Origin of the sequence: Photobacterium ganghwense (assembly GCF_003025595.1) — a bacterium.
GTDB classification, from domain to species: Bacteria; Pseudomonadota; Gammaproteobacteria; order Enterobacterales; family Vibrionaceae; genus Photobacterium; species Photobacterium ganghwense.
Map to the genome: position 1 here is coordinate 287,388 of NZ_PYMI01000001.1, position 230,686 is coordinate 518,073.

The window sequence follows — 230,686 nt, forward strand, 5'->3', positions numbered from 1 at the left end:
TGCTGGTTGCCGACAATCGCGAAGTTCTTCTGTTAACTGTTCGGTCATTGCCAAACCCGTTTCAAGCAGGCGTCGGGACTCCTGAGATTGCCTGTGAAGCCAGCGGTAGAGAATCACAAAAGCGGCACTAAGGCTCATCAGATAGATCACCAGCAGAGGCAGTGCTTTGCTGAAGGCGCTAAACCACATTACCGCAATACAGTAGTCAACCTGATACACCATCGACTTTTGAGGCGGGTCCCCCAGGCTCCCCGTAATATTGAGGGTCCACAATGGATACCCTTTCACCGAAGGGCAACACACAGAAGAGCAAAGCTGTGATTCACCAAGCTCTGATGCTTCAAGTTCTGTTGCTTCAAGTGCTGATACAGCAATCTCTGATGTACAAAGCCCTGAAGAACAAATTGCCTCCTCGCTTTGCCGGTGCGCCAGACGCGTACCGATAACCTCTACGCTGTTAACCTTATTATCCCCGGATAGAGTGACAACCAACCGGGTAATGTTGTCGTCATGCTTAAACAATTGCTCAACCAAGGCCTCAGCGTGCTTCAGGGTGAACGCCTCTTCCTTCAATCGGTCATCCGTCATGTACGGCATACCGGTTTTTGAGGGTGTTTCTGTTTTAGCAAACACGTCGGTGTCGACAGGCATAACCGGATGATCAACCCCACCCGCTTTGCCCGGCGCCTTCGCTCTGACATAGGCAGACCGCTCAGCACCGAGCGGCTGAGCCATACTCATCGCCAGTTGAACTGACTGTTCCGCTCTCAGCACCGTCAGCTTCGTGACGTAGAGCACCACCATCAGCAGGCTCATTACCATCACAAAGCTATAAATCATCACGATCACTCGTCCCAGCCTATGCTGTAGCCCAAATTGAGTTCGCCATGGGCGGCAAGTCGGCCTAAACCGGGAATGATCTGAACCAGAATGCACCATTGAGCTTCCTCATCACACATTCGGTGTTCCGCAGGCTGAGTTCTAAGTCGCAGGCACTGAGCCATCACAACCCAGTCACCAATACCCAACCATCAGGATTCCGAATGATACAGTTGCCACCTAACGCCTATCGCCTGTTGCTTGTGCTTGTGCTTGCTAGGCACATGCAACAACCACTAGACTTGCGAAGGGACGACTGTTTGAACGTTAAAAATGAAGGAGCAAAAAATCTGCCAACTTTGGGTAGGAAATAACCAATTGATTTTTAATGAGGTCTTTAAGGAAAAATCAGAGGGACAGCCTTAAAGCGGCGTATTACCGGATTCTGGATGCAAATTGAAAAGAATTTACTCAAAAAGCGGTGATATTTCATTCGCTAATTATCTGCTAAAAAAAAGTGCTCGGTAAGTTAAATGTGTTACATAGACGTTCACTCAAAGTTTGCGCACCATCACCTTTTATCACCGTTTTAGATCACATTTATAAATCATTAATTTTACTAGGATAAAAACGACGCAAACGTTACACTTCCCGCCATCAAAAATCATAACAATAACATCACAAGCCGAAAATAACGGTTTTACCTCTATCTTCCCTAAGTGAAAGGTCCAAACGAAAGATGAGTCCAGAAAAATACCTGCTAGACTGGCAAACCAGCCAAACCGACGCCGAAACCATCGCTCCACTGCTAGGTCAGCTATATCGCCAAAAAGGTGTAGAAGTGCTGCTATTTGGTCGTCAGGTAGTTAACACTTCAGTGATTGATCTAATCAAATCACACCGTCTGGCCCGCCGTTACACCGGCTGCGAAGTTTCACCGACTCAAACCCTGCCTTTAATCCAAGCGCTGACTGAACTGGATCTCTCTCCTTGTCGTATCGATGTCGGCCAACTTGCCGCGACATACTGGAAAACTAACAACGACGAAAGCAATATTCAGGACTTCCTGCAAACTGCACTGATTGAATCCATCAACAGCACGCAGTCTGTCGAAGCTCGTGACGTTGTTCTGTACGGCTTTGGTCGTATCGGCCGTCTGCTTGCTCGCCTGCTTATCGAGAAAAGCGGCCAGGGTTACCCTCTGCGCCTGAAAGCTATCGTTGTTCGTGGCGGTAAAGGTGGTGACCTGGAAAAACGTGCCAGCCTGCTGCGTCGTGACTCAGTACACGGCCAATTCAATGGCAGCATCACTGTTGACGAAGAGCGCAAAGCCATCATCGTTAACGGTAACTACATCCAGGTTATTTACGCGAACAGCCCTGCTGATGTTGATTACACCACTTACGGCATCAACAACGCACTGGTTGTTGATAACACCGGTATCTGGCGTGACAGCGAAGGTCTGAGCCAGCACCTGGCTTCCCCTGGCGCAGCGAAAGTTCTGCTGACCGCTCCAGGTAAAGGCGATATTAAGAACGTTGTATTTGGTGTGAACGAATCTGTGATTCTGGAAAATGACACCATCATCTCAGCCGCTAGCTGTACAACTAACGCCATTACGCCAGTACTGAAAGCGATTAACGACAAGTACGGCATTGACTCTGGTCACATCGAGACTGTTCACTCATACACTAACGACCAGAACCTGATCGATAACTTCCACAGCGGCGAGCGTCGTGGTCGTTCTGCATCACTGAACATGGTTCTGACTTCAACAGGTGCTGCGAAAGCTGTAGCTAAAGCGCTACCTGAACTGAGTGGTAAGCTGACTGGTAACGCAATCCGCGTACCGACACCAAACGTGTCTATGGCCGTTGCTAACCTGAACCTAAACTCAGAAGCTGAGAAAGACGAGCTGAACACATACCTGCGTGAGATGGCGCTGAACTCACCGCTTTCTGGTCAGATTGATTACACGCAATCAACTGAAATCGTATCCAGCGACATCGTAGGCTCACGCCACGCGGGTGTTGTTGACGGTGCAGCAACTATCGCTCAAGGAAAACGTTGCGTACTGTACATCTGGTACGATAACGAATTCGGCTACAGCTGCCAGGTTGTTCACTGTATGGAACAAATGATGGGTGTTCGTTACAAAACTTACCCAGAATTTGCTAAGAAATAAGCCCTACACATAATAATAACACTGTTGTACTTTTGAATTTGCCGCCATGTTTCCTGGCGGCTTTTCTTTATCTGCAACTTTTCTGCTTACAAACATTCACCTCCCCCTCTCTCACAGAGTCTTTCCGCAAACCACCACAACATCCCCTGCAACTGCCCTCTTTAAACAAATCTCAAAAACACAGCTTAAAACAGGTATTATCCGGTCTCAGGATCGAAAGATGTTTAACAAGAAGGATATTATGGCCATTTTAGACATACTCACCGCACCAGACCCAAGACTCAAGGTACAAGCCGAAAAAGTTGATGATGTTAAAGCGGTGCAACAACTTATTGATGACATGCTGGAAACACTTTACGCCACCAGCAATGGTATAGGTTTAGCCGCTACTCAGGTCGGCAGGAAAGAAGCCGTTGTTGTTATCGATCTTTCCGAGCAACGTAATGAACCTTTGATACTGATTAACCCTGACGTGGTCAGTGGGGCACATAAAACAATGGGACAGGAAGGGTGCTTATCGGTTCCTGACTATTACGCCGATGTCGAGCGCTACAGTTCGGTCGTTGTCTCGGCGCTTGACCGCAATGGAACTCCAATCACCATTGAAAGTGACGATTTTCTTGCCATTGTGATGCAACATGAAATTGACCACCTAGCCGGCCATTTATTCATTGATTACCTTTCGCCGTTAAAGCGCCAATTGGCATTAAAAAAGGTGAAAAAACACCTGAAAGCCAAATCCTTACCAGCAAAGTAAGCGTGTCGTCAGACATTCCTCAGCGTTTGATACCGCCGGATTTGCTTGATACTTAGAATTTCGCTTCATATAGCCTGCTAGAGCCTCTGAGGCTTAATATCCGGGTGCTATTAACATTCGACTTCATCGAGGCTCTTATGGTCTGCTACAGCGCTTTAGGGCGGTTTTGAAACTCAGGTCATTAACTAAGGTCAATAGTTGCTGTGATTTGGATGACGTTGCTTATGGATGAGCTATAAATGCCTTGGCTGTGAATACCGCGATTCTGAAAGCTGTACTTCTGAGAGCTATGCTTCTAAATATGTGCTTCTAAAGGCTGGGAGTCTGCATTTTGAGCTTCGCAAAACAAAAAGCCTGCAACTTTCATTGCAGGCTTTTTCATTCAGCGTTTCGCAGTGATCAGATCATTGCGAGGTAAGCTGGTATGGAATTATTGTTTTGAACCCAGGTGTAGCCAGGTTTCAACAACTGTATCCGGGTTCAGAGAAACAGAATCGATGCCCTGCTCCATCAGCCACTGTGCCAGATCATCGTGATCCGACGGGCCCTGACCACAAATACCAACGTATTTACCCGCTTTGTTCGCCGCTTTAATGGCCATGCTCAGCATCGCTTTCACCGCTTCGTTACGCTCATCGAACATGTGCGCAATTTCACCGGAGTCACGGTCCAGACCCAGCGTCAGCTGTGTCATGTCATTTGAACCGATTGAGAAGCCGTCGAAGTACTTCAGGAAGTCTTCCGCCAGAATCGCGTTAGAAGGCAGCTCACACATCATGATGACTTTCAGGCCATCTTCACCACGGCGCAGGTCGAATTTCGCCAGTAGGTCGATGACAGACGCTGCTTCGCTGACTGTACGCACGAATGGGATCATGATTTCTACGTTCTTCAGACCCATGCGGTTACGAACACGTTTAATCGCTTCACACTCCAGTGCAAAACAATCCTGGAACTTAGGTGAAATGTAGCGAGACGCACCACGGAAACCGATCATCGGGTTTTCTTCCGTTGGTTCGAAGTTCACACCACCTACCAGGTTACGGTATTCGTTTGACTTGAAGTCAGACATACGAACAATCACACGCTTCGGCCAGAAGGCTGATGCCAGTGTTGAGATCCCTTCAGTCAGTTTCTCAATGTAGAACTCAACCGGATCGCTGTAGCCTACAATGCGTTTGTCGATTTCAGCTTTCAGCTCATCAGACTGCTCGCTGTAGTTCAGCAATGCTTTCGGGTGAATACCGATCATCTTGTTGATGATGAATTCCAGACGGGCCAGACCAACACCTTCGTTTGGAATACAAGCGAAGTCGAAAGCACGATCCGGGTTACCCACGTTCATCATGACTTTCAGAGGCAGGGTTGGCAGGTCATCTACCGCTGAGCGACGAACTTCAAAGTCCAGCTCACCTTCGTAGATGTAACCAGTTTCACCCTGAGCACAAGAAACCGTTACTTGCTGACCAGTCTTCAGCAGTTCAGTCGCATCGCCACAACCCACTACTGCCGGAATTCCCAGCTCACGGGCAATGATAGCTGCGTGACATGTACGGCCACCGCGGTTAGTCACGATAGCTGCCGCTTTTTTCATCACTGGTTCCCAGTCAGGGTCAGTCATGTCAGCAACCAGTACGTCACCTTTCTGAACCTGATCCATCTGAGACAGGTCAGATACCACACGAACCACACCACTACCGATACGCTGACCGATTGCACGGCCTTCAATCAGAGCTTTACCTGTGCCGTTCAGGTGGAAGCGTTCCATCACACTCGCATCATCACGAGAACGAACGGTTTCCGGACGAGCCTGAACGATGAACAGCTCACCAGTGATTCCGTCTTTTGCCCACTCGATATCCATTGGACGACCGTAGTGTTTCTCGATGATCAGCGCCTGTTTCGCCAATTCTTCGATTTCCTGGTCGTTCAAAGAGAACTGGTTGCGCTCTTGAGCAGACGTTTCCAGTGTCTCAACCTGAGTACCCAGTGCTTTACCGTCAGCGTAAACCATCTTAATCAGCTTAGAACCGATTGTACGGCGTACTACTGCCGGGTTACCGGCTTCCAGAGTTGGTTTGTGAACGTAGAACTCGTCCGGGTTCACCGCACCCTGTACAACCATTTCACCCAGACCCCATGAAGAGGTCACGAACACGACCTGGTCAAAACCAGACTCGGTGTCCAGGGTAAACATTACGCCTGAAGACGCTTTGTCTGAACGCACCATGCGCTGAATACCAGCAGACAATGCAACACCTTTGTGGTCGAAACCCTGGTGCACACGGTAAGAAATCGCACGGTCGTTGAACAGAGAAGCAAATACATGCTTAACCGCTTCAATAACAGAGTCGATACCGCGAATATTCAGGAACGTCTCCTGCTGGCCTGCGAACGAGGCATCCGGCAGGTCTTCTGCAGTTGCAGAAGAACGTACCGCGACAGACAGCATGTCGTCACCTTCGCCCAGCTCGGCGTAACATTTGCGGATATCATCTTCCAGGTCTGAAGGCAGCGGTGCATCCAGAACCCAATTACGAATAGTTTCCCCAGCCTGTTGCAGTGCGTTGACATCGTCAACATCCAACGAGTCCAGCAACTGGTAAATTCGCTCGTTCAGCGAATTCGCCTCCAGAAACTGGTTAAACGCATATGAGGTTGTCGCATAGCCATTTGGCACTTTAACGCCAGCGTTTGCCAGGTTAGCTACCATTTCACCTAATGAAGCGTTCTTTCCACCCACTTTATCAACATCGTTCATTGACAAAGCATCGTACCAGACAACATTCTGTTGCACGGTCATTCTCCTTTATTGGATTCAACAGGTTATATTGGGGCAGTTTCAGGCTAAACGATTGCGCCATCGTTTAAAAAAAACGCGGTCGCAACCGGTATTACCTTCCTATGCAAACGTCACACTCAAAAATGTAAACGAGGCATAGCCACCCTGTGTGGTTATTGTTATAAGTAATATTGAGCTTTAAGCTACAGAAATTTTTTAAGGATTCAACTTTTTATGCAGCCCAAAACTAATTTTCGTGACGTGTTTTACGTTTCTGATGGTACAGCGATTACTTCTGAGACACTTGGCCATGCTGTTCTGGGACAATTTGACATTGAAACCCGCCAAACGACCCTTCCCTTCGTCGAAACCATCGAACGAGCGGAATCTGTACGACGAAAAATTGAAGCGGCCTACGAAGAAACCGGTATCCGACCGCTTGTCTTCTATTCCATTGTAATCCCTGAAATAAAAGCGGTTATTGAGCAAGGCCCAGCGCATTTTTATGACATTCTGAACTCGCTGGTTGTCCCCCTGAAAGACGACCTTCAATTAGAGCCGAGACCAATGCTGCAGCGGTCTCACAGCATCAATAAAGATGCTGCCAGCTACCAGGATCGTATTGCCGCTATTGAATATACCCTTGCCCACGATGATGGTATTTCTCTCAACAATCTTGATCAGGCCGACATCATTTTGTTAGGTGTGTCACGTTGTGGAAAGACCCCTACCAGCCTCTATTTAGCCATGCAATTTGGAATTCGCGCCGTGAATTATCCTTTCATTGCGGAAGATATGAAGAGCCTGGTTCTGCCGAAAGCGATTGAACCCTATCGTTACAAAACCTATGGCCTGACTATCGATCCAGAACGTCTGGTTACCATTCGTCAGGAACGTTATGCCAACAGCCAGTACGCCAGTGCGATGCAGTGCGAGCAGGAACTGGACAAAGTGGAGGCCATGTTTCGCCGTGAAGCAATCCCTTATCTCAACACCAGCTCTCTGTCGGTAGAAGAAATTTCAACCCGTCTGCTGGACATGAGCGGGTTAAAGCGAAAGATGTGCTAAGCCGCTAAGAAGACTGACCGTTCAGCCTCGGCTATATGCCACTGTGGGCAGGTTCAAACCTGCCCCATTTATCTCAACTCAAGGTCTTATTCTTGTCTCAGCGCAAAATCTCATTCCTGAGAGCAAAAAAATCACACGCTTTCAGTCACTTATTATTTTCTTAATTTTCTCCCCGTTATTCGTCAAAAAATTATCAGTTCTTGCAATATGCTTATCCTGAGCTTCAGAAATTATTATAACGAGGTTCCTAGCATGATTAGGCCAGCGCTAACAATTCTCACGACCGTTCTTTTATTTGGCTGCGGCGGAGGTGGCTCAGACGGAGACCCCACCCCTTCTGTCAGTTCAATGGATGATATCAGTGTCAGAAAAGCCGGGATTGATTTAATTAATATTGTTAATGAATCAATCGACTTTTATGTCAAACAGACATCCGACAGTTCTCAGTTATTCGACGGCAATAATAAAGTTGCGACAGTGTTGGATAACGATGGACAATATCATTCAATTAGCTGGACCACATCAACACCAACAAAAGTCAATATTGGTGTGACCGATACCAATAGCCAGACTTTTGTTAATCAGGTGGATGATGTTTTGCTGAATAACTCAGAGAAGCTCTGGGCAGTATCCTGGGCTGACAGTGGTGACCTGATGCTGTCCACGGATCTGCATACACCATCACCGGTTGCAGAAAAATACCGAATCAGGATATTTACAACGAAAGATACTCAGGTATTAACTCTGTCATCGGCGATGTCGACAATAGAAGTAAAAAAAGGCACCTTTTCACCCCACATGACATTAGACAATTGTAACGGTGAACTTTATTTAGGTGCGAACTCTGCCGATGTTTGTAATTTAGATATTGGGAAGTCATATCTTTTGGTGACTGATGGGGAACATCTGTTGTTAGCAGCAGAGGAATAATAACAATAAAAAAGAAATATAAAATAAATAAAAAACAAACTGGGAAATATAATAACGATAAAACTTGCGCTTTAAATTAATTATACGCAGGGAAAGTCTACTTATAACTAGTGCGTCAATCAGAGCTTGCTGTACATTGTACAGCATTGGGGGAGCGTCACTCTGAAACCTAAATAAGGTGACCACGACACAAAATCGTAGGCAGCGGTGGCAACAGCCCCGGCAATTTATGCCGGGGCTTTTTTTAGGATTTCAGAAACGAAACCTGATTATTTTGCTGTACCACTTACTTTGCCTGCGCCGCGACCAACAATTCTTCATCCGATTTCTTCAGGAAAGCGTACGTCACACCGGTAACGATAGTACCGGCAGCAATCGCGACCAGATACATGAACACGGGTGTGATTGCATTCGGAATCAGCAGAACAAACAACCCACCGTGCGGAGCCATCAGTTTTGCGCCGAACAACATCGACAATGCCCCAGTCAACGCGCCACCCATCATACAACTAGGGATCACTCGCATTGGGTCACGGGCTGCGAAAGGTATCGCCCCTTCTGAGATAAAGCACAGTCCCAGAACAAAGGAGGCTTTACCGGCTTCTGCTTCGTTAGCATTAAACTTGCGTTTAGCCAGAAACGTCGCCAATCCCATCCCCAGCGCCGGTACCATACCAGCCGCCATAATGGCCGCCATCGGAGCATAAGTTTGTGAAGCCAGCAGTCCTACACCGAAGGTGTACGCTGCTTTGTTCACCGGACCACCCAGGTCGAAACACATCATGGAACCCAGAATAATCCCCAGCAGAACAGCATTTGCTGACCCCATGTTATTTAGGAAATCAGTCAGTGCTGTCATTGCCGTCGAAACCGGGCCACCCACCACATAAATCATGATAAGACCGGTGACCAGGCTGGCAACCAGAGGAATAATTAGGATAGGCTTCAACGCTTCCATCGACTGTGGCAGTCTGACTTTATCTGCGACAAATTTCGCGGTATAACCGGCAAGGAAACCGGCTACGATCCCCCCCAGGAAACCGGCACCCGTTGAGCTAGCCAGCATACCACCAATCAGACCCGGCGCCAGTCCAGGACGATCCGCAATCGAAAATGCGATATAGCCTGCCAGCACCGGAACCATCAGCGCAAACGCCGAACCCCCGCCGATGCTCATCAGGGCCGCTGCCAGTGTGCCTTCTTCTTTAAATGCCTCAATACCGAATACGAACGACAGCGCAATAGCCAGACCACCAGCCACCACCAGCGGCAGCATGTGTGACACCCCGGTCATCAGGTGTTTATAGGCACCGGCTTTCTCTTGCTTTTGTTCACCGTCAGACGCCTGACCACCCTGATGGCGATAAACCGAGGCCGTTGAGAAAGCTTTATCCAGTTCGGAGGCTGTTTTCTTCAGTGCCAGACCCGTACTGGTTTTATACAGTTTCTTACCGTCAAAGCGCGATAAATCCACTTCGATATCCGCTGCGATAATAACTAGATCCGCCGCCGCGATTTCTTCAGCCGTCAGCTGGTTTTTTGCGCCCACCGAACCACGGGTTTCAACCTTGATCTGATGCCCCTGACGCTTGCCTTCATCTTCCAGCGCTTCAGCTGCCATAAAGGTGTGCGCCACCCCGGTCGGACAGGCCGTAATCGCCACAATCCGCTTGGTGCCAGAAACGAGTAACGCTTCACTCGATGCACTTTGCCCAGAACTTAGCCCTGAGCTTGGTATAGAGCTTGGCTCGACGCTATCAGCAGTCTGCAATGCAGCGGCATTGGTTACGGCAGTTTCAAGGAAAGCTTTTGGATCGGCCAGACAGTCAGCAATACAGGCCTGATAAACTTTCTTACCCACAAAACGACGAGTATCGACCGCCGTGTCAGCAACGATAACAATACAGTCTGCATCATCAATTTGTGCCTGAGTCAGTGTCTTACCCGCGACGACTGAAGACTGGCACTCAATACTCGTTGTCCATTTCAGATCGGCGGACGCTTTTTCCATCAATCCCGCCGCAATCACACTGTTTGCAATACCGCTAGGGCACGCTGTTAGAATCGCTAATTTCATATCAAAACCCTCTGATCCGCGTTAGCACGTCACGTTATCAATCCGGACACTTTCTTTTACTTTCAGCACTTGCTCGATGTCTTCCACACCGACGCCGACCTGACTCACGGCCAGCGCAGACAATGCCGTTGCAAAACTCAGTGTCTCTTCTTTGTTCCAATTATTCAGGTGTCCCCAGCACAGCCCGGCGACTAATGTGTCACCGGCCCCGACAGTACTTACCACTTGCATTTTCGGAGGCTGAGAACGCAGCCAGCCGTCTTTGTCCAGCCACATCACTCCTTCAGCCCCTAGTGATACCACCACATTGGCGATCGCTTTGGTTGCCAGCTGCTCTGCGGCCGATTTAAGCTCTGCTTGATGAGCCAGCGGCTTGCCCGCCCAGTCAGACAATTCTTCATCATTGGGTTTCACCAGCCATGGTGCGGCTTCGAGACCCGCCGTCAGCGCGGCTTTGCTGCTGTCAAACAGCACTTGCTTGCCTTGCTCATGCAGTGTTGCGATCCATTGTGCGCATTGTTCAGGCGACAAACCGCGCGGCAGACTGCCTGAGATAACAAACACATCGTGGGTTTCCGCCAGCGTAAACAAGGTGCGTTCGAACGCAGCAATGTCATCCGCCCCGACTTCAACACCCGGGAAATTAATGTCGCTGACACGGCCGTCCTGTTCCACCAGCTTTACGTTTATACGGCTGGCACCTTTCACCCGGACAAAGGCATCTTCTGCACCCAGCTCGGCAAACAGTTGACAGAAAGGCTCCTGATTATCCGCTCCCAGCAAACCGGTCACGGTCACTTTCGCCCCGAGTTCGGCCAGTACTTTGGCAACATTGACGCCTTTTCCAGCCGGATGCAGACTGCCGCTTTCCACCAGATTCACCGCGCCCGGCGTCAGGGATGCCAGATTACCGGTCAGATCCAGCGCCGGATTCAGGGTAACAGTGACAACACGTGGTGCATTTTGATTGACCTGACTCATCATCTGCCCTCACCCAGACCATCGGCAATGGCCTGACCAATAGCGGCCAGCGCCTCATCAGCGTCATCACCTTGCGCTGTAAAGGCCAGCTCATGACCTTGTTTAACCCCAAGGGCGATCACTTTCATCAGACTCTTGGCATTCACGGCTTTACCATCCCCATTCAGGTTGGCAACCAGAATGTTGGCATCAAATTTCTTCGCAACACTGACCAGCATCGCTCCCGGACGGGCATGCAGACCATGCGGGTTACGAATTTTGAACGTCTGGCTGTTGCCTTCAATCACTTCTTCGGTCAGCAGCGCAACGATCTTGTCAGCAGCAGAGGTGAACAGTTTATCAGCCTGCTGCTTGTACAGCAGTTGCGCCAGGTAAGTGAGATTTTTTACATGTGCGCCATTACACGCAGCCACAAACAGCAAGCCTTTTACCGGCTGCCCCTCTTCCTTAAAGGCTGTAGCAGGAGTGACCAATGACAGCGTGGTACGAGTAACACCGGCTCGGCTTTTTGCCAGCCATAATCCCTGCCCCAGATACGTCGCGCCTGTTGCGATGGCTGCTGCCACGGTTTCGTTCGTGGCAGACTGACGGTTTTTCACCAAGCCGGCCGCCACGGCCGTCAGCTGAATCAGATCGGTCGCCGGGAACTCGAGCTGAATCAGTGAGTCATCAAAATCGGCTTCCAACTGTGTTTCACCGTTCAGAATCGCGATCAACCCTTCTGCGTTTGCTGCGGTACGCAGTTTTTCCTCCACGCCGTCAGCGGACAGCACTTTGGTCAGTTGCTTGAGAATGCCAAGGTGTTCATCCGATTTGGCAGCAATACCAATTGCCAGATACACGGTTTTGTCATCCCCCCAGCTGACGCCCTGCGGAAAATGATGAATACGCACGCCAGTCTGCTTAACCAGACCGCGGGTATCTGTTGTACCGTGCGGAATCGCAATGCCGTTGCCAAGAAAAGTGGAATTCTGTGCTTCCCGATCCAGCATCCCCTTCACGTAACCCGTTTCAACCAGCCCCTGCTGCTCCAGACCGGCCGCAATGGCTTTGATGGCTTCCTGCTTGTCTGCCGCAGCTTGCTGTAGCTGAATATCTTTTGTCGATAACGTCAGCATGTATTCACTCCCATTCTGTTCAACCCGGTGAGGATGTCCTGCCTCTTCCCGTCTAAGTCTAGTCTACCCCTTGCTTGCTGAATCGTTTCAGCAAAAGGGGGAAATAAAAAGTTTCAGCACAATAAATGGAATAACTCGCTCTCTGCTGAAACCTTTCAGCTTGAATGCTGAATGGTTTCAGCTAATAATGCAAATGTGTTCGACGGTTCATGATTCAATCTATGATCCGCCGCACAAAACAGGATCGGGAAGCCGTTACCCTAGCCATTCAGGATCCATGATCCTGAATGGCTCACCGGGGCGAATGCCTTTTCGGAACGAGACAGCCTTTGCGTATGCCGACCAAGCCAGTAGAATGCAACGGTCTGCCTACCTCGTTAAGAAAAAGAAATCACATGAAGCTAGACGAAATTGCCAAACTTGCCGGAGTCTCCCGCACGACAGCCAGCTACGTCATTAACGGCAAAGCGGAGAAATACCGCATCAGTGACAAAACCCAGCAAAAAGTCATGGCGGTGGTTAACGAACATAACTTTCGTCCGGATCATGCGGCCACGTCACTGCGGGCAGGCAGCAGCCGTTCGTTTGGCCTGATCATTCCCGATCTGGAAAACAGCAGCTATGCCAAACTGGCAAAATTGCTGGAGAGCAATGTTCGTCAGGCGGGTTATCAGCTGATCATCTCCTGCTCTGATGATGATCCGGAGACCGAAATGAAAGTGGCTGACACCTTGTTAAGCCGCCGCATTGATGCCCTGCTTGTGGCCAGTTCGCTGCCCAGTGACAATGCGTTTTACAAACGGATTCAGGCCAGCGGTGTGCCGGTGGTTGCCATCGACCGTGCACTTGATGATGAAGTGTTTGCCAGTGTGATCAGTGAGGATCTGGACGGAGCCTATGCCCTGACGCTTAGCCTGTTGCAGGAAGAGGTATCCAGTATTGGCCTGATCGGCGCAGTACCTGAGCTGGGTGTGTCCCGTGAACGTGAACAGGGTTTCCTGTCGGCAGTTCGAACTTACAGTCAGCAGAAAGATCAGCCTGAAGTGAAAACCCTGATTGCCAATGGCGATCATTTCAGCCAGAAGCAAGGGCAATACCTGGTGGAACAATGGATTCAGCAGAACATCATGCCAGATGCGATTCTGGCCACGTCTTACACCCTGTTTGAAGGGGTTCTCGATGCCCTGCTTGCGAATCCTTCCCTGATGCAGCGCACGCGACTGGCAACATTTGGTGATAACCGGTTACTGGATTTTCTGCCGATGAAAATACAGTCGCTGCCTCAGCAATTTGAACTGATTGCGGACAGTGCGCTGGAGCTGACACTCAATGCGATTGCGGGACGTTACCGGGCGGGCGTTGAGGTGATCCCGCGCAAAATCGTTAATCGTTAATCAGAAAAACAGTTCAGAACAATAATTCAGAAGAACAGTTACCGCCGACTGTTCCGTGGAAGCGGCGATAACTGCTTACTCATGGCGTTTAAGTTTTGCATTTATGACACGTGCACCTATCTAAAATGCACCGCTCACAAATACAGTAATCAGGTAAACCACTGACTCAGTGCGACTTTACTCAGTCGATACAGCCGTTTCGCCTGATCGCCTAACGCGCCACGCGCATGCTCAATCCGACGCCGGTTGAGCTGTGTATTAACGCCATCCTCAAACGCTGCCAGCAGGCTTTCCCCCACTTTCTCCAGCTGATAGGCCGGTTGCTGATCTGGCATGGCAATCACCACTGCATCATCCGGCTGCAACTGAGCGATGTTGTATGCCAGTGCCGCCTGAATATTCTCAGCTTTCCGGTTGGTCGGCTGGTCCAAACAATACGGAGGATCCCATTCGGTAACCGGCGACAGACGATCCACTTGATTCAGCAGCATGATGATCTTAGGCCGCTTGCGGCTGCGATGTTCCGGTTGCTGATAAAAAGCATCAATCACCTGTTTGAAGGCGACATCAAGCTGTCTGGCTGGTTGATTGGCTTTTACGACCCAGAGCACCACATCGCTGTTCGTCACCTGTTTCAGCAGTAATTTCTGATTGGCTTCGGTTCCGTCTATACCGGGCAGATCCACCAGATGAATACAATCAATGCCTTCCACCTCGCATTTATGGATCACTACACTGTCAGTTGTCGGAATAGCATTCACCTCGGCGACCAGGTTTCCGATAAAGGCATTAATCAGCGACGATTTACCGGCACTGATCTGCCCCAGCAGAGCGACCCGCAACGGCTCGATTTCGGCCGCAAGGTGACTCTGATCGGTTTCGTGACCATGACTTTCCCCCAGTTCATCGTCAGCCAGAGCAAACCGGCCGCTGTACAGGTCAATGGCAACTGAGATCACCTCTTGCATCAGCACCTTCTTCAGTTTGTATTGCACATCCACGTTCACTTCATCAAACAGGTAACCCAGCACTTGTCCCCGGGCTTCAGCAATCCATCCGGCAGGCGTGACCAGTCGAAACAACCGGTAAACATCATAGACCTGTTTGGCCGTATCCAGCTTCTCTTTGTACAGGTAACCCTGTTTAAGGGTTGACAGTTTCAGCTGCTCAGCAAAAGGCACATGGTTGAGCAGAAACCGGCGGTATCGCTGACTGACGTTTTCCAGCATCAGCAAAAACTCCGGCGCAGTAAAAGCCAGCGCCTTCCCCTGCCGTTCTGGATGGTATTGCCCGGCCACTTCCATCGCCAAATCTGTGCCCAGTTCACGCAGTGAAGGCCAGGTCGTGGTTTTATCAAGCCTTGCATCCAGCTCTCGGTTCAACGCTTGCCAGACCTCGCGTTCGAATCTGCCCCATTCACCAGAAGGCGCAACCTGATAGTCCCCTTCCAGCTCGAAATCGGTCATAGCTTCCACGTTAGCCCGGCGTCGCTGTAAGCTGAGATAACCGATTAGCACCAGCAAAGCCGATCCGGCCAGCACCAAAGACAGCAGTAACCAATAGTCATTCTGAAACACACTGACCAGCCCGAGCCCGGCCAGCACCAGTAACGGCAGCGTCAGGGCTGCCATGAGCAACGGCACGACACCGGCGGACAGACGAGATAACACCCCGAGGCTATTTTTTGTTCTTTTCATTATGATCTCCGGCCTTGTCGCGCAATCCGTTAACGCCACTGGCTTTTACCTGTTTCAATGCCTCTTCAAACACGCTTTTCACGTCCTGCGCAGTCACCGATTCCCCTTTACTTAGGTGGTAGAGGTACTTACAGGCGGCACGTCCGATGGCATAGGTCATGGCAAAGCTGACCGCAACAGCCACCGCGCTGCCGACGGTCTGGCCATACACTGGCACCAGCTTGACGATTTGTCTGACCCCGAGTTTGGTCAGGTACTTAAGGGCAAATGTTCCTCCCAGCAGACCGACAAACTCGACAAAACGCTGCCGTGTCCATGTCACGCCGTAGTGACCGCCCAGACTGTGCAGCATTTTGCCCTGAATAGCCGGGACCGAAACCAGCCCTACCGCGGGCAACGCATCGGATGCCCCCGCTGTACCGGCATACCACAATACTTCCCGCTGCAAGGTCGCAAAATTCCTATGTTCCGCGTCTTTATGCTGCTGCTCCTGACGCAGCAAATACAACACCGGCATCAACTCGGCCATCTGCGCCGTCAGGGCTGACCAGCCATGCGGTACCTGCGAACCAGTACTATCCGAAGACTCAAAAACAGCAAAATCCACCTCGACCGAAGTGAACGACTTTCCCCAGACTGCCGTGACCTGCGCCTGGTTATGGGCTATCGCCTGCTGGCGCTGATCACGTTGCGGAATGGATAAACAACCGGTATGCACCAGCAGCAACGACTGGATTCGGGCATCTTTACGGATTTTTTCCAACGCGTGCAGCACGTCACCCTGCTCAGGCTCTTCAGCTTTCATGACGACGATCAGTGCATGGCTCTGACTCAGGCAGGCGGCAATGTCTTCTGCCGGATCATAACTGGCTTCCGCCAGTCCCCGAGTATCAAGAAATCGAATGATCGGATTATCCTGCGGAAATGCATAAGCCACTGAGGTTTGCGTGCAGGGTTGAAAACCATTGCCGATTTCAATTGCGCTGTTTCCGGTCACGGATTCAATCAGAGAAGACTTGCCCGCACCGGTTTTTCCCAGTAACCAGAGCGTGGGCAACTGGGCTTCCCATTGCTCACTGGCGGCAGAAAGATCAGGATTTTTGGATGGATTCAGGTATTGATAAATTTGTTCAAAGAACTGCTGCATGACAACCCCGTTGCTTGCGATACTGCGACCACGATAACAGACTCAAAAGGTTTCATATAGCAACTGTATAGTGCTGCTGGTAGCAGAATAACGCCCTCGGTAGCCAGATAGCGCCTTTTCCTCCGGGCGTGACCGAACGAACAATACCAGGCGGTGGGATAAACTCAGCCCCGTCGTCAGGTGTCAGACGGGGCTGATAACGTCAGTCCTCGGTATTTAGGGCCGTCTCGTCAGCCTTTTCAGGCTGGCCGACCGGCGTTCTCACCCAATGGGTGAACAGTTCGTACCAGATAGCCAGTACTACGGCTCCCACAAACAAACCGATGATTCCTGAGACCAGCATCCCGCCGATGGCACCAATCAGGATAACCGGCATAGGTATTTCGACACCCCGTCCCATTAGCATGGGTTTCAGGATATTGTCCGACAAGCCAGCTAGCAGAACCCAGACCGTAAAGATGGTCGCCGGCGTCGTATCCATGTACGAAAAGACATAAATGATCACCGGCAGCACAATTATCAGTGCCGGTAACTGGGCAATCGCCAAAATAAAGACCAGCAGTGTCAGACCGCCTGCCGCCGGAATACCGAAGACGAAAAACGCCGCGCCAATCAGAATGGCCTGAATAAAAGCCACCCCAACCACACCCAGCAACACACTGCGAATCGTTGCGGCAATCAGGCTTGCCCACTGTTCCCCTTTCGGGCCGGCTATCCGTATCGACACGGTTTTGACCGCTTTCGACATGGACTCCGCATTAGCCATAAAGGCGGCGGCAATCAGCAGGGAAATGACGGACATCACCACCGTGATCACCCCGCTTCCAAGGATGCCCGCAAACGCCCCGACGGCGGTTTTAATCTGCGGCAGATAATTGGTGATGGCTTGCTCCAGGTTGGTAGAGAATAATGACCAAATACTGTAGAGCTTGTCCCCTATCACCGGAATGGCCGCTATCCGGTCGGTCGGGCCGGGAATACGAATCTCTCCGGCCTGAAACACCTCCGTGAGCCTGATAATGCCATCATAAATTGACCCCATGACCAGAATCAGCGGCACAATCAGCACCAGCACACCGAGCAATGCCAGCAGCGTGGCGGCCAGACTTTCCTTGCCGTTGAGCCAGTTAGCCAGCTTTTTGGTCACCGGCATCAGCGCCACCGCAATAATGGCCCCCCACAGCACCGGGATAAGAAAGGGTTTAATGATGTCATAGGTCCACACGACCAGCACAAACAGCAAACCAATTCGAATGGCTGACTCGACCATGTTGTTGATAAAGGCACTGCTCGATTCTGAGTGTTGCGGATTTTGATTATTCATCATGCTTTTCCTGATTACTCTGACTGGCACCAACAAGGCTGGCTACCACAATAGCCATATAGAACACACCGGCAATCGCTTCCAGATACACGACAACCTGAGCAAACGGCGTCACCGGGCTGATATCACCGTAGCCCAGCGTTGTAAGGGTCACGAAGCTGAAGTAAGCAACATTGGTAAAGTTCAGCCCCCAATCCTGATATTCCAGCCCGTCAAAAGAACTAGGCGAAAATTCCAGAATTAACAAATAAAGAATCGCCCATATCAGCCCCAGCAACAGAAAGAGCGCGAGCGAGCCAACCACTTTGTTGTTATCAATCGATCCTGTGAACAGGATCTGCCGAACAATGGCTTTAAAGGTGCCGATAAAAAACATGAGCATCAACAACATCATGGCAATGTCGACCTGCGTAATGCCGAAGACATTTTTGCTGATTGCCAATACGACCCAGATAATCATGATAGTCATCAAAAAACGATACCATCCGACGGCAAAGCGGAGGCTGATCAGGCAGACGAGAAAAGTAAAAATCGTGATGGCCTGAAAAATTGTGTCCAACCAGTTCTGTTTAATGACCATGCCGAGTGACGTGGAAATCAACAAAATGATCAGGGCCAGCGTCATGTAGTAGAAATTGTTCTGCTCGGTGATTTTTCGCCCCATCCTACCGCCTCCTCATTGGTTCTGTTGCTTGTCTGATTGGTCGAGGACCATGACCGACGCTGTCATACCGAATCGCAGGTGAACTCCTTCCGGCAGATCGCCAACCATAATGCGCACCGGAATACGCTGTGCCAGCCGGATCCACTGGAAAACCGGGTTAACGTTAGGTAGCAGGTTATAGCCGACACTGCCGTCCTGCGGGGCAATCCCCCAACCCAGTGAGTCGACCACCGCATCAATTGGCTGCTCCGGATACGCCATCAGCGTCACTTTGGCATCATCCCCAATGTGAATACGAGACAGCTCATTTTCACGGAAGTACGCAAACACCCAGAAGCTGTTAACATCCACCAGTGCCAGCAACGGCTGATTCGCGACGGCCTGCGTTCCCTCCCGGATATCCAGGTTGGAGACATAGCCATCGACCGAAGCCACAATCCGGGTAAACTCAAGATTCAGTTTAGCCGCATGTACTTTCTGCTCCGCAATACGAATTTGCACCAGCGATTCCTGATAGCTGATTTCCCTACGGGTTAAGTCTTTCAGCGACACCGCGCCACGATCTTTGGCCTGAATATCCAACAACCGGTCGTATTCGATTTTTTTGCCCTTGGCGCTGATACGGGAACGCTCCAGTGCCGATTCAGCCTGAGACAGCGCAACATCAAAGGTGGTCGGGTCAATTTCAAACAGCAAATCCCCTTTGCGCACAAACTGGTTGTCTTTCACCGCCACCGTTACCACCGGGCCGGAAACCCGCGGTGCCACTTTCACAATATTGGCCCTGACCTGTCCGTTTCGGGTCCAGGGATTGGCAAAATACTCCTCGTATTTCTGGTAGCCGAAATACACCGCCCCGCCAATGATCAGGACATTAATCAGCACCACGATGAGCTTTTTAATTTTTTTCATAGCTGCACCTAAAAACGGATAAAGTAGGCATCCACTGCCACGATGTAGAACACGACAAACGCCAGAAAAGTGACCGACGGAAAGGCAATCAGTCGGGACAACCGCGTGGCATTCAGCAACATCACGGTCACCCAGGCAGCCACAATGGCAATGACCACCACCAGTAAAAACGGGGAAAAATACACATCTCCCCACGATAATTCATATGGCATCAGGGTCCTCCCGGATAACGTTGCTTGGCCGGGTCAATCGGATCCCCGAACGGGGATTTGGCCGGCGTGACCGGTTCCGGCGCCCACGGCGGCAGTGTTGTCTCTTCCAGCATGTCACCCCAGTCGGTGCGCTCTGCCATTTTTTCGCGAGTTGCCTCACTGACGAATGCCTTGCCGGTATTGGCTTCCCAGCCGCCGCCCAGCGATTTGTACAGCGCCACAACCTGCGTCGCGACACTGCCTTTCACAATGGCGTAGTTATCTTCACTGCGAGTCATCTTCTCGACAGAATCCAGTAATCGCTCAAAGCTAATCTGACCGTTCTGGTACTGGGTCAGTGAGATGTTAAAGGCCCGAACCGAGGCATCCACAGAGTTAAACGCCAGCAGTTTCTGCTCACGGTTAAGCTGATAAGACTCCAGGGCATTCGTGACTTCCTGCACCGCCAGCAACACCTGCCGGTTGTAGTTGGTCAGGGTTTCCTCGAAACGGGCATCTTCCAGCCGGATATTATTTTTCACCCTGCCGTACTGAAAAATGTTCCAGGAAAAAGAAGGCCCCATTTGCAGGTTCAAGGCTTTACTGGAAGAAAAGTCACCACCGGCCGGTACTGTGCTATCAAAACCAATGGCACCAAAGAGCGTAAACTGCGGATACAGGTCTGCCTGAGCGATCCCTATCCGGCTGCTTTGCGCATGAGCCTGTAACTCCGCCAACTGCAAGTCCGGGCGCCGCAGCACTAGAGATGCTTCAATGCGTGGCTGAACCCGCGGCGGAACCGGTATCAGGGATAGTTGATCATAGTTTTCAGACAGTCGGCTGTTGAGGTGGGTCTCATACTTGTTATCAAAGGCAGCGACTTTTGCCCTGACGGCGGGGCTCTTCAGCAAGATCTCCACGTCGTCCGGCAGCATTCCCAGCAACACAGCCAGCGCATTACGGGACTGTATCAAACCGATTTTCAGGCTGGGCAAGGCAGACTGAGTGTTATACAGCTGGGTGTTCGCCTGCTGTACATCGAGCTCCGTCACATCGCCCGATTCATACTGCACCTGGGTGATTTTGGCGACCCGCTTCTGGATATCGATGTTACGCAGCGACAGCAGAATACGCTCTTCGAAGGTGCGGTAGTTGATGTAATTGCGGACCACTTCCGCCGTAATGGTCACCAGCACATCATGATAAGAGGCAATAGAGGCATACATTGCCGCTTCTGCCGATTCTATGCCCCGCACGTAACGCCCCCAGACATCAAGCTCCCAGGCCGCATCAAACGTCAGGTTGGTATTATCGAAAGTTTGTTCCGACTGATAGACCTTTGCCAGTCGCCCGGATACCGTCTGCCGTTGTGGATACCGCAATCCGTCAGCCACCCCTAATGCCGCTCTGGCCTGCAGAATCCGCAAACCGGCCGCGGTCAGATCCAAATTCTGCTGCGCCGCCAAATCAACCAGATGATTGAGGTTGGGGTCGTTAAACTGCTGCCACCAGCGTGCGGTCTGCGTCTGGCTGAGCTGATAATCCCTCTGATCCCAACTGGCAGGCAACGGCACCGGATCAACTCCGGTAAAATTCGGCCCCAGTACGGTACAACCGGGCATGGAGGCCAAGACACCCACGAGAAACCAGACATTCAGTTTGCCTGTCACGCCTTTCCCCTTAAAAACGTGTCATGCGAAGTGCCGACCAGGGAACCTGATCATGGGCACGCTTACATAACATCAATGATTCAAATAAGTTTTTCTTCAAGTTTAGGAAAAAATAAAATCCGGCAATGTCTTTACTGCTGTGCTTTTCCAGCACGATATGCTCAAAATACTGATCCAACCGATGTTCCAGTTCATGATAATCCTGCCGGAGATCTTCCGATTCATGTGGTGGTGGATCCCTCTTCTCCGGTGCGGCCATCAGAGATTTAGCGACCGCCGGTAAAATTTGGTCCCGGTGTTTTTTCTGTGCATTAAGCACAATTTCGTTGTCGCTCAGCTTTGACTTGCCCCGATCCAGCATTAATAAATGATGCTGAAATACCTCACACGCAGCGATAAACGCTGCCATGTCCTGCTGATCGATATCGGGAAACGACTTTGTCGGTACTTTCTGGCTCCAGACCTTCATTTTACCCAGTGTGGCCTGCATGGTGACCCGATGCCACCGACGCAGAATACGATCCCGAATTGTCAGCTTTGGCTTTTGCATCAGCCGGAATAAGCGATAGCAGTGGCGGAAAAAACGTTCGCGGAAAATCAGCATCAGCGCTTCGGGGCGGCTGGTAAACGGCAGGTAATGCGACAAAATTACCGTGAACGTAATGAGATAAAACATCGTCACTATGGTGATGGTGATATTGAAGTTGTACACCATGGTGTTGTTGATACCGATCGTGAACATCCCAAGCAGGAAGAAGATCGTGACCGGCCCTTTCAGCAGGTAGAAACCAATAAATGTATACAGAAAAATGAATACGGCCAGTTCTGAGCCTATGGTCAGCTGTGGCAGGATAAAAACATAGGAAGGCACAGAAAACGCAAACCCGAGGGTAAACAGAATCAGCAGCAGCACCGGGTGTATCGGCATATAAGACAGCAGCGAAACCAGCAAGGCGCTGTATATCACCACATTGTATCCACCTGGTGGATTGAAATTGATCCAGAATGCGGCGGCCAGCCAGTAGGTCAGCAGTACCTTTATCGAAGTTTTGGCATTTTCAGCATCCCACCAGCGGAAGTCAGGTGTGGCGGCAGGCGTTGGCAGATCCAACCCTAATCCGCCCGTCACCGAATCAATACTGCTGATGCAGGTGCGCAACTGACACAGTTTTTCCTGAAGCTGACCAAGCAGATAATTCAGCGTGATCGCTTCGCCACGATAGAGATGGCTCGCCTGTTTCAGTACATCACCATCACACTCTATCGGTTCAAGTGCCACAAGTGGATACACTTCTTTGCTCTCCCACGCCTCCGGCAAGCTGGCAAACAGCGCCGTAATCTCTTCACAGCGGGCAGAAAAATCGCGGATATAATGCTCCGGGTGCCCCCCGGCGCGGGGATGCTGTCTGGCAGCCATCGCGAGCAAATCTGTGATTTGGCTGAATAACGCCTGAGCACCGTCCCATTCCGTTTTATAGGCAGAAATTTCACTGCAATCGGCATTCAGGGTCTGATACCGGGTATCAAAGGCTTTCTGAGCGGCAAACATCGCTTGTGTTAATGCCATTAAATCTGTGTGAGAAGCGTTTTTATCTGCTTCCGGCGAGATATGAGTCTGAGTCTGCGGAGCACTCCCTGAACCTGCATCGGAAACAATTCGCTCGGTATCCGTGCTGCGACTCTTATCGGTCTGAAATTCCGCCGCTTGGCTTTTGTCCGCCATGTGGCTAACCGTTTCTGATGACAGGGATTCCGGCGGTTGGCAGATAGCATCAAATAACCCTTTCTGCACCGCGGCCAGTGCGTCAGCCATCTGATGCAAGTTTTGCTCTACCCGGGGTGGAAACAAAAAGATCCCAATCAGGGTGTACACCACCACACCAAACACAGTCATATAAATACGTTCGATGCCGTAAAGAAACGCGCCCTGTGCATCACCACCGTGATACATCATCAGCGTGGTGACCCCGGTGAGCATGAACAAGGTGGGATCATTGAGATAGGCAGAGCGGATATAGAAAACCACTGTCACGACCAGCGACACCACCAGCAGATACAGCATGCGGTCTTGCGCGAACATGCCCACCAGCACCAGTCCGATAAAGCCACCGAGCAGAGTGCCTAGAACCCGCAATGTCCCCTTCGCCAGCGATTCACGCCGACTGCCAGTTGATGCAATCAACATGACTGTCGTGGCTGCTGTTGACGGGTTACTCCAGCCCATCGCCATGGGGAACAAGTAGGCAAATGTCAGGCTGACCGCCACACGGAAGGCAAATTTGAACTTATCGCTCAGACAAAAAGGGATCAGCCACGTAGATGGCCGGGTCATCACAATTTCTGATTCGGCTGAGTTGCTGCCTTCTGTACTGGACAAGTGCGGCTCCCTCATGTGAACGACAACGCGCTGGGCTTAGGCTTAGGCCTGTGAAATTAAAGTCTGTGAAACTCAAATCTATAAAACTCAGGCACTCTGGATACTGCGGATCGAAATACATACATAGTTCTGCGCTGACAAAGCTTCCTGGCGGTTCCCCGTCGGCGCATGACGATGAAAGTTAGTTTTCTTTAACCATAGAAATAATATGCGCTTTTTGAAAAATTTTTGTGCTGAACCTTAAACAAATTCGTTTCAGTATAAAAAAGACCCCGAAACTTTCGCTTCGGGGTCTGTCGGAAGTGTCCTTACAATGAGCAAGGCTATCGCTGAGGTCTGTATACCGGTTTGTCTCTAACCTTAGTAGAACTAACCCTGTGGAACATTTGTGCCAGACATTAGGTCGAAAAATGGTTGGCTTAATTCGTTGCCACTCAGGCTGTGCTCCCGTGCTATGTTATTGAGCTGTGATCTTGTATCTATGCCCGTAGCTATGCTTGAATCTATGCTCGATTCTATGCTCGTAGCTAGCTTAAATACATGCTGATAACTATGGCTCTTAAGCTACTTTATTGAGCTATTTCACTGGGACGCGTCATTCAACTGCGATTCCCGTTGCAAGCTACTGATCGCATTCAGGAACAAGCGCACAGCAGGCAACATACGGCTTTCATCAATATCAAAATCGCCGTTGTGGTGGCCAGCTGTCAGGTCTGAACCAATCAGGCAGTACACCGCCTTACCACCGTTCGCCTGCACCCGATCAACCAGATAACCGGCGTCTTCACTGGCACCGAAATCTTTCTCACGCATCACATCGGCAAAGCCGCTCGGTTTCCCCAGGCGTTCAAGCAGATTCACCATCTCGACATCGTTTTCCAGCCCAATCGCTTCGCCTTGTGGCCGGATCTCCACCTGCACGTTGTGCATCTGCCCTGCGGCCTTGGCGATCGTTTCAACCTGCTGGAACATATACGCGTTCAGCTCGCGATTTTCACCGCGGGTTTCCCCCATCAGCACCGCATTTGCCGGAATCACATTGCGCCCGTCACCGGCATGCATCTGTCCAACGTTCACCCGTGTCATCCCGTCACGGTGACGGGGAATCGCCAGCATCTGAGTCACAGCCGTACAGGCCGCCGCGAGGGCGTTGTGACCGGCGTTAGGTTCAATACCGGCGTGAGCCGGTTTACCGGTAAAGTGCAGGTCAAACTTGGAACTGCACAGGAAATGCTGAGGGTCACACACCAGCGTCCCGCTCGGCACATTCATTCCGATATGGGCGGCAAAAAGGTAATCCACATCGTCCAGCCAGCCACTTTCAGCAATGGCTTTACCGGCGCGACAGCCTTCTTCTGCCGGTTGGAACAGCAGCTTGATGGTACCTGTCATCTGAGATGTGTTGGCTGCCAGAATTTCTGCGATCCCAAGACCAATCGAGCTATGGGCATCATGGCCACAGGCATGGGTCACGCCCGGCTCCAGCGACGCAAAGCCCAGAAAACGGGGACGATGTGAGTCATTCTGGCTTTCCATCACTTCAACAGCATCAATGTCAAAACGCATGGCAATGACCGGCCCCGGTTTACCGGTATCAAGAATGGCACCGACACCGGTAATGCCGTTCATTCTGGTCATGTAGCGCTCATCCGCACCCCAGACCATTGCACGCTGCTGCGCTTGCGCCACCAGCGTTTCATCCCGCCCCATGATGGCATCCCGATGAATGATTTCATCGCTGAAACACAGGGTATATCCCAGCGCTTCCAAGTGACCGGCAATCCGGCTGGTCGTGAAAAATTCCCGCCAGGCAGCTTCCGGGTAACGGTGAAATTCCCGGCGAAAATTCATTAAGCGTTGGGTCAGCGACGATTCATCGAATTGTAAGTTAGTTAACACGTGTGTCTTCCTATTCGTTTCCTACGGCGTGCCGGCATTAATAGCCGGTCAGTTCCATATATCCTTGTCCTGAATGGCTGCCCGTTACTTTCACAGGTCCTTCCCAATATGAAAAGATAAACGGCAACCATTGTTCCTTGCGGACAGTATCCACTTTCAGTTGTATTTGATAAGCAGGTAACTCAATGTACCAGGCGTGAGGGTAACTATGTCCCTCATCGTTAGTCGTAAAAGACACGGGCGACAGCTTAATATCTTCCGGCTTCAGCCCCTGAGTACGCCCATCCGGCCAACTGAGGGAGCCAAAATAATACGGACGGTGATCTTTTTCCCTGATCTGGTACAGCATCAGGGCACGACCGTCATCAAGATGAATCGCAAACCAGTCCCAGCCCAGCTGGCTGTCTGACAGTCCGACACTGCTCCATTCCCGATCCAGCCAACCCTTACCTTCGACGCGGTAAAGTTTGCCGTCCAGCTCCAGTTCACCCTTCAGTGTCAGAAATGGCGCGCTGTAATAGTAAGAAGCGATCGGCTGAGTAGCATGTTTGCGGCTATAACCTTGAACGCCCTGCAGCACCAACGGGCCAGTTTGCGTGATCTCCAGCTTACCCGCCATGTCCGACTTGGGTGACTCCCCGTCAGCAAAGGTCAGTGTCGAGGGAAACGGTGAGTCGCTGTGAGACAACCATAACCAGTTATCCAGCCAGGCACGAAACGGCCGTCCGGTGACTCCGGCCTGACCAATCCCGCCACGGGCAAAGCGTTCTGCCGCCCAGAGCTTCTTCTCACCGGTGACCACCAGATGTGCCATATAACGTTGCGGATCCTGCCAGCCATTACCCGGTTGAGTCGATACGGCGTTGCGGAACAACGTCCACTGCAAGCCAAACTCTTCCCCGGTTTCACTTTTCAGGTTCGCAGTGAGATACCACCATTCATTGCGAAATTCCGGATGTGGCAGGTGATCCTGCGGAAATGTCAGCCTAACTCCCGGTTCGACTCGCGCAAACTGCTCACCACTTTCCTGACTGAGCATCACAATTGCCTGATCTTCGGGGTCGGACTCTGTCTCACACCCCTGCAGCGTCAGCAGACAGGCGGCCATCAACAAAAATACCGGCAGCCGGCTGAGGGTTGATAGTGTGCGCATCAGAATGACTCCCGCAAAGACAGAATGGCTGACCGCTTCACCAACCGCCAGACCGGCCAGGCCCCGGCCAGCAACAGGACAAACAAGGCGGAGCCCAATGACATCAAGTAGTCAACCGGGAAATATTCAACCGGCATCGTCCAGCCAAACGAGTATTTGAGCACCACATCAATCAGCAACTGCGCCAGAATCAGCCCCAACGGCAGTGCAATCAGAGCGGTCATCACCCCGATCAGCAGCAGCTGGCCGCCGCCCAGCAAGGCTAACTCGCGCCCGGTCATGCCCATGCAACGTAACAGAGCAAACTGGCGCTGACGCGATAACTCACCGGCAACCGTCGCAAAAAACAGGCCACAGACTGCGACAAACAGGGTCAGCTTACCCAAAGTGGCCGTGACCACAAAAGTACGGTCGAACACCCGCATGGCCTGTACCATCAGCTCGGCATTGTTGCGCACCCGCTCAGGTGGCAGACGGAATGTCTCCCCCAACTTTTTCATCATGCTCATGGTGTCAGCCCCTGGCTGCAGATGAATAGCCAGCCCAACCTGACCACGGTGCGGCCACAACTGCTGCCAGCGTTTGTGCGGAATAATCACCTGACCGTGCGGGTTGCCGTAGTCGTAATACACGCCCGCGATCAGCCATTTCTGGTTCAGCGGTGCCGGCATATCAATCACCTGACCCGGTTCCCAGTTATGTTTAATGGCCAGCGACTCACTGACCAGCATTGCCCGGCCATAATGCAGCCGCTGCCAGTATTCCGGCATGGCGACTTTAATGGCCAGCGCGGCTTTTTCTTCTTGGGTGCCGCCTACGCTGACCACCTGCAGTTTGCCGTAATCAGAAGGAATGGTATGACGCCATTGCCACCAGACCTGATCCACTTCTTCCTGCTTTTCCAGCCAGCTGGCAATGCGTGGTGCTACATTCGCCGATGGACGCACATAAATGTCCGCCGCCAGTCGCTGATCCAGCCACACCTTGGTCGTATGACGGAAACTGCCGGTCATGGTTTCCATCCCGATATTGGAAGCCAGAGCCAGCATGAAAGCCATTGCTGCTACCCCCCGATAGCTGAGGCTGGCCGCGGCATCGGAGAAAAACCAACGCAACCGTGCCGAACGGACGACAACGCCCAGCAACCGGAACAGTTGCCACAACAGATAAGGCATGCCTAATGCCGATGCAATCAGAATGCAGGCAATCAAAACAAACCCGGCCTGCTGTCCATGTGGCAGCTGATAAATACCGTAGGCCGCTACCACAAACAGACAGGAAACCAGCGCCTGAATCGCAAACTCACGCCCGCTGAAACGCACCAACGACATATGTGTGGCCAGTCGTGCCGGCGGCGTTCGAATCAACCGTATCAGCGGCCAGCCACAGGCCAGCAGGCAACCCAGCAAGGCAATCAGCACCGAGGCAACGCCCCACTCCCAGTGCCAGCTGACTGACAGGCTGACGTTTGCACCATACAAATTGTTCAATGTCTCGGCGACCGATGGCAGCAGTTGTTCGGCCAACATCAGGCCCAGCAGATTTCCGCCCACCAGCCCGAGTACAATCCAGACCAGCAATTCCACAATCAGGGCTTTGGCCAGTTGCAGAGAAGATACCCCAGCCTGACGCATCAGCCCTACCAGCGGCTGGCGCTGCGTCAGCGATAACGACATCGCCTGATAAAAAATGAACAGTCCGACCACAAAGGCCAGCATTCCCATCGCAAACAGGTTCAGGTGAAACGCATTGGTCAGCGGTTCCAATCCGGCCGCTTCTTCTTTTTCCAACTTAAGGGCAATTGGCAACTGACTTTCCAGACGGCGTAGTGCCTGTGGTGTCATCTTGCCGCACAGGATAGCGGTCAGGCCAGAGCCCGGCTGAATACTGCGCAGTAGGCTCATGTCCGCCAGCATACGGGGGCCGTTGATCCGCTCTTCATCCACCACATGAACCGGCCCGAGCTGACGCCCGTTTTCCAGCGTCAGGGGCTGGCCGTCTTCGATGCCCATGTAATTAGCCAGATGAGCCCCCACCATGATGGGATACGGCGGCTGCATCAGCTGCATGATCTGGTTCTGATTACGTGACGATAATAAAGAGGCACCGTTAAACAAGGCGACCGGATCGATCCCGACGATTTCCACATCGCGTCCGTCTTGAGTGACGACCCGGATCTGATCCATAGGTACACACTGTTTGAACCCGTCACGGCGAAGCTGGATATAAAACCCTTGCGGGACTTTCAGGGACGGCTGAGCATGGCGAATACGGTAGGGATAAGGATTGGAAAACAGTTGCTCACCGTCGCGGTAGCTTTCTCTGGCCTGCTGGTTGACACCCATAACGCCCACCAGCAGTGCGATACCCAGTGTCAGGCCAAACCAGACCAGTACTATTTGCAGGGGGTGGCGTTTGTAGTGCCCCCATAGCGCCTTAGCTACGGGGTTTGACATGCAACTGCCCTCCCTGAAGGCGAATACAGCCGTTCATGTGATCGGCCACTTTGTGGCTGTGGGTCACCAGCAGCAACGTGCAATCCAGCTGTTTGGTCAGACGCACCAGCAGGCGGATCACTGCGTCGGCATTTCGCTCATCCAGACTGCCGGTCGGTTCATCGGCCAGCAGGATCTGCGGTTCCATGTATAACGCGCGGGCAATCGCGGTACGCTGTTGCTGACCGCCGGACATCTCCTCAGGATAACGGCCCAGCAGCGGCATCAAATCTAGTGCAGAAATAATCTGACGCCAGAGCACAGGATCTTCATTCAGCCCTTTCAGCTGTCGACAAAAACGGATATTGTCGGCCGTGGTTAAGGTAGGCAGCAGATTAAACTGCTGGAAAACGAGGCCGATATTGTTCCTGCGAAACGCCGTTCGGGCCCGCTCAGGGATAGCATGAATAGGCTGGTCACCGAGCCAGATTTCTCCGGCATCAGCGGTATCCAGCCCGGCGATCAGATTCAGCAACGTACTTTTACCGGAACCACTTTCACCCATGAGTGCGAGTTGTTCACCTTGGTCTAATTCCAACTCAGCCCCTTGCAAAACAGAATGGTATTCATCACCATCCAGATAGCCTTTGCAAAGATTGACCAGTCGTAGCATGTGTATCCCCAAATTCAGGAAAGCAATTTGACGGAGGAATGTACTGTAATCCCTGTGTGGGTAAAAGAGAATCGGGAAAAATCAACGGTTCTTGTTATTTATTCAACAAATTCACCGCAATTTATCCAAATCTCATACACTTCCCGTCAAAAATTCATAAAAACAAGCCACTTAGCTATTTGGTTGCCCTAAGTGTTCTTTCTCAATTGTACCCTATTGGGCCCAAATAACTAACCCTTGTCACATTTTTCCACTACAGTGAATAGAGTCAGACACAAGGAGTAAGTGGCTTATGGGACAAACAATTTTGGTTGTTGGCGCTTCTGGATACGTTGGCAGCCACCTTGTTCCTGAACTGGCAAATGCCGGTTACCGCGTTAAAGCCACCGCAAGAAATATCAAACTGTTAGAACAACGAGGCTGGCAGGAAATCGACAACATTGAGATCCACCAACTGGATCTGGATACCCCCGACAACCTTGACACACTCCTTTCTGATACTGACATCGTTTTCTTTCTGGTACATGGCATGAATCACGGCCATGACTTTATTGATTTCGAAGCGCATGTTGCCCGAAATTTCAGTCAGGCGCTCAAACAAAGTACCGTAAAACGGGTGATCTATCTGGGCGCATTGCAGCCGAAAGAAGGTCACTCATCCCACCTTGCCGCACGCAAAGCGACTGGCGAAATTCTCAGAGAAAGCGGCATTCCTGTTACCGAACTGCGAGCCGGCATTATCGTTGGCCCGGGATCTGCCGCATTCGAAGTGATGCGGGACTTTGTCTATCATTTCCCGGTCCTGATCACGCCGAACTGGGTGCACACCCATAACTCGCCGATTGCGCTGCGCAACCTGCTCTATTATCTGATGGCATTACTGAAGTTTAACCCCTGCCGCCATCAGATCATGGACATTGCCGGTCCGGAACCTCTGACTTATGCCACACAGTTGAGAAAAATCGGTCAGCGTGCCGGTAAAACAGTGCGGATTCTGCCCCTGCCCTTTTTGTCGCCGAAGTTTGCCGCGCTCTGGCTGCGTTTTGTCACGTCAGTTCCGACCAACATCGCCAGAGCCTTAATTGGCGGGATCAGTCTGGATCTTAAAGCAGACGGTTCAGCCATACAGTCGCTGATCCCACAACGTCTGCTCAGTTACGACGAAGCTGTTGATGAATCACTCAGTCATGAAACCGAAGTCGTACGCAGCGAAATTTGGGGGTTCGATCCCGATGCCCTCGCCCGCTGGCAACCCGGTTACGGCTATTACGCCAAGCAGGCGGGCTACACCTTAAAAACCGATGCGACAGCCGAGCAGCTATGGCGTCAAGTACAACTTGTCGGAGGCAAAGAAGGGTATTTTTTTGCCAACATATTGTGGCGGATTCGAGAATGGATGGACTGGTGTATCGGTGGTGATGCGCTGAAACGCTATCGGCGGGATCCGGAAAACTTGAAACTGGGAGACAAGGTCGATTCCTGGAAAGTCATCAACATAGAACCAGGCCGCTTCCTGTCCCTGCTGTTTGGCATGAAAGCACCAGGGCTGGGACGGCTCGAATTTACCATTGATGATCATGGCGATCACCGCACGTTGGATATTCGCGCCTGGTGGCACCCGGCAGGGTTTTCCGGGTTACTGTACTGGTTTGCCATGATGCCGGCCCACCTGTTCATTTTCCGCGGCATGACGCACGCTGTGGTTAAACGCTGTAAGGCCACAGCGCAGGAAGGCAAAACGGAAACCATCTGAACTTATCACCTTCTGGTTAAGCTCGAAGGCATACAAAAAAATTCCATAGCGGCGATGCCCACTCACTGATTCCCTGAAAAAAGCGATATACCAAGCAAAGATGCAAGACAAAAAAGCCTGCGCTAAAACAAAAAACGAGCCTCTCAGAGGCTCGTTTTCATCGGGTTACTGGTGCTGAACCGGAATCTCAGGAATGGACGGCCCGGCATTGCGCGGATACAAAATGTACTCACCGTGATATTTCACGATGGATTTATAATCGGTCACTTTAAACAGCAACAGGCCGTGCTGATACGCCACTTCAACCAGCTCACGCACATCGCCACGAACAAACAGCGACAGGGGTTTTACCATCAAGCTGTCGGCTGTGTCACCGTCAAATGCCAGTTTCGACTGAGTCGCACACACTACCAGCGATGCCTGACCGTCGGTATGATGCGTCACCTTGCGGTTGACCTCATATTCCGTCGTGACCAGCCAGTCTTTTTCGGTCAGAGACGCATACAGCCCTGTCAGTTGTGAACGTGTAATGTCAGCGGCCTTCTCTTCAACCGCCTGTTCTGCCTCGCCACCCTTTTGGCGCGGCACACCGGCATAAGTGGCCTGAATCTGCTGAAACTGCTGCTTCATCTGGGCCTTTGTGCCCTGACTGCGTGCCTGTTTCTGCCAGCTCACCAGTGTTGTGGCAACACTGTGATCATAGCGCTGCTGTTTGATCGCCTTGGTCACCCAAGCACTGAGAAAATGCGTTTCACTCACCGGGTTATTCGGCGTTTTACCGCTGCGGATGGCTTCCGCCAGTTCGTTTAACCCGTCGGAGACCAGCTTGCTGAGCTCCTCAATATATACAGCCATGTGTTTCCTTATGCGTTTCGGGAAAATAACCAATAAAAGCCCGCAGATAATACTGCACATAACGCCATGGTCAATGCCATTGGCCACGCTGTCGCATCCGGCATGGCTGCAACCAGACTACCAATAACCGAACCAGTACCAAATCGCATTGTGCCCGCCAGTGAAGACGCTGTTCCCGCCATGTGCGGATACTTCGCCAGCAAGCACGCCATGGTGTTACTCCCGATGATCGAAATAGTACCAACATACAGCATCACCGGCACAACAACGCCCCACAGCCCCAGATCAAACACCTGACCGATAACCAGCCCTGCTCCGGCGATCAATTGAACCCCCAGACCAAAACGCAGCATCCAGTGCGACCCTTTTTTGCGTACCAGACGGCCATTCAGGCTGGTCATCAGAATCAGGCAGACAATGTTAAGGCCAAACAGCAAACCAAAGTTTTCAGTGCTGACCTGATACAAATCGATATAAACGAATGAGCCGACCGTCAGGAAAGTAAACATCCCGGCAAACGAGAAACCGCTGCTGAAGATCAGACCGACGGCTTCTGGTGTCACCAGCATCCGGGCATAGTTCCGCAAGCTGGCGCCGAGATGAAACGGCAGGCGTTTCTCTACCGGCAGGGTTTCGGGTACTTTTCCCAGCACCGCCAGAATGATGATGATGGCAAACAGTGCCAGCACCCAGAAAATAGAACGCCAGCCCAGCCATATCGACAGATAGCCACCGATCATCGGGGCGGCAAGCGGCGCAATCGTCATGACCAGGGTGATAAACGACATGGTGCGGGCAAACTCTTCCCGCTCAAACATATCCCGCACCAGCGCCTGAATAATGACCGCAGCAGCCGCTCCGGCAAAACCCTGAGCAGCACGTACCCATGTCAGCTGAGTAATATCCTGACTGAGCGCACTGACCACTGCCGCCGCAGCGAACAGCAACACCCCGATCATCAGTACCGGACGTCGCCCGTAGCTGTCTGCCAAAGGTCCGTGTAATAACTGACCAATCGCAAAGCCAGCAGTATAGGCCGTCAGAGTTACCTGCACAGCACCGGGTACAACCCCGAGATCTCTGGCAATGCTCGGCATCGCCGGCAGATACATATCAATCGCCAGCGGCGTCAGCGCTGCTATCGCCCCCAGGATCAGAATCATTTGAAAACTCAGCCTAGGGCTGTCGGATGTGGTCATAAAATCTCAATGCAGAAGATGAGGAAAAAGAGAGCTATTGTACGATGAATTTCATCATTTCACTCTTTCCTAATAGGAAATGATAAGTTTCTGATGAATTGATCTTGATCACAGGTATAAAAATAAGCAAGCCCCGGTTCGGGGCTTGCTTATTACATTAGAACAGTTTTTCCGTGACGAGCGGTTAATCAGCCGAGGAATCTCGATAATGGTGCAACACGTGAGATAACCAGCCAGTCCAGCACCAGAACCGTCACAATCGCCAGGCCTGCAAGCGGAAAACAAACACCAAGTACGGCGATCACTACCATTGCGCCTTTCCAGAGTGCCGGATCATTAGGTGCTGGCGGAGGTGACAGACTCAGCTTGCCTTTCGGGCGACGTAACCACCACATCACAATGCCGCTCAGGCTGATCAGAACAAAGGACAGACACAATACCGTGTTCACCGCTTTATTTGCATACCCCATATCGCCCTCATGCAGGGCAATTCCCCATGCCATTGTTTTCGCCATCGCGGTGTAGTCAGCATATTTCACATCAGCCAGCACCTTGCCGCTGTATTGATCAATATGCATGGTGCGATCCTGCGTGGCGTCGGTAATGTCTTTCCCCATGGTACTGGCCATGATGGTGTAAATACCGGTTGCGCTCTGCGGCAGATTCAGACGGTAGTTCGTGAACCCTTCCTGACGGGCAAAAGCCGTCACGCTGTCAATGTTGACGTTGCCGACGATACCCTGTTGCAGCGAACGAGCCGGTACTGATGTCTTCATATGATGACCTGCATGATGGCTGGTCGTATTCGCCGTGTCGGCTGCCGTCCCGGTCATCTCTTCCTCAGTGATAACGGACATGGGCATAGGCGTTTGCTCAAGGTTCCACGGCACCTCTTCCGCTTCACCGTGATTCATTGCCGCATGGGTAACATCCGACAACGGCGCATCACCAAAGACCTCGGCAGGAAAACTGTTCCATGCCTGAACCATTTTACTGCCCCATACACCCGACCAGGAAAGGCCGGAGAGTAAAAACAACAACAGGAACACTCCCGTTACTACTCCGACATTGGCGTGAGCGTCTCGCCAGAAGGTTCGCTTGCCCTGCCCCAAACGTAGCCGGAACATCCCTGCGCGGCTGGCATTGTCGCGTGGCCACCACAGGTACAACCCGCTGACCAGCAAGATCACCCCGAAGCTGGCGGCCAGTTCAATCAGACGATCTCCGGTTTCACCAATGAGGAGTGTGCCGTGAATATCATTCGCCAACTGATACATTGTGTTATCACGCGGGATACTGCCGAGCACCTGCGCCTGATAAGGGTTTACCGTGACAAACAGCCCTTCGCCCTGTTGGGTAACAACGGCAAAACGGCTGACATCCTCAGGGGTTTTCGGCGGGAGGTATTGCTTTATGGTTGCCTCAGGAAACTGCTGGCGAACCACCTCCAGCTGCTGGCGAACCGATATTATCGGCCCGGCAGGTTCTACATGTAACAGGTTCTGATAGCGGTAATTTTCAAGGGTGCCGGCATACATCATCATCAAACCGGTAATCGCCAGCATGATAAGAAACGGCGCGACATACAATCCGGCGTAAAAATGCCAGCGCCATGCCGTCCGATAAAATGCCCGGCGTTGAGACAGGGGCGATTGAATGTCAGATGCAGAGACCTGACACTGAGAAGTGTTCATGGTATTTCCTTTACAAAGCTGCTTTTTTAAACACACAACAAAAAACGGCTCCGCCTACTGCGCGATAAGAAGTCGCATCAGCAACGAAGTCGATGATGAATGTGTCTGATTTTTTATTTTATTGAGAGAAGTTCAGGCTTAGCTGAAAGATGATGTGATGACGACCGGCGGGGCTCGGGTGATAAAAAAGGCATACTCCCAGCCTTGGGGAGTAAAGTGATACCGGTACGGGGCCAGTTCCTGATGCTTAACACCAGGGTCAAGCCATCGGTCATCAGCATGAGCCAAACTGAATAAACCAATGGGACATTGCCCGTGGGTGTCATGCTGGAACTGCTGGGTTTGCCCGTCAGCCAGTTTCACCAACTTGAAGCCACTTAAGGTACAGAGAGAAGCCCACACACCAACAGGTTGGTTATGGGCGTTGACAACCGGCATAGCAACGAGCACAAACCAGCTCAGCAGGCTGGCCAGAAACATCGTTCTGATATAAGGCGTTCTCGGTTGCATCGTTCCCTGTTGCATAAGTATTCGTAACGAAGATAGGGACGAGATAGTAAAAAGATTGGATACTGTTTACAACCAAATGTAAGAAATTAGTGACATTGTTAACAGGAAATCAGGCGTCCCATAAGCATGTAGCCAGGACACGACTTTTCTTGTCTGATTGTTCGGTGAAAATGCGAAGAAGTTGAAGAAGTTGAAGAAGTGAAGAAGTGAAGAAGTGAAGAAGTGAAGAAGTGAGAGAGTAAAAATAAAAACTGAATGATGTGGCACCCTGACCGGGCCAAGTAGAAAAAACAGGCTCTCAGCCTCTACTTACGCAGATTTAATGCTAAGAGCCATATATTCATCATATTTAACCCACGCTCGTAAACGCAAATTAAAAGAAATCAGAGGACATCAAAGAAAAGCAGCGATCTCTTCGTCGGTCAGCGGACGGTACTCACCCGGTTCCAGATCGTCATCCAGCTCAACAGCGCCGATTTTTTCACGGTGCAAGGCTTCAACCTTGTTTCCTACCGCAGCAAACATACGCTTCACCTGGTGGTATTTACCTTCAGAGATGGTAATCACCGCTTCACGCTCACCCAGAATTTCCAATTTCGCCGGGCGGGTCAGTTCTTTTTCGCCACGCAGCTGAACGCCTTGTGCAAACTGTTCAATTACCTCTTCGGCAATCGGATCAGCCAGTTCAACGTAGTACACTTTCTCACACACATGGCGTGGGGATGTAATACGGTGAGACCACTGACCATCATCAGTCAACAGCACCAGACCGGTGGTATCACCGTCAAGACGGCCTGCAACATGCAGTTTCTCCGGGCTGACTTCATCCAGCAACACAAAAACGGTCGGGTTGTAGTCATCGACATGTGAACAGACAAAACCGGATGGCTTGTTCAGCATAAAATAACGCGGCCCTTCAAAACGGAGTGAACGCCCGTTGAATTCGACATCGCAATCATCCGTCACTTTCAGCGCGCCGTTCTTCACGACTTCGCCATTGACTTCAACCTGTTTATCTTTTAGCAGCTTACCCGCTTCTTTTCGGGTAATGCCCAGTGTGGTGCACAGAAATTTATCAAGCCTCATGAGGGGCTCCAGATGGTACAAAAACGCGTATTCTACCAACATCCGTCAGCGCATAACATCCTGGTCATGGAAAATGGGCTAAAATGGAATCACATCATTAAATGAGCACTGTTCATTGCTTACAGGTATCCCTTTTGGGCAAAGTAGATTTTCAGTGCTAACCTGAAACCCGTTACAAATGCATTTTCCAACTAAGCTCATAAACTAGAACATTTTTGGGTTTTTGTGGTCTGAATCAGTGGACGTGTCGGAAGATGGTTACGTATAACAGGATGTAATACCGATTCATCAAACATGATGGAGCTCAACTGCAAAGGTCAAACTATGAAGATTTCACTTGTTGCGCCAAGTCTGTCCTCAATGGATATGCTGCTTAAGCTTGTTGGCGAATTGTTTGAATATGAAGTGCTGCCTCAGAAAAAAGAGCAAACCCAGCACGCTATTCAACAGTTGCTGAACAACCCTGAGCTTGGCCAGGCTTGGTTTATTGAAGTGGACGTTGACGGTGAAAAATTCATCGCCGGACATATTATTATCAGCTTCAGCTTTAGCCTGGAACATGGCGGCCGTATAGGCCTGATTGACCAGTTCTACCTTAAACCGGAATGGCGCCAACAAGGGATTGGTACCGAGCTAATCCCACAGGTTGAACAGCATGTTGCTTCTGCCGGGGTCAACGCCCTGTCGCTAGAGGTTAACATTGGTAACAGCGGTGCCCGTAAGTTCTATGAAAAACACGGTTTTGTACCGCGTCGTCAGTTCTGCATGATGACCAAGGTTATTAAGCCAGCTGAAATACCGCTAAATCTTGCTTCTTAAAACGTTTCAGGCCCTGTATGTACACAGGGCCTGCTTCACTTGTGGTGATTTCCCCTGCTCCTCCTCTGTACCATTTTTCACGCTAATATCGGTTTACGAATCTCAGCTCTCTAATCCCTGCTGCTCCCTCATCTCTTCTCCGGCTCGCTAATTGGTGCCACAGTCTGTACACTGTCGCTTCACCAGATTTACTCTCATTGATTGTCCCGCTCTGCCGGACTGACCCTTGTTTTCAACTATGTACACTCTTCGCCCATACCAACAAGACAGCGTTAACGCGACCATCCATTATTTCCGAAAGAACAGCACCCCAGCAGTGCTGGCTCTGCCAACCGGTGCAGGTAAAAGCCTGGTTGTTGCCGAGCTGGCTCGTATTGCGCGCGGCCGGGTATTGGTTCTGACCCACGTCAAAGAACTTGTAGAGCAAAACCATGCCAAATATGAAAGCTATGGCCTGAAAGCCTCCATTTTCTCTGCCGGCCTGGGCCGCAAAGAAACGGATCAGAAGGTGGTGTTTGCGTCTGTACAATCGATGGTTAACAGTCTGGATCAGTTTGCGAACGAGTTTTCGCTGCTGGTTATTGACGAGTGCCACCGGGTTCCGGATGACGAAAACAGTGCGTATCGCCGGGTAATCAAGCATGTGCAGGATATTAACCCCGGCATCAAAATTCTCGGATTAACCGCCACCCCATACCGGCTTGGGATGGGCTGGATTTACAAATACCATACCCGGGGTCAGGTTCGAACCGAGCAGGACAGATGCTTCCGAGATTGCATTTTTGAGCTGCCAATCCGCTACCTGTTGGATGAAGGCTTTCTCACCGAACCCAAAGTCATGGACATGGCCGTTATCGGCTACGACTTCTCGAGCCTGAAACCGGCCAATAACGGCCGGTTCCGGGAAGCAGATCTGGACAGCATTATCGAACAGTCGGGCCGTGCCACTCCGATGATCATTGATCAAGTCATCGACTATGCGAAAGATAGGCGGGGGGTGATGATTTTTGCTTCTACCGTCAACCACGCCAAGGAAATCATGGGCTATCTGGCAAATGAAAAGGCCGCTCTGGTGGTAGGTGACACTCCGCAAGATGAGCGGGATCGCATCATCGATGACTTCAAGCAACAGAAACTGAAATATCTGGTGAATGTCTCGGTGCTCACCACCGGATTCGACGCGCCGCACGTGGATTTGATTGCGATTCTGCGTCCGACAGAGTCCATCAGCCTGTACCAGCAAATTGTCGGACGCGGCCTTCGCTTGTTCGAAGGTAAAAAAGACTGCCTGGTGCTGGAATACGCCGGTAACTGTTATGACCTTTATCAGCCGGAAGTCGGTGATCCCAAACCGGACAGTGACAGCGAAGTGATTATGGTGCCCTGCCCCGCCTGCGGCTTCAATAATAGCTTCTGGGGTAAATTAGACGCGGCAGGTTTCCTCATTGAGCATTATGGTCGTCGCTGCCAGGGGTATTTTGAAGATGATGACACCGGCGAACGAGAAGAATGTGGTTACCGTTTCCGGGCTAAATACTGCGAAGAGTGCGGTGCCGACAACGACATAGCCGCCCGACGCTGCCATGTCTGTGATGCCGTAATGGTCGATCCGGATAAAAAACTGCGGGATGCCCTGAAACTCAAAGACGCGATGATCATGAAATGCACCGATTTGCGCCTTGAACCCGGCAAGAACAAGTTTGGCAAACCACAACTGAAAGTGATTTATGTCAGTGATGAAGGGGCGGAAATCAGCGAAGTCTGGACCTTATCGACCAAAGGGCAAAAAGACGAATTCCTGCGCAAATTTATTAACCCGCATCTGGTCGACCGCCACCGTCCGTTTACCGATACGGCTCCCACCAAAGTGGCCAATAATGAGCACCGCCTGAGGCCGCCCGAAGTGGTGATTGCCCGCAAAAATGGTCGCTTCTGGGCGATCAGAGACAAGCTGTTCGATCTGGATCAGTACCAGAAAGCCTGATGCTGAAACTAAAAAATACAAAACTAAAACGAAAAGGCCGCATATTAATGCGGCCTTCTGTTTATGGCTTTGGACTGATAACTTTCGTCTTATCGCTTTCGACGATTTACCTTTTGTGCCAGTTAAAACGCGTAGTCCACAGTAACCCCCCAGTTACGGCCAGCTTCCGCCTGACGGTCCAGTTTGCCCTGTTCGGTTGCCGTAGAGTCACCCGCAAGATTCTGGTACTGCCAGTATTTCTTATCAAAGGCATTAAAGAGGCCCGCACGTAGCGTCAGATCATTGGTGGGACGATAGTAAGTGGTCAGGTCAACCACCGCATAGCCCGGAGCATCCACATTCGGCTTTTGACCCGCATCAGGACCTTCCCATTCGTCTTTACGATCCGCCGCGGTAACCGTCAGTGCCCCGCCCCACATTTCGCTTGGCGCATCGTAACCTAGACCAACGACTGCAATAAACGGCGCCACGGTGTCCAGGGTATCGCCGGTTTCTTTATTTTCCCCATCCATGTAAGTCATCGCCAGACGGGCATAGGTTCCCATCGGCGCACCAAAGGCTTCATCCAGCCACAGGCTGCCCTTCAGTTCTGAGCCATAAATACGGGCTTTATCGATGTTTTCATTTTTCGTGATATCAATGCCTCCCACATCATTGGTTTGACTCTTAATGAAGTTCTTATAGTCGTTATAGAAGAACGACATTTCGACTGCACCATAGCGGTTGTTCCCGCGCAGACCAATTTCGTAAGACTGGCTCTCTTCTGGTTTCAGGTCAGGGTTGGCTTCCAGTTTGTAGCCGTGTGCCGCATTGTCTTTGGCGTAGTACAGTTCGTAAATTGTCGGAGAGCGGAAACCTTCGCTATATTGCGCATAGGTGCTGAAATTATCTGTCCAGTGATAAACCGCCCCAAGGCGGGACGTCAGTTTGTCACTATTGTGTTCCTTCAGGCCAGAATCACCTTGCGGCTTGGCTTTAAAATCGTCATAACGCAGCCCCGCAGTAACCACCATCTGGTCATCCATCAGGAAAATCTGGTCCTGAACAAAAACTGCGCGCTTCTCGGAATCAGACTTAGGGACTTCAGATGAACCCGGCGATGATGTGCCGCGATCCAGGAAGTAGTCAGTATAATCAAGGTCAAAACTGGCGTCAGAAGCTGCGATGCCGTAAGTCAGTTCGTGACGGCTACGGCTTAGCTGCAGTTCTTTCTGCATCTGAAGATCAAACTGCAGGCTGTCATCTTTGCCTTTTCGCAAACGATCGCGGTTGCCGTAACGACCAGTGTGGTCGAAGTTATGGTGTTCGGTTTCGCTTTCCGACCAACTCAACTGCCATTTCAACGTATCAAAGACAACGTTGTTTGCCAGCCACTCGTGCTCCAGACCTACGCGATAGCGGTCATCTTTATCATCAAAATGCACGTTGGTGTAAACGAAGCCCGGCATCATACCCATGCCGCCATCATAGCCTTCCTGTGACAGATTCCGACCATCCTGGCTCTTGGTATTAAATTCCCCTGTCAGGCCGACACGGTGATTTTCGTTGAGCTGATAAAACAGTTTACCCAGCACATTGTGAGAATCGTAGCCAAACGGGTTCGCCGCCCCACGCTGCTCGCCAATCACATCAGCACCATCGCCGTGTACTTCTGTCTCATGACCATTGCGGTAAGTATAAATAACCATTGATTCCAGATCGCCGGTACGGTTTGCCAGCTCCACTGTGGCTTTATACTCATCGTTAGCACTGGCATAGCCAGTTTTAACGCCCACATGCGTATCGTCACCCGCTTGCAGCATATCCTCCGGTTTCTTCGTACGCATATACACGGTACCACCCAGCGCATCGCTTCCGTAAAGGGTTGAAGACGGCCCTTTATTGATTTCAATTGCTGTCAGGGTATCAACATCAAACCCGTTCGAGTTTTTACGCATTGCGTCAGCACCCGGGTTATAAGAGGAAGGCTGCTCTACGCCATCCAGCAACACTTTGACACGGTTGCCGCTCATGCCGCGGATGGTGAAATCCTGCATGCCAAAGCGACCTCTGCCATTCACCTGCACCCCCGGCTCATACTTCACCGCTTGGGTAATGTCTGTGGCCAGATTCTGCTCCATCTCCTCCGCTGTAACTTTTGACACGCTGCTCGGTACATTCTTAATGCTTTGTTCAGAACGAGTACCCGATACAACGACTTCATCAAACACAGACACATTTTCTTTTGCCTGCAGTGAAGGAGAGATTGCCAGAATGACTGAGCTGGCGATCAAAGTGAGCTTGTTTGTCATAGTTTCCTGCTTATTGAAATCATTATCAAAAACAACATTTGATAAATTATCACAAATAAAAACGATAATTACTATCATTTGCATTGTGATCAAGATCAATTTTCAGAATTTATTGCACACAAGGTCTCACTTTTAGCTATACCGACTTTTCATAAAAACGATGGCTAGTCTAGGGGTAGTACGGTTATCATTCTTGTCTTGCTGAGCTCTGCCGGATAATAGCAACACAATAAAGCAGCAACCCGCTTAACATCTCAGTAGTTAGTGAAAACAAATGACATTTCCCCTTGCCGCCTGTACCGAACACTGCTAATATCCGCGCTCAATTTATGACATCGCGTAAGGTCGCATTATGCGATGTCCTTATTAGACAACTTAAAGAGACTTTAAGATGAAATTTGAAGCAGAAGTACGTACTGACCTAGGTAAAGGTGCGAGCCGCCGCCTGCGTCACGCTAAAAAATTCCCAGCTATCGTTTACGGTGGTGAAGAAGCGCCAGTAGCAATCGTTCTGGAGCACGACTCAGTGATCAACCAAATGGATAAGCCTGAGTTCTACGAAGCAATTACTCTGGTTATCGACGGTAAAGAAGTTCAGGTTAAGCCTCAGGACATCCAGCGTCACCCGTACAAGCCAAAAGTTGAGCACATGGACTTCAAACGCATCTAATTGCGGTTGTCTATTGCGAAAAAAAGCGCCCATTGGGCGCTTTTTTTATACCTGATCGAAACGCAAACTCATCGATGAAAAATTGATGAAGAAAGCGTTCAGTGCTGGCTTCCTCACTCGCCCCTGCCGATTAGCCGTGTGGCTATTTTCAAAACAGATCTTGTTGAGGGGAGTCATGATCCTGAACGGACTGACCTGCATCTTGCTGTTGTCTGGCTTTCAAGACTCGTTGATAACGTTGCCGACATAACCGAATCACATTGCGTTTCTGCTCATTCGTCAGATTTTGCCAGTGAAACCGCTCATCACGAGAACGGAAACACCCTTTGCAATAACCCCGATTATTTGCCTGGCAAACACCGACACACGGGCTGGGAACGGTAAAGAAGTCTAATTGTTCCATCTCCCCCTCCTTCGGCGGCCATGATTTCATCAGTCTTTCTGATAATAATCGCTATTGGCTTTTTCTCCAACCGGTTAACACTTCATTAACTAACATACCGTCCACTTTACATTCTTCCGCTTGGATTAGGATCAATTGCCAGAGAAAAGCGGGGAAAAGACCCAACTTGCAAGACTAACAATAATTCTGCTACTGTTTACGAGGTTATCTGGAAGGAGCCAATCACTACTCATCCCACAAAAGACCGATGAATGGTTCATTGATCTTAGTGAGAACGCTGATTTTAAGGAGGGAGCCATGGATTTTTTTGTACCATCTGCATCTGACCCACAGCAAGCCGAAGCGGTATTCACCTCGATTGCCAAACACATTCAGGCGCCAGCACAACAACAACGCGTCTACAAACTCGAATGGCGACATGAAGGAAAAGTCTGCCAATGCGAAATCGGTAAGCCGTTACCGGCAATTTTCCGAAACGACGAAACAGTTCTCGCAATTTATGACTGCGGCGAGGTTTACAAAATTTGTACCCCTAACCGTGGTGCCATCAAATTTGACCCGATTCTGGCGTCTAAATCGGCCGTGCAACATGTAGAGTTTTTCAGCCACTAGTCACTGACTCGTTACTGGTTACTAAAAACGCGCCATCTGGCGCGTTTTTCAAAACAGCCCTAATTGCGGCGCTGTGATCTCTTCAAAATACTTACCGATAAATGGCAAAATACCATCAGCGACCGGCTTAAGTTGCTTATCAACATAGTGCTCGTAGTCAATCGGGCTCTGCTGGGCTTCTATCGGTTCGGGACCGTTCAGCGTAATCACATACTCAATCCAGCCACCATTCTGGTACTGTAATGACCGCCCTGCTTTCTGGTTCACTTCATCTGCCATACGGGCGGCCCTGACATGAGGTGGCACATTTTTCTGATATTCAGATAAGTTACGTCGTAACCTTTTGCGATAAACCAGCAACGCATCGTGCTTGCCGCTACGGGTATCCTCCACATATTGTCTGACGTAGTCTTCCACATCCTGGGCGTGAAACACCTTATGGTACAGGGCCTGCTGGAAATTCTGAGCCAGTGCCGTCCAGTCTGTCCTGACGGTTTCCAGCCCTTTAAATACGATCTCTTCCTGATCCCCTTTCACCACCAGCCCGGCATAACGTTTCTTACTGCCAGTCTCCTGCCCCCGAATGGTCGGCATAAGAAACTGGTGATAATGAGTCTCGTATTCCAGCTCCAGTGCGGATTCCAGGTTATAGGTTTCACGCAAATGATCCCGCCACCATTGGTTGATATAGGCAACCAACTCTTTCCCGATGGTGTCGGCTTGCTTAGCACTGTGCGCTGTTTTCAGTGAGACGAAGGTCGAGTCCGTGTCCCCGTAAATCACTTCATAGCCCTTAGCCTCAATCAGCTCACGAGTTGTCTTCATGATTTCATGCCCACGCATGGTGATGGAAGATGCCAGGCGATGATCAAAGAATCGGCAACCGGACGAGCCCAGCACGCCATAAAAGGAGTTCATAATGATTTTCAGGGCCTGAGAAAACGCCTTCTCACCTTCCCGCTTGGCCTGATCACGGGCAGCCCATAACTCTTCAATCATTTGCGGCAGGAAGTGGCGCTTACGGTGAAAACGGCCGCCCCGGAATCCGGCAATGGCCTGATCATCTTCCTTGCCTTCTTTCAGCAAGAGTCCCTCCACCAGCCCGAGAGGGTCAATCCGAAAAGAACGGATAATGGACGGGTACAGCGACTTAAAATCGAGTACCAGTACCGACTGGTACAACCCCGGTTTGGAGTCCATAACGTAGCCACCGGGGCTGGCAATCCAGTTCTCGCTTTCCAGATTGGGGGCGACATACCCGGCACGGTGCAACTGCGGCAAATACAAATTGGTAAACGCGGCTACCGAGCCACCGACCCGGTCCAGTTCTACCCCGGTCAACCGACTGCGTTCAATGGCAAAATCCAGCAGGTGGGTATGCTCGAAAATACGTGAAACCAGCTTACAGTCCTGCAAGTTGTATCGCGCCAGCGACAGCTTGTCATGACGATACATGTGGTTAATTTCCGCCATACGGTCATGGGCGTTATGGATCGCCTTGCCCTCGCCCAGCAGTTCACGGGAGACCGACTCCAGCGACCAGGAACGAAAGTTGTAAGTGGCCGTTTTGAGGGTATCAATACCGTCGAGCACAACCCGACCGGGAAGCGTCAGAAACCCTTGTTGCGGATTTTGGGTAGACTGCCGCCAGTGCGGCGTTTGTCTGCCTCGTCCGATCCGCAAGCTCAACCCATTCCATTCAGCACGACGCAACAGCAGGCGGAAGTCGAAATCAATCACGTTCCAACCGATAACAATATCCGGGTCAAACTGTTCAAACCAAGTTTCCAGCGCCAGTAACAAAGCCTTTTCTGACTCAACCCATTCAATCCACGGCGCAGCCTCTTTCACCTCTTCCGGATTACCGACCATGATGACCCGGCTGTCAGTGTTACTATGCAACCCGACGGAGTACAGCACGCCTTTTTCTGAACATTCGATATCCAGTGACACCACAGATAAAACCGGCTTGTAGTCAGCGCTCTTTGCTTTTACCTGGGTGAAATCCTGATAACCATTCCGCTGCTGTTTAACGCCGCTGAACGCGATGCCGCCGCGAATAAAACGCTCCATCAAAAAGCGGTCTGCGAGACGGATATCTGCCTCATACGCTTCAATGCCTTCCGGAGTCAGATACTGACTGACCTGTAAGCTGTCTTTGACAGAGGTGCAATAACACGCGGTCATCGGTTCATGCCGAAAATTTTTCATCGGCAACGATTTCCAGTCAGCGGCAATCCCAGCCTGACGTAACAGCTGTTCTGCCTGAGCCTGATCCTGCTGGCGAATGAAGCACACCGGCTTATCCCCCTGCACTACCAGCTTTGCCGGACCGTCATCGGTACTGACCCATAAGGTGATTTCTGTCGTACCGCGAACATCGCGACTCTGACGTGTCAGCACAAAGCCTTTTGATTGAATAAGCAATGAAACCTCAGCAGCCATGACGGCTTAACCTATCTTTCTATCAATCTTATCAAACTCAGCCACAATCCAGCCGCCAAAGTCAGTAATCATGAAAAGAGTTGCTTTTTTTGGCACCTGAGTGCCGGAAATCAGAACAAATAGACGTTCAATCTCGGTCTTTTTTTCCGGGTAGTAACCCAAAAACATCTCGGCGGCCTGCTCAACAGACAATGCCAAGCGTCGTTCTCGATGAAACACCAATGAAAAACAGCTCCAGACCATTTTTTTGGCAACAGAACGGCAGTCATCAAGATACTGGGCTACCACCCGGGTCGCCATAATGCGGCGTCGGTAATTTTCTAGTTGCTCGCGCAAATCACCGTTTTGCATTTTGGCGATGTCCCAACTGGCCTCAAATTGGCCGAATCGGGATGACAGATCATCGCCCGACAGACACCGGCACCCGTGCTTCAACCAGAACCCCCAACGGAATATCCCATCCAGACCCAGAACGTCGTCCAGCGTCACCCACTGGATATCCAGCCCTCGAATCACCGAGCCGTATAAGTAGGCGGTGCGTCGTTCAATGACATCCAGCGTACTCAATTGGGCTGCGGTAAGGGGCCGGTGCAGCACCAGCGTCAGATTCAGATCAGATTGTCCGGGGTGTCCATCTCCTCTGGCAATACTGCCTGCGAGATACACGCTGTGCAGATGCACAGCCAGCCCCGCTTTAAGTTGATGGAGAATCCCGCTGACAACAGGCTGAAATTCCGGTTGAAGTGCAAAACGATTATCGAGAACAGGTAAAACACGTGTCACAGCTGGCCCTTATAGCGATCAGTCAACCTGCAAATTATAACGGTTTCATCCGTGTCTGTTTAACGTAAATCCCCGCTTAGTCGCAGTTACCGGAGACAAAATTTTTGGTTTCCCCATCATACCCATCATGAAAATGTTGGTGTTGCTGCCTTTCCGTGGTAATTTCCGTTTTTTATCTCACAGAAAGATCAAATCCATGCCAAAAGCGAGTGATATTAAGAAAGGGGCCGCTGTACAGTACAACGGTAAATTGTTGCTTGTTAAAGATATTGATGTTCAGAGTCCGAGTGCTCGAGGCGCAGCTACCCTTTACAAAATGCGCTTTCGTGACGTGGCTACCGGCCTGAAAGTTGAAGAGCGTTTCAAAGGCGATGATGTTCTGGACACTGTCGACCTGTCCCGTCACCAAGTGACGTTCTCTTACGTTGACGGTAGCGAATACATCTTTATGGATGTAGAAGATTTCAGTCAGTACAGCTTCAACGAAGAAGACATTGAAGACGAACTGCTGTTTATCACTGAAGAAATTCAGGGACTGAGCGTACTGGTTGCTGATGGTAAACCAGTTGGCCTGGAACTGCCTGCAACCGTTGAGATGGTGATCAACGAAACTGATCCGTCAATCAAAGGCGCATCTGCGTCTGCTCGTACCAAGCCAGCCCGTTTTACAACAGGTCTGACTGTTCAGGTACCTGAGTACATCTCAACCGGCGAAAAAGTTAAAATCAACGTTCAGGAACGCCGCTTCATGAGCCGAGCAGACTAATTGTCTTGCTCCTGCTGACCTTTGAAAGGACAAGCTTCGGCTTGTCCTTTTTGTTTGGCCAAACCTCAGGGATTCAATCTTTACCCTCTCGCCAAAGCCGCCTGGTTTATACCAAACAGGCTTGCCAGGAAAACATACCCTGATTGTTGATGGCCTGGATTAAATCCCCCCTGCCCGCCCGCAAACGCTGGTATTCAGAGATGGTATCGTTATACTGTCGCTTTACTCCTTCATTAGACTGATACCGCTCATGGACAATCAAGACCTGATTTCATACGACGACGTGATCGACACCGCCTACGACATTTTCCTGGAAATGGCTTCAGACAATCTGGAACCTGCTGACGTGATGCTTTTCACCCTGCAGTTTGACGATCGCGGCGCTGCCGAACTGGTAGAAACACAAGACGACTGGGCAGAACACGTAGGTTTTGACGTCGATAAAGACGTATACGCAGAAGTACGTATCGGCCTGGTTAATGAGGAAACCGACGAGCTGGACGATGTTTTCGCCCGTCTTCTGATCTGCCGCGATCCAGACAACAAATTCTGCCACATTCTGTGGAAACGTGACTGATTCAAGGCAGCTGGTTCTTAAGTGATAGATTAAAAAGTAACAGATTCTAAAGTAACGAATCTAATGTGGCTGATGCATTGTCTGGCTGAAGACCGATTCGCGTCAGAAGATACATCACAAATAAATAACTCACTTAGACATCATATTTCAGTGCCACGAAAAAGCAGAAGGCGAGGTAAATACCTCGCCTTTCTTATTACCGGCTCCGCTAACTGAGCAGTTATGACGCCAGAACTGACTTATCTTCATTCTGACTGCGACGAACCCAGATCAGACTCAGCATCACCAGCACAGCCATCACAGACATAACCGCTCCCAGGTTGTACTGATTTTCAGCCCCCATTAACGAAGCCGCCAATGTTGCCAGACCTGCACCCAGGTTCTGCAAACCACCCAGAATTGCGCCAGCCGTCCCAGCATGATGTGGGAATGGTTCAACCGCTGCCGTTGTCGCAGCCGGAAATAGCACCCCAGCTCCGATAAAGTAAAGAAACGCACCACCAATCAATGAATTAACGGTTACCAGCCCGGATAACCCCGGCAGCAGGATAGTCAGTGAGCCAGCAATGATAGCGATCATACCCAATGTCATTACCCGGCGGTTACCCAGTTGTTTCACCAGCACGGCTGACATCCATGAGCCCGCCAAATATCCCGGTAATGGCAGGACAAACAACCAGCTGACCGTTTCCGGATCTAATTTCAGTACACTGCCAAGCAGCACACCCGCGGCAGCCTCAAACACCGCAATACCTGCAAATGTCGCGACCAGACACATTACATAGCCCTGGAACCGACGATGCCCTAGCACATAGCGGTAGCTGACCATTACACGTTCATGACGGCGTTTCTCTGCCGGCAAGGTCTCTGAAAACTGAGACATCATTGCCAGCGTTACCACCGCACCAAAGATCAACAGGAACAGATAGCTGGCCTGCCATTCAAAGTAAGAGGACAGATATCCCCCCAATACTGGTGCAATCAGTGGCGAGAATATAATTCCCATACTCACCAAGCTGTTAGCTCGGTGTAATTCCGCCCCTTCATACGCGTCACGGGTTACCGTACGGCACATAGCTCCGCCACAACCGGTACCCATGCCCTGGATAAAGCTGGCCAGCAGGAACAATTCAAATGACGGCACAAACAGTGCGCCGATAGTACCCAGCAAAAAGATCCCCATACCGAGCAGAATAACCGGACGGCGTCCGACGCGATCTGACAATGGCCCATACACAAACTGGGACAATCCATAAGGGATCAGGTACGCAGCCATGACGGCCTGCAGGTATGACGACTGTACTGAAAAATATTCCGACATCGCAGGAATAGAAGGCACATACATGGTTTGTGTCATTTGACCAACCGCGGCCAGAATGATTATCAGAAATAACAGTTTTACCATGTTGGTAGAAGACGATTGCATTTCCACAACCAGAATCCTTATCACAGAATAATGTTTCGATACATGCGGTAGATTTGAACGAAATCCGCCAACTTAAAGAACAATTCTCTTTTAAATTTCAGGTTTGCAATTTATAAGGCCAAAAGAATTAGCCTTGATGGCAAGATTAACTGGAGAATTCGAGCAGATAGTAATCCTGAAGCCCTGACTAAGCAAGGACTTAGCCCACTCAACAGCACGATACTTTATTATGAATCGGATTAGTTAAGCTAATATTACTAACGCATTTTCCACATCATGAGAAAAACCCGCCTACATGCATTTTTACGCAACCATTTTGAATAGAGTGAATATTCATTTTCAGTATGTTTTCATACTCCAGATGCAAATGCATCTGGAGTAATATCCTTGCCTGATCACTATCGGAACCATAAAGTTTCAAGGAAGCCAGAATACAAAAACAGGCGGACAATCAGATGGCGAAGCGGTGTATGCCACGACGAGAACTTACTCAGTATGTCAACCCACCCAAAGCGGGCAAATAAAAAGCCCTGCCAGAAGGCAGGGCTTTATATACTTGACTGACATCAGTTTGAATCAATCAAAGTGGAAACGGTGCTTACCGTGGCTCGCTTTGGTACGCAGGTAATTTTCATTACCGTCTTTAACATACGCTTTCGTGCCCACAACTTCCGCAATCTCAATACCCAGAGATTCCAAATCACTGATTTTTTTCGGGTTATTGGTGATTAGACGGATTGCATTAATCCCCAGAGCTTTCAGCATCATCGCCGCTTCAGTAAAGTCACGCAGATCATCCCCGAAACCCAGGTGGTTATTGGCTTCGTATGTGTTCATGCCCTGACTTTGCAACTCATAGGCATCAATCTTGTTATACAAGCCAATCCCACGGCCTTCCTGACGCAGGTACAGAAGAACGCCGCCTTCCTGACCCATTCTTTCGATCGTTTCGTCCAACTGCTCACCACAGTCACAACGTGAAGAATGAAACACATCGCCCGTCAGACATTCAGAGTGCATACGAACCAGAGGCGGTACATCGCCCTTGTCCGCACCACGGAAAATCAGTGCTACGTGTTCTTTACCTGATGCTAACTCATTAAATGAAAGCAGCTCGGCCGGTATATGACTTTTCTGGCCGACTTTGAATGGCACTCGGGCCCTTACAGTTACCATGTTGTTCCTAATTACGTTTGCTGCCGGGATTGCAATACCCAGTCAATGAGACAGTTATCAGCAGAAACAGCCTATCGTACTCGCGACAATGCTAATAACTCAAAAAAACTAATCAGCCCAACGGGAGTCAAACGGCTCTACCCGGACTATCACTTATGCAGTGATGATATCTAAAATTATTACACTTAAACAGCGCTAAGGCACTGTGATAACAAATTAGCCTGTTGAGGCATACCGCTAAGATCGCCCCGCTCATGTTTCTCAAATGATCCTTCACCACTCAAGATATGTTATAACATAACATATCTTAATCTTGCAATGAAACACTTCGTGGCGTCATCTTGCAATCCGCGCTAACTGGTGGCTTTTATCGAGGAGTAATAAGCCCTGACTTTATCGCTCTGGAACACAACCGCTGACAGTAGCGTAAAACAGATCACCCCTCCCATGATAAACAGCAATCTCCCCCAACTTTCTCCCATCACAAGACGGACAGAAAGCATGTCATAGGTCACCAAGCACCAGATAGCGGCATTGAGCAGCAATCCCGCTCCCATCACGACAGGTATCCAGGCGGAGCGCATCTTGAGCAAGAGCGGTAAGCACACCAGCAATAACGCCACATCAAACACCGAATGGCGAAAAAAATGTGCTGCTAACAACCAGTAACTTATCACAACCGGCAACAGACGCCACATTCTTGACTCTCCTTCTCACGCATTCAAACATCGCATCAATATTGTTAGTCATCAACATGATGGTCCCAAAAACACAGATTCATTAACACAGCCCATTAACAGTCATTATATATACATGTTATAAGCGGTATTTGCCTTAGATTAAGATCAATAAAGCATAGATCCTCTGCAAACAATTATGCTGAGTTATTAGTCAGTAATGTACAATGAAAATAACATCCAATTACGTACCTGATGGTCTGTAATATCCGCACGAATTATGGTTGAATGTTTTTCCTTCGTTAATTCTGACGCATGTACCGCACTATGGATCTGACATTCTGGCGACGCTGGCGCTTGCCCGCTCTGGTATTTATTCTGGGTACATTAGTCATTATGGTAAGCTCACCGTTTCTTGGGGAGAGATTATTTGCGTCTGAAGCCAAGGAAAGGATGGACAATCTGTTCGACTTCTACCAGAAGCGCTACATGGATATCGGCAAGGAAGCAAGGCGACTCGCCACGCAGTTATCCTTCACTTGTGATGAACACGATATCGGTATTCTACGCGACGCCAGTGAAAACCCGACGGTCATTCAGTTTCTGGAACTCCAGACCCCTCATGAGCATTGTTCCGTCTACGGGAAAGATGTCAGCCTGATTAAAGACTTCCGGAACAAAGAGTTCTTTTTCCTGCATGACAGCCAGTACAATGCGTTTATGGTTGAGCCATATTTCAATCAGCGTCTGAAAATCACCTTCTATCTGGCCAAAGGTGAAATGATCCTCATCACAGAGCCTTTCCAGAATGTCTTCACGGACAGCGAAGCCTGTATCAACTGTTTTGCGATGTCACTGCTGTATCGAAATCGTGAATTGCCCATAAAACGTAAAACAGCCGACCAGTCTTATCGCCTCATTGCCAGTAAAGCATTCACAAAAGAGTTTGATGTCCAGCTTTACGCCACTGAGCAGGGTCTGAGGGAAGTTGTCGATCATGATGTCGAAATTACCCAAATGCTGCTGATGTCTCTGCTGCTGTCCTTCAGTCTGATTCTGGGTTTGCGCAAGCCTCCTGAGAAACGGCTCAGCGATCTGATCGTTCACGGATTGAAAAACAATGAATTTGTTCCTTATTACCAGCCTATCATCAATACGGAAACACATAGGGTGGAATGCTGTGAGGTACTGATTCGCTGGCACAGGGCGAACGGAGAGGTCATTGCCCCAAATCAGTTTATTCCCATCGCGGAGCACAACGGGCAAATCCTAGAGCTGACCGAAAACTTACTCGACAAAGTCGTCCATCAGTTCTCAGAGACGTTTCCGACAGGGCCGACCTTCTCCCTGAGTGTCAATGTCACTCCGCAGCAACTGGAAAACCATCGCTTTGTTGACTGCGTACTGAATATTCTCAGCAAAGGTAAGCTCCCAGCAGAGAAAATTGCGTTTGAAGTAACCGAACGCACGCCTTTTACTGATGTGTTACGGGCGAAAGAAGTCCTGGACCGCTTCAAGCATCACGGAATCAGTATCAAGCTGGATGATGCAGGCACGGGCTATGGCGGCTTCAGCTACCTGCAATCACTGCCGATTGACACCCTGAAAATCGATAAAATGTTTATCGATACGATTGGCACCAATGATGTGAAATCCTCCCTGCTGGATGCAATTATCCTGTTTGCTCATCACGCCGGGGTTGAGCTGATCGCAGAAGGGGTCGAATCGCAAACACAAGTTGATTACCTGCAAAGCAAAGGGGTCTTGTTACTGCAAGGGTACTATTTCGCCAAACCAATGCCGTTTGATGAACTGTGTCAGTACCTGAGTCGCCATCACGGTCTGGAGATTCCTACAGCTACCGCGAACGAAAACAAACAAGAAGTTCCAATGGCCTGATGCTTGCGAGTTTGTTTCATATCAATCGTTTTGCAATAACACCCCATTACACTATGCCCCTTTCAGGCAGGGGCAATATTAATCGTCAAGAGGCGCACAGGCTGCGACTTTTATTGACCGTAACGTCCCTTCCCTTCCTCTTCTAAAAATACAGGAAACAACATGATTGAAGTCGTAGGTCACAAAAACCCTGACAGTGATAGCATCTGTTCTGCATTAGTGGCGGCTGAACTACTTAAAGCTCGCGGGCTGGATGCAAAAGCGGTACGTCAGGGAGACATCAACCGTGAAACCCAGCATATCCTCGAAACCGCAGGTGTTGAAGCGCCGGAAAGGTGTACCACCGTGGCTGGTAAATCTGTATGGTTGGTCGACTTTTCCGATCTGGCACAAGGCCCTGACGACCTTCAAGCCGCCGAGATCGCAGGCATTGTTGACCACCATCGTCTGGGCGATGTGACCACCGTTAACCCGCTGGAAGCCTGGATCTGGCCAGTGGGCTGCACCTGTACCATCCTGTTTAATCTGTTCCAGATGGAAAATGCCACTATCACGCGTCCATTGGCGATTTTGATGATGTCGGCCATTCTGAGCGACACCGTAGGCTTTGCTTCACCAACCTGCACGGATAAAGATAAGGCCGCCGTCACTGCTCTGGCCGAAATTGCCGATGTACAGGATCTAGATGCTTTTACTGAAGCATTGCTGATTGCCAAAACCGATATTGTCGGACTTTCCGCCGATGAGCTGGTCAACAAAGACCTGAAAGCGTATGCCTTTAATCAGCGCGATGTGGTTGTTGGTCAAATTGAGCTGGCAACACTGGCTCAGGTTGAAGAGATGATTGACCAACTGGAAGCAGATCTGCAGCGTCGTTGTGACGAGGAAGGTCTGGCACTGGCCGCGCTGATGCTGACAGATATTACCACCAGCACTACACGACTCCTGTTCCGCGGCGAATGGTCAGAAAAGCTGGCACCATTTGCAGACGCTGCCGGTCACCTGATGATGGAAAATACTCTGAGTCGCAAAAAGCAAGGCTGGCCTTGGCTGCAAAACGTGCTCGCCTGAGAGAAGTGACAAGGCAAATATTTTTCCAAGACCTTAAGCATGCTTAAGAAATGAAGTAAAAGGAACCAGACGGTTCCTTTTTGCTTTCTGATGAGCGGTTGATAATTCTCTTCAGCCCAGAAGTGCTTCAAGACAACAGAAGAAACACTTGCGACACCGTATGCACCAGAGAGGCACCAGAATCAACGCTATCGCCGCTTGGGCAAGCTGGTCGTGTCGTTTAGGATATCTGCGAAATGCGCGATAAACTCTCTGCCGACAACTTTCCCCTCCCGGTAGTCCACTTCCAGATCATCTTTATCACTCAGCAAAGCGCGACTACGCAGGCTTTTTTCCGGTGCAATCTGGATCACCTGCAACCCTTCAGGTGGTGCATACATAAAATCATGTGCCGCCTGGTAGGTCGTGTAATAGCGATTGAGCATCTCAATCACCTCGGTACTTTTACTCTTACCGGCAATTTTGAGAAAACGTTCTACATTATCGACCGACAATAAGCTCCATTTTTTTCCTTTGCTGGCTTGAGCTTCAATTAACTCACCGGCACTTTCTTCAATGGCACTGTCGACCGGATGGCGCTCATTCCTCGCTTGTTTCCAGCTATCAAACTTTGATGTCCATTCACTGTGCAGTACCTTCACTTTATCAATCGACTCATTCAGGCTGAGACGATCAATATACTCAGGCACCAGTGTTTCTATTTTTTCCCGCCAGTCTTTTAACAGCCGGTTGTCGTCTTGCTGCGGCCTGAGTAACAAGGGTTCAGTGCGAACGACAATGACTAAATCCGCCCCCCGGTTCCAGGCTTCTTTTACCGGTACCGCAGCACTGACACCACCATCAACCCACTCCAGTTCATCGATATTCACCGGCAAGTTATAAATCACCGGTATTGCACAGGATGCCCGTAATACATCAGTCCAGTTGCCCTGATACATGGGCATATATATATCCTGCAAGGTATCTTTTCGGGTCATGCAAGCCAGAGCGGTACGGTAACGCAGAACCTGCTGCGCCGTCACGACATCCAGTGGCGTAGAGCCTTGCTCTCCTACTTCGCGCAATGCCCAGTCCAGATCCATTGACTGTTGCTGACTCAGATATTTGTAAAGATTGAAGAATTTACTGTCGGTGGTGTAATTGACAATAAAATTGTAGCCAAATTTAGGCTGACGACTAATGAAAGAAGAGAGATTCAGAGCGCCGGCAGACGTTCCGATATATAACTCGAAGGGATCAAAACCAGCTTCAAGAAAAGCGTCAAAAACCCCGGCAGTAAAAATACCCCGCTGGCCTCCCCCTTGCACGACAAGAGCGATACGACGCTTTTTTGCAGTTTTCAGTTTAGAGGAGAAATTGTTAACCAGTTGTATATCAATATCTTTTAAACTGAATGGCAAATGATTAGTCATACACCTGCCTCTTTCATAACGAACACGTTGGCAGACAGTATATCGCACTCCCCATTCAGTTTTTCAATAGTGATCACAATTTGCTTTATTATTAATAAATTACGTAGTAATCGCGATAATGCCGAATGAAAACAGTACCGTCATCACAACAGCAACGGTGACAAGTGCTAACTTGAGATCAAAGTCCATCATAAAAACCTCACTACTTATCATGACTTAACATATTTTTAACCCTATTTTAGGGAGACTTCAAGATTATGACTATTGGAAAAGCACTAATTTCGGAAAGCTGTCACACTAAATTTCTGTTTAGAAAACTGGACAAGGAAATGAAAATACCCAAGTTGCTTTTTGCAGCCGTCGGCCTGTGCACCTCAATGCATGCGCTGGCAGAAAACACAATTTATGTCACTCCTTATATCGGCTACACCTTTTCCAATAATATCCGGGATGAAAATCAGCTGAACATTGATATCGATAACGATGTTCACTACGCCCTGGGTCTGGAAACAGATTTTGAAAATGGTCGGGTCGGCCTGTTTATCAGCCACCAAAAAAATGAAGCCAGCCCGTTCAGTGATGACGGCACCCTGACCTACGTACATATGCAAAGCGCCCTTCACTATCAATTGCAGCACCGACTGAACAGTTTTATTGGTGCCAGTATAGGCACCACGATCCTGGATGTTGACTGGAGTGACAGCGATTTAGTGTTTTCTGCTGGTATCCACGGTGGAATGACCTACCAGCTGGCTGACAATTTTGCGGTGGTATTTGAAGCTCGATGGCTGGCCAACCTGATTGATAGCGACACCAGCACCATTTGCACACTGCCCACGGGGAATGAAACCTGCAACGTTTCAATCGATTCAGAGTGGCTGACGCAGTTTCAGACCAATCTCGGCCTCACATATTCGTTTTAAAAGAGCCAAATGACAGCAGAGAAGACCAAATGCTCTGGTCTTTCTCTGTTTTTTACAGTGAATAACTCCTTTTTGGCTATTTTATGGTCATTGATTGCAAATATGTAAAATAAAATTTATCACTAGCGTGAAACTTAACAATAGTGAATTAAACCAGCCTTTTCCCAAGCCCCACTCCGTTGTTTCATCCTACCTACTGCTACCAATGAATATCACCACTGGACATAAGCAGGTCCTCTACTATGCTCTATTGCGTAAGACATTTTCTCTAGCTACTCTCGAAACATCTGCCTGGTCTAACCTTTCAAAGATCATGCAAGTCACGGTTTATTAATGGAATATTTCTCTACTAATTCCTCGTTATATAGGGATTTGCAGTACATAAGGAGATGCATATGAAACGAGAACAATGGGGCTCACGAGCCGGGTTTATCCTGGCAGCAGTGGGATCAGCAATTGGCCTGGGGAATATTTGGCGATTCCCATATATGGCTTATGAGAATGGTGGCGGCGCATTTTTTATCCCTTACCTTTTTGCCATGCTCACCGCAGGTATCCCTTTTATGATCATGGAATTCAGCCTCGGTCATAAATTACGTGGTGCCGCTCCCCGCGCTTTTTCTAAGCTGGGTGTGAAGTATGAATGGCTGGGCTGGTTCCAGGTGTTTATTGCTGCTGTTATCGCCGTTTATTATGTCGCGGTTATCGGCTGGGCAATTTCCTACCTTGGTTTTTCTTTCTCTCAAAGCTGGGGATCGGATACCAACGCCTACTTCTTCAGCGAATACCTGAAGTTAGGTGAAAACTCACCGTCTAAACTCGGTGACCTGCAATTCCACATTGCCATTCCAATGGCCATTGCCTGGGCAGTCACCTTTGCAGCTATCTTTACCGGCGTAAAAGGCGGGATTGAACGCGCCAACAAAATCATGATGCCTTTGCTGTTTGTCATGGTTATCGCGCTGATTGCTCGTGTAATCTTTCTGCCGGGTGCGGTGGATGGTATTAACTATCTGTTCCAACCTGATTTCAGCAAGATCATGGACGCAAAAGTATGGTCTGCAGCTTATGGTCAGATTTTCTTCACCCTGAGTGTGGGCTTTGCCATCATGGTGGCTTACTCCAGCTACCTGCCAGAAAAATCTGACATCAACAACAACGCCTTTATGACCGTGTTAATCAACTGTGGTTTCTCAATCACGGCGGGTGTGTTGATCTTCGGCGTACTGGGCTACATGGCTCAGGAGCAAGCGAAGCCACTGACAGAAGTCGTTTCTGCTGGTGTGGGGCTGGCCTTCGTGACCATCCCTGCAGCTATCAACTTGCTGCCAGCACCTTATATTCTGGGTCCGCTGTTCTTCCTGGCTCTTGTGGTCGCCGGTTTGAGCTCACACATCTCGATTCTGGAAGCTGTCACCAGTGCCATTATCGACAAACTGCACTGGTCACGTAAGAAAGCCGCTTCAGTCGTATGTGGTGTCGGTTTTGTGGTGTCAATGGCATTTGCAACCAACGGCGGTCTGCTACTGCTGGATTTGGTCGACTACTTCATCAACAACATTGCCCTGCTGAGCAGCTGTCTGGTTGAACTGGTTATCATCGCTTGGCTACTGAGAGTCTCTGACATTCGTGACTATGTTAACGAGCGTTCAGAAATCACTATCGGCAAATGGTTTGAAGTCTGTATCCGTTACCTGAGCCCACTGATGCTGGCTGTAATCCTGGGCACCAACCTGCTGAATACAGCAAGTGAAGGCTACGGCGGTTATGAAACATCCGACCTGCTGATGCTGGGTTGGGGATTGGTTGCGGCCATGTTTGTTTTGGCTGTCATCATTAACCTGTCATCTAAACCACAGACTCATCAGGAGGCATAATTATGACTACAGGTGCAATTATCATGATGCTGTTCGGGCTGGGCATTACCTGGGGTGGAGCTGCCTTCTGTATCTCCGTCGCCATGAAAGAGCGCGGACACTGAACACTTCAGATCTCGTTCTGATTCCAAAAGTAAAAAGAGGCTCACATGGGCCTCTTTTTTTATTTGGGCCAGCTACTGTGTTAAGCATTTTTAAACACAACGGTTTAAATACCACTAAGGCCACGACTCTCCCGTTCAATTGTGTTAACAGTGATCCATTCCCACAAAGAATCCTTTTCCTTTGCTCAATCATCCCGTTACAATCAGCGAACCATCAGGACATAAGATGGCTTAGCAAAAATAAAAGCGAACTCAAGCGCTATCGCGACAACTTGGGCCCAATAGATATTACATTCAAGGAAAGGCAATGAAGTTAGCTGCAATTTTACTTTCAGCCGCCATGCTACCAGCCACTGCTCTGGCTGCCAATGACAGCTGTGAAAGCCAAAAATATCACCAATATATCGATGCCTCACTGACCTGGTACCAGCAACTGGTTGATATCACTGTCGAGAAAGATGCCAGCCTGAAAGACGTCGGCGACTGGTTTTTAGAAGGACGTAAGCACCACTTTGAGCTTAACCGTGAAGTGTTCGACTGGTATCTTGCCAACGACAAAGAAAAACTGGATTTGTCGCAGCCGGTTGAATCCTGGCTGAAACTGACCCAGCAGGATGTAAAGGCATTGGCTGAGCAACATTCAGAACTGGGTAAAACCGCCAAGCAGGCTTTTGATGACCGCCAGAGCAAGCCTCACCCTCAGAACTATGCACTGCGTAGCGCCTTCGCCGAACTCCTGACCCATCCGGGTAAAATTGAAAAGCCTCTCAACGATTACAACAAAGCGATGACAGCCATTGCTGACATCTCATGTGATTAAGGCTGCACCTGTTGGCTGGCAGGGAAAGTGCGATGTGATCACACTTTCCCTGCCAGCCAATTTTGCCCTCACAAAATGGTCACCTTCGTATTCACTTTGTCTTTGTCTCAATATCCGCCTGTAATACACCTACCGTAATCCATTACAGCAAAGCTCACTGAAAAAAATGGATTATGTTCACGGCCAACTTCTATCGTCATTTGTATAAATAAAAAGCGCGGAAACTATGTGGAATCGTTTGCGAAAAATAAACGAAGTTCACAATATACCCTCTGCTTATGCATCAACGCCGTAAAGCAAATTACTGCCTGCTTTTATTTAATAACTAACTCTGTAAAAATCTCCCACATAACACCTACAAAAATAACAAACAATCCACATCAGCTTAAATCAGGAGTCTTCATGAGTTCGCATTCTCTGGGTAGAATTGCTCACATTTCCGCACTGCTTATTGCCTCATTCCCCGGCTATGCCGCAACAGCTAAAGACTGGCAACCAGGTCTGAGCGGCGATATCGCTGTAATGGCCGGTTATTCACACACACGCTCTCAATTTGATACCGATAACAATGTTACCGACAGCTTGGACAGCCAGGGACAAGGACGTGACAGCGGCATTATTTTCCCTCTCGGTACCCTGAAATACACCAACCAGGCCGGTGACAAACAAGTCTACATGGGGAGTAACCAAAGTGACTTGATCTACGGTCGATTCAACCTGGAGCTGGGTTATAAGCAGCGATTACAAGATAACAGTGTTATCACTATTGCGTATGCGCCGGGCCTTATTGCCTCAGAAACCTGGAAAGATCCCTTCGTAACCAACGTGAACCGTGAAGAGACCGACGTAAATACCAAGGCTCTGCGTCTGATCTATGACCGCATCCTGGGCACAAATTTCTCGTTTGAATTTGCACTGCGTGAGCGCGAAATTGACAATGAAGAAAGCGGTCTGGCTAATTTCACGCCTGATGAACAAGCACTGCTTCGCCGTGACAGCGATATCTATTACAGCCAACTGAGCTACCTGCATCGGATTAATCAGGATCTGGCCCTGCGTGGCGCAACCAGTTACACCAGAACTGACGCCGATGGTGATGCGATGTCCAATGACAGATATGGTGCGGATATTACCGTTATCAAAAACTTTGAACGCTCTAATCTGGCCGTCACACTGCATTACGACTACTCCGAATATGATAAAGCTAACCCCGTTTTCGGCAAAAAACAGGAAGACAGCTTGCTGGCAGCTTATCTCGCATACCGATATGCCGAACCTTTTGGCTGGAAACAGTGGAGCTTCCTGGGCATTGCAGGGTACGGCTACAGCGATTCGAAGATCAATTTCTATGAAAACGAAGGAACAGTGATCACTGCCGGTTTAAGTTATCACTTTTAATTTTTTTCGACAGCGGCGGCAATTTGCATTAAATTAGCAACAATTTGCCGAACAAAATTACAAGATATCAAGTGATATGGCAGTGATGGATTCTAAAAAAGCCGATGCGACCCAAGCGTCATTACATCGCATTTTTACGGTGCCGGAAGCACCAGACTCAACCCTGGGCCGGATCGAGAAAGAGATTTCGGAAAACCTGAACGCTTTTCTTCAGACGCACATTGCGGCCAGAGAAAAGCCACTGGCCGAGATCGAAAAAGACTTTTCTTGCGCAGACATTCCTGAGTCTCCCAGCTTTGTCTCAGACCATACGCATTTCTTGCTGGATAAACTGGTGGCTCAGTCTGTCCATACCTCGGCGCCGACCTTTATTGGTCACATGACCTCAGCACTGCCCTATTTTTTGATGCCGCTGTCAAAAATCATGATCGGGCTGAACCAAAACCTGGTCAAGATCGAGACCTCGAAAGCATTCACCCCTCTGGAACGTCAGGTACTTGGCATGCTGCACAACCTCATCTACGACGAAGATGAGCGTTTTTATGCTCAGTGGATGCACAGTGCTAACCATTCGCTCGGGGCATTCTGCTCCGGGGGCACCATTGCCAACATTACCGCCCTGTGGGTGGCACGCAATAACGCCCTGAGGCCAGATGGTTCATTCCGTGGTGTGGCGCAGGAAGGCTTGTTCCGGGCAATGAAGCACTACGGCTATGAAGACTTAGCTGTGCTGGTCTCAGAGCGGGGCCATTACTCGCTGAAAAAAGCCGCAGATGTTCTCGGTTTAGGCCGGGATTGCCTGATTCCGATCCAGACAGACAGTGATAACCGGGTTTGTGTTGATCAAATGCGTGCCAAGCTGGAATCACTGAAACAGCAGAATGTGCGAGTTTTTGCCATTGTTGGTGTTGCCGGTACAACGGAAACCGGTAACATTGATCCCCTTGATGCACTGGCTGATTTGGCTGCCGAATACGACTGCCATTTCCATGTGGATGCAGCCTGGGGCGGCGCAACACTGATGTCCAATAAGTACCGTCCATTGCTTAAGGGCATTGAACGTGCAGACTCCGTCACCATTGATGCTCATAAACAGCTGTATGTGCCAATGGGCGCGGGTATGGTCATTTTCAAAAACCCGGCCTCAATGAGTGCGATTGAACACCACGCGGAATACATACTGCGTAAAGGTTCAAAAGACTTAGGGAGCCACACACTGGAAGGTTCACGCAGCGGAATGGCAATGCTGCTTTATGCCAGCCTGAACATTATCAGTCGTCCCGGCTACGAAATGCTGATCAACAACAGTATCGAGAAAGCCCGCTATTTCTCTGAACTGATCAAGGCGCACCCTGACTTTGAGTTGGTCACGGAACCGGAACTTTGCCTACTGACCTACCGCTACCTGCCGGCTCGAACTCAGCAAGCACTGGCAATCTCCAACACGGCGCAGAAAGAGCTTCTGCTGGATGCTCTGGACGATCTGACCAAGTTCATCCAAAAACGTCAGCGTGAATCAGGGAAGTCTTTTGTCTCACGGACTCGGATTACCCCTGAAAAGTGGGATCGTAAACTGACTACCGTTTTCCGCGTGGTGCTGGCTAACCCTTTAACCACAGAAGCCATCCTACAGGATGTGCTTGAAGAGCAGACTCAGATTGCTCAGGAAAGTGAGAAAAGTTATCCGCTGATCATGAACATGACAGAGTCCATTCTGGCAAATGCCTAAGGCTACCACCGTTGACCGCTCAGGATGCGCTGTGCTCATCTTGGGCTATTCATCGTAAGCGGCTATCAGCAAGAGGCTATCTGTTTTCAGGGCGATTCGTTTACAAGATGATTCGTTTACAAAGCTAAGTGTTTACAAGGCTACCCAATCTGACTATTCAGCTGGGTAGCTTTTTTCTTCTCCTTTATCATTTCCTCATTTCCTCAATATTTCCATTCCTCATTGATACTGAGCGGCTTAAGATGCTGCCTTTACGAACCATGTAAAAATTGACAGGGTAAGCTGAACTTCACTTAGTACTCACGCTCAGTTAATGAATGATTTTTCACCATCAACGGTGTTAATTGGACGCATTCTTTTCGAGTAATCTGGAAATTTCATTCGGGAAAAGTATCGAACCGCTTTGTTGAATGGCTATTATTTAATCAGCCACTCTGCGATTATCCGTTATGAAAAATTTGTCTTCAGCAAAAAATTTAAATATTCCGGTTACTTTGAATTTATAAAATGTATAACCGCCAATTTTTCATTTACATTTAAGAAAAGATTTAGGCCCATTTTTGTTACCGGGATAAACCATGGATAAAAACAATAACCATTAAAAAATACATATTTAAAGTTAATGATAAATTAATGGTCAAAATTGATATTCCAGGCATATTAATATCCAGTAATAAAAATTGATCAATATCAATGAAAGGTCGGATTTATCGCTATGGAAAAGGTCGACACACCTTGTGAGTCGACCTAAATATGACAAGTTATGACAAAACAGAATTGAAATTGTATGGGATATTAGTCACCCGCAAACATGTAACCTTCACCATGAACGGTCACAAAGATCTGGGGATTTTTAGGGTCAGTTTCCATTTTAGAACGCATACGACGAATCAGAACATCGATGGTGCGATCGTTCGGTGCTTCTACCCGATGGCTGAGCATATTCAGAATGCGCTCGCGGCTCAGTACCACATTGGGATGGGACGAAAACGCGACCAACAGTTCGTATTCAGCCTTTGTCAGTTTCACCGGCACACCATTGTGGGTCAGCGCACGTTTGTTGATATCAAATACCCAGTCGCCAAATCGGATGATGCTGTCTTCCTGCATTTCAGTCACTGTCTCGCAACGGGCCTTTTCCACCAGCGAGATACGCCACAGCAGGTTTTTCACACGTACCAGTAACTCCCTCAACTCAAACGGTTTAGTAACGTAATCATCGGCCCCCATTTCCAGCCCGACAATACGATCAATACTGTCTGTACGACCTGTGACGAGAATGATGCCGACTTCCGAACGGCTACGCAGTTCACGGGTTAGCATCAGACCGTCTTCACCTGGCAGATTAATATCCAGCATCACCAGGTCAATCTTTTCCTGAGCCATAATCTCGCGCATTTGCATGCCGCTTTCCGCCTGGCTGACTTTATACCCTTCATTTTCAAAATAACCGACCAACTTGGTACGGGTAACAATCTCATCCTCAACTACAAGTACGTGATGACTCATTTCATTCTCTTTATGTCTATTTAACTGTTCTTTTTAACGGTAGTACAAAAGGCGGCTATTCACAATTTGTCACAACACAGACATTTCTGTTAATCGCCACCGTTAACCTTATTCACATCGTGGAATTAAGATTACCCCATAAAAATTTAAACGTCACCGTTGTTTACGGCAGGCAATTCATCCATACACGGAATCATACTATGAAAAAACTTTGGCAAAAGTTAATAAAGCCAAGCAGCAAGTATCCTATTATTGCGCTGGTTTTAGTGGGCATTGGTATTACATTGGCGGGCACCTTTGTAGTTCATAAAGGATTTGAACTGACATCCTCAATTGAATTCTGTACGTCTTGCCACACCATGGAACAGAACTACGAAGAATATAAACAAACCGTTCACTTCAAAAATGCTTCCGGTGTGCAGGCTATTTGTACTGACTGCCACCAGCCTAAAGATTTTCCGGGCAAAGTATTCCGTAAACTGGAGGCGGCAAAAGATCTGTATCACCACTTTATTACCGGCAAAATCGATACACCGGAAAAATTTGAAGATCACCGTTTGGAGATGGCTCAGAAAGTCTGGGAACGCATGAGCAGCCAGAACTCGAAAACCTGTAAGAGCTGTCACTCCTACGACAACATGGATCACAGCAAGCAATCAGCGAAAGCAGCTTTCGAAATGAAGAAAGCGGCGGCCGAAGATCTGAACTGTATCGAGTGCCACAAGGGTATTGCGCACGAACTACCAAACATGGCAGGTGGCTTCCAGAAAGACTTCCAGGCGCTGCAGGCAACAGCAAACAGCCAGGGTGCCAATGCCGAAGTCCTGTACTCGCTGGGTGAAAAAGACCTGTATGCCGTGGCTGACCCTAACAGCAAAGCTGACGGTAAACTGCTGCCGGCTTCTCAGGTCAAAGTGCTGGAACGCAAAGACAACATGCTGAAAGTACAAATCGACGGTTGGCTGGAAAAAGCAGGTAAAGGCCGTGTGATGACCGAATACCTGGGTAAACGTGTCTTTAAAGCGACCATTCGCGGTGATGTGAAAGCGACTGAGAAACTGATTGAAGAGAAAACCGACAGCGCAACAGACATCGTATGGCAGCACGTTTCTGTCGAAGCCTGGATTACTGCGGAAGACATGATTGACGATATCCAGCCAATCTGGAACTACGCAAAGACCATGTACGGCTCAACCTGTAACGCCTGCCACGCGGCACCAGACCCAGCGCACTTCACTGCGAACGGCTGGATCTCTGGCCTGAATGCAATGAGCGCATATTACCGCCTGAGCAAGACAGAAGAACGTACTCTGCTGAAATACCTGCAGAACCACGGCAAAGACACAGGCGGCGCAGGCGCGCACTAATTCCTGAACGGTGGCGGGAGCACAGCTCCCCCCACTTTTCCACAAAGAATTTAAAATTAAGGATTGTTCAATGGCGACTCAAATTCTCAATAAAGGCGTTTCACGCCGTCGCTTTCTGTCTGGTCTGGTAGCGGCCAGTGCAGCATCCGTTGTGGGCACCAGTCTGCTGGCTCCTCGCAGCGCACTGGCAGCCACAGACACCAAAGCAACCTTAACCGGCGAAGTACTGTCTGGTTCACACTGGGGCGCATTCCGTGCCAAAGTCGTGAATGGCGTATGGGTAGATACCGTTCCGTTTGAGAAAGACAAACACCCGACCACGATGATCAACGGTGTACGTGAAGTGGTATACAACCCGGCTCGAGTGAAGTACCCGATGGTTCGTCTTGACTGGCTGAAGCACGGCTTTAAGTCTGACACCAGCCAGCGTGGTGATAACCGCTTTGTGCGTGTGCCTTGGTCGCAGGCGCTGGACTTCTTCTATCATGAACTGGAGCGCATTCAGACCACGTACGGCCCAAGTGCCCTGTATGCCGGTCACACTGGCTGGCAGTCTGTGGGTAAACTGCACTCTGCAAGTACCATGATGATGCGTGCTATCAGTCTGCACGGTACTTTCCTGTCAAAAGCCGGAGACTACTCAACCGGTGCTGCACAGGTTGTACTGCCGTATGTTGCTGGTGCGATGGAAGTGTACGAGCAACAAACCTCATGGCCGCTGGTGCTTGAGCATTCTGACACCATCGTGATCTGGGGTTCTGACCCAATCAAGAACCTGCAGGTTGGCTGGCTGGTGCCTGACCACAGCCCGTACGCGTACTACGAGCAACTGGCTGAGAAAGTGAAAAATAACGAGATCAAAGTGATCTACGTTGACCCTGTGGTTTCCGATACCCAGAAATTTGTCGGTGGCGAGCAGGTACGTGTGAACCCGCAAACTGACGTGCCACTGATGCTGGCGATCGCTCATACCCTGTACAGCGAAAATCTGTACAACAAAGAGTTTATTGCTGACTACACCACAGGTTTTGATAAGTTCCTGCCTTACCTGCTGGGCGAGAAAGACGGCGTAGCGAAAACACCGGAATGGGCGGAAAAGATCTGTGGCGTTAAAGCTGACAAGATCCGTGAAATTGCGCGTCAGATGGCGTCAGGCCGTACCCAGATCATCGGTGGTTGGTGTCTGCAACGCATGCAGCACGGCGAGCAGTACGCGTGGATGCTGGTTGTGGTGGCCGCCATGCTGGGACAAATCGGTCTGCCGGGCGGTGGTTTCGGTTTCGGCTGGCACTACAACGACGCCGGTTCCATTACCTCAAATGGCCCACTGATGTCAGGCTTCAGCGGTGTAACGGGTGTTGACCCGATTCACAACGGCTCTTACAAAGGCTACTCGACCTACATTCCTGTGGCCCGCTTTGTCGACTGTATTGAAAACCCGGGTAAAACCATCAAGTGGAACGGCCATGATGTGACCTTCCCTGAAATGAAGATGGCGGTATTCTGTGGTAACAACCCGTTCCATCACCACCAGGATCGTAACAAGATGATCAAAGCGTGGCGTAAGCTGGAAACCGTGATTTCAATTGATCACCAGTGGACAGCGACCTGCCGTTTCGCGGATATCGTCCTGCCGGCAACAACCACGCACGAGCGCAATGACATTGAGCAATACGGTAACCACTCCAACGCCGGTATCATCGCCCTGCCGAAAGTGGTTGAACCTATGTACGAAGCCAAAGATGACTTCGACATTTTCAAAGATCTGTGCCGCCGATTCGACCGTGAAGAAGCCTTTACTGAAGGCAAAACACAAATGGAATGGATTGAGCAGATCTATAACGGCGCTCGCCTGCAAGGTCGTGGTCTGGGTGTTCGTATGCCTAACTTCAAGAAATTCTGGGAAGGTGAAGGCTTTATCGAATTTCCTGCGGGTCAGGAATGGGTACGTCACGAGTCATTCCGTAAAGAACCGGATCTGGAACCACTGGGTACGGCTTCCGGCCTGATTGAAATCTACTGTAAGACCATTGCCGACATGGGCTACGACGACTGTCAGGGTCACCCGATGTGGTTCGAGAAAAATGAGCGCAGCCATGGCGGTCCACGCTCTGACAAGTTCCCGATCAATTTGCAGAGTACGCACCCGAAACACCGTCTGCACTCGCAGCTGTGTTCGTCAACTGAGCACCGTGCGACCTACTCTGTGGCCGATCGTGAACCGATCTACATCAACACAGAAGATGCCAAAGCACGCGGCATTAAGTCTGGTGACATTGTGCGCGTATTCAACGACCGTGGACAGGTGCTGGCGGGTGCTGTCGTGACTGACGACTACATGCCTGGCGTGTGTCGTATTCACGAAGGTGCATGGTACAGCCCGCTGGAAGGCGGTAAACCAGGTACGCTGTGTACGTACGGCGATCCAAACGTACTGACTCAGGATGTTGGCTCTTCCAAACTGGCACAGGCAACATCGGCCGCATCGGCACTGGTTCAGATAGAGAAATACACTGGCCCGGTGCCGGCTGTTACCGGCTTCAACGGCCCGACAGAAGTAACTGAGATCAACCCGTTGTTCCCGGCGATGGATATTTAATATAAACCCGGAACTACGCTAATAATCTGTACCTCAGACAGCCAGGGGTTTCCCCCTGGCTGATTTCTCTTCGCTGAGCCGGGTATCTCAGGTACACCGACCCGTATCGACAAGAGCCTATTCACATATACTAAGGTCAGCACCTTAGCTATCTGAATATGCTTTTCAAACGGCGCATATTAAGACGCCGACAGCCTGATTTGGAGTGATCATGAAAGAACTCATTGCTTTCAACGAACAACGAGCCGAGTTTTACTGGTGGATGTCTTCCCTGTTTGCCCGTGAGCTGACGGCAGAAGACATTGCCCAATACCAGGACGGCGAAATGCTGACCTACCTGTCCGGCCTTGGCATGACCGAAGAACTGAAGCAACCGGTTGACGCATTTCGTGATGCTATCCATCGTCTGGGACAACGCGCAGACGCTCAATTAGAACTGGCTGCCGATTTTTGCGGTCTGTTCCTAAGCACCCCCAAATCCGGTGCTTTGCCATATGCATCCATGTACGTCGGCGAAAGCGGACTGATGAATGACAAACCGGCGCAGGATATGAATCAGTTGCTGGATGAATACGGAATTGCCCAACGTAAGGATTTTAACGAACCGGCCGATCACCTGGCGATCGAGTTGGATTTTCTGGGCAACCTGATTATCATGGCCAATCAGCAAAAGACAGAAGCTGATGCCGAACCGCAGATGCAGGCGCAACTTCACTTTCTGGAAAACATGCTGCTGAACTGGCTGCCGGCGTTTACCAGTGCCGCCAAAGCGCGAGACCCGTTTGGGTTCTATGCGGCCGCAGCCAGCCTGCTGCTGGCCTTCTGCCGACTGGATACCAACTTCCTGAAAGGCGAAGAATAATATCCCCGCTGGTCGTAGCAGCCAGCGGTTTTCCATCACTATCGTGACGTTGCCGGCAGAAGGATTGCCGGCTTTTTTCTGTTATGCTGTTCAGTTTTCGTGCAGTATTCATGACACAATACTGACATATCGATAAACAAGCTTCGATACATTGATTTCAACCGGAAATCGACGTTTCATTCTGGGTTTAGCCCTGAACGAGAAAGTCACAACTAGCAAAGGTTATTCTATGCAAAACAGCTTAACGCGTACTGCCACATTCCCAGCACTTACCCGCAAAGCCATGAAGCTGTCACTACCTGTGATGCTGGCCGCGTTGTTTACGCTGACTCAGCCAGTACAGGCAAGCGAAACGACCGATAACGTTGCCAGTCAAGCCGCGGCCACGAAAGCGACCACACAGCGAATCAATGCGATTCAGCGTGATTTGACCAGCATTCGTCAGCAAGCACTGAAAGCAAACCCGGAACTGGTTGAACAAGCCAAAGCGTTCGAAAGTGCTTACAAAGAGAAAGCACAGGAAATCGGCTATAACCCTGAAGAATTTATTGCTCAGGCCCAAGAGTTGCAGGTAAAGATCCGTGACGAAGGTTTGTCTGAACAAGAGCGTAGCGACCTGCTGCATGAATTTGCGAAAGCAAAGCAAACGCTGGCCAAACAACGCCAGACACTGCTTGAAGATGAATCGCTGATGGCACTGCAAAACGAACTGCAAAACAATACCCTTACAGCGATGAAAAACCACAACCCGAAAACCGAAGAGCTGGTTTCAGAACTCAACCAATTGATTGAGTCTCTTCAGTAACCCCATCCCCCTGGCATTGCCGTGGCTCCCTGTATTCCACGCCGCGGCAATGCATTTTCTCCTGTAGATTGCGCTTCCTCTGCTGATGTGTTGCTTGTGGCATTCTGGCTTGTGGCAGTCTGGCTTCTGGTAGTTTAGCTTCGAGTGCTCCGCCCCTGATGCGTCAAAGCTCGTCATCCGCATACGGACTTAAATCAATCCCCATTTCTTCCGCCATGTCTGCCCAGTAAGGCTCCGCCTCACAAACACAGCAGTCATACCACAATGCAATTCCATCATGCATATTCGTTTTCTGGTGGCTCCCTTCATGTCCGCGTGCAGATTGCGATTGTGATGCCGAAGCCACTTTGCCATGCGCTGTTACTTTTCCCATCTGTCTCCCCTCTCCTTCATCTATACCGCCAACGCTAAATCCGCCCGTTGCCGCGACTTTGCCGGTACAAAGCAATCGGATTAACAATGCTGATTCCGGTTCCAGTTCTCTACAAAGTATAGAAACGACCCAAGAATAGAATCGACCTGAAGTGACAAATAGGAGCGGTAATTGCGTCGTGCCACTACAGCAACAGCGACAGCGACAATGATGGCAGCGCATGCATCTATGACAGAATAAGCGGAGCCGATAAGTAGATGAAAAAAGCCGGTTGGTAAAACCGGCTTATTAGAAGTGACGTTCTACAACAAGGAACGATGGAGACCAGAGACTCATCACCCGCCAGGGCGAATATCACAGCTCAATCGCCTTGTGCTCATTCAATAAGCGGATGCCTTTGAGGTGCTGAGCAAACCACTTCACAATCGCCAGCCCGGCAATCGCTAAGCCAACCACTGGAATGGCTTTAAGCAAGACATCCAGCCAGCTGCTGTGCACCCAGTACGTTGCCCCTGCGACCATGCCGCTCATTGTCGCAGCAGTTACGCTTAGTACCACGAAAAACGTAAAGAAGAGAAAAAACGTACGGATGAGAGTGTAATAATGGCTGTAACTGAATTCATCCGTCCCTTTGTTGAGCTTATACCCGGCGTAAATCACCGCGACAATCCCGGAAATCATCAGTGTCAGTGGGGTCAACAAGCTGGCGATATAGGCAAACCGCAAGCCTTTCATATCCTGATTTTCATTCACCATAATCAAACCTGAAAAAAGGGAAGAATAGGGTTAATTATCACACGGTTTCAGAACTCAGCAAGCCAAGACAGGACAGAGGATGATCATGATCATCGGAATCCGGCAGAGTCCGTTAAAATCCCCTAAACGCACACAGCCCGGCAGTTACACCGGGCTGTGAATGGTTCAATACGGAATCAACCCGTTGATGCTATTACAGTTCTTCAGACGCTTCCGTCACTTCACTGCCGTCTTTGATCCGCTTGTGTCCTTCCTGCAGATGGACAAAGTCCACCAGATCATCACCAGATACCTGGAACGCCTGACCAAAGCCTTTAACAAACAGTCCCTGCGTAGGTGACAAACGGAACAAGGTAAAGTCTTCCAGTCCGCTCAGCCCGTCAACGATATCACCGAAACGTGCCTTCAACGCCGCAATCGCGTCCTGCCACTTGTCAGTTGTACGTTCCACCACCGTCACATCAGCTTCAAACGTCAGTCGTTTACGCGCATAAAGCGTCTTTGACAGGCTTTCATCTTCAATCATCATCAGCGAAACCTGCGGGTTTTCCAGCAGGTTTCGGGCGTGCTTGGCAATCTGGCTGATCAATACATAATAACCGTCATCCAGCATAGCAAACGGTGCATAGCTGACATTGGGTTTACCGGCAGCATCGACGGTTGCCAGTTGCAAGGTCTGGCAGGCTTCACGAAATTCTTTAATTTCCGGGCCAAGGCGATTTTGCAGGCGCTCTTGCTTTACTTCACTCATTCTGACTTTTCTCCGTGGAACGCGAATTTTAATTGTTGGAATTTTTCAATTTGTTCTGGGAACAATTGTCGCTGCTTGTCGCGACCAAGATACACCTTGAAGACACATTCACCGCCAGTCGTAAAGAAGCCGATAAAGTAGCTTTCCTGCCCCATGAACGGTTTACTGACCAAGGCGATATCCGAAATACGGTCCAGACGCAGGTGGCCATGCAATTCACCCGGTTTCCCCATTAAATTGTAGTAGCCGCGTGCTTCCTTTCCTTTTGGAAACGGCGCTTTGACTTCAAAGATGGAGCCCATTGAATGCACGATCGTCGTCACTGGCCCCCAGCCGGACAAATCTTCCAGAATTGCTTTGGCGTGCTCACCCGGCAAGCTGACCACCAGCTCTTCAGGCATCGCCATGATGATCTCTCCTTCAGTCACGTCCAGCATCTCAGCCATAGAAACAGCATGTAACTTCGGGTCTTCGGCCAACATCTCAGCAACGTTGGCTTTCAGTGAGGCTAGTGAGATTTTCTCAAACACAATATTTCTCCAGATACTGGCTCCATGACGACGGCTGCCGACGACCGGAACAGATTGATTTCAGTTTTTCACAATTTCTTCATCAGAAAGAGGCGGTTTCTGAGTGATTATGCGGTCAGACGTTCGTTGCCAGTCAAGGCCTGCTCCATCACCTGAATCAGCCCCTGCGCCAACGTGACAGACCAGAACGCTCCCGCCAGGGTCAGCGTGAGGTAACTATCTTGCACGTTAACCAGCCCGTTGCGCTGCCACACCTCAAACAGCGGGTGACACCAGCGGAAAACGTCCCATCCCGCAGCGCGATCCAGCGCTTTTGCTGACAAAGCACCACGATCAAAACCGGCTTTAATGGCGGCATGCACTGCCGCATTGGGCGACATTGTCATCATCATAGCAACCGGGTGTTGACCCTGCCTGACCGCATCGAAATATGACGGTAACTGACGGCATTGCATCAGGCTGATCCCACCTACGTGACCACCGGCACCGGCGCCAAGCGGAAGCACTTCAGCCGACGTTTTCGCCAGGCTGTTATACAGGCTGCGTTCCCGGTTATCCCGCGCCCAATGATTAACACTCAAACGGTGCAGGTGGTGTTTGTCCATCATCTGTACGCCGAGTTCAAACATCCCGGCTTTGCTCGCGGTATCCGCAGGAGGCGGCAAACGCTGGTTAGCCACCAGATCCATCATGGGCGTGCTACCCATAGGGATCAGCTGATACAAATCAACACCATGAGCACCACAATCCAGAAAATCCGTCAGATCCTGCGCCCACACATTCATTGTCTGATATGGCAGACCGTACAGCAGATCAATCACAATAGGGGCATCATTTCTTGCACTAAGCGACTGTATTCGCGCCAGCACCACCTCGCGATCGTCCAGCCGTTTGGCCTTACGTCGCACTTGCGTATTAAAGCTTTGTACCCCGAATGAAAAGCGGTTAAAGCCCCCTTCCAGCGCGGCATCAAACAAAACATCATCAAATCTATTAATTCGCCCTTCCAGGGTGATTTCACAGTCATTCGTCAGTGGAAAATACTGTCGGATTAACTGCCCCAACCGGGCAATATGCCTTGCGGTCAGATCCGTGGGTGTCCCTCCTCCCACATACACAGCCTGAAACGGTGCGGCCTGTGTCCACGGCTGGGCAGCTTTCATTTTCAGTTCCAGCACCAACGCATCGAAATACTCTTCAATGAGCGATGCACTCGCCGCATGCTGGAAAAAATTACAATAGGTGCAACGTACCCGACAAAATGGGATATGCACGTACAAACAACGATTCGCGGGCTTTTCTGCCGCCAGCAACACATTCTCAAACTGAGACTGAAAAAGGTCAGGCGATATAGGCTGCTGGCTGCCACCCGCATGCGCCGAAGCTTTAGTGTCAAACGCAAACCGCAGCGGGTCAGGCGTATGCCGACCTGTTACCGATTCAGGCAACGCTGTCACCTTCAGCTCAAAGCCAGGCGCATGATCTTCGAATGCAATGCCCTGTTGCTGGGGCAACCCATCCTGTGATGTATTATGCTCGGCCGCTGTACACTGGGAAACGTTAACCTTTGATACTTTATGTACTTCTTTCTGATGCATCTCTTTTGTATGCATTTCTTTTTTGTACATTTCTTCTTTGTACACTTTTTCTTTGTACATAGACACTTAAGCCAAAATGGCTTCTCCTCAACGGGCATTGTCTGACGAGCCAGACGACCTTGAGCACCGCAATACCAGCTGTCAGAAAAGAAACTGTTTCAGCATTACCAGTGCTGCGCCTTGTTGAGCGAATAGTGACGACTTTCTCCGGGAAGCGTTGACAAGAGCAAGATTAATACCCACAGCTAGCTCGTCGTTTACACGGCCTGTCTTAACCGGCCACTTCCCATGTAATCTTTTTATCTCACCAACGGAGACGTCCTGTCTGCGTGCATTAATGAGAACATATCTTATTTGCGTGCACTATAATTATCCGCAAACAATATTGCAAATGATAATTGATATTATTACCATTCCATGGATAATGAGAACCGTTATCGAATAGAGTTGTTCAAACAACTCCCCGATTGAAAACCTTTTCCTGTTAAAGCAATAAGATAAAGTAACATTTAGCTTTGGGTGATTCTGTGAACACAAAACGATATGTCATCGCTGGTGCAATTTCTGTCGCGTTCCACGGAATGCTTTTATATACCGTGCCAAATACACAAGTGATGGCGATGCCCATTGGGACAGAATCGACCAGTGTTTCGCTGAATTTGATGTCAGCACCAACCCCATCCGCTTCAGCGCCAACACCGCCGCCGGTCACCCAAAAGTCCAGCGTGACTCAGCCTGTTGAGCAGAAAACTGACATTAAAAAGCTGGTCAAAAAAACGCAATCTGAAGCGAAACCAACCAGCAAACCAGTGCATCACCCTGAACCAAAAGCGAAGCCAAAAACTGAACCAAAAACACAACCCGAGTTTAAAACCTCACGCAAGGTGACAGCGCCACAGCCAGACATACGCCAGTCAGAAGCCGCGCCAAATACGGCTGCCACCAATTCGCAGGATACCCATATAACGGAAACCAAGGCGTCACCCTCAGCGAGCGCAGCCGGGGTCAATAGCCCTGCCCTCGTCAACCAGCCAACCTTTGCCACCAAACCTTCGCCGGTCAGCTATCCGCGTATCGCACGTCGACGTGGACTGGAAGGTCAGGTCACGGTTGAAGTCTGGATTGATGAGAAAGGCAAACAGGTCAAGCAAATGTTAGTGCAGTCCTCCGGTGCGCAGGTACTGGATGAGGCCGCGCTGGACGCGATTAAACGCTGGCGTTTTTCCTCACACATTGTCGATGGGCACGCCATTGCCCATCGGGTTCATATTCCTGTTCGATTCAAGTTGGATTAATTCATGGACACGTTTCAAAGTCTTCAAAACCAGTTCGGCATTATGACTGGCCCTCTGCTGCTGTGTTCAGCACTGACCGTCATGATTCTGGTCGAGCGCAGTATTCAGGTTCTGCGCTGCACCGGTGTCGGCCGAGGGAAAATCAATGCCCTGCTCAGTGCACAAGATCGTGCCGACGAAGCCGGGCTGAATAACCTGGCTCATTCCCTTAAACAGCAGCGCCCTCTGTTGTGTCGGGGGGTCTCAATGCTGATTGCCCATCGCCATTTTGATAAGCCGCTACGTGAAGACGCAGCAGGTATCTGGTTGCAACAACAACGCAGCCAGTTGCGTGCCGGCCTTCGCCTGCTGGGGTTAATTGGTGTCATCAGTCCACTGATTGGTTTATTAGGCACCGTTCTTGGCCTGATTGAAATGTTTAAAGGTATTGCGGCCAGTACCGGCTCTGTCACGCCAGGCGATCTGGCTGATGGACTGGGGCTTGCGATGCGTACCACCGCCGCCGGTCTTCTGATTGCGCTACCGGCCATTACCGGGTCGCAACTACTGGGCCTTTGGGCAGATAAAATCACCGCCAAGCTCGAACACAGCCTGAACCATTGCAACTTATGGCTTGAAGGGCTCACCCTTGAGGGTGCAACCCGCCAACGTACGGCCACTCCGGCGGAACAGTCATGATCCGTACTCATCAAGGCATTAATACGGACGACGATCTGAAGCCTGATCTTACCCCGCTGCTCGACATTATTTTTATCGTCATGGTCTTTCTGCTGCTGACGGCCAGTGTGAAATTGCAATCACTGGACGTCGATTTACCGCAAACCGACACCCGGACACTGCAAACCACACAGGCCGATCCGATCACGATCAACCTGATGTCTCAGTCACCTTACTGGGCCTTGCAGGGAGCAGCTGTGGAGGACTGGGAAACCTTTAAAACTAAGCTGGTTGAGGCTGTCAAAGCCGAACCGGAAAAGCCAGTAGTCATAGGAGCCGATAAAACAGGATCGGTCGAAAACATGCTCAAACTGCTAGCCTTTTTACAGCAAAACAACATCAAAGCCACGCAGCTATTGATGGAAGAAGAAAAGTAATATCAGACGAAGTAATGGAAGAGGAAGAATTATGAAACATCTAGTCATCGCCAGCGCATTACTCATGACGACGGCCACAAGCTTTGCCGCTGAACGTATTATCAGTGCCGGCTCTGCCATTACTGAACTGGTCTACGCATTGGGCGCGCAGAACCAGTTGGTTGGCGTAGATCAAACCAGTAAGTTCATCGTTGCCAGACAAGCTCTTGAAAACTCGGATGCCATAGAGCAAAACGACAAAAGCCAATATGTCAATAACCAATATGTCAAAAACCAAGACGTAAACAATACCGCCATTCCCGTGCTCGGTTATCACCGTCAGCTCGCGGCGGAGAGCCTGCTTTCTCTCAACCCGACCCGTATTCTGGGTTCAAGTGAAATGGGACCGCAAACCACGCTGACCCTGCTGCGTCAAGCCGGTGTGGCAGTAGATGTTCTCAACTCAGGTGAAACCGTCGAAGATCTGCTTGTGCGTATTGAGCAGGTGGGTCGCCTTACTCAGCACAAATCTACCGCACAAGCCCTGCAAAAAGAGGTAAAAGACAAGGTAGCAGCCATTAAAGCCAACCAGGCCAAGACAGAAACGCCGAAAAAAGTTGTATTTCTGATGATTCACGAGGGACGACCAACCAATGTCGCCGGTCGCCATACCCCAGCAGACAGTGTCATCCAACTGGCTGGCGCCATTAACCCGGCAGCCGACAGCATTGAGTCATATAAACCTATTTCACAGGAATCGATTGTCGAGATGCAGCCGGACATTATTCTGATCAGCGAACGTACCTTCAGCCAGCTTGGCAGTGTGGAAGCCTTGCTGCAAAAAATGCCTATGCTGGCAGCCACGCCGGCAGGACAGAATCAAGCCGTTGTGACCATTGATGGTACAGCATTGATTGGCGGACTCGGGATACAAAGCCTGAATGAAGCAGAACGCCTCAACCGCGAATTTTATCCTCAGTCATTATGAGTCACCCTCAACCTACCCTGAGTCATTTTCCCGAGTAGTACACAACATGCAGTTACAACGACTCCCAACCCGCGTGGTCTTTCCGGCTGGTCTGGCTTTGCTGACAATGACGCTGATCGTCTCAATGACGGTCGGCCCGATGGCAATCAGCGTCAAGGACAGCCTCCATGCGCTTCTGCCGTGGCAGACCGAGCTGCCGACTCATATCAGTATGGTCATTCAGCAAATTCGTCTGCCCCGAACCCTGCTGGGTATTGCCGTTGGTGCCATTCTGGCGCTGTGTGGCGCTGTGATGCAGGGGTTGTTCCGCAACCCGCTGGCTGACCCGGGCATCATTGGGGTATCCGGCGGAGCAAGCCTGGGGGCCGCAGTCGGAATCGTGCTTTTTGCCCCGCTTGCCGCCCTTTCCCCCTACCTGCTCACACTGGGCACAGTGCCCGTGCTCGCTTTTCTGGGCGGCACTGCCACAACGTACCTGGTATACACCTTGGGAACCGATAAAAATGGCACATCCGTTACCGTCATGTTACTGGCAGGGGTTGCTATTGGCGCGCTGTCCGGCGCAGCACTGGGCCTGATGAACTACTATGCCGATGATCAGGCACTGCGAGATCTGTCATTGTGGACATTAGGCTCACTGGCTGGCGCAACCTGGCCCGGCATCGCTCTGGCCTATATGACGCTGGCGCTGCTGATTGTTCTTTTTGATCGCCATGCCAACGCCCTGAATGCCTTTTTGCTGGGAGAAGCAGAAGCTCGTCACCTGGGTGTTAACGTCCAGCACCTGAAACGCAGCCTGATTCTGCTTTGTGCCGCTGGCGTCGGAGTGGCCGTTTCCCTGACCGGGGTGATCGGTTTTGTTGGCCTGATTGTTCCCCATATTTGTCGAATGCTGATCGGGCCGAACCACAAAACCCTGCTTCCGCTGTCCGCTTTGCTTGGCGCTTTACTGCTCCTGATTGCTGACATGCTGGCGCGCGTTGTCGCGGCACCGTCAGAGCTTCCTGTTGGCATCATCACCGCGTTAATTGGCGCGCCATTTTTCATCACACTGTTAGTTAAGCAAAAGGGCAAACTGTCATGAGTGACAACCCAACAACCGTGAACGCTTCGTCCTTTGCACGCCAGCCAGCAAATTCGGCCAACTGCTCGTCTTTGGTAACAAAGCCAATTGTGGTAACAGAGTCAATTATGGTAACAGAGCCCGTAGCAGTCAGCGCCACGGGTTTGAACCTCAGTCTGGGCGACAAAGTGATTCTGGACGACTTCTCGATCGACCTTCGCTCAGGCGAGCTGACTGCACTGTTAGGCCCCAACGGCGCAGGGAAAAGTACCCTGCTGAAAGTTCTGTGTGGTGAACGGAGCGTGTCAGGGGAAATCTGCTATTTCGGCCGCAACCGACAAAACTGGCCACCCCATCAGCTGGCTCAGCATCTCGGCATCCTGCCGCAGCACAGCAGTCTGACATTTGCCTTCACGGCTGAAGAAGTGGTGGCTCTGGGGGCTTTGCCTCTCAATATCTCGCAGGCCCGTACCCGAAAAATTGCCAGTGAAAAAATGGCGCAGGTAGACGTGACTGCCCTGTCTTCACGTCTGTACCCGACCTTATCCGGCGGAGAAAAACAGCGGGTTCATTTTGCCCGCGTGCTGACACAATTAAGTCAGGCGGGCGAACAGTGCGTTCTGATGCTTGATGAACCGACCTCAGCGTTAGATCTGGCGCATCAGCACAACACGTTACGCGTCGCCAGAGACATGGCTCGGGCCGGCGCGGCGGTCATCGTCGTCATCCATGATCTGAACCTTGCTGCTCAGTACGCTGACCGGTTAGTTATCATGAACAACGGCAAAATCCAGGCAGATGGTAGCCCGCAGCATGCGTTAAGCGAATCGCTCATTGAAACCGTATATGGCTGGCCGGTATGCATCAGCCACCACCCGGTCGACGGCTACCCTGTCGTGTTACCGGCAGGTGAAAACGCAAACCGAAAAAAGGCAGAAAACAGAGCCGCTATTACTATCAATCAAACCTCGTGAAGCAGAGTGATAACGCCGCTTCAAGTGAAAAGACCACGGTTTTATAAGAGCGGAAACATCGTTGATTGAGCGAAATTAGTACCGGTTGTCGCGCAGCAAGCACAACCGGTATTTTTATTCCATGCAAACTGATTTATTGCAGGATATTAAATTTGTTTCAAATCAAGTTATTACCGTAACAATAAATTGCAGCGCAGAGCCTTGTTACAAGCAAAATATTGATAACTGTCAATAAATATCCATGACTTTGGCCAGAAACATTGCACTATTGGCCACACTCAGTAAAATGTGATCGCAAGCGATTAAACAATGCAAATGATCCATGCAACGCGTTTTATTAGCGCGGGTACGATTTTTTGTTATCAGAGATGAAGCCGCCCGTTCGAGATGCGGCCTTTTGGCGTTTCTGGTAATTCCACCTAACAGAATAGTGAATGGCATCCCTGACATCGCAACTCATCACTGTCCTCTTAGGTAATGCATTCAATTTAAAGGTCTGCGGACCCATTCACTAGAAGAATAACTATGGCAACGATTAAAGATGTTGCACGTATGGCTGGTGTTTCAACCACCACCGTTTCACACGTGATCAACAAAACACGCTTCGTGGCTGAAGCAACACAGAAGAAAGTTCTCGCGGCGGTTGAAGAGCTGAACTACGCACCAAGTGCCGTAGCACGAAGCCTGAAGTGCAATACAACCCGTACCATCGGCATGCTGGTAACCAAATCGACCAACCCGTTTTTCGCTGAAGTTGTCCACGGCGTTGAAGAATATTGCTACGGTGAAGGCTATACGCTGATTCTGTGTAACACCGAAGGTAACCTGGAAAAGCAAAGAGATTACCTGCGTATGCTGGCCGAAAAACGTGTAGATGGCCTGCTGGTGATGTGTTCGGATCTTGACGAGCAACTATTGGAACTGCTGGAGCGCCAGAAAGATCTGCCGATGGTGATCATGGACTGGGGTCCGGAAAGCCCGCACACCGATAAAATTCAGGACAATGCTGAACTTGGCGGCTACGTGGCAACCAAATTCTTTATTGAGCACGGCCACAAGGAAATTGGCTGTCTGACTGGCCACGCAGAAAAAGCGGCCTGTCGCGAACGCCTGAAAGGTTTCCGCAAGGCAATGACAGAAGCCGGACTAGACATCAATGAAGACTGGATTCTGGAAGGTGACTTTGAATGTGAATCTGCGGTAAAAGCGGCCAACACATTTATGGCAATGGAAAAGCGTCCAACCGCGATTTTCTGCTTCAATGACATCATGGCGATGGGCATGATCAGTACATTTGAGCAAGCCGGTATCCGTGTACCTGACGATATGTCGATCATTGGCTACGATAACATCGACTTGGCACCGTATTTTTCACCGCCACTGACCACTATCCACCAGCCTAAACGCCGTTTGGGTAAGAGTGCGGTTGAGATTCTGATGGATCGCGTGAAGAACAAAGAACACGAGCATCAGGTTTTTGAAATGATACCAGAACTGGTCGTTCGCAAATCAGTGCGTAACCTGAACAGCTAATATGCATAACTTGATGACAAATGTATGACAAACCGGAGATTTTTATCTCCGGTTTTTTTGTACCACTTTTGACTTAAACAGTAATAAATTCACAACATTAGAAGTATATCACTATAAAAATTGTGAGATATTACTGGGAGCAATATCACACTTTAAAAGTTGGGAGCAAGTTCAAAATAATCTTCTGAGATATGCTTTAGGTGTCACGAACAAGGCAAACCTATCGAAAGGTAGGGACGCAAAGCTTCCGGCCTAAGAGTAGGCAGTTTTATTTTTAAAGCAGTCAACTTATGGTAGCGGGGTTGCCGATGGATATAGCAGATAACATCAGGAAATAATTTCACTTTTCCCTGACAGTTCGTTTTACAACTCTGCTATTCTTGAATCCTCGCTCGTTGTTAGGTGACCTAGTAACAATTCACCGAGAAGACGCATGGACAAACCAGTACTCAAAGATTCATTACGCCTTTTTAATAATTTCGATAACGTCAAATCACGCTCAATGTTTGGCGGCTTTGGCATATTTTCTGGCGAAACAATGTTTGCACTCGTGGTAAATGACAAACTGCATTTACGGGCGAATGCCGACAATGAAAAGGAATATAAATCCGCAGGAATGAAACCTTATGTATATAAGAAACGTGGCTTTCCTGTTGTAACCAAACATTATGCCATTCCTGAAGAGTGGTGGGACGATACTGATAAAATTCTGGCTCAGGCGAAATTGTCTTTATCTGCCGCTAAAGCAGATAAAGAAATAAAAAATAACACCTCTCCCAATCGAATCAAAGATTTACCCAATCTTCGCCTGGCGAATGAGAGGATGTTGAAAAAAGCCGGAATAACCACAGTGGATGAGCTGTATGAAGCCGGTGCCCTGAATGCGTATAAAGCGCTACAGAGCACTCATGAAGGCGAAGTAAGTATCGACTTACTGTGGGCTTTGGAAGGAGCAATCAGTGGCAAGCACTGGTCTGTTATCCCGAAAGAGCGGCGCTCAGAACTTCTTGCGAAATTAAGTTAATCGCAACCTGACACATATAAAAGAGATCTTCGGATCTCTTTTTTATTCCCAACATATTTTTGGCTCTGCAATGACAGAATAATGTCATTCCCTGTCAAACATTGAATTAACTCACAAAGCTGCTTATTAATTCGGCAACACACTTTTATTCAATGAGGGCAATTGTAGAATTAGCCGGATGTAAAACACCGGAGGTTATATGAACTATTCCCAACCTTTCCCAGGACAAAATGAACAGATGTTCAAGGATAAGTTTGGCAAATGGCCACGCCTGATGCGAGCGGTGGTTCTTATTAGCCTGCTTCCGCCTGTGGTTGTCTATTTATTGGTCAGCCAACAAGTGGCTTCACCGGTGGCTATGCATGATGTGTTACTGTCGATTACCGTGTTAAACGTCACTTTATTCGTCTGGGGACTACTCCTAAAAATCCGCGCTAGAAAGTATTGGTATCGTAATTACCATATTGGTAAAACCATGTTGTTGTCTGTCGCCCCGATTATCGCTTGTGGCTATATTCTGATCACCGATGCACCAAGCAGTCGCAATCAGGTGGCTAACCAGCCGCAATCCATTCCTGTACGAATTTCCATCGATCAATCCTGATTTCTACTATTTTGATTAGCGACTGAAATTTTTTACCTCTTTATCAGGTCTTTGTCTGATATTTACCGATAAAATGATCCATGATCTTTATATTGGACTCAGACAGTTACACGACACACCGACGATAAAGAGGTTCCTGTGCGTATTCCGGCTAAAAAGCGTTACTCCGTTCTGATCAGACCCCTGCTCTGGCTCCAACAGCGGCACTTCGGCAAAGTGCTGAATCCTGCTTTACTGTGGGGTAGACGTCCGCCTTTATTCTGGCTGGTCGCCGGCTTTTTTGGTTATCTGGATCGCCGTTCTTCTCCCCTCTCCCCTGTGATTCGCTCGCTGGTGTGTGTCCGGGTCTCCCAACTCAATGATTGTGCCTTCTGTGTCGATGCCAACGGCATGCGACTGGCAGAACGTTGCCAGTCTGTCGAGAAAATCAAAGCGCTGGCACATTGGCAACAAAGTGAACATTTCGATGAATGTGAACGTGCCGTTCTGACCTATGTGGAAGCCGTCACTGTCACCGGGCAACGAGTCACGGATTCCATGCTGGTTAGTCTTAAACAGTGGTTCGACGAAGATGCCTTAGTAGAGCTCACTGCCCTGATTGCCTTCCAGAACTTGTCGGCCAAGTTCAATACTGCGCTGGATGTACCAGAGCAAGGCTTTTGTTCGCTACCCATTCAGCCTTCGGCTTCAGAATCTGACACGACTCAGACCACAAATACCGTTCAGGCCGACAAGGATGCTAACAGGAAGCCGTTATGACGAATAAACCTGTGGTGGACAAAAAGCCCGCCATCAATAAAAAGAAAGTTATCACGATCCTGCTGGTCAGCCTGCTGTTTGTACTGTGGTACGCCCTCGATTTAGGGCAATACCTGACGCTTGAACATGCCAAGGCTCAGCAACAGGTTTTGCGGGATACCATCCTCGCCCAGCCACTGCTGTCCAGTGTGCTGTATTTTGTGGTGTATGTGGCCGTGACCGCACTTTCCCTACCGGGGGCCGTCATTATGACTTTGCTGGGGGCCGCCTTGTTTGGTTTCTGGTGGAGTCTGTTGCTGGTGTCGTTCGCTAGCACTATCGGCGCAACACTGGCATTTCTGTTCAGTCGCTATATTTTGCATGACTGGGTACAGAGCCATTTCAGTAAGCGCCTGAGCGCCATCAATGCCGGAGTCAAAAAAGATGGGGCTTTCTATCTGTTTACACTGCGTTTGATTCCTATTTTTCCGTTTTTCCTGGTTAATCTGCTGATGGGGCTGACCCCTATCACGACCCGAAAATTTTATATTGTGAGCCAATTAGGCATGTTGACGGGAACGGTTGTTTACCTGAATGCAGGTACCCAATTAGGCCAGATTGAGAGCCTGAGCGGGATTATTTCCCTGCCGGTATTGGTGTCTCTGATGTTGCTCGGTGTCTTCCCATTTACTGCCAAAGCAGTCATGCACATCATCAGTCGTCAGCGACTTTACGCCAACTGGACGAAACCCGCACAATTTGATCAGAACATGGTGGTTATCGGTGCAGGTGCTGGCGGACTGGTCAGTGCATATATCGCGGCCGTCGTAAAAGCTAAAGTGACCCTGATTGAGAAAGAGAAAATGGGCGGCGACTGCCTGAATACCGGTTGTGTACCATCAAAAGCCATTATTCGAGCCGCGCATGCCATGTCTGAAATCAACAACGCGGGTCGGTTTGGTATTCAGGCCACCGCTCCTCAGGTTGACTTTGCCGCGGTGATGGCACGGGTACGCCACGTTATCAGCCAGATTGAACCCCATGACAGTGTGGAGCGTTATTCCGCTCTTGGCGTGAACTGTATAACTGGCGAGGCTCGGATCCGCTCTCCGTGGGAAGTTGAGGTAAACGGCCAGCGCATTACAACCCGCAACATAGTGATTGCCACCGGTGCCAGACCTCTGGTGCCGTCCATTCCGGGGCTGGAAAATGTACACTACTTCACCTCTGATACGATCTGGTCATTGACGGAACAACCAAAACGCATGCTGGTACTGGGTGGCGGGCCGATCGGCTGTGAGCTGGCCCAAAGTTTCAGTCGCTTGGGCAGCCAGGTCACACTGGTCGAGATGGCAGATCAGTTGCTGATCCGTGAAGATCAGGATGCCGCCAGACTGATCAAGCAAAGTCTGGTGCAGGATGGCGTGACCGTTTACACCAGCTACAAGGCAGTGAAATTCGAAGTATCCCCTTGTAAACCACCGCAGTCTGAGTCGCAGACACCTGATTTATCTATGGCAGAAACCGATACTCAACGAGTCTGGTTAGAGGCAATGGCAGCCGCTCATACCCATGCCCCTGGTAATCGTGAGACAAATACTCAACCTGAAAACCTACAGGTTGAATTTGACGTCGTACTGCTTGCATTGGGCCGTGTGGCCAATGTCAGCGGATTCGGACTTGAAGAGCTGGGCATTTCCATCAATTCACGCGGTACTGTGGCTGTGAATGACTATCTGCAAACCAAATACCCCAATATTTTTGCCGTCGGGGATGTAGCTGGCCCTTATCAGCTCACTCATGCCGCAGCACATCAGGCATGGTATGCCGCCGTCAATGGCCTGTTTGGTCAGGTTAAGACATTCAAGGCGGATTACTCTGTCCTGCCGGCAGCGACCTATACTTCGCCGGAAGTGGCACGCGTGGGCATCAATGAAAAAGAAGCCAAGCAGCAAGGTATTGATTTTGATATTGTTACATACGGTATTGACGACCTTGACAGGGCCATCACCGATGGCGAGGACCATGGCTTTATTAAAGTCATCACCCCAAAAGGGAAAGATAAAATTCTTGGCGTCACCATTGTCGGCCATCAGGCCAGTGAAATGCTGGCCGAGTTCACGCTGGCGATGCGTCACGGATTAGGTCTAAACAAAATACTGGGAACGGTGCACCCTTATCCTACTATGAGTGAAGCCGTCAAATATACCGCCGGCGCCTGGAAGCAGGCAAATGCGCCACAAGGGCTCCTGACATTGGCCGAAAAATACCACCGTTGGATGCGCCATGAGAAAAACCACGCATCAAACGCGGTAAACAACAGCCAGACATCGCCCCCAGTAACCGATAATCACCCAATCAGCCCGGAATCCGCAGAAACCCGGCCGACAGATGCTGACAGCGATACTCAGGCTTCGGAAAATACGCCGGTTAAGCGCAATGCCGATGGCGCGTTCAGCGATAAATAAAAACAAGGGACCAGAAAAATTCAATAAGGATAAACAATGAAAGCTTTTCTAACAGGTTTAACGTTCGCACTGGCCAGCGCAATGTCGGGGGCCACAATGGCTGCCACGGCGTCTGCCGACAACGCCGCATTGCCATCAGGTTCTGACTGGCCGCAGATTGTCGAGCAAGCCCGGGGACAGGTTGTGTACTTTAACGCCTGGGGCGGTAGCCAGGAGATCAATGACTACCTGCGCTGGGCAGATCGCCAGCTTCGCGCCCGTTATGGTGTCGAGTTACGCCATGTCAAAGTTGCCGATATCGCAGAAACCACACAACGGCTACTGGCTGAAAAAACCGCGGGCAAGAATGCTGGCGGCAGCGTGGATCTGGTTTGGATTAACGGCGAAAACTTCCGCTCGATGAAACAAAGTGGCCTGCTTTACGGTCCTTTTGTTCAGGCCCTCCCTAACTGGCAACTGGTGGATCAAAGCCTGCCAGTCAGCGAGGATTTCACCGAATCCACCGATGGACTGGAAGCACCATGGGGCGTCGGCCAACTGGTGTTTATTCATGACAAGCAGACGCTCAATAATCCCCCACAGAACTTTGCCGAATTGCTAAGTCTGGCGCAGGCGTTTCCAGGCAAAGTCACTTACCCGCAGCCACCGGAATTTCACGGCAGCAGCTTTCTGAAAGCCGCCTTGCTGGAGCTAACCCAGGATCCAGCGGCGCTGTACCAGCCAATTGATGCCGAAAAACAACCGGAACGCTTTCAGCAGGTAACGGCCCCACTCTGGCAATATCTCGATCGCCTCCATCCGGTTGCCTGGCAGCAGGGCAGACAGTTCCCGTCAGGCAGCAGTGAAATGATCCAGCTACTTGATGACAAGCAGTTATATCTGGCAATTACCTTCAATCCCAATGCCGCCAGAGCAGCCATAGAAAACGGCAAGCTCACTGCGTCTGCCGAGACCTATGCCTTTGAGCAAGGAGCCCTGTCAAACATCCACTTTCTGGCCATTCCATGGAACGCGAATGCAAAAGCCGGTGCATTAGTCACTATTAATTTCCTAATGAGCCCGGATGCACAAGCCAGAAAAGCCAATGCGAGTATCTGGGGAGATCCATCTATCCTCAAACAAGAGGCTTTAGCTTCGCAGGGCTCTCAAGGATTCAGCCTGTTCAAGGCTATTCCGGAACCGCATCCGAGCTGGTTAACTGCTATTGAGCTGGAGTGGCAGAAACGCTACGGCAGCTGAACACTGATGTTGCCGGGTCAACCGACCCGGTAACCGGAAACATTATGATTCAATTGATTTTTCTACTGGCGTTGTTGCTCTGCCTGATCCCGTTGATCCCCGGAGTTATTGGGCTGATCCTCCCCGCCTTTTCCTGGCTGCCGCCACTGGGTCATCAGACGCCGGGGCTTTCCGCCTTTACGATAGTGATTCACTGGCCGGGGCTGGGTGAGTCTATTTTGTTGTCGCTGTTTACCGGCCTTGGCAGTTCGATTCTGGCACTGTTGTTCACTTTTACGATCCTTCAGCGTTACTGGGACAGTGAGGGCTGGCGTCGCCTTGAGCGCACACTTTCTCCTATGTTGGCCATGCCGCATGTGGCTTTTGCCATCGGCTTTGCGTTTTTGCTTTCGCCATCTGGCTGGCTCTACCGGCTGCTGGAAACCGTAGGTATTCCTACCGGGCAGGCGTTCAGCCTGATTCAGGATCCGTACGGCGTTGGCATGATGCTGGCGCTGGCCATCAAAGAAACCCCTTTTCTGTTGATGATGAGCATCCCGGTTCTGCAGCAACTGCAAACCGCTCGACTGCTGACAGTGGCGACAAGCCTGGGTTACTCCCACCGGCAAAGCTGGCTGACAGTCATAATGCCGCAATGGTTACCGTTGATTCGTCTGCCACTGTTTGCGGTCGCCGCTTACGGGCTATCCGTGGTGGATGTCGCCCTGATTATCGGCCCGACTCGCCCTACAACACTGGCGGTGCTGATCTGGCAATGGTTTAACGAGCCTGATTTACACCTCTTGCCACGGGCGGCGGCAGGTGCCCTGCTCTTACTGTTGTTAACCGCTCTGACGCTGCTACTGATGCGTCTGTGTGAGCATGCTCTTGTACGAGGCTGGAAAAGTTGGCAGCTAAATGGTGCACGAGCACATCGCCATCGCAGGCTGAACGCATTCCGGCTATTTCGGTGCCCGGCTCCGATAAGTGCATCTAAGAATTATGCACCTTCATCAATGGCATCTTCGTCGACGACAGGGCTTGGTCTGTACTGGCCGTTCGTTGCCATTCCTGTGCTGGTCATTCCGGTGCTGGCCGTTTGGTCTGTTGCACTGCGCTGGCGTTTTCCGGATCTGCTTCCCAGTCGCTACAGCCTGCGTTTCTGGCAACAGGAAATTCTCTCACTCTTTGAACTGGCCGCGAACAGCCTGACCCTGGCTCTCGCCAGCAGCCTGACCGCGCTGATTCTGGCGATTGGCTGTCTCGAATACCGACAACAAACACAGCGTGGCCTGCCCATCTGGCTGATAGCTACACCTCTGGTGGTGCCGCAATTATCCTTGCTGTTCGGCGTTCAGATCGCCACTTACCTGATACCGGGGCAACACTACTGGCTATGGGTTTACTGGAGCCACCTGTTTTTTGTCTTTCCTTACCTTTACCTGACACTGGACGGGGCATGGCGCAGCTATGACATTCGCCTTGATCAATGCAGCCGCAGCCTTGGCATGACAACCTGGCAGACATGGTGGAAAGTCAAACGTCCCCAAGTACAGCCTGCCATGATTATGGGGGTGGCGGTCGGTATCAGTGTCAGTCTGGCTCAGTATCTGCCTACACAAATGCTGGGGGCGGGGCGAATATCCACCATTACAACCGAAGCAGTCGCGCTTGCCAGCGGGCAGGACAGACGCGTCAGTGCCATCTATGGCCTGATTCAGGGCTCGCTTCCGTTTTTCTTTTTCACTCTGGCATTCGTGGCAAACCGGCTAACGTCCCATTATCGCCACGGCAGACCCTACACAAGGAGCACACTCGCAGATGACACTGTCTGTGGAAAACCTCACTATAAATAATGGCCACCAGCCGCTGTTTGCCCCCGTCTCCTTCACGGTGTCCCCCGGTGAAGTCGTTACCCTGATGGGCCCCAGTGGTTGCGGGAAATCCACCCTGTTGAGCGCTATTGCCGGACATCTGGCTCCGGCGTTTCATTGCCAGGGCAATGTCAGTCTTAATGGCCACAATGTCATGGGGCTGGCACCGAACCTGCGAAAAATCGGTGTGCTGTTTCAGGACGATCTTCTGTTTCCGCATCTTTCAGTGGGCGAAAACCTGATGTTTGGCCTGCCCCGCTGCTATCAGGGTAACGAACGGGCTGCAAAAGTCACCGATACTCTGACGACCCTGAATCTGACGGCGATTGCCAACAAAATGCCGGATGAAATTTCCGGCGGACAACGAGCCCGTATCAGCCTGATGAGAATGTTACTGTCTAAACCACAAGCCGTATTGCTGGATGAACCGTTCAGTAAGCTTGATAAAGCACTGCGTGATGAATTTCGCCAGTTTGTCTTCAGTCAGATTCAGCAACGGCAAATCCCAGCGATCATGGTAACCCATGATGACGCGGATATTCCCGCCAATGGACAAGTGCTGAACTGGCCATGGCAAACGAGTTAGGATTCGGCAGAGATGGTCTGCGACCTTTCTCAGACGACAAAAGCCTTTAATACCCAAAGCACCATAAACGCCTTAGCATCATAAACGCCTTAACACCATAAACGTCTTAAGCTCCATAAGCGCCACAAATGGACAGACAAAAATGCAACGACAAGAAATGCAACCACAAGTAATACAACTGGAAGCAATTGTGCAATGAAAGAAGCGGTAACCGACATGACAAATCAGGTAACAACAACGTGTTAGACAAATATTCAATCAAAGTGATCAAATGGCCGCTCAACACCCTCGCGGTATGGCCGGATAAATTGGGTATCACCGCGAATCAGGTGACGATAAGTGGCTTTCTTATCGGATTACTGGCACTACCGGCTCTGGCATGGCAACAATACGAATGGGCGCTCGCGTGTATTCTGTTGAACCGTATTTTTGACGGTCTTGATGGCGCAATTGCCCGTCGGCAGGGCATTACCGATTGCGGCGGATTTCTCGATATCACCCTGGATTTTCTGTTTTACTCTCTGGTGCCCTTTGGATTTGTGCTGGCTAACCCTGAAGCCAATGCGGTCGCCGGTGCTTTTCTGATTTTCTCGTTTATCGGTACCGGCTCAAGTTTCCTCAGCTTTGCCATCATGGCAAGCAAGCGCAACATTGAAAGCCCGGTTTACAAGCAGAAGTCGCTGTATTACCTGGGAGGGTTGACTGAAGGTACCGAAACCATTGCCTGTTTCGTGCTGTGCTGTCTGCTGCCGCAACATTTCGCCTTGATTGCCTGGGTGTTCGGCTCACTGTGCTGGTTTACCACCGGTACCCGTATCTTGGCTGGGTACCAAACCCTGAAACAGGAATAACCCTACGATACAACCTTGCCTGGAAACAATTCGGAAGGGGCCAGCGATAGCAGCCCCTTTGTTAACCCCTCTTCATCTCTATCTACCATTCAAACTTTTCGCTGGGCTTGTTTCCCGGCGTTTTTTCTCAGCATCTTTTCGATACTTTTCTCGCTGCTTTTCCTGAAATACCCGCTTTCATTTATCTCTTGCCATTGCAGACCACTGCTTTACAATCGCTGCTTTTTTACGACGACAGATTGGAGCCTCGAATGAATCGCAGAAAGAAAGTCATCGAGACGCAGAAGAAAAAGCTGAAAAAGCAAAATGCCAGAATACACCGCAGCAATAAGCCGCGTTACATCTCCAAGGCTGAAAGAGCACAGATGGAAGACGAAGCTGCGATGCCAGAAGCTATTCCAGAAACTATGCAAGGAGCATTGCAAGGGACATTACAAGAATCTATGCAGAGCACCGCGTCAGAGGAAGCCGATTCAGCGGCTGATCGTCAGGACGACAAAACGATATCAGGTGACGACACCCACAGCGAAAAGTAATACCGGCAGAGGCCGAAAGCCTTCCCCGATTGACAGCTTGTCACCACGTGGCCACTTTTATGGTGGCCATCTGAAATCTTATCGGCAATATAGACTTGCAAAATCCTTTCTGTATTGGCTGATGCAGCTCCGTTATGAACTTCAATACTGTTCTGAGTATCAACACGGTGCTGAACTCCGATACCACGCATGATCCCATGGTTCCGAAATAGCTCTGTGAGACAACTAACGCATCCACTCACGGTGCAGCTGCTCGCTGTCACCCAAGTATTCCAGCAGCCATTCAATGGCTGGATTGCGTGTTGCTTTGTTCCAGGCCAGGCAACACGGGCTGAATGCTGGTTTTACTGCAAGCTCCTTTTCCACCAGCTCACCATTGGCTATCCGTGGCAGCGCCATATGAGCAGGAACAACCGTAATACCCAAACCGGATTTCAGACAGGACATCGCACTGTGCCAGTTTGGCACCATAATTCGGCGTTGGTTATCCATCAGCCAGGTGACCCGTTTAGGCAGTACCCGTGAGGTATCTTCCAGGCAGATGGCCGGATACTGGCTAAGCTCTTTCTCTTCAAGCGGATGGCTGGTCGCTGCTAACGGATGATCCGGCGAGACAACAAACCGCCACTCCAGCACGCCCATATCGCGATAATCAAAATGCCCGCTGACCGGAATCGCCGCCGTCGCACCGATAGCAATATCGGCCCGGCCATCAGCCAAGGCGTCCCAGACCCCATTGAACACTTCCATGGTAAGGTGCAACTCCATATCCGGAAACTGCCGATAAAAATCACGGACTAAGGTATTAACACGGCTTTCCCGGACCACCGTATCCAGCGCAACGGAAACACTTTGCGACCAGCCGTTTGCTACACGCTGCGTTTGCAACCTGAGCTGTTCCATCTGCTTGAGCAAATTTCTCGCTTCTTCGACAAAATACTGGCCAGCAGGGGTCAATTCGACCTGCCGGTGAAGCCGAACAAATAATTCGACAGCCAGCCGCTCCTCAATGGTTCTCACTGTGTAACTGATTGCACTTGGCACTTTATGAAGCTCTTCTGCGGCAGCGGAAAAGCTGCCTCGCCGAGCTACAACATCAATTACTTGCAGGTCATTGTATGAAAACATAGCAATATTCCACTACGAAAACGTGTGCGTGAATTTCAAATCAATTTATTTGAAAGCAATGTTGAAATTTTACCGTTTCACAGTCTATGAAGCCAGTTATAGACTTGCAGGCAAAGCAATTAATCTAATGCACTAAAACTATGACTAATCAACCATCAAAAATCACCATTCTCTGGTTTGCATGTTTAAGTATGCTGGGTTTCCTGGCAACGGACATGTATCTTCCCGCTTTTGAAGTTATTCGGCAGGATTTTGAAACTTCACAATCACTTATTGGACTGACGCTCAGTATTTTCCTTTTAGGGATGGCACTTGGCCAGCTGGTTTATGGTCCGTTGTCTGACCGTATCGGCCGTATCAAAGTCCTGTTGGGCGGCATGGCATTGTTCTCAGCTGCTTCAGTTGCCTGTGCTTTTGCCCCGAATGTCGAAGTCATGCTGATCGCCCGATTTGCTCAGGCTCTGGGCGCATGTAGCGCAACGGTTATCTGGCAGGCAGTGGTTATTGACCGCTACGAAGGCAAAGTGTCAGAGCGTGTTTTTGCCACCATTATGCCACTGGTTGCCCTGTCTCCGGCGTTAGCACCTCTGGCCGGTGCCGTGCTGGAAAGTCAACTGGGCTGGCGCAGCATTTTTATCGCCCTGGTAGGATTTGGTGCTATTTTATCCATCATGACGCTAAAGGAAACTGAAAGCGCCAATCTGGATAAAAAACAAGAAAAACTCAGTGTTCAGTTGCGCCAGGATTATCGCCAGATCCTGAGTTCAAAAAAATTCGTGGGTAATATGATCATTTTCGCTGCCTGCTCAGCAGCCTTCTTTGCATACCTGACCGGTTCTCCGTTTGTTATGTCTGCAATGGGTTATTCAGGTGCGGATATCGGTCTGAGCTATGCGCCGCAAACTGTCGCCTTTATTCTTGGCGGTTACGGTTGCCGTGCCCTGCTGGGTAAAGTTGACAGTCAGCGCCTACTGCCATGGATTTTGAAACTGTTCGTGGGCAGTGTCCTGGTGATGCTGTTGGTTTCCGTCAACACTGAGCCAACAACTATCTGGCCTATCCTGGTTCCATTCTGTTTCCTTGCGGTAGCAAACGGTGCGATTTACCCGATTGTGATCAGCAAAGCGCTGGAAGACTTCAAGAACTGCAGTGCTACTGCGGCCGGTCTGCTGAACTTCCTGCAAACCATGGTGTGCTTTGCGGCCAGCGGCCTGGTGTCTGCTTTTGCGGGTTACGGTTTGATTACAGTTACCATTGCTATGTTCTCGACCGGTATTCTTGCCCTGATCGGCTTCTCGCTGGTCGTCAAATCTCGTCGAGGCAATCCGGCAGTACAAACTGCCTAAGCAAAACATTCGCTTCGAATAATTATCAAGGCTGCCATTCGGCAGCCTTGTTTTTATCTGCAGTATCCCGCCCCTTCCAAAACTGCGTACTTTTCCAACCCCATTGATAAGTTTATTTATTAGAATTTCACATTTGCACTAAGAATCACCTAAAAACAGGTCATTCCGCCTTAAAGGCCCAGCGTTCGCAGAACAAATATTAAACAAAACCCTAACATCAAAGTTTTTTTATACATTTTTCTTGCATAAGCACTCACCATGGGTAATATAACTTCAATCCACGGTTTAATGCAGTCTGTCAGCATGAGTATTCAAGTAAAGTCTATTAACAAATTCTACGGAAATACCCAGGTTCTCCACGAGGTAGATTTTACCTGTGAGAAAGGTGACACCCTGGTACTTCTGGGCCCAAGTGGCGCAGGAAAAAGCTCTTTACTTCGCGTCCTCAACTTGCTGGAGACCGCCACATCAGGCCAACTGCATATTGCTGATGAGCATTTCGACTTCACTGAGTCTATCAACGAAAAGTCAGGGCTTCAGCTCAGACGTAAAGTCGGCATGGTGTTCCAGCAATATAACCTCTGGCCGCACCTCACAGTGCTGGAAAACCTGATTGAAGCACCGGTGAAAGTCGCGGGCATGAACAAAGCTGCGGCTATTGAAGAAGCGATGACAACGCTTCAGACACTGCAGCTTGCCGATAAAGCCGATGCCTGGCCGTTACAACTTTCCGGCGGTCAGCAACAACGAGTGGCTATTGCCCGTGCTCTGATGATGAAACCTGAAGTTTTGCTGTTTGATGAACCAACTGCCGCGCTGGACCCGGAAATTACCAACCAGGTAGTCAAAATCATCAAAGATCTGAGTGGCACTGGCATCACCCAGGTAGTCGTTACCCACGAAGTCGACTTCGCAAAAAAAATTGCCAGCCATGTGCTGTACCTGGAAAAAGGACGCATGGTGGAGTTTGGCACCCATGAGGCATTCACCCGACCAGCCACCCCGCAGTTTGCTGAATACCTCACGCACTAATTAAATCTCAACCCTTATTGATACACCGGTATCAGGCCGAAAGCCGTGATGCGCGGTTTATAACGCACGGAGTAATGCGATGAAAAAGATTTTACTGGCATCCCTGATCGGTCTGGCTTCCACTCACGCCCTGGCACAGGACGAAATTAAATTTGCAATGGAAGCGACCTACGCGCCATTTGAATATGTTGATGAAAACAATCAGATTCAGGGCTTTGATGTGGATCTGGCCAACGCGCTTTGTGAAGTCATTGATGCAAAATGCAGCTTCCATAACCAACCTTTTGACAGCCTGATCCCTGCATTGAAATTCCGTCGTTATGACGCTGCAATTTCTGGTATCGATATTACGGAACAACGCCAGCAAGTCGTGAACTTTACTGCGCCTTACTACGACAATGCAGCCGTTTTCGTTGCCCTGAAAGACAAGGTCGCTGACCAGTCTGCACTTGCAGGTAAGCGCATCGGTGTTCAGAACGGTTCGACCCACCAAAGCTACCTGACCGATACCATGCCGGGTGTAACTGCGGTGCCTTATGCGAGCTATCAGGATGCATTTCTGGATATGCAAAATGGCCGTATCGATGCGGTATTTGGTGACACCGCCGTTGTCGCTGAATGGTTCAAGAAAGGCGATACCCTGAGCTATGTCGGCCAGCCCGTTACTAACGCGCAATACTTCGGCAACGGTTTTGGTATCGCCGTAAACAAGAACAACGAAAAACTGCTGGAACAACTGAATGGCGCCCTGAAAACCGTCAAAGCTAACGGTACCTACCAGCAGATTTTTGATAAGTACTTTGGTGAGTAATTTATGGCGTTATCGGGATATGCATTAACGTTATTGGAAGCGAGCTGGATCACCATCCAGCTTAGCTTTGCCAGTGTCATCGTCGGATTGTTGCTCGCCGTCGCTTTTGCCGGTGGTGAAATGTCACGCTACAAATTGTTGTCGTGGCCAACAACTGCGTTTGTGACGGTACTCCGCGGATTACCGGAACTGCTGGTTGTACTGTTTATCTTCTTTGGTTCGACCCAGGTGTTGTTTCTCATCACCGGTGATTATGTCGAAATCAGTCCGTTCTGGTCTGGAGTGATAGCCTTGTCGCTCATTTTTGCCGCTTATGCTTCGCAAACCCTGCGGGGCGCGTTGAAAGCGGTACCAAACGGACAACGAGAAGCCGCCAGTGCACTGGGTATCCCGAAAAGCCATGCCTTTATCAAAATTGTGCTGCCACAGGCTATTCGCCATGCCCTGCCAGGGCTAACGAACCAATGGCTGGTGCTACTGAAAGACACCGCACTGGTCTCTCTGATTGGGGTCACGGATCTGCTTAAACAAGCCCAGTTAACAGCAGCAGCTACGCACCAGAGCTTTACCTGGTATGCCTCGGCGGCGGCAGTCTATCTGGTGATCACCATCATCACCCAACGTTTTGTTAAAGTGCTTGATAAGAAATACAGTGTGCAGGATGCCAGCCAGGGCCATTCGGTTTCCGCGGCATCCTCCAAGGAGGCAACGGCATGAACGAACAACATGTCTGGCAGCTCGTTGACGGACTCGCAACCAGCCTTGAACTGACTGCCGTTTCCTTACTGGTGGGCTGTGTTATTGCACTGCTGATGACACTGACACTGATTCTGAAAACACCAGGGTGCCACTGGATCAGTCGGGGGCTGATAACCCTGTTTACCGGTACTCCGTTGCTGGTACAGATTTTCCTGATCTATTACGGGCCAGGTCAGTTCGAGGCCGTTCGTGACAGTATTGCCTGGAACTGGCTTAGCCAACCGTGGTTCTGTGCCATGCTGGCACTGGCACTGAATACCGCGGCCTACAGCACCCAACTCTTTAAAGGGGCGTTTAATGCGATCCCGTCAGGACAGTGGCAGGCATGCCGGGCGCTGGGGATGGATACCAAAGCCACGCTGGGTGTCTTGCTACCCTACGCCATTCGCAGGGCTATTCCGGCTTACTCCAACGAAGTGATTCTGGTATTTAAAGGAACGTCTCTGGCCAGCACTATCACCATCATGGATATCATGGGTTACGCGCAGCGTATCAATGCCCAGACCTACGACACTTTGGTCGTGTTTGGTGTCGCCGGCGCATTTTATCTGGTGATTAATGGTTCTCTGACCTTACTGTTTCGTCAGGTCGAACGCAAAGCCCTGGCCTTTGAAACCGCCCGTTAATGTCAACGTCCGGCCATGTGCAGTGGCCGGACGTTAGGTCATTGTGTTGTATTAAGGCTCATTACGGCACTGGCTCAGCTCATTGCTTTCCGAGCGCCGACATTCCACATCCGCCCATTTGCCCTCAAAGCTGTCGAGTGTCCCATCTGTAGCGGAATAGCCCCACAGACTGCCGCTGCTTACGACACCTTCCAGGCTGATTTCACTATCTTTGCTTTCCTGATCAATCTTCTTGGCTCGGTGTTCACCATTCAACGAACGTCCCTGAATTTCTACCCACATCCCATTGATGGAAGAGAGCGATAATCCATCCACAAACTCAGTATTTGCATCAACGATAAAAGGGATTTGGTTAATCGTTAGCTGATTGCCAGCAAAACTGGCCTCACCTTCCACCTTAAACTCAAAGCTGGTGCTGGTTGGTACAGAAGGACTGGAACCACTGGCTTGAGATTCAAAATCAACCTTTGTTGCGACCAGTTGCCCATTCAACTCGACCAAATCTAATTCCACGATGGCGCCGGGTTTCAAGTCCGCAGGAGAACCATCATCAAAGACAGTACTGCCATCAACCCTGACACGCAGATATCCACCGACTTCAAACTCCGTCCCGTCGTCACTGACCCAAGTAACTATGCCCTCAAATTCACTCCCGCTGACATCACGTCCTTGCTTAACCTCAATACGGGAGGCCACAAAGGTGTCACCTGAGAATTGACCGTGTACTTCCGCCCAGACACCATCCAGCAATGGCCGGCTGTCATCAATCACCGCATTACTGAAATCCACCTTCACCGTCTGCAACAAGAAAGTACTGCCGGCAGTATCTAGCTGGGAAATCCCGCCTTCTAATTCTGCTGACGTGAGAGAAGGCGTTTTGGCCACATGCAGCACCTGCCAGGAATCGTCTGGCTGAAGCATCGCAAAAACCAGCACCCAGTCGCCCACAGCAAACCCTGAGCCACTGGTTGCAACAACAACCCCGTTCACGGTAATACTGTCAGCAGACACCGCCGTCACCGGCCCACTCAATACCGGCTGCAAAGTGATCTGCTGGCTAACCCGCTGTGCCTGTGTCCCTGATACGATGGCTTCGACAACCATCCCCTGAGCCAGATCATTGAAGCTGAACGTGTTATCGTCATACGACACCGTAGCCGCTGAGCCATCCAGCTGATGGCCATTAACACTTAACGTTTCATCATCATATGAAATACTCTCAACCGGGCCGATTATTCGGGCTAACGTTGTCGCATCATTACCGGTACCACTGTCGGAAGAATCACTCCCACACCCCGCAAACAACACCGAAACTCCCACCATCACCAAGCCCGAGAACATCTTCATAAACTTGCTCCAATAACGAATCAGGGCGGATACCCCAACAGGACGGTACAGCACCGAAGCTGGCCACTTATGTTACCTACCCACTTGTAGCCGATAACGTCAAACTGTTCGCTTGTAACGGTTTGCTTTAACTCATAGCTGCAAACAAACAGCTAATTGGCGCTGACGGAATAACACCGGCCCGGGTGCTGATACTCGCAATATGCGCTGAGTATAGGCGGGCAGCAGGAAGCATTAAGACTCATGTGTTAGACAATTCGGGCAGCAAAATGGAGAATGCGCTGAGTTTCAGGCAGTTAACATTTAGCGCGACAGTTTTGACGAAACCTCTGATAACCTGGATTGACCTCACTGCATGCATGGCTAATGGCCTGTGTACATTTGCTTAACGTCAGTGAAAGGTGTTTAATACCGGGCGTTTGCTGGCCGCAGGTTATCATTGTCTGATTGCTCGACTTGCAACATGGATATTAAGAAAAAGAGGACCTTATGAACGATTTAGAAAAACAGCTTGCCTTCATTACAGAAATTGACCGTTTGAAAGCTGTTCGACGTCAAACCATGGTCAAGCCAGACAATAACCGCCGTGAAAACAGTGCCGAGCACAGCTGGCACATCGCCCTGATGGCGCAGGTACTGAAAAGCTATGTCGAAGAGCCGGTAGATATCAATCGTTCTGTCAGCATGTTGCTTATTCACGATATTGTTGAGATCGATGCCGGTGACACGTTCGCTTTTGCCGCGCAACATGAGCTGGATAATCAGGAAGAGCAAGAAATTGCCGCGGCTAATCGCTTGTTCGGATTGCTGCCTGACGAACAATTTGAAGCAATGAGAGCGCTGTGGATTGAGTTCGAGCAAGCAGAAACGGCCGATGCCCGCTTCGCCAAAGCCATGGACCGTATTCTGCCGCTCATTCAAAATATGGCCAATAACGGCGGCACCTGGGTGGAGCACAAAGTCACCAAGCAGCAAGTACTGAAACGTAATCAATACCTGCAAGCAGTGACACCCAAACTGTGGGCCTACGCCTGTCAGCAAATCGACCTTGCTGTTCAAAATGGCTGGTTGATTGATCAGTAATGGTTATGACTTCATGATTGTTTTGAGCCCGTGACATTGGGCATCACTCACATTATGAAGAACAATAATAATGAGTAGCCGGAGCCACGCTGGCGGCTTCGGTATCATGCCCCTTTCCTAACTTATCCCTGTTCGTCTGCCGCAGGTTTTCCCTACTTTTCCCAGTCTGTCCCTACTGGCTTTTTTCCTGTTTTATCCACCTGTATTTAGGCTGGTTGACTCACCTGCTTTTTTAGCTTCATTGTTATTATTTCCGTCACGTAACCACCTTTTATTTATAAAAGTGAAACAAAAGCACCTATACTTAAGTTGCCTATGAAAAAACACATCCATTAATTATTGACAGTAATAACAATCAATTTAAATGCAGCTTTTATTTTCCTGATATTTAATTATTAACCTATCATTAAATAGGCATTCAGCTTATTACCAACTGATAATTTACTGACGCTAATTCGGAAAAAAGTTGTGCTTCAACTCGCAGAAATCATGCTTTTTGAAAGAAAACGCACGAAAACTCACTTTTTATACGACAGCAAGCAATCGGGTCCTATACTTAGTTCTGATGTGGCTTAATCATGGAAGATGTATGAAGGTAGTATTGTTGAGATTTCTGGTTCTGTTGATCCCTCTGCTATCGCTGACAGCCGTTGCTTCCTATTATATCTATCAAGAAGATGCAAAACAGTTAAAGCAGCGTATCCACGAAAGGGAACAAAGCCGGCATATTTCTTCGTTGCACATCACTCGACTGCATTTTTCACCGATCTTGGAAGATTTACATTATTTAAGTGAAAAATCGCGCGAAGAGTTTGTCTTATCCGGCCATTCTTTTGATGAGTCATTAACAATATTAACAGCAACATTTAAACGCCTGGCTAATACACGTCGATATTATGATCAAGTCCGTCTTCTGGATGAAAACGGCCAAGAAGTTATCCGTATTAACAGTGTTGATGGTAATACCACTGTTGTGTCAGATAAACAACTGCAAGATAAAAGCCATCGCCCATACGTCGTCGAAGCCCTGAATATTCCTCCGGGCCAGATCTATACTTCACCCTTTGACCTGAATATGGAAAATGGACGGATAGAACTGCCCTACAAACCCATGATTCGCTTTTTCAGCCATCTGAAAGTGAACGGGAAAAGTTATCTGGTCGGGCTAAATTATCTGGGGATGGATTACCTGAACGAACTTACCCAACAGTATGGCTGGCAGAACAGCCAGAACTGGTTGGTCAACAATGAAGGACAGTGGTTACTCGGGCCGGACAGAACCAGCGCCTGGCAATTTATGCTGCCGTCCAACAATCCCGCAGTGACAGATTTCAATCAGGACTTTCCGACACTGTGGCAGCAGATTCAGCTAAATGCCAAAGGACAGTTTATTTCGGGTGACTACCTCTATACTTTTACCCGTTTTTTTTCCGGGAAAGGCTTCTCCGGCGATAAGCCCTTCACCCTGCCTTTTGACGGTGCCGACTTACCCTGGACTATCATCAGCCGGGTAAATCTCACCAATGCCATTGATGAACTGGCTTTCTCACAGCAACGAATCATCAAGTTTGTGGCTTTTGTCATTCTGATCCTCGCTCTGCTGTCAGGCTGTATTGTCCTGACCTGGCACCTGTCTCAGATGCTCAATGCTCAGCGCAGGCTGACCCGCAACGTTGAAGACGCAGCGCTTAAGTATCAGACCGTGTTAACCAGTGCGCCTGATGGGCTGATTACGCTCGACATGCAAATGAACGTGCTGACGATGAATCCGGCAGCCCACAAAATTTTAATGCTACCGAATAAAAGCCTGAGCGGAAAAAACCTGCTGCGACTGGTAGCGGGCGGAAAAACCCGTAAACAGCTTAAAGAGCTGATTGACGATCTGCATGAGCGAAAAGTCGGTCAAAGCAACGAGGCTTCACCCGTCGTTAAAGCCACCATTCAGCTGAGAGGCATCCGCCCCCGCTATATTGAAATCATCGCAACCGAAACCACCTACAGTGAAAGCGATGAAATTTTGCTGAACATCCGGGATGTCACTGAGTGGTCATTGCGAGAAGATAAGCTGAAAAGCCTCTCGCGCGCACTTGAGCAGAGTAACGACGCTATCATTATCACCGACTATAAAGGGATTGTTGAATACGTAAATCCTTCGTTTGAAAAGCAGAATGGCGTGCGTTCAAAAGAAATTGTCGGCACTCAGTCTACCCGCCTGCTGCGCCAGTCATTGCCAAGTAACCATGAACTGCTCAAAGTGCAGGAGCAGTTGAAACTAGGGATGACGGTACAACGGGTGATTGCGCATGAACAAGATGACAAAGATGTGCTCTACGAAGAAAAAACGATTTCACCTATACGCAACAGCAGGGGCAAAATCAGCCACTATATCTCGACCGGGAAAGACATTACCGAACGGGTTCTGTTCGAGACACGCCTGCAAAAGCTGGCACATTTTGATTTACTGACCGAACTGCCCAACCGCACCCTGCTCCAGCAGAAAATCGACAGTACCATCAATGGTCATCATCGCCCGGAGCTGTGTGTGGCACTTCTGTCGGTGGATCTGGACCATTTCAAACAAGTCAATGACTCGTTCGGCTACGACTTCGGTGACAAGCTCATCCAGACTGTGGCCGGACGAATTCAGCATATATTACGCGAAACAGACTTTCTTGCGCGCTTGGGGGGGGATGAGTTTGCCATCCTCATTTGTGGTGAGATGACAGTCGAACACATCAGTCGCTTGGCGGAACGGATTATTACGCATATCTCAGACCCCATGTGTGTCGATAATAAAGAAGTCTTTCTGACCGCCAGCGTCGGGATAAGCCTCTACCCGATGGATGCCGGTACGGCCGATGAGCTAAGCAAACATGCAGACATCGCGTTGTATCGGGCTAAAGAAGAAGGCCAGAACCGTTACTGTTACTACACACCCGAGATGGGTCGAGAAAGCTTGCTGAAACTCCAGTTGGAGTCAGAGCTTCGTAAAAGCATCGGTTCCGACCAATACGAACTGTACTATCAGCCCAAGGTGAATGCCACAAACCACACTCTGTGCGGTGTTGAAGCACTGCTGAGATGGCACAATGAAGCCGGTGAGATTCAACCGCCTGTTGAAGTAATTCCGATTCTGGAGCGTTCCGGCTTGATCATTCAGGTAGGTCAACAACTTATCCGCACGGCGTGTCAGCAACTCAGGGCCTGGCAGGAAAACGGCGTGTATATCAATTTTGCGCTGAATATATCAGCCCGCCAGCTGCTGAACTCCAACCTGGTCGAAACGGTGCAGCAAGCCATCGAAGATTTTCAGTGTGACCCCAACTTCCTGGAGCTGGAAATTACTGAATCCGTCATTATGTCCGACGTAACGACCGCGCTGGATCGTCTTGTCAAACTGGAAGCGCTGGGAGTAAAAATCGCAGTGGATGATTTTGGCACCGGCTATTCCTCACTGGCTTACCTGAGCCGTTTTCCTATTCACATCCTGAAGGTCGACCGTGAGTTTATAAAAGAGCTGCCATGGAACCAGGATAATGTCACCATTACCCGTTCTATTGTCGAACTGGCACATAACCTGAACATGCGGGTCGTCGCGGAAGGCGTGGAAACCGATCCCCAGCAGCGTTTTCTGGCCAGCATTGGGGTCGAGGAATTTCAGGGCTATTATTTTGGTCACCCTGTCCCTGTTAATACGTTCGAAAATAAGTATATTACGCAGGACAACGAATCTGTCCTCTGAGCGAGCACGGGTTTTAATTGCAAATCTGCCTTTGGCGCTATACCGTTAAGAAAACCCAACGTGATTAGGTGTGTAACATGAGTTTCAGTGAGCATCTTGAAAACTACATCAAACAACGTGACCAACAACAGCAACAGGGTCAGCCATTACGACACAAATACGTAGTTCAGGATCCGACGAACCAAAGCCTGGCACGCGAAGCAATGGCACAAGCACAGGAAGATGCTTCCCGACAGGCGACGGTTGAATCAAAGCAACCGCACTACCGGGTGAATGGCCGCTGCATGACACAAAATGAAGCCAGCGCGATGGAACAGCTAAAACCAACCAGTGCTCCGGCAAATCCTGACCGAATTGCATATATTCAACAACTGCGCAAAAACCTGAAATTGAGAAAACCCAGTTAATCCCTCCCCCACTTTTGTCGCTCTTCTTTATTAACGATTCTCAGAAGAGCGATAAATTTGTGACTTCAATACAATGAAACGCTGATTTATTAATCACAATATCCCCCCTTCAATGCCGTTATCACTCTCGCGATATAATAAAAAGCCAATTAATTTCAAATTTTTTAAGTTAATTTTTGGTAGTTTTACGCAATATAATCCTGCTTTTAGTCAGATGGCTACTATTTAGCCGCAACATATTCATCCTTAACAGTTCGATTACAATTCACCAGAATGATAGTTGCTGATATTCATCGTCTTCGAAACATTCAGAGAATTGACAGGGTCATGATTTTTAAGTGCTACAGCGGGTTTGGTGGTGAACCTTTGAGCGAATATTAAATCTGACATTTAATTTTCGCCTTCAGGTTAATTACGCCAACAATGAACAATATTTTAACAAATACACCAAAAGCATTATCAAGATACATGAAACACATCAAAAAATTAAACAATCACAACAACATAGAAACTGGAGACCTACAACATTTTGTTCGGGATAGCAATATATGCAGGTGCTTATTTAGGAGTTAATATGGCCACCTAAAAAAACAATGCAAAGACATAATCATGAATACAGTCGTACAAGTAAGTGAACTTGAATCGTTTCTGATAGCGATTATTGTGCTTTTTATTGGCTATTTCGTTAATAGCAAAGTAAAGATCTTCAGAAAGTACAATATTCCCGAGCCTATTGTCGGGGGCCTTATAGTTGCCTTGATTATTACCATTTTGCACAAGCAAGGTATCGATATTACTTTTCAGCTAAGCCTGAAAAACACACTGATGCAGATGTTTTTTGCCACCGTTGGTCTGGCGGCCAGTTTTAAATTACTGGCTAAAGGAGGCTCTCGGGTTTTCTTATTCCTGGCCGTGGCAACCATCTTTATTGTCATTCAGAACGCCGTAGGTGTCGGAATGAGCAGCATGCTTGGCCTGGATCCGCTTCTGGGACTGATGGTGGGGTCTATTACCCTGTCTGGTGGTCATGGAACCGGTGCAGCTTGGTCACAAACCTACAGTGAGCTGTTCAATCTGAACACTTTGGAGCTGTCGATGGCAGCCGCGACCTTCGGCCTGGTAATGGGTGGCATCATTGGTGGCCCTGTCGCTCAGCGACTGATTAACAAATTCAATCTTAAATCGGATTTTGGCCCGGGTGAGAAACATCATGTTGAGCATCCTGATCTGGTGACGTATATCGATCATGAAGAAGATCGCATCACCGCCAAGAACACGATTGAAACCCTGTTTATTCTGTTAATCTGTGTCGCGGGTGCCGCTCACTTTAAAGCGTTTGTGGATAGCTTTGGAATCAGCTGGCTTCGTATCCCGGACTTTGTCTACGCCCTCTTTATTGGTGTTTTCATCACCAATGTGTGTGAGACAACCAAGGCTTACAAGGTCAACACGGAAACCGTGGATGCCCTGGGCACTATCTCTCTGTCGCTCTTCCTGGCGATGGCATTGATGAGCCTGCAACTGTGGGAACTGCTGGGTCTGGCTCTGCCGATGCTGATTATTCTGTCGGTACAGACTCTGTGTCTGGCTGCGTTTGCCTACTTTGTGACATTCCGAATGATGGGCAGTAGCTATGATGCAGCGGTCATTGCCGGAGGCCACTGTGGCTTCGGTATGGGGGCGACCCCGACGGCAGTAATGAACATGGGCTCGCTGGTCTCTCGTAACGGGCCATCTCCGCAGGCATTCATGATAGTCCCTATCGTCGGCGCGTTCTTCATTGATATCGCTAACCTAGTGGTACTACAAGCCTATATCAGCTTTATCCAGTAAGTCGCCACTTACTCATGAAAAGGCCAGGTTAATCACCTGGCCTTTTCTGTTTCAGGAATCCACAGCTATTATTATCTTAGCGGTTCGCTGTATGCGGCATTGTTCGCAAGAGCACGATAAAGTAATCAGCGCCATACAAACGTTGTATTACGACAATAATGACTTTCTTCACTCTGGGTGCGCTAGGAACCGAAAGCAACACGGTAGTGCCGTACACGCTTTCTCACGAGGCCGTTGCAAGCGGTGGTCCATAAGCTGAAATTACGGAGTATCACGATGTTAGGTGAAAATCACTCGCTCTTCATTGAGTACCCAGAACTAAGTGACAGAATCAAAGAACTGAAGACATCCGATGAACACTTTAAAAGGATGGCAGATCGTTATCATCATCTTGACCATAAAATTCGAGGTTTAGAAGGCAGCAACATTCCGACAGACGACCACCACTTCACGCAACTCAAACTTGAACGCCTCCAGCTTAAAGACAAAATCTTCAGTATCCTTTCAAACTAACACACGCTCCCGATATAGCGCCCTCCCCGCCATCCTGTATGGCGGGGAAACATTTTCCTGCATTCCCCTGCACACCTGAAGCCGCATGTAACCCATTGAATTACGATGTTATAAATGAAAACAAACCGATGACAGCTGTTATCCGCCCGACAAACATTTGTAACAGGATGTGTCTATCTGTTTTCTGTCAAAAAAATATTGATAGAATCCGCGCTCCCTTGGCAAAAATGTCATTTTTGTTGATTAAAGACAAAAAAATTTTAGTAGAAAGCCCGCTGTCTTCGCGGTAGCGGCTTTGTTCGTGGTGACTGAGAGCAAAATGAAAAAATTTGATAGAGCTAAGCAGATCCTGCTGGCAGGTTTCTGTATTAACTTATGTATGGGCATTCTGTACGCTTGGAGTGTATTTAAGCAAGCGCTAGTCGTTGACCTGGGTTGGTCTAATGCTGATGCCTCAATGCCTTATACTGTCGCGGTCATCGCGTTCTCTGTATCTCTGCTGATTGCAGGCGTGCTGCAAGACCGCATGGGTCCACGCCGTATCCTGATTCTGGGTACCGTAATGGTGGGCCTGGGTATGATCATTTCCAGCTTTGCGACGTCACCACTTCTGCTGATTCTGACTTTTGGCCTGATGACCGGTTGCGGTATCGGTTTTGGTTACGCCTGTCTGGCACCATCAGCCATGAAATGGTTCCACCCGTCGAAGAAAGGCCTGGTAAACGGTCTGATTGCTGCAGGCTTTGGTCTGGCTGCGGTTTACCTGGCTCCTTTGACGTCCAGCCTGATTGGCACCTTCGGTATCAATACCAGCTTCATGATTCTGGGTGTGGCTGTCCTGCTGATTGCAGTGCCATTGGCATGTACCATCAACAACCCACCAGCCGGTTACCAGCCAGAAGCACCTGCCAATGCCGCGAACAAGCCAGCGTCTAAACCGGTTGACATCAACTGGCGTGCAATGGTCAAAACCCCGCAGTTCTATTCACTGTGGCTGATGTTTGCACTGGCTTCATCGGCAGGTCTGATGGTGATCGGTAACATCACCTCTATTGCCGCCCAACAGGCTAACATCACCGAAGCCGCTTACCTGGTTGTGATCCTGTCTATCTTCAACTCTGGTGGCCGTGTCGTTGCAGGTATCCTGTCTGATAAGATTGGCGGCGTGAAAACCCTGATGCTTGCCTTCATCATGCAAGGCATCAACATGGCGCTGTTTGCGAGCTTCAATTCAGACTTTACGCTGATGATTGGCGCAGCACTGGCAGGTGTCGGTTACGGCACCCTGCTGGCAGTGTTCCCATCTATTACTGCTGATTACTACGGTCTGAAAAACTACGGTGCAAACTACGGCGTACTTTACACCGCATGGGGTATCAGTGGCTTTATCGGTCCTGTGGTTGCAGCAGTCGCGGTTGACACAACCGGTACTTACACACTGGCTTACACGATCTGTGCCTGTATGATGGCAGTAGCAGTCTTCCTGTCTTTCATCACCAAGCCTGTCGATGCCGTTGCGCTGGAAAGCAAACTCGCTAAGGCGTAACCCGCACCACGTACGATGAAACCCAATCAAGCGCAGCTCAGGCTGCGCTTTTTTATTTTTAGAACAACTGTCGCATGTCTCATGCGGTCTTGCGAGGTTCTGAAGCCAATCTTAAGATTGGTGCGAAATCTTATGAGACAACGCAGGTTGCATATTTACACCTCCCCGATTGGCTTAAAAAGCTCTCAGAAAAATTGTCCTATTTTGTGGTGAGTTATCGTCAGAATATTCATAGCTGGCATAAAAAAGCCTTAGTCCAGCTTTGGGACATATCCTCACTTTCGCTACCCGCATCGCGGATAAGACTGAATTATTACCCCTAATGCAATTGTCTATATTTCCGGCTTAATTTCTAAATCAATAAAAGTACCGTTATTCACAAAGTTAATAATCAAGACTTCGCGTTTCACCCATCTTTATTTCACGAGTTTCCGCTCGTAATAAAAAACTAACAGTTTGTAAAAATGGAAGTTAGGGGTGAGTGATGAACGAAGTGAAGTTTTCTAAAAAACGTCAACTTCAAGCGATAATAGCGTCATGCATATTAGGCTTAACCGCCAGTATCGCGATCGCTGAAGTGGCCGAACCAACACCGGAGCCTGTCGATCTCTCTGTACTGAAATCGATGAAAGGGATCCAGCCCGCGCCCGTTTACGGGATAGAAAAATATGTCAAAGACAAAAATGCCGCGATTAAATTAGGTAAAGCACTTTTTTGGGAAATGCAGGCAGGTAGCCAGGGGCAAAGTTGTGCCAGTTGTCACTTCCACGCAGGGGCTGATAACAGGATTAAAAACCAGCTTAGCCCCGGTTTAAAACATACCGAAGAAGACAAACGTGAGATTTTTGACCCGACCCGTACTGGTCATGGTGGTCCTAACTACACACTGAAGAAAGAAGATTTCCCATTCCGTGTGTATCAAAACCCAGACGATCGTGAATCTTATGTAATGTTCGACAGTGATGACGTTGTCTCGTCTCAAGGGGTATTTGCCAGTACCTTCGATGATCTGTTTGGTGCCGACTACGACCAACACTTCACCGATGGCCGTGAGGGATGTACCAACATCAATGACATCTTCCATGTCACCAACATTGGTACCCGCCGGGTTGAGCCACGTAACACGCCTACCGTCATTAACGCCATTTTCAACTTCCGTAACTTCTGGGATGGCCGGGCGAATAACGTGTTCAATGGAATTGACCCATTTGGCCGTCGCAACAAAGATGCCAAAGTTATGCACTTTGATCGCTACAGCAACACGATTAACCTGAAGGAAGTGAATCTGGTTAACTCCAGTGCTGCATCTCAGGCGGTAGGGCCTCCAGGAAGTGATTTTGAGATGACCTGTGCATCCAAAGCCTTCCAGTCCATGGCAAAAAAACTGCTGCGTCTGGTTCCTCTGGGGCTGCAGCAAGTCGACAAAACCGATAGCGTACTGGGTTATCTGAGTGCCTACCCTAACAATGGTCTGCGTACGAGCTATCGTCAGATGATTCAGGATGCTTTCCATGAAGATCTCTGGGGCTACAGCCGTAAGATCGATGACTTTGAGCAAATCGAGCACAACTTCAGCCTGTTCTGGGGTTTGGCCATTCAGCTCTATGAAGCGACGCTGATTTCAGATGACTCACGTTATGACCAATATGTAGAAGGTGATAAATACGCATTGACTGACGAAGAAATCAAAGGGATGGAACTGTTTGTCGGGAAAGGTAAGTGTATTAACTGTCATAGTGGGCCTGAGTTCTCGAAAGCCGCAACCCATCTGAACCCTGAGCAACAGGAAGGGGGTCTGGTTGAACGGATGATCATGGGCGATAACAACGCGGCGATCTACGATAACGGCTTCTACAACATCGGTGTACGTCCAACCAAGGAAGACATTGGGTTAGGTGGTGATGATCCTTGGGGCAACCCACTCTCTTTCACTCGTCAGGCGCAGCAAATGGCCGCGGGTAAGAATGTGCCGGATAGCTTCGAAGTCGACCACAATACGTTTGAAGTCGATCCAAATGAACCGGTTAAATCTGACGAGCGGAATGCGGTTGATGGTTCCTTCAAAGTACCAAGTTTGCGCAATGTTGAGCTGACCGGCCCATACATGCACAACGGCAGCATGTCGACCCTGTTCCAGGTAGTGACTTTCTATAACCGTGGTGGTAACCGTGAAGACATGATGGAAGGACACGGCGACTCAACCGGATTTGGTGAAAACGGTTCTAACCTGGATCCAGACATCAATAACCTGGGACTGACTCTGGAAGAGAAATACGCGCTTGTCGCGTTCCTGAAAACGCTGACAGATGAGCGGGTTCGCTGGGAGAAAGCACCGTTTGACCATCCACAGCTGCACGTACCTGTCGGTGCCATCGGTGATGAATACGCGGTCACTGATAACGGCAACGGTATCGCGGAAGAAGAATGGATGGAAGTGCCTATGGTTGGTGCTGGCGGTCGCTATGCCAAAGGGCTGTCTCCAATCGAACCATTCATGAATGACAAGCCGGTTAGTTCGGTATACGCCAAGGATGACTACCCTTCAGTGAAATACCGGTACAAAGTGACATTTGATGTAACAAGCAATGATTACGCTGACGGCGCAACTATCGATATGAACAGCGTCAACGTGATCAATGGCCCGGACCCACTGCTCGGTAAACTGGAAAATCATGGTAACGGCAGCTTTACCTACACCGCGACTCGTGCCAAGGATGCTACTTTTACTTACACCGTGAAAGACAGCTATGGAAACCTATCGAATGTCGCCACAGTGACCATCAAAGTCTCTTACTAACTTACAGAAGCAATATCATAATAAAACGCCCCGTCCTGCGACGGGGCGTTTTTACGTGTTTGATGGTGCCAACAGGCTTGATGATACCAGCAGTTTTGCTGCTGCCAGCGGTATGGCTATGCCGACAAGATTGGGACGGATCATTCAGGCATAAATAAACCGCTGACAATGCAGCGGTTTTTTCGAATGTGGCGGAGAGATAGGGATTTGAACCCTAGATACGCTATTAACGTATGCCGGTTTTCAAGACCGGTGCTTTCAACCACTCAGCCATCTCTCCGTGAGCCAAGAATACTAATCATCCCGCAGCCTGCTGTAAAGCCTTTTATTGGCACTTGTGATTGATTGTTCAAACAACCAACAAGACTGCTATGAAACCACCAAAGCTAAGCAATCAAAACTAGTCATCAAACCCAGCCATAAAAAACCAGCCATAAAATGCTATTCATAAAACCTGGCCATCAAATGAAACTACCGAATCCAACCTTTTCATAATAAGCCACTAGAGGGTACATCGATCAGCCTTGATCCTTTGAGTAAACCACTAGCAGTATTTCAAACTGTTTCTATACTCAATAGTGACAAGAAAAACAGATAGTTAATATTCACTCTTCCGGGTGAGGCCATTCCGTGCCGATTATTCTCATTGCAGAAGGAATGACAGGACGTATTTATGAAGCAATCCATGACCTTTACCTTTCTCACCTCTTCAGCCCTGATCTTTCTGGCAGGCTGTGATGACGGCACAGCCCGGGATCAGGAACTGATTCAGCAACTTCAGAATAAAATTGACGTCCTGGAGCAACAACTCTCCCAGTCATCGCCCGGAGGCATCGCCAACCTCCCTACCGATACCATGGCGCTCCAGCAAAAAGTCATGGAGCTGGAAAAACAGCTGTCCGAACAAAACAACAAAACGCAACCGCTAGTTTCAGAAACACTGGCGCAAATTCGGCAAAAAGGTTATTTGCAATGCGGTGTAAGTACCGGGCTGCCCGGATTCTCATACCCGAATGACAAAGGCGAATGGAACGGGTTAGATGTGGAGTTATGTCAGGCTGTCGCCGCAGCCGCGCTCGGTGACAAATACATGGTCAAATACATTCCCCTCACCGCCAAAGAGCGTTTTACCTCGCTGCAATCGGGCGACATCGACATTCTTTCACGCAACACGACCTGGACCTTAAATCGGGATACGGCACTAGGGCTGAACTTTGCCGGAATCAATTATTACGATGGTCAAGGGTTTATGATTCACAAGTCACTGGAAATCAGCAAAGCAACCGAGCTGGATGGCGCCAGAATTTGTGTTCAGGCCGGAACCACCACCGAGCTGAATCTGGAGGACTATTTCCGCTTTCATGAAATCCGTTATACCTCAGTCCCGTTTGATACCGCATCTGAAACCGTAAAAGGCTTTGAGGCCGGTAAATGTGATGCCCTGACGGCAGATCAGTCTGGTCTTTATTCCCTGCGCCTGCATTTGGCAGAACCGGAAACCGCTGTTGTATTAGCTGACATCATTTCCAAAGAGCCTCTCGGGCCGGTTGTACGCCAGGGCGATGACCTGTGGTTCAATATTGTGAAATGGACGTTATTCACCATGATACAAGCTGAAGAGCTGGGAGTATCCTCACACAATGTGGACGACATGAAGGCATCTAATGACCCCGACATTCTCCGTCTAATCGGTTTGTCAGGGCCTAAAGGCAAAGGACTTGGCCTGAATGACGACTGGAGTTACCAGGTCATCAAACAAGTGGGTAACTACGGCGAGAGCTTTGAACGCACGGTAGGCATGCGTTCCTCACTCAAAATTAAACGCGGCCTCAATGCACTCTGGTCTGATGGTGGACTGCAATACGCCCCGCCGTTACGCTGACGCATCAACAATCTGAAATTTAAGAAAACTGATACTTAAGAAAACTGGCACTTAAAAATAAGCTTGGTGGTTTATGGCATGAGCACAAAACCATCAAGCTTCTTTCATTTGGGATGCTGAACAATCACCTTCGAAGTGATTTGAACCGCCAGGTTGTAACATTCGTTTACAACTTTAGCCACCACGATAAAGAATTGTTAAGTATCATCTTTGTCAAACAGTTACACTGACATACAATGCCTGGGGCAAGCCTCATCCAATAACGAGCGACTTGTAATTGGCGACACTCGCCCCAATCTATGTATTATCAGAATATCTACATAACTAACCCTGAGGGGACTATTTATGAACGATCGTATTGTCAATCGTGACACAGCTTACGAGAGCGTACTATCTACCAACAAGGTTCTACGTAACACTTACTTCCTGCTATCTCTGACGCTGGTCTGGTCAGCCGTTGTTGCCGGTTTTGCAATGACGATGAACCTGCCTCACCCAGGTCTGATTCTGACTCTGGTTGGCTTCTACGGTCTGCTGTTCCTGACAGAAAAGAACCGCAACAGCAGCTTGGGGCTGGTTTTCACATTCGCACTGACAGGCTTCATGGGCTATACATTGGGTCCAATTCTGAACATGTACGTCGGCGCAGGTCTTGGCCATGCCATTATCCCTGCACTGGGTGGTACAGCACTGACGTTCTTTGCGTGTTCAGCCTACGCCCTGACCACCAAGCGTGATCTGTCTTTCCTGGGCGGCATGCTGTTGGCTGGTTTCGTGGCCATTGTTGTTGCCATGATTGCGAACATCTTCCTGCAAATGCCAATGCTGTCTCTGGCTATCAGCGGTATGTTTGTACTGTTCTCATCAGCAGCGATTCTGCTGACGACTCAGAGCATTGTGCGTGGTGGTGAGACTAACTACATTTCAGCGACTGTGTCTCTGTATGTGTCGATCTACAACCTGTTCCTGAGCCTGCTGCAAATCCTGGGCGTAATGGGCAGTGACGACTAATTCGCTAGTGGTTAGTGGTTAGTGGTTAGAAGCTGAACATCAGCGTATAGCCAACGAATAGACAGCTGCCGTTTTCATCTTGGCAATAGTCCAGTTCATTCAAAAAGCGCCTTCGGGCGCTTTTTTCATTCTGTCGCCACCTTTCCTCTTTCTTGTACCAATTTATTTTTCCAGCCGGAATTTCTCTTTCTCGCCGCAAATGGAAACTTGCAGCGTCTCACGATAATCACTATTCTTTCCCCGTTCCAAAAACGAGGCGCAACATGCTTGAATTTGAAGGTAAACAGATCGAAACCGATGCACACGGTTATTTAAAGCACACTGATGACTGGTCAGAAGCCTTGGTTCCTGTCCTGGCACAGGAAGAAGGCATTGAACTGACTGACGCACACTGGGAAGTCGTGCGTTTTGTGCGTGAGTTTTATCAGGAGTTTAACACCTCGCCAGCTATTCGCATGCTGGTGAAGGCGATGGCGAAAAAGTACGGTGAAGAGAAAGGCAACTCACGTTACCTGTATAAACTGTTCCCGAAAGGTCCGGCAAAACAAGCAACAAAGCTGGCTGGCCTGCCTAAGCCGGTGAAGTGCATTTAAGATAACATGCACTTAGCTTTAAGTGCATGGTGGATAACGGATATCCCAGATTTTGTTATTAATAAGAGGCCAAGCCATAACAACAGCTTGGCCTCTTTGCTCATTCTTTCCCTGAATTCTCTTAACGCCTTCATTGGCTTAATAACTTAATTTACATACAGAACAGCGCTTAACCGCCACAAGTGCTATAATTGTTCACACTGTCTTGAAGGCTATCTCCAGTCCCAGACAAATGCAGCATCTAGTGTACATAAGCTACATGATTTCAAAGCCATCGACATGGCGCCATTCGACGGTTTCGCTGGCTATACCATCAACCCGGGACGTGGCCGGACCTCTGTTTAACCATTCCAGGAGCTTCCCTACCTGCACCTCATTGCCACAGGCAAGTACTTCAACACTGCCATCCGGTAAGTTTTTCGCATAACCGCTCAGCCCAAGCCGTAATCCCTCATGCGCAGTGTGGAATCGAAACCCTACCCCTTGCACCATTCCATTCACTACGGCTTTTGCACAAATTTGTGACATGCATCACCTCAAGTATTCTATCCATTAATCGATATTATTTTACAATCAGCACACATTGCTAAGCTTCTGTTTTATAGGAATTAACATGAAAGAAGTTGCATTCAGATGGATCGACAAATACCTTATCCACTTAACAATACAGGAAAAATTCACCCTCCTATTCCTTCTTCCCGTCATCGCTATTGTTAGCGTAGCTTCTATTTTAGTGGACGCGGCAGATGAACAACGTATTGAAATCACGACGCAACACCTGCAAAACACCGCAAGCATTCTTTCCCAGCATCAAATTCCTTCCTCAGAAGCCGCCGGTTTACTGCTGAACAGCGGACTTTCCGTTGGCACCAGCTCAGGCTCAATCACAGCCAATGTACCGGGCATGGCCTACAGCATTAGTGCGACTTACATGCCGGGACTGCTGAGCTACTTGAGCACCGGCCAGATCGCATTAATGGCTACTCTGATCGTTCTGGCAATGGCCGTGGTGTACTACATCATGACATTTATTGGCGGTGCCATGTTTACCACCAATAAAGCGCTGCAGGCTCTGGCAGACGGTGATCTGACTAACCGCATGAACTTCTTTAAAGTCCGTGACGAATTCAGCACCATTGCCATCACGATTGATAAAGTTAGCGAACGTGAACAGCAGTTGGTTCTGGCGACTCAGCAGGCGACTGCCCTGATGCAGCAAATCAGCAGCAGTCTTCGTCAACGCAGCCTGGAAAGCGAGCACTTGTCATCGTCTCAGCAACAACATTTAGACTCACTGGCCAGCGCCACCGAAGAAATGGCGACCTCAATCCGCGAAGTCGCCAGCCATGCCCACGAAACGTCTGAGCAGACCCGAGAAGCTCAACAGGTTTCGGAACAGGGACGCGCCCAGGTGAACCAGACGCGTGATGCCATTTCTCGCCTCAGCACCGAGATTGCGCTGGCTGCGGAAGCCGTTGCAGAGCTCGACAGCAATGCCGCAAGAATTGACGACGTTGTTACCACCATCAACGGTATTTCTGAGCAAACTAACCTGCTGGCGCTGAATGCAGCCATTGAGGCCGCCCGTGCGGGTGAGCAAGGCCGTGGGTTTGCCGTGGTAGCCGACGAAGTTCGTACCCTGGCGGGGCGTACTCAGAGTGCCACCGTTGAAATTCAGCAGATGATTGAATCTTTACAGCAGCACAGCCAGCAGCTGATGGCCGTGATGAAAAATACCGTCGATAACGCCCAGAGCAGTGAGTCCCTGATGCATTCTGTCGACAATGAAATCACTCATATCACGGAACGCAACCAACTGATTTCTGACCGAAGTACAGAAATTGCGGCCGCGGCCGAACAACAAGGTGCCGTAGCTGACAATATCGCCGGAGATGTTGAGCAGGTGCGAACCCAGTCTCATCAAATCTGCGATGTTATCAGCCAGTCTGCGCAGGAAATCGAGCAACTGAACAAACAGGCTGAAGTGCTGGAGTCGCTGATGAACGGGCTTAAAGCCTGATCACTCTGATATATCGCATCACATGGCAAGGGGAATGGCGGACCATTCCCCTTTTTTCTTTGTTCAGAATTTGATTTTCCGCTGTTTCGACAACATAATACGCCCCCATTCTTCCATCCATACAGAGCATGTCATGACAGCTTCTATTTATCTGGTTAAAGGCCGTGAAAAATCACTTCGCCGCCGCCACCCTTGGGTCTTTTCTCGTGGTATCCAACGCGTTGAAGGTAAGCCATCATTAGGTGAAACGGTTGAAATTTTTGACCATAAAGGCGAATGGTTAGCACGTGGTGCTTTCTCACCTCAGTCTCAAATCCGTGTACGTGTATGGACTTTTGATCGTAACGAAGCAATCGACGTTAACTTTTTCATCAAACGTCTGAAAACAGCGCAAGGGCTGCGCGACATCCTGGCGGATCGAGATGGCCTGACGGGTTACCGCCTGATTGCGGCTGAATCTGATGGTCTGCCGGGCATTACCATTGACCGCTACCAGGATTTTCTGGTATGCCAGCTGCTAAGTGCCGGTGCAGAAGCGCAAAAAGAAGCGTTAATTGAAGCTCTGAACACTTGCTACCCGGAATGCAGTATCTACGAGCGTTCTGACGTTGCCGTCCGGAAGAAGGAAGGCCTGAAACAACGTACCGGCGTACTTTCTGGCGAAGAGCCGCCAAAATTTGTCACCATTGAAGAGAATGGCGTCAAAATCAATGTTGATATCGTGGGCGGCCACAAAACCGGTTTCTACCTGGATCAACGTGACAGCCGTCAGGCTGCCGTGAAATATGTGAACGGCAAACGTGTGTTGAACTGTTTCTGTTACACCGGCGGTTTCGGCCTGTATGCCCTGAAAGGCGGTGCAAGCCAGGTGGTGAACGTTGACGTGTCTCAGCCTGCGCTGGACACCGCACGCATGAACGCCGAAATGAATGGCTACCCGCTTGAGAATGCTGAATTTCTCAATGCCGACGTCTTCAAACTGCTGCGCGAATACCGTGATCGTGGTGAGCTGTTTGATGTAGTTATCATGGATCCGCCAAAATTTGCAGAGTCAAAATCTCAGCTGGTTGGCGCATGTCGTGGCTATAAAGATATCAATATGCTGGCGATGCAGATTCTGAAACCAGGCGGCACACTGCTGACTTACTCCTGCTCAGGACTGATGGACAATAACCTGTTCCAGAAAATTATTGCTGATGCCGCATTGGATGCCAACCGTGAGGTACAGTTCATTGAGCGTTTCGCTCAGGCAGCCGACCACCCACTGGACAGCGCGTACCCGGAAGGTTTCTACCTGAAAGGATTTGCCTGCTACGTGAAGTAATAGTCTTTACTGCCGAACTGCTATCACAAAAAGAGCCAGCGCTATGCTGGCTCTTTTGTTTGGCTTTGCCTATTCCGTCGGATTTGACCTGCGTTAAATACGTTTATTTAATACAGGGTTAGGTCAGCATAGCTGCCACACAACCACACAGCGTCATTACAAACAAAAACCACTTCAGGGTTTCCGGCTTAGCACGAATGGCAAACTTCACCGCCAGGTGAGAACCCACCATAGTGCCGACAGCCAGTACCAGACCCGGGATCCACATCACCAGCCCTTCCATGACAAACAACGCCAGGGCAACGACGGTGAACACCAGTGTACACAACATTTTCAGAGCATTCGCCCGAACCAGATCATAGCGGAGCGTCCCGGCCAGTGCCGCCAGCAACACAAACCCGACACCGGCCTGCACAAACCCGCCGTAAAATCCTGCCAGCCCCAACCCCCACCATGAACTCGGAGTGTCTTTCACTTTACGAGGCTCTGTGCCCGGAGGGGGCGCAACGATAGCGGGTTTGAGCAAAATAATCAGCGCCATAGACAGCATGGTGCCGAGCAACAACGGTTTGATAATTCCTGCCGGGGCGTAAGCCGCCGCCGCTGCGCCCAACAAGCCACCAATAATGGTGGGTACCATTATCCCGCCGGTATCAGAGGCATCCAGCTTACCGTGATGCCTGAAGCCAAGGAGTGCGGTCAGGCCCTGCAATACGACCCCGACTCGGTTAGTAGCATTGGCCACTTCAGCCGGCATTCCCATCACCATCAGGGCAGGCAGCGTCAGGTTTGAGCCGCCCCCGGCGAGCGTATTAATAATGCCGGCAAGAAAGCCGGTGCTCACCAGCAGCCCGAGGTGAAACCAAGAAATGTCCATTTACTCTTTCCTTGTTTTGGTTATTTTTTATCCCTTGCGGGCATGCCAGAGTAAACAAAAAGTCACATAAGATCATTACTTTCTAACCATTCAACGTTATTATTCAGGATAGATTCAGCGATACAGAGCCAGACTTCTCAGATCAAAACAAAATCTCAGTAACCTGTTTGGAATTCAGACATTTTTCAAGGACTTTCTATGAAATTGCGTACTGCGTTATTAGCCATTACAGCGTGTGGTCTTAGTTTCTCATCACTGGCGGACGTAAAACTGGCCATGCCTTACCAGGCCGAAACGATTCTGGTCAATGGCGTCAAAAATAATGGTGATAAGTCACTGACACTTCCAAACGGTGTCAATCAGATTGCTTTCAAATTCAAGGATTCCCTGCGTGAAAACGGTGATGACCACCTTTTCACATCTGATGTTATCGTCGTAAAATTTGACGCCTCCGACGCCAATATCAACCTGGAACTGCCAAAAATCCGTTCAGGTCAGGAAGCACGTAAATTCAACCAGGAGCCAACATTCAATCTTGTTGATGCTTCTGGCACCAAAGTGGACTTTACTCAGGACAAACTTCTGAAAAAAGGTCTGCAATTTGGCCGTAACTATGAAGCTGAAATTGTGGCATACAACCAGTCTGGTCAAGCTGCCGCGATTGCACCGATTGCTGCAATTTCAACGGCACAGGCAGTGACAACTTTGCCTGCTAATGCAGCGCCGCAAGGTCAGAATGTTGCAGAAAACATGCTGATGTACTGGTATGCCCAGGCTGACGAGCAGACTCGCGCCCGCTTTAAGGCCGCGATTAGTCAGTAATACTATCTAACAAGCTGTTAAGCCATACATCAATACCTCAGACTGACAATCAGTCTGGGGTATTTTTATCCCTTCGAATACTAATTCATTTTGCCATGCCCAGCCTCAGTGGTTGCGCACGCGCTTGCACGCTGTCGTTCATACAGTCGTGACTCTTCGCTACAAAGCTACCTTCTGACAATATTTCCGCTTAATTTTTTCGTTAAAAACCGGTTATTGCTGCAAATTAACTGATGAATCTTTGCATCTGAATGCAGATATTTTGCGAGTTATTCGATGAATAACGAGAAATTTCAGTGAATATCTGATCCCTCTCCCTATAGTTATTTCACGGCAGAACAAAAGACCACTACAGCCGTCATTCTGAATATCCAACGTTCAATAACTAAGGAATATCAATGAACAAGAAGATCCAAAGGAAGGCAGTCTATCAGGCATTTCGCCTCAGCACCCTTGCCATATCGTGTATTGCCGCCTTTAATGCTCAGGCAGCAATAGACTGTGGGACCATTGAAAGCTGGAGCAACACCACGGCCTATGCTGGCGGTACGCAAGTTCAGCAGAATAACAGTGTCTATGAAGCGAAATGGTGGAGCCAGGGCAGCGATCCGGCAAAGAATTCCAGCTCTTATCAGGAATGGAAACTGGTTGACCAATGCGGCACGGGTGTCAGCAACCAGGCACCTTCTGTTCAAATCACTTCCCCGTCAGGCAGCAACCAATTGGTAGCTGGTGATGTCGTCACCATCAGTGCGGATGCCAACGACGTCGACGGTACTATTGCCAACGTCGAGTTTTACATTGGCACCACCCTGTTGGCCTCTGTGTCTAAAGCACCGTTCACCACTAACTGGACGGCAGTGAGTGGTTCTGCCGAAATAAAAGCCGTTGCCACCGACAACCTGGGCGCAACCAACACTTCTCAGATCACGCTGTCCGTTCAGGGTGAATCTAACGTTCTGCCAAATGTCGGTCTGACGGTTTCAGCCTCTGCGGTAGAAGCCGGCAGCGTCGTAACATTAAACGCCAGTGCTGCCGACAGTGACGGGCAAGTTGAAAAAGTCGACTTCTTCGCAAATGGCAAACTGGTTGGCACGTCAGCCACGGCACCATATACCTTCAGCTACACCGCTCCACAATCAGGCAGTGTTTCCTTGTTTGCGCGCGCGACCGACAACCTTGGCGGTTTCAGCGATTCTTCTGCCGTTTCGATTACAGTTTCCGGCGTTACACCACCGTCAGCACAAAGCTGTCGTCCGGATGGACTCTACCAGACTGAAGGCGTAAACGTACCTTACTGTACTATCTATGACGATCAGGGCCGCGAAATCATGGGCGCCGATCACCCCCGCCGTGTCATCGGCTACTTCACCAGCTGGCGTGCCGGTGACAACCCTGACAGCCGTTATCTGGTCAGCGACATTCCGTGGGAGCAGCTGACACACATCAACTACGCCTTCGTCAGTATCGGTCCAGACGGCAAGGTCAACATAGGTAACGTGAACGATCCTGCCAACCCGGCGGTCGGCCAGGAATGGCAAGGCGTTGACATCGATCCGTCTCTGGGTTTCAAAGGCCACTTTGGTGCGCTGGCTACCGCCAAGGCCAAACATGGTGTGAAAACCCTGATTTCTATTGGCGGCTGGGCTGAAACAGGCGGGCATTTTGGTCCTGACGGCAATCGCGTTGCCGATGGTGGTTTCTATACCATGACGACGAATGCCGACGGCAGCATTAACCATGCCGGTATTCAGACATTCGCCGATTCAGCCGTTGCAATGATGCGTCAGTACAAGTTTGACGGTCTGGATATCGACTACGAATACCCAACCAGCATGTCTGGAGCCGGTAACCCGGATGATAAAGCGTTTGCTGAGCCTCGCCGTCCGCACCTGATGAAGTCTTATCACGAGCTGATGCGTGTACTGCGTGAAAAACTGGACCACGCCAGTGCACAAGACGGCATTCACTACATGCTGACTATCGCAGCGCCTTCATCGGGTTACCTGCTGCGCGGCATGGAAACCATGTCTATTACCAAGTACCTGGATTACGTAAACATCATGTCTTACGACCTTCACGGTGCCTGGAACGATCACGTAGGTCATAATGCTGCCCTGTATGACACAGGTAAAGACTCAGAGCTGGCTCAGTGGAACGTCTACGGCACCGCGGCCTACGGCGGTATTGGTTACCTGAATACTGACTGGGCATACCACTATTTCCGTGGTTCTATGCCTGCTGGCCGAATCAACATCGGTGTGCCGTATTACACCCGTGGCTGGCAGAACGTCACCGGTGGCGAAAACGGCCTGTGGGGCCGTGCTCCGCTGCCGAACCAGTCACAGTGCGCCGCAGGTACTGGCGAAGGTGAGAAAAACAACTGCGGCTACGGTGCAGTCGGTATTGATAACATGTGGCATGACAAAGATGCTGCAGGTAATGAAATGGGCGCGGGCTCCAACCCAATGTGGCATGCGATGAACCTGGCCCGTGGTATTTACGGCAGCTACACCGCAGCCTACGGCTTGGATCCAGTCAATGACCCACAGGACAAACTGGTCGGCGCATACACCCGTCATTATGACAATGTAGCCGTGGCACCTTGGCTGTGGAACGCAGAGAAGAAAGTCTTCCTGTCGACTGAAGACAAAGAGTCGATCGAAACCAAAGCCAACTACGTCATGGACAAGGGTATTGGCGGTATCATGTTCTGGGAACTGGCTGGTGACTATAACTGTTACGTAGTCGATGCTAACGGCAAGCGCACCACTGTCGATCCGACGGAAGCGGCCTGTCAGTCCGGTAACGGTGAATACCACATGGGTAACACCATGACCAAGGCGATTTATGACAAGTTCCAGTCAGCCACGCCTTACGGTAACACAGTTGCAACCGGGGCAATTCCGACAGAAACCGTTGACATTACGGTGTCTATCGATGGTTTCAAAGTCGGCGATCAAAACTACCCTATTAACCCGAAAATTACTTTCACCAACAATACCGGTCAGGCAATTCCTGGCGGAACGGAGTTCCAGTTCGACATTCCGACATCTGCGCCGGATAACGCCAAAGACCAGTCTGGTGGTGGTCTGAAAGTGATTGCATCCGGCCACAACCGCGCCAATAACATCGGCGGCCTGGATGGCGAGATGCATCGCGTTGCCTTCAGCTTACCGAGCTGGAAGGATCTGCCTGCTGGCGACAGCTATATCCTGGACATGGTGTACTACCTGCCAATTTCAGGCCCGGCTAACTACAGTGTTACAGTGAACGGTAAAGAGTACGCCTTCAAGTTTGAGCACCCAGAGTTGCCTGTTGGCGATATCGGGGCTGGCAATGGCGGGGGCGATACCGGGGGCGGTGATAACGGCACCTGCAACACAACCGGTATTAACACTTATCCTAACTGGCCGCAAACCGACTGGTCTGGTAACCCGAGCCACGCCAACCAGGGTGACAAAATCATCCACAACGGCGTTGTTTATCAGGCTAACTGGTGGACAAGTTCAGTTCCGGGAAGCGATGGCAGCTGGAAAACCGTCTGCAACATCTAATCGTTGTTAGACTGATTACATCAAAGCGCAGGGTTGCCCTGCGCTTTTTCCTTCTCGAATGCGTCATCTTTTTTCCTTTATCCATCAGCATGCAAAGTCTGCGTTTTTTGTCTTAATCCTCAATCAGTCTCAATCGGCTCTCAGATTCGCTGTTTTACAACCATCGCCGAAATCTGCCCTGTCTATCAGTCTTCGCTCGGTAGCAGCAAGAGTTAACGGGTGACATCCGGCTCCTTGTTGCCTTCCCCCTTCATCAATGCTCATTTTATAACCACTAAAACGCGACATTACGCTCATTTTTCAACCGAACAGCCAAAAGTTGAATTTTTCTATAGTTACAAAAACATGATCCTGATTTCTATCATTACAAACAGATATTTATGCCATTCTCAATGCTGTGATTTATAAATTTAGCGAAAAGCGAAAGAACTAGGACAAATTTGATGATAAGAAAAACAAACTTATTTAACGCATTGTAATGAGCGTTCTTTTCCATCAGGACAAGAAATAAAACTTGATTTTTTTGCTTTTCATTCGGTCAATCTGAACCTTTACCAAGCCTAAACAAAAGTTTTTTTTATGGTAGAGTCCTTTCCCACTAATGATAAACAACTCACTTTTATACTTTACAGGGAAAATGAAAAAAGTAATTTTTTTGTTTGTTTGGGCTCTGCTCAGCTTACCAGCACTTGTATCGGCGAGTGTGATCAATGCTCAATCGTACACAAAGAGCAATAATTCAGACATCCTTGCCAAGGATGTTTATAAGAAAGCCAAACTAGAGGGCGTAATTAATTATCAAGTATTTGAAGAGGGTTTTAATGCTTATTACAAAACACAACAACGTAAAAAACAATTGCTGACAATCATTGATTTCAGTAAGCCATCAACACAAAAACGTTTTTACGTCATTGATTTAAGAACTAACCGCCTGCTTTATCACACCTACGTGTCACACGGTGTCAACAGCGGGGGTAAAGTGGCCAACCGTTTTTCCAACACGGTAAATTCACGCCAAAGTTCGCTGGGTACCTTTCTGACCGACACGACCTATTATGGTGGTAATGGTTACTCACTCCGCCTGGACGGACTCACAAAGGGCATCAATGACAACGCTCGCCGCCGCTATATCGTGGTTCACGGTGCAGACTACGCGACAGAGTCGTTCATTCGCCGACATGGTTATCTGGGACGAAGCTGGGGATGTCCAGCGTTACCGGAAGAACTATCTAAAGAGATTATTAACACCATTAAAGGCGGTAGTGTGATTTACGCACACGCCTGATGGCTAACTGTTCCTCTTCAAATCAGCTCAGAATAAAAAAGCAGTACATTCATGTACTGCTTTTTTATTCTTACCACTTCCATCAATCGGTTATATATATCATGCACATATAAGCGTTGCCTGACTAGAGATGCCATATATGCCCTCTGAACGATAACTTCTTATAAACAGAGAGCAATTTTTAAAATACCACCGATTCTTCAAAAAATATTTTTATTCTTTTCATCAAGCACTTATTAATCATTTTTCTGTCACCATAAGATCACTTAACTACGTCTTTTTTAGGCCGATAACTCTAAGATAATGAAATAAAATAATTTTCATGCCATGACAGATAAAATCAACCCAAATAAGCGCCATAAAAAACAATTAACACAGTGGCAAATAAAGTCGGTAAATAAAAAATCCCCGTAAACGGGGATTTCATATGATTAATCAAGAATTTGAATTAACCGGCCAGTGCGCTTTCAGGCGTTACATATGGCAGGTTTAACGATTCTGACACTTCGCGACAGGTCACCTGTCCGCGGTAAACATTCAAGCCGTGAAGTAGGTGCTTATCTTCCTGCAGTGCCGCTTTATAACCTTTGTCTGCCAGTTTCAGAATGTACGGTAATGTGGCATTGTTCAGCGCAAAGGTGGATGTTCTTGCCACCGCTCCCGGCATGTTCGCCACGCAGTAGTGCACAACATCGTCCACGATGTAGGTCGGTTCACTGTGGGTTGTCGGGTGCGATGTTTCGACGCAGCCCCCTTGGTCAATCGCAACATCCACAATCGCAGAGCCCGGCTTCATTTTTGACACCATTTCTGCAGTGACCAGTTTCGGCGCAGCCGCACCGGCCACCAGCACTCCACCAATGACTAAGTCAGCGTCAAGCACATGCTTTTCGATAGCGTCTTTTGTTGAGTAAACACACTGCACTTTTCCATCAAACTGGGCATCAAGACTGCGCAACACGTCGATATTACGGTCCAGGATTACCACGTTAGCCCGCATACCTACGGCAACTTGAGCGGCATTGGCACCCACGACCCCGCCACCGATAATCACAACATTAGCTGGTTCTACACCCGGGACACCGCCCAGTAACATGCCACGGCCGCCACGAGATTTCTCAAGTGCAAAAGCCCCGGCCTGTACAGACATACGACCCGCGACTTCAGACATCGGTGCCAGTAACGGCAACCGGCCTTTATCATCGGTCACGGTTTCATAGGCAATACATACCGCTTTGCTGTTGATCAGATCGTGCGTTTGCTCCGGATCAGGCGCAAGGTGGAGGTAAGTAAACAGGATCTGGCCTTCACGCAGTAATGCACGCTCAACAGCCTGAGGTTCCTTGACCTTTACAATCATGTCTGATTCTGCAAAAACAGCGACGGCTGTTGGCAGAATCTGGGCACCTGCATCAATGTAGTCCTGATCACTGAAACCGATCCCAGAACCCGCATTGGTTTCCACATACACAGTGTGTCCATGCGCAACAGCTTCACTCACTGAAGCCGGCACCATACCCACACGGTATTCGTGAACTTTAATTTCCTTAGGTACACCAATAATCATATTTTGTATCCTTGCGGCCTTGTTAAAAGTTATATACACAATAATGTAAATAACTCGGAATGTGCGCCCGTTTTTTAACCACAAATCAACAAATCGAACCGGGATTTTCTACCATTAAAGATGATTAATCGGTTTTTGAGCAACATCACACACCAAAAACCTGACTTATATCAATTAAACAGACCAGTAGACTATATATAAGCATACTTCCAGTCCAAAGCACTAAAAAATTTCTTTTTTAAGGTTAAATCATAAGCAAGGAAGCGGGTTAAAAGCAGTGGTGGCCTGATGGCGCCTAATGAAATTAAACAATTCATCGGATAAAACCAGAAAAACAGGATAAAGCTCATAGATGATAGTCTTATCTTTAGCCTGACTGACAAAAACCAAAGCCAACAAACAATTAAACTACCCGCAACAAAAAGAGTCTGGCCAATGGGGCAATCTGGATTTGAGGACAAAAAAAGAGCCGCATCGTGCGGCTCCTTTTTTATACCTTTTCAGCAGATTCAGAAGAATCAGTCTTCAAATTCCCACGGCATATCCGGTAATGCATCAAGGTTTTCGCTGTAACGTTTCAGATCAAAGCTACCGCCATTTTTCGCCACATCGAATACTTCAACCGATAAAGCGCAGGCGATCATCTCAATTGCTTCATCACGCGGCGTGCCGGTCATTACCAGTCGCATCAGCGTCTCTTTCACCTTGATCGGATTACCATCATCAAGCTGGTTTTTTACCGTTTCAACCAGCATGTCGCCAGTCATAATCTCATCATCTTGCATAAAAATGCCTTACATTTTTGTCATTTAGTGCTGCTGTAAGCAACACATTAAGCAACCAGCCAGCTGGCGCGCTGCTCGTGCGCTTCAACCAGTGTCTGGTAACGATACGGAGTCATCTCTCGCCCGACCGGATGACTGTCATTCACGACAACGAGTCGCAACCCGGCCGAGGTGGCCGACATCGCACCGGTCATACTGTCTTCCACGGCAACAACTTGCGTGGTGCAGTAACCCAGAGTCTGGCAGGCAAGCTGATAGATATCCGGAGCAGGCTTATTGGAAGCCACTTCATTTCCGCAAAAAATATGATCGAAAAACTCCAGCCATCCCAGCTTTGCCAGAATCCCTTCGACGTACTCACGCGGAGCGCCGGTCACCACCGCCAGCGGTAGTTGGCCATGTAGCTGGCGCAGCAATCCTTCCGCACCATGTTTAGGTGGTACGCCACGTTCAATCAGGGCGATGTGTGTCAGGTGCTCCATGTCAGCCACCGTTGTAGACGGGCAATGGGTCAGCTGATATTGCTGGTGAAACGCAGTGGCAACCTTCTCCCACGGTACTCCGGCATAATCACGTAAAAAGTCTGCGGCAGAGATATCGACTCCCCATTTAGCCAGATACTGGCTCCAGTTCTCAGCGTGAAAAATCTCGGAATCTACCAAGGTACCATCAAAATCAAAGCATACAGCCTGCATCTAACTACTCCTGTCATGTTTCGGCTGCTATGTTACTAATCTTGCGCGCATAATGCCAAACGTGTCGTGATACCGATTTATGACGAACACGAATGGCTTTGCTCTTATACCTGAGCTAAATACCTAGTCGCTACTTACCCAGAACCCAATTACCTATTACCCCGAACCTAGCACCTAGCACCTAGCACCTAGCACCTAGCATCTAGCACCGAGTAATTAGATCTCAGATCTCTTCCTGTTGAGCATCGTATAAATCATGGCTTCTGTCATCTTCAAGCCCTTCCTCATACTGATTGTTCAGCATCACCAGGCAATCGGTCAGCGGGCGTGCCGGGCTGTAGTAAAAACCCTGAACGTAATGACAGTTCAGTTCCTGCAGACACTCAAGCTGTGCCCGATTCTCCACCCCTTCCGCCACCACCTGAATACCGAGTTTGTGGCTGAGGTCGATAATCAGAGATACCAGTGTCCGACTATCCTGGCTGTGTTCCATCTCCCGGATAAAACTCCGATCAATCTTGATAATGTCGGGCCTCAGCTCGACCACAGAACTCAGCGAGGAATACCCGGTTCCGAAATCATCCAGCGCCACCTTAATGCCGCGCTGTTTGAACTCTCCCAATAGCGCCTGAATATTCTGGCTCTCACTGGATGCGGTCGTTTCCGTGATTTCAATGATCACCGAATCCGGCGTCAGGCCATACTTCTCAATCACATCCCAGACCATAGGTGTGGCCTGATAATTCATAAACTCTTTTACGGAGCGATTGATATTAAATGCGATATCGGTATAGCCGGCCTGATGGACTTTGCACAAATCACGGCACGCCTGATGCAGAACATATTCGCCAAGGTGAGTAATAAGCCCATATTTTTCTGCAACCGGAATAAACTTTTCGGGAGAAATGAATCCCTCGACGTCATCGAACCAACGCAGCAAGGCTTCAAACCGTTTTATTTTACCGCTGTCGGCATCAATGATCGGCTGGTAGTGCACCGTCAACGCATTTTCGGTAATGGCTTTTTTCAGGCGGTCACGCAGTTTCAGTTTTTCGATGTACTGAGACTGCATGTTGCTGTCGTACTCACAGATCCCATTCCGGCCATTGCCTTTCATGTTGTACATGGCGTAATCGGCATTTTTCAGCAGCTCACTGTGCGTCTCCCCGCTTTCCGGATAAGAAGAAATGCCAACGCTGACCGTCGTATTCACCTCCACGCCATCAATCATAAAGGTCTGAGAGATACGGTTAACCACTTCTTGTCCCCACTGCCGGGCTTCAGCGGCGGTGGTATCAGGCAGTAAGACACAAAATTCATCGCCGCCATAGCGGCAGATGTCATCATGGTTTGCAAAAATACCTTTAAGGCAGTTCGCGATATGTACCAGTACGTTATCGCCAAAATCATGCCCGTAGAGATCGTTGATCGACTTAAAGTCATCGGTATCAATAAACAGCAGAGCGAAGGCCTGGGTATGGCGATTGGACATCTGGTCGATATGTTTGCTGACGCGATGGGCAAAACTGCGACGGTTTACCAGTCCGGTCAACGGATCGTTATAGGCATAAAAGCTCAGTTGCTCTTCCGCTTTTTTCCAATGGCTTATATCCCGAAATACCGCGACGAAGTTAATCACTTCCTGATTATCATCACGAATCACATTGATGGACATTTCTTCTGGATAGATTTCACCGTTCTTGCGTTTATTCCAGACTTCCCCTTTCCAGTGTCCGTATTCACTCAGGTGCTTCCACAGAGATTCATAATACGATTTATCATGAATACCCGACGACAACACATTCGGGCGCAAGCCTAATATTTCATGCTCGCGATAGCCGGTAGTTTCTTCCAGCGCACGGTTAACCGAAATAATACGGTTATGTTTATCTGTGATCAGAATACATTCCGACGTATTATCAAATACAACCTTAGCACGGCTGAGCTGACGCTTGGTTTCGACACTACTGGTAATATCACGCTGTATACCAGCGATTTTAACCGGATTACCCGCTTCATCTTTGGCAATCACACTGCCTTTAATCTTTAGCCAGTGTTCTTTACTGACTGACTCACCAGAAGCAAAATGCTGTTTCCGGCGAAACTCAAATTGAAACACTGAAGTATGACGTTGCTGAAGAAAGCTATTAAAAAAGGTCAGCCCTTCTTCTTTGTCTTCATCAACAATAGAGTCAAGCCAGATATCAAGATCATTACCGCAGGTCGGTTTTTCCCTTCCCAGAATTTGCCAGAACTTCGGGGATGTCGCGAATTCGCGTTTTTCGATGTCGTATTCCCAGATACCTTCTTCGACATAGGTAAATGCTGTGTTCAGCTGGCGCGACGTTTTCGTTAGTTTGGCGGAAATCTGATACACATCGGTGACATCATGCACGGTTCCACGCATTTGTACCGGTGCGCCAAATTCGTTGCGAATCACTTCTGCCCGCTTTCGCAGGTATTTAATTTGTCCATCTTCCAGCAATGTCCGATGAACCAGGTTGTAGCTGTGCGATTCTGAAGCAATGGCGCTGTGCAGGGCATTCAGTACCCAATCTCGGTCTTCCGGGTGAATCAGGGTTTCCAGCAGAGTCAGCGACGGTTCCAGTGTTTCATCTGGCAAACCGTAGATACGGTATACCTCTTTACTCCAGCGGAAAGATTCCTGATTCAAATTCCAAACCCAGCTACCAACCTTGGCAACACGCTGACCTTCTTCCAGCGCCCACAGCAACTGATCCTGGCGCTCCAGCAACGCAGAATATTGCATTTCCACACCAAGGTAATAACTCAGTGACTGGCAGACCGCCACCAGTTCATCCGGCAACTCAAATGGCTTATCAAACAGACAGACAATAATGCCTTCCGGAGTATTTTTTTTCGCATAGACAGGAATACCCACGTAGGCTTCAGCCTGCAGATCCTTCAATGCAGTATCTCGGGGAAATAACGCCTGAATATTGGCGCTGTAACAACAAATCTGATTTAAACAGCGCACATCAGAGCATGGAGTTCCATCCAGCGGGTAGCGAAAATTGTCGCTTATTTCGCCGCGATGACGATAAGACAGCGTCTGAATAGAGGTGTTGCCATCGACAAAATAGCCAATAAAGACATCTGTCGCGCCAAAATGTTTATAGAGTAGTTGTGTGGTGGCTTCGAATAATGCTTCTCCACCCAGCCATTTCAGCTCGTTTATTATTGCTTCCATCACTATTGTGTAACCGCTGAATTCATAGAAAACGCTGTCACCCATTCCTTAGACGTATTGAGAAACGGGGGCGACTTTACAGCATGCAGCTTCGCGTTAAAAGTGCATCTACTTTAATATAAATTAACAGTAAACAGAATATTGATAAACATCACTATTTCATCAATGGTTTTTATCAACAACGTTAACGACGGAAAAAATATGCAAAAAAGAAAAGCCCGGAGCACAACGGTACTCTGGGCTTTGTATCTGAGTGTCGAATAGTTAATCAGTGACTAAGTCGAAAAGCTTAATCCGCTTTATGGGCGGGTAGCCAGACAGAAATCAGCGTTGTCACGGCCAGAAATACAAATGATACCCACAAGCAGGCCGCCAGTCCGAATGCCAGATATATCCATCCCGACAAAATGGTGCCAATTAATCGCCCCATCGCATTGGCCATATAATAAAAACCAACATCCAGAGACACACCGTCTTCTTTTGCATAACTGACAATCAAATAGGAATGCAGTGATGAGTTGATGGCAAACACCGCGCCGAAACTCAGCAAGCCAGCAATAATAGTTAACCCTGGTTGCCAGCCTGATTGCACGCCAATCGCCACCAGTGCCGTCACAGCGGCTAACAGGGCAGCCCAGCCCATTGCCGCTTTACCGTCCGGCACCACACCACGCGATTTGCCGGTGAAATGCGGTGCAACACCCTGCACAACCCCATAAGCAATCACCCAGAGAGCAAGGAAACCGCCTACCCAGAGATGATCCCAGCCAAATACTTCGCTCAGATACAGCGGCAACGCCACCACGAACCACACGTCTCTGGCGCCAAACAGGAACATTCTGGCGGCAGAAAGGATATTCACGCTGACGCTTTTGGAAAATATCTGAGAAAACTTCACTTTCTGCTTGGCTTTGCCCAGATCTTTGTCCAGCCACATCAGGCTCATCACCAGTACCACCAGCAAGACCGACGCCATGGCCACCACCGCGCCCTTGAAGCCAATCAACGTGAGCAGCAAACCACCGATAAAAAAGCCCGCCCCTTTCAGGGCATTCTTAGATCCGGTTAGTACCGCGACCCAGTGATACAGCGCCCCCTGCTGCCCATCAGGCACCAGGGTTTTAATAGCACTTTTGGCGCTCATTTTATTGAGATCTTTTGCGATTCCGGACATTGCCTGCGCCAGCATTACCCAAGGCACTGTCAGATAGCTGACCGGTACAGCCAACATCAGCAACGCCACCACTTGCATGGCCAGGCCGGTGTTCATGGTACGATTCAGCCCCATACGCGCACCCAGCCAGCCGCCAATCAGGTTGGTGACAACCCCGAAAAATTCATAGAACAGGAACAGTGAGGCGATTTCCAGCGCGCTGTAACCCAGTTGATGGAAGTACAGCACCACCAGCATACGCAGTGCTCCGTCAGTGACGGTAAAATTCCAGTAGTTAAAAGTGACCAACATATACTGGCGCACTTCTTTAGACAGACTTGAAATGGCGGCGATCATACTCAGAGATTCCTGTTCTTAGACTTATTCGAGCTTAACCTGCCAGACCCACTTTGCGGATCAGCTCTGAGGTACGGGTCGCATAACCCATCTCATTGTCGTACCAGGCATAGACTTTCACCATCCGGTCATTCACCACCATCGTCGACAGTGCATCTACCACCGTTGAGCGTTGATCGCCTTTGTAATCAATCGATACCAGTGGGCGGTCTTCATAGCCAAGAATACCTGCCAGTTCGCCTTCGGCTGCTTCTTTAAGCAGCGCATTCACTTCATCGGCTGTCGTGTCCCGGCTGACATCAAAAATGATGTCGGTCAGCGAAGCATTTGCCAGTGGTACACGCACCGCATGACCGTTAATTTTACCGGCCAGCTCAGGGAAAATTTCGACAATGGCAGTGGCTGAACCCGTCGTCGTCGGGATCAGGCTCATCCCACAGGCACGTGCACGACGCAGATCTTTATGCGGCGCATCCAGAATGGTTTGAGTGTTTGTCAGATCATGAATTGTGGTAAAGGTTGACTGCTCAATCCCCAGTTTTTCGTGAATAACTTTAACCACAGGAGCAATACAGTTTGTGGTGCAGGAAGCTGCCGTCACAATGCGGTGTTGTGCAGGATCAAACAGATGATCGTTAACCCCAACCACGACATTCAGTACCCCTTCCTCCTTCACCGGAGCGGATACTACAACGCGTTTCACACCCTGCGCTAAATATTGATCCAGAAACTCGCGCTTACGGTGAACACCGGTCGCTTCAAGCACCACATCACAACCTGACCAGTCAACCGCCTGAATATCACGCTCCTGAGTGCAACGGATTGTTTTGTTGTTAATAAGCAGCGTGTTCCCGTCAACGTTCACGTTGTGATGCCAGCGTCCCTGAACTGAATCGAACTCCAGCAAATGGCCCAGTGTTTTAGCATCACCAGCCACATCATTGATTTGCACAAACTCCAGCTCTTCCCAGTCAAACGCAGCACGAAGTGCCAAACGACCGATGCGGCCAAAACCGTTAATGCCTACTTTAATTGCCATGTTCCATTCTCCTCGCACCCGACGCTAATACCCGGGATCTTATGTCCGAAAGATAGTCACCCACGCTGGTGTCTAAAATCTTAGCCACACTCTGGGGTCAATACTTATGCCTAAGCCAGAATATACACAAAATCGTATATATGATTTTTCATATATACTATCAGGACAAAAAATAGTTTCCAGATCTTTTTACCTCCCCCTTCTCGAAGAGAAGCCGCCCCAGAAACCTAACTGACAGAAAAACCACTCTGCTAACCAGCGCTCCCCTGTATTCGGACAGGGAAAACACGGTAGATACACGACGTAACTTGACCAACATGGTGACCAAAAACAAAATAAGATGGAAAGAGTGAGGGAAAACGAGGTGAACAGAGATACCGCGAAACAAGCCGGGACAAAACGAAGCAAGTGGGAACAAAAAGAAGCTGATAGGTTTAGAAAAACTATAAAACGGAGGGAAACACAGCGTGGACCCACAAACAATTAAGCAGCAGCTTAGCATTAAGCCACTGCCAAATGTGACGAGACACTGAGCGCAGAAGCTACACTTTCACGGAACGATTATCAGGCACTTTACGTTGCTGGAGCTGACTGAGTTGGAGCTTTTCCTGATTGATTATTCCCGGATTGCCATTACGAACCGTTGTAAAAACATGACGGACCCAGACAGGCAGGTTTTCCGTGTAACGGTAGAAGATCCATTGTCCTTCCCGACGCGTTTCCAGTACCCCGCTATCGCGCAGCAATGCCAAATGTCTTGAGACTTTAGGCTGACTGACACCCAGACTTTCAACAAGATCGCTGACGGTCACCCACTGCTCATCTTCTATAATCATCAGGATTTTGAGCCTGAGAGGATCACTCATCACTTTAAACAGCTCGACCGGTCCCATCGCGGACGTCGATTCCGTGCCGTTTAACATCAAAAACAAGGAAATCCGGGCGATGAGCGCATCCAGCGTGTCACGAAACGGCTTGAGCCCAGGCAGCGGTTTAGGATCTTTAAAGTCCCAGTGTAACAGCGCATCAGAATCAGCAAACAACGCACACTCATCGCTGGCTTTGTCACACAAGGTGATAACGGTATCAAAGTGCTGATCCGCCAGATCCTGAACCGACAAGCTTTCAAGGCCGGAACTGTCGATCCCTTGCTCTGCGAGTGCTTCATAAACCCGTGGGTCAACCCCTTCAGGCCGCATGCCAGCGCTACACACCTCCACGCCATTGCCCGCCAAATGACGCATTGCCGCTTCAGCCAACTGTGAACGGGCGGAGTTACCGGTACAGAGAAAAAGGATTCGTTTCATGCTACTGGCCTGAAGGTTATTATTCTGCCGCTATTATATGCACAGGCTCAGATATATGAAAGATCATATATGCTGCGCTGTGACTTTCAGTCGAGGAGATTAAAACCGTTCTAAACAGATATACACGCCGTCGGGCATCAGCCACTAGGAGTACAAAATGCTGACAGTGGACAAAGAAAAAAGGGAAGGAAAGCCGGCAGAGAAACTGATAAAGGGAAATGAAAACAAGTTAACCGTTCTAAAAAGAAGAAAAAGCCACCCCATGACGACGTGACTCTTTTTGTGATGGTGTTCTGTAGTGAACGCGCTGATAAGTACCGAGACCGTTCAGCAGGGTATCTCGAAAACTAGCGGGAAATATCCATCCGGTCGCCCGTTACCCCATTGGTTCGGAACCAACCAGCAATGCTAAACCGTTCACGCTGTACCGGTAACACTTCATGAGGAAAATTTTCCGACAAAAAGACCACCAGCCGGCCGGCTTTTGGCTCAAGCGTTTTCAGCAAGTTATCTTCCATGTCATACATTTTAAGCTGGCCGCCATCATCTTCATGCCATTGCTCGTTGAGATAAAACACTGTGGTCAGCTTACGGTTGCTCTGGCCTTTGAAAGCGTCCAGGTGTTTCTCATAAAAATCACCGTGCTCGTATTTGGCAAAATGTGATTCATACTCAAACAAACCGAGAAACAGGTGACGATTGACCATCTGACGGATCGTTTCCATTTCGGCCAGATAAGCCTGAACCGGCTGCCCCATGTTGCCGTCCAGCCACTGTATTTTGTCGCGGCGTCGCGATTTTGCCTGCATGTAGTCCTGATTCCGCCCGATTCCGGCTTGCGTCCATTCCTCCGGAATACAGCTGGCTAATGCCCTTACTTTCTCTGTCGAGAGAAAATCGTCCCAAACATACCAACCACAGGTATGCAGTGCATCAATCAGAGAATCGTGATTCATTGTTTATAAGCGCAATACAGTAAAAAGACGCTTATATTTCATTCTGATGACCGCCACAAATCATCTATTTCATCCTGAGCATCAAAAATAATTATCGAGCTTTCACTGTCATATTATGCGCTTCGTCGATGCTGGGTAACACAGAACCAGCGCCTTAGGCAACACACTGTTTTTTAGCGAAAATACCGATTAAGACAAAATCTTAACTTAGCGCCTGACGGAGCAAGTGCCTAAGTTGCATTAATAAATGCTGACAAGATTTCTTACAACGTCATGTCTTACTAGGTCATTCCCTACAAAGTGTGGGTAAGTACCCATTGGCGAATTTGAGCCATCACTGTCGGGTGGCATATCAGGTCAATATGGTGAATGCCGGCCCCAACCCACTTTCCATGGTCAGCATAATTCAGCGCCGGCATCCCCTGTTCGCTCTCACCGAGAGCACTCGGTACAGGCACAAGGCCGTCGCCCAAACGGCGATTTTTTTCATCATGAAGGTTTTTCCCCAGGCAACTTGCCACCGCAAAGCAATGTACTTGGTCAGGTAAACGCGGACGGGTCTGCATCGCATCATGACTTGGTGACTTGTCAGTGTGCAGCCAGTCTTCATGCACAATCAGGCCTCGGCTTAAATCTTTCGTCCCACTACTGCGTATTTCACCCAGTTTCTGCAAAAAACTCAGACTTGGCGTAGTCGCGGCCTGCTCATCAATCCAGGAAGCCAGACGCGCCAGCGGTGCCCCATTGTGTGGTGTACCCAAAGTGACAAATGTTTGCAGTCGGTGCACCCACTGATAGTTGCAATGCTCAGCATAGTAACAAGCACTGCGGGTCACCAGCCCGCCCATGCTGTGGCCGACAATCACAAGCTCAGTCACCTCACATGGCCAGGCTCGGATCAGCGCTTCCAGTGCGGTCGCCAACTCTTCGCCATTCTGGGAAATATGGTGGCCGGTGTTGTAACGAAGAAAAACAGCAGTATATCCCGCAGCAGCCAGCAACTGATCAGGCTTATGCCCTTTACGCTGCCAGCCGGTATCAGCCATACACCAGCCATGTACATAAAGAACAATCCTTGATGAAGCGCCGGGGAGCTGGGATGCCAATAATGCCGGATGAGTACTCAGGATCTGGCGTTGATCAGTAAACACCATCGATAGCGCTAACGGGCTTTGTTTGTGATACAGCTGATCCCCTACCATGCCATTGACTTTGGCGAGAAACGCCAGTTTCTGATCCGGTGGCAATCCTTCTTCGATAAACTGCAAAGCACGCTGTTTAGCAGCAGCAGACTGTTCCACAAAGCGGCTGGAAAAGTCCTGCTTCAGGAGATGGAGCTTATCTCTGAGATTATCGTTTATCGTCATTGGTCAACCTCAGTAATATTTTTTCACTGTTCGATAATAGAATAATCCCCTCCGGCTTAACAGCCTATTTTTCAATACACGAAAAATAATCAGTGCTAACTAATTTAAAATAAAAACCAATAACTCAAATTTTAAACAAAAAATAAAATTGGTAGATTATAGAAAATTAAATTAGAAAAAACATACCAATTTTAAAAATATGGCTATCGATAAAATATCTATAAAAAATGGCGAAGGTAACAATAAGTCACAACTTCGCCATGAAGATGATAAATCACGCTACCTGATGCGTTGAAATAATAGGTGCAGGTGCAACGTCAGATAAATCGTTTAAAATCATATCAGCGGCTTTTTCTGCAATCATGATGGTCGGTGCATTGGTATTCCCCCCAATGAGCGTTGGCATTATCGACGCGTCAATCACACGCAACCCCGACATCCCCCGAACCCGTAATCGCTCATCAACCACTGCCATGCTGTCCTGCCCCATTTTGCAGGTACCGACCGGGTGATAGATCGATTCCGCTTTACGCCGAATAAAAGCGAGCAACGCTTCATCATCTTGTGCGTCACATCCCGGATACACTTCTTTCCCGCGATAACGGTCAAATGCCTGCTGGCTGAGAATTTCACGGGACAATTTCAAGCCCTGCAGCATTACCCGAATATCTTCAGGATGACTGAGATAATTCGGTGTGATTTTGGGAGGATGTGCAGGATCGTGGTTCACCAGCGTCAAACTGCCGCGGCTTTTGGGCCTCAGGTTGCAAGCATGCAACGAGTAGCCGTGACGGACGGTTTGCCACAAATTAAGCCCATGATTATCAAGGAAACAAGGCGAAAAATGGAACTGAATATCCGGCTTATCCAGAGTCGGGTCGGATTTTACAAACCCGCCAGCTTCCGCAATGTTCGTCGTGAAATTGCCTTTCCTGAACAATAGGTAATCGACGATTCCCTTCACAGAACGCAACAGCGCGACGGGGGAAAATCCAACGGAATAAAACGTTCGTTCACGCGTCACAGCCAGTACATCCAGATGATCCTGCAGGTTTTTACCTACCCCAGGTAAATGGAGAACAGGCTCAATGCCCACCGACGAGAGTTCGCTCTGCTCCCCAATCCCCGACAGCATTAAAAGTTGCGGACTATTGATGGCCCCTCCGCTTAGCAGCACCTCTTTGCTGGCCAGCAGTGTCTCCGTTTTGCCTTTTTTCTGATAACTGATCCCAATAGCCTTACCCTGTTCTGTCAGCACTCGGGTAACGAGCGCATCAGTAATCACCGTGAGATTTGTTCGTTGTTCAGCTGGGCGCAGGTAAGCGACGGCACTGCTACAACGCTGCCCGTTACGCTGGGTTACCTGATAAAAACCGATCCCTTCCTGACTGGCACCATTGAAATCGTGATTGATTGGGTGGCCCGCCTGCTGCGCAGCTTGCAGAAAGGCTTCAGATAGCGGGTTTCGGATACGCAGATCCGACACGTTCAGCGGACCATCTGCACCATGGTAGTCGTCTTCGCCCCGCTGCTGGTTCTCCGAGCGCTTAAAATACGGCAGCACATCTGCGAACCCCCAGCCCGCATTACCTTGCGCCGCCCACTCGTCATAGTCATCGGCATGACCGCGTATATAACACATCGCGTTAGATGACGAGCTACCTCCTAAGGTTTTTCCTCGCGGCCAGAACAGTTGGCGAGACTGTAACGTGGGCTCCTGCTCCGTATAATAGCGCCAGTTCATTTTTTTCGAATGCATCATACCGATGAGCCCCAGCGGTACATGCACTATCGGGCTGTCATCTTTTGGTCCGGCTTCTATCAGGCAGACATGGATAGCCGGGTCGGCACTGAGTCGGTTAGCAAGTACACATCCCGCAGAACCCGCACCGACTATGATAAAGTCATACATAGCATCCCCTTTGATAAATATTGTCCATGCCAGCCAAATGTATAACCCAGTCTATTTTCAGTTTTTTAATTTCTATTAATAATAGAAGATGATTGTGGCATTGTAATAATGCTTACACTCATTATTTCTATAAATTAAAAATAAAAAGTGATCGCTTTAAAATTTATTAAATTTCAACATAGATAACTTGTCAGACCAGTGTAAATATAGAATTGAACGTTAAATGGATGCACAGCCGTATCATTTCTATTTGGGTAAGACGCTGGATCATCGTCCATTCATTACTGACACCCGAATGAATTTTATAACCTGATGAGGGATCGACACATGGCAGATTTACATTCACAATTTGAACAGGCTCAGGCCAACATTAAAACGCTGACACAACGCCCAACCAATGATGAGCTGCTGGCTCTATACGCCCTGTTCAAACAAGCGACCGAAGGGGACGTTTCAGGCAAAAGACCCGGGATGTTTGATTTTAAAGGTGCGGCTAAGTACGACGCCTGGGAGCAACTGAAAGGGACAAACGCTGAAAATGCGATGCAGCAGTACATCGACAAGGTAGCAGAGTTGGCCACACAATACGCATAACCGCTTCACACCCACTCCACCCCATCACTCCTTTCGCAAGAAGTGTAATAAAAACAAGAAGTCGATAAGAAAAGGCCGCTGATGCGGCCTTTGTTATTGGTGACAGATACCAGTCTGCTGCGTCGCTACTTTGCTGCGTTGCGGCTTAGCTTCATAGCCACTTAGCGATTCAGCAATACAGCCAGTCAAACATCAGTATCGATTCCAGGTTTCGTGGTAGCTGGTATAGCTGTGATGACGGCTACGATAGATCAACCCATGATTATCATAGGTGTCTCTTTCAACGGTTATCTCAATCAGAGGTTCACCGTAGTAATCCAGCACCGGCTGGCCATCTTTCTGATAGAAACTGACCTCCCGGCGGCGGTTGACTTCACAGGCCGGTATGCTGTCCGTTTCCGAGACTTTGTCCCACTCAAGCACACGACCGGTAAACACTGTGCTGGTCACTTGCTCGAAGCGATGGCGCTCAGGATGATCACCTAGTAGCAACCCTCGAACATAAGACACTTCCGGCAGGAAGTAAGCGCCAGCCACGGCTGACCACGGTGTCATTTTTTCAACATACTGACCCCACACCACGGTATCTCCAGCATTTTTTGTGCCTTCAAAGCCGACCATCTCACCCGCGGCGTTTTTGTAATACACCTCGTTAAAACTGTAAGTCCCGCTGTCAAAATGCCCTCGAACAACGGATTGACTCAGCCCCTCATGTCCACGCCAGCTGGTATTTTCACCGGCCTGAGGAATCATGGTGTACACCCCTAGGCGCCGACTCAAATCGTGCAAATCAAAACGATCAACTAAGTATGATATTTCCTCATCAGGGCTTACTGTATAGCCACTATCCGGCAACCCGGCTAAACATTGCGCCAGGCTGACCGGCTGATCCAGTGGCGAACCCCTTTCTGTGACAGGGTCACGACCAAACGCATTGTTATCGATAATGGCTCCAACCAGATCTTTGGTGTAATCCGTGTATCCCCATGAGATGCTGCCTTCCGCAGCAGGATCATACTCCAGATAACTCACTTCAACTCGCTGTGCCAGATTATCAGTGTCCAGATACTGTTTACGTTGCTCCACCACTTTAGCCACAGGATGATGATTTTCAGCCTGGGAATCCTGATTGTTCATCAACACCATCTCAGAGGATTGCTGAACCACACAGACCTCACGCAGCCCCATGACCGTTTCGATAATATCTTTGCCCAAATACTCGGTTGACAGCTTGTCATGTCGCACAGGCGTCTCGGGAGCGTGCTTATCCAGCCGATCTACCCACCTTGGTGTCACTTTGCCTAACTCTAATTCGACATACGGACTGCTATCTACGTTGATCGACCACCAGTTACGGAAAGTTTCCCGGTTACCCAGGTATTCTCCGGTATGGGCATCGGTATATTCATGCTCGAACGTCGGATGGTAATCATTGTATTCCTCCCCGGGCGTGTACCCTGCGATTTGGGTCACTTTGATTTGCCGATCCGCCAGCTGACCTGTCGGTAGTCCGGTCCAGACATCAACATCGATTTCACTCTGGGTATAGTTCTGAATCTCGCCAGATGTCGCCATTTTTCGCGAAACCTGGTACAGACGGCTGTTTGGTCGGTCGAGGGCACTTTCCCCCTCTCCACCCAGCGCAGGCAGACCGGCAACACAGGCACTCAGAGTCGCAGGTTTATTCGGCGCTTGTAGCGGCGCATTGTCCCGCTCGTCATCGTAGCCATCGTTGTCATCATCGTTATCGGCGTTGTTACCGATGCCATCTTTATCTGTATCCCATTGCTCTGCTTTATCAAGCGGGAAGGCATCTTCCGTGTCTAGGGTGCCATCATTATCATCATCGGTATCACGATTATCGCCAATACCGTCACCGTCAGCATCAGCCGACTCTGTGGCATCCAGTGGGAAAGCATCCAGCTCATCCGGCACCTTGTCATTGTCATCATCAGCATCATACTTATCGCTGAGGCCATCACCATCCGTGTCTACAACATCCTTAGGCATCATTGGATAAGGGTCTGCGGTATCCGGAGAACCATCGTCATCATCATCTTCATCGGCATTATTCCCGATGCCATCGCCATCGGTGTCAAACCATTCAGCATCATCGTGTGGGAAGGCATCCAGATCATCCAACACTCCGTCTTTATCGCTGTCCAGTGTGCTGAGGGTCAACAGATTACCGGTTGCATCCAACAGGACAATTTCGTCACCTGCTGCACTTTTCAAAGCCGCTGCAATTTTCTCAGCATTACTGAGCAGGATTGACAGTTTAGTGATGAAATCGTCGGCGGTTTCAGCCAGAGCATCAGAATAAACCAAGGAAGCAGCAGCCTGACGAAGCTTCTGTGACCGCCCCTCGTCATCCTTGGTATAACTCGCCAGTAACGCTGCGCCACTGCCTTCTGCCAGACCTAGGCTTAACGCCACCGTTTCTGCCACGCCTTCAATCGAAAGCTCTTTCCCTTCTTTCTGAGCCTGCAGCAGGTGTAGCTCAATCACACTGGTCAGTGGGTTAAGTTCAACCTGATGTGAGGCAGTATCAGCCGCTGATTTACCGGCTTGTTCGGCTACCAGTGAAGCAACCAGCGGGGCGGACATCAGGTAGTTGCCGTGTACAGTATTGCGCCCCTGATGGGACGCTTTTCCGGCAACCACTTCGGCCATCAGTACATAGTTATCCAGATCTTTCACCGGCACGCTGTCAAACGTAACGCTGCCATCCTGACCGGTGACAGCACGCAGTTCATCCGCATCCGGCTGGTTATTGCGTTGAGTTTTCTTTTCCAGCCACACTGTTGCATTTTGCAATGCGGCAGTGTCACTTACCGCCACTTGCAGATTTACCTTTGAAACAGCCGTCGGTGTTGTGACATCCGGAGCGGGCTTTTCCAGCTCTTTCTTATCTGATCCGCCGCCACCACAGCCGGACAGAATGAGTACTGTCGATATCGCCAAAGCAACCTTGCTTTTGTTCATAACCTTTTCCTATGAGTTATTAGTATGGACTTACTTTGCGCAGAAAATTTTACCGATTACTCAAGTCAGAAGGATGGGCATCATATTCAACCTTCGGCGCACTTCAAAAAACTGCTCCTACCAGTTGAACTATCTGTGAAGTCAGACACACCTCTCAGCCAATAAAAAAAGGCTCATTCATACAGCTGATGAATGAGCCTTTGCTGGGTATGGGGGCAGAACGTATTAAGTATTACAAATTGAATCAGTTAGTTATGAGCGTTTTCGTGACGAAATTTCATCCTGATTCTGAGCAGGAAGCGATGGATCAATGTCGATAGTTTTATTCAGCATGTCGGTAAGCTGGGCCAGTTGCGCTTCCAGTGCCTCTACCTTACGTTGCTTTTCAAGATACAGCGCTTTGAAATCTTCATCATCCGGATCCAGACCTCGCTGAGCGGCTTCAACCGCAGTTTCAACAGCCAACACATCCTCATCGTGCCCCTGAAGCTGCTCGGCCACTGCCTCGATTGCCATTTGCATCACATCCTGCTCAATGTCGGCAAATGCCTCGCACATGTAGTCCGCTATGACTTCAAAACCGGGCAACGACTGCTTACAGGCCACCAGCGAGAAATACATCATCCCGGCGTTACTGAAAAACGTGATATTCAGGGTTTGTCCCGGCATCAACAGCGATACCGGATACTGCTCTTTCACTTCAGCACCCATAAAGTACAGGGTGTCATCCGTACCGGGCACATTGGATATCAACAAATTACTGGCAGGCGGAATAAAACTGTTCAGGCCAAATTTACCACTGAACAGGGAAACCCCATTAACCAGCAGCGAGTAGTTCACGTACGCATCCGGTGAGATGTTCAGCGCTTCCCGCTTGAGATCAACAGTGGCGTGCTGAATCGCTTCCAACCGTTCCAACGGCGATAAATCCGGCCTGCCCAACTCAACATGGCCAATGGAGATTTTGTTGCCTTTATCACTGGTATCGCCCTGCGCCCGCAGGTTCATGGGCATCATGGCCACCAGCGGCTTGTTCAGGGGGATAGCCCTGTCGTTGAGGTAACGGTTAAGGGCAATATCGCTGACGGTGAACAAGATATCGTTAACCGACGCGCCAGTGATTCGGCTGATATGTTTTAATTCGGCTATCGAAAAATGCCCGATGCTGACCGAACGGGTTCGTTTCGGACTCAAATTAAACGGTGTTTTAGGAGCCGTAAACGGAAGCTTCAAGTCACATTCAGCCATGTTCACCGCTTTCAATGCCAGCTTGCTGCCTAACCGAAACATGGAGGGTAACAAGGAAATTTGCTTTGTGGCGGCCATTGCCGTTTTCACAACCATGTCGGTTAAGTGAGTCTCTTCCCGGCGCTGACTGGCTGTTTTCCTCAAATCACACTGCCAGAGAGGCTGCGTAAAGGAGTCTTCCCGCGTTGTCGCACAACTTTGGGTAAACAGGGTACTGGCACGAATACCATCTGCCATGGAATGGTGAATTTTCATGATCAGTGCCACGCGGTTATGCTCAAGTCCCCCGACGACCCAGACTTCCCACATCGGGCGACTCCGGTCCAGCACCTGGCTATGTAAACGCCCCACCAGCTGTTGCAGCTGTTGATCGTTACCGGGCGAGGGCAACATCGTAATACGTAAATGGTCTTCAAGATTCACTTCGCTGACCGTCGTCCAGCTCGGCCGACCGGTCAGCGACCAGGTCAGCTTCCAGTTAAATGGCGGTACTGTCTCCGGGTGTTGCAGAAAATGCGAATAGAGCTCCTGCGCATACGTGGTCGCCTGCCCTTCCGGCGGCTCCAGAATGACCAGCCCGGTCACATGCATCGGCGTATTGGCCGTCTCGAAAACAATGAAACTTAAATCCAGTAGAGACAAACTTGGCATAAACCAGTCCTTATGTTGCAAGTTGGCGATATGGCCCGCTGAGAAACAGATTCCTTTTGTCAGACTCAACAGACACCGCAGCCTGGGTGATTTTCAGCAGACGGTTTAACCTTGCCTGCCACCGATACGTTTCCTGATATGCCTGAGGGAGTGAGTGTTACTGAGTTCCGACACGAAAATTCCTCACGACATACAACATCGGCGTGCCTTACTGTCCGCGTTTGTCTGCCAGCTTTTCCACTGCCGCCTGCAAACGATCTACTTTGTCTTCAAATTCGGTCAGTCGACGACGGTCAATGCCGCAGGTACGGTTCAGCACTTGGTTAAACTGTGCCTCAGCCTGATTGCGCACCGCCTGACGTGTATCCTGTACCCGATCACGTAGTTCAGATTCAACCGACTCGCCTTGAGCAACCATCGCACTGAATTGCTGGTTGACCCGTGACTGAACGCCATTCACCTGCTCTAGACCGACCCGGCACACACCCAAACCGGCGTACACCAGTTTACGGGTAAGATCCTCCCCGGCCTGACCTGCCACCCTGACATTAGATACTGCTTTAATATTGGTTACTGCTTTGATAGTTGAAAATAGCTGCATTGGACTCATCTTTTCTCCTCCTCTGACACAGTGGGTACAATCAGAGCCAGAAATACCTTTTGATGCATCCAAAGTAGCAACAATTATTAGATCAATCTTTCTAATTCGACGTGGTATCTGCTAGCCGCCTCACATAACAAAGCGGGCTTCCAGACTCGTAAACTCACCGCCAGCAACAGACCTCAGCGCACAATGAAACTGCGAGCCCTTTCCCGTCACGCCATCGCTAAACATGATGCACTTTTGGGGGAAGGCATTTGCTGTGACTCACTTCACCAATCCATAACAAACTGTGTATCCTGCGCATATTTTCCCAAAAATAGAATGAAAGCTCTAAGTCCTGCCGCAACAATTGATCACATAACAACCATAAGCACAGGGTGAATTGAGCAACGCTATCTTGGTGGCCATAGTGACTGCTATTTACGTATCTAGCACATCAGTCGCTAACATTTTCACGGCTAATCACCTCTGCGACTCACAACCCATGCGAATTACAACGTGAACAAGGAATGCGCCATGTCTGTGATACAACTCTTCGATGCGGAACAGCCCACCCCCGCCCTTGTTGCCTCGGTCGTTCATCCGAAACCGCATGCCCGGGTGATCGATCAGGCTGACACTCTGGTTGATGAAATCATTGCATGCGTAGGGAACAAGATCGTTCTGGGGATCCCCCTTGCCGTGGGTAAGCCTGTAGCCTTTGTGAATGCGCTCTATCAGCGCGCCAAACATGATCCCAGCCTCTCGCTCAGGATCGAAACCGGGATCAGCCTGGAGAAACCCGTTGGTAAAAGTGCACTGGAAAAACACTTCCTTGAACCGTTCGTCGCACGAGAATTCGCCAATGTTCCGGATCTCGATTACATGTTGGATCTCCGTCGCGGCTGCGTCCCTGATAACATAGTGATCAGTGAGTTTTTCTTCAAAGCAGGCAGCTTTCTGAATTCCCCCCAACAACGCAATTACACCAGCACCAACTATACCCACGCCGTCAGGGATTTGCTCGACAAAGGGGTGAATGTGATTGCACAGATTGTTGGCAAACGGACTTGCGGCCAAAACCACGAGCAAGTCACGACCTACAGCCTGGGCAGTAATTCGGATCTGGCGTTGGATCTGATTCCTGAAATGGACAAACTCAAAGCAACCGGACATCGCGTGGCTGTTGTCGGGGAAGTGAATACCAACATGCCGTTTATGCGCAACCATGCTGAGGTAGCCGACAGCGAGTTTGATTTTATCCTGGATCTGAATACACAGCCTGACCATCAGGACTATGCCCTTTTTGCCGCGCCCGCCGCCAGCATTTCGCCGGAAGATCATCTGATCGGTCTGTATGCCAGTACCCTGCTCAAGGACGGGGGGACACTGCAAGTCGGGATCGGGTCACTCAGCAGCGCCCTGACCTACAGCACCTTGCTTCGCCATGAAAATAACCGGGTGTACAATAAAGTACTGTCCGATTTGAATGTCTTTAATAAATTCCCCATCAGCCGCGATATCGGCGAACACGGGGCCTTTGAAGAAGGACTGTATGGCTGCAGCGAGCTGATGGTTGATGGTTTTGTCCATTTGTACAAGGCAGGCGTTCTGAAGCGGGAAGTATTTGAAGACCTCACCATTCAGCACTTACTGAATCAGAAAAAGATAAGTAAAACCGTGACTCTGGCTACTCTCAACACCCTGCTGGAATACGGCGCAATCAACAGTACACTGACTCAGGCGGATATCAGTTACCTGAAACGGTACGGGGTTTTCCGGCCGGAAGTCAGTCTGGTACACGGAAAGTTAGTCACGCCCAATGCGACAGCAGGCACCGACATTAGCCAACCGGACATTCAACACTGGATTGAAACCCATGCACTCGGTCCATCGCTAAAAGGCGGTGTGGTAATGCACGGGGCCTTTTTCATCGGTCCGAGAGCCTTCTACGATGACCTGAATCAGTTCAGCGATGATGAACATCAGCAGTTCTGCATGACCAGCGTAAACTACGTCAACGATTTGTACGACCATATGCTCGGCAATCAGCAGCTGAAACAGGCTCAGCGCAAACACGCCCGCTTCATCAACTCCGGCATGATGGTGACGCTGGATGGCTCTGTTGTCTCTGACGCACTGGAAAACGGCCAGGTTGTCAGTGGTGTGGGTGGTCAGTATAACTTTGTTGCCCAGTCTCACCAGCTACGCGATGCGCGCTCTGTCATCAAGATCCGCAGTTGTGCGTACCGCAAAGGCAAACTGACCTCCAACATTCTGTTTAACTATGGCCACAACACGATTCCCCGCCAGCTGCGCGACATTGTGATCACGGAATACGGCATCGCCGATCTTCGTGGTAAACCGGATGAAGTGGTGTACAGCGAGCTCATCAAAATTGCCGACTCCCGGTTTCAGCAACAGCTACTGGCGCAGGCAAAAGCGGCCGGTAAAATCGCCCCCGACTACCAGTTGCCTCCGGAATACGCCAACAATACGCCCGATATGATCAATGCCTTCTACCGTAAGTATCAGGCTCAAGGACTCTTTGCCCCCTTCCCGTTTGGCTGCAGTTTTACGGCACAGGAGCTGAAGCTGGGTAAAGCGCTGAAAGCCCTCAAGTCCAAAACATCAACTCGCACCGGAAAATTGCTCGCAATACTTGGCTCGCTGCATACCCAGAAACCCGATCATGACACCGAGCAACTGATCAAACGTATGAAACTGGAAGCTCCTTCCTCGTTGGAAGAGCGGATAACGCGCCGATTACTGGTCGCCGAGTTACAGAAACAAAGTTAGACACTCAGCAAGCCCCTCGAAAGGGGGGCCGTACAAATAGCAGCAGTGATGACAAGAATAACTTTCGCAATATCAATGCTAACGCAGGGCATTGTTCATCGGCAAAACCAACCGGTCGCCCTGCCCAATAAGGAGGTATTCAATGGCTCCCAAGACCAAAACCAGAAAGAAAGTACTGGCGTTGTGCCCCTACGCAGCGCTGCTCAGTTGCCGTCAGTGTCCGGTCAAACGCATCTGCCCGGGTAAAACCACCATTGGCGATCAGCCGTTAAAACCCGACAATCGCAAGCAATCGTAAAACTACACACGCGGCACGAACTTCCCGTCCGAATTTAACGGCATCAATTGCTGTCGGTTTGGTGTTGTCGGTTTGGTATTGTCGATTTAGTGCTGTAGGCAGTGCAATACTTCTAGCAACAAGATGCAGCCTGGTTGCACTGCCTGCTTCCTCAATGTTCACCCCGCTTTGACCTCACGCACAGGGCGCTCAAACGCCCACCAGTTTACCTGCCCTGCCTTAGTGCGTGTCTTACTTCCTGTAAACAACTAATAAGACGAATTTTTCTACTGGTGCACCACGAGTGATCATGACTATGCTTTAAATAAAACCATAAAAAGTAGTGCGGTGTTCCTGAGTCGTATGGGGGATAAAATGATGGAAGTCATGAAAGCCGTGTTATTTGGATTGATCCTGTCACTAACGGTCGGTCCGATTGCTATTCTGGTGCTGGGAAACGGTATACACCATGGTTATGTCACCGCAATGCGAAGCGCTATCGGTGCAGCGCTGGCGGATTATTGTTACGCCCTGATCAGCTTCATCACCGGGACACTGCTTATCAGCCAGCTCGATGCCTACCATTACCAGATTATCCTGCTGTCTTCGTGGGTTCTGATTTTCATGGGTTTCTACATGATGTACTCCGCGCTGAAAAATACCCGGCTACTGGCTAACGTTCATCACCCGGGAAAAAAGCTGGGATTTCGCTCAACGTTCTTTCTGACGCTGGCCAATCCGGTCGCACTGATTGCGCTGTCTGCCTTTATTGGTCACTCAATTGATCAACTCAACTTGTTGTTCGCGATGCAACTGGCGGGGGCGGTTTTTGTGGGGAGTTTGATTATCCAGTGTATCCTGGCGATATCCGGGGCGGTATCAAGGTCAACACTGATGGACGATGATGAGGTCATTACCTTCCCCTTCTACCTGCAAGTCTTAGGCGGACTGATCATCTGCTTGTTTGGGGTCAGTAATTTTGTCGATCTGGCGGGCTGAAGACGCTAAACGAAAAAAGCCTGACTAACCAGTCAGGCTTTTAAAATATGGAGGCGCGTCCCGGAGTCGAACCGAGGTACACGGATTTGCAATCCGCTGCATAGCCACTCTGCCAACGCGCCATCAATGTTGTTTGCCAGTATTCTGGCTCCACCTGCTCTGCTGCCGGAACTTTCGATATCAGTGAGAGGATGGAGGCGCGTCCCGGAGTCGAACCGAGGTACACGGATTTGCAATCCGCTGCATAGCCACTCTGCCAACGCGCCATCAATATTGTTTGCCAGTACTCTGGCCTCACCTGCTCTGCTGCCGGATCTTTCAGTATCCGAGAGAAGATGGAGGCGCGTCCCGGAGTCGAACCGAGGTACACGGATTTGCAATCCGCTGCATAGCCACTCTGCCAACGCGCCATACCCTGTTGCTTTGGTACACGACTCTTTTCAGAAGTGACCGCTGCGGTACGGGTGGCTAATTTACTGATTTTAGAAAGTGAGTCAACCAGAAATCCAAAGATTCTTACCGACTGACTACTTTCCGACACATCCAATCAAAAAGCAGCCCTTTATTGGTCAGTAGACCACCAGTACAGGCCTGCTGTTTTAGCCCGGCATTGTGCAATGTCGCGAATCCTCTCACCACTTACATCACCGTTCACCACCCTGAATTTATTTCAGTGACTCAATTTCCTCGTTCAGTCGGTAACTTTTATCCGTCACGATTTTCTCCAGCACTTCGACCCGGGCAGTCAGGGCGCTGACTGACTGGCGTAACTGATCGTTATCTTGCTCTAATTGGGTATGGTTGAGATGCTGCAATTCCAGCTCACGCATCTCTTTGCGGTGGCTGAGCAGGCGTCGTACAACTTCCGCACCAAAAATGATCCCGACAATAATGATGGCAATATCCATATCCGTCCTCATACTCACTGGATTGACTATAAAATCAACTTAATGAAGACTTTATAAATTCGCAACAAGCAAAACACTGCAATGTTCAAATTTGCTGGCGGTGACCTGAAGCCTTGCCAAAAGTGCGACACAGCTAAAATCGGGCGGGAAACAACCAAAAAGAAAGGGAGCTGATTAGCTCCCTTTGACTGGTACTCAAACTGAGAATGTCTGAATAATCAGGATACCGACCACTGTGACAGTGAACGTTTGAAATCGTCGTAGCCAAACTCGTTCAGCTTCTCAATGTCACCGTTAGTGCGCTCACAGTACACTGATGGCATTTTCAAACCGTTGAACCAGTTCAGTTTCACCATGGTGTAACCAGCGCTGTCAATAATGTGCAGCTTCTGGCCAATTTCCAGCGGCTTATCAAAGTTCGCCACACAGAACTGGTCGCCCGCCAGGCACGAGCAAGAGCCAATCACGTACTGATGCTCACCGTTTTCAGAGGCTTCCAGTACCGACGCTGGTTCATTGTAGATCAGTGTATCCAGACGGTGTGCTTCTGTCGCAGAATCAACGATCGCTGTTTTCATGACGTTTTCCACGACATCAACCACAGTCACGACCAGATCAGTGGTCTTCGTGATGATCGCTTCACCCGGCTCCAGGTACATCTGCACGCCGTGTTTTTCTGAGAAGGCTTTCAGCGCCAGACCTAGTTTCTCAACATCGTAGCCAGGCCATGTGAAGAACACACCGCCACCCATGCTAACCCAGTCCAGCTTGTTCAGGTACTCACCGAACTGCTCTGAGATCGCATCCAGTAAGTTAATGAAAGCGTCCACATCTTTGTTCTCACAGTTCATGTGGAACATCACGCCGTTGATGCTATCGAACACTTCCGGATTGAGGTGATCGACTTGTACCCCAAGGCGAGAGAACTTACGTGCTGGGTTAGCCAGATCCTGCCCCGCATAGCTGACGCCTGGGTTCAGACGCAGACCCAGTGAGGCTTTGCCTTCCACCAGGTGACGGTAAGCTGCCAGCTGGCTCTGTGAGTTGAAGATCATCTTGTCGCAGATGTCAGCCACTTCACGCACGTCATCTTCGCTGTAACCCACGCTGTATGCGTGCGTCTCGCCGCCAAACTTCTCGTAGCCCAGTTTCACTTCGAACGGACCTGAGCTGGTTGTGCCGTCAAGGTACGGCTTGATAATGTCAAACACGCCCCAGGTCGAGAAACACTTAAGGGCAAGAACCAGCTTCACCCCAGAAATTTCTTTCAGCTGCTTCGCGATTTCCAGATTACGGATCAACTTTGCTTCATCGATCATGAAGTAAGGTGTTTTTAATTGGTCTTTATTCATTTCTCAATCACTTAAACTAAATAAAGCCGGCGCGATGCACCGGCTCAATTTCATTACTGACGGATAATGTCAATCAATTGCCTGTTACTTCAGGATCTGAATGTCTGGCTGACGTGGTTCCATTTCAACCACACCCCAGTCCAGGCCAAGTTGTGGCATAGTTTCCAGGAATGGATCCGGATTCAGCTGTTCCATGTTGAACACGCCGGCATCCGCCCATTCGCCACGGAAGTACTGCAACGCCGCAGTAATAGCAGGAACACCTGTAGTGTACGCAATCGCCTGGTGTTCTACATCTTTATATGCCACTTCGTGGTCGGCATTGTTGTAGATAAACACGCTGCGTGGTTCACCGCTTTTCTTACCTTGTACCCAGGTACCGATACAGGTTTTACCTGTGTAACCCGGCGCCAGAGACGTTGGGTCAGGCAGCATTGCTTTCAGGACATGCAACGGTTGCACAACAGTGCCGTCATGCAGGGTCAGCGGCTCAGGGCTCAGCAGACCGATGTCGCGCATGCAGTTGAAGTAGTTCAGGTAACGGTCGCCGAAGCCCATCCAGAACTCAATACGTTTGGCAGGAATGAACTCTTTCATAGAGCGAACTTCGTCGTGCGCCATAGAGTAAACTTTGTGTTTACCTACCAGCGGGAAGTCGAACTCAAGCATCCGAGAGTGACATGGTACTTGTTTCCATTCACCTTCTTCCCAGTAGAAAGAATCACCCTGGATTTCCAGCATGTTAGTTTCAGGATCGAAGTTTGTCGCAAACTTCTTACCATGGTCACCGGCGTTCACGTCCATCACGTCGATGGTGTCGATTTCATCGAACAGGTGCTTAACAGCGTAAGCAGCAAATACGCTTACTACGCCCGGATCGAAGCCCGCACCCAGGATACCGGTAATGCCAGCTTCTTTGAATTTCTCGCGGTAGCCCCACTGCCAGTCGTAGGCTTGTGGTACTTGCTGACCTTCAGAACACAGGTCAACCGCAACTGATGTGTCGAGGTAAGACACTTTCGCCTGATAGCAGGCTTCCATGATTGGCATATTTACCCATGGTGGTCCAGCGTTGATCACCAGATCAGGCTGCACTTCTTTGATTAGGGCTACCAGTGCTTCAACGTCATCAGCGTTCACTGCACGGGATTCCAGTTTCTTGGAAGGGTCTTTCAGATTATTTTTACCGTTGATTGACTCGATAATCTTGTCACATTTATCAACGGTGCGCGATGCGATGGTGATATCACCCAGCACATCGTTATTCTGAGCCGCTTTATGCGCGACTACCCAACCAACACCACCAGCACCAATCTGTAGAATTGCCATTTCGTCTTTATTCCATCATTTAATGAGTAAGTGTCCAGGCACAGCCAGCCCGACGACCGACTGTGCCCTACGAGTTGTTAGCTTGCAGTCAGCTCAACCTGAGCTGCTACCTGGCTAATCTCTTTAAGTAACGCTTCAAAATGCGACAGCGTCAGACAAGGGTTCAGAATGGTGAACTTCAGGGCCACGTTACCGTTAACCATGGTTTCACCCAGTACTGCTTTACCTTGTACCAGCGCATCCATACGAAGCTGTTTGTTCAGGCTGTCCAGTACTGCGGCGTCAGTGTGGTTGCCGACATAGCGGAACAACACAGTGGACAGAGCAGGATCAGCCAGTAGTTCAAATTCAGAAGACTGATTCACCATGTCCGCAACCAATTGAGTCTGGTTCAGCAGGTGATCATACATTGCGCCCAGCGCCTTCGGTCCAACGCTTTGCATGGTCATCCATACTTTCAGGGCGTCAAAACGTTTGGTTGTCGCAATAGACTTGTCCACCAGGTTTGGCAGCAGGTCATCTTCACGGTTCAGGTAGTCTGCGTGATGAAGCAGATACTTGAAGTTTTCTTTGTCTTTAACCAGTACCGCACCACAGCTGATTGTTTGATAGAACAGCTTGTGGAAGTCAACGCTCACTGAGTCCGCTTTCTCGATACCGTGCAGGCGTGTCTTGTGACGGCTCAGAATCAGCGCACCGCCGTAAGCACCGTCTACGTGCAGCCACAGGTTGTGTTGCTGCGCGATATCAGCCAGACCAGCCAGATCATCGATCGCACCGTTATCGGTTGTACCTGCCGTACCTACCAGAGCAAATGGCAGCAGATCTTCATTTTTCAGCGCTTCAATCGTTTTCACCAGTGAAGCCAGCTGAATTGTACCGTCCGGGTTAGTATCAACAGTCACTACAGCATTTTCACCCAGCCCCATCAGAGAAGCTGTTTTCTGTACCGTAAAGTGAGACTTCTTCGAACACAGAATACGCATCTTGCCAGCATACTCAGGCAGACCCTGCTTCTGAATGTTGTGGCCGGAAATCGTATCTGCTGCCCAGTCACGCGCCAGTAGCAGACCCATCTGGTTTGACTGCGTACCACCACTGGTGAAGATACCGTCAGCCTGAGTGCCCAGTTCGTACACTTCGCACAGCCAGTCTACCACTTTCTGCTCAACGAAAGTCGCCGAACTTGCCTGATCCCAGGAGTCCATAGACTGGTTAAGCGCCGCGATAAATGCTTCACCGGCAATAGCAGGCAGCAATGGTGGCGTATGCAGGTGCGCAATGCAATGCGGGTGCTGAACCATGATCGAGTTTTTCGCGATCAGATCACCCGTTTCTTCAATTACACGCTCCAGAGGCAGCTGCTGATTGCTCAGATCAACGTTGTTGATCAGCGTTTTCAGGATCTGCGGGTCCATACCAGAGTAAGGCGTGGACGTCTCTTCAAACACTTGCTTCAGAACTTGCGTAGTCTGATTCAGAACCGCTTCAAATCGGTCCGCGCCGCCTTTACCGGTATGGATAAAGTGCTGGCTCCAGTCGTCATTCGACGCAGTGTTGTCTTCAACTTTCTCTTTTGCCGGACCCGCTGTTGCCAGAATCGCCTGACGCAGAGTTTCCAGAGCAAAATCAAGTTGCTCGTAGCTGATGATCAGTGGTGGCAGGAAGCGCAGAACAGAGCCTTGGCGGCCGCCTTTTTCAATGATCAGACCACGTTCCAGCGCAGCACGCTGAATAGCGATAGTCAGCGCTGAATCTGCTTCCGGCTCACCGAATTTGTTCTTCGAACCGTCAGGCTTACAGATTTCAACACCCAGCATCAAACCTTTACCGCGAACTTCAGCAATACAGTCAGTTTCACGGGCCAGACGCTCCAGACCTTCACGCAGGTACTGGCCAGCCAGACGAGCGTGCTCGGTCAGGTTGTCACGACGGATGATTTCCAGTGCTTTCGCACCCGTTGCCATTGCCAGCTGGTTACCACGGAACGTACCGGTGTGTTCACCCGGACGCCAGGTATCGATAGACTTATCGAACACCAGGATAGACATTGGCAGGCCGCCGCCTACAGCTTTAGACAGACACAGAATATCAGGCGTGATGCCAGATTCTTCAAAGGCGAAGTTGCTGCCTGTTTTACCGATACCACACTGGATTTCATCAAAAATCAGCAGGATACCGTGATCTTTAGTAATACGGCGCAGTTCACGCAGCCAGAATGCAGGAGCTGGAATCACACCGCCTTCGCCCTGTACAGGCTCAACGATGATCGCTGCAGGTTTCTGTACGCCGCTTTCGTCGTCGTTCAACATACGCTCAATGTAGCGCAGGGTTTGCTTCGCACCTTCATCACCGTGCATGCCAAACGGGCAGCGCAGGCTGTATGGGAATGGCAGGAAGTGAACATCAGACATCAATCCCTGACGACGGGCCTTCGTATTCAGGTTACCCATCATCGCCATTGTGCCGTTCGTCATACCATGGTACGCGCCGTGGAAGGCCGCCATGGTGTTACGTCCTGTTGTTTGCTTCGCAAGTTTGATCGCAGCTTCCACTGCGTCTGCACCGGAAGGACCACAGAACTGAATACGGGCATTTTTGGCAAACTCATCCGGCAGGAAGTTCATGACTTCCTTGATGAATTTATCTTTCGCTGGTGTTGTCAGATCCAGCGTCTGGTATGGCAAACCAGCTTGCAGATGTTCAATGATTGCCTGGTTGATCTCAGGGTGGTTATAGCCCAGTGCCAGAGTACCGGCACCAGCCAAGCAATCTAGAAACAGTTGGCCACGGCTGTCTTCGACCAGAGCGCCTGAAGCCTTGACGATAGCAAGCGGTAAACGTCGAGGGTAAGAACGCACCTCTGACTCATAATGCTCCTGACTGAGCAGCAACTCATCCGGTGTCAGATCATAGACCCCATGTACCACAGGTACATTTGAAGCAAGTTTTAGCTCATTAAGGTCAAACACATTACTCATGTAGTTTTCCATCTCATCACATAGTACCAATACACATGAAATTTCATTTCTTCAGACTCATCCCTCACCTCGCAGCCATTATAAACAGGGCATTGAGATGATAGAGCGCTGAGAGCAAGGAAATTGTCACGGTACGGTACAGAATGCATCGTGTTTAGATGCATAGACTTATAATTTGCCGAAAACGATTAAACGTTCGACGTGACCAATTAAATTTCTGACTTGCCAGAAAAAATTATCCTTTGCAAAACAAAGGCTAGGCAATACATTCATCAGAATATTAACAACCAGTGACTGTGATCAGAGAGATCAAGGCTCAGTAATAATACTGCAGTTGGGTAAGACAAAGCTGATAAGGATTGATAAATAAAATAATTTCACAGTTGGGTTCCCTCAATATGCCGCTGCGGGTTCTTTGGCCGGCAGTCAGCGCTATTAATGCCCTTCTATTGGCCACTAGCATGACCAATACCTACAATCGCATAAAAAATGCAATCAGCCCGAATACATTTTTATGCCGTGTGTCTCAGTAAAATGTCCCCCTGAGATTGCGCGGAAAAGTAACATATCAAAGATGCCGAGCCAAGCATTATTTGAACGAAATAACTCGCGCATAACATTTCAATGGTTACCACTACCTTAACACCCCCTCAAAGCATGTATTACATATGCAACAAGCATAAAACAGATAAAAAAACCATAAAAATATCATTTTAAAGTCATAAATAAATCATCAATTTATACGGTTTATCTATAAGATCATGAAAACCCAGAATTATTGAGCAACCAAATAATAAACAAATAATAAACGTTCATTTTTCACTCAACCCTTTACTCTGAGCAGTGATGGCTAAGTATCAATAAAAGTGGTTGAAAACCGTAAGTGACAAGCGAGGAAAAGAGAAGAAACAGGGAAAGCCCAAATGCAAAAAGCCCTGACATTACTGTCAGGGCTTCGAATCTGGAGCGACACACGAGGTTCGAACTCGTGACCTCAACCTTGGCAAGGTTGCGCTCTACCAACTGAGCTAGTGTCGCAATATGGAGGCGCGTCCCGGAGTCGAACCGAGGTCCACGGATTTGCAATCCGCTGCATAGCCACTCTGCCAACGCGCCTTTTTGGAGCGACACACGAGGTTCGAACTCGTGACCTCAACCTTGGCAAGGTTGCGCTCTACCAACTGAGCTAGTGTCGCTTCATCTCATCATTCGGGTACAACCCGTGAGAACGAGTTGTACTTTAACGGATTACGCCACAAGGTCAACAATAAATTTCTCCCCCTATCATCAAACGGTCAAAAAGCCGCCTTTGCGGTTTATTTTTTATCCGTGACGCGTAAGTTTCCTGCCAGCCACTGTATGCCCCAAGAATATATGGACCAAGAGTAAGCACTCTTAAGACTGCGCCGCATCCAACATATCCAGCCAGTCTCTATATAGGGCCTTACACTCTCAGTACCTGTCGGTTTCCCCTCTTTTCTTCATTGTGTTGCCTAAACTAAAATTTTCAGACCCGAGACGCGGAGGAAGAATGAAGGTTTATCTCGGTAACCTCTGGGAATACTTACGTACCAGTTTCTGGTTTGTACCAACGTTTATGATGTTGCTTTCCACGCTGCTGGCTGTCGGCACCATCTGGTTTGATCTCAGTTTCCATTTTTCTCGTCGCCAACTGCCTTTCTGGTTAATCTCCGCTAATGCCGAAAACGCAGAAGTACTGATATCCACCATTGCCAGTTCAATGATCACGGTCGCAGGTGTGGTCTTTTCCATGACCATGGTGGTACTGTCGCTGGCCTCCAGTCAGCTTGGCCCCCGGCTGCTGCGTAACTTTATCCGTGACCCCGTGACACAGGTTGGCCTGGGGATTTTCACCTCCACCTTCCTGTATTGTCTGCTGGTACTGGCCTGGCTGCTGGCACTGGCGGATACCGGTGTCCATTTGCGACTATCGCTGACGATGGCCATTATGCTTGCGTTTGCCAGCCTGCTGATGCTCATTCGCTACATTCACCATGTGTCTGTTTTTATCCAGGCGGACACCCTGATACAAGCCGTGTCAGATGAACTCTGCTCAGCCATCGATCGCCTCTATCCGGATACTTACGATAAAGAGACATCGGCCCCTATTGCTCCACACGACAATGAGCACCCCGGCCAAAGTCTGATGATACCAGCCCTGACCAGCGGCTATGTTCAGGCCATCGATTTAGAAGGGTTGTTTCATTTTGCCGATGAGCAGGATGCCAGCCTTCAGTTGTACTGCCAGCCAGGCCAGTTTGTGATTGAAAAAGCCCAACTAGCAACGTACTGGCATCAAAAACCGCCTGAAGAGGAGATAGACACTCAGCTCAACCGCTATTTCATCATCGGAGACAAAGCGACCCCGGAGCAGGATATTGTGTTCAGTATTCGCCAGCTTGAAGAAGTTGCCTTGCGGGCACTGTCGCCCGGCATTAATGACCCCGGCACCGCGATTGCCTGTGTCGATCGACTGACGATTGCCCTGGGAATTTTGCTCCACCGCCACTTTACGTCTTCACACCGCTTTAATGATGACGGGCTATTAAGGCTGACCTCCAAGCCGATCTCATTTGAAAACATAGCAGATGCCGCTTTAAACCAGATTCGGCAGCACAGCCAGGCCAACGTGGCCGTCACCGCGTGTATTTTGCGAAATCTTGCCATGCTGGCCAGACAAGCCGTTCGTTCGACAGACAAACAAGCTATCGAGAAGCATGCCATTCTGGCCACCAATGGGTGCCTCGAGCACATTAATGAACCGGTCGACAGAGAGCGCATTGACCAGTCTCTCAGCGAAGTGAAGTCGGCCTTGCACCAGAGCCACGGGCAGGATTTCCATTCGGGCTGAATACCGGTTTGCTAACGGCAAGTCGCTGATACCTGGGTAGCAGATTCTCGGGGGCAATGTGCGCCGCTCGTGATGACAGGCACTAAAACGAGAGGCAACAAATCGGGGGCTATCCGATACTTATCACAGCGTTCAACGTTTACTGATGATGCCATAACTACAGTAGCCACAGCACGACTGCCCTGTGCTCTGAGACATCTCTGAGACATACGCTACACATCTAAGAAAAGAATTCGACTTACCTATCGAATAAGGAGCCAACAATGGATCGCAAAGCACTCATCGATAAACTGCATGCCAGACTGCTTGACTGGAACAATGAAATTACCCGACTCGAAGCCAAAGCAGAGCAGGCCTCAGGGGAAGCCAAACGTGACTTGCTTGAAACCATCGAACAGATGAAACAGCGCAAAGAAGAAGCCAGAACCAAAATTGCCGAGTTGCAGCATGCGAGTGACAGTGCCTGGGAAGACATCAAAAAAGGAGCAGATGAGGCCCTCGATGCCATCAAGCGCTCATTTGAATCTGCCAAATCCAAATTCTGACCGCTTATCTGGCTGACAGCATCATACATACCAGCCTTAAGCCGGTATTAACATTCGCTGCCGTTTGTGGCTGGCTGTTGTTTCAGCCACAAATAGCCCAGCGTGCCCGCCAGAAAAGAGGCGAGCAGCACCGCTGTTTTCGCCACCAGTAACGCGTCAGGATCTTCTGAAAACCCCAGGCTGCTAATGAATATCGACATTGTGAACCCGACGCCCCCCAGCATGCCGATGCCGACAACGTGGCGTAATGACAATCCGTCCGGCAGCACACCCAGTTTCAACTGCATCGTCAGCCAGCAAAATAAAGGGATGCCGACAGCTTTTCCTATCACCAGGCCGAAAATCACTCCCGCGCCAAGCGGATGCAACCACACACTGGTCAGCGATTCGGTATCAATGGCAACACCGGCATTGGTCAGCGCAAACAAAGGCAGAATAAACAACGCAACCGGAGTTTCCAGCACCTTTTCCCAACGTCGCAATGGCGTAGAGGTTTTCTCTGCTGCTTTCTGCAGGTACTCGACCACTTCGTGCTGTTCCTGATCTTCCAGGATCTGATTGATCTCTTTATTCTGTCGGTGCAGTCGCTCAAACCGGAATAATAGTTTCCTGCCCTTTTCAACCAGCCATTTGGGATCCCGTTTACCGCGAGCAGGGACGGCAGCCGCCACAATAATACCGGCCAACGTGGAATGCAGCCCGGAACCATGCAAGGCCACCCACAGCACAATGCCGGCCAGCAGATAAGCGCTTGGACGCCTGATTCCTGCCAGATTCATCGCGGTCAGCACTAGCGTCATCGCCGCTGCAACGGCCAGGTACGGCAGGCTGATATCGTCAGAGTAAAACAGCGCAATGACCAGAATGGCGCCCAGATCATCAATAATGGCCAAAGCAGTTAAAAACACGAATGCCGCAGAGGGAATTCCTTTGCCCAACAAAGCCAGAATCCCGACCGCCAGCGCAGTGTCTGTGGCAACCGGGATCCCCCAGCCATGGCCGTATCCTGACGAGAGATTAAGCGCGTAATAAATGGATGCGGGAAAAAGAATTCCACCTAAAGCCGCAAAGGCGATTGGGGCTAAACGCTGCAGCGTTCTGATTTCCCCGACCAGCAGTTCCCGCTTCACTTCCAAGCCCAGCAGGAAGAAAAAGTAGGTCATGAAAGCTTCATTGACCCAAAGCTGCAGGCTCATTTCAAACTTGGCCTCGCCCCAGGAAAGGCCAATAGGGATGGCTTTGAAGGCTTCGTAGTGGTCAGCATAAGGTGAATTGGCCACAACCAGTGCCAGAATCACACAGAAAATCAGCAACACGCTGAGAGTGATTTGATTGCTGATAAATGACTGGAAAGGCTGATACAGCTTTTCAAATCCGTATTCAATTTTTTGGGGAGTCAACGGCATGGTTCCATTTCCCTCCAGTCACACACACTGGTTTATCTCAGAGTGTAAAGCGTGGAAGGGAAATAAAAACGGGTCAAGTTTATGCTGGCGCTGAGCGGCAAAAAGCCCGTGCGGCAAAAGCCAAGACAGTAAAAAGCCGGATAAACCGGCTTTTTACTGATTCCGCTATTTTTACAGGTTCAGCTAGCAGCACACTTAGCACTGATTACCATCTTAATCTCATATCTGTCTGCCGACTTATGCACATTTACGCGCAACCTGAAACCCGTTAACGGCACGGCGTTTCCGGCTGATCGCTGACCAGCTCGCTCACCGTATCGGCGACGTTCTGCGCGCCCAGACTAATTTCAGCAATCAGTGCCTGAGTCGCCTGAAGCTGTGCGTTACAGTCGTGCACCATGTTCTGAATGTCCGCCATGGTCTGCTCAGCACTGGCCGTCAAAGAAGCATTGTGCTGTACGATGGCCTCAATTTCCCCGGTTGCTCGCATCGTGTTAGAAGCCAGGTTTCTCACTTCATCTGCGACCACGGCAAAACCCCGCCCATACTCACCGGCTCGGGCCGCTTCGATTGCTGCATTCAGGGCCAGCAGGTTGGTCTGATCGGCAATCTTGGAAATGGTCGTGACGATCTGAGTGATATTCTGTGACTGCACGGCAAGATCGGTCATCAGTTGGTTAGCCTGAGAAACCGACGCAGTGATACTGGCAGCAATTTCAGTGGCGGAATTCAGCGTCGCTGCCCCCTGACCAGCAATCCCCACCGTTTCATCCGATGTTTGCATGGCGACTTCAGACGCTGAGCGAATGGCCTCGGCACGTCGAATTCGCGCCGTCACATCACTGGCAAATTTCACCACCCTGACGACATTCCCCTGCTCATCAAAGACTGGGTTATACGTCGCCTCAAGCCAAATCACGTCCCCGTTTTTCGTTTGTCGTTCAAACAACCCTGACTGATATTGCCCACGGGCCAGAGACTTCCAGAATTCGGAGATATCGGATAAAAAAGCTGGCGTACAGAATATCCGGTGATGCTGTCCAACAATCTCTCGTAGTGAATACCCGACACACCGACAAAAATTGTCATTGGCATGCAACACCGTTCCTTCTGGTGAAAACTCAATGGTTGCTAATGATTTTTGCAACGCCGTAAAAACAGCCCCCTGCGCATCGAGTTGCTGCTTTTGCTGAGTCACATCGGCAGCAATTTTGATGACTTTGGCAACACGACCATTGCCGTCGAGCACCGGAATATAGTTAGCTTCAATCCAGACACTGTTACCATCCCTGCCAACCCGCTCAAACGTGCCATGTTGACTGCGCCCCTGCCCTAGCTGGTGCCAGAACTGGCGGTATTCGTGCTGGGCAACCTGTTGTGGCGGACAAAACTGCCGATGATGCTGCCCCACCACGTCTTCCGGCAAGTATCCAAGTGTTTGCGTAAACAAAGCGTTCGCCGTGATGACTGTGCCATCAGGTGTAAATTCTATGTATGGGACACTACGCTGCACCGCCTGCATAAGCTGAGACTGTTCTTTCAACCTCGCAATGACCTGCTCGTTATCCTGCCGTGATGTTGAGCGTCCCAGAAAAAACATAGAAGTTTCCTTATGATTATTATTCGTTATACGTAATGGCAAACTTGTTGTGGCCGATTATGTCTCCATCGCCCAATAGCAATACAGCACTTCCCTCAAATTAACCATTTTCTCAAATGGAAAAAGGTTTCAGCGCCTGCCCATGAGCAAAAGAGCGCGAAGTGTAGTACATCTGATAACGCGATTTAACAACAATTGGGTCAATAAAAGCTCAAACATTATAAAAACGGATAAAAGAAAGCATAACCATCTGATAAAATTATTTATCTTTCATAATGTTACAAAAAGTAACCAAACTATCAGCTGTTATCCCACCCACAGCCCTTCCGTCTACCAGCAGATGGAAAATCAAACCGTTCAAACACTTTGATGAGTGAAACGTTGCTTGAACAATTTACACTGGCGAACAATCTACTCTGGCGAACACTGGATTCTAGTGAACAATGGATTCAGGTGAACCTAGACTCCGGTGAGCATTAGATCCTGATTAGACGTCTCAAAAAGGAGTGTGGACGTTGAAGAAACTTACGCGATGAGGTGGCACGAAAAGAATGAAAATAGAACACGGTTATCAGCTATATCTGAAGACGCACTGAATAACAGAAAATCGATGACAGGTAAAATGCTTAGTGGGAAATGTAGCTGATGTGAAAGTGCTGATGGGATGAATACACAGAAAAATGGAGGCGCGTCCCGGAGTCGAACCGAGGTCCACGGATTTGCAATCCGCTGCATAGCCACTCTGCCAACGCGCCTTTGAATACTCTCTTTATGAATGCCGATGATGAAACCGACCCTACTCGTGGCATGAGTAAGTAACGAGAGTAAAGATGGTGCCCCGGGCCGGACTTGAACCGGCACGCCGCGAACGGCGAGGGATTTTAAATCCCTTGTGTCTACCAATTTCACCACCAGGGCAACGCTTAAAAGCGATACTGCTAACTGAAGAAAGTTAAACACCATCTGTTCTGAGAGTTTCCCCGTAAGAACGAGGTGTACTTTACTGGATTGAAAAAATCCGTCAATAAGAAGTTTTATCTTTTTTATTCATATGGTTCAAAAGCATTCCACTTGGGATGCCCAACGCGCAATTAGCGTAAATAATTGACACTGCTTCTCAATGCCCGCCTTGTATGGCTACAAAAAATAGTCTTTGTATAAAAAACCTGTAACCGCAATGTGCGCCACCACGGGAAAAGCAATCAACATAAGCCGTAGCGTGTGAACCAGCGACCACTTTGCCTTCTCAAACGTTAATGGATAGTCAAAATACACCAGTAAATAAAGCATTTGCTGAATGGGGAAAAAGCCTGCTTTTAACAGAATATTTCTTCCTGATGCAGTAATGATAAACAAAGCATGGGGAATATAAGACGTTCTGACATCACGAGTAGTTGGCCAATAAGACACGACAATGTTTTGAATTTCGGTCCTCGCGACGGTGAGACACTGCGGACCTTGAGGCTCGGGTTCTCTCGGCTCAGGATGTCGGGGCTGGTGCTCCATAGACTCAGAAACATCCATGATATGGCATGGGGGAAGCTCCACTTTCCCATGGCTGATAAGGCATGACAGGCCTGAGACGTGGTAACAACGTTTAATACATGACTTTCGCAGGAGTAAATAACAAGGCACAGTGGCCCCATAGATGATGAGCGCAAGGACTGGCGGCCAAATCTTTGCGTAGATAAACGGCAATATTGCCAGACTAACCAACGAGATAAAATATAAGCCCTCTAATAAAAAGGGTAATGGATACAGTATTGATACCACTTTCAAGCGAATTACACTGGTTGGTGAAAGCGTCTTTTTCCCTTTAAAATCTGTGGCACCAAACCAGGAGGAGTCATTTATGGTGATCTTATCCATCTTTTCCATAACAGTATTGTGACTTTTCATTCCTTGAAAATGAGTCTGTAATGGCATCAGAAAGTGCCTCCCTAATACACCTTCAGTGCCCGGTTTCAGATCTGCGCGGCACAATATAAAACATGGCACATAATAAGAAAATGTGAATTTTTCGCATTTCAACCGTGCGATATTTCGCTGCCAGTGACCGTTAACCACCTGAAATAACCTTATTTCTTGTCCCCCTTGTTTTCAATACACTTTCAGGTCAGCATAGCGTTACTGTCTTGCCACCAGCCAGGAGATACCCGTTGACAGCAAAAAACAAATTGATTCGTTACCTGAGTATCGAGGCTGAAGATCTTTTCGAAAAAGAAGCCGAGCTGCTGCACATGGTCCAGTCCAATGCCCTTTCTCAGGCACTGCTGCTGTGGCAAGCAAAAAGCCCAACTCTTGTTCTGCCCGCCGGAAAAAAATGGCCGGTCTCTCCGACTCTGATTGCTGAGCTTGACGCATCCGGCTGGAAATTAGTCTCAAGAAAAACCGGCGGCGCTCCTGTACCGCAGCTGCCAGGTGTCATAAACCTCTCCCATATCTATCATTGGCCGGAGGGGCTGCCATACGATATCAAGACGGCGTATTTGCATCTGTGCCAGATTCTCACCCATTTCTTTGACGATCTGGGTGTCTCCGTAAACATCCATGCAACGCCCGGTTCCTATTGTGATGGTGATTACAACCTCAATATCGACAACCGAAAAGTGGTAGGAACGGCTCAGCGAGTATTGCTGAAAAAAGGCGGCGGTCAGGTTGTGCTTTCACAGGCCTGTATCCTGCTCACAGGCAACATGGATGACATTGTAAAGCCTGTACAGCTGTGTAATCGGATCTGTAATAATCCGGTACAAATCCGTGCCGATGTTCATACACCGCTTTTTGAGCACATAGATCATCAGCCGTCGGTGGATACACTGTTTCAGAAATTGACCAGTGCTTTCCTCCGCTCCGGCCCTATCAGCTCAACAGGGTAATCTGTAGGGCAACTGTCAGGCGCACTGTCAGTCATGCCCTCTATACCGTTCCTTGGCTTGGCTTGGCGGTATTCAAAACGTGACTGTTTAAGCAAGCGGTATGTGAATGAGCGCCGAATGCATAAGATACATATCATTAAGGCGTGTTGAATCCCTATTGAAGCGAGCCTGATTACATCCCAGTACATCTGCTAGCCATTCACATCCAGAGAGATATGAGACATACTGCAAACCATAACAACTATATTCTGCTGATTGTATAAGACAATCCATCTTTTCCACCTACACACTGGCTATCTGATCACCATGCAAACCGACATTCAACCCAACCTGACGTCAGGTACAAACCTGCACGAGTTCTCGAAAAAAGAAGTCTGGAACGGCTTTACCCAACTGGTACCACTGTCCTTTTTTGTCGTCGTATTTGGCGCGGCTTTTGGCCTGGCGGCCTCACAAACCGGCCTGGATAACACCTCGTCACTCCTGATGAGTACACTGGTGTTCGCTGGCGCATCTCAGTTTGCCGCCCTGGACTTGTGGGGCACAGAAGTGCCTGTTATTCCACTGATGGTCACGGTGTTTGCTATCAATGCCCGTCACCTGTTGATGGGAGCAACGCTGTATCCCTGGTTGCGTCACCTGCCTCCTGCAAAACGGTATGGCGTCATGCTCCTGGCATCAGATGCAAACTGGGCATTGTCACTCAATGCACTCAGTCGTGGCGAACGCGGGATAGGCTTGCTGCTGGGCGGTGGTCTGGCGCTCTGGTCGTTCTGGATTGTCGGCACCTGGCTGGGACTGACCTTTGGTAACGCTATTCACGACCCGGTTTCGCTGGGGCTGGACATGGTGATGGGCTGCTTCCTGCTTTCGATGGTAGCTATCGGACCGAAAAACATTCGTATTCTGGTGATCTGGGCCGTTGCGGCGGGTTCATCATTACTGGCTTACTGGTACTTACCTGAAAACAGCCATGTCGTAGCGGGCGCACTGTCGGGTGGTTTGCTGGGCGCATTCTGGACGGAGAAAAAACATGACCATTGAGACCAGTTTCAACGGTACCCTGCTAATTATTCTTGTGATGGCGCTGGTAACCCTCATCACCCGCTGGGGTGGAGTTTTTGTAATGTCTTTTATTCCAATCAGCCATCGAGTCCAACAGTTTATCAGTGCGATGTCTGGTTCCGTACTGGTTGCCCTGCTCGCCCCGCTGGCAGTGGAAGGGGATAACGGTGCACGGTTGGCATTACTGGCGACAGCCATTGTGATGATGATTTGGAAAAAGCCTTTACCGGCAATTGCTGCAGGTGTTCTGGCTGCGGCCCTGTTCCGGCATTTGGCATAAAAGAAAAGCCAGAAAGTGATTTCTGGCTTACTTGGCTTACTTGGCTTACTTGGCTTACTTGGCTTACTTGGCTTACTTGGCTTACTGGCTCATCTTACAGCGGAAAAGTATTGGTCATCACTTTATAAAGCTCAGTCCCCTGATTAACACTGGCCGATGCAAAATGGAGAACCGGGATCGCATCGCAATGCAAAGCCAGATCCCGGCGTTCACAAGCCTCACTTGCCAGCGCGTTAAAATGCCACAAAGTAACCAACGGCTCACCAGCCGCCAGCGGTTGATTCACCGCGGCATGGTATTCAACTTGCCCGCCAGCCGGGCTGAAAAACGCTTTGTAATCTTTCAGATAACACGCATGCTGTGTCACTGGCTCACACTCAACAACCTGCGTTGCTGACCACAAGCCCTGATGCTGCAGATACTGACAAATGCCAAGCGCATCTTCTCGTGCGGCCTGCACGTTCAGCTTCTCCTGCGAGCCCAGTTCAATCGTGAAAGCATCCACCATCACAGGTAACGGACGTCCAAACTTGGCAAACGCCTCGCTCAGTTGCCACCAGGGGCTGAAACTCGCTTCATCCATCGCACCACTGAAATCACTCGGAATCAGAATATTCAGCGGGATATTGAAATAACGCGCACGCTCTCTGGCATATTCCGGCACATACAAATGACGCGCGGAAATCGGCCCGGTATGCAGATCCAGCACAATATCAGCCTCAACCGCCATCAGTTGTAAATTGATGGCAAGATGCTGGCCGCAGGTCAGTCCCCATGGGGAATTCAGCCGCTCATGCAAATGCTGTCTCAACTGACCGCGAAACGCCTCACGAATCACGGTTTCCTCAGCATGGCGGTATTCCTCACAGAACGGAGCAATCAGACTGGCATCAAAATGATACTGACGATTCCAGTTTACCCCCGTTACAGGGTCAAAACGGCCAAGGGTGAACTCACCACTTTTCTGATTAATGCCCATCGGATTAGCAAGCGGCACCAGCACCACATCCCCTTCTGGCGGGTGTTGCCGAAAGAACTCAAGCAGCTGATAAATCACCGCGTTACCCTGAACTTCGGCACCGTGCACATTCGCCTGAATATACACCCGAGGGCCATTGCCGCTACCCTGAATACGGATAACGGAAATTTCCATTGGATTACCCGTTGGCTGCTCACCCACTTTCATTTTTTCTGTTGCAATCATTTGCCATTCCGAAGATTTCGCTTCGGCTCTCCGTGATCAGGCGCAGGCCTGTCTCAACAAGCCTGCACAATGAAGTTATCGCGTTGCTGATGTTGTTAGCGTATAAAGTTGTTAGCGTATAAAATTGCCGTAGAACGCTGCCGTATTGGGCTCTGTTTTTAGGTGCGAGATTCGTAAATGGCGCCGGCGCGTACATTGGTACCGGCGTAAATCGGTGCTGATACATCACTGTACTGCCCGAGATAAGTAAGAAACCAGTAATCAGGCAACCAGGAGCGGATCGTCAGCCGATACTGCTGGTTTAGCGCTGGCTTGCAGCCACTGATGCACAGCATCGTTGGCTTGCAGCACCGTGGTCAGTTCATTCAGCTCTTCCAGATATAGCGGTGGACGCAATCCGGCATGAGGAATTCGGCCCTGATGCTGCATCAGCGCTTTCACCGGAATCGGGTTTGCCGCACAGAACAGGCTGTCACCTGCTTGTTGCCATAACGCTTTAAAATCCGGAGCTGTCTCTGTCAGGCTGCGCTGGACATAGCGTGCGGTTGCTTCCGGCCAGGCATTGGCAGCCACGGAGACCAGCCCACACGCGCCAACAGCCACGAAATCCACCAGCAATCCGTCATCCCCACAGAAAAACTGCAGTGATGGCGCTGCATCATAATAACGGGTAAAGGCTTCCACACTGCCGCTGGCTTCTTTGACTGACCAGGCATTCGGGTGGACGGCCAGTGATGTCAGGGTATCAGCATTCAGTGACACGCCTGTTCGCGAAGGCACGTTATAGATCATGCACGGCCACTGGCTGGCATCCAGCACACTGAGGAACCACTTAAGCTGACTAACCGGGCCCGGCTTGGCATACAGCGGTACCGGCACCAGCAAGGCGTCAATCGGGTAATCTTTAAGGAAACTCAGCCATTGCAGTTGCTGCTGCAGCTGGAAACCACCCACCCCGACCATCAGCGGGACTGTCAGATCCAGCGCACAGACATGCTGAACCACGGCCTGTTGCTCTTCCTGGGTCATCGCCAGTGCTTCACCGGTACTCCCGAGCACCAGCACACCATTTCCGGCGGCTTCCTGTTCTTTACACAGTCGAGTCAGGGTTGCAAAGTCGATGGATTCGTCGGCATGAAAAGGCGTAATCAATGCCGTCCACAGAGTTGTTTGTTGTAGTTGTTGTTGAACCGCTGTCGCGGTGGAAGAAGTTTGATTTGGCATCTCTAATCCGAATTTTCCATTATCAGTATTAGAGAGCTTGGTTTTGCGAAAAAGCCAATGACAGACAGCCATTTGAAGGCAAAAAAGCACAAATACCAGAAGCTCTCCACCAAAGGTGACAGCCCTGAGGATTCAGCCCCAGTGACCGACAAGTATTGCATCCAAACGCAAACTCATCTCGGCGTTAAGCCCCCTCACCTGCCTTCCCGGGTATTTGGATACCTCAGACAGACTACCTGGTTAACGCACCTCTTCTGCTCCCATACACTGATGGGATGCCTCGATTCAATCATCAATAGCGAAGGTCTGTCAATCATTAGGTGGATTTTTATGTGCTTTAGAAGGAAATTTTTTCATTGATGATATATCGACGTGAAGATAACCCTATTATCTCCTTACTTTAATCATGGTCAAATGTATCTATGCATTAGCGTGATTAAAGATAAAAAAATGCCGGACTTTTGTCCGGCATTGATATCGTTTATGAAAAAATCAGAAATTTTCTGCTGTTTCTTGGTCGTTTATTGCTTGCTCACAACCAGTTTATCCCAGTCGATACTGAAGCGGACTTCCGCTTCGTTGTAATGGTTTTTAGTACCGTAATCAGACCAAGTACACGCACTGCGGGAGAATCCCTCCTGAACCTGCTTCATCCCGGCACGCACGATCATTTCGGTTGTCGTTACCTCGTTGGTATCCGCGTCGGGGGTAAACACATACTGGAACTTCGGTTTAAAGCCGTAAATCAGGCGTGGGAAATTCTCTTCCGGCAGCAGGTTCTCGTTGTAGCAGTCGGTGTAATGGTAAACACCTGCCCATTTGCCGTAGTACTGATAGTCATTGGTATACAACTGATTCAGTGATGTCGTCCATTTCACGCCTGTTCCGCGATAATTCCCGACCTGTGGTTTTACTGCGGTAACATAGTCTTTACTGGAATACCGAGAAGTATAGGCCACACCCAACTGAGTGTTCAGCGATGCCGAAAAACCAGGCATTTCACCCGGTTTGCCGCTCACAGACAAGCCAATAGACGGCGCAACGGTGGTAGTTGAAACCGACACGTCGCTGGCTTCGTTCTGCGGCGAATAGTCTTCACTGAAGATGGGGGTACCGCCAGCCTGATAAATGCTGTAATCGAACTGAACCGGATAATTCTGAGTGAAACGGGCAAGCAGCGGCGCATCATAGATTTGTTTTACGCCTGAGCCACCCGGCACATAACCGTTGCCCAGCGTCACAACCCGCGCGGCTTTCTTGCCGTTGTGGCTATTGTGGAACAGCTCCACCAGCAGCTTCATCTGCACTCGGCTGCCACGAAATTCGCTCGGTGACAATTGCGCTTCACTCTCAAGAATGACTTCATAACTTTTTTTCTGATAGCCATCGAGTGTCACATCATCAATCAGTACACTTTCCACGACCTCATTGGCAAGCACTGACGTCCCATTCAGTGCAGTGAAAACCAGCGCCGCAATCCATCTCTTTTTCATAGGTATTATCTCTCTGGGAACCTTCCCAACGAAAATACCAATTAGTTCTATTATCAACAACGCATTGAAAGCAAATTTATGAAGGCAAGATCAAATTTGTGATCTGTTAAGAAAAGTAGACAGGCTGCACCAGCAAGAATCGAACATACCTGACACAGAATTGAAACATCAGAACGCAGTGAGTAATCGCTGCTTGTAACCCTCTGAACAGCAAGTAAACACCGCCTGCAGCATATCGCACTCTTATTGCATCCATATCACAGCCTGTCGGTGAATGTTTTTTCACCAATAAGATTAATTAGACATACACTTTATGTGGATAAGCGAAGCAGTAAACATAACGCATAACAACGCAGGGATACACTGCAAGCACGTGAGCGAGGTTACTATGAAAATAAAACTGCTGACTCCAGCCAGATGGTCGCAGCATTTATTCGTCCTTCTTACCGCAATACTTCTTTTTTTACCCGCGACATCCTTTGCTGAACCCAAAGCATTGGTCATGAAACCCTTCAAGCAACTCAGTCAGGAAAGTAAGGAGTGTGCTGCCTGCCACAAGGAGAAAAACCCGTCTATCTACGCACAATGGGGTCGCTCAAAACACTACGGCGCCAATGTGGGCTGCTATGAATGTCATCAGGCATCACCGGATGATCCGGATGCAATAAAACATGAAGGCTTCAATATTGCTGTCATTGTGTCACCGAAAGACTGCAGTGCGTGCCACAGTCAGGAAGTGGCCGAATTTTCCGCGAGTCACCATGCCAAAGCCGGTCAAATTCTTGGTTCTTTAGACAACTTTTTAGCCGAAGTGGTGGAAGGCGCCCTCACCTTCCACGGTAAATCCTCTGCGGCGGTAAACGGTTGCTGGCAGTGTCACGGCTCTGAAGTCAAAGTGCTGGAAAATGGCGACCTTGACCCAACCACCTGGCCCAATACCGGGATCGGACGGATCAATCCGGACGGCTCGGTGGGTGCTTGTACCGCCTGCCACCAGCGCCATGAGTTTTCCATGGTGCAGGCTCGCCGCCCTGAAGCCTGCGGCAAGTGCCACTTAGGCCCAGACCATCCGCAGAAAGAGGTTTATGAAGAGTCCAAGCACGGTATCAACTTCTTTGCCCACGTCGATAAAATGAATATGGATTCGGCCAAATGGGTAGTCGGTGAAGACTATGATGCCGCGCCAACCTGTGCAACCTGCCATATGTCAGCAACCCGCGAACTGCCTGTCACCCATGATGTGGGTAACCGGATCTCCTGGACCTTGCGCCCGGCCATTTCGGAGAAAATTGACGCCAAAGACAAGGCATCCGGTAAAGAAACCAAGTCCTGGCAGGACAGACGGACAGACATGAAAAATGTGTGTCAGTCATGCCATACCAAATCCATGATCGACAATTTCTACCAGCAGTTTGACTCACTGGTTGAACTCTACAACGACAAGTTTGCCCGCCCCGGCAAAGCCATGATGGAAGTCCTGCAAAAAGAAAAACTGCTGACTGACACCGAGTTCGACGAAGAAATTGAATGGACCTGGTTCTATCTCTGGCATCACGAAGGCCGCAGAGCGCGCCATGGTGCGGCTATGCAGGCACCGGATTATGTCCAGTGGCACGGCATGTATGAAGTGGCTGAACGGTTTTATATCGAAATGGTTCCGCAGTTTATGGAGATCCTCGAAAAAGCGGAGCACGACGGAAAAACCGACAGCGCCACCCGGGCTCGCGCAGTACTGGATGAAATCCTCAACCGACCTGAGCATGCCTGGTTCACGGGTAATGAACCGGAAAATGTCAAAAAGGCACGAAAAGAAGCACAGGATGCCTTTAAAGACCGCTACCTCAACGACAGCAAATAGTCCGGGATGCCGGGCATGACAACCTCATGCTCGGCAATACCCTAAGGAGGCATTATGGGAGAACCACGTTCCCGGACAAAAAAGTTTTGGCGCTGGCTGAAAAAGCCACTGCTGCTTGGTATCCCGATTGGCATCGTCCTTGTCGTCATCGGGCTGGTCGGTTTCCAGGGTGTCATGGTGGCTTCAAACATGAACGCATTCTGTTTCAGCTGCCACCTGAAAATGGACACCATCGTGCAAGAGTACAAGGCATCGCCCCATTATGTCAGTGACGATAAAGTTCTGGCCACTTGTGCAGACTGTCATGTACCCCACGAGTTTATCGATAAGATGAAAGTGAAAATCGCGGCGACGGCAGATATCTACCACATGATGAAAGGCACGATCACCAAAGAGAACTTTGAGGAGCACAGGCCAAGGCTGGCCCGGATAGTCTGGGAGGATATGAAAGCCAGTGATTCAGGCACCTGCCGCCATTGTCATTCCGGTGAGAACTTTGATCTGTCCAAACAGCCGCAGCGCGCCCGGCTGAACCATGAAATGATTGAACAAAGGGGGGAAACCTGTATCGACTGCCACGCCGGTATTGCCCACAAGCGCATTACCATCGAGTAACCACCAGAAAGCACAAAGCCGCCAGTCAGGCGGCTTTTGTCATTCAGGCGTTCAGCATCCGGTTGCTGCTTTCAAGATTGATGCTTTCAACATTGGTACTTTTAACATTGGCGCTTTCAACGATACTTTCAACATTAATGTCTTCAAGATTGATGCACCCAAAATGTGTGCCAGCCAGGGTTACATATGCTCGGCATTAAACAGGTCGTCTTTAGCAGCACGCAGATAAATGTACATCGACCAGTAAGTCAAAATCATTGCGACATATAAAGCGACATACCCTACCCAGACTATCCACTCGACCGGATGCCACAGCAGCAGCAACAGGGCCAGCATCTGAGAGGCGGTTTTCACCTTACCGACCCAGGAAACAGCCACGCTGGAGCGTTTACCCAACTCGGCCATCCATTCACGCAAAGCCGAAATAATGATTTCACGACCAATCATAGTGATCGCCGGGATGGTCACCCAAATAGAATGATAGTGTTCGACCACCAACACCATCGCGGTTGCAACCATCACCTTATCCGCCACCGGATCAATAAAGGCGCCAAAGCGGGTAGTCTGATTCAGTTTACGGGCGAGGTAGCCATCAAACCAGTCTGTCACACCGGCGACAAAGAAAATCAACGCGGTTGCAAAAGGAGCCCACTGATACGGCAGGTAAAAAGCAATCACGAAAAAAGGGATAAGCGATAGCCGTATGAAGCTTAAAATATTTGGAATCGTTAAACGCATAATCAATTAGTTCTTATTGTGAATTTTTGTATCGCCACACCGCTAGTGTTGCAGTGCGTCATAGATTTTTTCTGCCAGTGCCCTGCTAATCCCTGGAACCTTGGCGATTTCCTCTCTGCTTGCTTTTTTGAGTTCCTGTAAACCACCCATGTATTTGAGCAACGCCTGACGACGCTTCGGACCTATGCCTTCCACATCCTCCAGCACACTGCGTTTTCTTACCTTCGCCCGCTGTGCACGGTGACCACTGATCGCATGATTGTGGCTTTCATCCCTGATGTGCTGAATAAGGTGCAACGCCGGAGAGTCTGAAGGCATGGTAAATTCTTCGCCTGTTGTGAGCAACAGGGTTTCCAGGCCGGGTTTTCGGGTCGTGCCTTTCGCCACGCCCACCAGAATCGGACGGGTCGGCCATTCGGCCATCAAAGGTGCTACTACATCATACGCTCTTGAGAGCTGACCTCTACCCCCATCGATAAAAATAATATCGGGAATTCTGTCAGGATCGATCTGCGAACCATAACGACGTTCCAGTGCCTGAGCCATCGCGGCGTAATCGTCGCCACCGGTGATACCGGAAATATTGTAACGGCGATATTCCTGTTTCAGCGGCCCTTCTTTGTTGAAGACCACGCAGGACGCAACGGTTTTTTCACCCATGGTGTGGCTGATATCGAAACACTCCATACGCTCAAGCGTATTCAGCCCCAATGCTTCACGCAGCGCCACAAAACGCTGGTGAATGGTCAGCTTGTGGTTCAGCTTGCTGATCAGCGCCGTACGGGCATTGGTCTGAGCCAGTTTCTGAAATTTGGCTTTATGCCCGCGCGTATGGGTCTTAATCGTGATTTTTCGCCCGGCCAGATCCGACAGCGTTTCCGCAATCACCGATTGCTCATCGCCTAACGACTCACCCAGCAAAATTTCAGATGGGATGACCCTGCCTTCTGCCTGATTCAGATAAAACTGACAGACAAAGCTGGACAGCACCTCGGTAATGTCAGCTTCTGCCGGCATTTTCGGGAAATAACTGCGGCTGCCCAGAATCTTGCCCTGACGGATATACAGCGCATGAATACAGGCCATGCCATTTTCGTGCGCAATGCCTACGACATCCAGATCGTCATCACTGTCCTGGCTGACAAACTGCTGCTCCTGTACCCGGCGCAGCGCCTGAATTTGATCCCGGTACATCGCGGCTTTCTCGAACGCCAGCTGCTGGCTCGCCTGCTCCATCTTTTCGACCAGGGATGCAATCACCTGACGGTCTTTCCCTTTAAGGAACAAACGGACAAAATTCACCTGCTCCTGATAATCCTCGTCGCTGACCAGCCCTTTCACACAGGGCCCGAGACAACGGCCAATCTGGTACATCAGGCAGGGACGGCTTCGGTTTGCATACACCGAGTCTTCACACTGACGGATAGGGAACACCTTTTGCAACAGGTGCAGGCTTTCGCGTACTGCGCCGCCATCCGGATACGGACCAAAGTATTCCCCTTTGCGCTTTTTCGCGCCGCGGTGAATAGTCAGACGGGGGTGCTGGTTAGCACTCAGGTAGATGTAAGGGTAGGATTTATCGTCGCGGAGCAGGACATTGTATTTGGGCAAATACAACTTGATGTAGTTGTGTTCCAGAATTAACGCTTCGGTTTCGGTATGCGTTACCGTGACATCAACTTTGGCAATGTTTTTGACCAAAGCCCGGGTCTTTTCACCACTGACATTGGTGCGAAAGTAGCTGGACAGGCGTTTCTTTAAATCCTTCGCCTTACCGACATAAATAACCTCACCAGCCTCGTCATACATTCGGTAGACGCCTGGCTGGTGAGTAACGGTTTTTAGAAAACTTTTTGCGTCAAACTGTTCTGACACTACAACGTCTCTGTGTCTAACATTCCGTGGCGAATCGCAAGGTGGGTGAGTTCGACATCACCATTAATGTCCAGCTTACTGAACAGGCGATAGCGGTAACTGTTAACCGTTTTAGGACTCAGATTCAGTTGCTCCGAAATTTCGGTCACTTTCTGCCCTTTCGTAATCATCATCATGATCTGCAGTTCGCGTTCAGAGAGATCTTTGAATGGGTTTTCTGAGCTTGGCGCAAACTGGCTCAGTGCCATTTGTTGCGCTATTTCCGGTGAAATATAACGTTGTCCGCTATTCACTGCGCGAATCGCATTCACCATTTCATCAGGCCCTGCCCCTTTGGTTAAATAACCTGCGGCACCTGCCTGCATCACTTTCGTCGGGAACGGGTTTTCAGTGTGGATGGTCAGAACGATGATTTTGATATCAGGGCTGAAGCGCAAAATTTTACGCGTGGCTTCCAGACCGCCGATACCCGGCATGTTCATATCCATAAGAATAATGTCCGAATGATTATTTCGGCACCATTTTACGGCTTCTTCACCACTGTCGGCTTCCCCTACCACTTTAATACCACGGACATCTTCAAGAAGACGTCGGATCCCTGTGCGAACCAGTTCGTGATCATCTACAAGGAATACATTAATCAAGCTGTATCTCCAATATGATTTGGCTCTGCACCCTGCCGGAATGGCGGGATAGCTGTTACTGATAGTAACCGATTCTACCTCAACTTCCTAACTGAGCCCATGCGGATTCTGTGTATCAGCGCATGTTTTCGAAGCAAGTTAAAGCTTGACAAGAATCGGAATGTTCAAATTTCACGCGCTTTACATTAAAGCGATATGAAACAGCAGTATTTACTAACTAAGTGAAAAAATAAAGTGGAAAATTCATTATTTCCAGCCGTTTAGATAGTTCTCAGCAATATCGGCGGAAAAGCATAACTTTCGTTATCAGCCTGTGTTCTCGCTATTATTGTGAGCAGAACAGAGAAAACAGTGCGCTTTAGCACTAACTGGGACATCCTTGCTAAAACGATAACTTATCATCCTAGAAACAGCCATTTAACGTGTGGCTAAAACCCAATATCAACACCGTTCAAGCTGCCTTGATTAACTTACAGTATTGCCGATGATTGCATACTTTTAAAGGCAACCTGCGTACTTCTTCTCTCTGTACTTCTAAGTTTAGTCGTCGTCAATGCCCGCCGAATAGGAAGAGTAAAAACGAAATCACTGTGTTTTTTCAGGTTACAAGGTATACGCTGATGACAACAAATCGGGCAAGGAATAGACGTCCGGAAGTAAAGATTTCATTTATTTAGCGGCTTCATGTATCATGCGCCGCTTGTGTCTGCCGACCACCCTGCTCTTGCGAAAAAATGGATTTACCTCTCTTCCCGGATATGACATCTGTCTGGCTATGCCAGCGCCCGCCACTTGCAAAGCAGCGTTTTCAAGGCCGGCAAATCAACAGACTCGCCTACGGGCAACGTCCAGTGAATTAGAAAGGTATGTCATGAATTTATCTGCCAAGACAGTTGTACTTATTGCTATTGGTGCAGCGTTATACGGCATAGGCGGTTTGCCTATGTTCGGTATTCCTGTCTTTGCCAACACCACCCTCAAACCGGCCATGGCTGTACTGGCTTTGTTCGGCGTCCTGTTTGGCCCACTGGTTGGCTTTCTGGTCGGCTTCATTGGACACTGGGTCACCGACTTATTTGCCGGCTGGGGCGTTTGGATTACCTGGGTGCTGGGCTCCGGCATCGTCGGCTTACTGATTGGCCTGTATCCGAAACTCACTCGCGAACGCCTTGAGAAAGGCCATTTCTCCAAGCTCGATTTCTGCCTGTTTGTACTGCTGGCCTTTATTGGCAATGTTGTAGGTTATGGCAGTTCCGCCATGCTTGACGCCATCCTCTACGCCGAACCTTTTACCAAGGTAATGGCACAGCTGACCATCATTGCCGCGGGCAACACGATACTGATTGCGGTGGTCGGCCACTTCATCCTGACCGCAGTCGCAAAACGTAAAAAACTCAGTTACAACCTGAAAGAGGCGTACTAACGCATGTCCATCCAGTTTTCAGATTTTTCTTTTAAATATTGGGCGTTAGAGCAGCCAACCCTGAAGAACATCAACCTGACGATTGAAAAAGGCGAAAAGGTCGTGATCGTCGGACCAAGCGGCAGCGGTAAATCCACCCTTGGCCAGTGCCTGAACGGGTTAATTCCTTTTGCCATCAAAGGTGATATCTCCGGCGCACTGACCATTAATGCTCAGAGCACCCAGCACATGGATTTACACCAACTGACCTGCCAGGTCGGAACGGTGCTGCAGGATACCGACGGCCAGTTTGTCGGCCTGAGCATCGGTGAGGATATTGCCTTTGCACTTGAAAACCAGATGGTTGCACCGGGTGCGATGCACCGTGTGGTCGAAGAGACCGCCAAGATGCTGGAGCTGGATGACATGCTGCATCTGTCGCCGTTTGATCTGAGCGGCGGCCAGAAGCAACGTGTATCACTGGCCGGAGTTATGGTAGATGACGTAGATATCCTGCTATTTGACGAACCACTGGCCAGTCTGGATCCCAAAACTGGCAAGGCGACCATTGAGATCATTGACCAGTTGCACCGTGACACCGGCAAAACTGTCGTGATCATTGAGCACCGGCTGGAAGATGTCCTCCACTGCCCGGTTGACCGGATTGTGATGATGGAACGTGGCCAGATTGTTGCCAACATGACTCCAGATGAGCTGCTGGCCAGTCCGCTACTGGGTGAACACGGTATCCGAGAGCCATTGTACCTGTCTGCTCTGAAAGCAGCGGGCTGTACTGTCCGTGCATCTGATCAGCCAGCCTCATTACAGACGATGCAGCTGGATGCGTTTAAATCTGACGTCCTTAACTGGCTAACCTTACAGACTCCCCAATCGCAAACCAATCAAGCCACACCTCTTCTGGAAGTCAGTCATCTGGGTTACTCCTACGACGGCCAGAAACAGACACTGGACGACATCAGCTTTACCCTTCACCAAGGCGAATTTGTCTCGGTGCTGGGTAAGAACGGTTCCGGGAAATCGACCCTGACCCGGCTGATTATGGGCGTCATCGACCCAGATCAGGGCACAATGCACTTTGAAGGCAAAGACCTGACCCAGCGTTCTATTTCGGAGCGCAGTCAAGATATCGGGGTTGTTCTGCAAAACCCAAATCACATGATTTCCCATCATATGATCTTTGACGAGGTCGCATCTGGTCTGCGCCACCGCGGTCTGCCGGAATCTGAGGTTGAGCAGAAGGTATTGGCTACCCTGGAACTGTGTGGGCTGGGTCGCTACCGTCACTGGCCAGTAGATGCCCTGAGCTATGGTCAGAAAAAGCGGGTGACCATCGCAACAATGCTGGTACTGGAACCCAAACTGCTGATTCTGGACGAACCTACTGCCGGACAGGATTACCGTCACTATACCGCGATGATGGCGTTTATCCGCGAGCTGAACCAGAAACTGGGACTGACTATCCTGATCATCTCACATGATATGCATCTGGTGCTGGAATACACCGACCGGGCGATTGTGATTGCCGACAGCAAGCTGCTGGCAGATGCACCGGTTAACACCATTTTCAGTCAGCCTTCGTTGCTGGAACAGGCCAACCTGACGGTGACCAGTTTGTACACGCTGGCTCAGAAACTTGGCATTGAACGAATCGATCACTTTATTCGTTGCTTCATTCACCATGAGGCAAGCGCACACGTATGAAAACCAATAAAATCAAATTCGGTATCAGTTACATCAATACCGGCTCACCGCTGCACAAACTGAATGGTATTACCAAGTTTGTCCTGTTCATGGCCTGGGTGACCATGGTGCTGATCACATTTGATATCCGCATCATCACGGCCATGATCGCCTTAGGTTTTGCTCTGCTGAAGCTGTCGGGCGTGCCGTTCTCCAACTACAAAACGCTGATGACAGGCACCGTAACCGTCCTGCTGCTCAACGCGCTGTTTATGTACCTGATTGCGCCGCAGCAGGGAACAGAATACATGGGTAGCGAGACGGTACTGCTGGCCCTGACCAGCCACTATACCCTGACTCAGGAAACCCTGTTTTATCTGCTGACGGTCACCCTGAAATATTTCAGCATGTTCCCCATCGCGCTGGTATTTGTTTTCACCACGCACCCGACTGAGTTTTCGGCCAGTCTGAACCGGCTGGGCGTACCATACCGGATCGCCTATGCCGTCAGCCTGACCCTGCGGTATCTCCCGGAAGTGACCAAAGACTTTATCAATATCATGCATGCCCAACAGGCTCGTGGCGTTGATATCTCGAAAAATGCCCCTGTTTTCACTCGCCTGAAAAATGTGGCCAAAATACTCGGCCCGTTGATTTTCTCCAGTCTGGACCGGGCCGATGTGATTTCCAACGCCATGACGCTGCGTGGTTTTGGCCGCCACAACAAACGGACATGGTACAGCCTGAAACCAATGCAGTCTGTGGATTATATGGTGCTGACAACCATTGCGCTGGTTCTCGCTGGCGGTTTCTGGCTGAGACACCAGTCCGCCCAGTTATTCTGGTATCCGTTCTGATCGTGCTGGTAGCAGGCCAGTAATGGAAAAGCCCGTTTCTGTATCGAAAACGAATACTGAAGTGGGCTTTTTAGTTTCAAGGTTCGCTGTACTCTTGGCGACAGTTAGCGGGAAGAGACGCCGTACTGGGTAGCCTGAGCCGGTCGGATGTTTGGCCGACGAATCACCAGGTATACCGCTACCGCCGCCAGGGCAAACCCCATCGCACCATATTTATCAAATGTTTCACCAAATACCAGCCAGGCCTGAAACGCCGTCATTGGCGGTGCCAGATAAAAAGTTGAGGCAACCTTTGACGATTCACCGTGCTTAATCATGTACAGCAGCAGCAGAATTGATACCACCGAGAGCACCAGTACCAGCCAGCTCAGCGCAAAGATAAACGTTGGCGTCCAGTTCACAGCCATGGTTTCCGTCATCAGTGCTACCGGCAAAAACAGAGTGGCAGCCGCCGCATATTGCCAAACCGCTCCGCCAATCATATCGACATTCTGGCAAAACCGTTTCTGATACAAGGTGCCGAAGGTAATCCCCAGCAACGCCAGAATCGTAAACGCATACGCTGCCGTTCGGTTACCATCCTGATGCCAGGACATGTTCCCCTGAAGTACCAGGGCGATCCCGACAAAGCCAAGCACTAATCCAGCCCACTGTGTGGGTCTCATACGTTCACCTGCAGCGGCAAACATCACCAGTGCCGTGACAATCGGCTGCAACCCGACCAGCAGTGAACACAGCCCGGCAGACATGCCAAGGCTAATGCCAATATAGGTTCCCCCCAAGTAGAAGCCATGGATCAGTAACCCGGCGACCAGGCAGTGCCCCAGCGCTTTACCTGTCGGCAGACGGGCACGCAAGATCACAACCAGCAACAGAAACACACCGATATTCGCTAACATGCGTAATAAAAGGAAAGTCATCGGCTCGGCATAAGGCAACCCTAGCCGGGCACCAATGAAACCGGAGCTCCAAAGAACAACAAAAATAAACGGAATAAAGCGTGCCAGCATGACTCTCTCACTTTGCATTTTTTCACAGAGTCTTTACTTTATAGGGGTACAGAAATGTTAACAGGCACAGATAACAGTGATTTTTAGGGTACAGAAGGATGAAAGCAACACCATCACCGGGCATCACCAAATATCAACAGGTACTCAACTGGCTCAATGACCAGATTGATAAACACAGTTATCTTCCGGGTGACAAACTGCCGTCCATTCGTCAGCTAAGTCACGAACTAAACCTGAGCAAGAACACCGTCATCCGTGCCTACCAGCAGTTGGAAGCCGACGGCAAAATAACGGCTTGTCCCCGCTCGGGTTATCGGGTCGCTGCCGGATTACATAGTGTCCCGACAGTCCCGGTGCCTGAACCGGAGTTTGTGGATCTGATGACCCTCAGCAAAACCATCATGCGGTTACCGGCATCGAGAGAGGTGCTGCCGATGGGCTCAGCGCACCCGGACACGAATTTTCCCGCTATTCGTTCTCTGTATGCTGAGATCGGTCGCCACAGTCGTTATCAAAGCCATATTCCCAGCCATTACCAGTTACCCCCCGGTGATGAAAACCTGCTGAAACAACTGGTGGGAATCAACCGCGAGCTGGGCATCACGACCTCAGCCAGTGAACTGTTGATCACACATGGAGCCCAGCAAGCCATCAGCCTGAGTTTGCAAGCGATCACCCGGCCAGGCGATATTGTGCTGCTTGAATCAGCCAGTTACTTTGGCAACCTGTTGTTGCTTGAATCTCTCGGCCTGCAGGCTATCGAAATTCCGTTTGATGCTCAGTACGGCTGGCATTTCGGTGCGCTGGAAGCCGCCCTTCAAAACTGGCCAGTCAAAGCTATCCTGATCAACCCCAGCTTCAACAACCCAACCGGCCATGTAATGTCAATACAGGAGCGACGGGAATTCCTCTCACTGACTGGCGGCATCCCCATTATTGAAGATGATGTATTTGGCGGGCTGGCTTACCACCAGCGGCCGCTGCCGCTCAAAACGCTGGATACCGAAAACCGGGTGATTTACTGTAATTCCCTCTCCAAAACCCTCGATTCCCGATTACGTATTGGCTGGGTGATTGCTGGACAATATCAGCCCGTGATCGAAAAACGCCTGATGACCGACAATATGGGCAGCCCCAATCTGCTGCACTCTGCCGTCGGCGAATTCCTGACGACCGGTAAATACCGCGATCACCTCGGCAAAATACGTCGCAGCTACAGCAAAAAACAAAAACTGTTTTTCCAGGCTCTGTCCTGGGCACTGGATCGTTATCCGCATCTGAAAGAACGCTATCACCTGACTCAACCTGAAGGCGGATATTTATGCTGGCTGATCTTACCGGAGCCAGCAGACAGCAATCGTATTTATCAGGAAGCCCTAGCCAAAGGCATCAGCCTGCTGCCGGGAAATATGTTCAGCGCCAAAGATCAGCACAGGCACTGCATACGGTTCAGTTTTGCGAACTACGAGGACACACCGAAGTGGCAGCAGGGGCTGGCTACCCTGGCTGGCATTATTGCCCGACATCTGGCCGAAACCTGATCTTTCACTGTTGCCTACTCACTCTGTTACAAAATCAGCTTGGCGCTAAATCAGTCCTTTGCCTGATCAGACTGCCGTATGCCAAGTGGCGATTCAGGCAAACCCAGGCAATGATGGTTACACTTGTCATCATCGGATACATGAAAAACAGAACAGGATTGTCTGCATGTTTCAGCAATTAATGAAAGGCATATTGACCGGGGGAATGCTACTAGGATTACCCGGATTGACACTGACTAATGGTGTCTCGGTCGCTCTCTCCTCCGCAAAAAGAGTTTCAGCGGCAATCGGCTTTGTGATAACGGTCTCCTCAGCGTTTGTCTCTTCCGTGTTTGTTTCTTATGTGTTTATTTCTTATGTGTTTATTTCTTACTCGTTTGTTTCTTACGCCTATGCTTCAGCCGCAACGGATTCAGAAACGAGTAGTACTATCCTCTTCACGGGGAGCAGTCAGGGCATGCCCTACCAGGTCGAGCGCATCGCACAACAACAGGGTACGCCCTGGGGCATGGCTTTTGTTGACGATCAACATCTCCTGGTTACGTTCCGTGAAGGCAAAGCCATGTTACTGAATCTCGATTCTGGTGACTGGCAACAGCTCAGCGGGGTGCCTCACGTTGCGGTGTATGGTCAGGGAGGTTTATTGGATGTGGCGAAAGAGCCGAAGCCATCCGGCAAGCCCTGGTACTATTTCACCTACAGCCAGTCTGTGACAGGCAAAAGCGGACAGGCTGCCACCGCCCTTGCCCGAGCCAAACTGGAAGGTAACCGCCTGATCCAATGGCAGGAACTGCTCGTCACTCAATCTGCCAGCGACACCTCCCGCCATTTCGGCAGCCGGATCGCCTTTGATCAAAGTGATCACCTGTTTTTTTCTGTGGGTGACCGCGGCCATCGGCCTAACGGTCAGGATATGACGACCCACGCCGGCAAGATACTTCGTCTTAACCTCGATGGCTCTGTGCCTGAGGATAATCCGTTTGTCCGCACACCAAATGCGCTGCACGAAATCTGGAGTCTGGGCCACCGCAATCCACAGGGCATGGCTTATGACTCAACAACTGGTCGCCTGTGGTCTATCGAGCACGGCCCGCGTGGCGGCGATGAAATCAACCTGATCCGCAAAGGGGTCAATTACGGCTGGCCTGTCACGTCACACGGCAAAGAGTATTGGGGACCCGTCGATGTCGGGGAAGCAACCGAAAAGGCGGGGATTGAGTCACCGAAAAAAGTCTACATCCCGTCCATCGCCCCCGGCAGTCTGATACTTTACACAGGAAGCAGCTTTCCTGCCTGGCGGGGAAGCCTGTTCAGCGGGGCACTCAAACTGCGCCACCTCAACCGGGTTGAACCTCAGGCTGATGGCAGTATTCGCCATGAAGAACGGTTGCTGGAATCGCTCGATGAGCGGATCCGGGCTCTGGCGCAGAGCCCGGAAGGCTGGATCTATTTCTCAACTGACAGTGGCGGCATCTATCGAATTCGACCGTCGGATCAGTAGTGCTTCCCTTATCTGTTAAGTGAAGCGCTCAGGCCTTGCACGGCACATCAGGCCTGAGCGCTAACCTGACAAATCAGTTCTTCGCAGCAGTCTTGCGTATCACACTTTAAACTGCCCCATCAGGGAATCCAGTTCTGTACTCTGCGCAGCCAGTGCATCACACACTTTTTGTGCACTCTCAATGTGGCTGAGCGTGTCATTACATCCCATCACAATGGCATGAATATTTTCAGTCAAACTTCCCGTCACGGCCGTTTGCTGTTCGGCCGCAGCGGCAACCTGCGTATTCATGTCACTGATCATCACAATAGACTGATTCATCACATCCAGCGCAACATTGGTTTCCTGAGAACGAGCCACCGTGTCTGCACCCGCTTTGGCGTTGCTGCGCATGACCTGTACTGATCGCTCGGCTGTCCCTTTGAGGGTTTCGATCATGCCGTGGATTTCATTGGTACAGTTTTGCGTTTTACTGGCCAGTGCGCGCACTTCATCAGCAACCACAGCAAACCCTCTTCCCTGATCGCCCGCGCGGGCCGCTTCGATGGCAGCATTCAGGGCCAGCAGATTAGTTTGATCAGCAATCCCCCGAATAACCTCCAGAATCGATGATATATCCACTACGTTCTTTTCCAGCTCCTGCATCATCAGGCTGGATTCATTGATTTCCGCCGAAAGCTGTTCCATTGCAGCCACTGAATCAGCCAGAGTAAGTTGCATGGTACCGGATTGCTGATTAAAAGCCTGTGTGGCATTGGCTGCCTCAGCAGCATGATCACTGACGGCATGGCTGGTTGCGCTTAATTCACTGACCGCAGATTCAACCGCCAGACACTCATGTTGCTGCACATGGCAGGACGAAACAATGTTTGCTGTCAGTGAGCTCAAATAGGCCGCCTCACGCTGCAGCAGATCTGAAGAGGCAACCACCTTCGCCAGGGTAGCCTGAATTTTTCCGACAAAGGTATTATAAGCCGTCGCCAGTTGCCCGGTTTCATCCTGACCCATCACCGGTACCCGCGCGGTCAGATCACCATCGCCATCAGAAATAGCTTTCAACGAATCTGTCAGTTGATGCAAGGGATTGACCACCAAACGGGTCATCACAAAGGCAATGGCTAACGACACCACTATCGTTATCCCGGAGCCCGTCAGCAGAATCGTTTGGGCAGCTTCGCTATGCTCCGCCACCTCCTGAATTAATTTTTCACGGGCATCAATAATTTCCCCTCGGATCACTTTAATTAACCCGCGAATTTCTTCGAAGTCTTTTTCTGCTATGTCTTCATGATCCCGATAATAATCCAGAGCCTGCTCAGGATGAGTCACAATAAACTCATATCTTTTCTGCCAGACATCATATTTATCCTCTAGCTGAATAATTTGATTTCTACTGGCTTCTGGCAAAAAACCAATATCAACCAACTGGTGAGGAGATGCGATTCTTGGTGCAGCTTTAGGGGCATTGTCATAGAAATTGAATTTATGAAACTCAATCATTTCTTTGTCATCAGGCAGGGTTAATGCCATCCCCATTCCTGCAGTCATAACCTGATAAATGTCCCGGTACGCATCTTCCATCTCATCCAGCACAGGCTGCACCTGTTCGTTGAGTACCTTGTTCACCTTATGCTGTTCACTGAAAACCACAGACACCTGAAAAATCAGAAATGTAAATGACAGGATAATAACGGTAATAGGAATGGTAAGTTTGTATTTGAAACTGACATTATTCAACCAACGCATAAAGCCTCTTAATACCAAAAGAACTGATAGCCAGTATAAATTTAAAAAATGAGAAAACAGAGGTTATATCAAACAGGATGATATCACTCCAACGGTTAATATCTACATTAAACTTATAAAAACAAAATCATTTATTTACTTTGAGTCAGAACTGGCTGAATTTAATTGTTATTAAAGTGAGAATAAAACGCTTTATTTATATTTGTACTCTATATGAATAACCGAGTACTAAATGATTTAACCAATATATTAATTTTAATGTTCTATGAAGACCAAAAATTACCAGTCTCAGACATCCGACACTATACAGTCAAATAAACGCCTAATTACCCGGTTTCACTCAGACTTTAAGATAAAAAAACCAGCAGAGTCACTCTGCTGGTTTTGTAGATTACAGCGCGCCATTCTTAGGCACTCACTTAGGCGCTCAGACGGCCACCAATGTAGACACCCGATATGAGCAGAGACATGGACACCGATATGAACGTAGCTGGGCAGTCGCTAAGAGGTTGTTCTGTTCTCAATCCATAACGATTGCCCATATTGCCGATTACAGGTGTTCACCACGACGAAGCGCGTCAATACGCTTATCCAGTGGTGGGTGCGTCATAAACAGCTCAGACAGAGTCTTTTTACCGTTGATGCCGAATGCCATCATAGAACCTTCCAGCTGGGATTCCTGGCTCATTTTCAGGCGTTCCAGTGCCGCGATCATCTTCTGCTTGCCAACCAGATGGGCTGAACCAGCATCCGCTTTAAATTCACGGTGACGGCTGTACCACATAGTCAGGATGCTCGCCAGGATGCCGAACAGCACTTCCATAATCGACGAAACAATAAAGTAAGTCAGGTAGCTGCCACCTTCACCTTCTTCATCGTTATTGTTCACGCCGCTGATTGCACCGGCAACCAGACGGGATACGAAAATAACAAAGGTGTTCACCACACCCTGCATCAGGGTCATAGTAACCATATCACCATTCGCGATATGGCTGACTTCGTGCGCCAGTACGGCTTCAGCTTCATCACGCGTCATGCTGTGCAGCAGGCCGGTTGAAACCGCAACCAGCGAATCGTCACGCTTGGCACCGGTTGCAAATGCGTTAATGTCCGCAGAATCGTAAATAGCCACTGTTGGCATGCCGATACCAGACTGCTGTGCCTGACGCGCGACAGTTTCCATCAGCCAGTGCTCAGTCTCGTTACGCGGGTGCTCAATCACCATACCGCCAACCGAGCGTAACGCCATTGATTTCGACATGAACAGTGAAATCAACGAGCCACCAAAACCAAACAGTGCTGCCATTACCAGCAAACCAGACAGGCTGCCAGGTTGCATACCGGTTACGGCATAAATAATGTTCAAGACAACACTGAATACCAGCAGTACAGCCAGGTTGGTTGCCAAAAACAATGCAATACGCTTCATGTTATATGTTCTCTCCTGAAAGGATGGTTCCTTCTCACAGCGCGCAGGCATAAATAACAAGAGCCCTGTGAATCAATTTATGTTGGTCTTTATAGTATGGTCGTCGAAACGAAAAACAAGTGAAAGTGATAAATTGTTACCTTTCGTTAGTGTTTTTCTACTCATGGATAACTCTATTTAACTCAATACGTTACTCTGTTTCATTTCGTACCACACTATTTTAGTCCGGCATCCTGTTCTTAACCTGTATCCGGTAAGGGTTAACGACTATACAGCGTACAAAATACGACCTTAGACTTTAGTCTTATTGTATCTGGAGGTCGGTTTGACTATTGTCATCGACAACAAGATTTCATTTTCTTACGTCGTCGAATTATCAAGGAGGACCGATGGCTGATCACGCAAATTACCAGGTCGCAATCGACATTCTGCGTTGTCACCTTGGCATGTCTGTTGAAGAAGCCCATAAAGAACTGGGGCTGGATAACAGCAAAACAGGTCTGAATGACACTCAGGAAGCCCTGCTCGGTTTGACGGGCGAAAACTGATCTTCCCACCTCATTATGATAAAACCTCCTTCGGGAGGTTTTATTTTGCACAAACAAAGCAAAGAAATGTGATCCAGATTCACAATTCAGTCTCTATTCAGTAAAGTGGCCTATAGTGTGTCCGATTTGACATACATATTACAATTGAACACGATACACACACTTTAGGTATTATTAATGCAGTCTATCAACTCTGTAGTTGCTGATGCAGACAAGTCTACGGTTAAAGCTTCCGCAATTTTCTGGCCATTTTGCCTCTCATTTTTATTTGCCAGTTTGCTTGCACTATCAGCCTTCGCTATCCACCTTGATGTACGAATTTTTCAAAACGACATGGGTGAAGCGTCTATTATCGAAGTCGGGCAGGAAGCCTATTTGCTGATTGCCGTGATTCTGTTTGGCCTGGTAGCCATCAAAGACGAATCTCAACGCGGGTTCGCGGTGCTGGTCACCGGCTTCTTTGCGACCATTTTTATTCGTGAAATGGACGGTATCCTGGACGCCATCCGACACGGTATCTGGAAATACCCAGCCTGGCTGGTGTCCGTTTCTGCCATTGGTTACAGTATTTTCCACCTTAAAACAACCACTCAGCCACTGGTACGATTCACTTCGACTCCGGCTTTTGGAATGATAGTTGGTGGTGTTTTTACCCTGCTGGTTTTCTCACGCATTTATGGCATGAACATTCTATGGCAGGCGGCGATGGGGGAACATCTGGACCCTGCTATCAAAGCCTACATTAAAACCATGGCTGAAGAAGGCGTGGAGTTACTGGCATACAGCCTGATTTTATTTGCATCAGCGTGGTACACCCTGCCTTGTCTGTTCAAACGTCGTTGAGATCTTGCCTTCCCATTGAAGAACGGGATATCACCAGAAAGAAAAAAAACCTGCCTCGGCAGGTTTTTTCTTTTCATTATGTTCGGAGGGAATGTCAGACAGAGTGTTATCCGCAACAACCCAAGCCGATTTGTCAGTTCGCGATCAAACCTAAAGGGGCCAAATCGATGTACTGAGAAAGGTCCCGTTTTTTCACTCCCGGCATATACGGTATTTCACCCAGTCGAGGGCAATGCAGGTTCTCATCCAGCATTCGGATAATCTCCGCGTAGTTTTCCGTTCCCGGATTTACACGGTTTGCGACCCATCCCACCAGCTCCAGTCCATCTTGACGAATGGCTTCGGCCGTCAGAATTGCATGGCTCAAACAGCCTAACTTCACCCCGACCACCAGAATGACCGGTAGTTTTTCCTGCTTCACCCACGTGGACAGAAAATCATTGCGCGACACGGGCACACGCCAACCGCCTGCACCTTCAACCAATACCACGTCAGATTTCTGCTTCAGGTGCGCTAGCCCTTGTGACAGAACATCAAACTCAATGACCCGATTTTCCATTTCAGCCGCCAGATGAGGCGAAACGGCCGCTTCAAACGCATAAGGGTTCACTTCGTCGTAGGTCAGTTCAACCACAGAGGCATCCTGCAGATACAGTGCGTCAGAATTCCGCATGCCGTCCTTGGTCGGAGCACTGCCGGAGGCTACCGGCTTATAACCCGCCATCTTGATATTGGCACTCCCCGCCGCATGAAGAATGGCGCGTGAAGCAACAGTTTTACCTACTTCGGTATCTGTTCCCGTGACAAAGAAAGCGTTAGTCATTCAAAATTACTCCAAAACAAACCTGATATGTCGCTGGCAACTGCCCCGTCGGGGTGCGGAACGCTTCATAAGCGCCCTCCAGTGCCTTCAGTCTGGCGCGTCCGGCTAAACCGGCCTGACGGCCTTGCTGTAAATGTGTTGCCCCAATCCCTTTCAGATCTTTCATCAGATCCATCGCGGACGGGTAATACATGGTGACAGGTGAAAATTCTAGGTCAGCCTGTGGCAGCCCCGCTTGCGCCAGCGCAAGTTTTATCTCGTTCGGAGAGAGAAACTGGTTGACGTGTTGATATTGATCAACCTGTTGCCATGCTGCTTTCAGCTCTGCCAGTGACCCATCAGCCAGGGTGGAGAACAAAATCCGTCCTCCGGGCTTCACCACCCGTTTGAGCTCTCGCAGCGGCACTGATAAATCGCGGCACCACTGCAACGCCAGGCTTGAGAAGGCCATATCAAACTGATTCACCTCAAGCGGCAGCTGTTCTGCATCGGCCTGTAGATACTGAACCCGATTGCCGCAGCGGCGCTGAGCCTGTTCGAGCATGCTTACCGACAAATCTGCCGCACAAACCCTGAGCCCTCGCTGCGTCAACTGGTCACTGAAATACCCGGTACCACATCCGAGATCCAGTATCTGACTGCCGGCTACTGAGGCCGCTGGGAGCTGACACAGCAGACGATGACCGACCAGACGCTGAAATTCTGCGGCCTTATCATAATGCTTGGCCGCGCGGCCAAAGGCCGCAGCAATCGCCTGCTTTTCTCCGGCATTCGGGAGAGCCGCATCATCCGACATCATCATTTTCACGTCACTGCGCATGAAAAACCTCGTTGATGGCATTGGCCAGTTGTCTGATATCCGACGGCTCATGATTAGCCGTCAACGTGATTCGCAGGCGGGAGGAATTCACCGGCACCGTCGGTGGACGTATAGCGCTGACCCAAATGCCCCGGTCCCGCAGTTGCTCTGACATTGCAACCGCGCGCTGGCTGTCGCCAACCAGTACCGGCTTAATGGGAGTATCAGTTGCCACCAGCTCTACTGCCGGGTCGAGTGCTTCCGCCAGGATGTGCCCAAGCTCCTGCAATTTTTCACGGCGCCAGTGCTGCTGCTGAATCATACTGCACGCCTGACTGAGTGCATGAGCCTGTGCCGGTGGAATCGCTGTCGAATAGATATAATGCCGTGCAAACTGCACCAGATATTCAGCCAGATCCTCGTTGCAAAGAATCGCAGCCCCCTGCAAACCAAAAGCTTTACCGAACGTCACCACTAAAATATCCGGGCGGATACCAGCCTGATCGCAACTTCCCCGGCCTTCATCGCCAAGCACACCGCAGCCATGAGCATCGTCCACGGCCAGTAAACTCTGATGCGCATGACACAATGTTTGCATGGCAGCCAAAGGCGCACAGTCACCGTCCATACTGAACACCCCTTCGGTCACCACCATTTTCACAGTTTCAGCCGAAGTGACATTTGTCTGCTTAGCCAGTAACTGCGCCAGTGCATCGGTGTCGTTATGCGCAAAACGCCGCATGGTTGCCTCGCTCAGCATGCCCGCCTCCATCAGCGAAGCATGGTTGAGTTTGTCCTGAATCAGCAGATCACCTTTTTGCAACAGTGTAAACAGCAGCGCCTGGTTGGCACCAAAACCGCTACTGAACAGCAGTGCGCGATCATAGCCCAGCCAGTCTGCAAGCTGTTTCTCTAATCGATGATGTGCTGGCTGATACCCCGTTACCAGCGGGGATGCGCCGCTGCCAGCACCATAGCGCGTCAGCCCTTGTTGCCATGCCTCGACCAAGGCCGGAGATTGCGCCAGACCCAAATAGTCATTGCTGGAAAAGTTCAGGCACCGTTTAGCATGGTGGGGAGATGAGGCTTGAGAAAGTGAACCGGTATCCAGCACCTGACAGTCCTGACGCTCAAGGCAGGTGCGTGAGCGATACAACCCTTGCGACTGGCGCGCGGCAAGGGCTGACTGGATGCGTTGATTAAAGGGATGCATCGTAGAACAGATCGTCTTTCCCCGGACGGGCAGCCATCCGCTCTGCCACTTGGTTCAGCAACTCCTGCTCCTGGATTTCATCCGGCTTGGCACTTTGCTCGTCCCGGTTGATACCCAGCTTGGCAAACAACTGCATGTCTTTGTCTTCACCCGGATTTGGGGTAGTCAGCAGTTTACAGCCATAGAAAATGGAATTGGCACCAGCCATGAAACACAGCGCCTGCATCTGCTCGTTCATCTTTTCACGTCCGGCAGACAGTCGTACCGCAGATTGCGGCATAATAATACGGGCAACCGCGATGATACGGATAAAATCAAACGGGTCGGTATCATCCACCGTTTCCAGTGGCGTGCCTTTCACCTTAACCAGCATGTTAATCGGCACACTTTCCGGATGCACCGGCAGATTCGCCAGTTCTACCAGCAGACCCGCACGGTCACGGGCACTTTCTCCCATGCCGATAATGCCGCCTGAACAAATCTTCATACCCGCATCACGCACATGGCTCAGCGTATCCAAGCGATCCTGGTAGGTTCTGGTGGTAATAATATTGCCGTAGAACTCCGGCGAGGTATCCAGGTTGTGGTTGTAATAATCTAGCCCAGCATCCGCCAGCTGATTGGCCTGATCGCCAGTGATCATGCCCAGGGTCATACACGTTTCCAGCCCCATGGCTTTTACGCCGCGTACCATTTCCAGCAGGTAAGGCATGTCACGTTCTTTCGGGTTTTTCCAGGCGGCTCCCATACAAAAACGCGTAGAGCCTGACGCCTTGGCTTTACCTGCCGCATCCAGTACCCGCTCGACTTCCATCAAACGCTCCCGGTCAACGTCGGTGCGATAATGCGCGCTTTGCGGGCAGTATTTACAATCTTCCGGACAGGCACCGGTCTTGATCGACAGCAGCGTACTGACCTGCACTTTGTTCGGTTCATGGTGCTGGCGATGTACTCGCTGTGCTTCGAACAGCAAATCCATAAACGGCTTATTGAAAAGCGCCTGAACTTCCTCGACTGTCCAGTCGTGACGTACTTCCACGTGTAAAACCTCGTTTTTATTGTTCTTGGCATGCCGTTGTTGCCACACCAAAAATTATTGTTATGTGCTTCCTAATACTTGGCTAGTCTACTTCGAGCCAGTAGACTGTCAACCATAAAGAAATAGAAAGGTTTACATCTGTGCAAAATAACAACAAACCGGTGGATTTAGATTTTGACCAGAAACATGTCTGGCATCCCTACACGTCTACCCAGGCTCCTCTTCCCTGCTATCCCGTCACCCATGCTGAAGGCGTTTATCTGACTCTGGAAGACGGTCGGCAGTTGGTTGATGGCATGTCTTCCTGGTGGTCGACCATTCATGGCTACAACCACCCTATGCTGAATGAAGCAGCAAAGTCGCAAATTGATAAGATGGCACACGTTATGTTTGGCGGTATTACCCACCAGCCGGCAGTGGAATTGTGCCGCAAGCTGGTCGCCATCAGTCCGGAGCCATTGCAACATGTTTTTCTGGCCGATTCAGGCTCGGTGGCGGTGGAAGTCTCCCTGAAAATGGCATTGCAGTACTGGCACGCCCGAGGTGAGCAACGCCCTAAGTTTCTGACTGTCCGGCACGGCTATCACGGCGACACCTTTGCCGCCATGTCAGTCACCGACCCGGACAACTCCATGCACAGCCTGTACAAAGGGTTTCTGCCTGAACACATTTTTGCCGACTCCCCGCAGTGCGGTTTTTTTGATGAGTGGGATGAATCAGATGTCGATGATTTTCGCACCAAACTTATCGCCCATCATACCGAGCTGGCCGCAGTGATCCTGGAACCCATCGTACAGGGCGCCGGAGGCATGCGAATTTACCATCCGAACTTCCTGAAACGGGTTCGTGAACTGTGTGATGAATACGGGGTATTGCTGATTGCCGATGAAATTGCCACCGGATTTGGCCGAACCGGAAAATTATTTGCCTGTGAACACGCCGGTATCAGTCCTGATATTATGTGTGTCGGAAAAGCGTTAACCGGCGGTTATATGACCCTTTCGGCGACACTGACGACCACGCATGTCGCAAATACGGTATGTGGTGGCGAGGCGGGCTGCTTCATGCACGGCCCTACCTTTATGGGCAATCCGCTGGCCTGCGCGGTGGCGAATGCCAGCCTGGATCTGCTTGCCAACGGACACTGGCAAAAGCAGGTAAAACAGATTGAAAATCAATTGGCTGAACAGCTTCCGGCGATCGGTCAGCTTCCCGCGGTTAAAGCCGTTCGCTGGCTGGGTGCGATAGGAGTGGTCGAGCTGTATCAACCGGTCGATATGGCCAAGATTCAGAAGACTTTTGTAGACATGGGTGTCTGGATTCGCCCTTTTGGCACACTTGTCTACATAATGCCCCCTTTTATCATTAGTCAACAAGAACTTAGACAACTGACCTCTGCGATAAAAGCCGCTGTTAGCTAGTATCGAAAAGCAGACAGCATCCAAAAGTTGTCTGCTTATACTTTTCCTGAACGTTATAGCAAACCCAACTTTCTGTTGGACCGTACTTAATAAAGAATAACGTCAGTAAAGGCTAGAACTATGCAGTTACCACTATTCCCGTTACAGCTGTATCTGCTCCCTGGTGGGATCAGTAAGTTGAGGATTTTCGAACCCCGCTACACTCGCCTGGTTAAACTGGCTATGGCCTCAGGCGAAGGGTTCGGACTCTGTATGAAAGACGGCGAGACATTGTGTCATTTCGGTACCCGGGCAATCATTACAGATTTTGAGCAACTCCCCGATGGTTTACTGGGTATCACGGTTAAAGGGGTAGAAAAGTATGTGATCAACAAACACTGGCAAGAGGAGGATGCCCTTCGCTTTGGCGATGTCACTCCACTGTCCAACTGGTCACCGACTGAAATAAAATTTGTTGACCGGGATATTTCAAGCAGCCTCAAGGCTCTGTTTGAAGAATACCCTGAGCATGCAGCTAACTACCCCATGCCCGACTATAACGATATGACCTGGGTCTGTCAGCGCTGGTTAGAACTCCTGCCACTGGAAACCAATCAAAAACAGTGGTTTATGAGTCGCAGCGATCATCGTGCGGCACTGTCTTTTCTGCACAGTGTCATCGACGATCAGTTGAAAAAAAACCAGTGAGTGCCACCTATATTGCCATGTCTGTGGATGTGTCATTTAACAAAGACATGAGTTGCTTTTTATAACAAAAATAAAAAATTGGCCTGTCATATTGCCAGTTACAGTCCCCTATGATTTATGCGCGACGATTTATTCATACTGACACCGTATTCTTTCAGGCTTGCGGGTTTGTTATGTTCCGAGCAGCCCATCTGCCACACTCCCAAAAAACATTCTTATCATTAAGCCAACGTGCGCAAATGTGGTGTTCTACAGTAAACACATAAACAGGAGCAGTAACGAATCAGGGAGATGAGACATACACAATTTGGGGATTCGGCATGAACAAGCTTTTACTGATACTGACACTCAACTGTCTGCCATTTGTCTTTATCGCATTTTCTATCTACGCCAGCAGTAACGAACCGGAAGATTCCCGCAAGACCCTTCAGCAATGGCTGCCACTCGATGCCATTTGTGAGTCGATTCAGTCTCCGCCCTCTCCATGACATCAGCTAACCACCGGTAGACATTTTGCCACAAAGCACGGTCACGGATTTCACCGCCAGAGGCAAATTCGTCTAGTCTCATAATAAGAAACTTCCACAAAAAAGGACTCAGCATTGGAATTTCTTTTGGGACCCGTGGGCTACTTTGTTGCCGCAACCGGTTTTGCGGCACTTTTGCTGTTGCTGCTGACAACATACCGGCAGGTGAACCTGCAAAAGAGCCTGCTTCAGCTGGTGTGTGTGTCCGGGGCTGTCTGGGCAGGCACCACCGGCTTGCAGCTAATTTACGGATATCCGTTGCTGTTTTCGCTGGTGACGGAAAGCCTTTTTAACGGCATTCTCAGTTTGCTGTTACTTGGCACAATTATCAGTGCCGAGCGCCTGTCCGAGGTGATCAAGCATAAACTGATGATACTGTGTGGCGTGATCTTTCTGGTCGCTACGCTGGAAATCTGTCGATTGCTGGTGCCTTTCCTGCACCAGAAAGTATTCTTCTTTGCGCATCTCTGCCAGGCCATCATTGGCCTCTGGTTCATCGAAAACCTGTACCGCCGCAGCCATCGTCAGGAATTGCAGGCCATCAAGCCTATCTGCCTCGGGCTCGGGATGATCTATGGTTACAATTTTGCCCTTTACGCCGATGCCTTCCTGACCAATGTCATTGCCCCCTCATTCTGGGATGGTCGGGGATGGATCATCGCAACAGCCATTCCGCTCATTGTCCTGACAACCCGACGCCTGAATCGCTGGGCCAGCCGGGTGTATGTCTCTAGGGATGTCATTTATCACAGCACCTTGATCCTGGTTGCCGGTATCTACCTGCTGGCCATGTCAATCGTCAGCTTTTTTATCAAAGCGGCCGGCGTTTCCTGGGCAGACACCGCGCAGACCATTTTCTTTGCCCTTAGCAGTTTAGTACTGGCCAGTCTGTTTCTGTCCTCTCCGCTGCGCAGGCGGCTCAAGGTTTTTATCGCCAAGCACTTTTTCGCCAATAAGTATGAATATCGCCAGGAATGGATCACTTTCTGCGCCAGTCTGGAACACCACGAACGTTCACCTTATGACAATGCGTTGGCTGCCATGCGGGGACCATTCGGCTGCACCGCAGGACTGCTGGCCAGCATGAAGAATGGCCGGTTACAGGCAGTCTCTCATGACGGCTGTGCGGCGGCGTCACCCGAGGCAACCTATCTGCTGGAACACTTGGGTCTGCCGGCTATCGAACACGACTGGATCATTGATTTCGAGAAACTCAAAGCCGGTTACGAAGTACCGCCGTTTTCTGTTGAACATGACCGGCTTCCCGCCCCTGCACCATTTTCTGTGCTGGTACCGGTGCATTCTGACGGTGGTTTCCAGGGTGTGTTCCTGCTCTCCCGCCCGACGTCAACCGATACCGTCGACTGGGAAGACAGGGATCTGATGCATGCCATCGGCAGTCAACTCGCCGTTTATCTGACGATGTATGAAGCCAACCAGAAGCTGGCTGAAAGCCAGCAGTTCGACACCTTTAACCGCATGTCTTCTTTTCTGGTGCACGACCTGAAAAACGTCGTGGCTCAGCTACAGCTGCTCAGCCGCAATGCTGCCCGTCACAAGCACAATCCGGAATTTATTGATGATGCTTTCGACACCGTCGAGTCTGCGGTCAACAGACTGAATAATGTGCTGAGCCAGCTACGCAGCAAACGTATTGATGCCGACAGCACGCAGCACATCGAAATCGCGCCGGTGATCGCCCAGGTTTGCCAGACCCGCTCCGTGCAGGAGCCGTGCCCTGTTTTTCGTGACCTTACCCACGAGCCAATCCGCCTCGATGCCAATAAAGAGCGCTTTGAAAACATCCTCAACCATCTGATCCAAAACGCACAGGATGCAACCGATGCACAGGGGCAGGTCGACATCACCCTGCAGGTAACCGGTAACCACTGCCAGATTGATATCACCGATAATGGTCATGGGATGAGTCAGGATTTCATTCAGCACCGTTTGTTCAAACCGTTTGATACCACCAAAGGCAACGCCGGAATGGGAATCGGGGCTTACGATGCCAAGAACATGATTGAACAACTCGGCGGGCATGTCACGGTACAGTCCGCCCCTGAACAAGGCACGCGCTTTGTGCTGGCGGTCCCCCTCAGCACCCGTTCACCACAAAAAAATCCAACTATACTCAAAGAATAACCACAAGAGAGGCAACGTATGGAAACACTGCTTGTTATCGAAGATGATCCGGGAATTCAGAAGCAGCTGAAGTGGTGTCTGGCCGATTATGACGTCGTATTTGCGGCCAACCGACAGGAAGCCATCACCGCCCTGCGCCGCTATGAACCCAAAGTGGTTACTCTGGATTTGGGTCTACCGCCAGATCCGACAAACGCCTCTGAAGGGCTGCAGACTCTCAAGGAAATCCTTGACCTGTGTCCGAATACTAAAGTGATAGTGATCACTGGCAATGATGATAAAGATAACGCACTCAAAGCCATTGAATTGGGGGCCCATGACTTTTATCAGAAGCCGATTGATGATGAGATTCTGTCTGTGATCATTGCCCGCGCCTTTGTCATTACGAATCTGGAAAGCGAGAATATCCGCCTGCGCCAGTCCTCGCTCGACAGCCACGGGTTTATCGGTAACAGCCCACAGATTCAGCATGTCTGCCGGATGGTGGATCGTATTGCGGCCTGTGAAATTTCCACCCTGATCCTTGGTGAAAGCGGAACCGGTAAAGAAGTGCTGGCACGGGCGATTCACGATCGCAGCCCGCGTCATGACAAACCTTTTGTGGCCATTAACTGTGCGTCGATTCCAGAGCATCTGCTGGAAAGCGAGCTGTTCGGGTTTGAAAAAGGGGCCTTTACCGGCGCACATAAAACCACAATCGGGAAAATCGAACACGCCAATGGCGGCACCCTGTTTCTGGATGAAATTGGCGACATGCCTTATCCGTTACAGGCAAAAATTCTGCGCTTTTTGCAGGAGAAAGTCATCGAGCGTGTCGGCGGACGCCAGGAAATCCCGGTTGATGTCAAAATCATCTGTGCGACCCACCAGAACCTGCAACAGATGATGACCGAAAAAACCTTTCGCGAAGATTTATTCTTCCGCATCAGTGAAATTACTATCGACAACCCACCCTTACGCGAGCGCGGAGAAGACATCGTACTACTCGCCCGTTTCTTCCTCCATCTTGCCAACCAGCAGACTCAGCACAAAATCAATGGCTTTACCGACGAGGCCATCGCAGCGCTGTGTCAGTATCACTGGCCGGGGAATATTCGTGAGCTGCAGAATAAGATTAAATCAGCCGCCATTATGGCGGACGGCAAGGTCATTTCTGAATTTGATTTGGCTCTGACATCAGTGGACGCCTCAGCACAGGAAAAAATGCCACTTAATCTGCGCCAGATTCGAGATGCAGCGGAAAAGCAAGCAATCAGCAAAGCGTTGACCATGACCGATGGCAATATCTCACGCGCCGCCAATCTGCTGGGCGTTACCCGCCCGACCCTCTACACGCTGATTGAAAAATTCAGCCTGAACGCCGATGCGCCTTCCTCCACGACGCAGTAATAAATGCGCTGAATAAGCGACATGCGTACAGATAAATCGGCCTTCTTATATCGGCCTGTTAAACCCGCCCCACGACAAGTTCGTTGGGGCAAACACTGAAGAAACCACCGGGTCTTAGCAGTAAAACGGCGAGAACCGTAAGCAACAAAAAAACAAGGCAGGTCGTTGACCTGCCTTGTTTTTTGTTTTCGTCCAATTTCATTATTCTTGATGGGCTTTCATCAGGGCCTGAACCCAACGTTTGCTCTCGAGTTTAAGATTATCAGCATCTTCGATTTGAGTGTTCCCATCCATGTCATTGTTGCCCTCACGGGGTTGAGATGACGTGATCTCCCCGCTGTACGACGAGGGAGCCGGAAAGGCATCTTCCCCGAGAACATTTTCTGCGGCATCTGTCTCAGCCCCCTCATTGCCATTGGATACCGCAGAGGAGCCGCCAAGCTGATCGGATAATCGACGCTTTTTCAGGATGAGATTGTCTAGGTAACGAATTGTGGCAACTTTGCGTTCAATGACCTTGTCCAGTACCTCTTTCACTGAATCCAGCGTAGACAGGATTTTATCCATTTCATGATCACTCAGTGCAGAGCGACCTTGTGACAAACTATTCTCCGGATGAAAACCCGCACCCGCCGCGGAATGCAGGGAATCGGAGAGAGGAGCCATGGCGTGCTGAGTACTGATAGAGCCAGAGAATTCTTCGCCCATTTCATCAATCACCTGCTGAACGGCGTCCTCATCGATAATGCGCAATTCTTCAAGGTAAGCATAAAGAAACAAGCGATCCATCAGGATGTTAATCTTGCGGGGAATACCGGCCGTTTGCTCAGCGACTTTGGCAAAAATCGCCTCGTCCAGTTCCGGGTTTCCCTCCCAGCCAACCTGATGTAAGCGGTGCAAAATGTAATCGCGGGTTTGCTCGGTATCAAACGGCTGAAGATGGCAGGATGCAATGACCCGCTGGCGGAACTGCTCCATTTCCGGCAGAGCAATAATGGCTTTGAGCTCCTCCTGCCCCAGCAAAAAGCTCTGAATCAGCGGACGGTCATCAAGCTGGAAATTCGATAACATTCGCAGCTCTTCCACTGTCTCGGCCGGAAGGTTTTGCGCTTCATCCACCAGCAAGAGCGCATGCTTACCCTGCTGATGCAATTTCAGCAAAGCCTGCTCCATGCGTTTCAGAATTGCGGCTTTATCCAGGCCTTCTACCGGTATCCCAAATTTGGCCGCTACCAACCGTACCAACTCTTCTGGCGTGAGCCGGGTTGTGGCGATCTGAATTGCTTCGATGGAATCATCCAGAGAAGCCAGCAGGTTTCGGGCAATCGTAGTTTTTCCGGTACCTATCGGCCCGGTGACCACGATAAACCCCTCGCCCTGTGACAAGCCATATTCAAGGTACGACGCCGCCTTTTCGTGGAACGGGCTGGCATAAAAGAATCTGGGATCCGGGCTGAGTTTGAAGGGTTTGTCCGTCAGCCCAAAATGTGCTTCGTACATAATTAAAATTCCACCCTGACTTCTAGGTAAACGCGGTTCTCGTCATATTCGTTGTCCGTAATTGACGAGGAACGCTGGTTGAACTCATACCCTACTGAGCCAAACATGTTCTTACTCAGCTCATAGTTTGTATCGAACGCCACAGTCCAGTACTCATCCTTTTGCTCGGGTTCCGCCTGGTTCCGAAAACGGTAATCTTCATAAGACAACCCAATACGGGCACTAAGCCGCCGCGACAGTTCATGGGTGATATCCATGCTGATACCGTATCCGTCTTCATCCTTTTCCTCAGAATTGTCATTGAGCGGACGCTGCTGGTTATAGAACAACGTCAGCACATAATCGGTGCGACGGGCTTCCAGCGTTGTTGTCCATTCCAGTTTTCTGCTGAGAATAAACTCCGCGATGTCAGAGCCTGAGGTAAAGGTGTCACGGTCAAAACTGGTGGCTTCTTCGGTATAGCTAATCGCATTGGTCAGGCGACGGGTTTGATGCGAGAAAAACACCTCGTACGCATCCCCGAAGAAACGCTTGTCATAAGAAACAAAAAATTCAGTTCTCGGCGACGGATTCAGGTGTATCGAACCAGCCCAGAAGTCTGAGATCCCGTCGGTTTCGGAGAAGTTATAGCTCAGTTCAAGGTATGACGTTTTTGTCCAGTAATACCGGAGCCCCGGCCCCCAACTCAGCGCGTCCGTACTGTCCGCTTCGGAAACACCGTTGTAATCTTCATAGTTCAGGCGAATAAGCGGCGACCAGTGATGAATAGTCTGCAACCCTATCACTTCGCGTAAAATTTTCAGCTCGGTGTTTGGCGCGCCTTTGTGGCCGTTTTTATAGTCATAACTGCCCTCGATATCCCAGAAGAGATCCCGGACACGCTGACCGTTTTCGAAGTTAAATTCACCGCCGTACCGATCGTAATTACCGATGTCATCTTCATAGTTCGCGACAGCGGTGAAAACCCGTCCATAGAAGTTAATGCTGCTCAGCGGATTAGACTGATAGCTCAAACCGACTTCGGCCGATTTACTCTCTATGGTATCCCCACTGAAAATGTCAGCATTGGCGTTCTCATCGATAGCACGCGCCAGATTGGAAATGGATGCATCAGCATCGACTCGAAAGCCACTGTCCCATAATCCTTTATCCGCATTAAAGGTGAGTTCCTGATAGGCCGAGTTTTCGCTGGAATCATGGCTGTAGAAGAGCTGACTAAGCTCATAATTAAACAGCAGGTTGCCGTCATTACCTGTGATATCAGCACTCAGGCCGGCGTCAATGGTTGAAATCAGGCTGTTACGACGATCTGAAGACGCCTGATCGACGTTATCAGTAAAGACCAGGCTGGTTCCGACAAAAGGGATAAATTCCACCTCTGCCGCGCCGCCGGTTTGTGGTAGCAGCAGTAGCTGTGCCAGAAATGCACTAATCGCTGTTCGTTTGAAGACCATATCCATAGCCATATCCATATCGACTATTTATTCCACGGGTCGCTTTGTTGAGAATAAACCCAATCACCATTTCCCTGTTCAGCTCCGAAATAGCCTGTTCAATATCAGACATCCGGGTTTTTGACTGCTCCACCACAATCATCGCCTGTCCCATAAATTTTGCGATCGTAGTGGTTTCTACCGCGTACAGCAGCGGCGGACAATCGAAGAGCAGAATGCGATCCACATAGCGGGCTGACAACTCTCTGGTCAGCTTCTCCATTTTGTCACTGGCCAGCAACTCATTGCTCAGGTGGTGCGGTCTGCCAGCCGGCAGCAAACGTAAATTCGGAATATTGGTGGTATAAATCACCTCTGAAATATCACTGACTTCACCCAGCAGGTACTCAATCAGGCCCGGCTTTTCATCCAGACCAAGGGTTTTGCTCACGCTGGGTTTCAGCACATCCGCATCGATCAGCAGAATAGTTTTGTCCTTTTCCGAAGAGATACTCAGCGCCAGGTTGACGGAGGTGAAGGTTTTCCCTTCCATCGGATTCGGGCTGCTCACCATCACCATGTTCGGGGACTTGAGGGTCTCAGAAGCGGGACCAAACGCGTTATAGAGCAATTTGTGTTTGATAGAACGAAATTCATTGGTAATTTGCGAGTTCGCCTGCTCATCCGTATGGGAAACCATCCCCATTTTTTTCAGCCGCTCAGTATCTATGTACAGTTCTGCTTCACCGGTAAACGCAAGCACCGATTCCTGCCCTACCGCAGACTGGGAATAACCGGTATGGCTATCCATATCTGCCATAGACCTCTCAGCCATAGACGTGTTTGGTAAGCGACTGCCCGATGCAAGCAGATTCGATGAGGGGCTCTGTTCCCGCTCTTTGGACTTATCCATCGCGCGGGCAATCATCCCCTGCTTACCCGGCTTTTTACCGCCCCCTTTTTTCAGTGCTTTTTGAATAATGCTCATAACATCTCCTTACCCTGCATTATCAATTGATGCACTGAAGGCATGCTATTGATGACCACAAAACAGACGAAAAACACCAGCAGCAAGACACTGACGAACGAGAAACGCAACATTCGCCACCGCTCAATTTTTTTCAGGCCAGAGAGCTCTGTTGCCGACACGACCCCAAATACCGGTAACTGCAATTGCTTATAAATTTGCGTAGGTGAGAATGCCACTGACCAGATTTGGCTGGCAATAAACGCCAGTGCAAACCCTACGCCTACCGCCAGAATCAGCACAACAGTCAGGAATAGCGGACGCATCGGACCAGACGGTTCCCGTGGCAGCAAAGGTGGATCGATAATCCGGAACGAAATCTGATCGGACTTGGCATCCAGGCTTTGCGACAACAAGGCCGACTCCCGACGAGAAAGCAATTCGTCATACTGCCCCTTCGTCACCTCATAGTTACGCATCATGCTGGTCAGTTCTGCTTCGATTTTTGGCAGATACTCCAACTTTTCGTCATTAATCCGAATCTTTTCAATCAGGCTCTCTTCCCTGGCTTTCAGAGAAGCTACCTGATTTTCCATTTGTCCGACCGTCAACTTCATTTCCTGCAATACTGGATTTAATGCCAGTTGCGCGGCATTGCTACCGCTGCTGCTTTGCTGTGTCTTCAGCTCTTCAATCTGACGGCGGGTTTCACGAACATCCGGATGCCTTTCCGTAAAGCGGAACAGCAAACTGTCCAATCGGGTCTGCAGGGCTTCAAGCCGCAGGTCATACTCCGTTTTAAACCCAGAACTCTGTTTAGACGCCAGATTGGTTTCCTGATCCAACTGGCGCCGGGCAGAGATCAGACTGGACTGGGCTTCACGCAACTGCAGCCGCGTTTCCTCCAGTTCGCTTTTCATTTGTTCTGATTTAGCGACAAAGCCTCGCTCAGACCCCGGCAAGTAACCGGCATTCTTTCGCTTAAAATCAGCCAGTTTGGCTTCAGAATCCAGCAATCGAGCTTCATATTCCGCCAGCTGGGTTGATATGAATTCATTGGCACGCCGGGTGTCCATCTTCTTCTGCCCGACGGCATTTTCAACAAACACATCCAGTGATGCCTGAACCACATCCTGCGCATACTGCGCATCTTTACCGGTGAAACTGATAGTAAAGAGGTTTTCTTTACCGGCACTTTGAATGCTGATATCTGATTTCAGGGTATCCAGCAGATCTTCATATTCTTCTGTGGTGCGGGTTTTCACATCAGCATCAGTGTAACGGGCAATGGTTTCCAGGTTGCGCCGACTCAGCAGCGTTTTCACCATCAGGCGAAGTTCCTGTGACGGATCGGCATTGATCGCCAGACCTTGCATCAGGGGTTTTAGGATCGTCTGCGTGTCAGCATAAACCCGCGCTTCAGACGTGTATTGATTTGGCATCAGGGTGACGGCAATCCAACCCAGCGGACAAATAACCCATGCCGTCATCCAGATCCACCGACGATTCAACCAAATACCGTTAAGGTATTGAATCAGGAGATCCAGCTGTTCCTTCATACAGACGCCCCCTTAAAACCAGGACTCAGGAATAATGACAATGTCACCCGGTAAAATATCGATGTTGGCCGTGATGTCACCGTCACGGATCAGATCCCCCATACGCAGCCCATATTGTTGCTGGCGTCCGTTAACAACCCGGATAAGGCGGGCATCATTGCCGTCTGCGTAATCAGTTAAGCCACCGACCTGAACCATAACGTCAAGCAAGGTCATGTTCTCACGGTAGTTAATCGCCTGAGGCTGAGAGGCTTCGCCAATCACCCGCACCTGCTCGCTGTAAGGGCCAATAAAACCGGACACCATAACGGTCACTATGGGGTCGCGAATATACTCGGCCAGTCGTGCCTCAAGGCTGCGGGCCAGGTCTGTCGGGGTACGACCAGAAGCGGGGACATCTTCAACCAACGAAGTAGAAATCATGCCGTCAGGCCGCACGGTGTAACTGCCTGAGATTTCAGGGTTCCCCCAGATAAAAATGCTCAGGCTGTCACCGGGACCGATCAGATATTTGTAATCCCTGACATTTTTGGTAAGTGAAGGCTGGGTGGTGGCGGTTGGTAGTTGCGGAAGGTTACCACTAGAGCATCCTGCTATCGATCCCGACAACATCAAGACTGCGATCCCTGCCTGCTTAGCGCTAAATACTCTTCTTTTCATATCCTTATCCATCCTGGTCTTTCCACATTTCAGCGCAATTGATGCCTGTATTTCCAATGTGTTGCAGCGTGCTAAAAAGAGTTTTGTATAAAACTAACTATATATGATTTTTTTATTGTGTAAGTTTTTTCTACACTACAATTATCCATACCAGCATAACGTTCATATTTAGCTATAAGTCAGGGAAAGCTATGGCAAATACACGTTTTCATGATTTAAATCTGAGTAATACCACACTCATCGTGACTGACATATTTTTGTTAGTCAGTCTTTTTTATTTAAGTTTCCATTACCTTCCGGTTTATTATCCGGAGTACTTTCATGGGTTAAAAAGCCTGCCGCTGATTCTCCATCTGTTCTTTTTTACACTGCCGATTCAGCTCACACTGTTAGCCGTCGGTCTGTACAACGAAAAGTTACGGGAATCTTTCAGCGGTATTACCGTTCGGATTGCTGTGGCTATTGTACTCGCCTATATTTTGACGTTTACACTTTCCATTGTCATTCCCCCGCTGAGTCTGCCTGCCACCAGTAAGCTGGTTCTGTATGCTTCAGCCTTTGCCGTGCTTGTGATTGCCCGCTATATCGCCATCAGTAAACAATACGAACACATTGGCCGACGCCGGGTGCTCTTACTGGGTTGCGGGGAACGCGCCACGCTGATCAATACCTGCATGCGCCGTAAAAAAGACAGGGTCCATTTTGAATTGGTCGGTTATGTCCCTTTTAAAGGCGATAAAGAAACTCAAGATCCGAACATGAATAAAATCGAATTAACCGTTCCTTTAGAACAATATGTGTTTGAAAACGGTATCGATGAAATCGTGATTGCGTTGGATGAACGCCGGAATAATCTTCCGACTGAAAGCCTGTTCCATTGCAAAATGCAAAACATTTTAATTACGGATATTCTTGATTTTGTAGAACGGGAAACCGGTCAAATTGCGGTTAACCATATTTACCCTTCGTTTGTTATTTACAACAACCACAATAAGGAAAATATCTTTTCACGTATTTTCAACTGGTTGTTTAATAGCGCATTAGCGTTAATTATTCTTGCCGTATGCTGGCCGTTAATCCTTCTGACCATCATCGCCATCAAATTGGAAGACGGTCTGAAATCCCCGGTACTGTACTCTCAGCAACGGGTCGGTCTACGAGGGAAAGTCTTCTCCATCTACAAGTTTCGCAGTATGCGTACCGATGCAGAAAAAAACGGGGCACAAATGGCCACCAAAGGTGACAGCCGTGTCACCCGGGTGGGTCGTATCATCCGAAAATACCGCGTCGATGAGCTTCCACAGTTATTTAATGTCTTTCGGGGAGACATGTGTTTTGTCGGCCCAAGACCGGAACGTCCGCAATTTTCTGAGGAATTTGAACACCATATCCCCTATTACTCGCATCGACACCGGGTCAAGCCCGGGCTGACCGGGTGGGCCCAGCTGAAATATCCTTACGGAGATGGCATGGATGATGCAGTAGAGAAATTGAAGTTTGACCTCTATTACATCAAGCACCGCAGCCTGATGCTGGATATTTTAATTCTGATCAGAACCTCTGAAATTGTTCTGTTCGGAAGAGGAAGGTAGCTATGCAAACATTCGATGCCCGTGATATTTCGACCCGAAAAGACGCCACTCCCGCTCAGCCTCGCTGTCATGCCATGACTGTCGATGTGGAAGACTATTTCCAGGTTGCGGCTCTTTCACCTGTGGTAAAACGCCACGAATGGGGAACCACATACCCGCTTCGGGTCGAAGCCAACACGCATCGAATTTTGGAACTGTTCGACCGGTACAACGTAAAAGCCACTTTTTTTATTCTCGGCTGGGTCGCTGATGCCTGTCCGCAGCTGGTGAAAGCCATTCATCGGCAGGGACATGAAGTTGCCAGTCACGGCTTTGCCCACCAGCACGCAAACCGCCAATCGCCGGATGTATTCTGGGACGATGTGGCGCGCAGCAAGCATCTATTGGAAGACCTGACCGGCCAGGCCGTTAATGGCTATCGCGCCCCGAGCTTTTCCATAGACCAGTCAAACCAGTGGGCCTTTGACGTACTGCAAGAGCTGGGCTTTCAGTTTACCAGCAGTACTTACCCGATTAAGCACGATCTGTATGGCGTCCCCGACTGGCCCAGGTTCAAACATGTCCGACAAGAAGGGATTGTTGAAATCCCAATTCCGACCCTCACCCGCTGGGGTCGAAATGTCCCCATCGGCGGCGGCGGATATTTCCGATTTTACCCTTATCGGCTCAGCCGATACCTGATTCAAGCTTACATCAAGGAAACCGGCCAGCCATACAGTTTTTACTTTCACCCCTGGGAGATAGATCCGGCTCAGCCTCGTCCCTCAGGGCTGTCAGCCAAATCGCGCTTTCGTCACTACATCAACTTACATCGAATGGAACGCAAGCTGTCGCGACTGGTTCAGGATTTTGAATGGAACACGATCAGCAATGTTTATCAATTAGACGGGCAGGACGATCATGGAAACGCTATCAATACGGAAGTTAACGCCTACCGAGCACAATGCCTGGGATAAGTACGTCGACACCCATCCGCAAGGCAGCTTTTTTCACCTCTCCGGCTGGCTTGATGTGATTCAGTCTGTGTTTGGCCATCGCCATCACTACATGCTGGCAGAGCAGGATAAACAGGTGGTGGGGGTATTACCCCTTTTTGAGCAGAAAAGCTGGCTGTTTGGGCATTCACTGGTGTCGACCCCTTTCTGCGTCTACGGCGGCGCGCTGGCTGACAGTGATTCCGTGCGTGAGAAGCTGGAAGAAGCGGCCTATGAGCTGGGCTGCAACCTGAATGTAGACTATGTCGAGCTGCGCGATCGCAATCCGGTCGAAAGCAAAGGTCCCTGGGTGACCCATAGCCATCACACCTCCTTCGGATGCACATTACCGGACGATCCGGAGCAAATTCTGACCGCTATCAAGCGCAAGCAGCGTGCAGTGATTCGCCACGCGCAGAAAAATGCGCTGAGCTGGGACAATAGCGATAACCCGGCAGAATGTTTCGACCTGTACTCAGAAAGCGTACGCAATCTCGGCACACCGGTTTTTTCAGACAAATTGTTCACCAGCCTGAAACAGCAATTCGGGGAGCAATGTGAAACACTGATTATCCGGGATCACGCGCAGACACCGGTGTCCGGCGTGCTGAGCTTTTACTACAAAGGCGAAGTGCTGCCCTACTATGGCGGTGGCACTCTTGATGCCCGGGATCTGAAAAGTAACGACTTCATGTATTTCCAGCTGATGCAGCTTGCCCATCAGAAAGGAATTCGTCAGTTTGATTTCGGACGCAGTAAAAATGATTCGGGATCCTACAAATACAAAAAGCACTGGGGCATGGAAGAAACACCACTGAACTATCGGGTGGCCCTGGTCAAAGCTCAGGCTCTGCCGAATCTGTCACCGAACAACCCGAAATACCGTTACTTTATTCAGCTCTGGCAGAAGCTGCCACTGAGCCTGAGCCGTCGCCTTGGCCCGTTGCTGTCAAAATACTTGGGGTAGTTGTTATGAAAGAGCCGTTACTGTATCTCTGTCACCGCATCCCTTTTCCGCCAAACAAAGGGGATAAAATTACCACTTACAATATCCTGAAATTTCTCAGCCGGTATTTTGACATTCATTTAGGCTGTTTTGTGGATGACGCGTTTGACAAACAGTACCAGCAAGATGTGGCGCAGTTTTGCGCCAGCTGTCATATCATGCCGCTGTCGCGCCGATACAGCCAGATAAAGGGGCTCACAGCCCTGCTGACCGGACAACCCATCACGGTTCCCTTTTACGCGCGCGCTCACATGCAGACCTGGGTTGACCAAACCATTGCAAAATACGCTATCCGCAAGGCATTTCTCTACTCAGGGTGCATGGCACAGTATGTGATGAAACATCAGGAAAACCTGCACACCGTGATGCACTTTGCCGATATTGATTCGGATAAGTGGCGCCAGTATGCCGACAAGACTCAGGGGATCATGCAGGCCGTTTATCAGCGGGAGCACCGCACTCTGGCAGCTTACGAACAGGCGGTTGCCGCAGCCTTTCAGGTCAGTTGCTTTGTCACCCAGACCGAAACCGACACATTCAAAGCCATGCTGCCCACAGCGGTACGGAGCAAAATTCATCCACTGGAAAATGGGCTCGACAGTGCCTTTTTTTCGCCCGAGGCGGATTGCCATTTGGGCGAGATCTATTCGCTTGAGAGTGATAACTACATCGTTTTTACCGGTGCAATGGACTACTGGGCCAACGAAGACGCCGTGATTTGGTTTTGCCGTGAGGTCTGGCCCAAAGTCAGAGCCGCCGATCCGAACGCCAAGGTCTATCTGGTTGGCAGTTCGCCGGGCCCGAAAGTGACCGCACTCAATAACCAACCCGGCGTCGTGGTCACTGGTCGGGTGGAAGATGTGCGCCCCTACCTTAAATATGCCAAAGCAGCGATTGCTCCCATGCAAATTGCACGCGGCGTTCAGAATAAAATGCTGGAAGCCATGGCGATGGCGAAACCGGTTGTTGTTTCTTCTCTGACCATTGAGGGCATGGAAGATTACCCGACATCGCAACTGAAGGTTGCTGATTCTCCTGACGTGATTAGCCAATGGCTGCTCAACAAACTCAACCAGCCCCATATTGTGGCCAGTGAATCACGCAACTGGATAGAGCAGCACTTCAGCTGGGAAGCCAAGCTGCGCCCGCTGCTGGATTACCTGGACTCGCCCTCTCTGGCGACCCAGTCTGATCCCGCCACACAGCGCCATGAAGGTTTGAGGGGAGATGATACGAATACCAATCCGCCCGGCTGTGCGGTCAAAGAAGCACAGGAACTGTAGCCAAGGTATTAAGAAGAGGTGACCATGGAACAGAACAAACCCTTGTTAGTGTTACTCCCCATCTTTTGCTGGGGACTGGTGTTCTATGCGCCGCTGATGGACATGGCTACCGTATGGGGGCAATCCAAAACCTATGAGCATGGTTATCTGATTGCGCCCATCAGCCTTTGGGTTGCTTGGCAACATCGCCAGCAAATCAGTCAACTGCCTCGTGATGTCGCCTGGTTACCCATTCTCCTGATGCCGATTCCCGGTATGCTCTGGCTGGTCGGTAAAGCCGGCGGAGTCGCGCTGTTTGAGCACGCAGCCGCCATTTTCAGCCTGCAGCTTCTGCTGTGGGCAATGCTCGGCACGCCCCGAGCAAAAGTAATGTGGTTTCCGATTGCTTACCTGACATTTTGCATTCCGTTCGGCGAAGAGCTGATTCCTTCACTGCAAACCGTGACCGCCGATTTAAGCATTGTCTTTCTGCAACTATCGGGGATTCCGGTATACCGGGACGGCTGGTATCTGACCATTCCCAACGGCCAGTTCTTTGTGGCCGAAGCCTGCTCCGGTATTCGTTTTCTGATTTCCAGCGTGGCTCTGGGTACTTTATTTGCCTATCTCCAGTTCACAAAACCCTGGAAGCGGATTTTGTTTGTCGGGTTTTCCTTTATTTTCCCGATCATTGCCAACGGTATCCGTGCCTACGGCATTATTCTCATCGGCTACCTGTCTGACATGAAACACGCTACCGGTGCCGATCATTTGGTGTACGGCTGGGTCTTTTTCAGTCTGGTCATTCTGTGCATTTATTTGACTGCCAGCCTGTTTGCGGACAAACAGCGTGAGCAAGAGACCTTTTCGCCGCAGCCTCACTCCAGCGGCACCTCGCCAATTAAAGCAATCGGGTTGTTATCCGCATTACTATTATGCTTTGCACTTTGGGGGCGCAGCATGACAGCCGTGCCGGATCCGGTGACAGACACGTCACCGTTGCTGGCCGGCAGTGTCGTGACACAATCTGTCAGTCATCTCCCCTCACCTCCGGACACAAAGCCAGCGACATCCCTTGAGATGGAAAAGTTGTGGGGCATTCAATTTCCGCATGCGTCTATAGCCAAACTGGCTGTCAGCACTGACGGCAACGCGCTGCTGTATACCGCCCGTTACGCTCTGTGGCAACCTGAAGGCGAACTTATCAGCAGTGATAATCAATTGTTTGATAAAGAGAAATGGGCGATACAACGTAGCGGACAACTATCACTACAGACTGACACCTCGGCCGCAACCCTGTCACTGACCAATCAGCGGGGTGACACAATGCAGGTGGTTTACTGGTACTGCATCAGTGAGTTCTGCAGCAGCGATCCGCTCACCATCAAATTGTACAAAGCTGGCCAATTGATCCGCGGCGGCAGCGGATATGCCGATGTTTTTGCCATTGCCAGTTCCGATGATCAGCAGGCGGCTCACTTTGCCCGACTCTGGTCGGCGGCAACCAACGCCGAAGCAGACGTTATGGCAAAAAACTTGCAGTAATCCCATGCAGTAACCCCTTGTCGTAACTGCTTGTAGCAAGTTCTGGCAATAAGCTTTTGCAAAAAACCGGCATAAAGCCAACAAGGAAACAGCTCAGCTACCCGTTAATGTCAAAAGGAGAGGACGATATGTGTGGGATTTCAGGGATTTTTAACCTGCGCCAGCCGTTTCCGATCGATGAAGAGTTAGTGAAACGGATCAATCGTCTGCAAAGCCACCGAGGCCCAGATGATGAAGGCTATTTCTTCGACAGCAACACCGCACTGGCCCATCGCCGCTTGTCCATCATCGACCTTTCTGGAGGCCACCAACCGCTGTTTAACGAAGATCACAGCGTGGTGGTGGTTTTTAACGGCGAGATTTATAACTTTCAGTCACTGGCAGACACGCTGATGACCCTAGGCCACCAATTTCGGACTCTCAGTGACACCGAAGTGATTGTGCATGCCTGGGAAGAATGGGGGGAACAATGTGTAGAACGCTTTCGGGGGATGTTCGCCTTCGCCCTATGGGACACTAATCGCCAAACCCTGTTCATGGCAAGAGACCGATTGGGTAAGAAACCGCTGTTTTATACCGTGACCCGTAACGGCCAGTTTCTGTTTGCCTCCGAGTTAAAAGTGCTGCTCGGGCATCCGGACATTGACACAACACTGCGTCCGGAAATGGCCGAAGAGTTTTTCATGTTCGGGTATATTCCTGAACCATTCAGTGCATATCAGCACATTTTTAAACTCAACCCCGGACACACCCTGACGCTGACTCCCGGCAGCCACATTCACCCCCGCCAATACTGGGATTTAGCGGCACCGTCAAACATACTGTCATGGGAACAAACCCAGGAAGCGCTGCTGGAAAAACTGGAAGAAGCCGTGGCCGTTCGTATGATCGCCGATGTGCCTCTCGGCGCTTTCCTGTCCGGCGGCGTCGACTCCAGTGCCATAGTGGCTTTAATGGCACAGCTACAACATGCCCCCGTCAACACCTGCGCCATCGGCTTTGATGAGAAAGCGTATGATGAAAGCGACTATGCCCGTCAAATAGCAGACCGTTACCGCACCCGCCACCATCAACACATCATCAGCCCAAACGATATCAGCCTGGTTGAGCAGATGACGGCGATTTATGACGAGCCGTACGCAGACAGTTCTGCCCTACCCACATACAAGGTGTGCCAGCTTGCCAGCCAGCATGTCAAAGTCGCATTATCCGGGGACGGTGGAGATGAAATTTTTGGTGGTTACAGACGACACCGAATGCACCTTGCGGAGCAGAAACTGCGGGATGCCATCCCTGGTCCGATTCGTAAACCACTGTTTGGCTCTCTCGGACACCTTTACCCCAAGGCAGATTGGGCTCCTCGCCCTCTGCGGGCCAAAACCACGTTTCAGTCACTGGCCATGAGCATGGTGGAAGGCTATGCAAACTCGATTTCCAAACTGCGCGCTGATGAGCGGCGACAACTGTTCAGCGCCTCTTACCGCCAGAAACTCAACGGCTATACCGGACTGGATTTGCTGCAGTCCTACACCCGGCACCTGCCGACCGATGATCCGCTGAAACAGATACAGTATCTGGATATCAAGACATGGCTGGTCGGGGACATTCTGACCAAAGTGGATCGGGCGAGTATGGCCAATGGCCTGGAAGTACGTGCGCCTTTGCTGGATCACGAATTTATTGAATGGGCCTACCAAATAGACAGCCGGGACAATATCCGTGGTACAGAAGGAAAATATGCCTTCAAAAAAGCACTCGAAAACCATGTCAGTCACGACATTCTCTACCGGCCGAAAATGGGATTCAGTATTCCGCTTGCCGAATGGTTCCGAACCAGCCTGAAGCCTATGCTGATTCAGAACGTGTTGTCTGAACAGATGTGCGACAGCGGCTTTTTCAATGTCGATGTTCTGAAGAAAATGATTGCGGATCATCAGTCAGGGTATCGCGATCACGGTGCCTCTCTCTGGTGCCTGCTGATGTTCGCACAGTTTATGGTGAGGCAGCGCTGATGAAACTATTGACCATTACCACTCTTTACCCGAACGCCGAAGATCCTAAGCACGGTGTCTTTATTGAAAACCGGTTACGCCAACTGCGGCTGAGATACCCGGATGTCGAGGCCACCGTCATCGCTCCGGTGCCCTGGTTTCCGTTTCGTCATGCCCGATTCGGTGCATACGGCCGGTATGCCGCGGTACCCGACATGGAAACCCGCTACGGTATTAAGGTGTACCATCCGAGATACCTGGTAATTCCCAAAATCGGCATGAATCTGACCCCCTACACGCTGGCGCACAGCCTGAAAAATCAGGTTGGCCGTTTACAGGCTCAGGGCGAGCAGTTCGATCTCATTGATGGGCACTATTTTTTCCCGGACGGGGTCGCTATTCATGCTCTGGCACAATCGTTACGCCTGCCGTTTACCGTGACGGCTCGGGGAACCGATATCAACCTGATACCCAGCTATCCTCGCCCATTACAGCAAATTCAGCATGTTTTAAAACACTCTCAGCATAACCTGGCCGTGTGTGAAGCACTCCGCCAGGCCATGATAGGTTATGGCGCTGACCCGACGCGAACAACAACAGCACGCAACGGTGTCGACTTAAATGTGTTCCGATGCGTCGACGAAATAGCGCAACCGGCGTTACGTCAGTCGTTACAACTGCCTACAGATCGGCCTGTCATCATTTCCGTGGGATTGCTTGTAGAACGAAAAGGTCATCATCTTGTGATAGAAGCCCTCTCACAGATACCCGATGCGCTGTTGTTAATTGCCGGAACCGGCCCGGATGAACGCAAATTACGCCAGTTGGCAACACAACTGGGCGTGGCTGAACGGGTCACCTTCCTCGGTGGACTTTCCCAAAGCGTACTGGCGGACTATTTTGCAGCCAGCGATATTTCTGTTCTGGCATCCAGCCGGGAAGGCTGGGCCAACGTTCTGCTGGAATCAATGGCGTGTGGCACGCCGGTCGTCGCCACCAACATCTGGGGCACACCGGAAGTGGTAAGCGCGCCGGAAGCTGGCGTCTTGGTAGAACGTGACAGTTCCAGTATCGCCCAAGGTCTGTGCCAACTTCTGGCACACCGTCCGTCCCGTCGGCAAACCCGACAATATGCAGAACAATTTTCCTGGGATGATACGTCTGATTTGCTCTACCACTTATTCACGCAGATTATCTCCGGCCGTAACCCCCCGTTACCGGCGCCTTCAATTCGGCACACCCGATCTGAGACAGAACACGACAAGGAAGCCAGCTTATGAAAATTTTGTACCACCACCGGGTAGCTTCCCGAGACGGACAGTTTGTTCATATTGACGCCATCATCCAGGTCTTAAAGCAGCAAGGGCACGAGATTATTCTGGTTGCCCCGGAAATCAGCGAAAAGACCGATTTTGGAGACAACGGGGGATGGGTCTCCAGACTCAGAAGCACCTTACCGGGGTTCATGGCTGAACTGCTGGAATTTGGCTACAGCTTTCTCGATTTTTACAAACTCCGAAAAGCAATTAAAACCCACCGACCCGATGTGATTTACGAGCGTTATAACCTGTTCTTGCCATCCGGTATTTGGGCCAAAAAACTGTACGGCCTGCCATTGTTGTTGGAGGTCAATTCTCCCCTCTATCAGGAACGCAATGACTATACCGGTATCGCTTTGCCAATGCTGGCGCGCTGGTCAGAATACTATGCCTGGCGCAATGCTGACCACGTCCTGCCTGTCAGCCATGTGCTGGCCGGATACCTAGATGAAGCTGGCGTACGCCAAGAATCTATCACCGTCATACCCAATGGCATTGACGCCGGGCTGTTCGCCGCCGAAAGCCAACCCGCCCGAATGGCCGATTTTGAGGGAAAAACCGTAATAGGCTTTGTCGGCTTCTGCCGTGAGTGGCACCGACTGGATGCCGTGATGGATAAAATTGCCGAACTGAATAACCCCGATTTGCATTTGCTGGTCGTAGGAGACGGGCCGGTCTTGCCTGCACTGCGAGAAAAAGCCAAGGCACTTAACCTGAACCACCAGATTCACCTGCCGGGATTAGTCCCGCGTGACGACATGCCACGCTGGCTGGCGCAGATAGATATTGCGCTTCAGCCTGCGGTGACCCCCTGGTGCTCACCACTCAAACTGATTGAGTATCTGGCCTGCGGCAAGGCCATTGTGGCCCCGGATGCCGACAATATTAAAGAGCTGCTGGTGCATTGTCACAACGCCTTATTGTTTCAGGACGGAAACATGGATGCCATGATCAATGCCATCGAATTTCTGATTCAGCACCCGGAGCAGCAAGCTAGGTTGCGTCTGGCCGCTCGTCAGACAATCAATGACAAACAACTGACCTGGACCGCAAATGGCGAGAAGATTGTGCGTCTATTTGAACAGTACCTGTCCAGCACCGAGCCCACGCTGCTCAGCAGCCAGACTGGCGGATAACGACTAAAAGGCTATAAATATCCCCCAACCCACGATCACAGGCACAGGCACAGGCACAGGCAAGGAGCTAAACGATGGTCAGGAAAGTGGTTCACATTGTGTATGGTTTCCACATTGGCGGGCTGGAAAAGCTGATCGTCAACTGCATCAACCAGATGGGCGAAGCTTATCAACACACCATCATCAGTCTGACCACCGTGGGCGATATTGTGGAGCAGCTTGAGCAGGACGTCACCACGATGGCATTAAACAAATCGCCGGGAAACAGCTTAAAACTGTATGGTGAAATGTACCGGTTGCTTACCGACCTGAAGCCGGATGTGGTGCATACCTATAATCTAGCGACAATCGAGTTCCAGCTTGTTGCCGCATTGGCTCGGGTACCGGTGCGTATTCATGCCGAACATGGGCGGGATACGTATGACCCATATGGCAAGGTCAAAAAATATCAGTACCTGCGCAAACTCTGTGCTCTCGGTATCCATCGTCTGGTTGCCGTCTCTGATGATCTGTATCGCTGGCTGAAAAACGATGTAGGCATACGCCCCCGCCAGCTCCAGCTCATCCGTAACGGGATCAACACCCGCTATTTTTCACCAACAGCCTGCCACTTTTCACCAACAGCCAACCACGAGCCGCGGCAGCGGTTCACCTTTGGTCACGTCGCCCGACTGGAGTCGGTGAAAAACCAGCCCCTGTTGATCAAAGCCTATCAGCAGGCCTGCATTGAAAGCCCGGACTTTGCCCAACAAACGCAACTCATCATTGTCGGCGATGGCGACCAGCGCGCTCATCTTGAAGCCATGGTCGCGGAAGGCCCGCTCAATGCTCAGATTGAGTTTGCCGGACGTCAGACTGACATGCGCAGCCAGTATGCCCGCTTTGATGCCTTCGTGCTGACATCCATCGCCGAAGGGATTCCCCTTACACTGCTTGAGTCCATGTCGATGGCTCTGCCACACATTGTGACCACAGTGGGAGGAATTTCTGAGGTCATTTTGCCCGGTGAAACCGGCTGTGGTATTGCGTCAAACGATCAGCCGGCTCTAACCCGCGAGCTCCTGCACTTTTATCACCAGCAACCGGCAGCAATCGCTATGGGCCAGCGGGCCCGTGACCATATAGAGCAACACTTCAGCGAGAAAGCCATGGTGAGTGCCTATGAAGCCATTTATAACGCAGGTTCATAATTAAGGGATTATACAGAACACAGAGTACACATGCCTGCACTTCACTATGCCCACCAGCATCTACTACGGTGTCCATCATCCCCTGCATGTAGTAATAAACGCCAAGCGGCTATCTTCCTCTCAGAAGATAGCCGCGGGTCTGGTGGCATAGTTTGGGGAATGTAAGTGGGTACATGCTATGACACAGAGTTATCCCATGACGCAGAGCTATCCCATGACTCAGCATAACCCCATGACACAGTGTTAACTGAAATGCATCTGGTCATGCTGACTAAAGTACGCGTTCGCGAGCTTATAATCGTCGAAAATGCCGATATCGATAAAATAACTGTCCGAGATTTGGCTCGCCAGGCAGATATGGCGATCTGCTGCCTGCTCCAGATAGGTCTGTTCAAAAGAAAATTTACCTTCCGGTGCCCGACTGAAAATTGATGCTCTGAGCAGGTAAATTCCGGCATTGATATATCCGGAGAAACTCTGTTTTTTCTCCTGAAACCCGGTGACATAACCCCGGTTATCCAACTGAGTCGTGCCGTAACGGCTGGTGTCATAGAGGTATTTTGTCACCATGACAATATCTGCGTCTGTCAGTTGCTTGTACATGCCATTGAGGTCGAACTCACAGTAACTGTCCCCGTTCACAACCAGCAGGGTTTTATTTTCCAGCCCCAGCGAACAGATAGCATGAGCAATCGCGCCCCCCGTTCCCAAGGGCTTATCTTCCACACTGTAGTCAATCGGCACATTGCGATAAGTATCACCAAAATGCGCCTGAATAATTTCCCTCAGGTAGGAGACTGCCAGCACGATCCGACTGACATTTTGTTCCACCAGATTGTCGAGCACCCGCTCGATAAACGGACGCCCGGCGACATCCATCATGGGCTTAGGGGTTTCCTGAGTCAGAGTCCCTAATCGGGTGCCTAAACCGCCGCAAAGCACGACGGCAACCACGTCTCTTTCATCGTCATGGTCGGTCATAGAAATACTCCTTCTCAACGTACCCGCAAATCATGTGACCAATCAAAATGTGGCATTCCTGTATTCTCGGCGTATCACCGGATGGCACACTGATACAGTAATCGCAGCTTTCCTGAATAGCTCCGCCCTGCCCGGCCAAACCCACTGAAATGATGTCATGCTCACGGGCATATTCCATCGCGCGTAAAATATTGGCAGAGTTACCCGATGTAGAAATCCCGATGAACACATCACCCGGCTGACCGTTTGCCTGGAGTTGACGTTCGAACAGCTTTTCGAAACCGTAATCATTGCCGATAGCCGTCAGAATCGAGGTGTCGGTCGTCAGTGCCAGTGATGGCAGACCCGGGCGATCAAAATTAAACCGGCTGACAAATTCGGCAGCAATATGCTGCGCGTCAGCCGCACTCCCGCCGTTACCGGCCAGAATGATTTTGTTTCCCCGGCGATAAGCCGCCAGACACAGTTCGGCCACATCCGCAAGGGTACTCATCACTGCCGGGGATTCCAGCAAGCGCTGTTTAACGGCCATTGAATCAGCAATGCTGTGCGTAAAATAGCTTAAACCTTCCATGACTGTGTTCCTTCCTGGGTAAACTTAAACGGATGAATTGACCCTTCAAGATCGGCCAGCGCTGATTCAACGGCGAGGCGTTTGAGTGGATCGACAAACAGCATCATGAATCCGCCACCACCGGCACCGGAGATTTTGAGAGATTTCGCGCCGGCACTCATGGCTCGGTCTTCGATTTGTTCAATTAATGGCGTGGAAATAGAATTCGACGTCGCTTTCTTTGCCAGCCAGGACGAACGGAACAAATCTGACATACCTGAAATGTCTGAATGCAACAGGCGCTCTTTCATCTCAAATGCCAGTTTTTTCACATCATGCATCGCCTGAAGTGGCTTTTCTGCGTTACTGTTGGTCGTTCTGACCTGATCATCAATAATCTTGGCAGAGGAACGAGACACCCCGGTAAAGTACAGCATCAGCTGTGACTCCAGCTCATTGAGGATAGAACGCCGAATGCGCAGCGGATTGACCAGGACCCGATTATTGTCGTAGAACTCCATAAAGTTAAACCCGCCAAACGTGGTGGCATACTGATCCTGGCGCCCACCGGACAGCTGGCAGTCAATACGTTCAATATCATACGCAAGCTGTGCAATGTCGTATTCACCCAAAGGCAGGTTCAGTAATTTCTGGTAGGCGCTGATCATAGTTACAACCAGTGTGGACGACGAGCCGAGCCCGCTGCCCGGAGGCGCATCGCAATGGGTGTAAACCTTAACAGGAAGCGGTTGTCCCTGATTAAACTGGGTCACCACCCGGTTATACACGGCTTTGTGGAGCATGAGGTCACCCTCAAGCGGTATCGCACCGGTCAGATCAACATCCACCTGTCGGTTAAGATCCTGAGCGATAAATGACGCATAGCTGAATGCCTCATCCATCTCGATGGTACAGTGGGCATACATATCAATTGTTGCATTCAGTACACAGCCGCCATATCGGTCGCAATATGGTGAAAGGTCTGTGCCTCCCCCGGCAAGCCCGAGACGAAGCGGTGAGCGCGATCTGACTATCATGGAACAGGCCTCCTGTCGTCAAATAAGCAGTCGTCCAATAAAGAGCCATTAATAGGGGCCATCGCCAGTTAGCATCAGCCAGCCCGTTACAGACAAACCAGTGATAACAACCACAAATAAATACAACAAAGAAGTACAACAATTTAAGCGTGGTTGAGTACCAGGCTTAACGCAAGAAAAATACCAGTTTTACCGCCTCTAGTTTGCCCGGTTTTCAGGGCAATAGCAGACCAAATTGAAACGCCACAGCAAATATGCATCGTAAATTGCAAACCGCCGCCAGGCGGGCTGCTTCACTTCATATACTGTCTGCCTGCGTTACCCGACATCGCTGGGGCAGGTATGGCTTCCTGGTCAGGTTTCTGGGCTTTTTTCCGTTGCGTTTCGGCTGCAACCGATGCCAGGGCCGAGTTTTTCAGAGCGATAGTCATCGCAATGAACACCCAGATGACCTCGAAATATGGCAGTGATAATGCCGCGCCCCCGACACAGAATGCGATAATGGACAGCTGCATCATCTTTGCTAATTCCGCTTGCCACCTGGCACCTTCAATGTCTTGAACCTTCTTCATGATATTGCGGAGCGAAAAAATCGCCGATGCAATCACGCACAGGAACAGAAACATCCCCAGAAAACCATGGTCACCCAGCACCTGAAAATAAATACTGTGGGCGGCCCAGCCTTTTTCTCCGGGTTCAGGGGATTTAATAAAGGACAGTTTAGAAAAATTCGGCGCAACTGACCGCCAGACATGACCGTGCTGCATTGCCCTGAATCCGCCTCCGACTAACGGCCGTTCCATGGCCATCAAGGTGTACATCTTCCAGGCTTTCACCCGGATCATGAAAGAGCCATCCTGATCCGCATTCTCAATCGTATTCATCCGATTGAACCATTTATCCGTCAGAAATTGTGATGCCACCGCAGCCACAATTAAAAACCCGACAATGGTAAGCAGCTTACGTTTGCTGCGCATCCAGAAGAAAAAGCTGATGCAGCTCAGGCCGATAAATCCTCCCCGTGACTGTGTGCCCAGAATTGACATCACACAGAGCACCAGCACGCCAATCATCGTCAGGCGAATATATTTTTCCTTGTACTGCGACAGCAGATAAATAGTGATGGGAATAATCATACACAGCACAAGGGCGAAGTGATTGTTATCGGAAAGAATGTGGTTGTCCGGGCCTTTAATGTGATGGGAACCTGCCGAGGAAAAGAATTTCAGCCCTTCAATCACCCCCATTACCCCCAACGAAAACACAAAAACCGTACACAGGTACTTGAAATGATTCCGGTCACGAATAATCAGAATAATAAAGACCATTAACAGGACAATTTTGAAAAACTTGACCCACTCGCTCCAGACAAAATCTGGCAAGGCAACGGTGGTGATACTGGTAATGGTAACGTGCAAACAAAAGAGGAAGGTAATAACAAACGTGGTGGTTATTTTTACCGGATCCTTTCGGGGATAAACGATATAAACCAGAATGGTCAGCAGTGCGAACAGGGAATTAAAACTGAGGCCTTTGGCAAAACCGTAAAGCCAGTAAGCGGGTACAAAAATCCCCGTCCAAAGCCAGAGCGATACGGCGATGTATGGACGCCGAACGGCAAACAGCAACAATGCACAGACTACAGAGAAAAAAATGATGTCTCTCATTCGCCATCGCCTTTTTGATCATCCTGAAAAGAAAGGTAGGTAATCCAGACAAACAGCACCAGGAAAAACAAAAACAACAGGGATTCCATTCACCCTCCTTTCACCGCCATTGCCGGTCGGTTTCTGCGGATCAGTCGAAGCACGAACTCACAACATTCCCAGTAATACGGAAACCAGCGACGAAAACTGTAAGCCAGCAACAGCATACAAGGGATATAGACAACCATGCCGGTTAACACTCCCACACAGAGCTGCCACATCTCTGACGGAAACATCGCCATGGTCTGGACCACCATCAGGTACATGACAAGACCAGAAACCGCCGGCGTCAGATACAGGAACAGTAAATCATGCGCTTTAATGCCAATAACAAACCGTTGCAGCATCAACAGCCAGAGAAAGAAACCTGCACCAATGGCAAACCTGAGCTGAGCCAGTTGCTCAATCCCGGCATCATGGTATGTCGTGAACACAACAAAAATGGACACAATGATAATGGCGTCTGAAGCAATGATGACTTTCAGCTGCTTTTTGACCGTGAGAATGGAACACATCAAGCCATGCGAAGACATGACAATCACTAACCCCGCCATACATTGCAATAGCGGCGCGGCATCCCGCCATTCTTCGCCGAGCACAATACCGGAGAACGGTTCAGCAATGGCGATAAGTCCAATCCCGCACGGCACTAAAATGAGCATATTCAGACTCATCTGTTTCACTATGCGGTAATAAAAATCAGCCACCTCGTTCTGTACCCGGGACACCACTGCAAAAAAACCATGATTCATCGGCCCCACCAGCTGCATAAAAGGCAGCCAGGCAAATTCCGTGGCGATGTTGTATAACCCTATACTGCGGCTGTCGACGATGTTCCCCAATATCAGCACATCAATGCGCGATCGCATGTATCCAAAAATGGCGGATAAATAGAGCCATTTCGAGAATGTCCATTGCGTTGACCAGTGCGAGGCGGTCAGCCGTGGCCGGTAAGGAAACAGGATATAACCCGTGACGGTTTCAGACAGCGCAATCACTATTACCCCGATAATCAGCGCCCAGTAGGACTCCAGGTAAATAGCCAGCATGATAGACACAACAGTACCTATTGTTTTACCAATCATGTTTGCTGCCAGAATACGCTTAAAGTGGTAATTTTTTTCGGCCACATCCAGTGCGACATTTCTGAGCCCGGAAATGAGCGGCAAAATTGCCACAACATGGATAACCGCCTCCATTTCGGGTTTATTGACATAGTCAGCAATGAACCCGGCGGAGAAAAAAAGCAATATGGCTGAAACACATTTGACGGCCAAACCCAGCGACCAGATGCTGTCGAGTTCCTGTTTAGACATAGAGTCTGAACTGATGACAAAGTGACCGATACCGACATGGGAAAAAGCGGCAAATAACGAAACAAAGAATGTGGACAGCGCGGCGATGCCGAAATCTTCGGGTTTAAGCAGTTTTAGAAGGATAATGGTATTGACCAGGCCGATACTGCGGGCATACCAGTTGGCTATCAGTGCCCACTTTGCTCCCTGCATTAAGCCATCGCGTTCTGAAAAAGCCATCCCTGACTCCTTGCTCACCAGTAAATGGTGTAATGCCTTGCATTTACCAGGCCGGAAAATACTTTTTTGTGCTGGCCACGACCATACCATTGAATAAATTTGTTAAATATTTCAGCTCGCTCTTCTTTCATAATGCCTCCGTTCGAAAGAAACAAATTGCTGAATTCATGGTGAATGTCGGTCAAGCCGTTTCAAATAAGCATGGCACAGAACAAAAGAACCCCCAATTTAATTTCTAGTCACTAATATTTTTTTGTGCCCTGTCCATATCTCAGCCCATACTTATGCAAGAGCTGACAGCATGCGTATCAGGGATTTGATATATGAAAGCATTCTTTAAAAAATACCTGCTGGTTTGCGGGATTCTTGCCAATGCCACCTTTCTGTATGTCGGGTATAAAGCAGTAACCACGGTATTTTTGGAAAGCCCCAGTTTTCCTCAAGCAATACATTCGCTGTCTGCCCGGCTACAACCCCACATTCCCCTGGCCTCTTCGCTGCTGAGCGGGCTCGTCAGTAATGTCAGCGCTGCAGATTATTTTCCGGCAACGTTCATTCCCGAAATAACCCCTGAGCGCTGGCCGACTGTAGGCCCGGCGACAACCTTTTCCACAGACGAATTCCAGCCACGCGAAACGGTACGCGTGAGTGACGCCAATGCATTGCTGCTAGCGATAAAACAGGCTCAGCCCGGGCAAGCTATCGTGATTTCAGATGGCGAATACCGACTAAGCGGCAAACGCTTTGCCATTAGCCAGAGCCGCCCGACAGCCTCCAATCCGATCTATTTACGTTCTGAAACACCGGGAGGGGTAACGCTCAAACTCAATTCACTTGAAGGCTTTATGATTGATCAGCCTCACTGGTACATTGAAGGCATCAACTTTCAGGGTATCTGTGCGCAACATTCCCGCTGCGACCACGCCTTGCATATTGTCGGGGCAGCCAGCCACACCATAATTCGTAACAACCAGTTTTATGATTTCAATGCTGCGATTAAGGTCAATCAGCTGAAAGGACAGTTCCCGGATTATGGCATTATTGAAAGAAACCGCTTCGGCATGCATCAGCCACGAAAGACCAATGCCTCGGTAACCCCGATTAATCTCGACCATGGCAGCGGCTGGAAAGTCAGACAAAACCTCATTCATGATTTCATCAAGACCGGTGGCAATAAAGTGAGCTACGGGGCTTATATGAAAGGAGGCTCACTGTACGGCGTGTTTGAACAGAATCTGATCATTTGTAACACCAGTCAGACCCAGTATCCCGGAAGTCGGGTTGGCCTTTCTTTCGGCGGTGGCGGTATGCATCAGAAACAGCGCCGGGATCAGGCTGAATTTGAAGTCAGTCAGGCGGTAATGCGCAACAATATTATTCTGCATTGCAATGATGTCGGGATATACAGCCAAACGGCTAAAGATGTCACGATAAACAATAATATTCTGTATCACACCGCGGGCATCGATGTGCGTTTTCCTCAGTCAAAGGCCGAGGTGTACAACAATGTCATGAACGGAAAAATCCGGGAAAGGGACGGCGCACTCAGCCATCAGACCAACAACTTCATCGCCCCGCTGTCCTACTGGACAGGCAAGAATTCCCTGAAGGCGGTGTATGCCGCGCCAGAGTCCGGTGATTTTACTCTGGTGAACCCGGAACCCCTGTTGGATCATTCCGTGAATGCCCGTCGGAGCGCAGGTAACTTTTCCGATTACTGTGGCAACCCCATAAAAAATGGCACCGCCTACTTGGGTGCCATTTACGACAGTGCCCGTTGTTTTCAGCCGTCACGCCTTCCATGAATGCTGGATGAGCTTTTCACGGCAGAGATGATAGGCATCCTGACAGCTCATCAACAACTCATTGTCCAAGTCGAGAACAGAGGTATCCGGTGATTTTTTCACAATGACGCCTGCATGGATGTTTTCTGAGGAGTCACCGGCAAACCGATGGCCGGTTTTTTCAAACTTACGATACGTGGCTTCAAATGCACGATCGATTCCCAAAAACTCTTTCATCTCGCCAAGCACGCGTTTGGGATGTTGGATAATATCGTCCGCATCGTAGTAATAATAGTTTTGGTCATTACCAAGGCTGAGAATTAGATCAGTAATATAACGCACCCGGTCCAGGTAATATTGCGCGGCCCCTTTTGGCGTTGCACAAGGATGTTCCGGATTTTTCGCACTGTACAGCTTCACAATACTTTTGATTGTCGCCTTCGGTTCCCGCAGCGCTACCAGCAGCTTCACGTTATCCCGACACAAGACGTCGCGGCTTGTAAAATGTTCATTATGAAGCACTTTATCAAAATAAAAATCGGTTACTGGCTCGGTCCTGTTCTGCTCATGAAACAAAAACTTTTGATTAATCAGGCTTTTCCAGCTGTAGTACCCAATATGCATTTCGTAATAGCCGGAAATGTCTTCATGGCTGCCAATCAGGTGCCCGACCAGACTGGTATTGGCACGCATATGGCTGATTAACAGCACATGCTGTTTAGGGGCGAGAAGCCGCACTTTTTGTATCGCGTCTTTTATTGCTTCCATGATCAAACTCCTTTTTCGCTCAATACCCATTTGTCCTTGCGCTGAAATAGTTTCCGGCATGAGAGGTACACAGAAAAAAGCAGCCACTTCGCCGTGAATCTGGCTGCCAGTCCCTGCCACGCATAATATGCCGCGCGGTGAGCATCGCGTTGTTGATGCAGCGTTTCCGCAATGACTTTTAACTGAACACTCTTGCCATACTGGCAATGCTCCACCATCGCATCGTGTTTACTGTTGATAATGCCCTTGTCATAAATTCGCAGCTGAAAGAGCTTCTTCTCCAGCGTAGAAACCAATGTCGACACGTTATCCGCTTTCGATTTGTCCGGAATGTTGTGGTAGGCCATAAAACGGGGGTCAAAGTAGATTTTCCTGGCGGCGTCAATCGCACGAATATATAAATCACGATCACTTTCGTACCGCAGGTTTTCATCAAACCCGTTAATCTGATGAAAAAACGCCTTTTTATAAACAGAACAATTGAGGTGCGCAAAACCATCGCTGGTAATCAACTGCTCCAGCGTGACAGGATAAGCGATCCCGTCTGGTTTCTCTGCCAGCTCCAGTGAATCCCGGAGATCCTCGATCCAGACAGTGCCTGTTTTCTGCTCTCCATTGGAGAAAAACGCTTTCTGATTCGAAAAATATAAGTCTGCCTGCGGATCGTGTGTCAGGTTTTTATACACTCGGCTCAGATAGCCGTCGTCCGTCCAGTAATCATCATCGTCCAGAAAACAGATATATTCACCACTGGCAATAGCAACACCATGGTTACGTGAATAGCTTGAGCCATGCCCCTGCGGACGCTGTACCAGCGAGCAAAAACGCACACGCGCATCAGCCTGAGCCACAATCGCGTCATAGTGCGGCAAATACTGTTGATCGCTTCCGTCATTGACGATAACAACCTCAAGCGCGGTAAAGTCCTGCTGTAAGACGGATTTCAATGCCACAGCCATCAGGTCCGGTCTGTTTCGCGTGGGAATGATGACAGAAAAAAACGGAGATAGTGTGTTAGGCATAACATCCTCCATGATGCGCAAGGCTGGCTGGTAAAAACATTTCGCTGTCGGGCAACCGGTTAAACCACTCGATAAAGTCCAGTGTCGTAGCGCGGAATGTCTGGTATTCATCCGCCGACGAGACATAAGGCGTCATCCCCGGCTTTACGGTTGGCGAATGAAACGACAACACCAACTGGTGGTGACCAAGCTTTAACTGGTGTCTGGCAGCCGCTATTAAATCTTTCAACGGCACCCCTTCCGGTGACAAGCGGTATGTTCTTACCCCAAGCATTTTACGTACCACTCTGGTCGTGAAGTCCTGCCCCGTCAGTAACGTGGGATGATCATTCAACGTTTTACTTGCCCAGGGAAACGCTGACATGCGGCTGCAGGTATGCGGCAGATACGTTATCTGATCTTGTTGGAACATACGGTTGTTGAACGTACTGAAGTCCGGCCCTTGTTGATGGGTAAAATTACTGAACGCACTGATGCTCAAATCCACACGGTAGCCCAGCCGTTGCAAAATACGCCGCGTATTCGGACCAATGCCATACCGGCCAGCCAGATAAGTAACCGGAGATAAACCGGTTTCCCGTTTTATGGCATGAGACAACACCTGAATTTTTTCAAATTCCAGTTCAGCCGATAAGTTTCCGGGATAGGATTCCAGCTCACTGGCCACCCCATCTTCCCCGGTCTCCAGATAGGGCGGATTCACCCAGGGATGAAGATGGGCAGCAAACTCAATCGCCTCGCCAGCCTGATCACGGAAGGTATTTATAACCTGCTGACCACCGGCACTGGTGACAAACGGGTAATCCATCGCAAGCGTGACTTTTGCGCCGATTTGCAGCATTTCCCGAATTAAAACGATCAGTTCCTGATGGTGAGTCACGCTGTCATTGAAGCGACAGAATCCTCCGTTCCAGTCAAACTCTTCTTCAGCATGAATCACGACAGCCAATTTAGCGCTCATAAGCCCCTCCCTTGCTGATGATGTCCTTCGATAAGCGTGAAATACACTGCTCAATCTGACGGTAACAGTTTCTCACGCCCTCCAGTCCCAGCCCGTACGGGTCGGCGACTTCACCGGCGGTCCGGTTCCAGAACGGCTGTAAATCACTCAGATAAAAAGCATTGGGTACGTGATAGCTGGCAGTGATGACGGCATGGTTCTTTTCATCAAAAATAAACACCACGTCGCTGTCTTCCAGATCACACTGCCTCAGGCATTTGGAACGATGATCTTCAAGGTTGTAGTTGAGTTGTAGCGCGGCCTGTCGTGCCTCCGCCGGACTTTGCCTATCTTCAGGGGTGTGAAACCCGAATGATTCAACACCACTGCCGGTATTCAGCTGTTCGACCGCCTGGCGGCAGACCTGTTCAGCAAAGGGGCTGCGCATGATGTTGCCGTAGCAAACAAACAGAATACGGCGGTGCGGATTGCTCCGAAATAGCTTCTTCAGCCGGTAACGCGTTATCAGACAACGTCCTTTCAGCAACACCGGGAACCGTCGGGTAACCGCCGCGGCCAACTCAGCACCAATTTTCACGCCTTCCCGGACAAAAGGGAGTGGATCTGTCAGCGAGAAGCTGTCAATTTTCTCTTTACCCAGCAGAAGCCGGTGGCCATCTGCCAGTCGGGAGAACAGCTTTTTCAGCAAACGGGTTTTGCCGTGGCAACTGGCCATTTCCCGACGCAACTCGTACAAATCTGCCGTCAGTGCACGGGCATAGTAGCCACTCCGATAATGTGTTTGATCATCAGACGGCAAAGTGCCCATCATCAGGTAATTGGCATACCATGCCGGGAAGTCCATCCCGCAAAAAACAGCCAGAGGAAGTGAGCCCCAAAAACGGGCATTCACTTCAACCAGGATCCATGCCGATGGCTGCTCCTGCTTTTCCGGTAATCCGCGGCGAAATTCGAACATCGCCACCCCGGTAAACTGCGTGGCCTGACACATGGCCTCGACGGCGGCCAGTTGTTCGGGATCAGTGGCAATACTCACCCGGTAAGAGCTGCCGCCTCCTCGTTCAGGCTCTGCCGCACGGCGATGGGAAAAAGCCGAATGCACCTTGCCGTTAACCGACAAGACGGAAACACCTTCGCCAAAACCGGCAAAAAACGCCTCCACCATGACTGGCTCAGAGCCCGCAGCCAACTGTCCAAATTCTTTACAGTTGCTGACGATAGCTACATTCTGACGACGACTTAATGCCTGCTCTTTAAATGACTGGAGCGGTTTAATCACAAAGCGCTCACCAAATTCTTCCGCCAGTGCCTGATAAGACGAGTCTGCCAGATTCACCAGCTTTCCTTTTGCAACCGGTACCCCGCACTCCAACGCTGCCTGCTTGGTTTTCCACTTATCAAACAGCACCTCCATCGCCTGCTCGTTAGCAACGGCAAGGCGTGTGTGTGCCGGCAGCTTTTCTCTGTTCTGCCATAAGGGGTACATAGCCCGCTCGTCGCACGGCAGCACAATGTCGAACTGGTAGCGCTCAATCAGGCGAAATACGGCGTCCTGCCATTCCTGTTGTGAGTAAGCCTGGTAGTTGTAAAACTTCGCAGTCGTAATGTATTTGCTCGCCAGTGCCGGACTGGTTCGATCAAAGCAAACCACATGAACATCATACCCGGCCTTACCCAAAGACCGCACAACAGACAGGAAGCTGCGAGTGTCATCACCAAGTACTAACGCTCTGAATGGATGTCGTTCTGCCCGGTTCATACCTCACCTCTTACAAATCCCTGTTAATCCGGATGCGATGCGCTGGATTGCTCGTCTGTCACAAACTGCTGCTTGATGGCACGCAGGGTATGTTCCAGTCGGACACGCAGTCGGTTCTGACGGATGTGGTAAATTGCCAGCTCGGTTTCGTGGTTGGCGAACGTTTTCTTATATCTTGAAAAGCCACCCATGAAATCGTATCCGTCAAAACCCTGTTCAAACGCATCGTTAATCAATAAGTAATGAGAAACTAAGCCCGGTTTGCTGTGGCAGCCTTCTATCTCATAGTTCAAGGCACAGAGATAAAAATACACCTGATTCTGCCAGTGAAAATTGTACATAACCGATATCAGCGTCTGGCCTGCCATCACCTTGTAAATAGCGACAGAGCCGTCTTCAATGCCCCGAGAGATCAGGGTCTGATGAAATTGCCTGAAGCCGTCATTCACAAATCCGCTCTGACCGGGCTGGCTTCCCCATCGTTTTATATGCAATGGACGCGCCAACTCAAAAAAGCACAGCGCGTCTTTAACCGTAAGGGCTTGGGTGACCGTCAGCGGGCCAAGGGATTCATACTCACGCAGGCTGCGACGAATCTGATACCGGGCGCTGCGGGAAAGCGCCTGCGAAGGGGTCAGGCCTTTGGCCCGGTATGCCGTAAAATCCACAGAGTACGCGCTTGTTGCCCAAATCTGATGACGATCCAGATCGGGTGTAGCACATGTGAACGTGTCCCGGTAGCAGGCGCCAACAGATAACACCCCGTCACCGACCACTTCTGCCATCAAGGTGGCCAGCATTTTTTCCCGAACTGCATCTGCGACTGCTGGTTCCAGCAGAAAGTCGTTATATTCGATCCAGATTTGATCCAGCGAATCATCGCCGGTTCGGTGCAAATAATATTGCTTTGCAAAATGAAATCTGGACGGACGTCCCTGAGGACTGACAATGACCCCCAGCCCGACCGTCCTGCCCTCGATACGGGCTTCAATGACGTAAAAGTGGCGTACGAAGCAGTCAAGCCAGCAACCGATCCAATGCCATGATAAAAAAAAGACGGGATGGCACCGCTCTTCAAGGCTCTGCCACGCGTGTTGCAGCCAGGTACGATCCGGCGACAAAAACACCTCACAGGATATGGTACTTTTTTGTGGCTTATTCTTAACGCACGTACTCACCGGCCTGTCCATTGGCACCTCTGTTTTACGAACTCGAAAACGGGCACTGCTTATCCAGCAGTTTCCTCATCAAGCATAGCAACTGGGCTGCAAGAGTGATCATTGATTCTCCGGCCATTTCTCCGCTCACGGTGAAATCTGAGTCTATGATTGTTGATGAGGTGTTTTTTTGTCATGGACGGGATATCAATGAGCAAATTCATCACAAACCGAAGTTTATCGACTATCGCCGGCTGCCTGATGGCAGTTTCAGTAGCGGGTTGTAACGACATTGACCCGGATACCCATATTGCAAATGCCAAACAATTCATTACCAAGCAGGAATACAGTGCTGCCATCATCGAATTGAAAAATGCGATTCAGCAGTCTCCGCAATTGGGTGAGCCACGGTATTTGCTGGGTGATTTGTATTTACAACGCGGAGATTTCTCGGGCGCTGAAAAAGAACTGCGGCGGGCCCTGAAATACGGTGAAAATCCCGATTTGATTGAGCCCCTTCTGGCTCGCGCCCTGCTGGGACAAAGTGACTTGCTCTCCCTGAATGAACTAAGTACCCAGGCAAAAACCCAATTGAGTTCAGCCTTGGCCGACATTCATGCCATCCATGCCATGGTGCTGTTGCAACATGGCGAGAAAGAAAAAGCCAAAGCGGCGCTTAATCTGGCAATGGAAGATGATGCCAATGATGGCAGCCTTTACACCACGCTGGCTTATGCCGGACTGCTGGCCGAGCAATCACGGTTAAACGATGCGCTGGAAATCTTGTTGCAACTGACTCAGCATTTTCCCAAAAACAGCGATGTATGGCTGACAACTGGCCACATTCAGATGGCCAGCAACCGATTCAGCCGTGCCGCAGAAAGCTATTTGCAGGCTGTGACGCTATCGCCCCAGGCGAAACACTATATGCTGTTTCTGGCTCAGGCTCTGGTCAGAGACGAGCAGTACACCAAGGCAAACACTTATGTTGATGAAATTCTGACGGTATCCCCTACCCACCCTCTGGCCAACGAGCTGAAAGCCAGTATCGATTATGCCAACGGCAATTATCAGGATGCGCAAAACCATGCTGAGCTGGCGATACAAAATGGCTCACAAAGTATCGGGGTGTTTGTCATTGCCGGGGTAACCGCATACTCACGTAATCAGTTTGAACAGGCCAACGAATATTTCGCCCGAGTCATTCCCTTTGTCGGAAAAGATCACCTGATCAACCGCCTGTACGCCTCAACCCAGTTCAAACTAGGCAACATGGACGGGGCACTGGAGACGCTGAATAACTTTGACTTATCACTCAAAGAAAACAATGAATTTGTGAATCAGATGAGTCTGGAGTTTGCCAAAATCGGCCGTCGCACAGACGCACTCAGCCTCGCATCCAAAGCCAGCACCGACACACAAAATCAGTCCCTCACGTTAAGCCTGATGCAGTTGGCAAATAAAGAAGCTCAGGGTGTCACTCATCTTCAGAATATCCTGAAAGTCCAACCGGATTTACCCGAGGCGAATCTGGGTCTGGCGTATTACTACCTTGAGCAAGGTGACATCGTTCAGGCGGAGACTATCGTCAATGACTGGCTGAGCACAGAACCTAATCAAGTCAGTGCCATCATCATGAAAGGCTACATCGCCACCAAGAAAAAAGATTACCCCCTCGCCGCCAAACAGTTTGAGCGAGCTATCGGACTCGAACCGAAAAACCTGACGGCATTGCTTTCCCTTTACAAGCTGGAAATGCTGACCGGAAAACCTGAAGATGCCTATCG

183 protein-coding genes, 9 tRNA genes and 2 riboswitches (2 of these 194 only partly in view) are annotated in these 230,686 nt (G+C 49.8%); of the genes, 94 read left to right on the forward strand and 98 right to left on the reverse strand.

Features of this window, described 5'->3' with window-relative positions; all coding sequences use genetic code 11:
- Positions 1-840, reverse strand: partial view of a response regulator gene (locus C9I92_RS01335; protein WP_242551885.1) — the beginning only. 1,395 nt of this gene lie to the left of the window's left edge; 840 of the gene's 2,235 nt are visible here — the first part of the coding sequence; the start codon lies at positions 838-840; its stop codon lies beyond the left edge, outside the window.
- A 718-nt stretch (positions 841-1,558) separates the two neighbouring features.
- Between C9I92_RS01335 and C9I92_RS01340 the strand changes: the two genes are divergently transcribed.
- Together C9I92_RS01340 and def are read left to right on the forward strand one after the other, a co-directional pair.
- A complete protein-coding gene (locus C9I92_RS01340; protein WP_047885607.1) occupies positions 1,559-3,004 on the forward strand; it encodes a glyceraldehyde-3-phosphate dehydrogenase in 1,446 nt (481 codons plus the stop codon).
- Between the two features lie 241 nt (positions 3,005-3,245).
- Positions 3,246-3,761 (forward strand): peptide deformylase, encoded by a 516-nt coding sequence (gene def / locus C9I92_RS01345; protein WP_047885718.1) that lies wholly within the window; start codon positions 3,246-3,248, stop codon positions 3,759-3,761.
- A 430-nt stretch (positions 3,762-4,191) separates the two neighbouring features.
- Here the strand turns inward: def and ppsA are convergent, their stop codons facing one another.
- Positions 4,192-6,558 carry a phosphoenolpyruvate synthase gene (ppsA, locus tag C9I92_RS01350; protein ID WP_047885719.1) on the reverse strand — a complete coding sequence of 789 codons (2,367 nt, stop codon included), beginning with the start codon at positions 6,556-6,558 and terminating at the stop codon, positions 4,192-4,194.
- 219 nt (positions 6,559-6,777) lie between these two features.
- Between ppsA and ppsR the strand changes: the two genes are divergently transcribed.
- Both ppsR and C9I92_RS01360 read left to right on the forward strand, forming a co-directional pair.
- Positions 6,778-7,611, forward strand: coding sequence for a posphoenolpyruvate synthetase regulatory kinase/phosphorylase PpsR (ppsR, locus tag C9I92_RS01355; protein WP_047885608.1), 834 nt, complete (start codon positions 6,778-6,780; stop codon positions 7,609-7,611).
- Positions 7,612-7,863: 252 nt separating this feature from the next.
- The gene (locus C9I92_RS01360) at positions 7,864-8,541 is read left to right on the forward strand and encodes a hypothetical protein (RefSeq protein ID WP_146149652.1); all 678 of its coding nucleotides are present in this window, start codon (positions 7,864-7,866) and stop codon (positions 8,539-8,541) included.
- A 286-nt stretch (positions 8,542-8,827) separates the two neighbouring features.
- Here C9I92_RS01360 and fruA read toward each other — a convergent pair whose 3' ends face one another.
- From fruA to fruB, 3 genes are read right to left on the reverse strand one after another with little or no spacing between them, the layout of a single operon-like run.
- Entirely contained in the window at positions 8,828-10,618 is a 1,791-nt protein-coding gene (fruA, locus tag C9I92_RS01365) for a PTS fructose transporter subunit IIBC (protein ID WP_047885610.1), read from the reverse strand.
- Positions 10,619-10,639: 21 nt separating this feature from the next.
- Positions 10,640-11,599, reverse strand: a complete 960-nt coding sequence (gene pfkB, locus C9I92_RS01370; RefSeq protein ID WP_169776031.1) for a 1-phosphofructokinase — start codon at positions 11,597-11,599, stop codon at positions 10,640-10,642.
- Positions 11,599-12,717, reverse strand: a complete 1,119-nt coding sequence (gene fruB, locus C9I92_RS01375) for a fused PTS fructose transporter subunit IIA/HPr protein (protein ID WP_047885612.1) — start codon at positions 12,715-12,717, stop codon at positions 11,599-11,601. Before fruB ends, pfkB begins: the two co-directional genes overlap by 1 nt.
- A gap of 395 nt (positions 12,718-13,112) precedes the next feature.
- Here fruB and cra point away from each other — a divergent pair, with 395 nt between their 5' ends.
- Entirely contained in the window at positions 13,113-14,111 is a 999-nt protein-coding gene (cra, locus tag C9I92_RS01380) for a catabolite repressor/activator (protein WP_047885613.1), read from the forward strand.
- A gap of 149 nt (positions 14,112-14,260) precedes the next feature.
- On the opposite strand, the gene C9I92_RS01385 is transcribed toward cra, so the two are convergent.
- From C9I92_RS01385 to C9I92_RS01440, 12 genes are all read right to left on the reverse strand, one after another.
- The gene (locus C9I92_RS01385; protein ID WP_047885614.1) at positions 14,261-15,808 is read right to left on the reverse strand and encodes a GTPase family protein; all 1,548 of its coding nucleotides are present in this window, start codon (positions 15,806-15,808) and stop codon (positions 14,261-14,263) included.
- Complete coding sequence (locus C9I92_RS01390) at positions 15,789-16,955, reverse strand: YcjF family protein (protein ID WP_047885615.1); 1,167 nt, start codon at positions 16,953-16,955, stop codon at positions 15,789-15,791. Before C9I92_RS01390 ends, C9I92_RS01385 begins: the two co-directional genes overlap by 20 nt.
- A 202-nt stretch (positions 16,956-17,157) precedes the next feature.
- Positions 17,158-18,279, reverse strand: a complete 1,122-nt coding sequence (locus C9I92_RS01395; protein WP_047885616.1) for an AI-2E family transporter — start codon at positions 18,277-18,279, stop codon at positions 17,158-17,160.
- Positions 18,272-18,943 (reverse strand): potassium channel family protein, encoded by a 672-nt coding sequence (locus C9I92_RS01400; RefSeq protein ID WP_047885617.1) that lies wholly within the window; start codon positions 18,941-18,943, stop codon positions 18,272-18,274. The genes C9I92_RS01395 and C9I92_RS01400 overlap by 8 nt, the downstream gene beginning before the upstream one ends.
- A gap of 12 nt (positions 18,944-18,955) precedes the next feature.
- Positions 18,956-19,846 (reverse strand): HlyD family secretion protein, encoded by an 891-nt coding sequence (locus tag C9I92_RS01405; protein ID WP_047885720.1) that lies wholly within the window; start codon positions 19,844-19,846, stop codon positions 18,956-18,958.
- Positions 19,847-19,863: 17 nt separating this feature from the next.
- A complete protein-coding gene (locus tag C9I92_RS01410; RefSeq protein WP_047885618.1) occupies positions 19,864-20,067 on the reverse strand; it encodes a DUF1656 domain-containing protein in 204 nt (67 codons plus the stop codon).
- Positions 20,067-21,668 (reverse strand): TolC family protein, encoded by a 1,602-nt coding sequence (locus C9I92_RS01415; RefSeq protein WP_084712580.1) that lies wholly within the window; start codon positions 21,666-21,668, stop codon positions 20,067-20,069. Before C9I92_RS01415 ends, C9I92_RS01410 begins: the two co-directional genes overlap by 1 nt.
- A 58-nt stretch (positions 21,669-21,726) precedes the next feature.
- Positions 21,727-24,012 carry an FUSC family protein gene (locus tag C9I92_RS01420; RefSeq protein ID WP_428838603.1) on the reverse strand — a complete coding sequence of 762 codons (2,286 nt, stop codon included), beginning with the start codon at positions 24,010-24,012 and terminating at the stop codon, positions 21,727-21,729.
- Between the two features lie 663 nt (positions 24,013-24,675).
- Positions 24,676-25,992, reverse strand: a complete 1,317-nt coding sequence (locus tag C9I92_RS01425) for an amidohydrolase (protein ID WP_047885620.1) — start codon at positions 25,990-25,992, stop codon at positions 24,676-24,678.
- A 37-nt stretch (positions 25,993-26,029) separates the two neighbouring features.
- Positions 26,030-27,145: a lipocalin-like domain-containing protein gene (locus C9I92_RS01430; RefSeq protein WP_047885621.1), complete on the reverse strand. Its 1,116-nt coding sequence runs from the start codon at positions 27,143-27,145 to the stop codon at positions 26,030-26,032.
- Complete coding sequence (locus C9I92_RS01435) at positions 27,145-29,601, reverse strand: ABC transporter permease (RefSeq protein ID WP_047885622.1); 2,457 nt, start codon at positions 29,599-29,601, stop codon at positions 27,145-27,147. The genes C9I92_RS01430 and C9I92_RS01435 overlap by 1 nt, the downstream gene beginning before the upstream one ends.
- The gene (locus C9I92_RS01440) at positions 29,582-30,253 is read right to left on the reverse strand and encodes an ABC transporter ATP-binding protein (protein ID WP_047885623.1); all 672 of its coding nucleotides are present in this window, start codon (positions 30,251-30,253) and stop codon (positions 29,582-29,584) included. The genes C9I92_RS01435 and C9I92_RS01440 overlap by 20 nt, the downstream gene beginning before the upstream one ends.
- Positions 30,254-30,545: 292 nt before the next feature.
- On the opposite strand from C9I92_RS01440, the gene C9I92_RS01445 reads away from it, so the two are divergent.
- Positions 30,546-32,006 carry a DUF2867 domain-containing protein gene (locus C9I92_RS01445; RefSeq protein WP_047885624.1) on the forward strand — a complete coding sequence of 487 codons (1,461 nt, stop codon included), beginning with the start codon at positions 30,546-30,548 and terminating at the stop codon, positions 32,004-32,006.
- 165 nt (positions 32,007-32,171) lie between these two features.
- On the opposite strand, the gene C9I92_RS01450 is transcribed toward C9I92_RS01445, so the two are convergent.
- The 5 genes from C9I92_RS01450 to rsuA all read right to left on the reverse strand — a co-directional run bounded on the left by C9I92_RS01450 (position 32,172) and on the right by rsuA (position 37,350).
- A complete protein-coding gene (locus tag C9I92_RS01450; RefSeq protein WP_047885625.1) occupies positions 32,172-32,861 on the reverse strand; it encodes a DUF2913 family protein in 690 nt (229 codons plus the stop codon).
- A gap of 8 nt (positions 32,862-32,869) precedes the next feature.
- Positions 32,870-34,060: a Bcr/CflA family multidrug efflux MFS transporter gene (locus C9I92_RS01455; protein ID WP_047885626.1), complete on the reverse strand. Its 1,191-nt coding sequence runs from the start codon at positions 34,058-34,060 to the stop codon at positions 32,870-32,872.
- A 188-nt stretch (positions 34,061-34,248) separates the two neighbouring features.
- The gene (locus C9I92_RS01460; RefSeq protein WP_047885627.1) at positions 34,249-35,754 is read right to left on the reverse strand and encodes a PepSY-associated TM helix domain-containing protein; all 1,506 of its coding nucleotides are present in this window, start codon (positions 35,752-35,754) and stop codon (positions 34,249-34,251) included.
- A 138-nt stretch (positions 35,755-35,892) separates the two neighbouring features.
- Positions 35,893-36,264, reverse strand: a complete 372-nt coding sequence (locus C9I92_RS01465; protein ID WP_146149653.1) for a hypothetical protein — start codon at positions 36,262-36,264, stop codon at positions 35,893-35,895.
- Between the two features lie 393 nt (positions 36,265-36,657).
- Positions 36,658-37,350: a 16S rRNA pseudouridine(516) synthase RsuA gene (gene rsuA / locus C9I92_RS01470; RefSeq protein WP_047885628.1), complete on the reverse strand. Its 693-nt coding sequence runs from the start codon at positions 37,348-37,350 to the stop codon at positions 36,658-36,660.
- 324 nt (positions 37,351-37,674) lie between these two features.
- Here rsuA and C9I92_RS01475 point away from each other — a divergent pair, with 324 nt between their 5' ends.
- Together C9I92_RS01475 and radD are read left to right on the forward strand one after the other, a co-directional pair.
- Positions 37,675-38,169, forward strand: a complete 495-nt coding sequence (locus tag C9I92_RS01475; protein WP_047885723.1) for a GNAT family N-acetyltransferase — start codon at positions 37,675-37,677, stop codon at positions 38,167-38,169.
- A gap of 238 nt (positions 38,170-38,407) precedes the next feature.
- A complete protein-coding gene (gene radD, locus C9I92_RS01480) occupies positions 38,408-40,153 on the forward strand; it encodes a DNA repair helicase RadD (RefSeq protein ID WP_047885629.1) in 1,746 nt (581 codons plus the stop codon).
- A gap of 122 nt (positions 40,154-40,275) precedes the next feature.
- Here the strand turns inward: radD and C9I92_RS01485 are convergent, their stop codons facing one another.
- The gene (locus C9I92_RS01485; protein ID WP_047885724.1) at positions 40,276-42,444 is read right to left on the reverse strand and encodes a TonB-dependent hemoglobin/transferrin/lactoferrin family receptor; all 2,169 of its coding nucleotides are present in this window, start codon (positions 42,442-42,444) and stop codon (positions 40,276-40,278) included.
- 391 nt (positions 42,445-42,835) lie between these two features.
- Between C9I92_RS01485 and rplY the strand changes: the two genes are divergently transcribed.
- Positions 42,836-43,114, forward strand: coding sequence for a 50S ribosomal protein L25 (rplY, locus tag C9I92_RS01490; RefSeq protein ID WP_047885630.1), 279 nt, complete (start codon positions 42,836-42,838; stop codon positions 43,112-43,114).
- Positions 43,115-43,262: 148 nt separating this feature from the next.
- Here the strand turns inward: rplY and C9I92_RS01495 are convergent, their stop codons facing one another.
- On the reverse strand, positions 43,263-43,517 hold the full coding sequence (locus C9I92_RS01495) for a DUF1289 domain-containing protein (protein WP_047885631.1): 255 nt from the start codon (positions 43,515-43,517) through the stop codon (positions 43,263-43,265).
- A gap of 297 nt (positions 43,518-43,814) precedes the next feature.
- Here C9I92_RS01495 and C9I92_RS01500 point away from each other — a divergent pair, with 297 nt between their 5' ends.
- The gene (locus tag C9I92_RS01500; RefSeq protein WP_047885632.1) at positions 43,815-44,129 is read left to right on the forward strand and encodes a hypothetical protein; all 315 of its coding nucleotides are present in this window, start codon (positions 43,815-43,817) and stop codon (positions 44,127-44,129) included.
- 48 nt (positions 44,130-44,177) lie between these two features.
- Here the strand turns inward: C9I92_RS01500 and C9I92_RS01505 are convergent, their stop codons facing one another.
- Together C9I92_RS01505 and C9I92_RS01510 are read right to left on the reverse strand one after the other, a co-directional pair.
- Positions 44,178-46,574, reverse strand: a complete 2,397-nt coding sequence (locus tag C9I92_RS01505) for a DNA polymerase II (protein ID WP_047885633.1) — start codon at positions 46,572-46,574, stop codon at positions 44,178-44,180.
- Between the two features lie 6 nt (positions 46,575-46,580).
- On the reverse strand, positions 46,581-47,357 hold the full coding sequence (locus tag C9I92_RS01510; RefSeq protein WP_047885634.1) for a hypothetical protein: 777 nt from the start codon (positions 47,355-47,357) through the stop codon (positions 46,581-46,583).
- 196 nt (positions 47,358-47,553) lie between these two features.
- Between C9I92_RS01510 and efpL the strand changes: the two genes are divergently transcribed.
- The gene (gene efpL / locus C9I92_RS01515) at positions 47,554-48,123 is read left to right on the forward strand and encodes an elongation factor P-like protein EfpL (RefSeq protein WP_047885725.1); all 570 of its coding nucleotides are present in this window, start codon (positions 47,554-47,556) and stop codon (positions 48,121-48,123) included.
- Between the two features lie 250 nt (positions 48,124-48,373).
- Positions 48,374-48,700: an HI1450 family dsDNA-mimic protein gene (locus C9I92_RS01520; protein WP_047885635.1), complete on the forward strand. Its 327-nt coding sequence runs from the start codon at positions 48,374-48,376 to the stop codon at positions 48,698-48,700.
- A gap of 220 nt (positions 48,701-48,920) precedes the next feature.
- Here C9I92_RS01520 and emrD read toward each other — a convergent pair whose 3' ends face one another.
- The 3 genes from emrD to C9I92_RS01535 all read right to left on the reverse strand — a co-directional run bounded on the left by emrD (position 48,921) and on the right by C9I92_RS01535 (position 52,000).
- A complete protein-coding gene (gene emrD / locus C9I92_RS01525; RefSeq protein ID WP_242551816.1) occupies positions 48,921-50,126 on the reverse strand; it encodes a multidrug efflux MFS transporter EmrD in 1,206 nt (401 codons plus the stop codon).
- 576 nt (positions 50,127-50,702) lie between these two features.
- Positions 50,703-51,302, reverse strand: coding sequence for a GTP cyclohydrolase II (locus C9I92_RS01530; RefSeq protein WP_047885636.1), 600 nt, complete (start codon positions 51,300-51,302; stop codon positions 50,703-50,705).
- A 353-nt stretch (positions 51,303-51,655) separates the two neighbouring features.
- The gene (locus C9I92_RS01535) at positions 51,656-52,000 is read right to left on the reverse strand and encodes a hypothetical protein (protein WP_047885637.1); all 345 of its coding nucleotides are present in this window, start codon (positions 51,998-52,000) and stop codon (positions 51,656-51,658) included.
- A 306-nt stretch (positions 52,001-52,306) separates the two neighbouring features.
- Between C9I92_RS01535 and C9I92_RS01540 the strand changes: the two genes are divergently transcribed.
- Both C9I92_RS01540 and C9I92_RS01545 read left to right on the forward strand, forming a co-directional pair.
- Positions 52,307-53,878, forward strand: coding sequence for an EAL domain-containing protein (locus C9I92_RS01540; protein ID WP_169776032.1), 1,572 nt, complete (start codon positions 52,307-52,309; stop codon positions 53,876-53,878).
- Positions 53,879-54,040: 162 nt separating this feature from the next.
- A complete protein-coding gene (locus tag C9I92_RS01545; protein WP_047885638.1) occupies positions 54,041-54,949 on the forward strand; it encodes a manganese-dependent inorganic pyrophosphatase in 909 nt (302 codons plus the stop codon).
- A gap of 188 nt (positions 54,950-55,137) precedes the next feature.
- On the opposite strand, the gene C9I92_RS01550 is transcribed toward C9I92_RS01545, so the two are convergent.
- Complete coding sequence (locus C9I92_RS01550) at positions 55,138-56,361, reverse strand: patatin-like phospholipase family protein (protein ID WP_047885639.1); 1,224 nt, start codon at positions 56,359-56,361, stop codon at positions 55,138-55,140.
- 99 nt (positions 56,362-56,460) lie between these two features.
- Positions 56,461-56,553: a cytochrome bd-I oxidase subunit CydH gene (gene cydH, locus C9I92_RS01555; RefSeq protein ID WP_207103222.1), complete on the reverse strand. Its 93-nt coding sequence runs from the start codon at positions 56,551-56,553 to the stop codon at positions 56,461-56,463.
- A 137-nt stretch (positions 56,554-56,690) separates the two neighbouring features.
- Here cydH and C9I92_RS01560 point away from each other — a divergent pair, with 137 nt between their 5' ends.
- From C9I92_RS01560 to panP, 6 genes are all read left to right on the forward strand, one after another.
- Positions 56,691-57,284: an outer membrane beta-barrel protein gene (locus C9I92_RS01560; protein ID WP_047885728.1), complete on the forward strand. Its 594-nt coding sequence runs from the start codon at positions 56,691-56,693 to the stop codon at positions 57,282-57,284.
- A gap of 395 nt (positions 57,285-57,679) precedes the next feature.
- Positions 57,680-59,161, forward strand: coding sequence for a sodium-dependent transporter (locus C9I92_RS01565; RefSeq protein WP_047885640.1), 1,482 nt, complete (start codon positions 57,680-57,682; stop codon positions 59,159-59,161).
- Positions 59,162-59,163: 2 nt separating this feature from the next.
- On the forward strand, positions 59,164-59,265 hold the full coding sequence (locus C9I92_RS01570; protein WP_107193797.1) for a MetS family NSS transporter small subunit: 102 nt from the start codon (positions 59,164-59,166) through the stop codon (positions 59,263-59,265).
- Positions 59,266-59,572: 307 nt separating this feature from the next.
- Positions 59,573-60,085: a hypothetical protein gene (locus C9I92_RS01575; RefSeq protein WP_047885641.1), complete on the forward strand. Its 513-nt coding sequence runs from the start codon at positions 59,573-59,575 to the stop codon at positions 60,083-60,085.
- Between the two features lie 402 nt (positions 60,086-60,487).
- On the forward strand, positions 60,488-61,483 hold the full coding sequence (locus tag C9I92_RS01580; protein ID WP_047885642.1) for a DUF2860 family protein: 996 nt from the start codon (positions 60,488-60,490) through the stop codon (positions 61,481-61,483).
- A gap of 85 nt (positions 61,484-61,568) precedes the next feature.
- Positions 61,569-63,212 (forward strand): pyridoxal-dependent aspartate 1-decarboxylase PanP, encoded by a 1,644-nt coding sequence (gene panP, locus C9I92_RS01585; RefSeq protein ID WP_428842005.1) that lies wholly within the window; start codon positions 61,569-61,571, stop codon positions 63,210-63,212.
- A gap of 795 nt (positions 63,213-64,007) precedes the next feature.
- Here the strand turns inward: panP and torR are convergent.
- On the reverse strand, positions 64,008-64,721 hold the full coding sequence (gene torR / locus C9I92_RS01590; protein WP_047885644.1) for a two-component system response regulator TorR: 714 nt from the start codon (positions 64,719-64,721) through the stop codon (positions 64,008-64,010).
- 200 nt (positions 64,722-64,921) lie between these two features.
- On the opposite strand from torR, the gene torC reads away from it, so the two are divergent.
- The 4 genes from torC to C9I92_RS01610 all read left to right on the forward strand — a co-directional run bounded on the left by torC (position 64,922) and on the right by C9I92_RS01610 (position 70,354).
- On the forward strand, positions 64,922-66,088 hold the full coding sequence (gene torC, locus C9I92_RS01595; RefSeq protein ID WP_047885645.1) for a pentaheme c-type cytochrome TorC: 1,167 nt from the start codon (positions 64,922-64,924) through the stop codon (positions 66,086-66,088).
- 70 nt (positions 66,089-66,158) lie between these two features.
- On the forward strand, positions 66,159-68,687 hold the full coding sequence (torA, locus tag C9I92_RS01600; RefSeq protein ID WP_047885646.1) for a trimethylamine-N-oxide reductase TorA: 2,529 nt from the start codon (positions 66,159-66,161) through the stop codon (positions 68,685-68,687).
- Between the two features lie 211 nt (positions 68,688-68,898).
- Positions 68,899-69,549, forward strand: coding sequence for a molecular chaperone TorD (gene torD, locus C9I92_RS01605; protein ID WP_047885647.1), 651 nt, complete (start codon positions 68,899-68,901; stop codon positions 69,547-69,549).
- A 229-nt stretch (positions 69,550-69,778) separates the two neighbouring features.
- Positions 69,779-70,354 carry a hypothetical protein gene (locus C9I92_RS01610; RefSeq protein WP_047885648.1) on the forward strand — a complete coding sequence of 192 codons (576 nt, stop codon included), beginning with the start codon at positions 69,779-69,781 and terminating at the stop codon, positions 70,352-70,354.
- Positions 70,355-70,517: 163 nt separating this feature from the next.
- Here the strand turns inward: C9I92_RS01610 and C9I92_RS01615 are convergent, their stop codons facing one another.
- The 5 genes from C9I92_RS01615 to hutW all read right to left on the reverse strand — a co-directional run bounded on the left by C9I92_RS01615 (position 70,518) and on the right by hutW (position 74,422).
- Positions 70,518-70,727: a hypothetical protein gene (locus tag C9I92_RS01615; protein ID WP_047885649.1), complete on the reverse strand. Its 210-nt coding sequence runs from the start codon at positions 70,725-70,727 to the stop codon at positions 70,518-70,520.
- A 354-nt stretch (positions 70,728-71,081) separates the two neighbouring features.
- Positions 71,082-71,483: a hypothetical protein gene (locus C9I92_RS01620; protein WP_047885650.1), complete on the reverse strand. Its 402-nt coding sequence runs from the start codon at positions 71,481-71,483 to the stop codon at positions 71,082-71,084.
- A gap of 193 nt (positions 71,484-71,676) precedes the next feature.
- Positions 71,677-72,234, reverse strand: a complete 558-nt coding sequence (hutZ, locus tag C9I92_RS01625; protein WP_047885651.1) for a heme utilization protein HutZ — start codon at positions 72,232-72,234, stop codon at positions 71,677-71,679.
- Entirely contained in the window at positions 72,231-72,764 is a 534-nt protein-coding gene (hutX, locus tag C9I92_RS01630) for a heme utilization cystosolic carrier protein HutX (RefSeq protein ID WP_047885652.1), read from the reverse strand. Before hutX ends, hutZ begins: the two co-directional genes overlap by 4 nt.
- Before the next feature lie 107 nt (positions 72,765-72,871).
- Positions 72,872-74,422: a heme anaerobic degradation radical SAM methyltransferase ChuW/HutW gene (gene hutW, locus C9I92_RS01635; RefSeq protein WP_242551817.1), complete on the reverse strand. Its 1,551-nt coding sequence runs from the start codon at positions 74,420-74,422 to the stop codon at positions 72,872-72,874.
- A gap of 467 nt (positions 74,423-74,889) precedes the next feature.
- Here hutW and C9I92_RS01640 point away from each other — a divergent pair, with 467 nt between their 5' ends.
- From C9I92_RS01640 to C9I92_RS01715, 16 genes are all read left to right on the forward strand, one after another.
- A complete protein-coding gene (locus C9I92_RS01640; RefSeq protein WP_047885730.1) occupies positions 74,890-75,657 on the forward strand; it encodes an energy transducer TonB in 768 nt (255 codons plus the stop codon).
- Positions 75,658-75,660: 3 nt separating this feature from the next.
- Positions 75,661-76,335 (forward strand): MotA/TolQ/ExbB proton channel family protein, encoded by a 675-nt coding sequence (locus C9I92_RS01645; RefSeq protein ID WP_047885653.1) that lies wholly within the window; start codon positions 75,661-75,663, stop codon positions 76,333-76,335.
- Complete coding sequence (locus C9I92_RS01650; RefSeq protein WP_047885654.1) at positions 76,332-76,751, forward strand: ExbD/TolR family protein; 420 nt, start codon at positions 76,332-76,334, stop codon at positions 76,749-76,751. The genes C9I92_RS01645 and C9I92_RS01650 overlap by 4 nt, the downstream gene beginning before the upstream one ends.
- A 31-nt stretch (positions 76,752-76,782) precedes the next feature.
- Positions 76,783-77,718, forward strand: coding sequence for a heme/hemin ABC transporter substrate-binding protein (locus C9I92_RS01655; RefSeq protein WP_047885655.1), 936 nt, complete (start codon positions 76,783-76,785; stop codon positions 77,716-77,718).
- Positions 77,719-77,764: 46 nt separating this feature from the next.
- Positions 77,765-78,802: a FecCD family ABC transporter permease gene (locus C9I92_RS01660; RefSeq protein ID WP_047885656.1), complete on the forward strand. Its 1,038-nt coding sequence runs from the start codon at positions 77,765-77,767 to the stop codon at positions 78,800-78,802.
- 107 nt (positions 78,803-78,909) lie between these two features.
- A complete protein-coding gene (locus tag C9I92_RS01665) occupies positions 78,910-79,755 on the forward strand; it encodes a heme ABC transporter ATP-binding protein (RefSeq protein WP_047885731.1) in 846 nt (281 codons plus the stop codon).
- A 525-nt stretch (positions 79,756-80,280) separates the two neighbouring features.
- Positions 80,281-81,288, forward strand: a complete 1,008-nt coding sequence (gene purR, locus C9I92_RS01670; RefSeq protein ID WP_047885657.1) for an HTH-type transcriptional repressor PurR — start codon at positions 80,281-80,283, stop codon at positions 81,286-81,288.
- Positions 81,289-81,491: 203 nt separating this feature from the next.
- Positions 81,492-81,598: riboswitch (cyclic di-GMP riboswitch) on the forward strand.
- 123 nt (positions 81,599-81,721) lie between these two features.
- Entirely contained in the window at positions 81,722-82,312 is a 591-nt protein-coding gene (locus C9I92_RS01675; protein WP_047885658.1) for a TfoX/Sxy family DNA transformation protein, read from the forward strand.
- 199 nt (positions 82,313-82,511) lie between these two features.
- Complete coding sequence (locus tag C9I92_RS01680; protein ID WP_242551818.1) at positions 82,512-82,916, forward strand: hypothetical protein; 405 nt, start codon at positions 82,512-82,514, stop codon at positions 82,914-82,916.
- Positions 82,917-83,054: 138 nt separating this feature from the next.
- Positions 83,055-83,675: a carboxymuconolactone decarboxylase family protein gene (locus C9I92_RS01685; protein ID WP_047885659.1), complete on the forward strand. Its 621-nt coding sequence runs from the start codon at positions 83,055-83,057 to the stop codon at positions 83,673-83,675.
- 32 nt (positions 83,676-83,707) lie between these two features.
- Positions 83,708-86,122, forward strand: a complete 2,415-nt coding sequence (locus C9I92_RS01690) for a dihydrolipoyl dehydrogenase family protein (RefSeq protein ID WP_084712583.1) — start codon at positions 83,708-83,710, stop codon at positions 86,120-86,122.
- Positions 86,123-86,158: 36 nt separating this feature from the next.
- The gene (locus C9I92_RS01695) at positions 86,159-87,361 is read left to right on the forward strand and encodes an ABC transporter substrate-binding protein (RefSeq protein ID WP_053061849.1); all 1,203 of its coding nucleotides are present in this window, start codon (positions 86,159-86,161) and stop codon (positions 87,359-87,361) included.
- Positions 87,362-87,405: 44 nt separating this feature from the next.
- Positions 87,406-89,196 (forward strand): ABC transporter permease, encoded by a 1,791-nt coding sequence (locus C9I92_RS01700; RefSeq protein WP_047885735.1) that lies wholly within the window; start codon positions 87,406-87,408, stop codon positions 89,194-89,196.
- Positions 89,162-89,800, forward strand: coding sequence for an ATP-binding cassette domain-containing protein (locus C9I92_RS01705; RefSeq protein ID WP_047885660.1), 639 nt, complete (start codon positions 89,162-89,164; stop codon positions 89,798-89,800). Before C9I92_RS01700 ends, C9I92_RS01705 begins: the two co-directional genes overlap by 35 nt.
- Before the next feature lie 239 nt (positions 89,801-90,039).
- Complete coding sequence (locus C9I92_RS01710) at positions 90,040-90,651, forward strand: CDP-alcohol phosphatidyltransferase family protein (RefSeq protein ID WP_047885736.1); 612 nt, start codon at positions 90,040-90,042, stop codon at positions 90,649-90,651.
- Positions 90,652-90,902: 251 nt separating this feature from the next.
- Positions 90,903-91,187 carry a DUF2986 domain-containing protein gene (locus C9I92_RS01715; RefSeq protein ID WP_047885661.1) on the forward strand — a complete coding sequence of 95 codons (285 nt, stop codon included), beginning with the start codon at positions 90,903-90,905 and terminating at the stop codon, positions 91,185-91,187.
- 225 nt (positions 91,188-91,412) lie between these two features.
- Here the strand turns inward: C9I92_RS01715 and punR are convergent, their stop codons facing one another.
- Entirely contained in the window at positions 91,413-92,315 is a 903-nt protein-coding gene (gene punR, locus C9I92_RS01720) for a DNA-binding transcriptional activator PunR (RefSeq protein ID WP_047885662.1), read from the reverse strand.
- 140 nt (positions 92,316-92,455) lie between these two features.
- Here punR and punC point away from each other — a divergent pair, with 140 nt between their 5' ends.
- The 5 genes from punC (at position 92,456) to artM (ending at position 96,889) form a co-directional block, all read left to right on the forward strand.
- Complete coding sequence (punC, locus tag C9I92_RS01725) at positions 92,456-93,661, forward strand: purine nucleoside transporter PunC (RefSeq protein WP_047885663.1); 1,206 nt, start codon at positions 92,456-92,458, stop codon at positions 93,659-93,661.
- A gap of 303 nt (positions 93,662-93,964) precedes the next feature.
- Positions 93,965-94,693, forward strand: coding sequence for an arginine ABC transporter ATP-binding protein ArtP (artP, locus tag C9I92_RS01730; RefSeq protein WP_047885737.1), 729 nt, complete (start codon positions 93,965-93,967; stop codon positions 94,691-94,693).
- A gap of 79 nt (positions 94,694-94,772) precedes the next feature.
- Entirely contained in the window at positions 94,773-95,504 is a 732-nt protein-coding gene (locus C9I92_RS01735; protein WP_047885664.1) for an arginine ABC transporter substrate-binding protein, read from the forward strand.
- Between the two features lie 3 nt (positions 95,505-95,507).
- On the forward strand, positions 95,508-96,221 hold the full coding sequence (gene artQ, locus C9I92_RS01740; protein ID WP_047885665.1) for an arginine ABC transporter permease ArtQ: 714 nt from the start codon (positions 95,508-95,510) through the stop codon (positions 96,219-96,221).
- Positions 96,218-96,889, forward strand: coding sequence for an arginine ABC transporter permease ArtM (gene artM / locus C9I92_RS01745; RefSeq protein ID WP_047885666.1), 672 nt, complete (start codon positions 96,218-96,220; stop codon positions 96,887-96,889). Before artQ ends, artM begins: the two co-directional genes overlap by 4 nt.
- 51 nt (positions 96,890-96,940) lie before the next feature.
- On the opposite strand, the gene C9I92_RS01750 is transcribed toward artM, so the two are convergent.
- Positions 96,941-98,236 (reverse strand): DUF5666 domain-containing protein, encoded by a 1,296-nt coding sequence (locus C9I92_RS01750; RefSeq protein WP_047885667.1) that lies wholly within the window; start codon positions 98,234-98,236, stop codon positions 96,941-96,943.
- A 489-nt stretch (positions 98,237-98,725) separates the two neighbouring features.
- On the opposite strand from C9I92_RS01750, the gene C9I92_RS01755 reads away from it, so the two are divergent.
- From C9I92_RS01755 to C9I92_RS01785, 7 genes are all read left to right on the forward strand, one after another.
- Positions 98,726-99,319 (forward strand): HD domain-containing protein, encoded by a 594-nt coding sequence (locus C9I92_RS01755; protein WP_047885668.1) that lies wholly within the window; start codon positions 98,726-98,728, stop codon positions 99,317-99,319.
- A gap of 589 nt (positions 99,320-99,908) precedes the next feature.
- Positions 99,909-103,061 carry a sensor domain-containing protein gene (locus tag C9I92_RS01760; RefSeq protein WP_047885669.1) on the forward strand — a complete coding sequence of 1,051 codons (3,153 nt, stop codon included), beginning with the start codon at positions 99,909-99,911 and terminating at the stop codon, positions 103,059-103,061.
- A gap of 77 nt (positions 103,062-103,138) precedes the next feature.
- Entirely contained in the window at positions 103,139-103,468 is a 330-nt protein-coding gene (locus tag C9I92_RS01765; protein WP_047885670.1) for a hypothetical protein, read from the forward strand.
- A gap of 609 nt (positions 103,469-104,077) precedes the next feature.
- Positions 104,078-105,301: a sodium/glutamate symporter gene (gene gltS, locus C9I92_RS01770; protein ID WP_047885671.1), complete on the forward strand. Its 1,224-nt coding sequence runs from the start codon at positions 104,078-104,080 to the stop codon at positions 105,299-105,301.
- A gap of 276 nt (positions 105,302-105,577) precedes the next feature.
- Positions 105,578-105,814, forward strand: a complete 237-nt coding sequence (locus C9I92_RS01775; RefSeq protein ID WP_047885672.1) for an HP1242/YdcH family protein — start codon at positions 105,578-105,580, stop codon at positions 105,812-105,814.
- Between the two features lie 319 nt (positions 105,815-106,133).
- Positions 106,134-107,360 carry an L-lactate MFS transporter gene (locus C9I92_RS01780; RefSeq protein WP_047885673.1) on the forward strand — a complete coding sequence of 409 codons (1,227 nt, stop codon included), beginning with the start codon at positions 106,134-106,136 and terminating at the stop codon, positions 107,358-107,360.
- 484 nt (positions 107,361-107,844) lie between these two features.
- Positions 107,845-110,157 (forward strand): cytochrome c peroxidase, encoded by a 2,313-nt coding sequence (locus C9I92_RS01785; protein ID WP_053061850.1) that lies wholly within the window; start codon positions 107,845-107,847, stop codon positions 110,155-110,157.
- A gap of 189 nt (positions 110,158-110,346) precedes the next feature.
- Here C9I92_RS01785 and C9I92_RS01790 read toward each other — a convergent pair.
- Positions 110,347-110,437, reverse strand: a tRNA-Ser gene (locus C9I92_RS01790).
- A 393-nt stretch (positions 110,438-110,830) separates the two neighbouring features.
- Here C9I92_RS01790 and C9I92_RS01795 point away from each other — a divergent pair.
- The 3 genes from C9I92_RS01795 to tusE all read left to right on the forward strand — a co-directional run bounded on the left by C9I92_RS01795 (position 110,831) and on the right by tusE (position 113,643).
- Complete coding sequence (locus C9I92_RS01795; RefSeq protein WP_084712578.1) at positions 110,831-112,039, forward strand: amino acid ABC transporter substrate-binding protein; 1,209 nt, start codon at positions 110,831-110,833, stop codon at positions 112,037-112,039.
- A gap of 345 nt (positions 112,040-112,384) precedes the next feature.
- A complete protein-coding gene (locus tag C9I92_RS01800) occupies positions 112,385-113,050 on the forward strand; it encodes a Bax inhibitor-1/YccA family protein (protein ID WP_047885674.1) in 666 nt (221 codons plus the stop codon).
- A 263-nt stretch (positions 113,051-113,313) separates the two neighbouring features.
- Positions 113,314-113,643 (forward strand): sulfurtransferase TusE, encoded by a 330-nt coding sequence (gene tusE, locus C9I92_RS01805; protein WP_047885675.1) that lies wholly within the window; start codon positions 113,314-113,316, stop codon positions 113,641-113,643.
- A gap of 255 nt (positions 113,644-113,898) precedes the next feature.
- On the opposite strand, the gene yccX is transcribed toward tusE, so the two are convergent.
- Entirely contained in the window at positions 113,899-114,171 is a 273-nt protein-coding gene (gene yccX / locus C9I92_RS01810; RefSeq protein WP_047885676.1) for an acylphosphatase, read from the reverse strand.
- Between the two features lie 85 nt (positions 114,172-114,256).
- On the opposite strand from yccX, the gene C9I92_RS01815 reads away from it, so the two are divergent.
- Positions 114,257-115,663 (forward strand): methyl-accepting chemotaxis protein, encoded by a 1,407-nt coding sequence (locus tag C9I92_RS01815; protein WP_047885677.1) that lies wholly within the window; start codon positions 114,257-114,259, stop codon positions 115,661-115,663.
- A gap of 133 nt (positions 115,664-115,796) precedes the next feature.
- Complete coding sequence (locus C9I92_RS01820; protein ID WP_047885678.1) at positions 115,797-116,987, forward strand: class I SAM-dependent methyltransferase; 1,191 nt, start codon at positions 115,797-115,799, stop codon at positions 116,985-116,987.
- A gap of 118 nt (positions 116,988-117,105) precedes the next feature.
- Here the strand turns inward: C9I92_RS01820 and C9I92_RS01825 are convergent, their stop codons facing one another.
- Positions 117,106-117,864, reverse strand: coding sequence for a sulfite exporter TauE/SafE family protein (locus C9I92_RS01825; protein ID WP_047885679.1), 759 nt, complete (start codon positions 117,862-117,864; stop codon positions 117,106-117,108).
- Between the two features lie 198 nt (positions 117,865-118,062).
- Between C9I92_RS01825 and C9I92_RS01830 the strand changes: the two genes are divergently transcribed.
- The 3 genes from C9I92_RS01830 (at position 118,063) to C9I92_RS01840 (ending at position 123,528) form a co-directional block, all read left to right on the forward strand.
- Positions 118,063-118,686: a YccT family protein gene (locus C9I92_RS01830; RefSeq protein WP_047885680.1), complete on the forward strand. Its 624-nt coding sequence runs from the start codon at positions 118,063-118,065 to the stop codon at positions 118,684-118,686.
- 398 nt (positions 118,687-119,084) lie between these two features.
- A complete protein-coding gene (locus C9I92_RS01835; protein WP_047885681.1) occupies positions 119,085-122,243 on the forward strand; it encodes a chitinase C-terminal domain-containing protein in 3,159 nt (1,052 codons plus the stop codon).
- A gap of 637 nt (positions 122,244-122,880) precedes the next feature.
- Positions 122,881-123,528 (forward strand): murein L,D-transpeptidase catalytic domain family protein, encoded by a 648-nt coding sequence (locus C9I92_RS01840; protein ID WP_047885682.1) that lies wholly within the window; start codon positions 122,881-122,883, stop codon positions 123,526-123,528.
- A gap of 448 nt (positions 123,529-123,976) precedes the next feature.
- On the opposite strand, the gene ald is transcribed toward C9I92_RS01840, so the two are convergent.
- The 10 genes from ald to C9I92_RS01890 form a co-directional block, all read right to left on the reverse strand.
- Positions 123,977-125,095 carry an alanine dehydrogenase gene (gene ald, locus C9I92_RS01845; protein ID WP_047885683.1) on the reverse strand — a complete coding sequence of 373 codons (1,119 nt, stop codon included), beginning with the start codon at positions 125,093-125,095 and terminating at the stop codon, positions 123,977-123,979.
- A 518-nt stretch (positions 125,096-125,613) separates the two neighbouring features.
- On the reverse strand, positions 125,614-125,880 hold the full coding sequence (locus tag C9I92_RS01850; RefSeq protein ID WP_047885684.1) for a hypothetical protein: 267 nt from the start codon (positions 125,878-125,880) through the stop codon (positions 125,614-125,616).
- Positions 125,881-125,927: 47 nt separating this feature from the next.
- Complete coding sequence (locus C9I92_RS01855; RefSeq protein ID WP_047885685.1) at positions 125,928-126,575, reverse strand: HAD family hydrolase; 648 nt, start codon at positions 126,573-126,575, stop codon at positions 125,928-125,930.
- 223 nt (positions 126,576-126,798) lie between these two features.
- Positions 126,799-129,786, reverse strand: a complete 2,988-nt coding sequence (locus tag C9I92_RS01860) for a sensor domain-containing protein (RefSeq protein ID WP_169776033.1) — start codon at positions 129,784-129,786, stop codon at positions 126,799-126,801.
- 289 nt (positions 129,787-130,075) lie between these two features.
- Complete coding sequence (arsJ, locus tag C9I92_RS01865; protein WP_047885686.1) at positions 130,076-131,296, reverse strand: organoarsenical effux MFS transporter ArsJ; 1,221 nt, start codon at positions 131,294-131,296, stop codon at positions 130,076-130,078.
- A gap of 34 nt (positions 131,297-131,330) precedes the next feature.
- Complete coding sequence (locus C9I92_RS01870; protein ID WP_047885687.1) at positions 131,331-132,335, reverse strand: ArsJ-associated glyceraldehyde-3-phosphate dehydrogenase; 1,005 nt, start codon at positions 132,333-132,335, stop codon at positions 131,331-131,333.
- A 542-nt stretch (positions 132,336-132,877) separates the two neighbouring features.
- Entirely contained in the window at positions 132,878-133,642 is a 765-nt protein-coding gene (locus C9I92_RS01875; RefSeq protein ID WP_047885688.1) for a metalloregulator ArsR/SmtB family transcription factor, read from the reverse strand.
- Between the two features lie 347 nt (positions 133,643-133,989).
- The gene (locus tag C9I92_RS01880; RefSeq protein WP_047885689.1) at positions 133,990-134,598 is read right to left on the reverse strand and encodes a 2OG-Fe(II) oxygenase; all 609 of its coding nucleotides are present in this window, start codon (positions 134,596-134,598) and stop codon (positions 133,990-133,992) included.
- A 293-nt stretch (positions 134,599-134,891) separates the two neighbouring features.
- Complete coding sequence (locus C9I92_RS01885; protein ID WP_047885690.1) at positions 134,892-135,965, reverse strand: lipase family alpha/beta hydrolase; 1,074 nt, start codon at positions 135,963-135,965, stop codon at positions 134,892-134,894.
- Positions 135,966-136,239: 274 nt separating this feature from the next.
- Complete coding sequence (locus C9I92_RS01890; protein ID WP_047885691.1) at positions 136,240-137,877, reverse strand: GMC family oxidoreductase; 1,638 nt, start codon at positions 137,875-137,877, stop codon at positions 136,240-136,242.
- A 327-nt stretch (positions 137,878-138,204) separates the two neighbouring features.
- Between C9I92_RS01890 and C9I92_RS01895 the strand changes: the two genes are divergently transcribed.
- Positions 138,205-138,471, forward strand: coding sequence for an acyl-CoA-binding protein (locus tag C9I92_RS01895; protein ID WP_047885692.1), 267 nt, complete (start codon positions 138,205-138,207; stop codon positions 138,469-138,471).
- A 192-nt stretch (positions 138,472-138,663) separates the two neighbouring features.
- Here C9I92_RS01895 and C9I92_RS01900 read toward each other — a convergent pair whose 3' ends face one another.
- The 3 genes from C9I92_RS01900 to C9I92_RS01910 form a co-directional block, all read right to left on the reverse strand.
- Positions 138,664-141,456, reverse strand: a complete 2,793-nt coding sequence (locus C9I92_RS01900) for a thrombospondin type 3 repeat-containing protein (RefSeq protein ID WP_047885693.1) — start codon at positions 141,454-141,456, stop codon at positions 138,664-138,666.
- A gap of 252 nt (positions 141,457-141,708) precedes the next feature.
- Positions 141,709-143,355 (reverse strand): wax ester/triacylglycerol synthase family O-acyltransferase, encoded by a 1,647-nt coding sequence (locus tag C9I92_RS01905; protein ID WP_047885694.1) that lies wholly within the window; start codon positions 143,353-143,355, stop codon positions 141,709-141,711.
- Positions 143,356-143,563: 208 nt separating this feature from the next.
- Positions 143,564-143,965, reverse strand: coding sequence for a phasin-related domain-containing protein (locus C9I92_RS01910; RefSeq protein ID WP_053061852.1), 402 nt, complete (start codon positions 143,963-143,965; stop codon positions 143,564-143,566).
- A 510-nt stretch (positions 143,966-144,475) separates the two neighbouring features.
- Between C9I92_RS01910 and C9I92_RS01915 the strand changes: the two genes are divergently transcribed.
- From C9I92_RS01915 to C9I92_RS01920, 3 genes are all read left to right on the forward strand, one after another.
- Complete coding sequence (locus C9I92_RS01915; RefSeq protein WP_084712579.1) at positions 144,476-146,737, forward strand: acetyl-CoA hydrolase/transferase C-terminal domain-containing protein; 2,262 nt, start codon at positions 144,476-144,478, stop codon at positions 146,735-146,737.
- 142 nt (positions 146,738-146,879) lie between these two features.
- Positions 146,880-147,035 (forward strand): hypothetical protein, encoded by a 156-nt coding sequence (locus tag C9I92_RS25325; RefSeq protein WP_169776034.1) that lies wholly within the window; start codon positions 146,880-146,882, stop codon positions 147,033-147,035.
- 354 nt (positions 147,036-147,389) lie between these two features.
- A complete protein-coding gene (locus tag C9I92_RS01920) occupies positions 147,390-148,013 on the forward strand; it encodes a LysE family translocator (protein ID WP_170108370.1) in 624 nt (207 codons plus the stop codon).
- A gap of 48 nt (positions 148,014-148,061) precedes the next feature.
- On the opposite strand, the gene C9I92_RS01925 is transcribed toward C9I92_RS01920, so the two are convergent.
- From C9I92_RS01925 to C9I92_RS01970, 10 genes are all read right to left on the reverse strand, one after another.
- Positions 148,062-148,135 (reverse strand) — tRNA-Cys (locus tag C9I92_RS01925).
- Positions 148,136-148,205: 70 nt separating this feature from the next.
- A tRNA-Cys gene (locus tag C9I92_RS01930) sits at positions 148,206-148,279 on the reverse strand.
- 70 nt (positions 148,280-148,349) lie between these two features.
- Positions 148,350-148,423 (reverse strand) — tRNA-Cys (locus tag C9I92_RS01935).
- 255 nt (positions 148,424-148,678) lie between these two features.
- Positions 148,679-148,921, reverse strand: coding sequence for a hypothetical protein (locus tag C9I92_RS01940; RefSeq protein WP_053061853.1), 243 nt, complete (start codon positions 148,919-148,921; stop codon positions 148,679-148,681).
- 218 nt (positions 148,922-149,139) lie between these two features.
- Positions 149,140-150,273 (reverse strand): carboxynorspermidine decarboxylase, encoded by a 1,134-nt coding sequence (nspC, locus tag C9I92_RS01945; RefSeq protein WP_047885697.1) that lies wholly within the window; start codon positions 150,271-150,273, stop codon positions 149,140-149,142.
- An 84-nt stretch (positions 150,274-150,357) separates the two neighbouring features.
- The gene (locus C9I92_RS01950) at positions 150,358-151,602 is read right to left on the reverse strand and encodes a carboxynorspermidine synthase (RefSeq protein WP_047885698.1); all 1,245 of its coding nucleotides are present in this window, start codon (positions 151,600-151,602) and stop codon (positions 150,358-150,360) included.
- Between the two features lie 77 nt (positions 151,603-151,679).
- On the reverse strand, positions 151,680-154,583 hold the full coding sequence (locus C9I92_RS01955; protein WP_047885699.1) for a pyridoxal phosphate-dependent class III aminotransferase: 2,904 nt from the start codon (positions 154,581-154,583) through the stop codon (positions 151,680-151,682).
- Between the two features lie 962 nt (positions 154,584-155,545).
- Positions 155,546-155,621, reverse strand: a tRNA-Gly gene (locus C9I92_RS01960).
- 4 nt (positions 155,622-155,625) lie between these two features.
- Positions 155,626-155,699 (reverse strand) — tRNA-Cys (locus tag C9I92_RS01965).
- 4 nt (positions 155,700-155,703) lie between these two features.
- Positions 155,704-155,779, reverse strand: a tRNA-Gly gene (locus tag C9I92_RS01970).
- Between the two features lie 335 nt (positions 155,780-156,114).
- Here C9I92_RS01970 and C9I92_RS01975 point away from each other — a divergent pair.
- Together C9I92_RS01975 and C9I92_RS01980 are read left to right on the forward strand one after the other, a co-directional pair.
- Entirely contained in the window at positions 156,115-157,455 is a 1,341-nt protein-coding gene (locus tag C9I92_RS01975) for a DUF2254 domain-containing protein (protein WP_047884208.1), read from the forward strand.
- Between the two features lie 263 nt (positions 157,456-157,718).
- Complete coding sequence (locus tag C9I92_RS01980; RefSeq protein WP_047884207.1) at positions 157,719-158,000, forward strand: sll1863 family stress response protein; 282 nt, start codon at positions 157,719-157,721, stop codon at positions 157,998-158,000.
- A gap of 47 nt (positions 158,001-158,047) precedes the next feature.
- Here C9I92_RS01980 and nhaA read toward each other — a convergent pair whose 3' ends face one another.
- The 5 genes from nhaA to C9I92_RS02005 form a co-directional block, all read right to left on the reverse strand.
- Complete coding sequence (gene nhaA, locus C9I92_RS01985; protein WP_047884206.1) at positions 158,048-159,406, reverse strand: Na+/H+ antiporter NhaA; 1,359 nt, start codon at positions 159,404-159,406, stop codon at positions 158,048-158,050.
- Between the two features lie 268 nt (positions 159,407-159,674).
- Complete coding sequence (locus tag C9I92_RS01990; protein WP_047884205.1) at positions 159,675-161,006, reverse strand: methyl-accepting chemotaxis protein; 1,332 nt, start codon at positions 161,004-161,006, stop codon at positions 159,675-159,677.
- A gap of 681 nt (positions 161,007-161,687) precedes the next feature.
- Positions 161,688-161,761, reverse strand: a tRNA-Cys gene (locus tag C9I92_RS01995).
- 76 nt (positions 161,762-161,837) lie between these two features.
- Positions 161,838-161,924 (reverse strand) — tRNA-Leu (locus tag C9I92_RS02000).
- A 219-nt stretch (positions 161,925-162,143) separates the two neighbouring features.
- Positions 162,144-162,932, reverse strand: a complete 789-nt coding sequence (locus C9I92_RS02005) for a hypothetical protein (RefSeq protein WP_047884204.1) — start codon at positions 162,930-162,932, stop codon at positions 162,144-162,146.
- Positions 162,933-163,165: 233 nt separating this feature from the next.
- Between C9I92_RS02005 and C9I92_RS02010 the strand changes: the two genes are divergently transcribed.
- The 3 genes from C9I92_RS02010 (at position 163,166) to C9I92_RS02020 (ending at position 165,230) form a co-directional block, all read left to right on the forward strand.
- The gene (locus C9I92_RS02010; RefSeq protein ID WP_047884203.1) at positions 163,166-163,885 is read left to right on the forward strand and encodes a lipoate--protein ligase family protein; all 720 of its coding nucleotides are present in this window, start codon (positions 163,166-163,168) and stop codon (positions 163,883-163,885) included.
- 306 nt (positions 163,886-164,191) lie between these two features.
- Positions 164,192-164,929, forward strand: a complete 738-nt coding sequence (locus tag C9I92_RS02015) for an AzlC family ABC transporter permease (protein ID WP_047884202.1) — start codon at positions 164,192-164,194, stop codon at positions 164,927-164,929.
- Positions 164,919-165,230, forward strand: a complete 312-nt coding sequence (locus tag C9I92_RS02020; protein WP_047884201.1) for an AzlD family protein — start codon at positions 164,919-164,921, stop codon at positions 165,228-165,230. Before C9I92_RS02015 ends, C9I92_RS02020 begins: the two co-directional genes overlap by 11 nt.
- Positions 165,231-165,324: 94 nt before the next feature.
- Here C9I92_RS02020 and C9I92_RS02025 read toward each other — a convergent pair whose 3' ends face one another.
- The 3 genes from C9I92_RS02025 to C9I92_RS02035 all read right to left on the reverse strand — a co-directional run bounded on the left by C9I92_RS02025 (position 165,325) and on the right by C9I92_RS02035 (position 169,151).
- A complete protein-coding gene (locus tag C9I92_RS02025) occupies positions 165,325-166,434 on the reverse strand; it encodes a succinylglutamate desuccinylase/aspartoacylase family protein (RefSeq protein ID WP_047884200.1) in 1,110 nt (369 codons plus the stop codon).
- Positions 166,435-166,695: 261 nt separating this feature from the next.
- Positions 166,696-167,658 (reverse strand): 4-hydroxy-tetrahydrodipicolinate synthase, encoded by a 963-nt coding sequence (gene dapA / locus C9I92_RS02030; RefSeq protein WP_084712484.1) that lies wholly within the window; start codon positions 167,656-167,658, stop codon positions 166,696-166,698.
- Positions 167,659-167,749: 91 nt separating this feature from the next.
- Positions 167,750-167,920: riboswitch (Lysine riboswitch) on the reverse strand.
- Between the two features lie 259 nt (positions 167,921-168,179).
- Positions 168,180-169,151 (reverse strand): leukocidin family pore-forming toxin, encoded by a 972-nt coding sequence (locus tag C9I92_RS02035; protein WP_047884199.1) that lies wholly within the window; start codon positions 169,149-169,151, stop codon positions 168,180-168,182.
- Positions 169,152-169,653: 502 nt separating this feature from the next.
- Between C9I92_RS02035 and C9I92_RS02040 the strand changes: the two genes are divergently transcribed.
- Both C9I92_RS02040 and C9I92_RS02045 read left to right on the forward strand, forming a co-directional pair.
- Positions 169,654-171,009, forward strand: coding sequence for a multiheme c-type cytochrome (locus C9I92_RS02040; protein ID WP_107193798.1), 1,356 nt, complete (start codon positions 169,654-169,656; stop codon positions 171,007-171,009).
- A 54-nt stretch (positions 171,010-171,063) separates the two neighbouring features.
- Positions 171,064-171,624 carry a NapC/NirT family cytochrome c gene (locus tag C9I92_RS02045; protein ID WP_047884197.1) on the forward strand — a complete coding sequence of 187 codons (561 nt, stop codon included), beginning with the start codon at positions 171,064-171,066 and terminating at the stop codon, positions 171,622-171,624.
- 180 nt (positions 171,625-171,804) lie between these two features.
- On the opposite strand, the gene pgsA is transcribed toward C9I92_RS02045, so the two are convergent.
- Genes pgsA through uvrY form a run of 3 tightly spaced genes read right to left on the reverse strand, consistent with a single transcriptional unit; the run spans position 171,805 to position 174,881 of the window.
- Positions 171,805-172,362 (reverse strand): CDP-diacylglycerol--glycerol-3-phosphate 3-phosphatidyltransferase, encoded by a 558-nt coding sequence (gene pgsA / locus C9I92_RS02050; protein WP_047884196.1) that lies wholly within the window; start codon positions 172,360-172,362, stop codon positions 171,805-171,807.
- Positions 172,363-172,404: 42 nt separating this feature from the next.
- A complete protein-coding gene (gene uvrC / locus C9I92_RS02055; protein ID WP_084712483.1) occupies positions 172,405-174,237 on the reverse strand; it encodes an excinuclease ABC subunit UvrC in 1,833 nt (610 codons plus the stop codon).
- A complete protein-coding gene (gene uvrY / locus C9I92_RS02060; RefSeq protein ID WP_047884195.1) occupies positions 174,237-174,881 on the reverse strand; it encodes a UvrY/SirA/GacA family response regulator transcription factor in 645 nt (214 codons plus the stop codon). The genes uvrC and uvrY overlap by 1 nt, the downstream gene beginning before the upstream one ends.
- 871 nt (positions 174,882-175,752) lie before the next feature.
- Between uvrY and C9I92_RS02065 the strand changes: the two genes are divergently transcribed.
- From C9I92_RS02065 to C9I92_RS02075, 3 genes are read left to right on the forward strand one after another with little or no spacing between them, the layout of a single operon-like run.
- Entirely contained in the window at positions 175,753-176,304 is a 552-nt protein-coding gene (locus C9I92_RS02065) for an ECF-type riboflavin transporter substrate-binding protein (RefSeq protein WP_047884194.1), read from the forward strand.
- Positions 176,305-176,307: 3 nt separating this feature from the next.
- Positions 176,308-178,005, forward strand: a complete 1,698-nt coding sequence (locus tag C9I92_RS02070) for an ABC transporter ATP-binding protein (RefSeq protein WP_047884193.1) — start codon at positions 176,308-176,310, stop codon at positions 178,003-178,005.
- Entirely contained in the window at positions 178,002-178,841 is an 840-nt protein-coding gene (locus tag C9I92_RS02075; RefSeq protein ID WP_047884192.1) for an energy-coupling factor transporter transmembrane component T family protein, read from the forward strand. Before C9I92_RS02070 ends, C9I92_RS02075 begins: the two co-directional genes overlap by 4 nt.
- A 104-nt stretch (positions 178,842-178,945) precedes the next feature.
- On the opposite strand, the gene C9I92_RS02080 is transcribed toward C9I92_RS02075, so the two are convergent.
- Positions 178,946-179,851 (reverse strand): DMT family transporter, encoded by a 906-nt coding sequence (locus tag C9I92_RS02080; RefSeq protein WP_047884191.1) that lies wholly within the window; start codon positions 179,849-179,851, stop codon positions 178,946-178,948.
- A 98-nt stretch (positions 179,852-179,949) separates the two neighbouring features.
- Here C9I92_RS02080 and C9I92_RS02085 point away from each other — a divergent pair, with 98 nt between their 5' ends.
- Both C9I92_RS02085 and C9I92_RS02090 read left to right on the forward strand, forming a co-directional pair.
- Positions 179,950-181,392 carry an aminotransferase-like domain-containing protein gene (locus C9I92_RS02085; protein ID WP_047884190.1) on the forward strand — a complete coding sequence of 481 codons (1,443 nt, stop codon included), beginning with the start codon at positions 179,950-179,952 and terminating at the stop codon, positions 181,390-181,392.
- A 358-nt stretch (positions 181,393-181,750) separates the two neighbouring features.
- Positions 181,751-182,893 carry a PQQ-dependent sugar dehydrogenase gene (locus C9I92_RS02090; RefSeq protein ID WP_428838594.1) on the forward strand — a complete coding sequence of 381 codons (1,143 nt, stop codon included), beginning with the start codon at positions 181,751-181,753 and terminating at the stop codon, positions 182,891-182,893.
- A 99-nt stretch (positions 182,894-182,992) separates the two neighbouring features.
- Here C9I92_RS02090 and C9I92_RS25330 read toward each other — a convergent pair whose 3' ends face one another.
- Together C9I92_RS25330 and htpX are read right to left on the reverse strand one after the other, a co-directional pair.
- Positions 182,993-184,639 carry a methyl-accepting chemotaxis protein gene (locus C9I92_RS25330; protein ID WP_047884189.1) on the reverse strand — a complete coding sequence of 549 codons (1,647 nt, stop codon included), beginning with the start codon at positions 184,637-184,639 and terminating at the stop codon, positions 182,993-182,995.
- A 550-nt stretch (positions 184,640-185,189) separates the two neighbouring features.
- Entirely contained in the window at positions 185,190-186,068 is an 879-nt protein-coding gene (htpX, locus tag C9I92_RS02100; protein ID WP_047884188.1) for a protease HtpX, read from the reverse strand.
- A gap of 389 nt (positions 186,069-186,457) precedes the next feature.
- Between htpX and C9I92_RS25335 the strand changes: the two genes are divergently transcribed.
- Both C9I92_RS25335 and C9I92_RS02105 read left to right on the forward strand, forming a co-directional pair.
- The gene (locus tag C9I92_RS25335) at positions 186,458-186,616 is read left to right on the forward strand and encodes a hypothetical protein (RefSeq protein WP_047884187.1); all 159 of its coding nucleotides are present in this window, start codon (positions 186,458-186,460) and stop codon (positions 186,614-186,616) included.
- 177 nt (positions 186,617-186,793) lie between these two features.
- Positions 186,794-187,459 carry a hypothetical protein gene (locus C9I92_RS02105; protein ID WP_053061741.1) on the forward strand — a complete coding sequence of 222 codons (666 nt, stop codon included), beginning with the start codon at positions 186,794-186,796 and terminating at the stop codon, positions 187,457-187,459.
- A 133-nt stretch (positions 187,460-187,592) separates the two neighbouring features.
- Here C9I92_RS02105 and bioD read toward each other — a convergent pair whose 3' ends face one another.
- From bioD to bioB, 4 genes are read right to left on the reverse strand one after another with little or no spacing between them, the layout of a single operon-like run.
- On the reverse strand, positions 187,593-188,282 hold the full coding sequence (gene bioD, locus C9I92_RS02110) for a dethiobiotin synthase (protein WP_047884186.1): 690 nt from the start codon (positions 188,280-188,282) through the stop codon (positions 187,593-187,595).
- Positions 188,275-189,078, reverse strand: coding sequence for a malonyl-ACP O-methyltransferase BioC (gene bioC / locus C9I92_RS02115; RefSeq protein WP_107193820.1), 804 nt, complete (start codon positions 189,076-189,078; stop codon positions 188,275-188,277). Before bioC ends, bioD begins: the two co-directional genes overlap by 8 nt.
- Positions 189,079-189,091: 13 nt before the next feature.
- Entirely contained in the window at positions 189,092-190,294 is a 1,203-nt protein-coding gene (bioF, locus tag C9I92_RS02120; RefSeq protein ID WP_047884184.1) for an 8-amino-7-oxononanoate synthase, read from the reverse strand.
- On the reverse strand, positions 190,281-191,333 hold the full coding sequence (gene bioB, locus C9I92_RS02125) for a biotin synthase BioB (RefSeq protein WP_047884239.1): 1,053 nt from the start codon (positions 191,331-191,333) through the stop codon (positions 190,281-190,283). Before bioB ends, bioF begins: the two co-directional genes overlap by 14 nt.
- A 161-nt stretch (positions 191,334-191,494) precedes the next feature.
- Between bioB and bioA the strand changes: the two genes are divergently transcribed.
- The 5 genes from bioA (at position 191,495) to prsR (ending at position 197,502) form a co-directional block, all read left to right on the forward strand.
- A complete protein-coding gene (bioA, locus tag C9I92_RS02130) occupies positions 191,495-192,754 on the forward strand; it encodes an adenosylmethionine--8-amino-7-oxononanoate transaminase (RefSeq protein ID WP_047884238.1) in 1,260 nt (419 codons plus the stop codon).
- A gap of 120 nt (positions 192,755-192,874) precedes the next feature.
- Positions 192,875-193,441 (forward strand): LON peptidase substrate-binding domain-containing protein, encoded by a 567-nt coding sequence (locus C9I92_RS02135; protein ID WP_047884183.1) that lies wholly within the window; start codon positions 192,875-192,877, stop codon positions 193,439-193,441.
- 320 nt (positions 193,442-193,761) lie between these two features.
- Complete coding sequence (locus tag C9I92_RS25340) at positions 193,762-193,929, forward strand: hypothetical protein (RefSeq protein ID WP_157038307.1); 168 nt, start codon at positions 193,762-193,764, stop codon at positions 193,927-193,929.
- Positions 193,930-194,043: 114 nt separating this feature from the next.
- Complete coding sequence (gene prsK, locus C9I92_RS02145; protein ID WP_084712481.1) at positions 194,044-196,113, forward strand: XrtA/PEP-CTERM system histidine kinase PrsK; 2,070 nt, start codon at positions 194,044-194,046, stop codon at positions 196,111-196,113.
- An 18-nt stretch (positions 196,114-196,131) separates the two neighbouring features.
- Positions 196,132-197,502, forward strand: a complete 1,371-nt coding sequence (gene prsR / locus C9I92_RS02150; protein WP_047884181.1) for a PEP-CTERM-box response regulator transcription factor — start codon at positions 196,132-196,134, stop codon at positions 197,500-197,502.
- A 201-nt stretch (positions 197,503-197,703) separates the two neighbouring features.
- Here the strand turns inward: prsR and C9I92_RS02155 are convergent, their stop codons facing one another.
- Genes C9I92_RS02155 through C9I92_RS02175 form a run of 5 tightly spaced genes read right to left on the reverse strand, consistent with a single transcriptional unit; the run spans position 197,704 to position 203,621 of the window.
- Entirely contained in the window at positions 197,704-199,002 is a 1,299-nt protein-coding gene (locus tag C9I92_RS02155; protein ID WP_084712480.1) for an XrtA/PEP-CTERM system-associated ATPase, read from the reverse strand.
- A gap of 2 nt (positions 199,003-199,004) precedes the next feature.
- Complete coding sequence (locus tag C9I92_RS02160) at positions 199,005-200,462, reverse strand: TIGR03016 family PEP-CTERM system-associated outer membrane protein (RefSeq protein ID WP_047884180.1); 1,458 nt, start codon at positions 200,460-200,462, stop codon at positions 199,005-199,007.
- On the reverse strand, positions 200,431-201,423 hold the full coding sequence (locus C9I92_RS02165) for an XrtA-associated tyrosine autokinase (protein ID WP_107193800.1): 993 nt from the start codon (positions 201,421-201,423) through the stop codon (positions 200,431-200,433). The genes C9I92_RS02160 and C9I92_RS02165 overlap by 32 nt, the downstream gene beginning before the upstream one ends.
- Positions 201,420-202,961 (reverse strand): XrtA system polysaccharide chain length determinant, encoded by a 1,542-nt coding sequence (locus C9I92_RS02170; RefSeq protein WP_047884179.1) that lies wholly within the window; start codon positions 202,959-202,961, stop codon positions 201,420-201,422. The genes C9I92_RS02165 and C9I92_RS02170 overlap by 4 nt, the downstream gene beginning before the upstream one ends.
- Before the next feature lie 12 nt (positions 202,962-202,973).
- Positions 202,974-203,621, reverse strand: a complete 648-nt coding sequence (locus C9I92_RS02175; protein WP_047884178.1) for an XrtA/PEP-CTERM system exopolysaccharide export protein — start codon at positions 203,619-203,621, stop codon at positions 202,974-202,976.
- 191 nt (positions 203,622-203,812) lie between these two features.
- Between C9I92_RS02175 and C9I92_RS02180 the strand changes: the two genes are divergently transcribed.
- The 9 genes from C9I92_RS02180 (at position 203,813) to C9I92_RS02220 (ending at position 215,636) form a co-directional block, all read left to right on the forward strand.
- On the forward strand, positions 203,813-205,213 hold the full coding sequence (locus tag C9I92_RS02180) for a TIGR03013 family XrtA/PEP-CTERM system glycosyltransferase (RefSeq protein WP_047884177.1): 1,401 nt from the start codon (positions 203,813-203,815) through the stop codon (positions 205,211-205,213).
- A gap of 2 nt (positions 205,214-205,215) precedes the next feature.
- A complete protein-coding gene (locus C9I92_RS02185) occupies positions 205,216-206,169 on the forward strand; it encodes an XrtA system polysaccharide deacetylase (RefSeq protein WP_084712478.1) in 954 nt (317 codons plus the stop codon).
- Entirely contained in the window at positions 206,114-207,154 is a 1,041-nt protein-coding gene (locus C9I92_RS02190; RefSeq protein WP_047884176.1) for a FemAB family XrtA/PEP-CTERM system-associated protein, read from the forward strand. Before C9I92_RS02185 ends, C9I92_RS02190 begins: the two co-directional genes overlap by 56 nt.
- 5 nt (positions 207,155-207,159) lie before the next feature.
- Positions 207,160-208,476: a TIGR03087 family PEP-CTERM/XrtA system glycosyltransferase gene (locus C9I92_RS02195; protein WP_053061740.1), complete on the forward strand. Its 1,317-nt coding sequence runs from the start codon at positions 207,160-207,162 to the stop codon at positions 208,474-208,476.
- 24 nt (positions 208,477-208,500) lie between these two features.
- Complete coding sequence (gene xrtA, locus C9I92_RS02200; RefSeq protein ID WP_053061739.1) at positions 208,501-210,000, forward strand: exosortase A; 1,500 nt, start codon at positions 208,501-208,503, stop codon at positions 209,998-210,000.
- 128 nt (positions 210,001-210,128) lie between these two features.
- Positions 210,129-212,012 (forward strand): XrtA/PEP-CTERM system amidotransferase, encoded by a 1,884-nt coding sequence (locus tag C9I92_RS02205; protein WP_047884175.1) that lies wholly within the window; start codon positions 210,129-210,131, stop codon positions 212,010-212,012.
- Positions 212,012-213,271, forward strand: a complete 1,260-nt coding sequence (locus tag C9I92_RS02210; protein ID WP_084712477.1) for a glycosyltransferase family 4 protein — start codon at positions 212,012-212,014, stop codon at positions 213,269-213,271. The genes C9I92_RS02205 and C9I92_RS02210 overlap by 1 nt, the downstream gene beginning before the upstream one ends.
- A complete protein-coding gene (locus C9I92_RS02215) occupies positions 213,268-214,446 on the forward strand; it encodes a glycosyltransferase family 4 protein (RefSeq protein ID WP_047884174.1) in 1,179 nt (392 codons plus the stop codon). Before C9I92_RS02210 ends, C9I92_RS02215 begins: the two co-directional genes overlap by 4 nt.
- A 74-nt stretch (positions 214,447-214,520) precedes the next feature.
- On the forward strand, positions 214,521-215,636 hold the full coding sequence (locus C9I92_RS02220) for a glycosyltransferase (RefSeq protein WP_047884173.1): 1,116 nt from the start codon (positions 214,521-214,523) through the stop codon (positions 215,634-215,636).
- 243 nt (positions 215,637-215,879) lie between these two features.
- Here the strand turns inward: C9I92_RS02220 and C9I92_RS02225 are convergent, their stop codons facing one another.
- From C9I92_RS02225 to C9I92_RS02245, 5 genes are all read right to left on the reverse strand, one after another.
- Positions 215,880-216,617 carry a nucleotidyltransferase family protein gene (locus tag C9I92_RS02225; protein ID WP_053061738.1) on the reverse strand — a complete coding sequence of 246 codons (738 nt, stop codon included), beginning with the start codon at positions 216,615-216,617 and terminating at the stop codon, positions 215,880-215,882.
- Positions 216,604-217,191, reverse strand: a complete 588-nt coding sequence (locus tag C9I92_RS02230) for a D-sedoheptulose 7-phosphate isomerase (RefSeq protein WP_047884172.1) — start codon at positions 217,189-217,191, stop codon at positions 216,604-216,606. Before C9I92_RS02230 ends, C9I92_RS02225 begins: the two co-directional genes overlap by 14 nt.
- A complete protein-coding gene (locus tag C9I92_RS02235; protein WP_047884171.1) occupies positions 217,179-218,207 on the reverse strand; it encodes a GHMP family kinase ATP-binding protein in 1,029 nt (342 codons plus the stop codon). Before C9I92_RS02235 ends, C9I92_RS02230 begins: the two co-directional genes overlap by 13 nt.
- Positions 218,208-218,500: 293 nt before the next feature.
- Positions 218,501-219,874, reverse strand: a complete 1,374-nt coding sequence (locus C9I92_RS02240; RefSeq protein ID WP_047884170.1) for a putative O-glycosylation ligase, exosortase A system-associated — start codon at positions 219,872-219,874, stop codon at positions 218,501-218,503.
- 89 nt (positions 219,875-219,963) lie between these two features.
- On the reverse strand, positions 219,964-221,448 hold the full coding sequence (locus C9I92_RS02245) for an oligosaccharide flippase family protein (protein WP_047884169.1): 1,485 nt from the start codon (positions 221,446-221,448) through the stop codon (positions 219,964-219,966).
- A gap of 323 nt (positions 221,449-221,771) precedes the next feature.
- Here C9I92_RS02245 and C9I92_RS02250 point away from each other — a divergent pair, with 323 nt between their 5' ends.
- Complete coding sequence (locus tag C9I92_RS02250) at positions 221,772-223,253, forward strand: polysaccharide lyase domain-containing protein (RefSeq protein WP_053061737.1); 1,482 nt, start codon at positions 221,772-221,774, stop codon at positions 223,251-223,253.
- Here the strand turns inward: C9I92_RS02250 and C9I92_RS02255 are convergent.
- From C9I92_RS02255 to C9I92_RS02270, 5 genes are read right to left on the reverse strand one after another with little or no spacing between them, the layout of a single operon-like run.
- On the reverse strand, positions 223,239-224,000 hold the full coding sequence (locus tag C9I92_RS02255) for a sulfotransferase family protein (protein WP_047884168.1): 762 nt from the start codon (positions 223,998-224,000) through the stop codon (positions 223,239-223,241). The genes C9I92_RS02250 and C9I92_RS02255 overlap by 15 nt on opposite strands.
- Positions 224,001-224,002: 2 nt before the next feature.
- On the reverse strand, positions 224,003-225,022 hold the full coding sequence (locus C9I92_RS02260; RefSeq protein WP_053061736.1) for a glycosyltransferase family 2 protein: 1,020 nt from the start codon (positions 225,020-225,022) through the stop codon (positions 224,003-224,005).
- Positions 225,015-225,983 (reverse strand): polysaccharide deacetylase family protein, encoded by a 969-nt coding sequence (locus tag C9I92_RS25345; RefSeq protein WP_053061735.1) that lies wholly within the window; start codon positions 225,981-225,983, stop codon positions 225,015-225,017. Before C9I92_RS25345 ends, C9I92_RS02260 begins: the two co-directional genes overlap by 8 nt.
- A complete protein-coding gene (locus C9I92_RS02265; RefSeq protein ID WP_047884167.1) occupies positions 225,973-227,742 on the reverse strand; it encodes an arsenate reductase/protein-tyrosine-phosphatase family protein in 1,770 nt (589 codons plus the stop codon). Before C9I92_RS02265 ends, C9I92_RS25345 begins: the two co-directional genes overlap by 11 nt.
- A 23-nt stretch (positions 227,743-227,765) precedes the next feature.
- Positions 227,766-228,920 (reverse strand): GNAT family N-acetyltransferase, encoded by a 1,155-nt coding sequence (locus tag C9I92_RS02270; protein ID WP_211320516.1) that lies wholly within the window; start codon positions 228,918-228,920, stop codon positions 227,766-227,768.
- Between the two features lie 189 nt (positions 228,921-229,109).
- On the opposite strand from C9I92_RS02270, the gene prsT reads away from it, so the two are divergent.
- Positions 229,110-230,686, forward strand: the 5' portion of a protein-coding gene (gene prsT, locus C9I92_RS02275) for an XrtA/PEP-CTERM system TPR-repeat protein PrsT (protein WP_047884165.1). It continues 1,192 nt past the right edge of the window; 1,577 of the gene's 2,769 nt are visible here — the first part of the coding sequence; it begins with the start codon at positions 229,110-229,112; its stop codon lies off the right edge, out of view.

Bases quoted from the DNA above. Each gene is read 5' to 3' on its own strand.
- C9I92_RS01340 (WP_047885607.1), top strand. From the start codon at position 1,559: ATGAGTCCAGAAAAATACCTGCTAGACTGGCAAACCAGCCAAACCGAC.
- def (WP_047885718.1), top strand. From the start codon at position 3,246: ATGGCCATTTTAGACATACTCACCGCACCAGACCCAAGACTCAAGGTA.
- ppsR (WP_047885608.1), top strand. From the start codon at position 6,778: ATGCAGCCCAAAACTAATTTTCGTGACGTGTTTTACGTTTCTGATGGT.
- C9I92_RS01360 (WP_146149652.1), top strand. From the start codon at position 7,864: ATGATTAGGCCAGCGCTAACAATTCTCACGACCGTTCTTTTATTTGGC.
- fruA (WP_047885610.1), bottom strand. From the start codon at position 10,618: ATGAAATTAGCGATTCTAACAGCGTGCCCTAGCGGTATTGCAAACAGT.
- pfkB (WP_169776031.1), bottom strand. From the start codon at position 11,599: ATGAGTCAGGTCAATCAAAATGCACCACGTGTTGTCACTGTTACCCTG.
- fruB (WP_047885612.1), bottom strand. From the start codon at position 12,717: ATGCTGACGTTATCGACAAAAGATATTCAGCTACAGCAAGCTGCGGCA.
- cra (WP_047885613.1), top strand. From the start codon at position 13,113: ATGAAGCTAGACGAAATTGCCAAACTTGCCGGAGTCTCCCGCACGACA.
- C9I92_RS01385 (WP_047885614.1), bottom strand. From the start codon at position 15,808: ATGAAAAGAACAAAAAATAGCCTCGGGGTGTTATCTCGTCTGTCCGCC.
- C9I92_RS01390 (WP_047885615.1), bottom strand. From the start codon at position 16,955: ATGCAGCAGTTCTTTGAACAAATTTATCAATACCTGAATCCATCCAAA.
- C9I92_RS01395 (WP_047885616.1), bottom strand. From the start codon at position 18,279: ATGAATAATCAAAATCCGCAACACTCAGAATCGAGCAGTGCCTTTATC.
- C9I92_RS01400 (WP_047885617.1), bottom strand. From the start codon at position 18,943: ATGGGGCGAAAAATCACCGAGCAGAACAATTTCTACTACATGACGCTG.
- C9I92_RS01410 (WP_047885618.1), bottom strand. From the start codon at position 20,067: ATGCCATATGAATTATCGTGGGGAGATGTGTATTTTTCCCCGTTTTTA.
- C9I92_RS01415 (WP_084712580.1), bottom strand. From the start codon at position 21,668: ATGCCCGGTTGTACCGTACTGGGGCCGAATTTTACCGGAGTTGATCCG.
- C9I92_RS01430 (WP_047885621.1), bottom strand. From the start codon at position 27,145: ATGCGCACACTATCAACCCTCAGCCGGCTGCCGGTATTTTTGTTGATG.
- C9I92_RS01435 (WP_047885622.1), bottom strand. From the start codon at position 29,601: ATGTCAAACCCCGTAGCTAAGGCGCTATGGGGGCACTACAAACGCCAC.
- C9I92_RS01440 (WP_047885623.1), bottom strand. From the start codon at position 30,253: ATGCTACGACTGGTCAATCTTTGCAAAGGCTATCTGGATGGTGATGAA.
- C9I92_RS01445 (WP_047885624.1), top strand. From the start codon at position 30,546: ATGGGACAAACAATTTTGGTTGTTGGCGCTTCTGGATACGTTGGCAGC.
- C9I92_RS01450 (WP_047885625.1), bottom strand. From the start codon at position 32,861: ATGGCTGTATATATTGAGGAGCTCAGCAAGCTGGTCTCCGACGGGTTA.
- C9I92_RS01455 (WP_047885626.1), bottom strand. From the start codon at position 34,060: ATGACCACATCCGACAGCCCTAGGCTGAGTTTTCAAATGATTCTGATC.
- C9I92_RS01460 (WP_047885627.1), bottom strand. From the start codon at position 35,754: ATGAACACTTCTCAGTGTCAGGTCTCTGCATCTGACATTCAATCGCCC.
- C9I92_RS01465 (WP_146149653.1), bottom strand. From the start codon at position 36,264: ATGCAACCGAGAACGCCTTATATCAGAACGATGTTTCTGGCCAGCCTG.
- rsuA (WP_047885628.1), bottom strand. From the start codon at position 37,350: ATGAGGCTTGATAAATTTCTGTGCACCACACTGGGCATTACCCGAAAA.
- C9I92_RS01475 (WP_047885723.1), top strand. From the start codon at position 37,675: ATGAAGATTTCACTTGTTGCGCCAAGTCTGTCCTCAATGGATATGCTG.
- radD (WP_047885629.1), top strand. From the start codon at position 38,408: ATGTACACTCTTCGCCCATACCAACAAGACAGCGTTAACGCGACCATC.
- C9I92_RS01485 (WP_047885724.1), bottom strand. From the start codon at position 42,444: ATGACAAACAAGCTCACTTTGATCGCCAGCTCAGTCATTCTGGCAATC.
- rplY (WP_047885630.1), top strand. From the start codon at position 42,836: ATGAAATTTGAAGCAGAAGTACGTACTGACCTAGGTAAAGGTGCGAGC.
- C9I92_RS01495 (WP_047885631.1), bottom strand. From the start codon at position 43,517: ATGGAACAATTAGACTTCTTTACCGTTCCCAGCCCGTGTGTCGGTGTT.
- C9I92_RS01500 (WP_047885632.1), top strand. From the start codon at position 43,815: ATGGATTTTTTTGTACCATCTGCATCTGACCCACAGCAAGCCGAAGCG.
- C9I92_RS01505 (WP_047885633.1), bottom strand. From the start codon at position 46,574: ATGGCTGCTGAGGTTTCATTGCTTATTCAATCAAAAGGCTTTGTGCTG.
- efpL (WP_047885725.1), top strand. From the start codon at position 47,554: ATGCCAAAAGCGAGTGATATTAAGAAAGGGGCCGCTGTACAGTACAAC.
- C9I92_RS01520 (WP_047885635.1), top strand. From the start codon at position 48,374: ATGGACAATCAAGACCTGATTTCATACGACGACGTGATCGACACCGCC.
- emrD (WP_242551816.1), bottom strand. From the start codon at position 50,126: ATGCAATCGTCTTCTACCAACATGGTAAAACTGTTATTTCTGATAATC.
- C9I92_RS01530 (WP_047885636.1), bottom strand. From the start codon at position 51,302: ATGGTAACTGTAAGGGCCCGAGTGCCATTCAAAGTCGGCCAGAAAAGT.
- C9I92_RS01535 (WP_047885637.1), bottom strand. From the start codon at position 52,000: ATGTGGCGTCTGTTGCCGGTTGTGATAAGTTACTGGTTGTTAGCAGCA.
- C9I92_RS01540 (WP_169776032.1), top strand. From the start codon at position 52,307: ATGGATCTGACATTCTGGCGACGCTGGCGCTTGCCCGCTCTGGTATTT.
- C9I92_RS01545 (WP_047885638.1), top strand. From the start codon at position 54,041: ATGATTGAAGTCGTAGGTCACAAAAACCCTGACAGTGATAGCATCTGT.
- C9I92_RS01550 (WP_047885639.1), bottom strand. From the start codon at position 56,361: ATGACTAATCATTTGCCATTCAGTTTAAAAGATATTGATATACAACTG.
- cydH (WP_207103222.1), bottom strand. From the start codon at position 56,553: ATGATGGACTTTGATCTCAAGTTAGCACTTGTCACCGTTGCTGTTGTG.
- C9I92_RS01560 (WP_047885728.1), top strand. From the start codon at position 56,691: ATGAAAATACCCAAGTTGCTTTTTGCAGCCGTCGGCCTGTGCACCTCA.
- C9I92_RS01565 (WP_047885640.1), top strand. From the start codon at position 57,680: ATGAAACGAGAACAATGGGGCTCACGAGCCGGGTTTATCCTGGCAGCA.
- C9I92_RS01570 (WP_107193797.1), top strand. From the start codon at position 59,164: ATGACTACAGGTGCAATTATCATGATGCTGTTCGGGCTGGGCATTACC.
- C9I92_RS01575 (WP_047885641.1), top strand. From the start codon at position 59,573: ATGAAGTTAGCTGCAATTTTACTTTCAGCCGCCATGCTACCAGCCACT.
- C9I92_RS01580 (WP_047885642.1), top strand. From the start codon at position 60,488: ATGAGTTCGCATTCTCTGGGTAGAATTGCTCACATTTCCGCACTGCTT.
- panP (WP_428842005.1), top strand. From the start codon at position 61,569: ATGGATTCTAAAAAAGCCGATGCGACCCAAGCGTCATTACATCGCATT.
- torR (WP_047885644.1), bottom strand. From the start codon at position 64,721: ATGAGTCATCACGTACTTGTAGTTGAGGATGAGATTGTTACCCGTACC.
- torC (WP_047885645.1), top strand. From the start codon at position 64,922: ATGAAAAAACTTTGGCAAAAGTTAATAAAGCCAAGCAGCAAGTATCCT.
- torA (WP_047885646.1), top strand. From the start codon at position 66,159: ATGGCGACTCAAATTCTCAATAAAGGCGTTTCACGCCGTCGCTTTCTG.
- torD (WP_047885647.1), top strand. From the start codon at position 68,899: ATGAAAGAACTCATTGCTTTCAACGAACAACGAGCCGAGTTTTACTGG.
- C9I92_RS01610 (WP_047885648.1), top strand. From the start codon at position 69,779: ATGCAAAACAGCTTAACGCGTACTGCCACATTCCCAGCACTTACCCGC.
- C9I92_RS01615 (WP_047885649.1), bottom strand. From the start codon at position 70,727: ATGGGAAAAGTAACAGCGCATGGCAAAGTGGCTTCGGCATCACAATCG.
- C9I92_RS01620 (WP_047885650.1), bottom strand. From the start codon at position 71,483: ATGGTGAATGAAAATCAGGATATGAAAGGCTTGCGGTTTGCCTATATC.
- hutZ (WP_047885651.1), bottom strand. From the start codon at position 72,234: ATGAGTGAAGTAAAGCAAGAGCGCCTGCAAAATCGCCTTGGCCCGGAA.
- hutW (WP_242551817.1), bottom strand. From the start codon at position 74,422: ATGTACAAAGAAAAAGTGTACAAAGAAGAAATGTACAAAAAAGAAATG.
- C9I92_RS01645 (WP_047885653.1), top strand. From the start codon at position 75,661: ATGGACACGTTTCAAAGTCTTCAAAACCAGTTCGGCATTATGACTGGC.
- C9I92_RS01650 (WP_047885654.1), top strand. From the start codon at position 76,332: ATGATCCGTACTCATCAAGGCATTAATACGGACGACGATCTGAAGCCT.
- C9I92_RS01655 (WP_047885655.1), top strand. From the start codon at position 76,783: ATGAAACATCTAGTCATCGCCAGCGCATTACTCATGACGACGGCCACA.
- C9I92_RS01660 (WP_047885656.1), top strand. From the start codon at position 77,765: ATGCAGTTACAACGACTCCCAACCCGCGTGGTCTTTCCGGCTGGTCTG.
- C9I92_RS01665 (WP_047885731.1), top strand. From the start codon at position 78,910: ATGGTAACAGAGCCCGTAGCAGTCAGCGCCACGGGTTTGAACCTCAGT.
- purR (WP_047885657.1), top strand. From the start codon at position 80,281: ATGGCAACGATTAAAGATGTTGCACGTATGGCTGGTGTTTCAACCACC.
- C9I92_RS01675 (WP_047885658.1), top strand. From the start codon at position 81,722: ATGGACAAACCAGTACTCAAAGATTCATTACGCCTTTTTAATAATTTC.
- C9I92_RS01680 (WP_242551818.1), top strand. From the start codon at position 82,512: ATGAACTATTCCCAACCTTTCCCAGGACAAAATGAACAGATGTTCAAG.
- C9I92_RS01695 (WP_053061849.1), top strand. From the start codon at position 86,159: ATGAAAGCTTTTCTAACAGGTTTAACGTTCGCACTGGCCAGCGCAATG.
- C9I92_RS01700 (WP_047885735.1), top strand. From the start codon at position 87,406: ATGATTCAATTGATTTTTCTACTGGCGTTGTTGCTCTGCCTGATCCCG.
- C9I92_RS01705 (WP_047885660.1), top strand. From the start codon at position 89,162: ATGACACTGTCTGTGGAAAACCTCACTATAAATAATGGCCACCAGCCG.
- C9I92_RS01715 (WP_047885661.1), top strand. From the start codon at position 90,903: ATGAATCGCAGAAAGAAAGTCATCGAGACGCAGAAGAAAAAGCTGAAA.
- punR (WP_047885662.1), bottom strand. From the start codon at position 92,315: ATGTTTTCATACAATGACCTGCAAGTAATTGATGTTGTAGCTCGGCGA.
- punC (WP_047885663.1), top strand. From the start codon at position 92,456: ATGACTAATCAACCATCAAAAATCACCATTCTCTGGTTTGCATGTTTA.
- artP (WP_047885737.1), top strand. From the start codon at position 93,965: ATGAGTATTCAAGTAAAGTCTATTAACAAATTCTACGGAAATACCCAG.
- C9I92_RS01735 (WP_047885664.1), top strand. From the start codon at position 94,773: ATGAAAAAGATTTTACTGGCATCCCTGATCGGTCTGGCTTCCACTCAC.
- artQ (WP_047885665.1), top strand. From the start codon at position 95,508: ATGGCGTTATCGGGATATGCATTAACGTTATTGGAAGCGAGCTGGATC.
- artM (WP_047885666.1), top strand. From the start codon at position 96,218: ATGAACGAACAACATGTCTGGCAGCTCGTTGACGGACTCGCAACCAGC.
- C9I92_RS01750 (WP_047885667.1), bottom strand. From the start codon at position 98,236: ATGAAGATGTTCTCGGGCTTGGTGATGGTGGGAGTTTCGGTGTTGTTT.
- C9I92_RS01755 (WP_047885668.1), top strand. From the start codon at position 98,726: ATGAACGATTTAGAAAAACAGCTTGCCTTCATTACAGAAATTGACCGT.
- C9I92_RS01760 (WP_047885669.1), top strand. From the start codon at position 99,909: ATGAAGGTAGTATTGTTGAGATTTCTGGTTCTGTTGATCCCTCTGCTA.
- C9I92_RS01765 (WP_047885670.1), top strand. From the start codon at position 103,139: ATGAGTTTCAGTGAGCATCTTGAAAACTACATCAAACAACGTGACCAA.
- gltS (WP_047885671.1), top strand. From the start codon at position 104,078: ATGAATACAGTCGTACAAGTAAGTGAACTTGAATCGTTTCTGATAGCG.
- C9I92_RS01775 (WP_047885672.1), top strand. From the start codon at position 105,578: ATGTTAGGTGAAAATCACTCGCTCTTCATTGAGTACCCAGAACTAAGT.
- C9I92_RS01780 (WP_047885673.1), top strand. From the start codon at position 106,134: ATGAAAAAATTTGATAGAGCTAAGCAGATCCTGCTGGCAGGTTTCTGT.
- C9I92_RS01785 (WP_053061850.1), top strand. From the start codon at position 107,845: ATGAACGAAGTGAAGTTTTCTAAAAAACGTCAACTTCAAGCGATAATA.
- C9I92_RS01795 (WP_084712578.1), top strand. From the start codon at position 110,831: ATGAAGCAATCCATGACCTTTACCTTTCTCACCTCTTCAGCCCTGATC.
- C9I92_RS01800 (WP_047885674.1), top strand. From the start codon at position 112,385: ATGAACGATCGTATTGTCAATCGTGACACAGCTTACGAGAGCGTACTA.
- tusE (WP_047885675.1), top strand. From the start codon at position 113,314: ATGCTTGAATTTGAAGGTAAACAGATCGAAACCGATGCACACGGTTAT.
- yccX (WP_047885676.1), bottom strand. From the start codon at position 114,171: ATGTCACAAATTTGTGCAAAAGCCGTAGTGAATGGAATGGTGCAAGGG.
- C9I92_RS01815 (WP_047885677.1), top strand. From the start codon at position 114,257: ATGAAAGAAGTTGCATTCAGATGGATCGACAAATACCTTATCCACTTA.
- C9I92_RS01820 (WP_047885678.1), top strand. From the start codon at position 115,797: ATGACAGCTTCTATTTATCTGGTTAAAGGCCGTGAAAAATCACTTCGC.
- C9I92_RS01825 (WP_047885679.1), bottom strand. From the start codon at position 117,864: ATGGACATTTCTTGGTTTCACCTCGGGCTGCTGGTGAGCACCGGCTTT.
- C9I92_RS01830 (WP_047885680.1), top strand. From the start codon at position 118,063: ATGAAATTGCGTACTGCGTTATTAGCCATTACAGCGTGTGGTCTTAGT.
- C9I92_RS01835 (WP_047885681.1), top strand. From the start codon at position 119,085: ATGAACAAGAAGATCCAAAGGAAGGCAGTCTATCAGGCATTTCGCCTC.
- C9I92_RS01840 (WP_047885682.1), top strand. From the start codon at position 122,881: ATGAAAAAAGTAATTTTTTTGTTTGTTTGGGCTCTGCTCAGCTTACCA.
- ald (WP_047885683.1), bottom strand. From the start codon at position 125,095: ATGATTATTGGTGTACCTAAGGAAATTAAAGTTCACGAATACCGTGTG.
- C9I92_RS01850 (WP_047885684.1), bottom strand. From the start codon at position 125,880: ATGCAAGATGATGAGATTATGACTGGCGACATGCTGGTTGAAACGGTA.
- C9I92_RS01855 (WP_047885685.1), bottom strand. From the start codon at position 126,575: ATGCAGGCTGTATGCTTTGATTTTGATGGTACCTTGGTAGATTCCGAG.
- C9I92_RS01860 (WP_169776033.1), bottom strand. From the start codon at position 129,786: ATGGAAGCAATAATAAACGAGCTGAAATGGCTGGGTGGAGAAGCATTA.
- arsJ (WP_047885686.1), bottom strand. From the start codon at position 131,296: ATGATCGCCGCCATTTCAAGTCTGTCTAAAGAAGTGCGCCAGTATATG.
- C9I92_RS01870 (WP_047885687.1), bottom strand. From the start codon at position 132,335: ATGGCAATTAAAGTAGGCATTAACGGTTTTGGCCGCATCGGTCGTTTG.
- C9I92_RS01875 (WP_047885688.1), bottom strand. From the start codon at position 133,642: ATGAAACGAATCCTTTTTCTCTGTACCGGTAACTCCGCCCGTTCACAG.
- C9I92_RS01880 (WP_047885689.1), bottom strand. From the start codon at position 134,598: ATGAATCACGATTCTCTGATTGATGCACTGCATACCTGTGGTTGGTAT.
- C9I92_RS01885 (WP_047885690.1), bottom strand. From the start codon at position 135,965: ATGACGATAAACGATAATCTCAGAGATAAGCTCCATCTCCTGAAGCAG.
- C9I92_RS01890 (WP_047885691.1), bottom strand. From the start codon at position 137,877: ATGTATGACTTTATCATAGTCGGTGCGGGTTCTGCGGGATGTGTACTT.
- C9I92_RS01895 (WP_047885692.1), top strand. From the start codon at position 138,205: ATGGCAGATTTACATTCACAATTTGAACAGGCTCAGGCCAACATTAAA.
- C9I92_RS01900 (WP_047885693.1), bottom strand. From the start codon at position 141,456: ATGAACAAAAGCAAGGTTGCTTTGGCGATATCGACAGTACTCATTCTG.
- C9I92_RS01905 (WP_047885694.1), bottom strand. From the start codon at position 143,355: ATGCCAAGTTTGTCTCTACTGGATTTAAGTTTCATTGTTTTCGAGACG.
- C9I92_RS01910 (WP_053061852.1), bottom strand. From the start codon at position 143,965: ATGAGTCCAATGCAGCTATTTTCAACTATCAAAGCAGTAACCAATATT.
- C9I92_RS01915 (WP_084712579.1), top strand. From the start codon at position 144,476: ATGTCTGTGATACAACTCTTCGATGCGGAACAGCCCACCCCCGCCCTT.
- C9I92_RS25325 (WP_169776034.1), top strand. From the start codon at position 146,880: ATGGCTCCCAAGACCAAAACCAGAAAGAAAGTACTGGCGTTGTGCCCC.
- C9I92_RS01920 (WP_170108370.1), top strand. From the start codon at position 147,390: ATGATGGAAGTCATGAAAGCCGTGTTATTTGGATTGATCCTGTCACTA.
- C9I92_RS01940 (WP_053061853.1), bottom strand. From the start codon at position 148,921: ATGGATATTGCCATCATTATTGTCGGGATCATTTTTGGTGCGGAAGTT.
- nspC (WP_047885697.1), bottom strand. From the start codon at position 150,273: ATGAATAAAGACCAATTAAAAACACCTTACTTCATGATCGATGAAGCA.
- C9I92_RS01950 (WP_047885698.1), bottom strand. From the start codon at position 151,602: ATGGCAATTCTACAGATTGGTGCTGGTGGTGTTGGTTGGGTAGTCGCG.
- C9I92_RS01955 (WP_047885699.1), bottom strand. From the start codon at position 154,583: ATGAGTAATGTGTTTGACCTTAATGAGCTAAAACTTGCTTCAAATGTA.
- C9I92_RS01975 (WP_047884208.1), top strand. From the start codon at position 156,115: ATGAAGGTTTATCTCGGTAACCTCTGGGAATACTTACGTACCAGTTTC.
- C9I92_RS01980 (WP_047884207.1), top strand. From the start codon at position 157,719: ATGGATCGCAAAGCACTCATCGATAAACTGCATGCCAGACTGCTTGAC.
- nhaA (WP_047884206.1), bottom strand. From the start codon at position 159,406: ATGCCGTTGACTCCCCAAAAAATTGAATACGGATTTGAAAAGCTGTAT.
- C9I92_RS01990 (WP_047884205.1), bottom strand. From the start codon at position 161,006: ATGTTTTTTCTGGGACGCTCAACATCACGGCAGGATAACGAGCAGGTC.
- C9I92_RS02005 (WP_047884204.1), bottom strand. From the start codon at position 162,932: ATGCCATTACAGACTCATTTTCAAGGAATGAAAAGTCACAATACTGTT.
- C9I92_RS02015 (WP_047884202.1), top strand. From the start codon at position 164,192: ATGCAAACCGACATTCAACCCAACCTGACGTCAGGTACAAACCTGCAC.
- C9I92_RS02020 (WP_047884201.1), top strand. From the start codon at position 164,919: ATGACCATTGAGACCAGTTTCAACGGTACCCTGCTAATTATTCTTGTG.
- C9I92_RS02025 (WP_047884200.1), bottom strand. From the start codon at position 166,434: ATGATTGCAACAGAAAAAATGAAAGTGGGTGAGCAGCCAACGGGTAAT.
- dapA (WP_084712484.1), bottom strand. From the start codon at position 167,658: ATGCCAAATCAAACTTCTTCCACCGCGACAGCGGTTCAACAACAACTA.
- C9I92_RS02035 (WP_047884199.1), bottom strand. From the start codon at position 169,151: ATGAAAAAGAGATGGATTGCGGCGCTGGTTTTCACTGCACTGAATGGG.
- C9I92_RS02040 (WP_107193798.1), top strand. From the start codon at position 169,654: ATGAAACCCTTCAAGCAACTCAGTCAGGAAAGTAAGGAGTGTGCTGCC.
- C9I92_RS02045 (WP_047884197.1), top strand. From the start codon at position 171,064: ATGGGAGAACCACGTTCCCGGACAAAAAAGTTTTGGCGCTGGCTGAAA.
- pgsA (WP_047884196.1), bottom strand. From the start codon at position 172,362: ATGCGTTTAACGATTCCAAATATTTTAAGCTTCATACGGCTATCGCTT.
- C9I92_RS02065 (WP_047884194.1), top strand. From the start codon at position 175,753: ATGAATTTATCTGCCAAGACAGTTGTACTTATTGCTATTGGTGCAGCG.
- C9I92_RS02070 (WP_047884193.1), top strand. From the start codon at position 176,308: ATGTCCATCCAGTTTTCAGATTTTTCTTTTAAATATTGGGCGTTAGAG.
- C9I92_RS02075 (WP_047884192.1), top strand. From the start codon at position 178,002: ATGAAAACCAATAAAATCAAATTCGGTATCAGTTACATCAATACCGGC.
- C9I92_RS02080 (WP_047884191.1), bottom strand. From the start codon at position 179,851: ATGCTGGCACGCTTTATTCCGTTTATTTTTGTTGTTCTTTGGAGCTCC.
- C9I92_RS02085 (WP_047884190.1), top strand. From the start codon at position 179,950: ATGAAAGCAACACCATCACCGGGCATCACCAAATATCAACAGGTACTC.
- C9I92_RS25330 (WP_047884189.1), bottom strand. From the start codon at position 184,639: ATGCGTTGGTTGAATAATGTCAGTTTCAAATACAAACTTACCATTCCT.
- htpX (WP_047884188.1), bottom strand. From the start codon at position 186,068: ATGAAGCGTATTGCATTGTTTTTGGCAACCAACCTGGCTGTACTGCTG.
- C9I92_RS25335 (WP_047884187.1), top strand. From the start codon at position 186,458: ATGGCTGATCACGCAAATTACCAGGTCGCAATCGACATTCTGCGTTGT.
- C9I92_RS02105 (WP_053061741.1), top strand. From the start codon at position 186,794: ATGCAGTCTATCAACTCTGTAGTTGCTGATGCAGACAAGTCTACGGTT.
- bioD (WP_047884186.1), bottom strand. From the start codon at position 188,282: ATGACTAACGCTTTCTTTGTCACGGGAACAGATACCGAAGTAGGTAAA.
- bioC (WP_107193820.1), bottom strand. From the start codon at position 189,078: ATGTCGGATGATGCGGCTCTCCCGAATGCCGGAGAAAAGCAGGCGATT.
- bioF (WP_047884184.1), bottom strand. From the start codon at position 190,294: ATGCATCCCTTTAATCAACGCATCCAGTCAGCCCTTGCCGCGCGCCAG.
- C9I92_RS02135 (WP_047884183.1), top strand. From the start codon at position 192,875: ATGCAGTTACCACTATTCCCGTTACAGCTGTATCTGCTCCCTGGTGGG.
- C9I92_RS25340 (WP_157038307.1), top strand. From the start codon at position 193,762: ATGAACAAGCTTTTACTGATACTGACACTCAACTGTCTGCCATTTGTC.
- prsR (WP_047884181.1), top strand. From the start codon at position 196,132: ATGGAAACACTGCTTGTTATCGAAGATGATCCGGGAATTCAGAAGCAG.
- C9I92_RS02155 (WP_084712480.1), bottom strand. From the start codon at position 199,002: ATGTACGAAGCACATTTTGGGCTGACGGACAAACCCTTCAAACTCAGC.
- C9I92_RS02160 (WP_047884180.1), bottom strand. From the start codon at position 200,462: ATGGATATGGTCTTCAAACGAACAGCGATTAGTGCATTTCTGGCACAG.
- C9I92_RS02165 (WP_107193800.1), bottom strand. From the start codon at position 201,423: ATGAGCATTATTCAAAAAGCACTGAAAAAAGGGGGCGGTAAAAAGCCG.
- C9I92_RS02170 (WP_047884179.1), bottom strand. From the start codon at position 202,961: ATGAAGGAACAGCTGGATCTCCTGATTCAATACCTTAACGGTATTTGG.
- C9I92_RS02175 (WP_047884178.1), bottom strand. From the start codon at position 203,621: ATGAAAAGAAGAGTATTTAGCGCTAAGCAGGCAGGGATCGCAGTCTTG.
- C9I92_RS02180 (WP_047884177.1), top strand. From the start codon at position 203,813: ATGGCAAATACACGTTTTCATGATTTAAATCTGAGTAATACCACACTC.
- C9I92_RS02185 (WP_084712478.1), top strand. From the start codon at position 205,216: ATGCAAACATTCGATGCCCGTGATATTTCGACCCGAAAAGACGCCACT.
- C9I92_RS02190 (WP_047884176.1), top strand. From the start codon at position 206,114: ATGGAAACGCTATCAATACGGAAGTTAACGCCTACCGAGCACAATGCC.
- C9I92_RS02195 (WP_053061740.1), top strand. From the start codon at position 207,160: ATGAAAGAGCCGTTACTGTATCTCTGTCACCGCATCCCTTTTCCGCCA.
- xrtA (WP_053061739.1), top strand. From the start codon at position 208,501: ATGGAACAGAACAAACCCTTGTTAGTGTTACTCCCCATCTTTTGCTGG.
- C9I92_RS02205 (WP_047884175.1), top strand. From the start codon at position 210,129: ATGTGTGGGATTTCAGGGATTTTTAACCTGCGCCAGCCGTTTCCGATC.
- C9I92_RS02210 (WP_084712477.1), top strand. From the start codon at position 212,012: ATGAAACTATTGACCATTACCACTCTTTACCCGAACGCCGAAGATCCT.
- C9I92_RS02215 (WP_047884174.1), top strand. From the start codon at position 213,268: ATGAAAATTTTGTACCACCACCGGGTAGCTTCCCGAGACGGACAGTTT.
- C9I92_RS02220 (WP_047884173.1), top strand. From the start codon at position 214,521: ATGGTCAGGAAAGTGGTTCACATTGTGTATGGTTTCCACATTGGCGGG.
- C9I92_RS02225 (WP_053061738.1), bottom strand. From the start codon at position 216,617: ATGACCGACCATGACGATGAAAGAGACGTGGTTGCCGTCGTGCTTTGC.
- C9I92_RS02230 (WP_047884172.1), bottom strand. From the start codon at position 217,191: ATGGAAGGTTTAAGCTATTTTACGCACAGCATTGCTGATTCAATGGCC.
- C9I92_RS02235 (WP_047884171.1), bottom strand. From the start codon at position 218,207: ATGATAGTCAGATCGCGCTCACCGCTTCGTCTCGGGCTTGCCGGGGGA.
- C9I92_RS02240 (WP_047884170.1), bottom strand. From the start codon at position 219,874: ATGAGAGACATCATTTTTTTCTCTGTAGTCTGTGCATTGTTGCTGTTT.
- C9I92_RS02245 (WP_047884169.1), bottom strand. From the start codon at position 221,448: ATGGCTTTTTCAGAACGCGATGGCTTAATGCAGGGAGCAAAGTGGGCA.
- C9I92_RS02250 (WP_053061737.1), top strand. From the start codon at position 221,772: ATGAAAGCATTCTTTAAAAAATACCTGCTGGTTTGCGGGATTCTTGCC.
- C9I92_RS02255 (WP_047884168.1), bottom strand. From the start codon at position 224,000: ATGGAAGCAATAAAAGACGCGATACAAAAAGTGCGGCTTCTCGCCCCT.
- C9I92_RS02260 (WP_053061736.1), bottom strand. From the start codon at position 225,022: ATGCCTAACACACTATCTCCGTTTTTTTCTGTCATCATTCCCACGCGA.
- C9I92_RS25345 (WP_053061735.1), bottom strand. From the start codon at position 225,983: ATGAGCGCTAAATTGGCTGTCGTGATTCATGCTGAAGAAGAGTTTGAC.
- C9I92_RS02265 (WP_047884167.1), bottom strand. From the start codon at position 227,742: ATGAACCGGGCAGAACGACATCCATTCAGAGCGTTAGTACTTGGTGAT.